The organism is Cyanobacteria bacterium FACHB-DQ100, assembly GCA_014695195.1.
Taxonomy (GTDB): Bacteria; Cyanobacteriota; Cyanobacteriia; order Leptolyngbyales; family Leptolyngbyaceae; genus Leptolyngbya.
This window is the reverse complement of sequence record JACJNW010000037.1, coordinates 1-210,424: the sequence shown is the minus strand read 5'-3', so window position 1 is coordinate 210,424 and position 210,424 is coordinate 1. Positions and strand designations below refer to the sequence as shown.

The 210,424-nt window shown below is 47.8% G+C and carries 194 protein-coding genes, 1 tRNA gene and 6 pseudogenes; 105 read left to right on the top strand and 96 right to left on the bottom strand.

All coding sequences use genetic code 11. The annotated features are described in order from the left end of the window. Nucleotides 1–466: 466 nt before the first annotated feature. The 5 genes from H6F51_21980 to H6F51_21960 all read left to right on the top strand — a co-directional run bounded on the left by H6F51_21980 (nt 467) and on the right by H6F51_21960 (nt 5,495). Nucleotides 467–1,033, top strand: a complete 567-nt coding sequence (locus H6F51_21980; GenBank protein MBD1825139.1) for a photosystem I assembly protein Ycf4 — start codon at nt 467–469, stop codon at nt 1,031–1,033. 171 nt (nt 1,034–1,204) lie between these two features. After that, on the top strand, nt 1,205–1,978 hold the full coding sequence (locus H6F51_21975; protein MBD1825138.1) for a peptidylprolyl isomerase: 774 nt from the start codon (nt 1,205–1,207) through the stop codon (nt 1,976–1,978). Next, complete coding sequence (locus H6F51_21970) at nt 1,979–3,091, top strand: beta-ketoacyl-ACP synthase (protein MBD1825137.1); 1,113 nt, start codon at nt 1,979–1,981, stop codon at nt 3,089–3,091. Nucleotides 3,092–3,122: 31 nt separating this feature from the next. Beyond that, the gene (locus tag H6F51_21965; GenBank protein ID MBD1825136.1) at nt 3,123–4,667 is read left to right on the top strand and encodes an FAD-binding oxidoreductase; all 1,545 of its coding nucleotides are present in this window, start codon (nt 3,123–3,125) and stop codon (nt 4,665–4,667) included. A gap of 3 nt (nt 4,668–4,670) precedes the next feature. After that, complete coding sequence (locus tag H6F51_21960) at nt 4,671–5,495, top strand: tetratricopeptide repeat protein (protein ID MBD1825135.1); 825 nt, start codon at nt 4,671–4,673, stop codon at nt 5,493–5,495. Here the strand turns inward: H6F51_21960 and H6F51_21955 are convergent. Then, on the bottom strand, nt 5,492–5,935 hold the full coding sequence (locus tag H6F51_21955; protein MBD1825134.1) for an SRPBCC family protein: 444 nt from the start codon (nt 5,933–5,935) through the stop codon (nt 5,492–5,494). The genes H6F51_21960 and H6F51_21955 overlap by 4 nt on opposite strands. A gap of 446 nt (nt 5,936–6,381) precedes the next feature. Here H6F51_21955 and H6F51_21950 point away from each other — a divergent pair, with 446 nt between their 5' ends. Further along, nucleotides 6,382–8,055, top strand: coding sequence for a mechanosensitive ion channel (locus H6F51_21950; GenBank protein MBD1825133.1), 1,674 nt, complete (start codon nt 6,382–6,384; stop codon nt 8,053–8,055). A 216-nt stretch (nt 8,056–8,271) separates the two neighbouring features. Next, on the top strand, nt 8,272–9,003 hold the full coding sequence (ftsE, locus tag H6F51_21945; GenBank protein ID MBD1825132.1) for a cell division ATP-binding protein FtsE: 732 nt from the start codon (nt 8,272–8,274) through the stop codon (nt 9,001–9,003). On the opposite strand, the gene H6F51_21940 is transcribed toward ftsE, so the two are convergent. After that, on the bottom strand, nt 8,991–9,194 hold the full coding sequence (locus tag H6F51_21940; GenBank protein ID MBD1825131.1) for a DUF2949 domain-containing protein: 204 nt from the start codon (nt 9,192–9,194) through the stop codon (nt 8,991–8,993). The genes ftsE and H6F51_21940 overlap by 13 nt on opposite strands. A gap of 294 nt (nt 9,195–9,488) precedes the next feature. On the opposite strand from H6F51_21940, the gene H6F51_21935 reads away from it, so the two are divergent. Together H6F51_21935 and acsF are read left to right on the top strand one after the other, a co-directional pair. Further along, a complete protein-coding gene (locus H6F51_21935) occupies nt 9,489–10,280 on the top strand; it encodes a YdcF family protein (protein MBD1825130.1) in 792 nt (263 codons plus the stop codon). 189 nt (nt 10,281–10,469) lie between these two features. Continuing rightward, complete coding sequence (gene acsF / locus H6F51_21930) at nt 10,470–11,546, top strand: magnesium-protoporphyrin IX monomethyl ester (oxidative) cyclase (protein ID MBD1825129.1); 1,077 nt, start codon at nt 10,470–10,472, stop codon at nt 11,544–11,546. Between the two features lie 57 nt (nt 11,547–11,603). Here acsF and H6F51_21925 read toward each other — a convergent pair whose 3' ends face one another. After that, nucleotides 11,604–12,665: a hypothetical protein gene (locus H6F51_21925; protein ID MBD1825128.1), complete on the bottom strand. Its 1,062-nt coding sequence runs from the start codon at nt 12,663–12,665 to the stop codon at nt 11,604–11,606. A gap of 91 nt (nt 12,666–12,756) precedes the next feature. Beyond that, nucleotides 12,757–12,933 carry a hypothetical protein gene (locus H6F51_21920; protein MBD1825127.1) on the bottom strand — a complete coding sequence of 59 codons (177 nt, stop codon included), beginning with the start codon at nt 12,931–12,933 and terminating at the stop codon, nt 12,757–12,759. Nucleotides 12,934–13,098: 165 nt separating this feature from the next. On the opposite strand from H6F51_21920, the gene H6F51_21915 reads away from it, so the two are divergent. Both H6F51_21915 and H6F51_21910 read left to right on the top strand, forming a co-directional pair. Next, complete coding sequence (locus H6F51_21915) at nt 13,099–14,880, top strand: carbohydrate porin (GenBank protein MBD1825126.1); 1,782 nt, start codon at nt 13,099–13,101, stop codon at nt 14,878–14,880. Between the two features lie 6 nt (nt 14,881–14,886). Next, entirely contained in the window at nt 14,887–15,846 is a 960-nt protein-coding gene (locus tag H6F51_21910; GenBank protein ID MBD1825125.1) for a hypothetical protein, read from the top strand. Between the two features lie 78 nt (nt 15,847–15,924). Here the strand turns inward: H6F51_21910 and H6F51_21905 are convergent, their stop codons facing one another. Further along, complete coding sequence (locus H6F51_21905) at nt 15,925–17,904, bottom strand: polysaccharide biosynthesis protein (GenBank protein MBD1825124.1); 1,980 nt, start codon at nt 17,902–17,904, stop codon at nt 15,925–15,927. Nucleotides 17,905–18,696: 792 nt separating this feature from the next. Here H6F51_21905 and H6F51_21900 point away from each other — a divergent pair. Continuing rightward, complete coding sequence (locus H6F51_21900; GenBank protein ID MBD1825123.1) at nt 18,697–19,056, top strand: ATP-binding protein; 360 nt, start codon at nt 18,697–18,699, stop codon at nt 19,054–19,056. Here H6F51_21900 and H6F51_21895 read toward each other — a convergent pair. From H6F51_21895 to H6F51_21885, 3 genes are all read right to left on the bottom strand, one after another. Then, entirely contained in the window at nt 19,016–20,593 is a 1,578-nt protein-coding gene (locus tag H6F51_21895; GenBank protein MBD1825122.1) for an alpha/beta hydrolase, read from the bottom strand. The genes H6F51_21900 and H6F51_21895 overlap by 41 nt on opposite strands. A 287-nt stretch (nt 20,594–20,880) precedes the next feature. Beyond that, entirely contained in the window at nt 20,881–23,076 is a 2,196-nt protein-coding gene (locus H6F51_21890; GenBank protein MBD1825121.1) for a polysaccharide biosynthesis tyrosine autokinase, read from the bottom strand. Nucleotides 23,077–23,566: 490 nt separating this feature from the next. Further along, nucleotides 23,567–24,427 carry a DNA/RNA non-specific endonuclease gene (locus H6F51_21885; protein MBD1825120.1) on the bottom strand — a complete coding sequence of 287 codons (861 nt, stop codon included), beginning with the start codon at nt 24,425–24,427 and terminating at the stop codon, nt 23,567–23,569. Nucleotides 24,428–24,502: 75 nt separating this feature from the next. On the opposite strand from H6F51_21885, the gene H6F51_21880 reads away from it, so the two are divergent. The 3 genes from H6F51_21880 to H6F51_21870 all read left to right on the top strand — a co-directional run bounded on the left by H6F51_21880 (nt 24,503) and on the right by H6F51_21870 (nt 27,800). Next, nucleotides 24,503–25,720: a DUF790 family protein gene (locus H6F51_21880; GenBank protein MBD1825119.1), complete on the top strand. Its 1,218-nt coding sequence runs from the start codon at nt 24,503–24,505 to the stop codon at nt 25,718–25,720. Nucleotides 25,721–25,843: 123 nt separating this feature from the next. Next, nucleotides 25,844–26,512 carry an HAD family hydrolase gene (locus H6F51_21875; GenBank protein ID MBD1825118.1) on the top strand — a complete coding sequence of 223 codons (669 nt, stop codon included), beginning with the start codon at nt 25,844–25,846 and terminating at the stop codon, nt 26,510–26,512. Nucleotides 26,513–26,678: 166 nt separating this feature from the next. Then, complete coding sequence (locus tag H6F51_21870; protein MBD1825117.1) at nt 26,679–27,800, top strand: alpha/beta hydrolase; 1,122 nt, start codon at nt 26,679–26,681, stop codon at nt 27,798–27,800. Here H6F51_21870 and H6F51_21865 read toward each other — a convergent pair. Further along, entirely contained in the window at nt 27,777–29,732 is a 1,956-nt protein-coding gene (locus tag H6F51_21865) for a serine/threonine protein kinase (protein MBD1825116.1), read from the bottom strand. The two genes, H6F51_21870 and H6F51_21865, sit on opposite strands and share 24 nt — an antisense overlap. An 81-nt stretch (nt 29,733–29,813) precedes the next feature. Here H6F51_21865 and H6F51_21860 point away from each other — a divergent pair, with 81 nt between their 5' ends. From H6F51_21860 to H6F51_21820, 9 genes are all read left to right on the top strand, one after another. Then, the gene (locus H6F51_21860) at nt 29,814–30,071 is read left to right on the top strand and encodes a MoaD/ThiS family protein (protein ID MBD1825115.1); all 258 of its coding nucleotides are present in this window, start codon (nt 29,814–29,816) and stop codon (nt 30,069–30,071) included. 114 nt (nt 30,072–30,185) lie between these two features. Beyond that, nucleotides 30,186–31,487 carry a threonine synthase gene (locus tag H6F51_21855; protein MBD1825114.1) on the top strand — a complete coding sequence of 434 codons (1,302 nt, stop codon included), beginning with the start codon at nt 30,186–30,188 and terminating at the stop codon, nt 31,485–31,487. 32 nt (nt 31,488–31,519) lie between these two features. Further along, on the top strand, nt 31,520–31,795 hold the full coding sequence (locus tag H6F51_21850; GenBank protein ID MBD1825113.1) for a MoaD/ThiS family protein: 276 nt from the start codon (nt 31,520–31,522) through the stop codon (nt 31,793–31,795). Between the two features lie 403 nt (nt 31,796–32,198). After that, complete coding sequence (locus H6F51_21845; GenBank protein MBD1825112.1) at nt 32,199–33,380, top strand: sigma-70 family RNA polymerase sigma factor; 1,182 nt, start codon at nt 32,199–32,201, stop codon at nt 33,378–33,380. 37 nt (nt 33,381–33,417) lie between these two features. Beyond that, nucleotides 33,418–34,551: a DUF1822 family protein gene (locus H6F51_21840; GenBank protein ID MBD1825111.1), complete on the top strand. Its 1,134-nt coding sequence runs from the start codon at nt 33,418–33,420 to the stop codon at nt 34,549–34,551. Nucleotides 34,552–34,822: 271 nt separating this feature from the next. Continuing rightward, complete coding sequence (locus H6F51_21835; protein MBD1825110.1) at nt 34,823–36,193, top strand: CHAT domain-containing protein; 1,371 nt, start codon at nt 34,823–34,825, stop codon at nt 36,191–36,193. 144 nt (nt 36,194–36,337) lie between these two features. After that, nucleotides 36,338–36,814, top strand: coding sequence for a DUF1822 family protein (locus tag H6F51_21830; GenBank protein MBD1825109.1), 477 nt, complete (start codon nt 36,338–36,340; stop codon nt 36,812–36,814). A gap of 47 nt (nt 36,815–36,861) precedes the next feature. Continuing rightward, nucleotides 36,862–39,198 carry a CHASE2 domain-containing protein gene (locus tag H6F51_21825; GenBank protein ID MBD1825108.1) on the top strand — a complete coding sequence of 779 codons (2,337 nt, stop codon included), beginning with the start codon at nt 36,862–36,864 and terminating at the stop codon, nt 39,196–39,198. 18 nt (nt 39,199–39,216) lie between these two features. Then, the gene (locus H6F51_21820; protein ID MBD1825107.1) at nt 39,217–40,002 is read left to right on the top strand and encodes a DUF928 domain-containing protein; all 786 of its coding nucleotides are present in this window, start codon (nt 39,217–39,219) and stop codon (nt 40,000–40,002) included. A 49-nt stretch (nt 40,003–40,051) separates the two neighbouring features. Here the strand turns inward: H6F51_21820 and rtcA are convergent, their stop codons facing one another. The 4 genes from rtcA to H6F51_21800 are packed head-to-tail and all read right to left on the bottom strand — an operon-like array spanning nt 40,052 to nt 43,941. Further along, nucleotides 40,052–41,143: an RNA 3'-phosphate cyclase gene (gene rtcA, locus H6F51_21815; GenBank protein ID MBD1825106.1), complete on the bottom strand. Its 1,092-nt coding sequence runs from the start codon at nt 41,141–41,143 to the stop codon at nt 40,052–40,054. A gap of 1 nt (nt 41,144) precedes the next feature. Beyond that, nucleotides 41,145–41,576 (bottom strand): archease, encoded by a 432-nt coding sequence (locus tag H6F51_21810; GenBank protein ID MBD1825105.1) that lies wholly within the window; start codon nt 41,574–41,576, stop codon nt 41,145–41,147. Nucleotides 41,577–41,580: 4 nt separating this feature from the next. Further along, entirely contained in the window at nt 41,581–42,477 is an 897-nt protein-coding gene (locus tag H6F51_21805; GenBank protein MBD1825104.1) for a GTP-binding protein, read from the bottom strand. 3 nt (nt 42,478–42,480) lie between these two features. Further along, a complete protein-coding gene (locus H6F51_21800; protein MBD1825103.1) occupies nt 42,481–43,941 on the bottom strand; it encodes an RtcB family protein in 1,461 nt (486 codons plus the stop codon). Nucleotides 43,942–44,858: 917 nt separating this feature from the next. Between H6F51_21800 and H6F51_21795 the strand changes: the two genes are divergently transcribed. Next, nucleotides 44,859–45,530, top strand: coding sequence for a hypothetical protein (locus tag H6F51_21795; GenBank protein ID MBD1825102.1), 672 nt, complete (start codon nt 44,859–44,861; stop codon nt 45,528–45,530). Between the two features lie 276 nt (nt 45,531–45,806). Next, entirely contained in the window at nt 45,807–46,073 is a 267-nt protein-coding gene (locus H6F51_21790; GenBank protein MBD1825101.1) for a hypothetical protein, read from the top strand. A 215-nt stretch (nt 46,074–46,288) separates the two neighbouring features. Here H6F51_21790 and H6F51_21785 read toward each other — a convergent pair. After that, nucleotides 46,289–46,468 (bottom strand): annotated as a pseudogene (locus H6F51_21785) (isoaspartyl peptidase/L-asparaginase). Between the two features lie 357 nt (nt 46,469–46,825). Between H6F51_21785 and H6F51_21780 the strand changes: the two are divergent. Together H6F51_21780 and H6F51_21775 are read left to right on the top strand one after the other, a co-directional pair. Continuing rightward, nucleotides 46,826–47,137: a hypothetical protein gene (locus tag H6F51_21780; protein ID MBD1825100.1), complete on the top strand. Its 312-nt coding sequence runs from the start codon at nt 46,826–46,828 to the stop codon at nt 47,135–47,137. A gap of 14 nt (nt 47,138–47,151) precedes the next feature. Further along, nucleotides 47,152–47,874: a phospholipase gene (locus tag H6F51_21775; protein ID MBD1825099.1), complete on the top strand. Its 723-nt coding sequence runs from the start codon at nt 47,152–47,154 to the stop codon at nt 47,872–47,874. Between the two features lie 147 nt (nt 47,875–48,021). Here H6F51_21775 and H6F51_21770 read toward each other — a convergent pair whose 3' ends face one another. Next, the gene (locus H6F51_21770; protein MBD1825098.1) at nt 48,022–49,365 is read right to left on the bottom strand and encodes an erythromycin esterase family protein; all 1,344 of its coding nucleotides are present in this window, start codon (nt 49,363–49,365) and stop codon (nt 48,022–48,024) included. Nucleotides 49,366–49,869: 504 nt separating this feature from the next. Here H6F51_21770 and H6F51_21765 point away from each other — a divergent pair. Beyond that, complete coding sequence (locus H6F51_21765) at nt 49,870–50,946, top strand: hypothetical protein (protein MBD1825097.1); 1,077 nt, start codon at nt 49,870–49,872, stop codon at nt 50,944–50,946. A 199-nt stretch (nt 50,947–51,145) separates the two neighbouring features. Here H6F51_21765 and H6F51_21760 read toward each other — a convergent pair whose 3' ends face one another. Further along, on the bottom strand, nt 51,146–52,954 hold the full coding sequence (locus tag H6F51_21760; GenBank protein MBD1825096.1) for a DNA polymerase III subunit gamma/tau: 1,809 nt from the start codon (nt 52,952–52,954) through the stop codon (nt 51,146–51,148). 57 nt (nt 52,955–53,011) lie between these two features. Next, on the bottom strand, nt 53,012–54,790 hold the full coding sequence (mrdA, locus tag H6F51_21755; GenBank protein ID MBD1825095.1) for a penicillin-binding protein 2: 1,779 nt from the start codon (nt 54,788–54,790) through the stop codon (nt 53,012–53,014). Nucleotides 54,791–54,953: 163 nt separating this feature from the next. Here mrdA and H6F51_21750 point away from each other — a divergent pair, with 163 nt between their 5' ends. Next, the gene (locus H6F51_21750) at nt 54,954–56,183 is read left to right on the top strand and encodes an LL-diaminopimelate aminotransferase (protein MBD1825094.1); all 1,230 of its coding nucleotides are present in this window, start codon (nt 54,954–54,956) and stop codon (nt 56,181–56,183) included. Between the two features lie 135 nt (nt 56,184–56,318). Here the strand turns inward: H6F51_21750 and H6F51_21745 are convergent, their stop codons facing one another. Then, on the bottom strand, nt 56,319–56,609 hold the full coding sequence (locus H6F51_21745; protein MBD1825093.1) for a hypothetical protein: 291 nt from the start codon (nt 56,607–56,609) through the stop codon (nt 56,319–56,321). Between the two features lie 14 nt (nt 56,610–56,623). On the opposite strand from H6F51_21745, the pseudogene H6F51_21740 reads away from it, so the two are divergent. The 3 genes and pseudogenes from H6F51_21740 to H6F51_21730 all read left to right on the top strand — a co-directional run bounded on the left by H6F51_21740 (nt 56,624) and on the right by H6F51_21730 (nt 59,025). Then, nucleotides 56,624–56,860: pseudogene (locus tag H6F51_21740) on the top strand (hypothetical protein). 331 nt (nt 56,861–57,191) lie between these two features. Continuing rightward, entirely contained in the window at nt 57,192–57,512 is a 321-nt protein-coding gene (locus tag H6F51_21735) for a hypothetical protein (GenBank protein ID MBD1825092.1), read from the top strand. A gap of 109 nt (nt 57,513–57,621) precedes the next feature. Beyond that, on the top strand, nt 57,622–59,025 hold the full coding sequence (locus H6F51_21730) for a Rieske 2Fe-2S domain-containing protein (GenBank protein ID MBD1825091.1): 1,404 nt from the start codon (nt 57,622–57,624) through the stop codon (nt 59,023–59,025). Nucleotides 59,026–59,142: 117 nt separating this feature from the next. Here H6F51_21730 and H6F51_21725 read toward each other — a convergent pair whose 3' ends face one another. Together H6F51_21725 and H6F51_21720 are read right to left on the bottom strand one after the other, a co-directional pair. After that, entirely contained in the window at nt 59,143–59,820 is a 678-nt protein-coding gene (locus tag H6F51_21725; GenBank protein MBD1825090.1) for a class I SAM-dependent methyltransferase, read from the bottom strand. Nucleotides 59,821–59,824: 4 nt separating this feature from the next. Then, nucleotides 59,825–60,001, bottom strand: coding sequence for a hypothetical protein (locus tag H6F51_21720; GenBank protein ID MBD1825089.1), 177 nt, complete (start codon nt 59,999–60,001; stop codon nt 59,825–59,827). Nucleotides 60,002–60,169: 168 nt separating this feature from the next. On the opposite strand from H6F51_21720, the gene H6F51_21715 reads away from it, so the two are divergent. The 4 genes from H6F51_21715 to H6F51_21700 all read left to right on the top strand — a co-directional run bounded on the left by H6F51_21715 (nt 60,170) and on the right by H6F51_21700 (nt 65,088). Next, on the top strand, nt 60,170–62,713 hold the full coding sequence (locus tag H6F51_21715; protein ID MBD1825088.1) for an NTP transferase domain-containing protein: 2,544 nt from the start codon (nt 60,170–60,172) through the stop codon (nt 62,711–62,713). Between the two features lie 64 nt (nt 62,714–62,777). After that, nucleotides 62,778–63,230 (top strand): single-stranded DNA-binding protein, encoded by a 453-nt coding sequence (locus H6F51_21710; GenBank protein MBD1825087.1) that lies wholly within the window; start codon nt 62,778–62,780, stop codon nt 63,228–63,230. A 29-nt stretch (nt 63,231–63,259) separates the two neighbouring features. Then, complete coding sequence (locus tag H6F51_21705; protein MBD1825086.1) at nt 63,260–64,450, top strand: AGE family epimerase/isomerase; 1,191 nt, start codon at nt 63,260–63,262, stop codon at nt 64,448–64,450. 272 nt (nt 64,451–64,722) lie between these two features. Continuing rightward, complete coding sequence (locus H6F51_21700) at nt 64,723–65,088, top strand: hypothetical protein (protein ID MBD1825085.1); 366 nt, start codon at nt 64,723–64,725, stop codon at nt 65,086–65,088. Nucleotides 65,089–65,090: 2 nt separating this feature from the next. On the opposite strand, the gene H6F51_21695 is transcribed toward H6F51_21700, so the two are convergent. Continuing rightward, entirely contained in the window at nt 65,091–67,319 is a 2,229-nt protein-coding gene (locus tag H6F51_21695) for an ABC transporter substrate-binding protein (protein ID MBD1825084.1), read from the bottom strand. 65 nt (nt 67,320–67,384) lie between these two features. On the opposite strand from H6F51_21695, the gene nfi reads away from it, so the two are divergent. Continuing rightward, nucleotides 67,385–68,044 carry a deoxyribonuclease V gene (gene nfi, locus H6F51_21690; protein MBD1825083.1) on the top strand — a complete coding sequence of 220 codons (660 nt, stop codon included), beginning with the start codon at nt 67,385–67,387 and terminating at the stop codon, nt 68,042–68,044. A 1-nt stretch (nt 68,045) separates the two neighbouring features. Continuing rightward, nucleotides 68,046–68,429, top strand: a complete 384-nt coding sequence (locus H6F51_21685) for a hypothetical protein (GenBank protein ID MBD1825082.1) — start codon at nt 68,046–68,048, stop codon at nt 68,427–68,429. Nucleotides 68,430–68,593: 164 nt separating this feature from the next. Here the strand turns inward: H6F51_21685 and gatA are convergent, their stop codons facing one another. Next, nucleotides 68,594–70,042, bottom strand: coding sequence for an Asp-tRNA(Asn)/Glu-tRNA(Gln) amidotransferase subunit GatA (gene gatA, locus H6F51_21680; GenBank protein ID MBD1825081.1), 1,449 nt, complete (start codon nt 70,040–70,042; stop codon nt 68,594–68,596). Nucleotides 70,043–70,442: 400 nt separating this feature from the next. Between gatA and H6F51_21675 the strand changes: the two genes are divergently transcribed. Together H6F51_21675 and xth are read left to right on the top strand one after the other, a co-directional pair. Next, complete coding sequence (locus H6F51_21675) at nt 70,443–71,696, top strand: FHA domain-containing protein (GenBank protein ID MBD1825080.1); 1,254 nt, start codon at nt 70,443–70,445, stop codon at nt 71,694–71,696. 36 nt (nt 71,697–71,732) lie between these two features. Beyond that, nucleotides 71,733–72,521: an exodeoxyribonuclease III gene (gene xth, locus H6F51_21670; protein MBD1825079.1), complete on the top strand. Its 789-nt coding sequence runs from the start codon at nt 71,733–71,735 to the stop codon at nt 72,519–72,521. A gap of 15 nt (nt 72,522–72,536) precedes the next feature. Here the strand turns inward: xth and H6F51_21665 are convergent, their stop codons facing one another. Both H6F51_21665 and H6F51_21660 read right to left on the bottom strand, forming a co-directional pair. Then, nucleotides 72,537–73,253, bottom strand: coding sequence for a 2-phosphosulfolactate phosphatase (locus H6F51_21665; protein MBD1825078.1), 717 nt, complete (start codon nt 73,251–73,253; stop codon nt 72,537–72,539). Between the two features lie 22 nt (nt 73,254–73,275). Beyond that, complete coding sequence (locus H6F51_21660; protein ID MBD1825077.1) at nt 73,276–74,034, bottom strand: TIGR00297 family protein; 759 nt, start codon at nt 74,032–74,034, stop codon at nt 73,276–73,278. 57 nt (nt 74,035–74,091) lie between these two features. On the opposite strand from H6F51_21660, the gene H6F51_21655 reads away from it, so the two are divergent. Further along, entirely contained in the window at nt 74,092–74,523 is a 432-nt protein-coding gene (locus H6F51_21655; protein ID MBD1825076.1) for a VOC family protein, read from the top strand. On the opposite strand, the gene recR is transcribed toward H6F51_21655, so the two are convergent. Both recR and H6F51_21645 read right to left on the bottom strand, forming a co-directional pair. Further along, entirely contained in the window at nt 74,520–75,131 is a 612-nt protein-coding gene (gene recR, locus H6F51_21650) for a recombination protein RecR (GenBank protein ID MBD1825075.1), read from the bottom strand. The genes H6F51_21655 and recR overlap by 4 nt on opposite strands. A gap of 31 nt (nt 75,132–75,162) precedes the next feature. Beyond that, nucleotides 75,163–75,513 carry a histidine triad nucleotide-binding protein gene (locus H6F51_21645; protein ID MBD1825074.1) on the bottom strand — a complete coding sequence of 117 codons (351 nt, stop codon included), beginning with the start codon at nt 75,511–75,513 and terminating at the stop codon, nt 75,163–75,165. A gap of 115 nt (nt 75,514–75,628) precedes the next feature. Between H6F51_21645 and H6F51_21640 the strand changes: the two genes are divergently transcribed. The 7 genes and pseudogenes from H6F51_21640 (at nt 75,629) to H6F51_21610 (ending at nt 85,536) form a co-directional block, all read left to right on the top strand. Beyond that, nucleotides 75,629–76,066: a response regulator gene (locus tag H6F51_21640; protein MBD1825073.1), complete on the top strand. Its 438-nt coding sequence runs from the start codon at nt 75,629–75,631 to the stop codon at nt 76,064–76,066. Between the two features lie 219 nt (nt 76,067–76,285). Beyond that, a complete protein-coding gene (locus H6F51_21635) occupies nt 76,286–78,589 on the top strand; it encodes a GAF domain-containing protein (protein MBD1825072.1) in 2,304 nt (767 codons plus the stop codon). Then, a complete protein-coding gene (locus H6F51_21630) occupies nt 78,546–78,986 on the top strand; it encodes a response regulator (protein ID MBD1825071.1) in 441 nt (146 codons plus the stop codon). Before H6F51_21635 ends, H6F51_21630 begins: the two co-directional genes overlap by 44 nt. Beyond that, complete coding sequence (locus H6F51_21625; GenBank protein ID MBD1825070.1) at nt 78,935–81,025, top strand: response regulator; 2,091 nt, start codon at nt 78,935–78,937, stop codon at nt 81,023–81,025. The genes H6F51_21630 and H6F51_21625 overlap by 52 nt, the downstream gene beginning before the upstream one ends. Nucleotides 81,026–81,040: 15 nt before the next feature. Next, nucleotides 81,041–81,205 (top strand): annotated as a pseudogene (locus H6F51_21620) (magnesium chelatase). Nucleotides 81,206–81,638: 433 nt separating this feature from the next. Next, on the top strand, nt 81,639–84,605 hold the full coding sequence (locus tag H6F51_21615; GenBank protein ID MBD1825069.1) for an EAL domain-containing protein: 2,967 nt from the start codon (nt 81,639–81,641) through the stop codon (nt 84,603–84,605). A gap of 565 nt (nt 84,606–85,170) precedes the next feature. Beyond that, on the top strand, nt 85,171–85,536 hold the full coding sequence (locus H6F51_21610; protein ID MBD1825068.1) for a hypothetical protein: 366 nt from the start codon (nt 85,171–85,173) through the stop codon (nt 85,534–85,536). Here H6F51_21610 and H6F51_21605 read toward each other — a convergent pair. Continuing rightward, nucleotides 85,479–86,066: a hypothetical protein gene (locus tag H6F51_21605; GenBank protein MBD1825067.1), complete on the bottom strand. Its 588-nt coding sequence runs from the start codon at nt 86,064–86,066 to the stop codon at nt 85,479–85,481. The two genes, H6F51_21610 and H6F51_21605, sit on opposite strands and share 58 nt — an antisense overlap. Continuing rightward, nucleotides 86,029–86,322 (bottom strand): hypothetical protein, encoded by a 294-nt coding sequence (locus H6F51_21600; GenBank protein ID MBD1825066.1) that lies wholly within the window; start codon nt 86,320–86,322, stop codon nt 86,029–86,031. The genes H6F51_21605 and H6F51_21600 overlap by 38 nt, the downstream gene beginning before the upstream one ends. 138 nt (nt 86,323–86,460) lie before the next feature. On the opposite strand from H6F51_21600, the gene H6F51_21595 reads away from it, so the two are divergent. From H6F51_21595 to H6F51_21585, 3 genes are all read left to right on the top strand, one after another. Further along, nucleotides 86,461–87,126, top strand: a complete 666-nt coding sequence (locus H6F51_21595; protein MBD1825065.1) for a hypothetical protein — start codon at nt 86,461–86,463, stop codon at nt 87,124–87,126. Nucleotides 87,127–87,254: 128 nt separating this feature from the next. Next, nucleotides 87,255–88,007 (top strand): SDR family oxidoreductase, encoded by a 753-nt coding sequence (locus H6F51_21590; GenBank protein MBD1825064.1) that lies wholly within the window; start codon nt 87,255–87,257, stop codon nt 88,005–88,007. A gap of 137 nt (nt 88,008–88,144) precedes the next feature. Then, nucleotides 88,145–88,327, top strand: coding sequence for a hypothetical protein (locus H6F51_21585; protein MBD1825063.1), 183 nt, complete (start codon nt 88,145–88,147; stop codon nt 88,325–88,327). 13 nt (nt 88,328–88,340) lie between these two features. On the opposite strand, the gene H6F51_21580 is transcribed toward H6F51_21585, so the two are convergent. Together H6F51_21580 and H6F51_21575 are read right to left on the bottom strand one after the other, a co-directional pair. Then, nucleotides 88,341–88,562, bottom strand: a complete 222-nt coding sequence (locus H6F51_21580; GenBank protein MBD1825062.1) for a hypothetical protein — start codon at nt 88,560–88,562, stop codon at nt 88,341–88,343. A 180-nt stretch (nt 88,563–88,742) separates the two neighbouring features. Next, entirely contained in the window at nt 88,743–89,009 is a 267-nt protein-coding gene (locus tag H6F51_21575) for a hypothetical protein (GenBank protein MBD1825061.1), read from the bottom strand. A 530-nt stretch (nt 89,010–89,539) separates the two neighbouring features. Here H6F51_21575 and H6F51_21570 point away from each other — a divergent pair. After that, on the top strand, nt 89,540–90,112 hold the full coding sequence (locus H6F51_21570) for a DUF1211 domain-containing protein (protein ID MBD1825060.1): 573 nt from the start codon (nt 89,540–89,542) through the stop codon (nt 90,110–90,112). A gap of 214 nt (nt 90,113–90,326) precedes the next feature. Here H6F51_21570 and H6F51_21565 read toward each other — a convergent pair whose 3' ends face one another. Then, nucleotides 90,327–90,620 carry a tyrosine-type recombinase/integrase gene (locus tag H6F51_21565; GenBank protein ID MBD1825059.1) on the bottom strand — a complete coding sequence of 98 codons (294 nt, stop codon included), beginning with the start codon at nt 90,618–90,620 and terminating at the stop codon, nt 90,327–90,329. A gap of 329 nt (nt 90,621–90,949) precedes the next feature. Between H6F51_21565 and H6F51_21560 the strand changes: the two genes are divergently transcribed. Further along, the gene (locus H6F51_21560) at nt 90,950–93,916 is read left to right on the top strand and encodes a PAS domain-containing protein (protein MBD1825058.1); all 2,967 of its coding nucleotides are present in this window, start codon (nt 90,950–90,952) and stop codon (nt 93,914–93,916) included. A 626-nt stretch (nt 93,917–94,542) separates the two neighbouring features. Here H6F51_21560 and H6F51_21555 read toward each other — a convergent pair. Beyond that, a complete protein-coding gene (locus H6F51_21555; protein ID MBD1825057.1) occupies nt 94,543–95,283 on the bottom strand; it encodes a response regulator transcription factor in 741 nt (246 codons plus the stop codon). A 282-nt stretch (nt 95,284–95,565) separates the two neighbouring features. Beyond that, on the bottom strand, nt 95,566–95,889 hold the full coding sequence (locus H6F51_21550) for an antibiotic biosynthesis monooxygenase (protein MBD1825056.1): 324 nt from the start codon (nt 95,887–95,889) through the stop codon (nt 95,566–95,568). 239 nt (nt 95,890–96,128) lie between these two features. On the opposite strand from H6F51_21550, the pseudogene H6F51_21545 reads away from it, so the two are divergent. Together H6F51_21545 and H6F51_21540 are read left to right on the top strand one after the other, a co-directional pair. Next, nucleotides 96,129–96,290 (top strand): annotated as a pseudogene (locus tag H6F51_21545) (transposase). A gap of 691 nt (nt 96,291–96,981) precedes the next feature. Further along, nucleotides 96,982–97,347, top strand: a complete 366-nt coding sequence (locus tag H6F51_21540) for a cupin domain-containing protein (protein MBD1825055.1) — start codon at nt 96,982–96,984, stop codon at nt 97,345–97,347. A 150-nt stretch (nt 97,348–97,497) separates the two neighbouring features. Here the strand turns inward: H6F51_21540 and H6F51_21535 are convergent, their stop codons facing one another. Continuing rightward, nucleotides 97,498–97,830, bottom strand: a complete 333-nt coding sequence (locus H6F51_21535) for a hypothetical protein (protein ID MBD1825054.1) — start codon at nt 97,828–97,830, stop codon at nt 97,498–97,500. A gap of 92 nt (nt 97,831–97,922) precedes the next feature. Between H6F51_21535 and H6F51_21530 the strand changes: the two genes are divergently transcribed. Then, nucleotides 97,923–98,201 carry a hypothetical protein gene (locus tag H6F51_21530; GenBank protein ID MBD1825053.1) on the top strand — a complete coding sequence of 93 codons (279 nt, stop codon included), beginning with the start codon at nt 97,923–97,925 and terminating at the stop codon, nt 98,199–98,201. A gap of 28 nt (nt 98,202–98,229) precedes the next feature. Here H6F51_21530 and H6F51_21525 read toward each other — a convergent pair whose 3' ends face one another. Beyond that, entirely contained in the window at nt 98,230–98,502 is a 273-nt protein-coding gene (locus tag H6F51_21525) for a pentapeptide repeat-containing protein (GenBank protein MBD1825052.1), read from the bottom strand. Nucleotides 98,503–98,775: 273 nt separating this feature from the next. Then, nucleotides 98,776–98,934 carry a hypothetical protein gene (locus H6F51_21520; GenBank protein MBD1825051.1) on the bottom strand — a complete coding sequence of 53 codons (159 nt, stop codon included), beginning with the start codon at nt 98,932–98,934 and terminating at the stop codon, nt 98,776–98,778. A gap of 751 nt (nt 98,935–99,685) precedes the next feature. Here H6F51_21520 and H6F51_21515 point away from each other — a divergent pair. Beyond that, entirely contained in the window at nt 99,686–100,357 is a 672-nt protein-coding gene (locus H6F51_21515) for a phosphatase PAP2 family protein (GenBank protein ID MBD1825050.1), read from the top strand. A 73-nt stretch (nt 100,358–100,430) separates the two neighbouring features. Here H6F51_21515 and H6F51_21510 read toward each other — a convergent pair whose 3' ends face one another. Together H6F51_21510 and H6F51_21505 are read right to left on the bottom strand one after the other, a co-directional pair. Continuing rightward, nucleotides 100,431–101,375 carry a YegS/Rv2252/BmrU family lipid kinase gene (locus H6F51_21510; protein MBD1825049.1) on the bottom strand — a complete coding sequence of 315 codons (945 nt, stop codon included), beginning with the start codon at nt 101,373–101,375 and terminating at the stop codon, nt 100,431–100,433. 591 nt (nt 101,376–101,966) lie between these two features. Beyond that, entirely contained in the window at nt 101,967–102,359 is a 393-nt protein-coding gene (locus H6F51_21505; protein MBD1825048.1) for a hypothetical protein, read from the bottom strand. Between the two features lie 691 nt (nt 102,360–103,050). Here H6F51_21505 and H6F51_21500 point away from each other — a divergent pair. Then, a pseudogene (locus H6F51_21500) lies at nt 103,051–103,233 on the top strand (magnesium chelatase). A 358-nt stretch (nt 103,234–103,591) separates the two neighbouring features. On the opposite strand, the gene H6F51_21495 reads toward H6F51_21500, so the two are convergent. Further along, nucleotides 103,592–103,822: a hypothetical protein gene (locus H6F51_21495; protein ID MBD1825047.1), complete on the bottom strand. Its 231-nt coding sequence runs from the start codon at nt 103,820–103,822 to the stop codon at nt 103,592–103,594. Between the two features lie 438 nt (nt 103,823–104,260). Between H6F51_21495 and H6F51_21490 the strand changes: the two genes are divergently transcribed. The 11 genes from H6F51_21490 to H6F51_21440 all read left to right on the top strand — a co-directional run bounded on the left by H6F51_21490 (nt 104,261) and on the right by H6F51_21440 (nt 111,243). Further along, nucleotides 104,261–104,446 (top strand): hypothetical protein, encoded by a 186-nt coding sequence (locus H6F51_21490; protein MBD1825046.1) that lies wholly within the window; start codon nt 104,261–104,263, stop codon nt 104,444–104,446. An 88-nt stretch (nt 104,447–104,534) separates the two neighbouring features. Next, the gene (locus tag H6F51_21485) at nt 104,535–104,885 is read left to right on the top strand and encodes a hypothetical protein (protein ID MBD1825045.1); all 351 of its coding nucleotides are present in this window, start codon (nt 104,535–104,537) and stop codon (nt 104,883–104,885) included. Continuing rightward, nucleotides 104,882–105,025, top strand: coding sequence for a hypothetical protein (locus tag H6F51_21480; GenBank protein ID MBD1825044.1), 144 nt, complete (start codon nt 104,882–104,884; stop codon nt 105,023–105,025). Before H6F51_21485 ends, H6F51_21480 begins: the two co-directional genes overlap by 4 nt. Beyond that, complete coding sequence (locus tag H6F51_21475) at nt 105,022–105,456, top strand: hypothetical protein (protein ID MBD1825043.1); 435 nt, start codon at nt 105,022–105,024, stop codon at nt 105,454–105,456. Before H6F51_21480 ends, H6F51_21475 begins: the two co-directional genes overlap by 4 nt. After that, complete coding sequence (locus H6F51_21470) at nt 105,453–106,229, top strand: hypothetical protein (protein ID MBD1825042.1); 777 nt, start codon at nt 105,453–105,455, stop codon at nt 106,227–106,229. Before H6F51_21475 ends, H6F51_21470 begins: the two co-directional genes overlap by 4 nt. Nucleotides 106,230–106,305: 76 nt before the next feature. Continuing rightward, nucleotides 106,306–108,063: a hypothetical protein gene (locus tag H6F51_21465; GenBank protein MBD1825041.1), complete on the top strand. Its 1,758-nt coding sequence runs from the start codon at nt 106,306–106,308 to the stop codon at nt 108,061–108,063. Nucleotides 108,064–108,113: 50 nt separating this feature from the next. Then, entirely contained in the window at nt 108,114–108,479 is a 366-nt protein-coding gene (locus H6F51_21460) for a hypothetical protein (protein ID MBD1825040.1), read from the top strand. Between the two features lie 372 nt (nt 108,480–108,851). Continuing rightward, nucleotides 108,852–109,898 (top strand): hypothetical protein, encoded by a 1,047-nt coding sequence (locus tag H6F51_21455; GenBank protein ID MBD1825039.1) that lies wholly within the window; start codon nt 108,852–108,854, stop codon nt 109,896–109,898. After that, nucleotides 109,898–110,176: a hypothetical protein gene (locus tag H6F51_21450; protein MBD1825038.1), complete on the top strand. Its 279-nt coding sequence runs from the start codon at nt 109,898–109,900 to the stop codon at nt 110,174–110,176. Before H6F51_21455 ends, H6F51_21450 begins: the two co-directional genes overlap by 1 nt. Before the next feature lie 137 nt (nt 110,177–110,313). Then, complete coding sequence (locus tag H6F51_21445) at nt 110,314–110,700, top strand: hypothetical protein (GenBank protein ID MBD1825037.1); 387 nt, start codon at nt 110,314–110,316, stop codon at nt 110,698–110,700. Nucleotides 110,701–110,811: 111 nt separating this feature from the next. Then, a complete protein-coding gene (locus tag H6F51_21440; GenBank protein ID MBD1825036.1) occupies nt 110,812–111,243 on the top strand; it encodes a hypothetical protein in 432 nt (143 codons plus the stop codon). A 101-nt stretch (nt 111,244–111,344) separates the two neighbouring features. On the opposite strand, the gene H6F51_21435 is transcribed toward H6F51_21440, so the two are convergent. From H6F51_21435 to H6F51_21425, 3 genes are read right to left on the bottom strand one after another with little or no spacing between them, the layout of a single operon-like run. After that, a complete protein-coding gene (locus tag H6F51_21435) occupies nt 111,345–111,623 on the bottom strand; it encodes a hypothetical protein (protein MBD1825035.1) in 279 nt (92 codons plus the stop codon). 12 nt (nt 111,624–111,635) lie between these two features. Beyond that, entirely contained in the window at nt 111,636–111,938 is a 303-nt protein-coding gene (locus H6F51_21430; GenBank protein ID MBD1825034.1) for a hypothetical protein, read from the bottom strand. Continuing rightward, nucleotides 111,931–112,200 carry a helix-turn-helix transcriptional regulator gene (locus H6F51_21425; protein ID MBD1825033.1) on the bottom strand — a complete coding sequence of 90 codons (270 nt, stop codon included), beginning with the start codon at nt 112,198–112,200 and terminating at the stop codon, nt 111,931–111,933. Before H6F51_21425 ends, H6F51_21430 begins: the two co-directional genes overlap by 8 nt. A gap of 274 nt (nt 112,201–112,474) precedes the next feature. Between H6F51_21425 and H6F51_21420 the strand changes: the two genes are divergently transcribed. The 8 genes from H6F51_21420 to H6F51_21385 all read left to right on the top strand — a co-directional run bounded on the left by H6F51_21420 (nt 112,475) and on the right by H6F51_21385 (nt 121,053). Next, on the top strand, nt 112,475–112,654 hold the full coding sequence (locus H6F51_21420) for a hypothetical protein (GenBank protein MBD1825032.1): 180 nt from the start codon (nt 112,475–112,477) through the stop codon (nt 112,652–112,654). 82 nt (nt 112,655–112,736) lie between these two features. Next, nucleotides 112,737–112,985 (top strand): hypothetical protein, encoded by a 249-nt coding sequence (locus H6F51_21415; GenBank protein ID MBD1825031.1) that lies wholly within the window; start codon nt 112,737–112,739, stop codon nt 112,983–112,985. Nucleotides 112,986–114,127: 1,142 nt separating this feature from the next. Continuing rightward, the gene (locus H6F51_21410) at nt 114,128–114,604 is read left to right on the top strand and encodes a hypothetical protein (protein ID MBD1825030.1); all 477 of its coding nucleotides are present in this window, start codon (nt 114,128–114,130) and stop codon (nt 114,602–114,604) included. Nucleotides 114,605–115,432: 828 nt separating this feature from the next. Then, nucleotides 115,433–116,122 (top strand): Dna2/Cas4 domain-containing protein, encoded by a 690-nt coding sequence (locus tag H6F51_21405; GenBank protein ID MBD1825029.1) that lies wholly within the window; start codon nt 115,433–115,435, stop codon nt 116,120–116,122. Between the two features lie 595 nt (nt 116,123–116,717). Further along, nucleotides 116,718–116,999, top strand: coding sequence for a hypothetical protein (locus tag H6F51_21400; GenBank protein MBD1825028.1), 282 nt, complete (start codon nt 116,718–116,720; stop codon nt 116,997–116,999). Further along, on the top strand, nt 116,996–117,877 hold the full coding sequence (locus H6F51_21395) for a hypothetical protein (GenBank protein ID MBD1825027.1): 882 nt from the start codon (nt 116,996–116,998) through the stop codon (nt 117,875–117,877). The genes H6F51_21400 and H6F51_21395 overlap by 4 nt, the downstream gene beginning before the upstream one ends. Nucleotides 117,878–118,599: 722 nt before the next feature. Next, nucleotides 118,600–120,474 (top strand): recombinase family protein, encoded by a 1,875-nt coding sequence (locus tag H6F51_21390; GenBank protein MBD1825026.1) that lies wholly within the window; start codon nt 118,600–118,602, stop codon nt 120,472–120,474. A gap of 33 nt (nt 120,475–120,507) precedes the next feature. Then, nucleotides 120,508–121,053, top strand: coding sequence for a terminase small subunit (locus H6F51_21385; GenBank protein ID MBD1825025.1), 546 nt, complete (start codon nt 120,508–120,510; stop codon nt 121,051–121,053). Nucleotides 121,054–121,323: 270 nt separating this feature from the next. Here the strand turns inward: H6F51_21385 and H6F51_21380 are convergent, their stop codons facing one another. The 5 genes from H6F51_21380 to H6F51_21360 form a co-directional block, all read right to left on the bottom strand. Further along, the gene (locus tag H6F51_21380) at nt 121,324–121,851 is read right to left on the bottom strand and encodes a hypothetical protein (protein ID MBD1825024.1); all 528 of its coding nucleotides are present in this window, start codon (nt 121,849–121,851) and stop codon (nt 121,324–121,326) included. A 41-nt stretch (nt 121,852–121,892) separates the two neighbouring features. Beyond that, nucleotides 121,893–122,270 carry a hypothetical protein gene (locus tag H6F51_21375; protein MBD1825023.1) on the bottom strand — a complete coding sequence of 126 codons (378 nt, stop codon included), beginning with the start codon at nt 122,268–122,270 and terminating at the stop codon, nt 121,893–121,895. A 415-nt stretch (nt 122,271–122,685) separates the two neighbouring features. Continuing rightward, nucleotides 122,686–122,913 (bottom strand): hypothetical protein, encoded by a 228-nt coding sequence (locus tag H6F51_21370; protein ID MBD1825022.1) that lies wholly within the window; start codon nt 122,911–122,913, stop codon nt 122,686–122,688. Between the two features lie 71 nt (nt 122,914–122,984). Beyond that, nucleotides 122,985–123,350, bottom strand: a complete 366-nt coding sequence (locus H6F51_21365; GenBank protein ID MBD1825021.1) for a hypothetical protein — start codon at nt 123,348–123,350, stop codon at nt 122,985–122,987. A gap of 63 nt (nt 123,351–123,413) precedes the next feature. Further along, nucleotides 123,414–127,364, bottom strand: coding sequence for a hypothetical protein (locus H6F51_21360; protein ID MBD1825020.1), 3,951 nt, complete (start codon nt 127,362–127,364; stop codon nt 123,414–123,416). 159 nt (nt 127,365–127,523) lie between these two features. On the opposite strand from H6F51_21360, the pseudogene H6F51_21355 reads away from it, so the two are divergent. Further along, a pseudogene (locus H6F51_21355) lies at nt 127,524–128,726 on the top strand (YifB family Mg chelatase-like AAA ATPase). Nucleotides 128,727–128,735: 9 nt separating this feature from the next. Here H6F51_21355 and H6F51_21350 read toward each other — a convergent pair. Genes H6F51_21350 through H6F51_21340 form a run of 3 tightly spaced genes read right to left on the bottom strand, consistent with a single transcriptional unit; the run spans nt 128,736 to nt 131,794 of the window. After that, entirely contained in the window at nt 128,736–129,620 is an 885-nt protein-coding gene (locus H6F51_21350) for a metallophosphoesterase (GenBank protein MBD1825019.1), read from the bottom strand. Nucleotides 129,621–129,675: 55 nt separating this feature from the next. Continuing rightward, nucleotides 129,676–131,175 (bottom strand): mercuric reductase, encoded by a 1,500-nt coding sequence (locus tag H6F51_21345; GenBank protein ID MBD1825018.1) that lies wholly within the window; start codon nt 131,173–131,175, stop codon nt 129,676–129,678. Nucleotides 131,176–131,179: 4 nt separating this feature from the next. Next, a complete protein-coding gene (locus H6F51_21340; protein ID MBD1825017.1) occupies nt 131,180–131,794 on the bottom strand; it encodes a TVP38/TMEM64 family protein in 615 nt (204 codons plus the stop codon). 252 nt (nt 131,795–132,046) lie between these two features. On the opposite strand from H6F51_21340, the gene H6F51_21335 reads away from it, so the two are divergent. Together H6F51_21335 and cobW are read left to right on the top strand one after the other, a co-directional pair. Further along, on the top strand, nt 132,047–132,766 hold the full coding sequence (locus tag H6F51_21335) for a heme oxygenase (biliverdin-producing) (GenBank protein MBD1825016.1): 720 nt from the start codon (nt 132,047–132,049) through the stop codon (nt 132,764–132,766). 170 nt (nt 132,767–132,936) lie between these two features. Beyond that, the gene (cobW, locus tag H6F51_21330; protein MBD1825015.1) at nt 132,937–133,971 is read left to right on the top strand and encodes a cobalamin biosynthesis protein CobW; all 1,035 of its coding nucleotides are present in this window, start codon (nt 132,937–132,939) and stop codon (nt 133,969–133,971) included. Here cobW and H6F51_21325 read toward each other — a convergent pair. Continuing rightward, complete coding sequence (locus H6F51_21325) at nt 133,968–134,279, bottom strand: Mo-dependent nitrogenase C-terminal domain-containing protein (protein ID MBD1825014.1); 312 nt, start codon at nt 134,277–134,279, stop codon at nt 133,968–133,970. The genes cobW and H6F51_21325 overlap by 4 nt on opposite strands. A gap of 515 nt (nt 134,280–134,794) precedes the next feature. Here H6F51_21325 and H6F51_21320 point away from each other — a divergent pair. From H6F51_21320 to tatC, 3 genes are all read left to right on the top strand, one after another. Next, nucleotides 134,795–135,634, top strand: coding sequence for a methyltransferase domain-containing protein (locus H6F51_21320; protein ID MBD1825013.1), 840 nt, complete (start codon nt 134,795–134,797; stop codon nt 135,632–135,634). A 52-nt stretch (nt 135,635–135,686) separates the two neighbouring features. Beyond that, nucleotides 135,687–136,604: a homogentisate phytyltransferase gene (locus H6F51_21315; protein ID MBD1825012.1), complete on the top strand. Its 918-nt coding sequence runs from the start codon at nt 135,687–135,689 to the stop codon at nt 136,602–136,604. 165 nt (nt 136,605–136,769) lie between these two features. Further along, nucleotides 136,770–137,582 carry a twin-arginine translocase subunit TatC gene (gene tatC, locus H6F51_21310; protein ID MBD1825011.1) on the top strand — a complete coding sequence of 271 codons (813 nt, stop codon included), beginning with the start codon at nt 136,770–136,772 and terminating at the stop codon, nt 137,580–137,582. Between the two features lie 60 nt (nt 137,583–137,642). Here tatC and H6F51_21305 read toward each other — a convergent pair whose 3' ends face one another. From H6F51_21305 to H6F51_21290, 4 genes are all read right to left on the bottom strand, one after another. Next, on the bottom strand, nt 137,643–138,194 hold the full coding sequence (locus H6F51_21305) for an SH3 domain-containing protein (protein ID MBD1825010.1): 552 nt from the start codon (nt 138,192–138,194) through the stop codon (nt 137,643–137,645). A gap of 212 nt (nt 138,195–138,406) precedes the next feature. Next, nucleotides 138,407–138,985: a protoporphyrinogen oxidase HemJ gene (gene hemJ, locus H6F51_21300; GenBank protein MBD1825009.1), complete on the bottom strand. Its 579-nt coding sequence runs from the start codon at nt 138,983–138,985 to the stop codon at nt 138,407–138,409. A 975-nt stretch (nt 138,986–139,960) separates the two neighbouring features. Beyond that, on the bottom strand, nt 139,961–140,272 hold the full coding sequence (locus H6F51_21295; protein ID MBD1825008.1) for a DUF3082 domain-containing protein: 312 nt from the start codon (nt 140,270–140,272) through the stop codon (nt 139,961–139,963). Between the two features lie 12 nt (nt 140,273–140,284). After that, entirely contained in the window at nt 140,285–141,226 is a 942-nt protein-coding gene (locus H6F51_21290; GenBank protein ID MBD1825007.1) for a 4-(cytidine 5'-diphospho)-2-C-methyl-D-erythritol kinase, read from the bottom strand. Between the two features lie 146 nt (nt 141,227–141,372). On the opposite strand from H6F51_21290, the gene H6F51_21285 reads away from it, so the two are divergent. Next, nucleotides 141,373–141,984, top strand: a complete 612-nt coding sequence (locus H6F51_21285; protein ID MBD1825006.1) for a hypothetical protein — start codon at nt 141,373–141,375, stop codon at nt 141,982–141,984. Here the strand turns inward: H6F51_21285 and rsmA are convergent. Both rsmA and H6F51_21275 read right to left on the bottom strand, forming a co-directional pair. Beyond that, nucleotides 141,950–142,786 (bottom strand): 16S rRNA (adenine(1518)-N(6)/adenine(1519)-N(6))-dimethyltransferase RsmA, encoded by an 837-nt coding sequence (gene rsmA / locus H6F51_21280; protein MBD1825005.1) that lies wholly within the window; start codon nt 142,784–142,786, stop codon nt 141,950–141,952. The two genes, H6F51_21285 and rsmA, sit on opposite strands and share 35 nt — an antisense overlap. Further along, complete coding sequence (locus tag H6F51_21275) at nt 142,787–143,815, bottom strand: phosphoribosylformylglycinamidine cyclo-ligase (GenBank protein MBD1825004.1); 1,029 nt, start codon at nt 143,813–143,815, stop codon at nt 142,787–142,789. 342 nt (nt 143,816–144,157) lie between these two features. Here H6F51_21275 and H6F51_21270 point away from each other — a divergent pair, with 342 nt between their 5' ends. Continuing rightward, the gene (locus tag H6F51_21270) at nt 144,158–145,222 is read left to right on the top strand and encodes a septal ring lytic transglycosylase RlpA family protein (protein ID MBD1825003.1); all 1,065 of its coding nucleotides are present in this window, start codon (nt 144,158–144,160) and stop codon (nt 145,220–145,222) included. Nucleotides 145,223–145,277: 55 nt separating this feature from the next. On the opposite strand, the gene H6F51_21265 is transcribed toward H6F51_21270, so the two are convergent. The 3 genes from H6F51_21265 to H6F51_21255 form a co-directional block, all read right to left on the bottom strand. Continuing rightward, on the bottom strand, nt 145,278–146,363 hold the full coding sequence (locus H6F51_21265; protein MBD1825002.1) for a class I SAM-dependent methyltransferase: 1,086 nt from the start codon (nt 146,361–146,363) through the stop codon (nt 145,278–145,280). A 397-nt stretch (nt 146,364–146,760) separates the two neighbouring features. Then, nucleotides 146,761–146,973: a hypothetical protein gene (locus tag H6F51_21260; protein ID MBD1825001.1), complete on the bottom strand. Its 213-nt coding sequence runs from the start codon at nt 146,971–146,973 to the stop codon at nt 146,761–146,763. Nucleotides 146,974–147,668: 695 nt separating this feature from the next. Then, nucleotides 147,669–148,853 carry an NAD(P)H-quinone oxidoreductase subunit H gene (locus tag H6F51_21255; GenBank protein MBD1825000.1) on the bottom strand — a complete coding sequence of 395 codons (1,185 nt, stop codon included), beginning with the start codon at nt 148,851–148,853 and terminating at the stop codon, nt 147,669–147,671. Nucleotides 148,854–149,175: 322 nt separating this feature from the next. Between H6F51_21255 and rsmH the strand changes: the two genes are divergently transcribed. Further along, nucleotides 149,176–150,030 carry a 16S rRNA (cytosine(1402)-N(4))-methyltransferase RsmH gene (gene rsmH / locus H6F51_21250; GenBank protein MBD1824999.1) on the top strand — a complete coding sequence of 285 codons (855 nt, stop codon included), beginning with the start codon at nt 149,176–149,178 and terminating at the stop codon, nt 150,028–150,030. Here rsmH and H6F51_21245 read toward each other — a convergent pair. The 5 genes from H6F51_21245 to H6F51_21225 form a co-directional block, all read right to left on the bottom strand. Next, nucleotides 150,027–150,605 carry a Uma2 family endonuclease gene (locus H6F51_21245; GenBank protein ID MBD1824998.1) on the bottom strand — a complete coding sequence of 193 codons (579 nt, stop codon included), beginning with the start codon at nt 150,603–150,605 and terminating at the stop codon, nt 150,027–150,029. The genes rsmH and H6F51_21245 overlap by 4 nt on opposite strands. A 68-nt stretch (nt 150,606–150,673) precedes the next feature. Next, a complete protein-coding gene (locus tag H6F51_21240) occupies nt 150,674–151,513 on the bottom strand; it encodes a hypothetical protein (protein ID MBD1824997.1) in 840 nt (279 codons plus the stop codon). A gap of 101 nt (nt 151,514–151,614) precedes the next feature. Continuing rightward, nucleotides 151,615–153,822: a DUF3769 domain-containing protein gene (locus tag H6F51_21235; GenBank protein MBD1824996.1), complete on the bottom strand. Its 2,208-nt coding sequence runs from the start codon at nt 153,820–153,822 to the stop codon at nt 151,615–151,617. A 144-nt stretch (nt 153,823–153,966) separates the two neighbouring features. Further along, the gene (locus H6F51_21230; protein ID MBD1824995.1) at nt 153,967–154,083 is read right to left on the bottom strand and encodes a photosystem II reaction center protein I; all 117 of its coding nucleotides are present in this window, start codon (nt 154,081–154,083) and stop codon (nt 153,967–153,969) included. A gap of 72 nt (nt 154,084–154,155) precedes the next feature. Next, entirely contained in the window at nt 154,156–155,625 is a 1,470-nt protein-coding gene (locus H6F51_21225; protein ID MBD1824994.1) for a hypothetical protein, read from the bottom strand. A 53-nt stretch (nt 155,626–155,678) separates the two neighbouring features. On the opposite strand from H6F51_21225, the gene H6F51_21220 reads away from it, so the two are divergent. Beyond that, nucleotides 155,679–158,750 carry an alpha-mannosidase gene (locus H6F51_21220; GenBank protein ID MBD1824993.1) on the top strand — a complete coding sequence of 1,024 codons (3,072 nt, stop codon included), beginning with the start codon at nt 155,679–155,681 and terminating at the stop codon, nt 158,748–158,750. Between the two features lie 14 nt (nt 158,751–158,764). On the opposite strand, the gene psbN is transcribed toward H6F51_21220, so the two are convergent. Next, nucleotides 158,765–158,896 carry a photosystem II reaction center protein PsbN gene (psbN, locus tag H6F51_21215; protein ID MBD1824992.1) on the bottom strand — a complete coding sequence of 44 codons (132 nt, stop codon included), beginning with the start codon at nt 158,894–158,896 and terminating at the stop codon, nt 158,765–158,767. A 128-nt stretch (nt 158,897–159,024) separates the two neighbouring features. Between psbN and H6F51_21210 the strand changes: the two genes are divergently transcribed. Further along, nucleotides 159,025–159,582, top strand: a complete 558-nt coding sequence (locus H6F51_21210) for a hypothetical protein (GenBank protein ID MBD1824991.1) — start codon at nt 159,025–159,027, stop codon at nt 159,580–159,582. Here H6F51_21210 and H6F51_21205 read toward each other — a convergent pair. Further along, nucleotides 159,575–160,273: a uracil-DNA glycosylase gene (locus tag H6F51_21205; protein ID MBD1824990.1), complete on the bottom strand. Its 699-nt coding sequence runs from the start codon at nt 160,271–160,273 to the stop codon at nt 159,575–159,577. The two genes, H6F51_21210 and H6F51_21205, sit on opposite strands and share 8 nt — an antisense overlap. Nucleotides 160,274–160,437: 164 nt before the next feature. Between H6F51_21205 and H6F51_21200 the strand changes: the two genes are divergently transcribed. Next, the gene (locus tag H6F51_21200; protein ID MBD1824989.1) at nt 160,438–160,887 is read left to right on the top strand and encodes a universal stress protein; all 450 of its coding nucleotides are present in this window, start codon (nt 160,438–160,440) and stop codon (nt 160,885–160,887) included. Nucleotides 160,888–160,959: 72 nt separating this feature from the next. On the opposite strand, the gene H6F51_21195 is transcribed toward H6F51_21200, so the two are convergent. Continuing rightward, on the bottom strand, nt 160,960–161,571 hold the full coding sequence (locus H6F51_21195; GenBank protein ID MBD1824988.1) for an NAD(P)-binding domain-containing protein: 612 nt from the start codon (nt 161,569–161,571) through the stop codon (nt 160,960–160,962). A 13-nt stretch (nt 161,572–161,584) separates the two neighbouring features. Further along, the gene (gene fabG, locus H6F51_21190; GenBank protein ID MBD1824987.1) at nt 161,585–162,331 is read right to left on the bottom strand and encodes a 3-oxoacyl-[acyl-carrier-protein] reductase; all 747 of its coding nucleotides are present in this window, start codon (nt 162,329–162,331) and stop codon (nt 161,585–161,587) included. Between the two features lie 224 nt (nt 162,332–162,555). Here fabG and H6F51_21185 point away from each other — a divergent pair, with 224 nt between their 5' ends. Further along, entirely contained in the window at nt 162,556–164,406 is a 1,851-nt protein-coding gene (locus H6F51_21185) for a chromosome segregation ATPase (GenBank protein MBD1824986.1), read from the top strand. Here H6F51_21185 and crtD read toward each other — a convergent pair. Beyond that, complete coding sequence (gene crtD / locus H6F51_21180; protein ID MBD1824985.1) at nt 164,395–165,900, bottom strand: C-3',4' desaturase CrtD; 1,506 nt, start codon at nt 165,898–165,900, stop codon at nt 164,395–164,397. The two genes, H6F51_21185 and crtD, sit on opposite strands and share 12 nt — an antisense overlap. A 155-nt stretch (nt 165,901–166,055) precedes the next feature. Between crtD and H6F51_21175 the strand changes: the two genes are divergently transcribed. Then, the gene (locus H6F51_21175; GenBank protein ID MBD1824984.1) at nt 166,056–167,330 is read left to right on the top strand and encodes an insulinase family protein; all 1,275 of its coding nucleotides are present in this window, start codon (nt 166,056–166,058) and stop codon (nt 167,328–167,330) included. 3 nt (nt 167,331–167,333) lie between these two features. Next, complete coding sequence (locus H6F51_21170) at nt 167,334–168,197, top strand: fructosamine kinase family protein (GenBank protein MBD1824983.1); 864 nt, start codon at nt 167,334–167,336, stop codon at nt 168,195–168,197. Nucleotides 168,198–168,218: 21 nt separating this feature from the next. On the opposite strand, the gene H6F51_21165 is transcribed toward H6F51_21170, so the two are convergent. After that, complete coding sequence (locus tag H6F51_21165; GenBank protein MBD1824982.1) at nt 168,219–169,034, bottom strand: hypothetical protein; 816 nt, start codon at nt 169,032–169,034, stop codon at nt 168,219–168,221. A 346-nt stretch (nt 169,035–169,380) separates the two neighbouring features. On the opposite strand from H6F51_21165, the gene H6F51_21160 reads away from it, so the two are divergent. Then, nucleotides 169,381–170,703 (top strand): PDZ domain-containing protein, encoded by a 1,323-nt coding sequence (locus H6F51_21160; GenBank protein ID MBD1824981.1) that lies wholly within the window; start codon nt 169,381–169,383, stop codon nt 170,701–170,703. A 98-nt stretch (nt 170,704–170,801) separates the two neighbouring features. Here the strand turns inward: H6F51_21160 and H6F51_21155 are convergent, their stop codons facing one another. From H6F51_21155 to ntrB, 4 genes are all read right to left on the bottom strand, one after another. Further along, entirely contained in the window at nt 170,802–171,446 is a 645-nt protein-coding gene (locus H6F51_21155; GenBank protein ID MBD1824980.1) for a Uma2 family endonuclease, read from the bottom strand. 71 nt (nt 171,447–171,517) lie between these two features. Then, nucleotides 171,518–172,357 (bottom strand): ATP-binding cassette domain-containing protein, encoded by an 840-nt coding sequence (locus H6F51_21150; GenBank protein ID MBD1824979.1) that lies wholly within the window; start codon nt 172,355–172,357, stop codon nt 171,518–171,520. A gap of 11 nt (nt 172,358–172,368) precedes the next feature. After that, the gene (locus tag H6F51_21145) at nt 172,369–173,763 is read right to left on the bottom strand and encodes an ABC transporter substrate-binding protein (protein MBD1824978.1); all 1,395 of its coding nucleotides are present in this window, start codon (nt 173,761–173,763) and stop codon (nt 172,369–172,371) included. A gap of 10 nt (nt 173,764–173,773) precedes the next feature. Continuing rightward, nucleotides 173,774–174,622 (bottom strand): nitrate ABC transporter permease, encoded by an 849-nt coding sequence (gene ntrB / locus H6F51_21140; GenBank protein MBD1824977.1) that lies wholly within the window; start codon nt 174,620–174,622, stop codon nt 173,774–173,776. A gap of 367 nt (nt 174,623–174,989) precedes the next feature. Between ntrB and H6F51_21135 the strand changes: the two genes are divergently transcribed. Next, nucleotides 174,990–175,832 carry a hypothetical protein gene (locus H6F51_21135; protein ID MBD1824976.1) on the top strand — a complete coding sequence of 281 codons (843 nt, stop codon included), beginning with the start codon at nt 174,990–174,992 and terminating at the stop codon, nt 175,830–175,832. Between the two features lie 91 nt (nt 175,833–175,923). Further along, a complete protein-coding gene (locus H6F51_21130) occupies nt 175,924–176,910 on the top strand; it encodes a DUF1350 family protein (protein ID MBD1824975.1) in 987 nt (328 codons plus the stop codon). Here H6F51_21130 and argS read toward each other — a convergent pair. The 5 genes from argS to H6F51_21105 all read right to left on the bottom strand — a co-directional run bounded on the left by argS (nt 176,889) and on the right by H6F51_21105 (nt 181,066). Further along, nucleotides 176,889–178,655 carry an arginine--tRNA ligase gene (gene argS / locus H6F51_21125; protein MBD1824974.1) on the bottom strand — a complete coding sequence of 589 codons (1,767 nt, stop codon included), beginning with the start codon at nt 178,653–178,655 and terminating at the stop codon, nt 176,889–176,891. The genes H6F51_21130 and argS overlap by 22 nt on opposite strands. Nucleotides 178,656–178,748: 93 nt before the next feature. Continuing rightward, on the bottom strand, nt 178,749–179,312 hold the full coding sequence (locus tag H6F51_21120; protein MBD1824973.1) for a Uma2 family endonuclease: 564 nt from the start codon (nt 179,310–179,312) through the stop codon (nt 178,749–178,751). After that, a complete protein-coding gene (locus H6F51_21115; GenBank protein MBD1824972.1) occupies nt 179,309–180,172 on the bottom strand; it encodes a carboxylating nicotinate-nucleotide diphosphorylase in 864 nt (287 codons plus the stop codon). The genes H6F51_21120 and H6F51_21115 overlap by 4 nt, the downstream gene beginning before the upstream one ends. An 8-nt stretch (nt 180,173–180,180) precedes the next feature. Next, nucleotides 180,181–180,483, bottom strand: coding sequence for a hypothetical protein (locus H6F51_21110; protein ID MBD1824971.1), 303 nt, complete (start codon nt 180,481–180,483; stop codon nt 180,181–180,183). Between the two features lie 70 nt (nt 180,484–180,553). Then, entirely contained in the window at nt 180,554–181,066 is a 513-nt protein-coding gene (locus H6F51_21105; GenBank protein MBD1824970.1) for a DUF1993 domain-containing protein, read from the bottom strand. Between the two features lie 179 nt (nt 181,067–181,245). On the opposite strand from H6F51_21105, the gene rpmG reads away from it, so the two are divergent. The 3 genes from rpmG to H6F51_21090 all read left to right on the top strand — a co-directional run bounded on the left by rpmG (nt 181,246) and on the right by H6F51_21090 (nt 183,853). Further along, nucleotides 181,246–181,440 (top strand): 50S ribosomal protein L33, encoded by a 195-nt coding sequence (gene rpmG, locus H6F51_21100; protein MBD1824969.1) that lies wholly within the window; start codon nt 181,246–181,248, stop codon nt 181,438–181,440. A gap of 81 nt (nt 181,441–181,521) precedes the next feature. Then, nucleotides 181,522–181,737 carry a 30S ribosomal protein S18 gene (locus tag H6F51_21095; GenBank protein MBD1824968.1) on the top strand — a complete coding sequence of 72 codons (216 nt, stop codon included), beginning with the start codon at nt 181,522–181,524 and terminating at the stop codon, nt 181,735–181,737. Between the two features lie 97 nt (nt 181,738–181,834). After that, nucleotides 181,835–183,853: a VacB/RNase II family 3'-5' exoribonuclease gene (locus H6F51_21090; GenBank protein MBD1824967.1), complete on the top strand. Its 2,019-nt coding sequence runs from the start codon at nt 181,835–181,837 to the stop codon at nt 183,851–183,853. 60 nt (nt 183,854–183,913) lie between these two features. On the opposite strand, the gene H6F51_21085 is transcribed toward H6F51_21090, so the two are convergent. From H6F51_21085 to H6F51_21045, 9 genes are all read right to left on the bottom strand, one after another. Then, nucleotides 183,914–184,561, bottom strand: coding sequence for an LON peptidase substrate-binding domain-containing protein (locus H6F51_21085; GenBank protein MBD1824966.1), 648 nt, complete (start codon nt 184,559–184,561; stop codon nt 183,914–183,916). Between the two features lie 105 nt (nt 184,562–184,666). After that, complete coding sequence (gene rpsJ / locus H6F51_21080) at nt 184,667–184,984, bottom strand: 30S ribosomal protein S10 (GenBank protein MBD1824965.1); 318 nt, start codon at nt 184,982–184,984, stop codon at nt 184,667–184,669. 641 nt (nt 184,985–185,625) lie between these two features. Continuing rightward, nucleotides 185,626–186,855 (bottom strand): elongation factor Tu, encoded by a 1,230-nt coding sequence (gene tuf / locus H6F51_21075; GenBank protein MBD1824964.1) that lies wholly within the window; start codon nt 186,853–186,855, stop codon nt 185,626–185,628. Nucleotides 186,856–186,876: 21 nt separating this feature from the next. Then, the gene (gene fusA / locus H6F51_21070; protein MBD1824963.1) at nt 186,877–189,012 is read right to left on the bottom strand and encodes an elongation factor G; all 2,136 of its coding nucleotides are present in this window, start codon (nt 189,010–189,012) and stop codon (nt 186,877–186,879) included. A gap of 67 nt (nt 189,013–189,079) precedes the next feature. Continuing rightward, on the bottom strand, nt 189,080–189,550 hold the full coding sequence (gene rpsG, locus H6F51_21065) for a 30S ribosomal protein S7 (protein ID MBD1824962.1): 471 nt from the start codon (nt 189,548–189,550) through the stop codon (nt 189,080–189,082). 190 nt (nt 189,551–189,740) lie between these two features. Then, entirely contained in the window at nt 189,741–190,124 is a 384-nt protein-coding gene (locus tag H6F51_21060; protein ID MBD1824961.1) for a 30S ribosomal protein S12, read from the bottom strand. Between the two features lie 132 nt (nt 190,125–190,256). Next, the gene (locus H6F51_21055; GenBank protein MBD1824960.1) at nt 190,257–190,589 is read right to left on the bottom strand and encodes an iron-sulfur cluster assembly accessory protein; all 333 of its coding nucleotides are present in this window, start codon (nt 190,587–190,589) and stop codon (nt 190,257–190,259) included. A gap of 109 nt (nt 190,590–190,698) precedes the next feature. Next, nucleotides 190,699–191,109 carry a phosphomannose isomerase type II C-terminal cupin domain gene (locus H6F51_21050; protein MBD1824959.1) on the bottom strand — a complete coding sequence of 137 codons (411 nt, stop codon included), beginning with the start codon at nt 191,107–191,109 and terminating at the stop codon, nt 190,699–190,701. Nucleotides 191,110–191,288: 179 nt separating this feature from the next. Further along, a complete protein-coding gene (locus tag H6F51_21045) occupies nt 191,289–193,121 on the bottom strand; it encodes a phosphodiester glycosidase family protein (protein ID MBD1824958.1) in 1,833 nt (610 codons plus the stop codon). Between the two features lie 623 nt (nt 193,122–193,744). Between H6F51_21045 and gltB the strand changes: the two genes are divergently transcribed. Beyond that, nucleotides 193,745–198,400 (top strand): glutamate synthase large subunit, encoded by a 4,656-nt coding sequence (gene gltB / locus H6F51_21040; protein ID MBD1824957.1) that lies wholly within the window; start codon nt 193,745–193,747, stop codon nt 198,398–198,400. Nucleotides 198,401–198,457: 57 nt separating this feature from the next. Here gltB and H6F51_21035 read toward each other — a convergent pair whose 3' ends face one another. The 6 genes from H6F51_21035 to H6F51_21010 form a co-directional block, all read right to left on the bottom strand. After that, nucleotides 198,458–199,039 (bottom strand): Uma2 family endonuclease, encoded by a 582-nt coding sequence (locus tag H6F51_21035; protein MBD1824956.1) that lies wholly within the window; start codon nt 199,037–199,039, stop codon nt 198,458–198,460. 244 nt (nt 199,040–199,283) lie between these two features. Continuing rightward, complete coding sequence (locus H6F51_21030) at nt 199,284–200,111, bottom strand: hypothetical protein (protein MBD1824955.1); 828 nt, start codon at nt 200,109–200,111, stop codon at nt 199,284–199,286. Between the two features lie 168 nt (nt 200,112–200,279). Further along, a tRNA-Arg gene (locus tag H6F51_21025) sits at nt 200,280–200,352 on the bottom strand. A gap of 93 nt (nt 200,353–200,445) precedes the next feature. Continuing rightward, the gene (locus H6F51_21020; GenBank protein MBD1824954.1) at nt 200,446–202,206 is read right to left on the bottom strand and encodes a ribonuclease J; all 1,761 of its coding nucleotides are present in this window, start codon (nt 202,204–202,206) and stop codon (nt 200,446–200,448) included. Nucleotides 202,207–202,306: 100 nt separating this feature from the next. Next, nucleotides 202,307–203,203 carry a 4-hydroxy-tetrahydrodipicolinate synthase gene (gene dapA, locus H6F51_21015; protein ID MBD1824953.1) on the bottom strand — a complete coding sequence of 299 codons (897 nt, stop codon included), beginning with the start codon at nt 203,201–203,203 and terminating at the stop codon, nt 202,307–202,309. Nucleotides 203,204–203,228: 25 nt separating this feature from the next. Beyond that, nucleotides 203,229–204,269, bottom strand: coding sequence for an aspartate-semialdehyde dehydrogenase (locus tag H6F51_21010; protein ID MBD1824952.1), 1,041 nt, complete (start codon nt 204,267–204,269; stop codon nt 203,229–203,231). A 305-nt stretch (nt 204,270–204,574) separates the two neighbouring features. On the opposite strand from H6F51_21010, the gene H6F51_21005 reads away from it, so the two are divergent. From H6F51_21005 to H6F51_20990, 4 genes are all read left to right on the top strand, one after another. Then, nucleotides 204,575–205,978, top strand: coding sequence for a trigger factor (locus tag H6F51_21005; protein MBD1824951.1), 1,404 nt, complete (start codon nt 204,575–204,577; stop codon nt 205,976–205,978). Nucleotides 205,979–206,073: 95 nt separating this feature from the next. Further along, nucleotides 206,074–206,769 (top strand): ATP-dependent Clp endopeptidase proteolytic subunit ClpP, encoded by a 696-nt coding sequence (gene clpP / locus H6F51_21000; GenBank protein ID MBD1824950.1) that lies wholly within the window; start codon nt 206,074–206,076, stop codon nt 206,767–206,769. Nucleotides 206,770–206,778: 9 nt separating this feature from the next. Further along, nucleotides 206,779–208,116 carry an ATP-dependent protease ATP-binding subunit ClpX gene (gene clpX / locus H6F51_20995; GenBank protein ID MBD1824949.1) on the top strand — a complete coding sequence of 446 codons (1,338 nt, stop codon included), beginning with the start codon at nt 206,779–206,781 and terminating at the stop codon, nt 208,114–208,116. Between the two features lie 66 nt (nt 208,117–208,182). Next, complete coding sequence (locus H6F51_20990) at nt 208,183–209,040, top strand: alpha/beta hydrolase (protein MBD1824948.1); 858 nt, start codon at nt 208,183–208,185, stop codon at nt 209,038–209,040. Here the strand turns inward: H6F51_20990 and cofG are convergent. Beyond that, nucleotides 208,992–209,963 (bottom strand): 7,8-didemethyl-8-hydroxy-5-deazariboflavin synthase subunit CofG, encoded by a 972-nt coding sequence (gene cofG / locus H6F51_20985; protein MBD1824947.1) that lies wholly within the window; start codon nt 209,961–209,963, stop codon nt 208,992–208,994. The genes H6F51_20990 and cofG overlap by 49 nt on opposite strands. A 349-nt stretch (nt 209,964–210,312) precedes the next feature. Between cofG and H6F51_20980 the strand changes: the two genes are divergently transcribed. Next, the coding region (locus H6F51_20980; GenBank protein MBD1824946.1) for a photosystem II q(b) protein at nt 210,313–210,424 on the top strand (112 nt) is incomplete at its 3' end.

The window sequence follows — 210,424 nt, the reverse complement described above, 5'->3', positions numbered from 1 at the left end:
TGCCAGACCAGCCGACGAAGACGAATCTGTCGCGTTTGAGCCAGTCGTCGAGGGCATCAAAGATGCCGCGTTGCGCTGGCGCGCGACCTACTGCGATGGTCATTTGAAAAATCCTCTAGCTATACGAAAAATTACGGGCTGTCTAGAGTGAACGAGTTTATATGCCTATACATAATAGGAGAAATTAGAAAATTTACAAACCGATACGTGGAATCTCAGCTAACTTTTTTTGAACTTTCCTACGATCGCCAATCAAAATAGGAGTTTTAGCATTTTCGATCCAGATTTGATTCCTGAGAAAGTTCAATTGTCAATAAGTACCTATACTTATGTTTACTTACGCTTACAAAGCGTTGTAGGGAGTATACTAGATAGGGTTGTTTTTAAGATTGTAAAACGCTCTGAGTACGGTTCAGACCGCTTACAGAGTGGAAGTCTTGAAAGTTTTTTAGGTAGCACAAGCGCTATGGCGGCACAAACCACCTCTTCAGAAAATCTTGTTTTGCGTCAGCCGGTCTTAGGGGCACGGCGATTTAGTAACTACTGGTGGGCGACGATCGTGTCGATCGGAGCCAGTGGATTTTTTCTTGCTGCAATTTCGAGTTACACAAAAGTTAATTTGCTGCCGTTCTCTGATCCGACCGAGCTTGTGTTTGTTCCTCAAGGTTTGGCAATGGGCTTTTATGGGACGGCTGGATTATTGCTGGCGACTTACTTATGGTTGACGATCGCTTGGAACTTGGGCGGCGGATACAACGAATTCAATAAGGAAACCGGAGAGGTCAAAATTTTTCGCTGGGGCTTTCCCGGAAAAAATCGACGGGTGGAAGTTGACCTGAAAACCTCGGATGTGCAAGCGGTGAAAGCGGTGTTACGAGAAGGTGTGAATCCCCGACGCTCTCTTTATCTCCGAGTGAAAGGGATGCGGGATATTCCCCTGACGCGAGTGGGGCAACCGCTGACATTAGCGGAATTAGAAAATGAAGCAGCAGGGTTAGCTCGATTCCTGGGTGTGCCGCTTGAAGGACTGTAAATGCTGAGCTGCCAGAATAACGAAGAGGTTTGTGGAGCCAAGTTCTACAAACCTTTTTTGTCGATTTAAGCTGATGGAATATGCGTAAGATGTTAGATGGTCTGTTGGGATAGGTGATTTAAAATGCGGACAAAATTTCAAAACTGGGTTGCGTGCTCGTTGATTGTCGGGATGGTTGCGCTGACTGGATGTAATGGACAGCCGCAGACCTCGGCTGCACCGACCGGCTCACCAACTCCTAGTAGCCCCGCCCCGACTGCAACTGCGACTTCTTCTCCTCAAGCCGGTGGGCTACCCCGATTGCAGGGAAAAGCGACAGTCGTAATCACAGTGAAGGGTTCACCAATCACGATGGAGCTTGATGGGACAAGTGCGCCAATTACAGCAGGAAATTTTGTCGATTTGGTAAATCGCAAGGTTTATGACGGACTAGTGTTTCATCGCGTCGTGAGAGAGCCACAGCCATTTGTAGTGCAGGGGGGCGATCCTCAAAGTAAGAATCCGAATGTGCCGCTCGATCGTCTGGGAACCGGTGGATTTATTGACCCAGCGACGCAACAACCCCGCGATGTTCCCCTTGAAATTACGCCGCAGAAGGCAAATGAACCAATTTATAGCCGGACATTTGCTGAAGCGGGCATCGACGTTCCACCGAAGCTCAGACATACTCGTGGTGCAGTAGCAATGGCTCGATCGCAGGCTCCCGATTCTGCCTCTTCTCAGTTCTACATTACCCTGGCGGACTTGCCGTTCTTGGATGGAAACTATGCGGTGTTTGGGTATGTGACTCAGGGAATGGAAACCGTTGACAAGATTCAACAGGGCGATCGTATTGAGTCGGCAAAAGTAACCCAAGGGTTAGAGAATTTAAAAACAAGTAGTACTGCAAGTCCTTCTCCGAGTCCAACCGGAAGTCCTTCTCCGAGTCCGACGACTTCGCCTTAAATGTCTGTTGTTGTAACTGGAGTGGGTTTAGCGTCAGCATTAGGAAATCTGGCGCAGACTTGGGAAAGGTTGGTAGAAGGACGATCGGGCATTCAGTTCTACCAGCCTTTTTCAGCCTTGGAGCCACGACCGATCGCGCTGATTGGCAAATATCCCGCTGAGATTCTGGACTTAACGCGCCAAGTTGTTTTAGATGCTATGAACGATGCTGGATTAACAGCACCGTTGTGCAAGTGCGGTATCGTCGTCGGGTCGAGTCGGGGAAATCAGGCGCAGTGGGAAAAGTTAACCGTAGGAGAAGGTGAGTTTCTAAACTGGTTGAATACTTTGCCGAATGGAAGCGCGATCGCTACGGCTCAATTGGTTGGGTCTCAAGCGATCGTGCTTGCTCCGATGGCGGCTTGTGCCACGGGACTTTGGGCGATCGCGCGGGGAGCAGAATTGATCCGCAGTGGGCAATGTGAGCGCGTGATTTGTGGGGCGATCGAGGCTCCGATTACGCCGCTAACGCTGATCGGATTTCAGCGAATGGGGGCACTAGCAAAAGATGGCGCGTTTCCGTTTGATGTCGATCGACAGGGCTTGGTGCCAGGCGAGGGCGGTGCAATTTTTGTGCTGGAGTCTGAAACGGTGGCACAGCGAAGGAATGCCAAAATCTATGGTCGGGTTTTGGGGTTTGGGCTGACGGCAGATGGTTATCATGTCAGTGCGCCAGAGCCGGAGAGCCGAGCCGCGATCGCGGCTGTGAAACAGTGCCTTGAGCGGAGTTCTCTGAAAGCTCAAGAGGTTGATTACATTCACGCCCATGGAACGGCGACGCAGCTAAACGATCGCAACGAAGCACAATTGATCCAGCGCTGTTTTTCCGATTCTGTTTGGGTAAGTTCGACGAAAGGAGCGACAGGGCATACACTTGGCGGATCTGGGGCATTGGGAGCAGCATTTTGTTTGATGGCGTTGAAACATCAGATTGTGCCGCCGAATGTGGGGATGAGAAACGGGGAATTTACGCTAGCGATCGCGACATCGGCTGAATCGACGGAATTAAGAAACGTTCTGTGCTTCAGTTTTGGATTTGGGGGACAAAATGCGATCGTGGCATTCGGTCGATAATTTACGATAGAGAAACGATCGCGGTGAACGAATGTCAGTCACAGAAGAGATTTTAGCCAAGATTCCAGGAAATTCCTTGGAAGGATTACGTCGAGTCGATGCCCGATGGAAAGAGGTGCGAGAAGGTTCGATGTCCGTTCCACAGGCGGTTGAAGTGAAGGATCAGCCTTTAGATTCAGTGGATTGGGATGTCGTGATTTGTGGCGGAACGTTGGGAATTTTACTGGGTGCGGCATTGGTTCAGAAGGGTTGGCGAGTAACACTGATCGAGCGAGGAGTTTTAAAGGGGCGAGAGCAAGAATGGAACATTTCTCGCCAGGAATTAGAGGTGTTTATAGAGTTAGGATTGCTGAATGAAACGGAGTTAGAAGCTGCGATCGCAACTCAATTCAATCCCGTCCGGATCAGCTTTTCTGAGGATAATCAGATTTTTGTTAAGAATGTCCTAAATACTGGAGTTGATCCAGCGTATTTACTAGAAACACTAAAACAATTATTTCTCAAAAATGGCGGTAATCTAATCGAAAATACGCCCTTTGAAAGTGTACAAATTCATCCGAATGGAGTGTGTATTAATCAGTCACTAACTGCCTATTTGCTGCTAGATGCGATGGGGCATTTTTCACCGATTGTTCAACAAGCAAGACAGGGAAAGAAACCAGACGGAGTTTGCTTAGTGGTTGGAACTTGTGCAAAGGGATTTGAACAAAATGAGGCGGGAGATTTAATTGCAGCTTTTACGCCAATTCAGAAACAGTGCCAGTATTTCTGGGAGGCTTTTCCTGCAAGAGACGGAAGAACCACTTATCTATTCACTTATTTAGATGCGGATCGCGATCGATTTTCACTAGAAACGCTATTTGACGACTACCTCAAACTTCTGCCTGAGTACCAAAGCATTGAACTTGAGCAACTTGAATTTGTTAGGGCATTGTTTGGTATCTTTCCCTGCTATCGTGAAAGTCCTCTACATCTAGAATGGGATCGAATTTTGCCGATCGGGGATAGCAGTGGCAGTCAATCGCCCCTCAGCTTCGGTGGCTTTGGAGCAATGGTGCGGCACCTGAAACGATTAACAAATGGGATTGATCAGGCGCTACGATGCCAAAGGCTCGATCGTTCATCTTTAGCGCTGCTGCAACCTTATCAGCCAAACTTATCAGTCACCTGGCTATTTCAGCGATCGATGAGCGTTGGCATAAATCAAAAAGTGAATCCCGCTCAGATTAATCAATTACTGATGGCAGTTTTTTCGGAGATGCAACAGTCCGGTGAGCAAGTTTTGAAGCCTTTTTTGCAGGATGTCGTTCAGTTTATGCCACTTTCTCAAACCCTGATTAGAACAGCAATTGCTCATCCAGGGTTGGTTTTGAAGATTATTCCCCACGTTGGCGTTTTAGCTCTGCTAGATTGGATGCTGCACTATTTTAATTTGGCAATCTATACCGTCTTGTCTGCGATCGCGCCAAAACTAAAACCTTGGATTGAAGCACTACCGCCCGTTCAGCAATATGTTTGGAATCGGTGGGTGGATGCCTGGCAATACGGTTCAGGAAATGATTACGTAGGACATTAAGGAATGGAATTCTCGCTGGCTCGACAACGTTTTTATCAGGAAGTGCGTCAGGATGATGAAGAGATCAACCTAGAAAAAGCAGCCCTTTATATTGCACAAGAAGAGTATCCAGAATTAGAGGTTGATTACTATTTGAAAGCCCTTGATCAAATGGCAGCGGAGATTCAAGCTAGGCTTCCAGAAGAACCCTATCCGCTGCGAATTGTTCAAACAATTAATCAGTATTTGTATAAAGATTTAGAATTTCATGGAAATTCTGAAGATTATTATGACCCGCGGAATAGCTTTTTGAATGACGTGATCGATCGCAGAACTGGAATTCCAATTTCACTAGCATTGTTGTATTTAGCGATCGCAAAACGCATTGATTTTCCGATGATTGGAATTGGAATGCCGGGGCATTTTCTCATTCGTCCTGCGGTGAACGAAGACATGGAAATTTTTGTGGATGCGTTTCATGAAGGAGAAATTCTGTTTCCGCAAGATTGCCAAGAGCGATTAAATCAGCTTGCCGGACAGCCTGTTGAAATGCGTCCCAAGTTTCTAGAAGCAGTGACCGCAAAACAATTTTTGGCGCGAATGTTGACCAATCTAAAGGGCATTTATTTAAACCAAGGCAAAATTGGAAAATGCCTTACCATGATTGAAAGAATTTTGATTCTGTTTCCCGATGCGCCGTTTGAGCTACGCGATCGCGGCATCATCTATTTTCAAACCCATCGCTGGATTGAAGCTCGCCAAGACTTAGAGGCTTATCTTGATAACGTTCCAAACGCGAACGATCGTGATGTGATTGAACAATTGCTCGATCGCATCGAAGGCAGTTAGCTTAAGGTTTCTGCCACTCGCTTTAATCGGCGCAATTGCGCCTGCATATCTTCTTGTGTCCACTTTGCCGCAAATTGGTTAAATCCAAAGCGCACGATCGCGTTGGGAATCTCGAATTCAAATCGATTGATCAGGCGGGTTCCCCTGTCTTCGGGTTTGCATTCCCAGCGATCGCGCCCCTTAAAAAATCCCTCAAATTGCCACACAACTAAACCGGGCTGCCGCTCCGCAACGACACTTTTAAGTGCAGGTTGTAACACCGGAATTTGAATCACAAAGCGGCTCTCGCTGCCAACTTCGGTAGACCAATGATCGATCGGTTCGCAGCGCAATGCTGGATTCAGCCAACGGTGCATCAACTTTAAGTCAGTAAAGCAGCGCTCTACATTGGTTGCGCTGGCTTGAATTAGGATTGATTGCTCGAAAACTTGTGGCTCCACCGATTTCTCTCCTGCGATCGATTCCTTTTATTGTCTCTGAATTCGCAAACCTAGCTTGATCGTTCGACCTCTCTCTCTGGACTGAAGAAAAAACAATTTAGGAAATGGGATACTCTCCACTAACTTGTGCGACTCAGCAATTTTTGTCGAGTTAAAACGCGAGCTTAGCAAACTGGCATCGTCGATCGATTATCCAGACACTTCATAGAAAGTTCAAAAAAGTGTTTCCAGGAGCTTTTCTCTAACGAGAGATACGAGTACGCTTATGGTGCAACCGTAATTTTAGGGAGAAACCGCTAAACGTTGAGCAAACCGTCCGCAGTTTTACGGTGGACAGCTCTAATATTCAGCAACTGATTTATTTTCCTTAGGACAACGGTTGTCATAGATCTACAAAAGCGATCGATTCGGCGCTTTTTGAAAGCGAAAGGATTTATCAAAACATCATGAATGAGTTCTGGCAACATCTTGATCAGTTCAGCGACATGCCGCGATTTGCGGGAAATTTTCAATTCGCCCAACTCCCCCCCGGAGAGGCACCATTCGGCTACATCCAAGGAATTAATGTCGCTGAGTTAATCATCAAACTCGGCGGGGCGCTGCTTGTCCTATTAATTGGAGCACTGGTCGCTGTCTTCGTATCGAGTGTTGTGCGCGGATTGCTGAAGCGAACCACACTCGATAATCGACTCGCAGACTGGGTTGCTGGCGGACGAGGACGAGCAAATTTTAACGTTGAAGGTTTGATTTCAACGATCGTCTTCTGGATCATAATGATCCTGGCTGTAGTCGCTGCTTTAAATGCGCTTGGGTTAAACACAGTTTCACAGCCGCTCAATAATTTTCTCAATCAAATTTTCGCCTTTCTCCCGCAGTTGGGTGCGGCTGCACTCTTGGTCGGATTGGCTTGGGTTGTGGCGACGCTTGCGAAAACGATCGTCGTTCGCACCTCGGAATCGTTTTCTTTAGATGAGAAGCTCTCTGAGCCAAGTGACGATCCGTTAGCGACCCCTCCCTTTCGGCTCAGTGAGACGTTAGGCAATGCGGTTTACTGGTTTGTTTTCCTATTTTTCTTGCCGCTGATTTTAGGCGTACTGAATTTGCAAGGCCCGCTCCAGCCGGTTCAGAATCTGCTGAATGATATCTTAAGCGCCCTTCCCAACATTATTAAAGCGTTGGCGATCGCGGTGGTGGGTTGGTTTATTGCTCGAACAGTTCGGGGAATTGTCACAAACTTGCTGAGCGCGATCGGGACAGATCAAGTGGGAGCAAGAATTGGACTAAACCGAGCCAGAGGCGGTCAATCGCTGTCCTGGATTTTGGGCACGATCGTCTATGTGTTAATTCTGATTCCAACTGCAACTGCCGCGCTCGATGCACTCAGGATTCCAGCGATTTCGGTACCTGCAACCGCAATGCTGAATCAAGTGCTAAACGCCTTGCCGTTGATCTTCACCGCCGCCGCAATCTTAGCGATCGCTTATGTAATCGGCAAGTTTGTTGCCGATTTGGTATCTAGCATTCTCGCAAGTATTGGATTCGATAATCTCTTTTATTGGCTAGGGCTGCAATCGGCACCTTACACACCCAAGGTTCCACCCGAACAGTACAGTACCGAGTTTCAAACCGGCGAAACGCTGCCACAGGTGAGTCAACCCATAGATCAACAGAAAATGGCAGTACGATCGCCATCTGAGATTGCGGGCATCATCGTTTTGGTTGGAATTCTGCTGTTTGCGACCGTTGCGGCGGTAGATGTGCTGCAAATTCAAGCCTTAACGGCGATTATTTCTGGCTTGCTTTACATTTTCGGGCGCATTTTGTCTGGGCTAGTCGTGTTTGCGGTTGGATTGTACTTTGCGAACTTGGCGTACAGCTTGATTACCAGTTCTGGCAGCCGGCAGTCGAAATTGCTGGGTCAGACAGCGCGAGTTGCGATTCTGGGATTTGTCGCAGCGTTGGCGCTTCAGCAAATCGGGATTGCGCCGAATATTGTGAATTTGGCGTTTGGGCTATTGCTGGGCGCGATCGCGGTGGCGATTGCGATCGCGTTTGGTCTTGGCGGTCGGGATGTCGCGGGTGAGCAGTTGCGTGAGTGGTTGAAAGACTTCAAGCGTTAGTGTGCGAGGGTGACAAACTTTCATGCTGACTCAGGTGGGGAGTGGGGTGTTGCCCCTTTTTACCCCTGCTCCCCGCTCCTTAGTCCTTTTAGCCTTCACAACTCAAACAGGAGCGCTCAATCAAGCTCACCTCTTTCTAAGATCCCGCGATTTCCCGGAGGAAGCAACCTGATTTCGGGTGTACAAGGGTGGAGTTGATTTCCCGTGTCGATCGTTATGGCTCAAGCCCTGAATCGTCCGTCGCCCTCTGTCCCTACCCGTGATGACTCTCAATCTGTGCCAGCAGCGCTAATCCAACTGCGTCAGGTGAGCAAAACTTACCCGAACGGAAGTTCTGCGCTCTCCGGCATTTCGCTCGACGTGAAAAGCGGCGACTTCTTGTTTATTACAGGGCCTTCCGGCTCCGGGAAATCAACTCTTCTTAAATTGCTCTATGGCGCAGAACTGCCCTCTGAAGGCGAAATTTTTGTCAATCGTCAAAATCCTGCTCGTCTACGCGGCAATCAACTCGCCTTTTTGCGCCGTCGCATCGGTGTTGTGTTTCAGGATTACAAGCTGATTCCGCGTCGAACCGTGGCGGAAAATGTCTCGTTTGTTCTCTGGGCGCAGGGGTACTCTCGTCCTGAAATTCAGCGGCGCTTACAGCCTGCTCTGAAAATGGTAGGTCTGGTTCACAAAGCAGATTGTTTTCCAGAAGAGCTTTCTGGTGGGGAACAGCAGCGGGCAAGTATTGCGCGGGCGATCGTCGGAACTCCCCCGATTGTCCTAGCCGATGAGCCGACCGGAAATCTTGATCCAGAAAATTCGTTGCAAGTGGTTAAGATTCTTAAAAAGCTAAATCAAATTGGGGTTACGGTTTTAGTGACAACGCACGATGAAAATCTGATTCGGCAAGCAAATGATCCGGTCGTGCAAATTCGCAACGGTCAGCTGTATCACAGGGTGTAGCTGACTTTTTCTAGCCAGTCAAAAATCTGGTCAAGCTGGTTCAGCGTCACTAAACCATACTGCCATAAAACCATTGGAAGAGGTGTAAGTTCCGGTTGACTGTGCTTGACCGCAAAATCGATCGCAGAGATGGGAAGCGCAAGTTCTTCCCGGAGAAACCGAATTAATTCTGACCGCTTTTTCGTTTCCATGTTGCCGCCCTGCTGTATGAGAAACAATTTAACTTATGTAAACAAACTTCATCAATTTCAAAATCATCCAAAGGTTCAGGCTTTTCAATCCAGAACTGTGACTGCACTCTATCCTCGAAAATACTTAAACACTCGATTGAGTATTCAGTCCCATTCGCTAAACTTCCGTAGTTATCCCGATTGCAAAAAGCGATTTCAGCATTTAAGCAGCAAAAGCGATCAAATCATAAAGGAGAGATACAATACTTTGCGAAATCGGTTACGTTTCCGTGTGCCAAAGGCATCGCAATCTCAATGTTTTTATTTTTCTCCAAACTACTGCCCCTGTTTATTTACCCGCTGGGCTTAAGCTGCTTGCTGCTGCTGCTCACGTTGGTTTTGATATTGCAAAAGCGATCGCGCTTAGCCTTAATCCCCGTCACGCTCACCTTTTTAATTCTGTTGCTGAGTTCAAGCCCTTGGGTCAGCGACGCGATTGTGAAAACTTTGGAATATCAGTACATCACGGAAGGCGAACTGCCGACCGCAGATGCGATCGTGGTGCTAGGCGGCTCAACGGGAGCGGCGCTACCGCCTCGCCCCTGGATTGAAGTCCAAGAGGAAGGCGATCGCGTTCTCTACGCAGCAAAGCTCTATCGAGAAAAGAGAGCGCCCCGTCTGATCCTCAGCGGCGGACGGATTGATTGGCGATCGAATCCGGGTTCCGAAGCTGAAGACATGGCGATTCTGATGGAACCGATGGGAGTTCCGCGCTCAGCGATGCTACTTGAATCGCGATCGCTCAACACCCGCGAAAACGCCGTAAACACGCTAGAAATAATGAAAGCGAATAAGATTGAGAAAATTCTACTGGTAACATCGGCGATGCATATGCCGCGATCGATGCTGATCTTTAAGAAGTTGGGAATTGATGCCATTCCCGCTCCGACCGATTACACCTTAGTCCAAGCTGAGCAAGCCTCAAAATCGACGTTAGAAGCGAGAATTCTAGATTCCTTACCGGATGCCGATCAAATTCGTCGCACCACTCGTGTACTTAAAGAATATGTCGGAATCTTAGTGTACCGAGTGCGAGGGTGGGCTTAATGCCTCTGCGCCCTTGACCAATGTTCCAAAATGTAAAGACTCGTTGCAACTCTTAATAAATCCGCGTCAAAGCGCTGCAGGAAGCTTGATACACTAAAAGTCGTAATCGATCGTGGAATCAAGTCCGGTAAAGCGATTTGCCGCATCCACAGACTGCACCTAGACCACACTGCGCTCTGCGTAAAACTCATGGTAGATTCTCTTAAAAAACCAGGCTTTGAAGAACTGCGCCCTGGAATCAAAGTTCCAGCGAAAGAAACGATTCTCACGCCGCGCTTCTACACCACCGACTTTGACGAGATGGCGCAGATGGATCTCTCGGTTAACGAGGAAGAATTCGAGGCGCTCGTTGCAGAATTGCGAAACGACTACAACCGCCACCATTTTGTGCGGGATGAGGAGTTCGAGCAATCCTGGGATCACATCGACGGCAATACCCGTCGTGTGTTTGTCGAATTCCTAGAGCGCTCCTGCACCGCAGAATTTTCGGGCTTTTTACTTTACAAAGAACTGTCCCGCAAGCTGAAAGACCGCAATCCGCTTCTAGCTGAAGGATTTTCGCTGATGTCTCGCGATGAGGCACGTCACGCAGGCTTCCTTAACAAAGCGTTGTCTGACTTTAATCTTTCGCTTGATTTAGGCTTTTTAACCAAGAGCCGCAAGTACACATTCTTTAAGCCGAAGTTCATCTTCTACGCAACTTACCTATCCGAGAAGATTGGTTACTGGCGCTACATCACAATTTTCCATCACCTCAAAGCGCATCCTGAAGATCGGCTGTATCCGATTTTCAAGTTCTTTGATAACTGGTGCCAAGATGAGAACCGCCACGGAGACTTCTTCGATGCGTTGATGCGGACCCAGCCCCAGTTCCTCAACGACTGGAAGGCTAAACTCTGGTGTCGATTCTTCTTGCTGTCAGTGTTTGCGACGATGTACCTGAATGACATTCAGCGCACCGAATTCTATGAAGCGATCGGTCTTAACACCCGCGAGTTTGAGTACACCGTGATCGAGAAAACTAACGAAACCGCAGGTCGTGTTTTCCCGGTTATTCTCAACGTGAAGCATCCAGAGTTCTATGCGCGACTTGAAACTTGCGTTCAGAACAACGAAAACTTAAGAGCGATCGACAGCAGCAGCAGATCGAAATTCGTGAAGACGCTGAAGAAAATTCCTTACTACGTCTCGAATGGCGTTCAACTTGCAAAGCTATATTTCATTAAGCCGATCGACATGACCGCATCGCACGGTCAAGTCAGATAATTACGCTACCCGGTTGAAAGCGGTTCCCCAGATCAAAAGATTGGTGGAACCGCTTTTTTATTCATCAATCTGCCAAAGTTCAGTTGAATAAGCCTCGTCTAAAACCTTTTTCGGACGCATCACCAAAATTACCCGTCCTAAAAGCGTGACTGTCGGTGCTTCTTCAAACCACTGCAATTCAAGCTGTTCTCCGTTGGCGACGGCAAAATAATGCTCTAATTGCCATTGCCGCTCTGATCGATCTAGCACCACGATCACTTCTTCCGGATTCCCAGATAATGGAGTCGGTAATCGATCGCTATCACACAAAAGCGCGACCGGATCTTCAGCACTCCGAATCACTTGCCATCCTGGAACCGTTATCCACGCGCCTGTACCGGAAAACTGCACGAGTGCAAACGCGCCCGTCTCCTCGATCATCGGGACAGCGTGAAGATCTGCGATCGTTAATGGCATCTTGCCGGCAACGGGGAGAATGCGCGGCAGTTGGTCGTCCGACTCCAGACGGTAAACCGGAAGACGGGGGGCAGGACGCTTGGGTGTGACCGTGAAATCAGTCAGCAGAGACTCGATCGCTTTTCGAGCCGTTTCACTGTGGGCAAATTTTAAGCCTCTAGCAATCAGGCGCGATCGTTCTTGCAAATCGGTTTTCTCTTTTGCACTCTTCCAAGCTTGGTAAGCCACTGCATCACCCGGATGTGCGGTGAAAGCTTCAGGCTGCTTGCTCAGGCGTGAGTAATCTTTGAGGGCACGAGCAACTTCATGAACCTCATCCGTGTCTAAGTTCTTTTCAAACACTAACTCTGCGGCTGCGGCTCTTTCAGATTGAGAGAGAATCCGTAATTCGTAGAGAATATCGCTGGCTCTGTTGCCAAAATACGATCGCACCGCATCCGAAACCCCGACCTTAAGCATCGAGTCGAATACCTGAGCCGCAACAGTAATTTGATTTTGATGAATTGGCTCAAATCCGGTGGCTTCAAAAATAGCTTGTGGTGTATGGCCTGCTTTTTGCAGTGTTTGACAAGCGTGTGCCCACTCAACCCATGATCCCTCTTTACGACGGAGTGATAGAAGCAACTCGTCAGCGTTTGGTAATTCTTGTGGTGTCTCAGTCATAACGCGGCTCTCCCAGTAATCCTCAATCAGATTACCAAACCCGCGATGCCTCCGGTGCAGGAAAACCCGTTTAGCAATGCGAGGCGATCATTTAGACTTCGGAATTCCCAGGTTGATCGACGCGAGTAATCGTAAGTGTGCTTTTGTCGATCGGGAAAACAGGCTTACTTGAAATGCGCTGATAGTAGTGGCAGATGCCAAGTACAACGGCAAATCCAGCAATTAGAGCAAAAATTGCACTGGGACGATATCGAGAATGAACATTCATATAAGCATTAGTGATAACAGGGCGTAATTCAACTTAACTCTTGGGGTATACCGAGTACGCCCACCTTCAGAAAGATAATTTTTTGCATCAGTAGTACCAATTGCTAACGTGAGTTTTTATACGTAAATGCGGGTATAAGGAGAATGCAACATTTGGAGTAAGACGATGACCGAGACTGGAGCGATCGCATATCCCCCGCAGCCGTCCCGCTTAGTTGTCGGGAGGAAGACCCTTCAAAACTCGATTCATCTAAACTCAAAGCCGACTAACGCTAAAGTTGGAACTCCAGAGACAGTCCGATCGCCAGAGTTTAGCGAAATAAAAACAAATACACCAGTTGCATTAAGGCCGATTGCACCGGATGTCGATCGTCCTTCTTCAGCAGTACCAGAGTTTAGTTCGATTCGTGCGATCGCGTCAGAAACCGAACCCGTTGTAGATGGAATGGATCAAGTTACGTCGGTTTCGCAATTGTCGGACGTACAGCCGAGGGACTGGGCATTTCAAGCATTACAGGGATTAATTGAGCGATATGGCTGTATTGCAGGATATCCAGACCGTACTTTTCGGGGCGATCGAGCAATCACTCGATACGAGTTTGCGGCGGGACTAAATGCTTGTCTCGATCGAGTACAAGCATTACTCAGGGCTCAGCAGTCTAACATCGTCACCCAACCAGATTTGGACACGCTGCAAACTCTACAAGCGAAATTTACATCTGAACTGGCAGCGCTAAACGGTCGAGTTGATCACTTAGAAGCGCGATCGACCACGCTAGAGAAGCAGCAATTCTCAACCACGACGCGATTGTTTGGGCAAGCGATCGTATCTGCCCAAGCCAGCAATCAAGCAAATGTTGATTTGTTTCCCAGAGACGGTGTACCTGAACGTCAAGGGGAATTAAAACCCACATTCACAAGCAATGTTCAACTCTCACTTGCTACTTCATTCAGTGGACGAGACTTGCTGTTAACCACGCTGCAAACTGGAAACTTACGATCGTCTGCGCCTAATCTCTTTACCAATATGGGGCGGCTCTCCTACGAATCCGAACAAGACAATCAGATCTTTATCAGCGATCTGTCTTATCGATTCCCCATTGCTGATAATTTTGGTGTTTTGATCGGTGCAGTAGGCGTGAATCCCGCAAATACCTTTCGAGGGATCAATCCGCTTGAAGGTGCAGGCGATGGCGCACCTTCATTGCTCGGACAACGCAATCCAATCTTAGCGATCGGGAACGGCACAGGCGGTGTCGGGTTCGATTGGCAAATCAATCCGCACCTCAGTTTGCAAGGAGTGTATAGTGCTGAATTGCCCTCGTTTGCGGGAAATGCAGATGCCGGTGGACTAATCGGAGGTCGGTACGCTGCTGGAGCGCAATTGACGCTCGCGCCCACCAATACGCTCAACATCGGCATTCATTATCTATTTTCACGATCGCCCGATGGCTTCATTGGAACCGGAATCGGAGATTCACAATTGCTCTCACCGTTTGCACCGACGAATACCGCATTTACCACTCACGCGATCGGTGCAACAGTCGCTTGGCGGCTCAATCAGAAATGGACGATCGGCGGCTGGGGTGGATGGACAAGCTCAAAAGCCGTTGAGCTTCCCGGTTCAGTACAAACAACAAACTGGATGGTCTTTTCTGCATTTCCTGACTTGTTTGTGCCGGGAAATCTCGGTGGTCTTCTGTTTGGACAACCGCCTAAAATCACAAGTAGTACGCTACCCGAAGGCTATAACTTCCCTCGGTTTAGCAACACAGGGGGCAGAGGCGGACAACCTGACACCGCGCTGCATTTAGAGGCATTCTACCGCGCCAGACTCAATTCCTCGATCGACATTACTCCTGGCGTTCTCGTGATCTTCAATGCGAATCACAATGCTGCAAACGATCCGATCGTCATTGGCACGGTGCGGACAACATTCCGGTTTTAAGTCACTATGCTCTCTAGAACCCTTTTTACGATCGCGCTTTCATTTGGCACTCTTGGAATTGATCCCGCCTCTGCCCAAATTGTCATCCGCAGTACGGGCGTAGTTTCTGGCACAGTTGTTCCTCCCAGCCAAAACCCAAACTTTAACCAAGGCACCACCCGAGTCAATACAGATAGTCAAGGACGCTATTTCAGAAACGGGCAGCTTGTGTATTCGGCGCAAGACTTCAACCCGAATCTCGTACAGGTCGATAGCAGCGGGCGCTACTTTGTCGATTTTCGCGGAATTCCGATCGTCTCAACCGATGGAGTGCTAACTTCTCCAGTGCTATCGGGAGGGGAACTCCAGCCAGTCCGCCGCAATCACAATGCACCAACTCGATTTCACGGCACGATTCAAGATGAACTGGTTGTACGGGGAAGATACACAGGCATCGCCACCGATCCTGCAACCGGATTCCAGTATCAGGGCACGTTTGATATCAGTGGACAGGGAGCGCGATATAGCGATCGTAACGGAGGAACCAGTCCAACCGTGTTTGATTTCCGATCGCACTACAATTTCAACGCCAATCCTCAGATTCCACCCCGCCCTACGGTTTCTTCGTTCCGCATCAATGCGATGCCTGTTCAGTTGCGCGTAACTATTCCCGCAGGTTTAGCTCCGATCGCCCCGTCTTCACCTACTATCCCTAGTCCGGGTACACCGGCAGTTCCCAATCCGGGGACGCTTCCCCCTTCGACTCCGAGTGTGCCGCCAATTTCAGCTCCGAGTGTGCCATCTCCTTCGACTCCAAATGCGCCGCCAGCTACCGTACTCCCTCCTTCGGCCCCGATCGGGATTGACCCAAATTTGGGCGGGATTTTGAGTAGCAATCAGCTACAGCAAGTTAGCCGCGTTGTGCTTGAAGGCTCGAAAGCTTCGTCTAGACAAATCGGGCCGAGTAGTCGAATTTTGCTGAGATAGGCTGAGAGAAAACGAGCAGATAACCTGATATGAGTTCTTTCCACCGAACTCCGTCAGGTTAATCTGTTTGTCCGATCGCTAATTGTGATGACGGACGGTAGAGGCTTGTGTTGCAGGAGCATACTCAGGGACAAGCGTTTTGAGCAGCGATCGCAGTTTATTTGGATTCTTCTGATACGCCACCAAGAAAAGCTGATCCAATAACAGCTCTAATTTTTCCCAAGGGATCATTGCTTCTCGTGCTGCAAAAATCTTTGGATGACTCGTCGCCATCGCATCTCCACCAATGAGTAACTCTTCATAGAGTTTTTCACCCGGTCGTAACCCTGTCACCTCGATCTCGATATCTTCTCCTGGCACCAGACCGCTGAGTTCGATCATCTGCACGGCAAGATCATGAATTCTCACAGGCTCACCCATATCTAACAGAAACACTTCGCCCCCCTGACCTATTGCACCGGCTTGGATCACCAATCGTGAGGCTTCTGGAATCGACATAAAATAGCGCGTCATCTCTGGGTGCGTCAGCGTAATCGACTTACCTGCTGCAATTTGCTGCTTAAATCGCGGCACAACTGATCCATTACTGTTCAACACATTGCCAAATCGAACCATCACAAATCGAGTATGGGTCTCTGGTTTTGCTGCTAGCGCTTGAAGTACCAGCTCCGCAATTCGCTTTGTTGCACCCATCACATTCGTTGGACGCACTGCTTTATCGGTGGAAATCAACACAAACGTGTCAACTCCACAGCGATCGGCAGTCTGCGCCGTCACCATTGTTCCATAAGCATTGTTGATAATGCCTTGCTCCGCATTGCTTTCAACCAGCGGAACGTGCTTGTAGGCAGCGGCATGATAAACCGTCTCGACCTGGTATTTTTGAAAGACTTCGGTTAAACGATCGCCATCTGTCACTGATCCGAGATGCGCTTTACGAGGAATATGCGGATAGGTTTCTGCCAGTTCTGCATCGATCGAATAAAGCGCAAATTCATTCAATTCATACAGCACCAGTAAGCGGGGGTTTTGTTCAGCAATTTGGCGACAAAGTTCTGAGCCGATCGAGCCACCTGCTCCAGTAACGAGAACAGATTTATCGGTAATGTTGATTCGCAGCAAGCCCGGATCGGGTAAAACTTCCTCACGTCCTAGCAAATCAGAAATATCCACATTCCGAATTTTTCCGATCGACACTCGCCCCGTCACAATCTCTCGGATTGAAGGAACGGTTTTCACCTTTACCGGAAGCCCTTTTAAGCTTTTCAGAATTCGTCGCTTTTCCTGCGGCTTTGCAGACGGAATCGCCAGCAACACCATCGTCACCTGATACTGATCAATCAGCACTTTTAGCATCGCAGGATGATGGATTTGAATGCGATCGAGCAATCGTCCCTGAATATCAAGATCATCATCAACAAAGGCAACGACTTGATAAGCAGATTCACGCATCAGCGCTTGGGAAAGCTGAAATCCAGCCGAGCCTGCTCCATAAATGATAATCCGCTCCGTCTCATGCTGATCTTCCAGGGTTGGAAGCACACGCAGAATTTTGCTCGATGTCTTCGGTGCAGTCTGCATTAACATAAAAAACCGACGCACCGAAAACCGTGTACCTACTACTCCAATCCAGGTAATCAGAGCGCTGATAATCTGCACCGATCGTGGCAGTACGGGGACACCCATTAGCGTAGTAAAAGCAACTAATCCCGCTTCGCTTAAAATGACTGATTTTAACGCCAACCACAACACCTCAGTCCCGGTGTGGCGCAGCAGAGGGCGATACATTCCCAGCAAATAGAAAATACAAAATTTAACCGGAATGACCAATATCAAGGCACTTTGATATTGATTGAGGTGATCGAATAAAGGCTGATCTTCAAATCGAAGGCTCAGCGCAACACAAGTAGCAGTCAGAAAGATTGCGCTATCACTGCCAAATAGAAGATAGCGCCGGAGTCGTTTAGGCGAACTGAGAGTTGCTCGAATCGCCCTCAGTAGTAATCTAGTTTGAAATATCCAAAGGATAGATGAAGAGACAGATAGTCTTTCACGCATGAGAATCTCGTTCCTAAATCAGTTGCGTCTACTCTTTGGAATCGGTTTGAAAAAGTGGGTAGATGAGATTCTCGATTCCACTATGTCCCTGATAGTTCGGCAAAACTGAAAATTGGTAGAGATCCCTGAGTCAACAAATACTGTGTCTAAGCTGGGAAGGGCAGTGAAATTAAGTCGCCTTGAGCTTAACCATCTGTACGTATATAGTGAAAATACTATCTTTGTCGAGGTTTGTACTTAAAGAGATGACCAAGACTCAAAGCAATGAATGAACTAGAGGTGAACTTCAAATTAAACTGATGAATCGGTTTGCCTCCAACGTAGACGAAAGATGGTGATACTGCGAAGCGGTTAAACACGCAAAATTGGATCAATGCGTTTTACAAGAGATTACAGATGAGGTAATGAGAGCTTCTCAGTATTTGTACGGCTTAATTCGTCGTAGGTTGGCTTAACTCAGGCTAACTTTGCTCAAATCAGCTTGATTTGGTGATCACAACACTGGTAAAAAGTTTGCACAAACTCAGTGTTTTCCAGGAAGTTGAAGCGATCGCACGTAGAGTTAACTTGAGAATACGGAGAAACAGTTAAAAATGCCAATATGCTCAAAAGCTGCGATGAGGGTTCGATCGAATTACACCTAGAAAACAAGAGTCTACCGTCACATGAAAGGACGTTGTGTGAAGGACATATGAAGATGACCAAGATTCTGCGGATCACCTGGATGAGCAAAGAGATCGGCTGATAGAAAATGCTGAAGCTTCTGTGAAAAGTTATTTACGATGAATTCAGATGCCACCCTCCACTGCACTGCTAAGTGAAGCAATGTTCCAGCTTTGGCACACGACTGCTTTACCGCAGCTTTGGGAATGCGGACAGTGGCATGGACAGTTTGCGCTAGGGTCAATCTGGTTTGACAGTCAATGGTTTTTGATTCGAGACCAACACACAGATCAGCTTTTAGGATTCGCCACAATCAGTCGTGTAATCGAAATCGATGCGGGATTGCTTCAGCGGATTCTGGCAAACTTGCTGTCAAACAGTATCAAATATTCACCGCAGGGCGGCAATATCTTTTGTCGATTGGCGATCGACACGAATCAATCCCGCTCTAAAACATTGCGGCTAAGCTTAACCAGCGGGTTAGATTAGTCGGTAGCTCAGTGTTGAGCCGCAGAGGTAAGTCGGGCTTGGACAGCGATCGGGCATACCCCGGTGATAAAAATGGCTGATAGGTTTTCGCTTCGGGCGTGGCTTGCTTGATGAAAGCTAAACTCACGCCTTGTAACAGACGGCGCAGGGGTTCCATTTCTTCTCCTTTGCGCTCTTTGACGAGGGTTCCTTGCGCGACTGCACCGCTAAAATTGCCCGGATCGCTCACGCTTAAGTGCGTCGTTCCGATCGCGGTCAGCAAGTATTTCGGGGTTGGCAGTTGCAAAAAGGGCTGAAGCTGCTGGCTAAACGCAGGCGCTAACGTATCATCGGTACTGGTGAGAATCAAAGTTGGAGTTGCCACCGATTTGAGTCCCGATTTGCCGAAAATTTGCCCGATCGCTGGATTCAGCGCGATCGCTTGCGCCACTCTCGGATCACGCAGACTGAGACGATTTTCGGGACGCTCAGTAGCAGCACACTGCAACCAATCTGCTGGAACTCGATCGAGCAGCCCACTGGTACGGCAATATTCGCGAAGTTCATCGAATCGCAGTTCTGCTCCCGCTAACGCTAACGCCTCATAGCCACCGAGCGAATGTCCGATCACGGTGACTTGTTGAGTATTCAGTTTTCCTTGCAGCGCACCGGGTTGCTGATTCAGTTCCGCAAATCTATCCAGCAAAAATTGAATATCCTTGGGGCGATCGATAAACTCGCTCGCTGGAATTAACCGATCGGGGTTCAGCGCAGAAAGCGACCCCGCCCGCGCTAGAAACGGATGCTCGATCGCTGCGACCGTTAATCCATGTGAGGCAAGATGCCGTGCTAAATAAGCGAGAAACTTACGATTTGCTTCAAATCCCGGTGTAATCACGACGAGGGGCGCTTGAGGATTGGCAGCACTCCAGTAAAAATCAACGGGTAATCTGCGATTGCGCTTCTCATCAATGAATAAAAGCGAGTCCTCCTCGACCTGCTGCGCTCCTGCGATCGACGGATCAAACGAGGCGCGAAACGTTGAGCTGCCTGGATCTAAACTGCGCTCTAACAGTGAGCGAATGCCCTGCGTTTTCCAGTATGAAAAATTAAGCTGCGATGCGATTCCTACTGCTTGAGTCACATCAACCGTCACACTATCCTGGGGAATCGCTTTGAGCACCCCGATCGCGTCTAAGCCGTTTGCCTGCCGCGCTGCCAGCCAAAATCCTGCCTGTAAAGTTTCTACGCTCAGTCCTGGTGCCGCTTGCCGAATAGAGTCCAACACCTGCCGACCAGAGGGCGACTTGAGCAAATCTTCCATAATTTGAGTGCCCAAGTTCGGATCAAGCTGTAATCGGCTGTTGAGCGCTCTGCGGAAGTCAGGCGTTAGCAGTGCCGAATAAAGCTGGAGCGTCGAGGGAATTTCGCCTGTTTTAGCAAATTTTTCTAAGTCTGAAACGGCGATCGATTGCTCAAACGGCCCTAACCGTAAATTGAGCCGTTCAGCTGCAAGGCTCGGCGAAGCTCCAGCCACAGCCAGCGCCAATCCTCCGATAAACCCGAATCCGATCGTTTTCCAAGAGAAGTATCGCTTCACCGTAAAAATCCTTTGTCAAGTGCCTAATCCAACCGAAACGAGGTGCGACTTTTGGAGTTGTTGCACCTCGTCGTCATGCCGATCTTGATTCTAAAGCTGACTTTAATTCTTTAACGAAGTTCCCTGGGCGTTCGCGATCGAGTTTGAGTGATGAGCGCTAAAAGGGAACCCCGGCATGAAAAAAAGCGCGATGCCTCTCAGCAGACATCGCGCTAGTTCCTCTTTACAGCAAACTGATTTGGGGGCTACCTAGTTAACACCGATCGCGTCCGTTCACCGCGATCAGAAACTTGCTCACGCGGGCTGGTGTAGTAGAAGTAGCTGTCCGGCTCGTACCGTACATTCACACCGTTTGCCACCAGTCCTAGAATGTTGGGTTCGGAGCGATCGAGCAGCGATTTTGCCGCTGCGACGCTGGCTGAATCCGCTACACCCGGACGCACCGCAATCAAAACTCCGTCTGCCATCTTGCCCAGTACCGCAGCGTCCGCAGTGCCCGCAAGCGGTGGCGTGTCGAACAAGACATAATCATAGTCTTTGGCGACGGTTTCGAGGAACGTAGTCATCGCCTCAGAATCAAGAATTGCGAGTGGATTGGGTGGCATTACACCCGCAGTCAGAACCGATAGGTTGCTCGTAATCGGCTTCACCGCTTGTCGCAGTTCGCTTTGATCGACCACAACGTTACTTAAACCCACCGAGTTCACTAATCCCCAGAGATGATGCTGTGTTGGATTCCGCATATCTGCATCGACGAGCAGCACCTTACGACCCGATTGCGCCATGGTGGCTGCAAGGTTCGCCGTCACTTCAGATTTACCTTCTCTAGGAACAGCACTGCTCACGACGATCGTCTTCACCTTCCGATCAAGGCTCATGAACTTCAGGTTCGCTTGTAGCATCTGATAGGCTTCATGAATCATCGATCGCGGCGAAGTCATCGCGATTACTCGTGGCGAGATATCATCACCGCTCGGCGAGATAATCGTCGGAGTATCACTGGTTTCAAATCGGGGCACTAACCCCAACAGGGTATAGCCATACTGTGCTTCGGCATCTTTCACTGTCTTGAGCGATCGGTCGATTGCATCGATCAGGAATGCCGCCGCAATGCCTAACAGTAACCCCACGATCGCTCCGGATGCCAACAAGAGCAGGCGCATTTGTCCGGCGGGTTGGGTCGGAACTAGCGCGTTTTGCAGAATCCGGGCGTTGCCGACCTGCTGATTTTTTGCGACCTCAATTTCTTGCTTGCGGGCATTGAGGTTTTGATAAGCAGTCAGCGCAATTTCCTGCTGACGGACAAGATCGCCCTCTTGCTTAATTAAGGCTGGAGTTTCTAAGGCGCGACTGCGGTAGTTGGTTAATAAGCCCGATATCATCGAGATGCGGCTATCTAAACCGAGGCGCTGAGACTGTAGTTGTGCCAAGCTTTGAGCAAGGTTACGTTTAATATCACCGACTTGCAGCCCTCCCGGAGCAACAGACACATTTGCGCCCACAGCTTCTACCACTCGCGATTGCAGGAGGGCGTTGAGGTCATCCCGCTGCTGCTGCAAGGTTTGAATTTGCGGCGTAGTGCCTTTGAATCGGGATTGCTCGGTAACGAGACGAGTTTCAACCTGCTGAAGTTGGCTAAGAACTTCTTGAACGCCTGCGGATTGGCTGAGAGAGGCAAGGTTGATAGCTTGATCGAGGCTAAGTCCTAATTGATTCACAACCGCTTGCTCTTGCCGAGCGACATCGGCAAGCTGTGCCCGCGCTTGGCTTAACTGATCTTGAAGGGTTGCGGCTGAGGCAATGTTTGCAGCCGACTCGCGCTCTAAATCGACAATGCCATTGCGGGTTCTAAAGTTGCGTAGGGCTTCAGAAGCTTTGTTCAGTTCTTCTTGTGCAGCAGGAAGCTGATTTTCGATAAAACCACCTGCTTTGGTGGCTTCTTCCTGGTTGGTTTTAAGGTTGCTGTCGATGTAGGCTTTCATGATCAAGTTGACCACGTTTGCTGCCATCTCTGGGTCGTCGTCGTTGTACTTGACGTTGAGAATATCGGTAGTTGGAACGGGTTCGACCTTAAGCCGTCGAGCCAGTTCTTCAGGAGTCATCGATCGTCCTTTGCCGTTCTTAAGTTGCAGCGTATCAATTACGCGCTGCAAATTGGGGTAGGACATCACGACGACTGCTTGAGTATCGAGTGGATTACCTTCGCGTCTGAGGGGTTCAAGCGTTCCGATTTTTTCACCGACACCGGTTAGCGAGGTGGTGCGGTTTGTCTGAACTAACACTCGCCCGTTTGCTTCATAGCTCGGTCGTTGCATGGTGGTTGCCAGTCCAACGAGTCCGACTGTTGCGGCAAACACACCGACAGTAACTAACCAGCGACGTTTCAGAACGAGCCAATGGCTTTGAAGATCGAAGTCTTCGGAGTAGCGCTTTGTCTCCATGTTTATGCTTGTCATAAAGAGGAATCTCTACTTAGAAAAATGGGTTGCTCATGACCTGGGCAATAGATGAGACCGAGAGGAGAGCATTTGGGCGGGTTCAGGAGTTAAAACTCTTGCGTCTAACAAGACTTTTGGCTTACTTATTACGTAATCTAAGTGGTTCACCGGAGACACGTCTACCTGCTTCACTGAATCTTTATGGCATAGTGAAGAATTGATCAGCCTGAAAGCGGTGAAACTACGGAGATTACATTGTGCAATACTTCCAGCGCAGTTTGGTGTATAGAAGATAACAGAATATGAGCGCTGTATCACGGTTGATCTATAGCGACCTTAAATTACCTAGATCAGTTGTGGAGTGGGGGATGTTCCCTTTTCACCCCCTACTTCTTTTAGCGTTCACAGCTCAAACCGGATGGCTATAGATTCTAATCACTATTTATTGATTGTCTACTTTGCTTCCGATCGCTTGTTGTACTGCTTCTAGAACTTATTGATTGTCTACTTTGCTTTCGATCGCTTGTTGTACTGCTTCTGGAACAGCGCTGAGGAAGTCGTATCCCGTTTTAGCTTCAAGCTGATCCACGCTGATGCGATAGTCGCGCCAAGTTTTATCTTTGATTCCTTGAATGTTCGGAACATTTACCGCAATCACTCTGGTTTTAGCTGTGACATCAGCCGCTTTAGAGCTGGGTTGATCCATGACAACAATCACTTTCCAGGTTGAAGCGGGGATGGAAATTTTTTCAGCGCCGATCGTCCCTTTTTCGCCCAGCCCACCGGCAATAATGTAAAGTTCTTTGCCAGTGTTGACCAGTCTGCGCGACTCGCTTTCTAGACCTTCCCACACATCGCGATTGTTATCAGGAGTTTGCGGCAGAATGTTGGTCATGAAAAAGGTCGCGGAATTCGTTTGCAGATTGCGAGTGCGATCGGCAGAAGGAGTGAGGTGTCCGCGATCGTAGCCACTACCGTTGTAGTCGCTGGACTTTACTTGATACCAGCCTTTTGGCAGGATCGGATCAGGGCGAAAATCATTAGAGCGGGGAACTGTGCCAAGCCAGCTTTTATTCAGTTGCCAACTTGTCCAGTTAGGGATGTGTTTGCTGTTGTTGTAAGACAGTGCGTAGGAACGAGTATTATCTGCGATCAGGTAGTCGTTTGCATTGGCAATATCGGGTGTAGCTTTGCTGGGAATGCCCATTGCGAGGTGAACGTTTCCTACAATAGGGGGGAGTAACGGTTGACTACCGATCGGTGCTTTAGGTCGATTGAGTAGAAAAGCACAGCCCAGTACAGTAACAACGAGAAGGGCGACGATCGTCAAGATTTTCCAGCGAGATTTCAACATGGTGTATTTTATCTTTCTGAACCCATTATGCAGCGAATCTGAGCGGTAGGATGGATCTGCTGTGATAGTAAAAGTATGTTACCGACTGAGTTATTGATTCAACGTTTTAATGGTGAAGAGATTGTCCCCAAGCGATTGCTGCTTGATGAGAAAGTTTTGTCGATCGCTGAAGAGTTGATCACGTTGTTTCATGAGGCGCAGCACGGAACGAGGGGCGAATTGAATCGACAATTACAAGCGATCGAGGGTGAAGAAACCGATTATCGAGTTAAGCGCGGTTTGGCACATCTGCTTAATAGTGCGTTTAGTACGTTTGAAACGGTGAGTCCACTTGACCCACTGATGCTGAGAGAACGGGTATTTGCCCTGTCAGCACAAAAAATTCCAAGTGTGTTGGAGACTGAGCAGACAATCGGGCAAGTTGCAAAGATGCTGAGTCAGGAGTTGAACGCTGAAGTTTTTCCAGAGCAAGTCAAGTCGGGATTGTATGCAGATTTGCCAGAAAACCAAATCCTAGTTAGTTTTGAAGCTCCAACACCGGAGGCTCTTGTCCATCGTTACAATCTATCGCAAGTGCAAGGGGTGTTTTATCGAGCAAGTCATCTCGTAATCAATGCACATCGCAATGATCCGGGACAGTATAAGCTATTGTTCCGGTATATGAAGCTGTTTCAGTTAATGACTTACATTGAAGGTGATGCGGATCATGGATTTACTTTGACGATCGATGGCCCGACTAGCTTGTTTAAGCCTTCCACACGGTATGGATTGGCGATCGCAAAGTTACTTCCAGCTTTACTGCATGTGACGCGCTGGAGCTTGTCTGCTGAGTTGCAGGTTAATGATAGTTATTCGGGTAAAACGCGCCAAGGTCGATTTGCGTTAGATTCCGACTGTGGATTGGTCAGCCATTATCCCCCAGGGAAGACCTATGATAGTTTGCTTGAGGCGGGGTTTGTCGATCGATGGAACAAAGCTAAAACAGAATGGCGATTAGAACGCGAGGTCGATCTAATTCCGATTCCGGGAAGCGTGATGATTCCTGATTTTCGGGTGGTGCATCCTGATGGCAGGACATTCTTAGTTGAAATTGTAGGCTATTGGCGACCAGAGTATTTGCGGAAGAAGTTTTCGCAGGTGCGCCAATCCGGGCGGGATGATTTGATTCTGGCAGTGTCAGAGCGATTGAACTTAGAGAAGGCGGGAGTGAAGGTTTCGGATACGCCTGCTCGGATTGTTTGGTTTAAGGATCAATTGTTGCCGAAAGCAGTTTTAGAGGTGTTAGAGCGTTGATTATCTCTCGACTAAGATGTGCCTTAAAGCAGACTTGGGGGAGTTTGTGAATGTCTAGAATGAGAAGTCTTGATTGTATTTGCGATCGCAGCACTAATTCTTTAACACCAGGAAGACTTCACCATGTTATTAAAAGGCGTACTGTTAGATATTGATGGTACATTAGTCGATAGTAATGATGCTCACGCTCATGCCTATGTGGAAGCATTTGCAGAGCATGGATATGATGTAGAGTTCGATCAAGTTCGACCTTTAATCGGCATGGGCGGAGATCAATTAATTCCGCGAATTGTGTCGTCACTATCTGGTGAAGAAGGAGAAGGAAAAGAGATTGCCGATCGACGCAAAGAACTGATCATGCAAAAGTATGGTGCTGATTTAGCTCCGACTGATGGTTCAAGACTGTTAATCGAAAAGCTAAAACAGTCCGGGTATGAATTAGTGATTTCTAGTTCAGCAACGAGCGAAGAACTCTCGGTTTTGTTGAAAGCGGCTCAGGTTGATGATCTTTTAGACCAAAATATGGCAACGACCTCAAGCGACGCAGACGCTTCTAAGCCTGAACCCGATTTGATTGAGGTAACTCTGGAGAAAGGGCATTTGAAGCCGAATGAGGCGATTATGTTGGGAGATACGCCTTATGATATTCAGGCAGCAAACGCTGCTGGAGTAGCAGTGATTGCATTTCGCAGTGGAGGATTTTCGGATGAGCAATTAGCAGAGGCGATCGAGATTTACGATAGCCCTGCGGATTTGCTGGCTCATTTTGATCAATCCCCTTTGGCTCAATGATGTAATTTTTCAGCAGGGTCAATAGCCGCTTATCCAGTATGTAAGGCTTCTAGAAAACATTAAGAGGACGCTATTCTATCCTCAGAGGGTTACTCTTAGCTCAAACTTTGCTCTAATCTCAGCATAGTTTAATTCCCTGCTCTTAAAGAGTAACCCTGTGATGTTCATGCCCCTCGATTTTCTGCTGCGCTCGTTCGCAGGCTTGCTGTCTATTGCTCTACTGGGTGGTAGCGGTTACATTCTGCGTCAGTGGTACGAGGGAGAATGGCAAGACGATCTCTGGTTATATCTAGGCATTGGACTCTTACTCTGGTCATTCTTGGGCTTTTTGCCGGTTCTACTACTGCGTCGTCTTGGTCGGGATGAACCTAAACCTTACCGCAGCAACCAGGTTCAACGCCTAGTTCGACCGGATGGCAGCGAAATTAAAGTTGAATTCTATGGAGATGACCATGCTCCCCCGCTGATTCTGACGCACGGTTGGGGGCCTGATAGTACCGTGTGGTACTACGCCAAGAAGCAGCTTGCTCAACAGTTTCGCGTGATTGTGTGGGATCTGCCTGGATTGGGTCAATCTAAAAAGCCGAAAAATCGCGACTACTCTTTGGAAAAATATGCTCGTGATCTGAATGCAGTCTTGGAGATAGCAGGAGATCAGCCTGCTATTTTGCTCGGACATAGTATGGGAGCAATGGTTCTGCTCACCTTCTGTCGATTGTTTCCAGAGCGACTTGAACAACGAGTTGCAGGCTTGATCTTGGTAGATGGAACTTACACCAATCCACTGAGAACGACCATTCTCAGTAAACTATTGCTAGCACTGCAAAAACCTCTGCTAGAGCCTTTGCTATATCTTGCGATCGTGCTTTCTCCACTACTGCATCTGACAAGCTGGCTCAGTTATTTGAATGGTACGACCCTGCTAACCACAGAAATTTCTGGCTTTACCGGAAGAGAAACACGCGGACAGCTTAATTTCTCTAGTTTAATTGGTATCAAAGCACCACCAGGAATTTTGGCGCGGGGCGTTCTGGCAATGTTTAGATTTGATGAAACTGCAACGTTACCGAAGATAACAGTTCCTACTTTAGTTGTAGTAGGTCGATCGGACATTGCAACTCGACCGATTGCGAGCGATCGTATGAGTCGAGAAGTCCCTCAAGCACAATTGGAGGTCTTGTCTCCAGCGGGGCACATGGCGCTAATGGAACAGAATTCGCGATTTGCAGACATCATTCAAACCTTCAGTCAGTCCTGCCTAAGCTCAAAGCGGTGGAACAAGTTCTAACGTTCTTAATTGCCAGATTTTTACAGTGTTATCTGAACTACCACTAGCGAACCACCTGCCGTCTGAGCTAATCGCGATCGCATTGACCGCTTGAGAATGCTCACTCAAGGTGCAAAGAAGGTCTCCAGTGCTAAGGTTCCAAAGCTTAATCGTTTTATCATTGCTGCCGCTAATCAAGGTCTTGCCATCGGGACTAATCGCGATCGTGCAAACAATATCGAAATGTCCGGTCAAGGTTTGCAGCAGTTCTCCAGAATTCGGCTCCCAAATCCGGATTGTTTTGTCTTTACTCGCACTTACAAGACGATCGCCTTGCGGATTGAGCGCGATCGACATAATGGAATTTTGATGTCCGCTTAATGTCCGAATCTGCTGACCTGTCCTCAAACTCCACAGCCTAATTTGATTATCCAGCCCACCACTGGCAACAATTTGACCGTTTGGGCTAACCGCTACCGATCGCACCATCCCTGACGTAGTGAAGCTTTGCAGCAGTTCCCCAGTCTGCAATCGCCAAACGCAAACGGTGCGATCCTCACTACCACTGACGAAAAACTGTCCATCGGGACTCAGCGAGATCGCGTTCACATCGCGCAAATGACCGCAGAGCGATCGGATTAACTCACCACTGGGTAAGTCCCAAATCTTAATCGAATCATCATCGCTACAACTGACCAATCGCCTCCCATCAGGACTAAACGCAAGCGAATTCACCGATTTTGTATGACCGATGAACGTGCCTAACCGTTCTCCTGTGCTTGCATCCCACATGAAAATGCGATCGTCTAAACTCCCGCTGACTAACGTGCGTTGGTCTGGACTAACCGCGAGTGATATCACCCAAGTGCTGTGACCGCTCAAGGTGTAGAGACATTTTCGCGGCTGTGAACTCTTTGAAACATAGCGGGCGGCGCTCGTGGGTATCGAGGGCGGAGGCGGAATGCTCGGTCGCGAAGGGCGCAACTCCGGCGGCTGTGTTGCGAGGACTGGCGCTGTCACCTCGTTGCTTTCAAACTCCCTCATTGCACCAACCGCAGGCGTAGATAATGCCATTCTTAGGTCATGCATCGCTTCATCGGCAGTTTGATACCGTTCGCTCACTAGATCCCTGAGCAAGCGATCGAGAATTTGCCCGATCCTTTGGCTAATGCCACCGCCGCGCCGCTCCAGGTGTTCGCGCCAAAGCCAGCGCCCCGATATTGGATCATGCAGTTTTTCAGGTCTGACTTGAGTGAGTAAGTAGATACAAGTTGCACCTAAGCTGTATAAATCGCTTGCAGGATAAGCTTTGCCGTTTCGCAGTTGTTCGACGGGGGCATAGCCTTCTGTTCCGATTCTGGTTCCGGGCTGAATCGCATCCGTCTCCGGCAACACCTTGGCAACGCCGAAATCAATCAGCACTAATCGTCCGTCTAGCTTGCGGCGAATAATATTGGCAGGTGTAATGTCACGATGAATCACATTGCGATCGTGAACAAATTTCAAAATCGGCAACAGCCGCACTAACACTTCTCGAATCTTTTGTTCGTTGAAGACCCCAGTTTGGGCTAGTTCTTGCGCCAGAGTCGCCCCCTCAATGTACTGCTGCACCAAATAGAGGCGCTGTTCCTGCTCAAAATAAGCCAAGAGTGTGGGAATGTGGGGATGCTCTCCGAGTTCATGGAGTCGGACGGCTTCTTGTTCAAACAGTTGAATCGCTTTGTTCAGCGCCTTGGTTCCTTTGCTCTGCGGCAAAAACTGTTTAATTACGCAGCGAGTTCCTAAGCGATCTTCATCGATCGCTAAAAAAGTCTTGCCAAATCCGCCTCGTCCGAGCGGTTGCACAACGCAATAACGTCCTCTGAGTTTCATCAGAGTGCCGCAACTCTGACAGCGTTCAAGGCGATCTGGATTCTGAGGCTGGGGGCAGTCAGGGTTAATACAGTACGTCATACTCAGAGGAGGCGCGATCGTTTTTCTTTAGAGTGATCTTTTTCGCCTAATTTTGAACAAACATGTTGAATTTTACCGAAGATGTCTGACTCAATTACCGTGACCGTAAAGCTATTTGCGGCGTATCAGGATGCTTACGGAGTGCCAGAACTAACCCTAGAATTGCCTCAAGGCGTGAGCGTTGAGCAGGTGTGCGATCGCATTCTGTACGATCGTCCTCAGCTTGCGCCGCTCAAGGGTATTACTCAATTTGGCATAAATTTGGAATTTGTTTCCGCAGAGACGATCGTCCAAAACGGCGATGAAATCGTTCTAATCCCGCCTGTGAGCGGTGGTTGAGCAATCCCGACAAAAACTATCGGATTTGTTTGACTCGATATTTTTCGCGTGATACGATTTCAAGCGAAATCACAGTCAAACGATAGAGAGCTTGCTGATAGGGAGTTTCGAGAGATGACCGTTACCCATTCCAAAATTCGTTCTAGCCAATCTGCTTTTGAAGCGCTCAAGTGTAAAGAGTGCGGCGCAGAATACGAGCCAAAAGCAACTCATGTATGCGAGATGTGTTTTGGCCCGTTAGAAGTCAAATATGATTACGATTGGCTCCGCAAAACAGTCACTCGCGAAACCATTCAAGCAGGCCCGAACTCGATTTGGCGCTATCGTCCGTTTCTCCCCGTTGAAACCGATAACGTCATTGATGTCGGAACTGGGATGACTCCCTTGCTGCAAGCAAATCGTTTGGCGCGTCGGTTGGGTCTGAAGAAGCTGTACATCAAGAATGATGCAGTGAACATGCCGACCCTGAGCTTTAAGGATCGCGTCGTTTCGGTAGCATTGAGCCGCGCCCGTGAATTGGGCTTTACCACGGTTTCTTGTGCCAGTACCGGAAACTTAGCCAACTCGACTGCGGCGATCGCTGCTCATGCAGGTCTCGATTGCTGTGTGTTCATTCCGTCCGATCTTGAAGCCGGAAAAGTCCTCGGAACGCTAATCTACAGCCCAACTGTGATGGCAGTTCACGGTAACTACGACCAAGTGAATCGCCTCTGCTCTGAAGTGGCAAACACCCACGGTTGGGGATTTGTAAATATTAACCTGCGCCCCTACTATTCTGAAGGTTCAAAAACTCTGGGCTACGAAGTGATCGAACAGCTTGGATGGCAACTGCCAGATCACATTGTTGCTCCGTTGGCATCGGGTTCACTCTTCACCAAGATCTACAAAGGCTTCCAAGAGTTCGTCGAAGTGGGCTTGGTTGATGAAAAAGCGGTTCGATTCAGTGGCGCACAAGCGGAAGGATGTTCTCCGATCGCCAAAGCCTTTCAAGAAGGACGCGACTTCATCTCCCCGGTGAAGCCGAACACGATCGCCAAATCGATCGCAATCGGAAATCCCGCAGATGGTGTTTATGCGGTCGATATCGCTCGGAAAACCAACGGCAACATCGAATCGGTCACCGATGCTGAAATTATCGAAGGCATCAAGCTACTGGCGGAAACCGAAGGAATCTTCACCGAAACCGCAGGCGGAACGACGATCGCAGTGCTGAAGAAATTGGTCGAAGCAGGCAAGATCAATCCCGATGAAACGACGGTCGCCTACATCACCGGAAACGGTCTGAAGACTCAAGAAGCAGTACAAGGTTACGTCGGCGAACCGTTCACGATCGAACCGAAACTCGATAGCTTCGAGCGTGCATTAGAAAGATCCAGAACGCTCGATCGTCTAGAGTGGCAACAAGTTTTGGTTTAATGTTTTAGTTCTTTCCACATTGTTCTAAGGTTATGGCTGTTAAAGTTTTAATTCCAACTCCTCTGCAAAAGCTCACCAACGATCAGGCAACCGTTGAATGTAGCGGCGATACCATTGGTACGCTGTTAGAGTCGCTTGAATCTAACTGTCCAGGTATTAAAGCGCGGTTGTGTGATGAGCAAGGACAATTGCGCCGCTTCGTCAACTTCTATGTGAACAGCGAAGACATTCGCTTTCTTGATGGAGTGAATACGCCGCTTAAAGATGGTGACGAAGTGAGCATTATTCCTGCGATCGCGGGTGGCTAATTTACGTTGATAAATTGATTTCGATCTCCAGGCTGCTTCAAGCGTCTGGAGATTTTTAGTAAGACTCCTCGAAGAAACTGCCAGTAAGAGCAGGTATAGCAGTGGTTATATAGCCATAACCGCTTGTTTTCCAAGCAGTGAAGAGATTGATTTTCTTCAGGGGGTGACAACGCGGCTACAAAGCAGGCTGGATGAGGGAAATGGCACGGCTGTGTCGCAAAAAATTCTGACTACGCTACAGAAAGAGCAGTTACCCGCTAAAATCTCGGCTCTTGCACAACAGATTTAGCGTACCTTAATTTTTTCGCGACACAGCCACAACTTCCGCATCGGATATTGAAACCCATTGATAAACCTAGTAATTTGAGGGGGTTGAGTCCTTTGCACAGCAGGAGTGCGTTTCATGCAACCCCGTCAAAGCATCATCGATTTATTTTCAACCTTTGTACAGTTTAAGGCTGACAGCTTTGGGGGATGGGCAACAGATGCACGATTGCGGCGCAGCATTCAAACACATTTATCTGAGCGATCGGAGCCTCACGCGGATACTTTTTGGGTCGTTTATTGGCAAAAAGTCTGGCAACAGCACTCAGATAAAAAGACAGCGTTGGGGCATCTATCTGCGTACCTGCAAGAGGCTTGTTACTGGAGTGCATATAGAACGATGCCGTATTTGTCTCAATCACGGTATCGCTTATCAGATTGTTTTCAAGTGGCGATCGCAGAGGTGCCAAGAATTCTCAAGGCGCGAGATCCTGATTATCCCGGCAGTCTGAAAACTTATGCCAGTCAAGCCTTTAATAATAGTATTCGAGATTTTTTGCGGCAGAGTCGCGAAATTGATTTATGTAGCGATTGGGGATTGTTATTAAAAGTCAGTCGTAAGCGATTGGTAGAGTCTTTACAGAATGCGGGCTTGAATACGGATGACATCGATCGCTGGATTCTAGCGTGGTCGTGTTTTGAGTCGGTTTATTTGCCCACAAAATCTCCCAAATTGCGTCAACTTCCTGCACCTAACCGGGAAACGTGGGACGCGATCGCCAGTCGCTACAATCAGCAACGCCATCAACTGCGATCTCCTGGCGCTGAGGCAAGTGCGGATGTGATCCAGAAATGGTTAACGGCTTGTGTCAACCGCGTGCGATCGTATCTCTATCCTGCTGTCTCTTCGCTGAATGCGCCGAAGTTGGGCGAAGACACCAAAGAAATTCAAGATGACATAGTTGATCCGGCTCAAGAGTCATTGTTGACAGACTTGATTTCTCAGGAAGACCTTGAGGAACGGCAGGCGCAGCGATCGCAACTCAATCAAGTTTTAGAAGCGGCGATCGCCAAACTTGATCCTGCGAGCCAAGAGCTGTTGCAGCTTTATTATCAACAAAATTTAACTCAGCAGGAGATTGCAAAACAATTAGGAATCCAGCAATATGCTGTATCTCGCAAGCTTAGTAAGGCACGCGAGGCTTTACTATCGGCGCTTTTGCGTTGGAGTCAGGACACTTTGCATATTGCACCAACTTCAGACGTGGGAAAACAAATCAGCGCGGTATTGGAAGAATGGCTAATGGAAAAGAGGGGATGAGGATCGATTGAATCGTACAGACACTTAAACAACAGTTATGGACAGCATTACGCAACTAGAATTACAAATTTCCGCAGCGATCGATCACCGCGCTTGGCAACACAGTCAACGCTACTCGATGCCGAAAGCACAGTGGACAGCATATCTGAATCAGGTTTGTTTGGAGACAGTTTTACTGTGGTTGCAGGCGGAATACGCGTCGCGATCGACGGCTTCTTTGACCGCGTGGGACTTGATTCAGGGTTGCGCCATTGAGTGGAATGAAAAACGCTTGGTGCTGATTCCAGAGAAAAGTTTTGACACGAGTGAACTGAGAGTTCCACAAGAATGGATTGATGTTCCTAGCTGGGTTGGAGACTATTATTTGGCGGTTCAAATCAATCCCGATGAGTCATCCCTGCGGATTTGGGGATATACCACCCACGCACAGATCAAGGCGCTCGGACAGTATGATTCCAGCGATCGTGCTTATGGTCTTGATGCTCAGTTTCTGGTTCAGGACATTGCGGTGTTATGGGTGATGCGTCAACTCTATCCGACAGAACCCACACGAGTTGAGGTTACAGAATTACCATCGGTTGCGGAAACACAAGCAGAAAATTTACTGCAACGGCTGGCGACTGTGGAGCAACCGCGCTTAGAAATTCCGTTTACGATGTGGGGATCATTACTGGAAACGCGATCGTGGCGAGAAAGATTACATCAACTGCGTCAAGGTCGCAATCCGAATACAACGGTTGCAACGAATTTGCGGCAATGGCTAGAGAACTCGTTTACGGCGGGATGGAGCGCGATCGAGACGTGGCTGAATCCCGAAGAATTGGCATTCAGTTTTCGCCAAACGGAGGTCATGGAACCGACTGGGGTTCGACGAGTGAAACCGTTAGAGTTTGCAGAACAAACAGTTCTGTTGATGCTTGCCCTCGCTCCCGAAGCGGATGGTCGAGTCAGCATTCGAGTGCAACTTCGTCCGGCAGAGCGTTCTCAGTGCTTGCCAATGGGTTTGTCGCTATCGCTGGTTTCTGCTTCGGGCGATGTTGTGCAATCGGTTCAAGCACGGGAGCAGGATAACTCAATTCAGCTACAACGATTCAAGTGCCCTGCGGGAACTAAATTTAGTTTTCAGGTTGCATTGGGCAATGCGGTTCTAACCGAAGCGTTTCAATGTTAAAGCGGCTCGATCTGGGAAATAGCTTAGCAAATAGATTCGGGGCTATAAAAACTTAGTCCGCGATGACGAACTTAGGGGAAAAATCCAAAGTTTTGTAGCCAATTCAGGAATCAATGCAACAGAAGCTGCTATTCATTCGTCAAAGCACCAAATCCATGAAAACGAGATTTATCAATTAGAGGTCAACGGCTCTCCCTATCCATTGTTCAACGATCGAGCCGAGACATCACTGAAGCTGTCTACTATCTACCTGCTATTTCGTCGAAGACTTATGAACAAGCATCTACCGTTTGTTGGGGTTGCACTCTCTGTTGCTCTAGTTGGGTGCGAATTTACGTCTTCGGTCGTGATGTCCTCGATCGCTCCGCTACCTGCTCAAGAAACCGCCTCGGTCACGCCCTCTCCCAGTCCACCGCCGGATCTCGTGGGTCAAGCGCTCGATCGGGGCGATGTCGCGGAAGCGGTTCTACAAATTGAGCGGCGATGGAAAAAGCAATACGAAGAGTACTTTCAAGGAAAGTTCACAACTCAAGTGCTGTCTGCTCCTCAAATCGTTGAGTCTCTCGAACAAATTAACCGTCGCACCGGACGCAAATCTGCTTTGCTGTACGCGATTCCGGGGGCAAATCATCTCGATTTAATGTTAGTAACGGCAAACGGTAGACTGATTCATCGCCGGATTAACGCAGCTAATCGAGCGGCATTGACTAAAACGATTCAAGCCTTTCGCATGGGCGTGGTTCGGGAAGACTCAGACCCAGAGGATTATCTACAACCCGGTCAACAGCTTTATCAGTGGATTGTTGCCCCCTTGGAGCCGCAGTTACGATCGCAAGGCATCAATCAACTCATATTTTGTCTTGGAGCAGGATTACGAAGTACGCCATTAGCAGCTCTGCATGATGGCAAACAGTTTTTGATCGAAAAGTATAACTTGGCAATTATTCCTGCATTTAATTTGCTCGATCGCCAAGCGCGAACGTCAACGAACACCAGAATTTTGGCAATGGGTGCATCGACTTTCAACAATAAGCCACCTTTGCCTGGTGTACCGATCGAGCTATCAGCAATTACTCAACCGCCTTGGGAAGGAACGGCGTTGCTCAATCAAAATTTCACCCTCAAAAACCTGAGAGCCGTACGGGAGAGAAAGTCTTACAGCATTGTTCATTTGGCGACCCATGCTGAATTTGCACCCGGAGATGTCAATCAGTCATACATCCAGTTTTGGGATCAGCAGTTGCGGCTCAGTCAGCTTCAGGACTTAGGGTTACGCAATCCGCCCGTGCAGTTGTTGGTGTTGAGTGCCTGTCGGACGGCTTTGGGGGATAGTAAAGCAGAAATGGGCTTTGCGGGGTTAGCCGTGCAGTCGGGAAGTAAAGCGGCGATCGCGTCGCTCTGGTCGGTGAGGGATGCGAGTACATTGCTCCTGATGCAGGAATTTTATCGGCAACTCAAAACGGCTGAAGTAAAGGCGGATGCGTTACGAGAGGCTCAGATCGAAATGATTCGCAACTCAGCTAAAATTCGGCAACGCCTCCGCAATCAGCCCTCGTTTTCAGGGATTGTGCCTTCGATCGATGAAAACTTCGCTCACCCACATCACTGGGCAGCATTTACGCTAATTGGCAACCCTTGGTAGAGGATAAAAATCCAATTAAGCACATCTGAGGGGCAGAAATTTCGTCCATTGAGAGCGATCGACTGCATATTTCTCCAAACGCAAACGTGGCTAAGACTATCAATCGGATTTTGCTGTCCTGACCTTCTGTTTGTGAGGTTTGCCATGACTTTTCCTAACACTCTGCTCCAACTCCGGCAATGGTTACAGAATACCTTTACGGATCATCGGCAACCATCAGACTCAGAACCGAGCAACAGACCCTGTATCACCCATCAGTTTCGGCACACTGTTGAACTAGCCGATGTGCCAATGCAGCAAACCAAAGTGTTAGAACTCGGAGAACAAACGCTGTGGCTTTTAGTCAAATCAGAAAAGAAGGGCGATTGTTTGGGCAGTGTGCGGAGTGTTAATCGCGTTTCGGTTCGAGTGCACCTCGGTTCGGCTGAACCCACGGCGATTCTGCCCACGGGGGTTCGTTTGTCGTTGCTGTCAAACTCAGGAGATGTTGTGCAATCGGTGACGGCTCGTGATCAAGATAATGGCATTCAACTGAAGCGATTTCGTTGCTCGATCGGGACACGATTTAAGCTACAAGTTTCGTTAGATTCGGCAGATTTAACGGAGAGATTTATAGTTTAGGAAGTTGGCGGAGTTCTTATTTTATGTAACAGATAGCGATGCTCACTATGGATTATCTAATTGTTCTCAATCTTGGGCAAGGCAATTGGCAAGACGGATTTCCAACCGTGATCGCTCAACTTTGGGAATCTGGGCGATCGACTCCCATGCAGTTTACCGGAAGCTTACCCGCGATTCCGGGAATCGTCGATCGCTATCAACGGTGGCGATCGCTCTACACAGCGCTTTATGCTCATTTAGGATGGCGACAAACACACCATCCAGACTTTGAAATTGATGAAGAAGAAGTCACTCACATTTCCGCCTCAGAATTTCATCAGCTATCTCACGATCTGCAACTTCAATTGAATGCGTGGCTGAGTGCGAGTTCTTTTCGCGTCATCGATCGACAGTTACGGACTCGCCTTTCACCCCAAGATCACATTCGGTTAATGATTGTTGCGAAAGACAATCAGATCTTAAAATTGCCGTGGTGTTTGTGGGACTTTCTCACCGACTATCCCCATGCTGAAATTGCGCTAAGTTTGCCGGAATTTGCTCGATCGCTGCAACTCCCAGCTCCGCCTCGACGCAAGAAAGTGAGAATTTTGAGCATTCTTGGCAATGCGAAAGGCATTGATGTTGAGCGCGATCGCAAACTCTTAGAAAGTTTGCCAGATAGTGAAATTCATTGTTTAGTTGAACCGACCGCGCAAGATTTGCAAGAAAAAGTTTGGCAAGCGAATTGGGATGTTTTATTTTTTGCTGGACATAGTTCAACCAGTGAAAAAGGCTACATTCAAATCAATCAAACAGAAACGCTCACGATCGAACAACTCAAATACGGCTTACGCCATGCAATCGCACAAGGTCTGAAGCTGGCGATCTTCAACTCCTGTGACGGCTTGGGGCTGGCTCAGGATCTTGCTGATCTTCAGCTTCCCCAAGTCATTGTCATGCGGGAACCTGTTCCGGATCTAGTTGCCCAGGAATTCCTCAAATCTTTTCTCAGCGCTTTTTCCAGTGGGCAATCTTTGTATGCTGCGGTTCGGAAGGCACGAGAAAAACTGCAAACTCTAGAATCTGAATTTCCGTGTGCAACTTGGCTGCCTGTGATTTGTCAAAATCCCGCAGAAGTACCACCAACTTGGCAAGATTGGTGTGGTCAAAAACGCAGGCTTCTACCACCGATGACGCGATCGCAAGCTAAAACGCTCGCACTGAGCACACTGCTGGTTACAAGCTTGATTGTTGGGACACGCTGGTTTGGATTGTTGCAACCTTTGGAACTCCAGGCGTTTGATATTCTGATGCAACATCGCCCGATCGAGCCACCTGATCCACGTTTATTGATTGTTCGAGTGGAAGAGGAAGACATTCAGAAACAACCGGAGAATGCTGGCTCACTATCTGATGAAACGCTAGAGCGCGTTCTCGAAACGCTAGAGCAGCATCAAGCGCGAGTAATTGGACTTGATTTGTATCGAGACTTTCCAGCCCGCCGCTCTAGCTTAAAGAAACGCCTTCAACAAATGACCCAGAACGATCAGCTAATTGCGATCTGTAAGCGTCCTGATCCAGAATCGAATGATCCGACAGGAATTGCACCACCCCCTGGAATTGGGCAATCAGAGGTTGGTTTCAGCGATTTTCTCGAAGATGGGGACGGCGTGATTCGGCGACAGTTGTTATTCGCGAGTCCTAATACGATCGCAGCCTGTTCTGCTCCCTATAGTCTGAGTGTGCAGCTAGTCTTTCGATATCTGTTTGCACGACAACCCCAGATTGCGCCCACGTTCACCTCGAACAACCATTTACAGCTTGGTTCCACGGTGTTTCCAAGCTTAACTAATCCAACCGGGGGCTATCAACGCTTTGATGCACGCGGAAGTCAGATTTTGCTCAACTATCGATCGACAAAATTTCCCCAGGACATGGCTCAACAAGTTACTGTGCGTCAGCTCCTGGGTGGACAAATCAATTTAGCGGCAATCAAAGGTCGCATTGTGCTAATTGGGGTCACGGCTTCCAGTAGTAAAGACTACGCTGCAACCCCTTATGGTAGGAGTTTTTCGCAAAGACTGCCCGGTGTACTCATTCATGCACACATGATCAGCCAGATGCTCAGTGCTGTATTGGATAAGCGCTCCTTACTCTGGGTCTGGTCGCCTGGAATTGAAATTTTATGGATCGGGGGATGGACGCTTCTAGGAGGACTGATTCTATGGTGTTTTCGGCAGGTCAACTGGATTGGATTCGCCATGGTCGCCAGTATTGTGGTACTGATTAGCGGCTGTTGGCTGATTCTCACCCAAGGCGGCTGGATTCCATTGATCCCTGCACTATTGGGTCTCATTCTGAATAGTAGTATTGTTGCCTATCATTTTTTAGCCCATCGTAACTAACAACAGGAGACGCTTCCCATGACCTTTCTAGCCTCTATGAAAACTGCCTCGGCTGCATTAGGGGTTGTTTTGATCGGTACAGTTACGATCGCTCAATTCTCGAATGCTCAACAGCGAATTAACTTTTCTCCGCCCACGCCTCCCGATCCAGGGACTCCTTCTGACCGAGGACAGGCCGGAGGCTCTCGCGGTCCCTGTGATGATGTCTACACAGGCCTAGCTGCATTAGTTCCATCACCTCATGCCAATGTACCTGCAGATCGTTGGGGCTTAACAGTCAGCGATCGACCAACGGTCTGGTTCAATGTTCCCACCGGAATTACTGCGGGAACACTTGCAGAGTGGAGATTACGCGACGCAACGGGTAAGACGCGCTACAAAACATCTTCCCGCTTGCCGAAAACGAATCCCGGTGTCATTGGATTCTCCATTCCGGCAAGTGTGCCGCTTGCGATCGCCACCTATCAATGGGATCTCGCCCTCTATTGTGATAGTGCAGGCAATTCTGCTAGTGATCCGAACAGTAATACTTTTGATAGACCTTTAGTTCGTAAAGGTAGGATTCAGCGCGTTGCAACACCTCCCGCGTTACAACAGGAACTTAAACAAGCCAAAACCCCCCTAGATCGAGCCAAGCTTTATGCAAAATATGGCATTTGGTATGACGCTCTTACTGCTTTGGGCGTACAGATTCAAGCATCTCAAAATAATCAAGTGGTTCTTGCTGCCTGGAGAGATTTACTGCGGCAACAAAGGCTAGAGGGAAAAACCTCTGCCACTGTAACTCCGTGCTGTCAGCCATAGCTCAAGCAAAGTAGGAAGCCAATTGATCCAGAACAACTCGTTGCGATCGTTATTGCGTTGACCCAGCAATTTTGCTAGTTCGTTTGTGAATCAAAGGGACGACAGTAATTTGGTGTTCTGTTTGGTCGATCGAGATTTTTGCTAGACCAAATTGCTCGATCGCCCAAGCATTCGTTGATAGATGCAGACTGATTTGAGCGGCTCGGTACTGGCTAGAACTTGATGCCAACGCCGCAGGTAAGAGCAATTGATCGGCTAGATGAAGATCAACGGGCATTCCAGTCTTGTGAAAGTCTAAAAATTCTTGAACTGCGATCGCTGCCACTTCTTCGGCAGGCAATCCAAGTTTTCCAATCGCTCCAAAGCCTGCTCTTGTTTGCTCATATTCGACAGTCAGAAAAACACCCGCACCCGCACCCACGCCCTTGAGTCGTCGCGCTTTCACCTGTGCTTTGAGCTGGGCTTCCGCTAACAAGTTTTCCGCACGACTCGCCATCCGCTGGGGAATGTGAGACGGGAGTTCGGTCACGATCGCTAATCCTTTAATCTGTTGTAGAGATCCGCGCTCTAGTAATTGAATCGGGTGGAGCGCACCAACACTACCACCATTGCCACTCACTCGTAGTTGGATTTCACCCCCTCCGCGTGGATACCAGCCCCAAGCCAAGATTTCTACCTCTGCCTGAACTCCCATGCGCTGCAAGGTGGGCAAATACACTTGCTCGATGTACGAAGCGGGTGGGCTGAAGGGGATGAACGTTCCACCTCTCAAGGTCACGGTTGATGTACCTGTTGTGAGTGCTAGGGGAAGTAAAACGGTTTGCAGAATCAGCGTTACGGCTCCAGCAGATCCAGTTCCAAGGGTTTCAGCCACATCAAAGGTATAATCTCCGGCTTGGACGGGTTGCGTCGGGATAAATTCTAGTTGAGTGGAGCCAACCCTATCGCCTGTGATTTCTGCCTGACAGAGCGCTGCTGCTGCCCTGACTGCGGTGAGATGTTGAATCGCGAGTCCGGGTTTTGCCCGTCGTGCCCGAACGCGGTCGATGCGAGTTGGTTGTCCCGTAATCGCCGCTAAACTGAGGCTTGTTCGCAGGATTTGCCCGCCGCCTTCTCCATAGGAACCATCAATCTGTAGCATGTTAGATGTCTAGAATAACTTGTGCTGACCAACCCGTGTCGGTCTTTTTTAGTTCAAATTGATGGAGTGTGACAGCTTTGACATCCACTCGCTGGTGATGGCGATCGCGATCTAACCGTTCGCCTTGCATTGTTGCAGTGAGATGATAGATTGCTGCTTGCTCTTTGATCTGAATTTGTTGCGCCCTCAGTAAAAGTAGTTCACTATCCTTGTAGTAAACAAACTCCTGGAGAAAGTTGAATAACAATAAATCGAGCGCGTCATCCTCTAGATTGAACGGGCGCGTTTCAGTCAGTGCGATCGCATCTAGATTTTCAATCATTGTGTTGATCACCGCATCGCCTGCAGCTTTGAACACTTCCTCTAGATCGGCTCCCCAGGCATAGAAGGCAATATCCGCCGTTGCAACTTCCTCTAGAAATTCGTAAGGCATGGGGCTATTCTCCTGACGATCGTTCACAAGCTTGCAGGCGGTCGCAAATGTTAGATTGAAACTGACGCACTTGTTTACCAATGAACACGAGTTCTGTCGCGGGAGCATCAAACAATTCTAAATCCCAGCGTCCCGCCACAAAATTGAAGAGATGCGTACCCTCCGGAAGTTGAATGAATCCTTTTGCTCGATAGATCGTTGAGTTCATAGAATCGGCAAAGGTTTCAAAACAAGCGCGATCGTAAACCGATTGAGCGGTGTAGCTAAACGATTCAACCTCTAGCTGATGTTGATGGTGCGGAGCAGGTTGTAAGCGTTCTCGACCAATGCCAAACAATAGATCTAGATCAATTTGGCATCGAACCGTGCGAACAATAAATGCCACTTTATTGAATGACTGAAGTTTATGGATGACTGTTTCTAACTCAGTTTCAGTCACTAAATCAACTTTGTTCAACAGAATGAGATCAGCCGATTCAATTTGAATCCGAGAGGTATGCCCAATTTGAGGATATGCCACTAGACCATCAGCATCCATCACGGTGACAACTCCATCGAGCCGCACTTGAGGCAAGCTTTCTTGAATATCAAACACTAACGCATCGGGTTCCGCTACGCCCGTTGTTTCCACAATGATCTGATCCGGATTGACCGTTGCAATAATTTCATCGACCGCCGCTTCAAATTCACCCAAGAGCGAACAGCAAACACAACCGCCACCTAAATCTGCCATTTCAACGTTTTTGCCTTGAAGGATTTTGGTGTCGATCGCAATCTCCCCAAACTCGTTCATCAAAATTGCCAACTTTCGCGGCATCACACTCAGAATGTGTCGCAACAGTGTGGTTTTGCCGCTGCCCAAAGGCCCCGTAACAACGGTAAGGGGTGTACGTTCTGTCATAGTTCACCCCTTGATATTGCCGATCGGCGTTAACTTCGCGACTCGTTGACTAATGCCTGCGAGTTCTGCCGCTTCGATCACTTCATCCACGTCCTTGTAAGCACCGCCTGCTTCTTCTGCGAGTCCTGTGTAGGATGTACTCCGAACATAAATCCCTCGTTGCTGCATTTGTTTCTGTAGTGCATCTCCGCGCCATGTTTTACGCGCTTTGGTACGGCTCATCGTGCGTCCGCTACCGTGGGCTGTACTGTAAAAGGTTTGATCTCCGGTTGCAACTCCGGTGAGCAAGTATGATCCGGTTTCCATGCTGCCCCCAATGATCACAGGTTGTCCTGTTTCTTTGTAGCGTTCTGGGAGGTCAGCCATTTCGGGGGCAAAAGCGCGAGTGGCTCCTTTGCGGTGAACTAACAGCGATCGCTCCTTGCCATCCACAATATGTTTTTCTAACTTCGCAGTGTTGTGCGACACATCATACACAAGCTGCATTCCCAGATCTTCTGCCGATTGCCCAAACACTTGCGAAAACACTTCTCGAATGCGATGCAAAATGACTTGGCGATTGGCAAAGGACATATTGATACCGCACTTCATCGCGGCAAAATAGGCTTGTCCTTCGGGAGAATCAAACGGCGCACAGGCAAGCTCTCGATCGAGAACCTTAATCCCATACTTGCTATCCATCACTTTAAGGAATCGCTGCAAGTAATCGGTTGCAACCTGATGCCCAAAGCCTCGGCTACCGCAGTGAAACATGATCACCACTTGATCCGGTTTGGTAATCCCCATCTGCTTTGCCAATGATTTATCAAAAATGTTTTCTCGCTTGGCAACTTGAATTTCAAGATAGTGATTGCCCGATCCTAATGTCCCGATTTGATGAAACCCCCGATCGATAGCTTTCTCACTGATCTTGCTGGCATCGGCTCCCTTGATACACCCTTGTTCTTCCATGAATTCCAGGTCATCTTCCCAACCATACCCATTGTTGATGCACCATTGCGCTCCTTGCTCTACCACCTTGCGAAAGTCGTTGCGCGAGAGTTTGACAAAACCAGTGCTACCGACGCCAGCCGGAACGCGATCGTACAGCTTATCGACGAGTTCCTTCAGATGCGGCTTCACGTCTTTATACGTTAAGTTCGTGGTTACTAACCGCATTCCACAATTGATATCAAACCCGATACCGCCCGGAGAAATGACACCTCCTTGCTCGATGTCCATTGCGGCAACGCCCCCGATCGGAAAGCCATAGCCAAAGTGACCATCAGGCATACAGAGTGCATATTTGGTGATTCCCGGAAGCGTTGCGACATTCGTAATCTGATCGTAAACGGCATCATCGAGTTCTCGAATCAATTTCTCTGTCCCATAAAGCCGAGCCGGAACCCGCATCCCGTCTTTGTAGGACGTGGGGATTTCCCAGATGACATCAGAGATTTGAGTTAAGACCTCGATCGTAGCCATCGCACCACCTTCCTACGAAGCACAGCTTGATCTTGGCGAGCTATATGACAACATGCTTGTATCGAATGGCGGATCTGATCGAACAGTATTTTTCCTCGATCGAGCTTTGGAGGCTCATGCGTCAGCTTGGGAAGCTCAACGATTAGCTCTGGAAGCTCAAGGGGTGAACCTCGGAAGCTCATGCGTCAGCTTTGAGCGATCGCGGGTTAGCTTTGGAAGCTCAGCGATCGACTCTGGAAGCTCAAGGGGTGAGTGTTGGAAGCTCATGCGTTAGCTTTGGATGGTCAGGGGTGAGCTTTGGGGGGTTGGAGAAAGTGCGAACACTTCCAGCGGAGCGAAGCTTGTTTGAGTGGAGTGTGATGAAGTGCCAATCATAAATGTTTCTTGAAGAAGTAAGAAATTGCGTTAAGCCGAGGGACATTATACGGACGTGAATTCTGCATAAAATGCTATTTCGGCATGACATACAGAATCCTAGTCTGGATAAATTTTTTTCGGATGATATACAGATCTCCGTCTAGATAACGTCCTGATTCGGAGCGTTAGACAGAATTCCCGTCTGGATAATATACTGCTCCAGAGTGTTATGTGGATCTCCATCTTCTTAAAATCTCAATCTGGGAGATTAAGCAGAATAAGACGGGTCGAATCCGTCTAAAAATAAATGAGTTAGCCTGCAAGTGTCATTACCTAACCAAGCTTGATTTTTTCGAGGTGTCCCTAAACCCGAATTGAGTGATTACGTGTTTAGAGCATTAAAAAATATGAATTCGATGCAAAGGTACTAATTAAGTATCTTCAAGATTTTTACTTCGATTGTCAGTGAATTCACAACTTCCTCACATTCAATTGCTAAGCTGATGTATCTATGAGATAGGTTTGATACTGCTTCATTTATGAGATAAGGAGTCAATAGTATGAGACGAATAGCATTTGAAAAAACAGTTCTGAAGGAAGTTGGACTTAAGAAGAGATGGACAGCTCAGATAGGACTTTGGCCTTTTCTCATTACTATCGCTGTTGCAATAGCAGGATTTATAGGAATTAGCAAAATTCCAGAAAGTGAAAAGTTTATAAAAAAGGAGGATTATTTTGGGCTTGCAGCAACAATAATTGCCATTGGAGGTGCTGCTGTTGCCTACGAGCAGTGGATTGAAACAAAGAAAGACTCAGCACTAGATAAGTATTATGAAAGACTCAATTTGACAAATGAAGGATTTTATCGTTGGAATAAAACACGTGAAATGTTCCCGCATTTTTGGAATGTAGAAGGTAATATTCCATATGAATGGGTGATGTATGTATATTTAGAATTGGATAATCTAGAATATGCAACTACAAAGTATCAGGATGGCTCTATGGAGCCAGAGATTGTCTTTCGCAGTTTAGTGACTTTTATATCACGTTGCCAGTCCAAAACTTTTTTGAAATTAGCAGAAAGCTTGGTAGAAAAAAGTATCGGTTATAGTCCTACAACTAAAGCAGTTGTCATCAAGATTGCTAATCCTTGTAATATTGGCGATCCACAAGTTGAGTCATGGTTATATCAGCAACTTGAACCACGTAAAGTGGGAGCGTTGATCTCATAAGTTGGAGTTGGTGTAGGAGACCGAAAACTCTTTTACTCAACTATCTCAGCTATTTCAGAAATTGTCAGCTAACCCTTGCGTGCACCGGACAGATTGGTAACTTCTGGCTTCGTTCCAATGTTATCTACTGCCGGTGACGCTCGCCGTTACCTAATATTTTCCCGCGATCGCACCCCCCTCTCCCAAAAAATAACCTGCTCCTTGCAAATCCCACTCTTCAACACGGAAACGCTAGGAGCATGTTTAGTAGATGCAACAACGTGCATCGATACCTTGATGAATCAAAACAAACGGCAATGGCACGAGCAACGGCAACAGTGCCCCTCAAACCATTCTGCCCTCCTTTTCCCCTCTGATGCTTCTAGCTCCACGGGTGCTGAACTTCTGAGCCAAAGAGATCGAGATACCATCCTCAACCTGCTCACTCAGATCAACGATCTCCTCCCCTTCTTACGCGACCTCAGCGCAGAAGAACGAAAATCAATGTTAGGCATGGGCAACAAAAACCGCATCTTTGCTGGCAAAGTTCTAGAAGTCATCTAACAGAAATCTGACTTCCTACCCCGTTCCTTTGATATCGAGAAATTTCAACAGGATCTAGCAACCTTCGATCGCTTATCAACAATCCTGATAGCACTCAACCAACTGCGGGATTTAGTCGATGCAACCACGATCGCGATCGACCTGAATGTCTTGAGCAAACAAATCAGAAAACGAATTTCCTTGAAAAAAAGGATGCTGAGAAAACATATTAGATTTTAGGCTGGAATGACTGAAGTTTGCTCCTTACGGGTAAAGATAGCAGGCTGTGCTAAACCCTCACTCATATAAGCAACCGCCATATCCTGAGAGTTGTGCGCCCACCCGATACGCCCTTGACGATCGATTAAAATACATCCTGCTTCTTCCTCTACACGACTGATCAGCGTGTCGATCGCACTTCGCTCCTCCGTGTACGACGATCAGAGGTTTCACAGTCTTCGTTTCAATTAGTTCGCCACAATTTACTAGCGTAATGATTGCTTGCAGATGTCATCTTTACCATAGGAGTAACATTTTGTTCTAGATTGAAGCGAACTGATTGTTTCATTGAACAAGCTCTCATTTCTTCGATCGCTTGTTATTTCAAAGTAATCATAAATATGGCATTGGATAGACGGTTGAGCTTACAGCAATTCTTAGCATGAAAGTCTGTTATCAGATACTCGATCAATCCCTGTGCTGGTGAAAATTTCTGACAGTGCGATCGACGCTGACTCTACGAAACAAACTGCAACACGAAAACACTTCAAACCATGAACGACCAATCAATGGCAAACCAAGGCGCAACTCCCAACCAAGCAGCACTAGAAGCGCAACAAACGGTCTCAGGACAGACCCATGCTGCAGGTGGAAGTGCATTACTCGATGCAAACGCCCAAGTCGATCCCCAACTCGATGATTCGAGCAACGAACCTGTCGCAAGCAACTTTTCCGGCGATCAGGATACCGATGATCCGACCGAAGCGAAACAATTTACAACAACAGGAGACTATCCAGTCGATCTGACGCAGCTTGATGACGAAGGCAACTTGTCTCTCACAACGGATGCTCCCAGCGCAGAATAACGGTAATTGAAATTATGCCGCGAATCAACTCTAAACTTCTGAAGCAATCAAGTTCAGCCGCAGCAGGGCGATTACGCGCTCGTCCGATACAGCCGAAAGGATCTGGCTCTCCTGGGCTGCATCCGCTCAAATTAGCAGGTAAGCGAGATGGGTTACTTTATGTTCCTACAGCTTATCGAGCAGATTCTTCTAATCCTCTCGTGCTGATGCTACATGGTGCAGGAGGCAATGCGGAAAATGGACTCAGTATCATTCAGCAATGGGCAGAGCAATTGAGCGCGATCGTGTTAGCGATCGACTCACGTGAGCAAACTTGGGATGTGATTCTTAGCCATTACGGTTCTGACATTGCCTTTATTGATCAAGCATTGTCACAGACGTTTTCTCGTTATTCGATTAACCCGAATCAAATTGCGATCGCAGGTTTTTCAGATGGAGCATCCTATGCCCTTTCCGTAGGCATTACCAATGGAGATTTGTTTACTGATATCCTTGCGTTCTCGCCTGGATTTATAGCACCCGCAACTCAAGTCGGACAACCCCGATGCTTTGTGTCTCACGGCAAAGGCGATACAGTGTTGCCGATTGATCGATGCAGTCGTCGGATTGTGCCACGACTACAACAAGCAGGCTACGACGTGCTTTACCGAGAATTTGACGGTTCGCATACGGTTCCGAGTGCGATCGCTGATGAAGCAATGCAATGGTTCACCACTCAATCAGTCATACCTCACTAATTACAGTTGTTTGGATAATCTCTATTGGAATAGAACAATGTCCAATCCCAGAATCAGAACCCGTGACGAACTCGCAAAGCGAGAGCCGAAGGCACTGCAATTTCATTCGCTAACTTTTTCTCAGTCATACTATCACTCCGTAGTTGGTTAAAGGGCAGAGGGAAAGGTTTCTGGTACTTCGTCGGTGATCGATTCAACAGTACGATCGATCGGTTCGACCCCACGAGTGTCATCAATGTGAATCATGACATCGAACTGTTGAGGCAGCGACGCATAGAAGTAGTGGCTCTCGCGTTCCGTTTCAGGACGATAAATCACACCGATCGCTCGCTCTAATCGCCGCTCCCGCAATCCTGCAACGGCTAAATTTTCAGCTTGCAGATTAATCCAAAATTGAGGAAGTCCAGTCTCGTGAAAGAGTGCCTCGTAGCTACCGGGTAAACTTGGGCAAACTCGCTTTAACTGCGGAAGTTCATTCCAGTGAGCGGCAGCGGTCACGGTTCCGGTATAAGTGCTGAATCCGATCAAGACAGCATCCTGTCCATATTTTTCGCGCACGAGTTGACCGAGGTTCCACTCTCCAGCTTTGCTCATATCAGTTGCCCGTGCATCTCCTAAATGAGAGTTGTGCGCCCAAACGACGACTTTAGACTCATTTCCTTGGCGATCGAGATATTCAACTAAATTATCCAAGCTATCTGCCATGTGACGATCGCGCACATTCCAGGACGATACCTGCCCCTCAAACATCGAGCGATAGTAGGCTTCGGCATCTTTTACCAAACGAGCGTTTTGTTCTGCATAGAAGAATTCATCCGCTGCAACCTGACCCTCTTGTTGGGTATAGCCCGATTGTTGTTGTAACTCCGTTAACTGATTCACGACTTTTTCTTGACAAGATTCACCGAAGCCAAAGGTGACCGCGTAACCATAGTCTTTAGCATCTTCAGCAAAGTGGTCTAAGCAAGCATAGCGATCGCGTGCCCGTTTTGCCGCTTCTGGGTCAACGCGATCGAGGTAATCCAGCACGGCTGCGATCGAGCGATACAGACTGTACAAATCTAAGCCATAGAAGCCGACCTTGGATTGGCTTGGAGTGAGGGCATCGTTATGCTGACGCAGCCAGCCGACGAAAGCGACGACATCAACGTTGCGCCACATCCAAGTTGGAAATTGTTGAAGCCCTCGTAATGCGACTTCAGGAGTCGGATCGAGATTCACTCCCCGCACATAGCGGTTCACTCGATAAGCATCTGGAAAGTCTGCTTCAACGGCAACAGCGGTGAAGCCTTTGTCTTGAATCAATCGTTTCGTGATTTCTGCTCGCTGTTGATAGAACTCATGAGTTCCATGCGTTGCTTCACCCATCAACACCAAACGTGCATCCCCAATTAAATCCATCAGAGAATCATAATCTGAGGTTGTGCCTGTTAGTGGACAAGCCGCTTGCCTCACAACACCGACGAGGTTTGTATCTGTAGCGTTTGGCATCGTTCCTCCAGCTACTTACATTTTGAAAAGAATTTTTTGAAAAGAATTGATAGTTATACCGAATCAATTTATTAATGCGACAGATCTTGGAAGCCCCCTAAATCCCCCATACTGGGGGACTTTGAGAATCCGAAACAGATTTGGCTTGAAGTCCCCCACGCGTGGGGGATTTAGGGGGCGAAGGATCTGTCGCACTCAAAAATCAATTTGGTATTATCGATCGCGCTCACCCGTCACACCAACCAGCCTAGAGACTGAAGCTCATCTTTTCCTCCAACTCTTGAGGTATCCCTACTTGCAGAGTTCTTGAACCTTTAGAGGGAGATCATGTAATGCTCGCAGGTAATGAAAGCGAATCAAACTCTGGTCACACCCTATCGAGCGCACCTCACCTGCGGCACGTTGAGTAACGAATTGTGAGTGCTGTAGCAAATTCAGAAACAGCAATCGTCCTTCAGCATTCGACTAGCTAAGTTAGACCTGTCCTTAACACTCTCAATTGTTATGAATTCTCGTTTGTTGCATCAGATGACGACGATCGCGCTGGCTGGATTCATGCTCAGTACCAGTGCTGGGCTTTCCATTCAAGCTGGATTTGCGGCTCCTCGGCTGTTCGAGGTTGCCCTCACGCCAAAGCTTGCTGCCTTGCCGGAATCCGTCGAACAGAAGGTTCGCCAAGCTGCCGCTCAACAGTTTGGCGTTCAGCCGAGTGCGGTCAATCTTGTGAGCTTCAATCAGCAGACTTGGATGGATAGCTGTCTCGGCTTAGGGGGTGCGGCTGAAATCTGCGCCCAAGCACTAATCGAAGGCTGGCGAGTCGAAGTCTCAGATGGACAGAACAACTTAACCTACCGCACAGACAGTAATGCCAACACCGTTCGTTTAGAGCCGCGATCGAGCGAGGCAACTTTACCCATTGAAGTCAGCCAACGCTTGCTGAACAAGATTTCGCGACAAGTTCGAGTCCCCGTCGATCGCTTGAAGATTGCAGCAGTCCGATCGACGACCTGGGATGGCTGTCTTGGCATCTTCAAACCTCGGCAAGCTTGTACTAGAATCGCGATACCTGGGTGGCAAGCGATCGTAACTCATGGCGAACGGAGCTGGATCTATCACCTCGATCAGTCTGGAACTCGCATCGTTCAGAATTCAACCGCAAGTGGTAGCCGAGGCGGATTAGTGCCTTCGTTTATTCCAGAAGAAAACAAACTGCCGATCGAGGACACTGTGGTATTTCAATCGATCGTTTCGGGAGATCTTGCAGGCACAGTGACGCGGCTGAGCTTGACCAAAGAGGGCGTGATTACGAAATACGTCAGCGCTCCGAACATTCGGACTCGTCCGGTAGTTGTGAAACGGCTGTCTCAACCGGAAGTTGAACGATTTGAGCGATTGCTCCAAATACAACGATTTCCCAATTTGCACAATCTGCGCTATCTCAGTAGTGCCGCTTTCGCAGACTATCCGACCACGACTCTGCAAGGAATGGGAATGACAACGCAGTACATTGATTTAGAAACAAAGAATCTTCCAAGATCCTTCCAGGCTATTATTCAAACCTGGGACAAACTATCAAAGTAGAGCGAACATTTACCAAAGGCGGTGCGGATAATTTGTCCGATCGCTTGGTTGACAACCATTTGCGCTTCCAGCCTGTGTTCACTCAAGCTCCAACTAACCTGAGTTCGGGTTAACCACAATTCATGCCGTTGTCCTCGGTGGCATCGGGGGTCGGGGATCGTTTTAATGGTTCTATGAGGGTCATCGAACTCAGGTGTTTTTAGAACTCTGTATCATCTTCGTCGTCGATCGCGTCTTCTAGTTCTGGAATCTCGTCTGGAGTGCCGATCGCTTCAATCTCAGCCTCGTCTGCATCAACCACAGACCCATTGAATGCTTCCGCTAACGTTCTTGCCGCACGAGCAACTTCATCGTCTTCCCAATCTGAGCGTTTGTAAGAGGGTTGGGGAGGTTCTTCGGGAGTAGATTCGGAGTGGGGTTCGGGGTTGGTCGTAACAGGTGGAGTGGGATTGGAGAATGGAGGCAGAGCGGGTTCTGAAGGTTCGGTGGGTGAAGGTGCAGGAGGGGGCGTTGGGGATGTTACAGCAGTCGTCGGTGCGACCACCAAGCTGAATTTGATTTCTTTTCCAAAAGTTTTGGTGAGCGCGGCAGCAATGTTTTTCGATCGTCCTTGTGCCAGTCCTAAGAGTTTTTGAGCTACACCAATTTGAGCCACTTCTCCATCAAACGAAAGTAAGCTTCCCTGTTGTTTTAACAGGGCTTGCGTTCCCAAGGGTTGTAAATTACTGATGATCGTTTGCCAGAGTTGCTCCAGATCCGTTAGATCGCTGTCTGGTGACTCTTGTATCGGTTCTGGTGTTGGCTCCGGAGTCGTTGCCGGAACAGGAGGCTTAATCGGTTCTGGAATCGGTGGGGCAATCGTTTGGACAGGTTTTGCGATCGATTGAGCAACAATCGGTTGAGTCGATTCGGTTGCGACTGCGGAAGGCAATAGTCCCATTAATGTTACTTCTAACCAGAGACGAGGCTGAGTAGAGTTTTTTAATTGCAGTTCGCTTTCCTTGAGGCGTTGTTGTCCAGCGAGGATTGTTCCGATCGAGACTCCTTTTGCAAACTCGCAAAGCTGCACCCAAGTTGGAGACGTAAGCGCAACTAAATCTCCGCGATCGGGAGCCGTTTTTGCAATCAATAAATCACGATAGAAGCTGGCTAAATTTTGCAGCACAATTAAAGGTTCCCGTCCGCGATCCATCAAGCGGCGAGTGGTATCAAGAACGGTTTCTGGCTGGTTTTGAGCGATCGCTTCAACTAGCGCCATTAGATCGCGCTCTGGAACTGCACCCACTAAATCCCAAACGCGCTCAACGGTAATATCACCGGATAAAAGGCTCAGTTGATCAAGCAAGCTTTCGGCATCGCGTAAGCCACCTTGAGAGATCTGAGCAATTAGATAGAGGGCATCCTCTGCGATCGCAATTCCTTCTTTCTCGGCGATCATCGTGAGGTGTTGGGTCATATCGTCGATCGGAATCCGCCGGAAATCGAACCGTTGACAGCGAGAGATAATGGTCGGTAAAACTCTTTGCGGATCAGTGGTCGCTAGAATGAAAACAACTTGTTCCGGGGGTTCTTCTAAAGTTTTCAATAAAGCATTGAACGAAGCATTACTTAACATATGAACTTCGTCGATCACATAAGTTTTATATCTGCATTGCACAGGAGCAAATTGAGCGCGTTCAATAAGTTCACGAATATTATCAACTCCGGTATTACTTGCAGCGTCAATTTCAATGACATCTAAAGCATTACCTTTAGTAATCTCTTGACAGGTCTGACAAACACCACAAGGCTTGTCGGTTGGGGCATCTACCGAAATACAATTGAGTGATTTCGCAAAAATCCGGGCGCTCGAAGTTTTCCCGGTTCCGCGTGCGCCCGTGAAGAGATAGGCAGGCGCGATCCGGTTTTGCTTCAGCGCATTTGACAGTGTGGTCGCGATCGCGTCTTGACCCACAAGCTGCAAGAACGTTTGGGGACGGTATTTGTGATGAAGGGGAACGTAGGTCACAGGGCGATATTCGCAAATCGACTGATTGATCCTACCGTGCGATCGCGATCTTTGAGTTTATTCTGCTTTCGGAGCAGGTTTCGCCGCTCCGAAAAAGGCTTTGTACACTTCATGCGCGATCGGTACTGCGGCTGTCGCTCCATAACCGCCGTTTTCAACCACAACCGCGATCGCAATCTGAGGATTGCTGACTGGCCCATATCCCACGTAGAGCGAATTGTCCTCTTGTCCTTGAACCTCCGCCGTTCCCGTTTTACCGGCGGTGAGCGGGATCGAGCCGTCGCCAAGACTGCGTGCCGTTCCTTCTTGCACAACGGCTGTGAGTCCTTCTTGCAGAACTTTTAGAGCAGATGGCTCAAACCCCAGCGATTCCGGCTGCATATTCGGCTGGTAAGTTTGACTTGCGAGTAAATGAGGCTTGACGCGCTTCCCTCCGTTCGCCACGGTTGAAACCATGACTGACATTTCTAGCGGAGTCATCTGTACCATTCCTTGCCCGATCGAGGTACTGACTGTATCTCCGACATACCACGGCTCTTTGAATAATTTCTCCTTCTGTTTGGGTGTGGGAATGATGCCATGACTGCCACCATCTAAGCCCATGGTAGAAGTCGTGCCAACGCCGAATTTTTGACCCCACTCAGAAATCGCTTCAGGGCCGATCGCCATGCCAAGCTGATAGAAAAACGTATTACTACTGACTGCTAACGCATCCCGAAACCCGATCGTTCCGTAGCTAGCATCGCCATGTTCGTGAAAGAGAGTTCCGCCAATGTTTATGGCGCTGTAAGTCGGCAACATTGAGGTTGCAGAAAATTGACCGGACTTCATCGCTGCCATTGCAGTCACAATTTTGAAGGTGCTACCTGGTGGATAGCCTTGCAAAGCGCGGTTGAGAAAAGGATGGTCTTGGCTTTGCAGTGCATCCCAGGTCTTCTGGCTGATTTTGCGAGTAAAAATATTCGGATCAAAGGTCGGCCCGCTTGCCATGACGAGAACCGCACCCGTTTTCACATCGAGCGCTACAACTGCGCCGCGTCGTCCGGCTAATGCTTTCTCAGCCGCTTGTTGCAGTTTGACATCGAGCGTTAACTGTAGCGGCGCTCCTGCAACGGGCGGCTGCACACCGAGCATCTTTAACTCTTTGCCTGCCGCATCCACCTCAATCAGCCGTCTGCCCCAGATGCCGCGCAATGTCGCATCTTGAATCCGCTCAATGCCCATCTGTCCCACCAGCATTCCGTTGGGAAATTGGGGATTTGCTTTGAGATCTTCTTGCGTGGCTTCGCCGATGTAGCCTAAAACGTGAGCGCCAAGGCTTCCATAAGGATATTGGCGGGTTGATTCTGCTTGAACTTCTAAGCCGCGAATTTGCCCGACTTCGTGCAGCGCGATAAATTTCTTCTCATCAAGTCCCCGCAGAATTCGCACCGGGGACACCGATCGATACTTCACTTCTTCGAGCTTTTTGATAATGTCTTCTTTCGGGATTTCTAATAACTCGCTAATGCGCTGAGCCGATACCTGCCATTGTTCTTTGGTTTGCTCACGCGGATAGAGATACACGGCTCGCGACAAGCGATTCACGACGATCGGTTTGCCTTTGCGATCGACCAAATTACCGCGATCTGCCACGATGGAAAGCGATCGGACGCGGTTTTGTTCAGCAAGCTGGCGGTTGTTTTTTCCTTCAACCAGTTGCAGATAGGCGAGGCGAAATCCACAAACGCTCATCACGCCACTGGCAAGTAGGAATAGAATCACCGCCCGGAAGGAGCGCTGCGATCGTGCTTTGCTGACCCAGGAATTCGTCGATGAATAGAAGGTGTTCGCCATACGTTGCGCTAAGGGTGAGAAGGTCAAAGAAATGACATCGGACTTACTGTAACAGATCCAGTAAGAGAAGAGGATTCTGGTGGAATTATTTGAAGCCCCTGTGAAATCTGATGTGAAATCTGATGAATAATGGTGAGTCAGACCTTATTCACACTCAATCGACATGGCAACCGTTAACGACAATTATTTGAAGCTGAAAGCAGGTTACTTATTCCCCGAAATTGCTCGGCGGGTGAATGCTTTCGCGCAGGCAAATCCTGATGCTCCGATTATTCGTTTGGGAATTGGGGATGTGACCGAACCGCTACCGGAAGCGTGTCGCCAGGCGATGATCAAAGCGGTTGAGGACATGGGCGATCGTAGTCTCTTTAAGGGTTATGGGCCTGAACAGGGTTACGAATGGCTCAGGGAAAAGATTGCGAAACATGATTTCCATGCGCGAGGCTGTGAGATTGATGCTTCTGAGATTTTTGTGTCGGATGGCTCGAAATGTGACACAGGCAATATTTTGGAAATCTTCGGGCGCGACAATACGATCGCGGTGACTGATCCGGTGTATCCAGTGTATGTCGATACGAATGTGATGGCAGGCAATACCGGAGAAGCCAACGATCGGGGAGAATACGCGGGATTAGTTTATCTACCGATTTCTGCGGAAAACAACTTCACGGCTGAGATTCCCTCGCAGAAAGTTGATTTGGTTTATCTCTGTTTCCCGAACAATCCCACAGGTGCAGTCGCAACTAAAGAGTATTTGAAAGCCTGGGTAGATTACGCGAAGGCAAACGGTACGATCATTTTCTTCGATGCAGCGTATGAAGCGTATGTGACCGATGAAAGTTTGCCGCGATCGATCTATGAGATTGAAGGGGCGCGGGATTGTGCGATCGAGTTTCGATCGTTCTCTAAAAATGCAGGCTTTACCGGAACGCGCTGTGCGCTAACCGTTGTGCCGAAGACGCTAACAGCAAAAGCTTCCGATGGTTCGGATGTGGAATTGTGGAAGCTGTGGAATCGTCGCCAATCGACTAAATTTAACGGCGTGTCTTACATTGTTCAGCGAGGAGCGGAAGCGGTTTATTCCGAGGAAGGACAAGCACAGATCAAGACATTGGTGAATTTCTATTTGGAAAATGCCAAGATTATTCGCGAAGAATTGACCAAAGCGGGTCTTTCTGTCTATGGCGGTGTGAACGCACCTTATGTCTGGGTGAAAACGCCGAATGGATTATCGAGTTGGGATTTCTTCGATAAGCTGCTGAATGTCTGCAATGTGGTGGGTACGCCTGGATCGGGATTTGGTGCAGCAGGGGAAGGATATTTCCGCATTTCTGCGTTTAATAGCCGGGAGAATGTCGTTGAAGCGATGAAGCGGATTACGGCAAAGTTCTAAGTAGATGCGAATCTTGGCTTCGGTTTGAGCGGCTTGTGCCCCCTAAATCCCCCATTCTGGGGGACTTTGAGAAGATTAAAAGGTCTGCAATGAGTGGACTCTTTGCGACTCTTACGCAATTTTGGTGAAGCGAAGCTACCGCACCTTCGTTTTACCAAAATTGCATAAGAGTTCGTTGATCGAGAGATGCAACACCAACGATCGTGCTCTGAAGCGAAACGATCGTCTTCCAAACTCCAAGATTCGCGTTTCAAGGGCAAACGATCGTCCTCTGAACGCAAACAATCGTCTTCTAAAGCGAAACGATCGTCTTCTAAAGCGAAACGATCGTCTTCTAAAACGGAACGATCGTCTTCTAAAACGGAACAATCGTCTTCCAAACTCAAACGACCGCTCTTCAAACACCAAGTTTCTCGTTTCAATCATGATCGTTGCTGTTTGAAGGCGAAATTCAGAAAGAATGGCATTTCCAACACGACAAAATCGCCGCATTTTTCATCGTGCGAACCTTTCTCGGTGATCCTCGGTTTCGCGGCGTTTACTTTCTCCTCGCGACTCTCTTATCGATCGATGCCGCCCAAGCCTTGCGCGAAACCTTAATCTAATATGCCGCCGATACTAAAGACCACACCGTCAGCGATACCTTCGTGCAACTCCTCCGCACTCGTAAGGCTTGAATCAAATTTGCCGTCACACTCGATGCTGGTCTACCTTAACCCTAACCTGACGTCAGTTCGACGAGATTTTTCGCTTCGGTTTGAGCGGCTTCTTGCCCCCTAAATCCCCCAGAATGGGGGACTTAGAGAACCGCAATTCCCCAATTGAATCGATTCCTAACCCTTCAAAGTCCCCCACCTGTGGGGGATTTAGGGGGCTACCCGCAGGTTCAAACGTAGCTAAAAACTTCTGTCGAACTCACGTTAACACTGAAAATCTCCAACTTTAGTGGGGCATCGAGCGAATGCGACAGAGCTAAGCTTTGGATCAAGTAGCTGGCAGACAGAATATATGACATCGCAATTAAAAACCAATTCAGAGAAAGTTGAAGCGCAAAGAAGCACGTTGTTTGATCGCACGTTTCGCGACCACGAGGGCAATATTGTAATTGCTCAGATGCCAAATTTACCCGTTATCGTTGCCACGACAGCTATCCTATTGCATCTTGTCCTTCCTGCAAGCAGACTCCAAGCTGGAATCGGTTTAATCGGGTTTGGAGCTGCGTTTACCTGGGCTTGGTTAGAACTGTTTCAGGGCGTGAACTACTTCCGTCGAGGACTCGGTTTGTTCACCTTAGTCGGCTTAATCGCGTTCAGTTCCTATATCGCTTGAGGGTCAGATGTAGAACCCTTCAAGCCATCGCTAACTATGGTTTCACCTGTCTTAAACTCAGCTCTTTATAATGAAGAAGTGTAAAGAAATTTCTTCAAAGGGCTGACTCATGCTGATCGACCGACCCCCCGCAACCCAAGCGACTGAGATTCCCGCAGGCGGAACCGATCCGACTCGGTTTGATTGGAAGGAAGCTTGGTATCCGGTTCATTATGTTCGAGATTTAAGCAAAACAGAGCCAACTAAATTTACCCTGTTGGGACAGGATTTAGTCATTTGGTGGGATGTTCAGTCTGAGACTTGGAGAGCATTCGAGGATCAATGTCCGCATCGATTAGCTCCCCTTTCAGAAGGCAGAATTGCAGAAGATGGACTGCTTGAATGTCCCTATCATGGGTGGGCATTTAAAGGAGATGGAAGCTGCGATCGTATTCCCCAACAGTCTGACAATGTTTCTGCAGATGAATCTAAGCGGGCGTGTGTTGCTTCCTATGCCACCGCAGAACGGCAAGGACTATTGTTCATCTATCCCGGCAAAAACAATCCAGAGCAAGTCAACATTCCGATCATAGAAGCAATGGAAGAATCGCCCGATGAATGGGTGTGTTTGAACACGTTTCGCGATTTACCTTACGATGCCTTAACGCTGCTGGAAAATGTTCTTGATGTTAGCCACATTTCGTTTACGCATCATAAATCCGTGGGGAATCGATCGAATGCTTCCACCGTTGAGCTAGAAGTTTTAGAATCTGGTAAACAAGGTTTTGTAGGCTTTTGGCAAGAAGGCCCACGCAAAGGAACACTGGGATCGCAGCATACAAAGTTCATTGCTCCGGCATTGATGTATCACGATCTAACCTCGAAACAATTCGGGCGGACGCTTACAGTTGTTTATGCAACACCGATGCGAAAAGGGGAATGCCGCGTCTTTGCTCGATTCCCGTTTAAGTTTGCCTCTAAGCTTCCTGAATTTTTTATCAAGCTCACACCGCGCTGGTATTCGCATTTAGGCAACAACACGGTGTTAGAAGATGATCAAATCTTTTTGCACTATCAAGAGCGCTATTTAGTCGAAAAAGGTGGCAGTGAGAACTATGCAAAAGCTTGTTACTTACCGACTCGTGCCGATGCATTTGTGTCAAGCTTACGAAATTGGGTGAATCAGTTTGAAGCTGATCCCTTTCCGCATCAATCGTTACCTCCTTTGCAGCCGATCGAACAATTACTCGATCGCTATCACTCTCACACCGTTCATTGTTCAAGCTGCCGTACTGCATTGGCGCGAATTCAGCAGTTGAAGTTCGCGATCGCTGTTCTAGGGGGCTTATGTTGGGCAGTGTTGCCTTTAGTGTCCATTCTCTTTCAGCCGTCATCGCTGCTAATTGCGGGATTGGCTGCGATCGTGCCCCTGATTGCAGGTTCAACTTGGCTTGTGTTACACAATTTAGAGCGCAAGTTTTATCGAGGGGATCGCATTCCAGCGAGAAACCGACCCGAGAAGCCGCGCAAGTAGAGTAACTCCCCAAGCTCAAGCAGTTCTTCTATGTTCACAGTTCTTCTATACTCAAAGTCCCCCACTCGTGGGGGATTTAGGGGGCACAAGCCACTAATAACGCAGCGTTGTACCATCCTAAAACGTTACCTTGTACAACTGAAATAACTCTCCAGGCAGCGTTTTCACAATTTTACCGCCCTCAGACTGAATCAATTTCTTCCAATCTTCTAACGACTCAAGAAAGACTTCTGTGCCTAAATACGTTTCCAAAATTGCCCAACTCTCCGCCAGTGGTGCATTCGGATCAAGCACATCAAACACAAACACTCCACCGGGTTTAAGCACCCGCTTCACTTCGGACATAACTAGCGACCAGTAATCGATCGACGAATAACAACTCACGCCCGTCGAAACCACATAATCAAACTGGTTCGCCTCATACTGCAACTGATGCGCCGCTTCGAGCTTAACCCCGCGAAACAGCTTAGAATTGAGTTGCGGAGCGCGAGCATTGATCGCATCACACGCCACCTTACTGACATCTTGACCAGAATAGTAAGCATTCCAATCCCGCCAGCCATAAATCAAAAAACCAACGCCGCAGCCAATATCCAAGCAGCGTTGATTCTTCTGCGGTTGCGCCAATTGCCAAAACGGAGAGGTAATCTTTGCTTGAAGCTGTCCTGATACGCGCTCCCGAAAAATCGGCATTGCCTCAACTTCTTCAGGCAGCGCGATCGCCTCACCGCGATATTCTCGGTTAAAGCGATCGGCGATCGCAGCAATATGTGAATCCCAGTCTTGTACAGCCAATGATTTAGCCTTTGAGTGCGCGAGTAAAGTTTTGACGGTAAGAACGATTAAACATCATAGCGGGCCACAGTAGCGCTAAATACACTCTACCTTGACTAAAGTTTGTCCGTCGGAAGCCTTTCCAAAAGCGATAAGCCCCCACGACATACACCGCCAACGCCAACAATAGTAAGAGCTTCATGCCAAAGTCCTCGTTTTCATTTTCTTTTCAGATTCTAACAATCGAAATGCAGAGTCGGGGGGACTTCACATTTGCTAATAATTGTGAGATTCCTGTCCGAAAAAAGCTAGCGCTGTCAAATTGAATAAAGAGCGATCGCACAAATCGAGAAAGTATGAAGGAGACTGTATGAGAGCAGTGTTAATGGCAGGTGGATCGGGAACTCGACTGAGACCGCTCACCTGTGACCTGCCAAAACCGATGGTTCCGATTCTCAACCGTCCGATCGCGCAACATATTATCAACCTGCTGCAACGCCACCACATTCGGGAAGTGATCGCAACGCTGCACTATCTCCCGGATGTGATGCGTGATTACTTTCAGGATGGCAGTGAGTTCGGGGTGCAAATGACTTATGCGGTTGAGGAAGATCAGCCTTTAGGAACCGCTGGTTGCGTTAAAAATATTGCGGAATTGCTCGAGGATACGTTTTTGGTGATCAGCGGCGATAGTGTTACCGATTTTGACCTGAGTGCTGCGATCGAGTTCCACTACCGCAAGGGATCGAAAGCAACCTTAGTGTTGACGCGAGTACAGAATCCGATCGAGTTCGGTGTGGTAATCACAGATGAAGATTACCGCATTCGTCGCTTCTTAGAAAAACCTTCGAGCAGTGAGATTTTCTCGGATACGGTGAATACCGGAATTTATATTCTTGAGCCGGATGTGCTGAAGTATTTGCCGGACAACGAAGAGGCAGACTTTTCAAAAGATCTGTTCCCGCTTCTGCTGGATAAAGGTGAGCCGATGTATGGCTACATTGCAGAAGGCTATTGGTGCGATGTCGGGCATTTAGATGCGTATCGGGAAGCGCAGTATGCAGGACTATCGCGCAAGGTGAAATTAGAGTTCGATTACGTCGAGCGATCGCCCGGATTATGGGTGGGAGACAACACCTATATCGATCCTTCAGCGCGAATTGAAACACCGGCAATTATTGGCAATAACTGCCGGATTGGAGCGCGGGTGACGATCGAAGCCGGAACCGCAATTGGAGATAACGTGACGATCGGGGCAGAAGCAGATTTGAAGCGCCCGATCATCTGGAACGGTGCCTTGATCGGGGATGAAGTGCATTTACGCGCCTGTGTGATTGCGCGAGGAGCGAGAATCGATCGTCGATCGCACGTTCTAGAAGGCGCAGTGGTAGGGCCACTTTCATCTGTCGGAGAAGAAGCGCTGATTGGCCCCAGTGTGCGCGTTTGGCCCAGTAAAAATGTAGAAGCAGGCGCAACGCTCAACACCAATTTAATTTGGGGCTACACAGCACACCGGAATTTATTTGGTCAGCGCGGTGTTTCTGGACTCGCCAACGTCGATATCATTCCAGAATTTGCCGTGAAGCTGGGAGCAGCCTATGGCTCAACGCTCAAACCGGGATCACAGGTGACGGTTTCACGAGATCAAAGAACGATTTCTCGCATGGTGTCACGATCGATGATTGCAGGCTTGATGTCGGTTGGAATTAATGTGCAAAACCTCGAAGCGACAGCAATTCCCGTGTCGCGATCGGTCGTTCCCACGCTCGGTGTCGCAGGCGGTTTACACATTCGGATTCATCCAGAAAAATCCGATCACATTTTGATTGAGTTTTTCGATCGCATTGGAATTAACGTCTCGAAAGCGATCGAGAAAAAGATCGAAGGCGCATTTTTCAAGGAAGATTTTCGCCGCGCTCCGATTCAAGAAATTGGCGGCGTGGTGAGCGTCAATCAAGCAACTGAAATCTACAGCCGTGGATTTGAGCGGCATTTGAACATTCAAGCGGTGCAGCACAGTAGCTCGAAAGTTGTGATTGATTACGCTTATGCGGTTTCTGGTGCAGTCTTGCCACAGCTATTGGCAAAATTTGGCTGTGATGCAGTCGTATTGAATGCCAGTCTGACGCAAACGGCTCCCTCGGTCAACGATCGTGAATCTCTGCTCAATCAGCTCGGTCACGTCGTCGAAGCGCTAAAAGCAACCTTTGGGGTGCAAGTTTCGGCTAACGGGGAACAGTTGATTCTTGTGGATGAAACAGGCAGCCCAATTCGGGGTGAAACGCTGACGGCGCTGATGGTCGATATGATGTTGACATCAAATCCGCGGGGGACGATCGTGGTTCCGGTTCATGCGTCGAGCGCGATCGAGCAAATTGCTCGTCGTCACGATGGCAAAGTGGTACGCACCAAAGCGAGTCCAACGTCGCTAATGGAAGCCTGTCATGCTCACGGCAACACGGTTTTAGGGGGTAGCGGCGAAATGGGCTTTATCTTTCCGCAACTGCATCCTGGCTTCGATGCGATGTTCTGCATTGCGAAACTGATCGAGATGCTGACGCTGCAAGACCGCACTCTGGCACAAATTCGGGCAGAGTGTCCGCGTGTGTCGCACAAAACCTATTCGGTGCGCTGTCCCTGGACAATTAAGGGAGCGCTGATGCGGCATTTAGTCGAAAGTCATCCCGCCGAAATGTTAGAGACGTTTGACGGCGTGAAGATTTTTAATCCCGATCGCAGCGATAGCTGGGTGCTGATTTTACCGGATGCCACGGAACCCTTAATTCACGTTTACGCCAATAGCCCAAATCGCGGCTGGGTCGATGAAATTTTGCGCGAATATCGGCTGAAAGTGCAAGAGTTTGTTTACCAAGAACAAGGCATCGAAGAAGCTAGAATAGAGCATGTGTACTAAAATATCGCTTCTTACAAAATCAGCCAAGGCAGTAGAATAACGTTCACCCACTTTTCACAGGTCTATGAACAGCATCATTTTGTTAGCGGACATCATTCAGGAACCGCAGCTTCGATTCACCTCCGACAACCAAACCCCGATCGCGGAGTTACGAGTGGAGTTTGCTGGACTCCGCCCCGAAGATCCGGCAACTCAGCTTAAAGCAGTGGGCTGGGGCAACCTCGCGCAAGAAATTCAAGCAAACTATCACCAAGGCGATCGCGTGATTCTAGAAGGGCGCTTGACGATGAATACCGTCGATCGCCCTGAAGGCTTCAAAGAGAAGCAAGCAGAATTAACCATTCAAAGAATTCACGCTCTAAACGGCGCATCGATCTCTAGTAGCGTCACGACTGAAGCCCCGACTCGCGCTCCCAGCACTCCGTCACCTGCCGCCACGACCCCGAAACGCACCCTCAAAGCACCTACCGCTCCAGCGCTTGAATCTCAACCTGAGTTAGACGACATCCCGTTCTAAAATAAAGGCTGATTTTACGGAGCGGTGATATGGAGCGCGATTTTCAGCAGTTAGCAGACCTGTACAAAACTGCGCTCCTCAATGATGTACTTCCATTTTGGCAGAAGCATTCGATCGATCCGCAAGGCGGCTATTTTACCTGCCTCGATCGCACCGGGAGTGTCTACGATACGGATAAATTTATCTGGTTGCAAAACCGCCAGATTTGGATGTTTTCGATGTTGTGCAACCGATTGGAGCCGCGATCCGAGTGGTTAGACATCGCAGAACATGGCGCGAAATTTTTAGCAAAACATGGGCGCGACGCTGAGGGCAACTGGTATTTTTCGCTCGATCGTTCGGGTCAACCCTTGATTCAGCCGTACAATATCTTCTCTGACTGTTTTGCAGCGATGGCGTTTAGTCAATTTGCGTTAGCATCCGGTCAGGACTGGGCGCGAGAGGTTGCACTGCAGGCATATCAGAACGTCTTGCGTCGGCAGAACAACCCAAAAGGAGTTTATAACAAAGCGTATCCGGGAACGCGATCGATGAAAGGGTTATCCGTCCCGATGATCCTTGCAAATTTAACGCTAGAGATGGAATGGTTACTACCCCAGGAAACGCTAGAACAAGTGCTTAAAGCAACGGTTCAAGAAGTGATGACTGATTTTTTGGATCAGAACTTACTTTACGAAAATGTTGCTCCAGATGGCTCCCACATCGATTCTTTTGAAGGTCGCTTGATTAATCCGGGTCATGGTATTGAGGCGATGTGGTTCATGATGGATATCGCCGAACGCAGCAATAATCTGGACTTGATTAACCAATGTGTTGACGTTGTAATCAATACACTAGAGTTTGCTTGGGATCAAACCTATGGCGGAATCTATTACTTCCTTGATATCAAAGGCTATCCTACTCAACAGCTAGAGTGGGATCAAAAGCTCTGGTGGGTTCATGTTGAAACATTAGTCGCACTGGTCATGGGGTATCGTCTGACCGGACGTGCAGAATGCTGGAACTGGTACGAAAAAGTCCACGATTACAGTTGGAACCACTTTGCCGATCGAGAGTATGGTGAATGGTTTGGCTATCTCAATCGACGCGGCGAAGTGCTACTCAATCTGAAGGGCGGCAAGTGGAAAGGCTGCTTTCATGTGCCACGATCGCTGTACCTCTGCTGGCAGGAGTTCGAGAAGCTCGATCGTTCAGATTCTTCGCAAAACAAAAGCCTTTGAACGTCTTGCCGTGTTTCGACTTCAAAGGCTTTTGAAACTTGAATCAATCTCCTCACACTCCTATACAATCTCACGAAGCTGGAGTTTCGTACATCCCTCCTGTGACAGATTTGTAAGTGCAACAGTTTCATCTAACCGTAGAGATTTTCTATTCTGAGAATTAGGGGTTGTGATGGGAGAAATTTCCAAAACAATTCGTCATCACAATTTGTCCTCAGTAGAATGTCAGTAGGGCAAAGTCATTCAAACCATCGCAAACGGGGAGTTGTTTCATGTCTAGGAAAGCATTGGCATTTGGATTCATTGCAGGATTGGGTGCTGCGTTCGCACTCGCGCAACCGGCTCACGCTCAACAAGCACCCAGTAGCGCTGATTTGCTTCGTGATCCGCAGTCCCAAGATTCTTTGAGTAATCTGTTTAACAATCGCGGCGAAAACCCCAGCACGGGTTTGATGGAGCTAATTCAGCGTGCGACTCAAACCTCGATCGACCCCGATGCCTTCCGACAGCAGCAGCGAGATAGCCTAGACGCTGCAACTGCTGAATTCCTCAAGCGTCGCCAAGTTCTGCTGCAATCCCAACCCGCATCCGTCACACCCGCCCCTACAACTCAACCTGTGACTCAGCCTGTAAAATAGCGCTACTTCATGACCGGTCGGAACACAAATCGCCCAGATTTTGCCGGAGTCACCCGCACTAGCACGATCGCCATTTCGCGATCGCCGTTCGGGGTGAAATTGACGGGATTGACTGCTCCGATCGTGGTGAATTCCGGGGTTGAAAGTGCAGCGCGAATGCCGTTCCGGGTGGGCGCTTTTTGCAGCGCTGCAATGAACGCTTGAGCCGCATCATAGCCGAGTGCCGATCGCCAAGGTGCAGGCTTGCCCCAAACCGATCGCGCTTGCTGCTCAAACGGCGAATTCTGTAGCTGAGTTTGTGCTGCGGGAATTGCAACGACCATTCCTGCTGCAAGATTTCCCAGTTCTGTAAGAATCCGGGAGCTATAAAGGGCATCTCCTGCCAGAATCGGCAACCGTTTTTGATTGGCGTTAATCACAAGCAGCGCTCGATCGAGCAATTCGCTGTTAGGAGCCAGCAGGATAGCTTGTGCCCCCTTTCTCCTCGCTTGGTTCACTCTATCGGCAATCTCGATCGCGGGATCACTTAAATCAATTTGATCCACGACTTGCCCTCGATCCCCATAGTAGAGCGCATCTTTAAACGAGTCGGTGAGCGATCGACTGTAGCGATTTTTGGAATTGAAGAAGATGGCGACCTTTCGTTTGTTCAGCCGTTTAGTTAGGTAGGCGGCAAGCTGTTTAGCAGGCAATTCATCACTCGGCATCGTGCGAAACACATAGCGACTAAAGCCCGACAAATCTTTTGCCGAGCTAACCGGAGAAATAGCAACCAGTTCCCCGGCTTGATAGATTTTTCCGGCTGCATAGGTTGTGTCGCTGGTTCCATGTCCAATCACGCCGAGAACTTTTGGATCGTTCACCAACTGAGTTGCGATCGTGCTTGCGAGTCTAGGATCAGAGTCATCCCACGCCACCGCAACTCGTAGCTTTATACTTTTGGTTTGATTGATTCGATCTTGCGCTTGAGCAACGCCACGTAGTACTTCGATCGAAGACTGAGGTTGAGTGCGAACCGGGATCACTACCGCAATGGTATGAGCTTGATGGTTGCCGATGCGGGCATTGTTCAAATAGATTAAGGTTTCGGGATCAGATTTATCTGCGCGTCGTGCTTTCTCGAAGAGCTTCACCGCTTCAGAAAAATTGCCGCTCCTCATTTTGTCGATCGCGGCTTGCTTCAGCGGCGTTTGTGAAAGTGGATTGAGTCCGATTTCCCCAAAACTAAGTTGTTGTGCCGCCTGCTCGACTACGGGTGTTGCAGCGGGGCGCGTTAATGCCCAGATAGCAATCCCGACGATTGACGCAGCTCCCAGCCCGATCGCCGCAAATTTGAAAGACTTTTTTGAGCGACGAGCGCGCGGAGGGCGACCAATTTTTGAGAGGGGAACTTGCGTAAAGGTCGCAGACTTGACTTGCGCTAATGCGGCGAATACCTCTGAGGCGGTTTGATAGCGATCGTTAAAGTGAAACTGCGTCATTTTCTCGATCACATCCGCAAGCTCGTCGCTCACGTTTGCGTGTTCACGCCAGACGAGGCTGTAAGTCCGGGGATCGTGGGCAAACTGGGAAGGACGCATTCCAGTTAGAGCTTGAATGGCAATGATTCCTAACGAATAGAAGTCACTGTTATATCTTGGTTTTCCGAGGCATTGTTCGCTAGCAGCATAGCCTGTGGTGTATACGGGAAGGCTAACTTGGGTTTGCACCTGCGTTTCTGCAATCGAGGTCTCAACAATGGTTTTAACGGCTCCAAAATCGATCAGCACCAGCTTTTCATCGCGATCGCGGCGAATCAGGTTTTCAGGTTTGAGATCGCGATGAATCACACCCTGTTGATGCACAAAATCAAGAACTCGCGTGACATCTTCGAGTAGTTCAATCACTTGAGCTTCTGAAAGTCGGTGACCGCCAGTAATTTCATCGCTCAGGGGATGCCCCTGAATGAATTCTTGCACCAGATAAAACTCGTGGTCTTGTTCAAAATACGCCAGCAGTTGCGGAATTTGGTCGTGCTTGCCTAATTTTTCCAGCGTATCCGCCTCAGCGTAAAACATGCGGCGCACCTGCCGCAAAATCGCTTCATCGTAGCTCGAAAAGCTCAAATGCTTCAGCACACAGCGCGGATTTCCGGGACGACGGGTATCTTCTGCGATGTACGTCTGCCCAAAGCCGCCCGAACCTAGAGCCTGAATAATTCTGTATCGTCCATCGAGAAGTCGTCCTAGCATCGCAGCCCTGGAAAGAGATAATAGTGCATTGTAGGTCGATCGACAAAATCATACACGAAGCAGTCATGAAAATTGAACCACGACATGAGTGGGCGCTGACGGCAGAAGCAGCCATCCCAATCCAACAGGAACTTCGTCAAGAAGTCATCACCCAAGATCAGTTTGGTGTGGTTCAGTTTGTTGCGGGGATCGATGTGGGATTCGAGAGCGAGGGCACCGTCACGCGAGCGGCTGTCGCGGTGTTGTCTTATCCAGAGTTAAAGCTTCATGAAAGCGCGATCGCTCGTCGTCCGACAACCTTCCCCTACATTCCGGGGTTTCTCTCGTTTCGAGAAGTGCCTGCGGTGCTAGATGCGCTGGAGCAACTTCAAACCACTCCCGATTTGTTGCTGTGTGATGGTCAAGGATTGGCGCATCCAAGACGATTTGGCATCGCCTGTCATTTGGGAGTGTTGACGAATTTACCTGCGGTCGGGGTTGCAAAATCCCGATTAGTCGGAACTTATGCAGAAGTGCCAAACCAACGCGGTAAATGGGTGCCACTGCTACATAAAGGCGACACGATCGGAGCCGTTCTGCGAACTCGCATCGGCACCAATCCGCTTTATATTTCTTCTGGACATCGGATTAGTTTAGAAACAGCGATCGCTTATGTGATGGGTTGCACCACAAAATATCGATTACCAGAAACAACACGACATGCACACAAATTAGCTAGCGGCTGAAATGCGACTTTTAATTCTGATTATTCTGTTCATTAATGTGACATTACCGGTGCAGGCAGCACCTTGTCGAACCTTAGACAACCACGAAATTTGTATTGTGACCATCAAACGCAGCGCAAAGAACTATTGGGAGTATCGTGCCAAAGTGCGAGTCGATGGTGAAGTAAAGCCAATGCAGGTATACGACTGCCGTAAGAGAATTGCGATTCAACCGAACAAAGTTCTGGAGCTATTTGAACAAGATGGAACCGCAGAAATCGTCTGTAGTTTTTTCAAGCCGCCGCGTGATGCGTTTGGAGTCGCTAGTGGAAAACCGGGTTCATTTCGGGGAGTCAGCGACCCACTCCCCAATCTAGACGTTAAGAACATCTTAAGATCGCGCTAAGTTAGTATTTCCTTCGATAGTGTGAATAGCAGATACCTCCTAACTGCGTCTTTTGCCCCGTCCTATCCAAACCGGAATACGGGGTTTTGTTTGGATTGATTTTTGTTTGAGTGTTGATTTTTGTATGAGTACCGTTGCTGATACTCATACGATGATCTAGTCCCTCAAAGTTTAGGAATTCGCGTATGCCAATCGGTCGATCGCTCATACGCCGATGCCACCTGAAACACCTGATCTTCACGCAAGACATTCCCAACAATTTGCAGACCGATCGGTAAACCCTGCGAATCAAATCCACAAGGCACACTCATTCCCGGCAGTCCTGCTAGATTCACCGGAATCGTCATCAAATCGATCAGGTACATACTGAGTGGATCTTGAGATTTATCCCCTAGCTTAAATGCAGTGGTCGGTGCAGTCGGTGAAACTAGCACATCGACTTGCTCAAACGCTGCCTCAAAATCTTGTTTGATTAGCGTTCTCACTTTTTGCGCCTGTAGATAATACGCATCGTAATATCCGGCAGACAGCGCGTAGGTTCCGATCATAATTCGGCGTTTGACTTCTGCTCCGAATCCTTCCGATCGTGTCCGCGTGTACATCTCCATCAAGTTTTCAGCCTCTTCGATCCGCGCTCCATACTTCACCCCGTCGTATCGCGCCAAATTTGCGGAGGCTTCCGACGGTGCAATGATGTAGTACGCTGCAATCCCGTAACGGAATCGAGGACAGGAGATTTCTTTCACTTCTGCGCCCAATGCTTTGAGTTGATCGATCGCGCCATTCACCGCTTTTTCAACTTCTGGATCAAGTCCTTCTCCAAACGTTTCTTTAATCACCCCGACCCGCTTACCTTTCAGGTCTGAAGTCAGAAACTGCGTGTAATCCGGAACATCAACTTTCAGGCTCGTGGAATCTCGCGGATCGTATCCCGCGATCGCATTCAGCAAAATCGCCGCATCTTCCACCGATCGCGCAAATGGGCCAATCTGATCCAGCGACGACGCAAACGCCACCAAACCATAGCGCGACACCAAGCCATAGGTCGGCTTCAATCCCACAATGCCGCAAAACGAGGCAGGTTGCCGAATCGAGCCACCTGTGTCGGAGCCAAGCGCGATCGGACATTCTCCTCCGGCAACTGCCGCTGCCGATCCCCCCGACGATCCGCCCGGAACTCGTGACGTATCCCAAGGGTTCGCGGTTTTTGCATAAGCTGAAGTTTCGGTCGAGCCGCCCATCGCAAACTCATCGAGATTGGTTTTCCCAACCATCACAGCACCCGCATCGATCAGCTTCTGCGTCACGCTCGATTCATACGGCGGCACGAAATTTTGCAGAATCTTAGAGGCGCAAGTGGTCGGAACGCCTTTTGTACAGAGATTATCTTTAATGCCAATCGGAATTCCTGCCAGCAATCCAATTTCCTCGCCAGCAGCAATTTTGGCATCAATTTGCTTCGCGTGTTCCAAAGCGCGATCGCTCGTCACCTGCAAAAAACTATGCAGCATCGGTTCAAGCGCTTGAATCTGATTCAGCGACTCCTGCACAATTTCAACTGCCGATCGTTCTTTGCGGATGAGTTGTTGATGCAACTCGCGAATGGATGCCATCTGCATTACTCCCTATAACTGATGCTGTGTGCTCAAATCCACACAAATGTACAGTATAGTCGCTCGCGAATTACTCTTTATGCCTCGCTGATCCGTGGATCAGATTGTTGAATCAAATTGTTCGCCGATCGCTCATGCCACGCTCGATCGCACAAAGCTTGGAATTTACATCGCTATAGATTGATAGAGCGCAGTTGAGTCAGCAGCAGCGTTAGCAAGCGGGGAACTTCTGGGAATTTTGAGAGCAATCACAAACTCTTTTGCTGGCTCGACCTGAATAATTTCTGCATCAGTTGTAGAGCTTCAGGGTACAGTATTGTCCTGAGCCTCAAGCATCACTGAATTCCTGAATCTAAATCGTTCTTCGTTTCTTGTTCGTCCAAGCTTCTGTGGCGTGAATGTGATTACCCTAACTCTCTTGCATCCCGATCGGCTAACGCCCGTTCAGCACTGGACATTTAATGACGGTTCAACCGTCCGGGTGGGTCGATCGACAGATAATCAGGTTGTCCTCTACAGTGCCGTTGTTTCTCGCTACCATGCGGAAATTCGACGAGTCAATTCGTCTTGGGAACTGGTTAGCCTGGGCGCAAACGGCACGTATTACGAGGGCAAAAGAATTTCACAAGTGCCAATCCGCGATGGCATGATTTTTCGGTTGGCACGTTCAGGCCCAAATTTGCAAATTCATTTGGGTCGTCCCGATCCCGCGCTGCTGAAACGAGCCTCTGAGTCCACCCGTATTCCGGCTCAAGCTGTAAGCAATACCGTCGCTTACCACGGGGAAGACGATAAGACGCAATTGCTACAACCGTCAAAGATTGGCTTAACCTCAAAAACGACGATGGACTCAAGCCAGTCAAGTTATGCATCGGCAAATCCAGATCCCTGCACGATCGGACAATATCACTCGATCAAGCTTTTGAGTCGAGGCAAAATGGGTGTGACTTACGTAGGTCAGTATGCGGGCGAAGCCGTTCTCCTCAAAACGCTCCATTCGAGTTGGCTGAATCATCCGGAGGCGTTGTCGTTGTTCGAGCGGCAGGCAAAGCTGCTGCGATCGTTGAATCATCCTGGGCTTCCTCGTTGGCGCGATTTTTTTCGCGTGGACGGGCAGCCGTTTTTAGTCACAGAACTGATCGCAGGAAGAACGCTCTTTCACCACATTCTAGAGCGGGGCAAAGTCGATCTCAAGCAAGCAGTCGATTGGATGATCGAGGTGTGTGAAATTCTGGATTATCTCCACGCACAAGCTCTGCCCGTTCTCCATCAAGATATCCGTCCCTCCAATATTATTTGTCGATCGCATTCGACTTCTTCTTACCAGTTAGCGCTGGTTGATTTTGGCGGGGTGCGCGGACTAAGTTTAGATAAGCTAGCTGCTACTTATCTCGCTCCAGAGCAGAAATTTGGACAAGCAACCGTTTTATCGGATTTATATGCGATCGGCACCACACTCTCGTTTTTGATTTCAGGTCAGCCGCCGCACTTGTTCTACCGCCAATGGCAGCAGGATTATCGCTTTAGTCCCGATTTGATTCCGGGACTGTTGCCAGAGTTGGTTGAAGTGCTGTATCGACTAACAGAGCCAAATCCGAACGATCGCTATCAGTCGGCACGCGAGGTAGAAGCGGCGTTACGATCGCTCGTTTAATGCGAAGATGGAATCCGTTTGATTTGATCGAGCTTCATGAAGATTGCAACCTGGAATGTCAATTCGATTCGGACTCGTCTGGCTCATGTAACCCAGTGGCTCACCGACAATCCGATCGATCTGCTGTGTGTGCAGGAAACAAAGGTCGTCGATGAATTATTTCCGCATGAAGCGATCGCCTCGGTTGGGTATCACGCTTATGCGTTTGGGCAGAAGAGTTATAACGGGGTCGCGCTGATTAGTCGATCGCCGCTTCAGGCAGTGGATTTAGGGTTTGGGGCAATTTTGCCGGCAGAAATTGTCGGCGATTTGGACGATCAAAAGCGGGTGATTAGTACCGTGTTGAATGGTGTGCGAATTGTTGATCTTTATGTTCCGAATGGTTCAGCCGTGGGCAGTGAGAAGTATGAATACAAGCTGCGTTGGTTGAAAGTATTGCGCGAATATTTGCAGACCTTACTTCAGCAGTCTCCATCTTTACTGGTGTGTGGTGACTTTAATATTGCGCTTGAAGATATTGATATTCACAACCCAAAAGGACGTGAGAAGCAAGTGATGGCAACTGATTTAGAGCGGGAAGCATTGCGTCATGTCTTAGATCTTGGACTCTCCGATGCGTTTCGGAAGTTCACAACCGAAGGTGGACACTATAGCTGGTGGGATTATCGATCGGCGGGATTCCGTCGCAATGCAGGCTGGCGGATTGATCATCATTACCTGACACCGAATCTCTATGAGCGGGCGATTTCTTGTGTGATCGATCGTGCTCCCCGCGAACTTGAACAACCAAGCGATCATACGCCCGTGATTGTAGAACTCTCCTAACGCAAATTCAATCAGTTAATTTATGCAATTTGTATATGCTCCATTCATCAACGTAGGAACACAATCGCTGACATTGATCTCTGCTGCCAACTCGACATCTTGTTCAAAACCTCGCTGAATTAGTTCTTGACCGGAGCTACATTGCTTGATCAGATGGTTTAGCGATCGCAAGACCCCTTCATACGCCGCGACTGCTAATTCCGCTTCTGGTGATCGACTGCCGTTTAAACCATTGATCACCGCTCCCGCTCCGATCAAATCCTCGAAAGAAGGACGCAGGCTACCGTTCTCCCAGGTTTCTCCTGCTGGAATCACCGCGATTCTTCGTCCGTATTGCATTGCCGCGATCGCAACAGCTTGATGATTTCTCAAACACCCAGTTAGAGTCGGAGTTGTGCCTGTGATACGACTTAAAGAAGACCCATTTGGAGAGGGAAGCACCAGTCGAGTTCCTGGCTCGATCAAAAGCAACGAAGTCGGAGATAAAGAGTACCTCCCACTGCCACGCTTTTCGGCAATTTCTGCCCCTACGGATCGAGCAAATGCGTTGGCAGATTCATCTTTCCACTGATACGGAAACACGATCGCGCCTCGACGATTTGCAATCTCAATGCAAGTCGAAAACGAAAGAACATCAACAATAATGACAACATCACTGATAGGCGCTAACCGCAAAACCCCCTGCTGACCCCATTCACAGCGCACCTCAAATTGAGCTTGATCAAAGTTCATCCTAGAAGACTTGTTCTCCATTTTAGAACGCAAGTCCGATCGCAATTGCGACGATCGCACCAATCAAGGTATTCAAAATATTCACAACATCGTGAGTGAGAAATGGGACTTTATCTTCGATCGTGGCTCCAATCAGACTCTCGATTGTAGTTGCCACAAATGCCGCGATCGCACAAATGACAACTCCGATCGGGCTGATTAATCCCAGTAACCAACCGACGATCGCGATCGCGATTGAGCCGATCACACCTGCGATCGTGCCTTCTAAACTCACGGCTCCTTCTGTTCCACGCGGCACCGGCTTCAATGTCGTAATTAAAAACGTTCGTTGACCATACGCTTTCCCAATTTCTGTGCCGCAAGTATCGGATAGCTTGGTACAAAAACTCGCGACAAATCCTAATTGCAGCAACACAACCCAAGGCAACGACGGCGGAAGAACACTATTGGACAGCAGAAAGACTAAAATCGCGCAAATTGCACCAACGAGCGCTGATCCCCAAACATTTCCGGCTCCTCTGGCTCCCGATCGCGCTTCTGCAATCCCCAATTCTTCTTTCTGCGCCTTGCCCACGAAGGTCACACCAGATCCGACGAGAAAATAGAACATCACTAGAAGATAGCCCTGCCAGCCGAGACAGCCCCAGATGATGACTCCTAAAATCCAAGCATTTACCAGCCCACCTGGAGTGAGCAGTTTTTTCGGAACGATCGCAGCGACTCCAAGCAGAACCGTGTTGACTACGATCGCGATGAGCCAGTCTGAAGCAATTGGGGGCATAATTCACAGAAAAAATTCGCCATAATTAATTGTGGCATTTCTATGGCTGACGCGATTATGTCTTCAGTGCTGTTTCATCTAGCGTTTCCGGTTCGCGATATTCCCACGACAAAAAGCTATTACGTAGATGGTTTAGGCTGTGGTTTAGGGAGAGAAAACGCACAGTCTGCGATTCTGAATCTGTACGGTCATCAACTCGTCGCGCACGTTACACCTGATGCGATCGCACCGCAAACAGGCATCTACCCGCGTCACTTTGGGCTTGTGTTTACCGATGAAGCTGACTGGAGAGCTTTGCTCGATCGCGCTCAGCAAAAACAACTGACGTTTTATCAACAGCCAAAACAGCGCTTTCTCGGTACTCCACTCGAACACCGCACCTTTTTCCTGGTTGATCCGTTTGGCAATCTGATGGAGTACAAATATTACGCTCATCAAGACGCAATTTTCGGCAATCAAGATTCAGAGTTGATCGGCGATCGCACTTAATCCAATTCGCGCCTGCCTTCGAGTGCCCGTGCCAGCGTCACTTCGTCGGCATATTCTAAATCGCCGCCCATCGGTAAACCAAAGGCAATCCGAGTCACACGGGTAAAAGGCTTCAGCAAACTACCGACATACAGCGTTGTCGTTTCGCCTTCCACGCTGGGACTAATGGCAAGAATGACTTCTTCCACTTTTTGCTGGCTCACTCGTCGAACCAATTGCTTGATATTGAGTTGTTCCGGGCCAATGCCGTCGATCGGCGAAATTAATCCACCTAAAACGTGATACTTCCCGCGATATTCCCGCGTTTTTTCCAGCGCAATCACATCACGAGAATCTGCCACGACGCAGATCGTTTTGGCATCACGCTGGGGCGATCGACAAATTTCGCAGACAGGTTCTGCCGACAAATGACCGCATACAGAACAGTACCCAACCTGTAGCTTCGCTTCCATCAACGCCATCGCCAAAGCTTTCACTTCTTCTTCGGGGCGTTTGATCAGATGCAAAGCTAAGCGCTGGGCTGATTTGGGGCCAACACCAGGGAGGTGCTGCAATTGCTCGATCAATCGAGCTAAAGGGCGTGTGTAAACCGTTGTCCTTCCTCCGATTCGCTCTTGTCGATCGTAGCGCAAACCGCCTCTATCCGGGGGGCCAAGACAGCGATCGACCGCCTAAAATATGCAAGTGCAAATGATACACGGTTTGACCGCCATCTTCACCTGTGTTAATCACAAGACGATAGCCGTTGGTCAGTCCTTGTTGTTCTGCAACTCGTTTAGCGGTCAGAAGCAGGTGCCCCATTAAGGCATGATCTTTAGATTCTGCATCCGAGAGTTTGGCGATCGGTTGCTTGGGAATCACCAAAATATGAACAGGCGCTTGCGGGTTCACGTCGCGAAATGCCAGCGCTAGATTATCCTCGTAAACGATATCCGCCGGAATTTCTTTGCGAATGATTTTGCCGAAAATGGTATCGGTCGGGTCGCTCATACAGGCAAGTAAAATCAGTTCGCTGAATATTGTATCAATCTTGTTGATATGAAAAAGTTAACAAATTTCCAAGCGTTCGCGATCGAGAATGTTTTACTAAAGTTAGCAAGACTACATTCGAGGAAGATTTTTCGTGGAACGTTTCATTCTAGTGCTAGAAGAAAATCCAGAACATACGCTTTTAATTCAATCTGCGTTTCAGCAAGATGCTTTTCAAGTCAAAGTGATCGCTGATGGCACAAGCGCAATCAATTTCTTACAGCGTCGCGGCGAATATTCTGAAGCTCCGCGCCCTGATTTAATTTTACTCGACCTGAATTTACCTGGAAAATCGGGGCAAGAGATATTAACAGAATTAAAGTCCGATCCGAAGCTGAGACGAATTCCGGTTGTGATTTTGACTAGCTCTGATCGAGAAGAAGAAATCTTCCAAAGTTATACGCTGCAAGGTAACAGCTACGTTATTAAAGCTTCGGATCGCGATCAATTATCACAAATCATTCAACGAATTAAAGATTTCTGGTTAGGAATTGTGACTTTACCATTAGAGTGAGCGCTCATTTCTCCAGAGCATACAGATAAGTAAAAACAATTGATCTCAAAATAAAATTACTTCGGTTTTATTTAACAATCTGGCTTAGTTTTCTAAGTTATGCTGCTGACTGAGAGTAGAAATAGAAATGCGGCAGCTTAAGATTTGAACTCTGCATCATCGGTCGAAAAGCTCCCACATAAAGCACAATATTTTCGCGCCCTAGGCGTAAGGACAGCTATGACCGATATCACTTTGGAAGCGCAACCCAGTAGCTTAATCAGCTTGAAACAACCCTCAATTCACCGCTTAACTCAGATTCAGCCGCATGGTATTCTAATTGTCTTACAGGAACCTGATCTAACTGTTCTGCAAGTGAGCGGAAATACGAATTCTGCTCTTCAGATTGCTCCAAGCAATTTGTTGGGTAAAGCGATCGATGAAATCTTTGATTCATTCCAAGTTGAGCGATTTCGGGAAGGATTAGCCGCAGATAATTTGGACTTTATCAATCCGACAAGAGTTTGGATCAGAAAAAGAGGCGATGATTACGCCGTATTTGATGCAGTGTTTCATCGGAGTGCAGATGGATTCTTAGTGTTGGAATTAGAGCCTGCATTAGCTCAAGAAAACATTCCGTTTTTAAGCTTCTATCACCTTGCGAAAGCTTCGATTAATCAGCTACAAGCAACAGCAAATCTACAAGATTTCTGTCAGATTATTGTGCAAGAAGTTCGGAAAGTGACGGGGTTCGATCGCGTCATGCTCTACAAATTTGATGGCGATGGTCACGGAGAAGTCGTTGCAGAAGAGAAAATCGAAGAACTAGAGCCTTATTTTGGCTTGCATTTCCCAGAATCAGACATTCCTCAGCCTGCGCGTAAGATGTTTGTCTCAAACTGGATTCGTGTGATTCCAGATGCTCATGCTGAACCCGTTTCGCTCTATCCTGCTCATAATCCTGTCACTCAGCAACCGACAGATTTAACGCTATCAATTCTGCGGAGTCCTTACGCCTGTCACACTGAATATTTGCACAATATGGGCGTAGGCGCATCGCTGACCATTTCATTGATGAAAGACCAAAAGCTCTGGGGATTAATTGCCTGTCATCATCGCACCCCGAAAGCCGTTTCTTACGAATTACGTAAGGCTTGCGAATTTTTAGGTCGAGTCATTTTTGCAGAAATTTCTACACGCGAAGAAGCCGCAGATTATCACTATCGAATGCACCTAGCACGAGTGCATTCTGCATTGATTGAATCAATGTCTGAAGCGGAGAATTTTATTGATGGCTTAATTCAATCTGAGCTGAATTTATTGGATTTAGCAGATGCAAAAGGGGCTGCGATTTGTTTTGGAGGACGCTGGACAACGATCGGGCAAACGCCATCCGAAGAAGAACTAAATTACTTAGTGCAATGGCTGGCGAAAAACGTCGATGACGAAGTGTTTTATACTAGCGAATTACCCGCTATTTATTCGGATGCAGAGCGCTTCAAGCACGTCGCTAGCGGATTATTAGCGATTCCCATTTCAAAACGGAGCTACGTGCTTTGGTTCCGCCCCGAAGTGATCCAAACCGTGAATTGGGGGGGTGATCCCAATCATGCGTATGAACTGCAAGAAGTGGGCAATGAACGTCGTCTCTGTCCGCGTAAGTCGTTTGAATTATGGAAAGAAACGGTTCGGCTGAATTCATTGCCGTGGAAACCCGTTGAAATTCAAGCAACCCTTGAATTACGAAAAGCGATCGTTAACATCGTGCTGCGACAAGCGGAAGAATTGGCACTCTTGGCACAGGATTTAGAGCGATCGAACGCAGAACTGAAAAAGTTTGCTTATGTTGCCTCTCATGATTTACAAGAGCCGCTGAATCAAGTTGCAAACTATGTGCAACTGCTCGAAATGCGCTACCACGACTCCCTCGATCAAGATGCCACGGATTTCATCGATTTTGCGGTCGAAGGTGTGAGCTTAATGCAGACCTTGATCGATGATGTTTTGGTGTATTCAAAAGTCGATCTCAAAGGTATTGAATGGCAACTCACCGATGCGGAAACGGCTCTGAATCATGCATTGAGTAATTTGCGTGGACGCATTGCCGAGACTGGAACTCAGATTACTTTTGATCCAATGCCGCAAATTGTGGCAGACGGGACTCAATTGATGCAACTGTTCCAAAATTTGATTGGGAATGCGATCAAATTCAAGGGCAATCAGCCGCCACACATTCATATTGGCGTTCAGCGACAGGAAGATGCTTGGCTCTTCTCAGTCCGAGACAACGGTATCGGCATCGAGCCGCAATTTAACGATCGTATTTTCGTGATCTTTCAGCGGTTACATACCCGTGATGAGTATCCCGGATCAGGCATGGGATTAGCCATCTGTAAAAAGATTGTCGAATGCCATCGCGGACGCATCTGGGTCGAATCGGAAATCGGTCACGGCGCGACTTTTCACTTCACCATCCCCGTTGGAGGACGAGATCCCAGCCATGCGATCGGACAAAAGAAAAACTATCTTTTTAATCGAAGATAACCGAGGCGATATTCGGCTTATCCAGGAAGCGCTCAAAAGCACCGCAACTGAATGTGAAGTTATTGTGGCGCGGGATGGGGTCGAAGCAATGCAACTCCTTCAGAGTCAGGAAACTTACCCAGACCTGATTCTGTTGGACTTGAATTTGCCGAGGAAGGATGGACGGGAAGTGCTCGCCGAGATCAAAGCTGATCCGTTGCTGAAGCACATTCCCGTCGTTGTGCTGACGACCTCGCGCAATGAGGAAGACATTCATAAGAGCTACGATCTGCACGTGAATTGCTATATCGCCAAATCCCGCAATCTGAGCCAGTTGTTCAAAATCATTCGGGGGATTGAAGAGTTTTGGCTAGACACCGCCACATTACCGATCAAAGTCGGACAGAGTCCCACTTAGAACAGCGTCCCTGTGTCAAAGTGCTACTGGTCGAAGACAATGCAGCAGAAGCGCGACTGTTGCAAGAGATTCTAAAGCACACGATCGAATGCCGATTTCAGCTTGTCCCAGTGCAGCGAATGCGCGAAGCGATCGCGCTGCTGGAATCTGAGGCATTCGATGTTGTCTTGCTGGATCTCACGCTGCCAGATAGTGCGGGACTCGATTCGCTGAATACGATGCTGCGGCATTCTCCCAATCTCCCGATCGTGGTTCTGACCAACACAAACGACGATCAGCTTGCCATTCACGCCGTCCGACACGGCGCTCAGGATTATCTCGTGAAACGGCAGATTAATCCGGATACCTTTATTCGCTCCATTCGATATGCGATCGAGCGCAAACAAGCAGCAGAAGCGCTCCGAGAAGCAAACGATATTCTTGAACATCGCGTCCAAGAACGGACAAGAGAACTGGAAACGGCAAATCAGCGGCTGCAACAAGAAATCGATCGTGCTCAGAAAATCCAAGAGCGGCTAGAACTCGCACAAAAAGCCGCAAAAATGGGCAGCTTTGAATGGAACCTCCACACCCAGGCAATGGCTTGGACAGGCGAGGTCGAAGCGCTTTACGGCTTAGTACCTCATAGTTTTGGTGGCACTGCTGCCGATTGGATTGCGTTGATTCACCCGGACGATCGCGCCAAAATCGAGCAAGAATGCCAAAGTGCGATCGCGCAGTTCCACGGACTCGACATCGAATTCCGTATCCTGCATCCCAACGGCAGCATTCGTTGGATCGCCGTTCAAAGCAGCGTCTTTGCATCAGAGCTGAATTCGCCACGAATGCTGGGAATTCACATGGATATCACCGAGAAAAAACAGCTTGAAGCCCAGTTTTTCAGAGCGCAACGGCTCGACAGCCTCGGAACCCTAGCAAGCGGAATTGCTCACGATCTCAACAACATTCTGACTCCAATTCTGGCAGTCACTCAACTGCTTCCGCTCAAACTTCCCAATCTCAGCGACCAAAACCGCGTTCTGCTCACCACTGCCGAAACCAGTGCCCGACGCGGAGCCGATCTCGTGAAGCAAATTCTGGCGTTTGCGCGAGGCATTGAGGGACGACGAGTCAGCCTACAACTCCGTCACGTCCTGCGCGAAATTCAGGACATCATTCAGCCCACCTTTCCAAAATCGATCGACCTTCACACAGACATCGCACCCGACCTTTGGCCAATCACAGGCGATGCCACTCAGATCCATCAAATCCTAATGAACCTGTGCGTGAATGCTCGCGATGCGATGCCCGACGGCGGAGCGCTGACGCTTAAAGCTGAGAATGTCACGATCGACGCCGCGATCGCTCGCTTGCATCTGGAAGCCCAAGTCGGGGCTTACGTTTTGGTTACAGTGACGGATACGGGAAGCGGCATCACTCCGGACAATCTTCAGCGAATTTTCGACCCCTTTTTCACCACCAAAGACATTGGCAAAGGCACAGGTTTAGGACTCTCCGCTTTGCTCGGCATTGTCAGAAGCCATGGCGGATTTGTCGATGTTCACAGCCAAATCGATCAAGGCAGTCAGTTCAAGATTTATCTACCTGCCACTTCTACGATCGAACCCCCCGCCCCGCTGGATTCCAAACCGTTATCTGGTGAACAGACCCTAATTTTGATTGTCGATGACGAAGCAGCCATTTGTGAAACTGTGCAAGCCACACTGCTCGATTACGACTACCAAGTGCTGACCGCTGCGAGTGGCTTAGCCGCGATCGAGCTTTTGACGCAATACAAAACTCAAATTCGCACGGTTTTGCTCGATTTGATGATGCCATCGCTGGATGGATTTGCCACGTTACCCCTTCTGCGGCAGTGGAATCCTCAACTGTATGCGATCGCCATGAGCGGAGTCGCTTCTACAGAGGTCGTTGCCCAAGCAGAAGCACATGGCTTTCAGGGATTTTTGCAAAAGCCATTTACAACACAGGATCTCGTGAGCATCCTGTCTCACGATCGCGCTTTACCGCAGAATGCAGGGTACTCTACCGAGAGGTAAAAACTGAGGTAAAGAATGCTGGCAAGGGTTTGGAGTGCGTCACTCATTGGAATCGATGCCGTAAAAGTCGGCGTTGAAGTCGATGTTGCGGGGGGATTGCCAGGAATTGTTGTAGTGGGATTACCCGGAACAGAGGTCGAAGAACCGGGCAAACGGGTTGCATCAGAAGCAAGGTCAGCGGTTGAGTCTTCAACTCACCCTCACTTTTCTCAGCAAACCCTCGCACCGAATGAGCGATTGCCCTTTTGCAATCGCTCTGGAGGCTCACGTTAATTTTGCGTCCTCTGGGGAAATCTGAGTAAAACAACGCAAAGTGGAACTCTCATGAATTGTGGGAGATCAACTCAATGACTTCTGGTCTGATAGAGCTTCAGCAATGGCTTAACACTTAGGCTCTGGTCAAGTTAAGTGTGAACTATTGTGCTGGTTAAGTCAGCACTCCTAAAGAATCTCAGCTCATGTGGATGAAAGAGACCCAAGCTTGTTTTATAAAACTGTTGGACGCAGAGTTGAAAGTGAATACATGATCGCTCCCAAGAAGACTCTACTTATCGTTGGCATTACCTTTCTCGGGTTACTAAGTACCGTGTACACGGTCTCATCGACTATTTTGATGCGACATGTTCGCGATGCAGAAGCTCGGAGTACGCGTCAGTCTATTCAGGGAGTTTTAAGTGTCTTTACTCAAACTCAAGAGAACTTCAGCAGCCGTTTTGCAGACTGGTCTTCCTGGGATGATACCTACACCTTCGTTCAAGATGGCAACCTCAACTACATCAAATCCAATCTCGTTCCAGAAGCACTGGCAAATTTGAAGGTAGATTTAGCACTGCTTGTCCAACCCTCAGGGCAAGTCGTTTTCGGAACGGGATTCGATCAACAACACAAACGCAAGTTACCCATCCCACCCAAAGTTTTACAACATCTTTCCACTGAAGATCCACTGCTTCAGCAACCCCTTCGCGGCACTAACTTATCAGGGATCATATTATTGCCATCCGGTCCGATGTTAATTACATCGAGACCCATTCTGACAAGTGAAGGTAAAGGACCAATCCGGGGGGTGTTAATTTTTGGTCGCTATTTAGATGCCAATACGATTCAGCGGCTCTCTGACGTGATGCGATCGCAGCTTACCGTCCAGCAGCTGCAAGGCAACCTACCCGAAGATTTTGAAGCAGTGCGTCCTGCTTTGACAACCCGAGCCCCAATTCTAGTCCGCCCCGTGAGTGAACAGACGATCGAGGGGTATGTTCTGCTGACTGATATTTACCGTCAACCAGCACTGCTATTGCGAGTTGATACTCCCCGCGAGATTTATCACCAAGGCAAGAAAAGCCTAAACTATCTCACGATTTCTCTACTCGTCATTGGGCTCATCGGTGGTGGCATCATTCTTCTATTAGTGCAACGGTTAGCCTTATTTCTCTCGGAACGTCAACGTGCTGAGACAGCCTTACAGCAAGTTGAGGAGAAGTATCACAGCATTTTCGAGAATGCCATAACTGGGCTTTTTCAAACCACTCCAGATGGGCACTATCTCAGTGCGAATCCCGCTCTAGCTCAGATCTATGGTTACGAATCACCGGAGGAACTGCTCGTCGCTTTGCCCGACATCGAACATCAATTGTATGTTGATCGAAATCGTCGCAAAGAATTTACAGCATTATTGCAGCAGCAGGATGTAATCAAGAAGTTTGAATCACAAGTCTATCGCAAAGATGGTAGCGTGATTTGGATTTCGGAGACTGCCCGAGTCGTGCGGGATGCTAACGACCAAGTGCTGTACTACGAGGGCTCGGTTTTAGATATCACAGAGAATAAACTGACCGAAGCGGCATTGCGCGAAAGTGAAGAGCGGTATGCCCTAGCAATTCAAGGGACACACGATGGACTATGGGACTGGAATTTAACCCTAAACCAAACCTTTTTCTCATCCCGCTGGAAAGCAATGCTGGGGTATGAAGACAACGAAATTGCGCATCATCCTAATGAATGGCTGAATCGCATTCATCCCGATGATGCGTTGAAAGTTCATCAAGAGATTGCGGCTTGCATTGAGGGAATAATAACGCAGTTTGAAAGTGAGCATCGTTTGCTACACAAGGATGGGCGGCATCTTTGGATGCTCAGCCGGGGCTTCGTCGTCCGGGACGAAAATGGCAAAGCTTACCGGATGGTGGGATCCCAAACAGATATTACCGAGCGTAAGCAGGCTGAAGAACAGCTATTGCATGATGCTTTACATGATTCCCTCACAGGTTTAGCGAATCGCATTTTGTTTATGGAGCGCTTGAGACACGTGATTCAGTTGTCTAAGCGGCATGAGAATTACCTTTTCGCAGTTCTGTTTATCGATCTTGATCGCTTTAAGGTGATTAATGATAGTTTGGGTCACATGGTCGGCGATCAGCTTTTAGTTGCCATTGCTGAAAAACTGGGCGACTGCTTACGACCGGATGATACCTTTGCCCGTCTCGGTGGGGATGAGTTTGTGATTTTGCTCGATGGCATTCAGGATGATGAGGAGGCTACTGAAATCGCTGAGCATGTACAGCAGACGCTAAAGCACCCCTTTCATATCAATACTCAGGAAATTTTCGCCACTGCAAGTATCGGGATTATTCTCAGCACAACAACAAACTATGAGCGACCGGAAGACCTGCTAAGAGACGCTGATACTGCAATGTACCGTGCAAAAGCACTCGGTCGCGCCCGTCACCAAGTGTTTGATCCTTCGATGCACGATTCTGCCGTCGCACTGCTACACATTGAGAATGACATGCGGCGTGCCCTGCAAAATCAAGAATTTCAGCTCTATTATCAGCCGATCGTCTGCATCAGAACTGACAAAGTTCAAGGGTTTGAGGCCTTGGTTCGATGGCAGCATCCTAAACGCGGTTTGATTATGCCATCCGAGTTTATTCCCATTGCTGAAGAGACTGGATTGATTATTCCTCTGGGTTGGTGGGTGATGCGAGAAGCATGCCGTCAAATGCAGGAATGGCAACTTCAGTTCCCGACAGAGCCACCCCTGACTATCAGTGTCAACGTTTCTAGTAGACAGTTTGCTCAACCGGATCTAGTCAACCAAGTTCAGCAGATTTTGCAGGAAACGGGGCTTAGTGCTCAATGTTTGAAGCTGGAAATCACCGAGAGCACGGTGATGGAAAACGCGGATGCTGCTGTCGTAATGCTTCAAAGATTGAGAGACTTGGGCATTCATCTCTCCATGGATGATTTTGGTACCGGATATTCCTCTTTAGGCTATTTGCATCGTTTTCCTGTGGATACGCTGAAGATCGATCGCTCCTTCATCACCAACGTAGAAGACGACCTGGAAAAGATGGAAATTATTCGCACGGTGGTTAACTTGGCTTGGAATTTAGGAATGGATGTGGTTGCAGAGGGTGTGGAGACGAAAAAACAATTAGCTCAACTTAAGGTTCTCAGATGTGAGAACGGGCAAGGCTACATCTTCTCGCGACCACTCAATCATGCCGCTGTTGCTGCTCTTCTTGCAGACAAACGAATCTTCGCTTCCAACGAAGTGGGTCAGTTTGGAGAGGCGCTGCCGTAATTGATTGTCCTATGGAAAATCGTCGCTCACGCGTGCAAGGAGCAGGATGCAGATTCATCGTGTTCTCCCCCAATACGACCTATTCCTAGCGTGCTCTAAATCGAAAAAAATTGCACCCCGATCAAAAACATTGAGCAAAAGGCAGCACAGAACAAATGCTGTCGTCTGATACCTGTGGCTGGCTTTCTAAAGATTTCCGTCAGAAGAGCCATTCAATCACGCTGACCCACATGTCTAGAACGCGACTCAATTCTCTGAAGTATTCAGCCCGATCGCATCCCCAACCTAAGATCATCTTCCCGGATCACGCCGCTCTCCCATAAGTCCCCAAGCCACTAGCCCAATCATGAACGCCAGAATCAGCCATGCCTCGATCGTATCGTCATGGGCGCGATCGCGGGTTCAGAGTTCACTAATAGATCGACTAAAGATTCTTCCATTGTTCAAACCTTGAGAGGATGGCTTTAGTGTTCTGACCACTTTTCAACGGCTGAGACATCCTCTAAGCTGTAAAACTAGCTCGCTAACACGTGCGCTAACTCAACGAATGCTTAGGAGAAAGGACATGAATCATTGGAAACTCATGCTGGGACTGCTCCTGACTACTGTTCTGCTTCCGATGCCGATCGTGCGAGCAGAATCAACCCCGACGAATGCAACGACTGCTCCCGTTGCGACAGCGGCAGCCGTTCCGCCTCTAACGCCGTATGACTTAGTGTATGCTGCATACCAAGGTCGTCTCCGGGCGCAGGGCTTGCGTAGCTATGGAGCCTTTGCGGATGGATGTAACCAAGGAACTCTAACGGCAAATGATGTGGTACAAGTGGCGATCAAGGCAAATCTACTGCCGCAGAGCATTTTGCAGGATCAGGGCTACATGAATGCTGTGGATGCACAGATGAAAGCGTTCAAGAACAATTCGGGTAGATAAGCATAGAAGCCTTCCCACTCGATCGAAACCCCTGTTCTTGCTGAAGGGGAAAGGATCAGAATATCCAAATCTGCTTCTTGCAAGTAGGCTGTTGGATCATCGAAAAATGAATCGAATGCCCCTTCTCGATTTGTCTCCGAGTCGATGCGCTCAATGCGCTTATTCGGATAACGCAGACGATAGATGCGCTTTACGATTCGAGCGTTTTTCTGGGATGAGGTGACATATAGAAATTTTCTGATCGGCTCGCCATTCGCGCCGAGCGGGTCGCCCAGGGACGGCAGAAAGCCCGACAAATTGCCGGAGCCGATCCGGATATTCCACGGGGCGGAATTGCGCCAATGCTTGAAATATTGCGTTTCTTCAATGCCTGAAACTGCTTTGAGGAAGTTAATCGAGCGATCGTATACTTCAGCTTCTGCTGCCACGATCGCGCCATTCTGACTCGCCTTCGCTGCAATTTCGCTAAATCGCTCCAATATTGCAGGCTGTTTATCTCCGAGCGTCCCGCCAAAGAGCAGCTGCTCCAAGCATTGATTTGCCTCGTCTAGGGCGATATGAAATATCGTTATAGAAGGCTTTTCGCTGATCAGGATCAGCAAGATTGTAATGCCCAATATGGGGAATATCGAAGCGTTTCGCATTCTGAAAGCCGAGAGAATTCAGCATCCCCAGGACAATAACGTTTCCGCCTTGAGCGATCCACTCGCGAATTAAATCCTCGCTAATCCGAACAGATTTTCCAGCCCCCGTATTTGCCCCCAGGATGATGATTTTTCTGGGCATCGAGCCTTTACTCAGGGCGGTTCAGCTCAGGTCGTTAGCTGGCTTGAGTCATTGGTGTTGGCGGTGCTTGGAACGTGTCTGTTGGATTCATTAAACTTAGGACGTTGAGTAAGCCCATCCTCAGATGGCTCTGAAACTATGACATTTGAATTCGATCATCTCTTTATCTGGACTGATATTGGTGCTTACGAAGCTGAGCGCCTAGTATCATTCGGTTTGGTGGAGGGAACCTCTAGTACGCATCCTGGGCAGGGCACAACTAATCGCCGTTTCTTTTTTCATAACGCAATGTTGGAGTTGTTGTGGATTCATGATCCAGAAGAGGCAAGGTCTGAGCTAATCCGTTCCACTCGTCTTTGGGAGCGATGGACGCATCGGAACGATGGTGCATGTCCATTTGGGATCTGTCTGCGCCCGGTCATTGGTGACACAGTTGCATTTTCCAGTTGGGCATATCGCCCACCTTATTTGCCTAAAACAATGAGTATTGAGGTGGGAAAGAATAGTGATGTGTTGACTGAGCCATGGCTGTTCCAGACTCCATTTGGTCAACGTCCAGATCGATATCCTGTTGAGAAGTCACAACCTCTAGATCATGGTATTGGTTTACGCGAAATTACTCGTGTAGAGTTGGTCAGTCCTGCTGCAAATAGTTTGTCACCCGAACTTCAAGCAGTGGTTGATACCAATCAGATAAAGCTACGAGGAGGAGCAGAGTACTGTATAGAGCTTGGGTTTGATGGAGAAATGCAGGGGAAACAGGTAGATTTCCGACCTCAGTTGCCGCTTGTTATGAATTGGTAGCGTAAAGTCGCCACCTAACAAGTTGCTGCACCGGAACGATGAGATTGGTTGGTCGAGAGGTTGTCTGCGTCCGGTGAGCTTGGTCGTTAGGCAGAATTAAACTCAAGGAAGATGAGAAGTGTCAGATTGTGACTGAAAAGGGAAGCGAAAAGAGAGTTGCACTGGTGACGGGTTCGACATCAGGAATTGGGATGGCGATCGCAAAGCGGCTTGCCGAAGATGGGTTTATTGTTGTTTTTCACTCCAGGTCATCGGTGTCAGTTGGGCAGTCATTGGCGACAGTGTATCCCAGTGCATCTTATTTCCAAGCTGATTTGTCCGATCAGGGTCAGGCTCGTGATTTGATTGCTAGAGTCTTATCGCATCACCAGCGAATAGATGTGTTGGTCAATAATGCAGGGATTAGTGCCACAATTCCACATACATCCCTCAAAGAAGCGACACCAGAGATTTGGCGCGATCTGTACGAAGTCAACGTCATTGCACCTTGGACACTCATCGCAGAGGCTGAAGATGCACTACGTCAGTCCTCTAGTCGTGAATGTCCTAGCTGCATTCTCAATATTAGTTCTCATGCTGGGATTCGCCCAAAAGGAGCCTCAATCCCATATTCTGCAAGTAAAGCGGCTCTAAACCACATGACAAAGCTGCTTGCATTGAGTCTTGCCCCCCAAATTCGTGTGAATGCGATCGCACCAGGTTTAGTAGAGACTCCGATGAGCAAAAATTGGACAGCAGCCCGAAAGCTATGGGAAGAGCGATCTCCAATGGGACGGGGGGCACAACCTGAGGAGATCGCGCAAGTGGCTTCGATGTTGATTTCGAGCCACTATTTGACAGGAGAGATTTTAATTTCAGATGGGGGGCTGAATCTCACTTAATAACTGCGCTTCATGCCTAACAATCCGCCTGCACACCGACCGCATAACATTGGTTGGTTGAGTCCAAGAGCTTACTAGCGGCGGGTGAGGCGGAACGTTAGCCTTATCTTAAACCTCCGTTTTTTGGAACATCCAGAATGCACCAACCTGAAGCCGCCCCGCTATCAGCCGCCCAGCAAATGACGATCGACATTGCGATCGAATCGCTTGAATTCTTGAAGCAGGTTTCTACCAAGACTGATACCGTGATCGTTGCGCTCACCCGTGAAGATTTGGAACAGTTCATCAAACGGGAAGCCAGAACAAGAAATTCCGCCTAAGCTCAAGCCAGCGCTATCTAAAACCGCTGCATTCGGAACCGTAGAGAATTCTTTCTTCACCGCTCGGTGCAATCTGAACGCACCATTTCCCGCCTGCCTGCCATAGTCGAAACTCGTCAGTTACCCACGCGGCGGCAAAGCTGACGGGAATTGCACCGAGCGCAAGGACGAGAATCATTTGGGGGATACGATCGCGCCTGATTCGCCATTGAGAGCGCCACTGAAATTTATTCATCGCTGCCTTAAAAGGAGGATGGCTCAAGAATTCCCATATCTAAGGAACGATCGCACCTTTAGTTGATCGCCAGTTGTTCATTCTCAAACGAAAAATCCCGTCAATCTGGCGGGATAGCAACCTTAAATCAGAGTAATTTCAGGATTCCCAAGTTGAGCCAGCGATCGCACCTCCAATGGATCACGAATCGCGCCGCTCTCCCATAAGTCCCCAAGCCACTAGCGTGAGCATGAACGCCAAAATCAGCCATGCTTCGATCGTCATGGGCGCGATCGCTGGCTCGGAATTCAACACGAAATCGATCGTTTCTTCCATTGCAGTCTGCGCGGGTGGGGACTGGTCGATCGTGCTCAGAAACAGAGATTTGATGACAATCAGATTGCAAGTAGTGGCTAACCCGCGATCGTGCCCCGGTTTCTGGCACAGTTTAGCAGCTCGGTTAGGCACTTCAAAAACTGGCTAACCGCCATACGGGGCAGGCGTTTCAGCCTCCTAAAAACCCCTGCTAGGTTAGCCAGTTTAGGCACCTTGAAGACTGGCTAACCCGCTTAAAGTCTTTACACAGTGGGAATTTTAGCTTTCTTGAGCTAGCCAGTTAGCCAGTTTTCTATATTTATGAAAATAGAGTGGAGAATAAGAAGAAAGTAGTAGTCCGCAGATAGGGTACAGAAGTCGAAGAACCAGGCAAATGGGTACGTCAACTTAACTAACCTGAGTTCGGGTTAAGCTAAATGCTGGAAGCTCGATGGGACAGGATTTAGCCGGACTACTGCCTTACATATTGTTCTCAATAGACTTTTCCAATTGAGAACAATCGCATCTGTTAGCCTTATTGACAATGGCTTCGCAGTCATCAGATCCAAAAGGTACGAGAAATCAAGCTCTTCGGCAATTCCTTATCCCGAACTCAGGTTTAATAAATCGAGATGCAATTCATTAGAGTGGTTGAATAACGAGCGAAAAGGAGTGTAACACTGATGGGAAAAGGTAGACTAGAAGCCTTCAGCGATGGGGTGATCGCTATCCTCATTACCATTATGGTCTTAGAACTCAAAACGCCGCATGGAACGGATCTAGCCGCTCTGCGCCCACTCATTCCGGTCTTTCTGAGTTATGTGCTGAGTTTTATTTATCTCGGTATCTACTGGAACAACCATCATCACTTGCTTCAAGCGGTTCGGCACGTCAACGGTCGTACGCTTTGGGCAAATCTGCATCTGCTGTTTTGGTTATCGCTCATCCCCTTCGTGACAAGCTGGATGGGCGAGAACTTTGCTCCTGTACCTGTTGCCTGTTATGGTGCAGTTTTATTATTCAACGCCATCGCCTACTTCGTCCTGACTCGCATTCTGATTGCCCATCACGGTCAAGATTCCATGCTTGCGATCGCGTTGGGTCGGGACGTTAAAGGCAAACTATCGTTAATTTTTTATGCTCTAGCAATTTTGTTTGCTTTTATCAACCCCATGATCGCTTGCGCGGTATACGTTTTGGTCGCCGTGATGTGGCTCATCCCTGACCGTCGGATTGAGAGGACGCTGACTTCATAGTAGGGAAATACAAACTTTTCAGCGCGGTTATTGGGGCTGTTGGCATGATTGGAGAAACGATTTGGCTGAGGCTCAGTACCAGACCCTACACTTCTTGGACTTAGCAAACTCCTCAGACGTTGCTAGATTCGAGCGATCGCTACAGCCTCGGAAGTAACGGATAGGGCCTCACCCATCCGTGATCGAGAATTCAGCGCAACTGCATGATTGCAGATCACCGCTGATCTAGGGTGACTTCCAAATATCGAGAGAGTTCATTTAGGGATTCGTGTCCCGTAATTGACGCGATCGTTTTAATCGGGACTCCCTTGCTATGCAGCGACGTCGCCAGCGACCGACGGAATGAATGTGTTCCAACGCCGCGCAATTCCAACGCTTCACAAACTTCTCTCAGTTCCTTATCCAAAGCCTGACGAGTGATATAACCTGCGCTACGGCTCGACGGGAACAAATAGCCCTTTGTCGGAAGATTTGCACCGGACAGAATCTCTACTAACACTGGGCGCATCTCAATTTCTCGCGCTCTACCCGTCTTTGTATTTGTCAGAGTAATAATTTTCAGCGTTGCTAAATGCAAGTATGGTTTTCCCTCATCCCCAACCCTTTTCCCAGGAGGCTTCCGGATCTGGTGCGCTCAAAGATCAACTTGATAGGGCATGCCTTTAAGCATCCTCCTGTCGTCTCTACACTAGGAATATCAAATCGTATTGCAAAATATTTAGTGCTTCATCCACCACAGTTTGGTTTCGCGTTTTAAAGTGGAAGAGTTAAAAAATCAGCCGTATTCTTTCTCTGTATAAATAGGATTTTGCACATTGCGCTACACAGGACTTGTGTATGAAAGACTCAGGGAAGACAAGAGAGCAACTTCTCGAAGAAATTGCCCACTTGCGTCAACAGCTGGAACAACTAGAACAACAAAAAAGCCAATCCCAAAACACTGAGCCTCACCCCCAAAACGTTCAGCAGGCTGTCGAAGCACCACACCCCAACGCAGTCCATCCCCTGAAAAATCTTTGGCAAACGGAAGCCGCTTTGCGAGAGAGCGAGCAACGCTTTCGCACACTTTGCACCTGTGCACCTGTTGGAATTTATCTCACTGACGCTGCGGGTCACTGTACCTATGTCAACGATCGATGGTGCGAGATCACCCAACTCACGCCTGAACAAGCAATCGGGGAAGAATGGGCCAAGGCACTGCATCCCGACGATCGCGAGTCTATGTTTGAGCAGTGGCAAGCCCTAGTTGAATCTGGTAAAGAATTTAGCCTGGAATATCGGTTTCAGTATCCCGATGGCTTGATCGTCTGGGTGAGTGGTCAAGCCACTGCCCTGATCGATGAGACTGGAAATTGCTCTGGGTTCATTGGCACTGTGAGCGACATCACTGCCCGCAAACAGGCTGAAGCAGCCTTACAACGAAAAAAAGAGCGATTGGATTTAGCCCAAACTGTCGCCAACATTGGTTGCTTTGAATGGAATATCCAGACGAATGAAAATATTTGGTCGAAAGAGCTAGAAACCCTTTACGGTCTAAAGCCAGGAGAATTTAGTGGCAGTTATGAAGCCTGGGCAAGCCGAGTTCACCCCGACGATTTAGCTCAAGCAGAAGCCGATGTACGACAGTCATTGAACACAGGAGAGCTTTTTACAGATTGGCGCATCATTCGACCAGACGGAGATATTCGCTGGCTCCATGCCAGAGCACAGGTCTTCTATGATGAGGCAGGCAAGCCGTTGCGGATGGTGGGCGTTAATGGCGATATCACAGACCGCAAACAAGCAGACGCTGCCCTCCAGGAAAGTCAGGCAATCATTCAAGCACGAGCTGAAGAACTAGAGACCTTCATGGAAACGGTTCCGGCTGCGGTCTGGATCGCCCAGGATCCGCAATGCCATCACATGACACCCAACCGCACTGCCTATGAACTGATGCGACTGCCATTCGATGCCGTCATGACCGCCACACCCCCCGATGGCAAATATCCGTTTCCCTTCAAAATTCAACAAAATGGGCAAGACATTCCCCCGGGCGAGTTACCGATGCAACATGCAGGACGGACGGGACAAGCGCACGAAGGGGAATTTGAGTTCGTATTTAGCGAGAACGATGTGCGCTCGATCTATGGTCGTGCGGTACCCCTGCGAGATAAATCGAACAAGATTCGTGGGGTGATCGGTGCCTTCCTAGATGTCACCGAACGCAAACAGACTGAGAAAGCCTTGCGCGAGAGCGAATTCCTCTTTCGCACCCTCGCCGACACGATGCTACAAATCTTTTGGATTACTCGGACAGATGGCTACCACGAATACTTCAATCAACGCTGGTACGACTACACCGGAACGACGTTAGAACAAGCCCGAGACGAAGGATGGCAAAGCGTTATCCATCCTGATGATATGCCAAGCACGATCGAAATCTGGCAAAATTCTCTGCGAACTGGGCAAACCTATGGCATTGAGTACCGTTTACGGTGTGGCGAGAATGGAGAGTATCGCTGGCATTTAGGACGCGCCTTTCCGTTACGAGATGAAAAGGGTCAAATCCTTAAATGGTTCGGCTCTTGTACCGATATTCATGACCAAAAATTAGTGATCGAAGAACGGGCACAGGCACTCCAAAAAGAACGAGATGCTCGCCTCGAACTGGAAAAAGCAGGTCGGATGAAGGATGAATTTTTAGCAGTCTTATCCCATGAGTTGCGCTCTCCCCTGAATGGAATCCTAGGTTGGTCACGCTTGCTGCGAACGCGCCAATTGCCGCCCGAAAAAGTAGAGCAAGCCTTAGCATCGATCGAACGCAATGCCCAAGCGCAAACCCAGTTAATTGAAGACCTGCTGGATATTTCGCGTATCATTCAGGGACAGATGCGCCTCAATCTGCGTCCGACCAATCTGATTCCCAGTGTTCAAGCAGCGTTAGACACGGTTCGCCCCGCTGCCAATGCCAAATCCATCCAACTGGAATGTTTGCTCAACCTCGATCTCGATTTTATTTCTGGTGATCCTGATCGGTTGCAACAAATCGTTTGGAATTTGCTGACGAACGCGATTAAATTCACCCCTGAAGAGGGACAGGTTACGGTTCGTTTAGAGCAAGTCGGCTCCTTCGCTCAACTGCAAGTCATCGATACGGGCAAAGGCATTCGTTTTGACTTTCTGCCCCATGTGTTCGATCGCTTCCGCCTAGCTGATGCCACCACAACTAGATCACAGGGCGGCTTAGGGCTAGGACTCGCGATCGTGCGAAATCTGGTGGAACTGCACAGTGGTCAGATTTCGGTTGCCAGCCCAGGAGAAGGACAGGGCACAACCTTCACGGTTCGACTGCCTCTGCTGTTATCACCGTCGGTTTGGGTTGAACCCGATAAGTTTTCCATTCAAGATCAAACGGCTCAAAATACAGCTTTCTATCTCAAGGGACTCACAGTATTAGTCGTAGACGATGAGGCAGACACCCGCGAGTTTTTGAAAGCAGCCTTAGAACATTACGGTGCAAGTGTCATAACCGCCACTTCTACCCACGAAGCATTACAACACTTGCAAGCCCTTAAACCGGATCTGTTACTCAGTGATATCGGTATGCCAGAGGAAGACGGCTATGCCTTAATTCATCAAGTCCGCGCCCGATCTCAAGAACAGGGCGGAAAAATCCCAGCAGGAGCGTTAACCGCCTATGCTGCCGAAAGCGATCGTGTCCAGATTCTGGATGCAGGATTCCAAATCCACGTCCCCAAGCCCGTGAACCCAGCAGAATTACTCAAAGCCGTGATGGAATTATCGGGAAGAATGGCATCAATGTAATGTTTTCTGCTTGATTGCTGATGCCAATTACAGAACAACTTCCAAATCTCAGAGTTTTTCTAATTCATCCTCAGTTTCACACCAGGAGTAACCAAGCTTCGATCTCGCCCATACCGATCGCGGGTCAGAGTTCATTAATAAATCGATTTCTTCCATTGCCGCTGGCATGAGGGACGGGGTTAGGGTTTCCAGATTAGGCACTCATCTGTAGCGATTGACATTACAAATTTTGTAAATCGCACTTGTAAGGAGCGATCGCGGGATCAGAGTTCATTAACAAATCGATTTCTTCCATTGCCGCTGGGGATATGGGACGGGTTTAGAGTTCCCAGATTAGGCGCAATCGTGTTCATTTTTCAAACAAAGAATCCCGTCAATCTGTCGATCGTTTCTCCCAGGTCGATCAACATGGGTTAGCCAGTTGTTAGCCAGTTTTAGTCAGTTTTTGAGGTGGCTAACCCACTCATAATCCTTTTACTGTCTGTACTTTTCCGTTTTAAGGTTAGCCAGTTAGCCAGTTTTGTATATAGGAAAGAATAAAGAGAAAAAGAGAAAAAAAAAGTCCGCAGAAGAAGCACAGAAGTTTGTGAGTCAAAAGCTAAGTGGGGATCCCTGCTCAAAGTGCCCTATCCCAGCCGATAACCGAACCCTCGCAGCGTTGTAATGTACTCCGGATTGCTCGGATCGCATTCTAGCTTCTGCCTCAGCCAACGGATATGCACATCTACCGTTTTGGTATCGCCATAATAATCATCACCCCAGACCCGCTCCAGCAAATTGTCTCGCGACAGTATCCGTCCTCGGCTTTGTAGGAATTCTCGCAATAAGGCAAACTCTTTTGGCGACAGTTGTAACTCCTGCTCACTCAGCGTTGCTCGACATTCCTCAAGATACAGCGCCAGATCCTTAAACTTCAGCACCTTGGCGGGATTTTTGGGTTGATATATCGCTTGGCAATAGCGCAACAGCGCTCGGCAGCGGGCAATCAGGATGCGATTGCTGAAGGGTTTGGACAGGTACTCATCGGCACCAAGCTCCAGCCCGATCACCTTATCGTGTTCGTCCGCCTGTTCGCTCATCATCACAATCGGAATATAATTGCCCTCTTGCCGCAACAAGCGGCAGACATCTAGCCCATTGAGACGCGGTAGAGTGCGATCCAAAATCATTAGATCAAAGGCAGTGTCACGGGCTTGAGCAGGCATGGAGCGGGCACAGTTTAGCGCCTCTAGCCCATCTAGACAGGCAATGACATCAAAGCCTTCCTGTCGCAGGCTAGTTTCGAGCAGGTGGCAGTGGTGTGTGTCATCTTCGACCAGGAGAATGCGGGAGACGGGCAGCAAAACATTGCCCTTGGCGGTTTGCATACGACAGTCCAAGCGGTTAATAACCCAAAATGCGGGAATTTCTGTGATTAGCATAAAGCGTTGTAACGCTATGCCGTATTAAGGAATACAGAAATGCTGTCATGCCGTGCTAAAGTACGCACTCCTCTGGCGAGATATTCGCTTTCACGAACAGGCGGTAAGGATTGTGGAAAGACTGAAGCTAGTCATGCCAGCCGCAACTGAGCCGATGGGTGAAAAGAAGTGAGTCCGACAGTTACGCCAGAAATCCCACCCCTGAAGCTTGTGATGAGTAGATATTCGCTACTGGGTTTCAGTACAAGATTGAGGGGGTATCACTTCGTACCAATGAATTTGAAGGGGTTCGATAAAGAGTTCCGCTGCTGCCTCACCTAACCTGGCAAAAAGCTGAGAATCAAGCTCTGACTTTATCCGCGCTTCCGCGTCCCATTCCTCGACCAGAATAAACTCTGCCGCATTAGTCAAGTGATGCAGTAATTCACAGTTGTGACAGCCCACTTGTTGACAGCGCTCCTGCATAAATTGCACCAGAGTATTCTTTAGCTCTTGCTCCCGCTCAGGATGAGCCGTTAACCGCGTTAAAACTCGAACCCTCAAGTTTGTCATTCTCGTTCGTATATTTTGTATATAAAGAAACTAATTAATTGCTTCGTTTTAATCAAAGTCATACAGTTGTAGGATTAATTTGGGGTTAAACGTTAATTAAGTTTCTCTTTATCTTGCGTTTCATCTAATCGCCGCCTTCTTGCTCAATCGTAAGAGGATGTTTGAAAAGACCATGAAGCGCGTAAAGAAGCCCTCCAGTAATCCGCTGTAAATACAACCACTACAGCACCGAGAGAGCCATGAGTGACGCCTATCCTAGCAACCTCACCCCTGCTCAATATGGATTGTTGAGTGACCTGTTGCCCGAAGCGAAACCAAGTGAGCGACCCCGAGAAGTGGATTTATGGAACGTGCTCAATGCTAGTTTCTACATGCTGGTTGAAGGCGTGGGGTGGCGCTCATCACGGGTGTGTTATCGGGTGCTGATCAATAAAAAAGCAGCGCCAACCTATGAAACACTGCTTGCTGCTCTTTGCTCTTTGTATGAGTGCCTAAATTAAAGCGTTCCCCGGGTTCGCTCCCTAGTCGCACCAAACACTTTTTCTTCAGATGTTTGCAAGTGGTTCTAGCGATTGTGAGAAGCAAGAGTGGTCGCAAGTTTCGTCAAGGCTTCAATGTTTGCGCTCTGTTGCTGCGCTAGTGCAGCTTGGCGGAAATAAAGCAGCAGATTAGTGGAGCCTCGGCTCACAGCTTTGCCTCCAGCTTCCTCCAAACATTCCCTCGCGAGTTTGCCCTTGCTCTTGGCTAGTAGTTATCGTCACTCGGCTCCTATAACTTTCGAGCATTTGGACGCTGGTTCCACCACAGAGGACTTTCACCTCATAAGTTCTCACGCCCATGCCGGGCGTACACAATTCAAATGCAGGCGGACGGTAGAGAGCCACTGGTACTGAGTTCGAGGCTCTCTACCGCCGCTGATTTGAGCCGTTATGCGGCTTACATTACCTGTGTAGAAGCGGTGGGATCAAATCGCCCGGCGTTATTCAAATTCAAGCCGCTGAAGTGTTGTCAGCAAAACAATAAACTCTGTGAAATCAGTCTATTCTTTACGCCTACGTTGTGTTTACTTCGTGACAAAGAGAAAAGTTAGGTATGAGCAGAATATACAAAAGTACTGATTTTTTTCAGCCAGCCGACGGAGAGCCTATTCGATCGGTCATTACTGAATCTAAGGAGGCGACTGTTGTAGCTTGGTATATCAAGCCCGGACAGGAGATCTATTCGCATATCCATCCGCATGGACAAGATACCTGGACTATTTTGAACGGAAAGGGAGAATATTATCTGGATGCAACAGGAGCCAAGAAGTCGATCTTTGCAGGAGATGTGGTAATTGCTCACACCGGATGTGTACATGGAGTGTTCAACAACGGTAACGAACCATTGATTTTTATTTCGGTTGTGTCGCCATCTGATGCCGGATATCAACTCATTTCTTCAGAGGATGCTGTACGGTGACTAATTAAATGGCATCACGATAAATTCATGTCGCTGAGCAAACCTGATCGCTGCACGCTTCCAAGCATTGAAGCTGTTGCCAGTTTGTCTCCCCCTGTTCAGGCTCAAGGCTAAACCCCAGTAGAGACAAGCCTCACACGTTCGATGACATCAATTTGGCACCACGACAAATAAAAAGTCGCTGTACACAAGGGGTAGAAAGACCAAACCCAAGAACTCAAACCTGCTGACAAACAGAAATGCACAGACACTAATCGAAACGCTGATGAATAAAACGATAAATAAAGTGCGAGAAATCGCCCAGGACACCTGCTCACGCAAAGCCTTGCCCTTTTCAGAGATGATCACGATTGCGAGGATTGCGGCGACTCCAACGAGCCAGACAACATGATGAGCCGCGAGATACCATCCCAGCATGGCATGAGCGCACCAAAACAGCCCTAACGAGAACCAAGGCAACGGATGAGAAGATTCACTATTCATAGGATAAAAGCAATTGCCCCGCGAAATGAGTGAGAAAGATCCTCCATGCTTCAGAGTATCGCAATCAAGCTAGTACGGCGTGGAGCCCAAGCATGAACACCAGAAGCAGCAAAGCTGCGATCGTCATGGGCGCGATCGCGGTTTCAGAATTCATTAGAAAATCGATTTCTTCCATCGCCACTGGGAATAAGGGACGGGTTCAGCGTTCCCAAACTGAGCGCGATCGCTGTCACGCTAGATTAAGTGTTCTTCTAGAGGGACGTTTAATCTGGCACAGCCCCAAGTTTCGACTTAAGCGGTTAGAAGATAAGATCGCGCAAATTAACGAGCATCGATCGCGTTATCTAAAACCAATGGGTTCGGAACCGTAGAAAATTCCTTCTTTACCGCTTTAGGCTTTCACCAAAAAGTGCTCTCTACGATTACACCATCGAGACCAGCACCATTGAGATTCGCGCCGTTGAGATCGGCACCGCTGAGGTTAGCCCTGCTGAGATTGGCTTCGCTGAGATCAGCGCCGCTGAGGTCGGCGCCCCGGAGATTGGCACCGCTGAGATCGGCACTGCTGAGGTCGGTATTGAAGAGGTAGGCGCCCCGGAGATTAGCTCTGCTGAGATCAGCACCACTGAGGTCGGTAGTGTTGCTCAGCTCGGGGAAGTTGCGTTGGCTCATCCACCTGTTCCAAGCTTGAATTTGTCCTCGTTGCAAGAGGTGAAAAGGCACATCCCCTGCAATATAAGTCGGAAGTGCAGAGCAGTCTGAGGACTTAAAGAAAGTCCTCCAGAGTAGACCAAAGAGCCTTTTTTCTGCCCCATGAATCCAGACCAATCGAGCAGCGCTGGGTGATTCAATCTTATTGTTCAAGCGGGTTAATTTCGTTCGGGACTGAGAAAGAGGAACTGGTTTAGGCGGCGGGGAGGGTTGCTGCAAAAAATAGCTTTGGTTCTAGATGGACAATTCAGGGTACATCAAATCCCGCTGCTCTGATAGAAGTCCCTGACCCCCTAGCCCAAGCATGAACGCCAGAAGCAGCCATGCTTCGATCGTCATGGGCGAAATGGGTGGCTCGGAATTCAACATTAGATCGAGAGCAGTTTCTTCCATTAGAGTTTACGGGAAGGGGACTGATCGATCGTGCCCAGAAACTGAAAGTTACCCACCAAGTTACCTGAAGTTACTTCAAAAATTGAAAATAGGTAACTCTATAAATGCCCAGAGGATGGGAAATTGAGACAGAAGTTACCTGAGTTACCTAAGTTACTTAAATAAAAGATAAATATTTTTATTTACATGTTTTCTGTATGTCCGCAGTCAGGGCACTAAAGTCGAAGAGCCAGGCAAATGGGTCCTGTCAACTTAACTAGATTTCGCTCTAATTATTGAGAATGAGCCACGAAGAAACGAGCTGTTCAGCCTTTGAAAATTAGGCAATTTTCAATAAGCAAGCCTTTGAACGGTTAAGTTGACAGTACCCCGAGGGGTAACGTGCGGAACGTAAGTCGATCTAATGTGCCAAATTCCGGGATTAGGCAGAAAGAGTCGATCTAATTCCCCAACTTAGGGTGTTATACCGACTTTGTGCAGTCTAAATCGCCTGGCGAGGGCATTAGGGCGACAGTTTTCGGTCTAATGTCTAGACTCGGAGGATTAGACGGAAAGAGTCAGTCTAAATACTAGTTAGACCGCGATTCGTATGGCTCATCGAATTCATGTGCTCAGGCAGAAAATTTTTATCTTTATCTTTGTCTAAGATCCACCTTTCTAATTAAATCTCAGACCAGCGCTGCTTCCACGTAGGCAGTGAACAGCATACAATTTTGCCAAATTACAGTCAGCCGTTTGTAGGAGATTGCCAATGACGGAGGTTAGTACTGGCCTTTACTGGTTGTTCCAGTCACTCCTTGCTTTTATGCCCTATTTGCTGGCGGGTCTGATCGCTGGCGCGATCGCCCTAGCAATGGGTGTTTTCCTCGCCCGCTTTCTGCTATGGGACTGGTTGCTGCCTCTTGAAGAGTCATGCTTGTTGACTCTCAAAGCGTGGGCTAATCCGACCCTAGACCGCTACATGACAGCCATAACCTGGCTGGCTCAGGGCGAAATTACTATCCCTATACTCATTGTGATCGGAGGAATTCTGATTTACCGCAACGAGGCGGTTGCAACCCTGGTTTTGGCGATCGGGCTGAGCGGTTCATGGCTGCTTAACGGCATCTTCAAGTCTCTCTTTCAGCGAAAACGACCCGATCTGTGGGCATCTTCTCAACGTCCGATGGATTACAGTTATCCCAGCGGTCACGCCATGAGTGCCATTTCCTTCTATGGTTTGTTGGCGGTTAACCTGACGCACTGTCTGGGTATTCCTTTAGGCATCACTGCCCCCTTGGCAACTGGCTTAACCTTAGGGGTGGGCTTTAGCCGGGTATATTTGGGTGTGCATTGGCCGACAGATGTCTTGAGTGGATGGATTGCTGGCGGCATCTGGCTGGGAGCGTGCCTGTACGGACTGATTCAGATTGGTGGGATTTGAACTGAGATTGATAGGCGAGCAGTGAAAACGCTGTCAGCTTTAAGGGAAAACCGCTCTCTCAGGATCTTTAAAGTTACTGCGTCAAAACAGGACTTCCGCTTTCGTCTGCAAACTTTGCCAGTAGCTCAGGTGTAGGCACGCAAATCCAAAGGGCTCTGGGAATCACCTCAACAGTGACTGGGGTAGTGCCCAGGCACTCTCCGTCTGCATGAACATCTAAAGGTGGATAGCTTCTGACCTCAATCTTAGAGGCTCGATAGGTATTGAGCCGTTTATGAGGGAGTTGCTCACCCCGCATCGCTGTAAAGAAGTGGCGCAGATGATCCCATTTGGAGGGATTGTCAATGTAAATCACGTCTAGCTTGCCATCATTCATTTTTGCCTCAGGCGCTAAGGCAAACTCTACCCCATAGCGAGGGCTGTTGCAGATGTTGACTTGTAAGGTGCGCAGACGACGCATCCGTTTGCCGTCGAAGCGTAAGACCAAACGGTGCGGGCTAAATTGCACAAAAGTTTTGACCCCTGAGAAGATACTTTTAAAGGCAACCAGATAATTTTTCTTGATTCCTTCTTTGACTTCATCTCCACAAGGAAAGAGTGAGGCTTCTAGACCCACGCCTACCACTTCCATGAAGTAATAATTGTTCGCCTTGCCCATATCAAACCGACCATGCTCACCCTCGGCCAGGGTCTGGATGGCTTGGGTTAAATCGTTGGGAATATTCAAGCTAGCCGCAATGTTATTGCGCGTTCCTAGCGGAATAATACCTAGCATAGTTTGAGTATGCACTAATCCACGTGCTACGGCTTCGATCGTGCCATCGCCCCCGGCGACAATCACAAGTTTAGCGCCTGCTTTAGCAGCATCAGCAGCTAAACCTTCACCATCTTCATCGGGTGTAGTGGTGCAGATTTCAGCTTGAATGCCTTGAGTTTGCAGGGCTTCTGCTATGTCAGTTAATAACTCAGGATTCTCGACAGGGCCAGAGGTAGGATTGACGATGAGTCGGGTATTCATCGCTGGCTTTTTCCTAAAGGTTTGAAGTTGGAGAGGGTGGAAGCGTGAGGTTGAACTCTGCTCATGCACCCTGGCTTAGTAAAAGGTCTACTGTCCATTCGTTACGCCCAAGCGATGAGCTGATAGAACTCCATTCTCAAACTATAGCTGTCAGTTTCGACTTTTCCTTCCATCGATAAGCTGATATGTGGCTCAACGGCATTATCAACTTAACGGAACAGATTCAAAATTAGGCACGATAATTCCTGAGCAGTCTTGATGGTACTGTCAACTTAACTAGATTTCGCTCTAATTATTGAGAATGAGCCACGAAGAAAAGAGCCATTCAACCTTTGAAAATTAGGCAATTTCTCAATAAGCAAGCCTTTGAACGGTTAAGTTGACAGTACCCAAGGGTGACAATGATGAGAATGGCTGCTCTACGAACGCGTTGAGTCATATGGCCATTATGGAGACCGCTACGTGATTGAAACAGTACACAAGTATGGAGAAAACGAGCCGCTAACGGCTCAAACCAGCGGCAGCAAACGCCCTGGAATTCTACAGCAGCAACTTTCGACCGTCCGCTGCATTTAAATTGTTATATTGCACTCAGTCATGCACTGGTTCATGCACTGGCACCACTTCACGCGGCGCTAGAAAACCAAGAACAACTGCTACCAAGAACAATGCTGGAACATCGCCAAGTAGGTGTCCACGTTCTGCAGGGTCAATCCCTGCGTGTACCGCCATGATCAACCCATGCACCACACTTGACCAGACGGTGAACCAGATTAAACTGAGATGCGCTTCTGGCTTTCGAGCAGCCCATAGCAAAAAGACACCGAGCGTTGCATAAATGCCGATGATCATCTGTTCGTATTCGTATTGACCCGGTTGCCATGCCCAGCCTGATGACCAGAACTTCATCAACGGATAGATCAGGAGAAAAGCAATTCCAATAATAATAAGGGCGATTCGCAAGTATCGATGACGCTCATCCATAGCTCCGACCTCCTACTATTTTTCAGGATGGTTTCTATCAACGGAATGCCTATTTGTAATCTTATTCTCGCTAATGACTCTTCAACTTTGGAATGTTAGGAATTTTCATGTTTCTTGCAGTTTAATGCTGATTCGACATTGAATCGTCCCGCTAAAACCCTCAACGCACATGCTTCCGTAGCCTCATGGTGCGTTGATAGTAAGTATCAATAGATAACTTCTAGCTCCGGCGAGAGGACTCCGATCACGGTACTGTCAACTTAACTAGATTTCGCTCTAATTATTGAGAATGAGCCACGAAGAAATGAGCTGTTCAGCCTTTGAAAATTAGGCAATTTTTCAATAAGCGAGCCTTTGAACGGTTAAGTTGACAGTACCGCCGCTGGGGATAAGGAACGGGGTTAGAGTTCCCAGATTAGGCGCGATTAAATGCTGCAAACAAAGAAGCCCGTCAATTCGTTGATCAGCTCTTTCATGTCGGCGGCATGGGTTAGCCAGTTGTTAGCCAGTTTTAGGCAGTTTTTGAAGTGGCTAACCCACTCATAATCCTTTTACTGTCTGTACTTCTGCTTCTTAAGGTTAGCCAGTTAGCCAGTTTTGTATGTAGGAAAGAATAAAGAGAAAGAGAAATTTGGTAGTCCGCAGATAAGGCACCGAAGTTCAAGAATCAAAAGAGCGGGTTAAAACGGCGATCAAGAATTCTGGATTTGCATTTCCGATGCGGCGGATTGTGATTAACCTTGCGCCTGCGGATCTGAGGAAAGAAGGGCCGAGCTTTGATCTGCCCATTAGTATTGGCATTCTCGCAGCAGCAGAACAAGTTCAAACCGAAGGTTTAGATAAGTATTTGTTTTTAGGCGAAGTCTCGCTTGATTATCGAACGATTTAAGGAACCGTTAAAAGGAACATCGGTCGGATCATCTGAAGCTTCAATCGTATGAGAATGATTCTCATTTTCTGGTAAAATAGGTGTAGCGTGAGTTGAGCTAGGAGCTGGCGAAGGAGAAATCGGATCTAGGGACTTGTCGGGATTGTATAAATCAGTCATAATCGTGGATAAGAATTATTTAGAAACTGAGAGTCACCTTTGGCGAGGTGGCTTTTTTATTGCCTTTCGGCGGGGAAGCCTGACTCTCGGATCGAAACTTCGATCAAAACCCCGTCAACATTATTCTCTAACGCGACTCTTTTAGCCTAGCGTAAGCACTTGTTATAACAAGTGAGATTAAGCTTCAGATTTCCTCTTGTGTGGAGTCTGAAGCTTTTTCGTATTGATCAGACGGTCTACCGCGTGTTTCTCCGAGCGGTTCAGCAGAAGCATCGATTTCGCCCTGTTCTTTAGCGAGTTCAAATAAGACATTCTCTACGAAGCGATTAACGCTTGTGTTTGATCGTCTAGCCATATTCTTCAATGCCGCTAAAACGCGATCGTCAATAACAAAATTTGTTCGTTTCCGTGGCATCGTCGCTAAACACATTTCTACACCTACTTTTGATCTTACTTTTACCCTTCCATTATAGCTTTTTTATTTGTTAATCATATGGTGAAAAGATAAAATAATACCCCATTTATTTACGCTATAATGAGGGTGCGAGAGAAAAACGAAAGCTTAAAACACCTGAAGGGTTGCAATCGTTGAATCTCAAGGATTATCAGAACTGAAACAACCGAATAGGCTCAATCCTGGAAGAAGCGACAGTAACCAGTGAGGATCAACCGAGTAGCACTCGATAAGCCATTTTCAAAAGATTCCACACTCGATCACCGTTGGTTTAGCGCTGGCGTGATCGACTGCTGGGTTCTTCAGCAAAAACAAAAGCCCTCTGAAGATTCAACCTTCAGAGGGCTTCGCACTGCTCAACCACAAACAAACATCGATCCCGAGAGAGGACGTATTTCTATGTTAACGAAAAATAAAAACGAGTCTTTTTTGACCGAATTCGATACCCGCTTCGCTCAAACAATGGTCGCGCTTCTGCTAATCATTGGCGCGTGTCAAGTGTTCAAAACTCTTGAGGCTAAAGCGCTTGCACCGACTAGCCAGATCCCACAGGATCGACCGATGATCACCAAAAATCGACACTAAGCGTTAAATCAAATGCCGTCCCCAGACTCGCAATCATCGGACGGCACTCACCCACAAACAACGCAAATCATTTGAGGATTTTTCAATTATGGCAACAAAGCACAGCCTGATCAGCTATTACGGCACATCGAATCAATCAGCACTCAAAGCATTAATTGAGGAATACGGAGATCGCCTGCAAATCCTCACAGCTTCTGAGAAGTTCGGAATGCTCTTACAGCTTTGCGATTGGCAATACTCCGACACTATCTCGCAGGAGCAAGACGGAGACGAGATTTGCTTGCAGGAGCATATCGACGAATCAGCTTCAATTCCTAACGATGGCGACGCATGGAGCGCGATCGAGCTTCTAGCACAGCATGGCATCTCTTCTGAAGAATGCTTGGATTTGATGAATGCGCTGATTCAGCAATTGAAGGAAGGGGTTTATCTGCAATGACCCCAGAACAAAAATCGAGCTTCATCGGATGGGTGTCGATTGCCCTAGCAATTCTCTGGATGATTCCGAACGTTCCATCAATCGCCTATGTGCTGTCTAGAAGCGCTCAGCAATTCTGGCAGGAGGCACAGAGAAAATGAGTTTTCTAAACGTTCACCCTCGCTACCGTCCGATATGCTCCATTGTCGTTTGTGCGGTCTGTATTGTCCCGATCGCTTTGGAGCTAAATACCAAACAGCAGGCAGAGCAATCACAGAGACAACGTACAGAGCAGGCTGAACAGTCGATTAATCGCTCTGCTGAACAAGCTACTAGAGATGAACGAATCGCGCTTAAACGGGCTGAACGATGCCTTTTAGTTGATGAGCGATTCCCACTGGTAGAGGGTGGTAACGCCTTCTACGATCCGACCAACCGCCAGAGTAAACGACTGTTACCCGCAAACACAGCACTTTGCAGCAAATCAGGCTACACAGCGATCGTCGATGAAGCTGGAACTATTTCAGACATCCGACAAGCACCGATCGAGAAAGTTAACCAAGTTTTACGCCAGAGAGGATTAATTCGATGAAAACACAGAGAAATTCTGATCGACCGATCAAGCCAGAAGTCATCACAGGCGATCGCGAATTTGACCGAAACAAGCCCCAATTCAAGAGATTTGACGACAAAGGAGAGAAGCATCCGAGAGCATCGATTTTGTCTCATGTGGGCGATCTGGCGCAGGGGATGATGCACTTTGCCTTAGATAAGAACTTGTGGATGATTGCGGGTTACAGCTTCGCTGGTTTGTCTGTCGCCGTCTCGATGTATGGATACGCCCGATGGGTTGTACCAGTGATGAGCCAAGCGCTTGATATGGCAGGAATTCCCATTGGTACAGGAGTCGGAATCATTACCGGATGCGCGATCGGCTTGTTCATCCAGTGGAAGGAGATCGAGCCATTGGTTTACAAGCTTGATCCTGATCTGGCTGACGCGCTTGCATTCAAGCTAGGGTTACAGCGTTTCGTTAATCCGAAGGAAACTTCAGACAGTCCGACGCTGCTACCGAAAGCTAAGCAATGGGCTAGAACCGCACACGATAAATCGCAACGGGAATCTGAAACCACGCGCTACGTGATGTACTTCCTGGAGGCTGCACTAGCCTTTGCAACTTTCCCGCTAGTCGTTAATGGTGTTCTATCGATCCCCGGTTTGATTGCGGCTGCAATGGCGATCGTCGGCTGTGAGTTGGGTTATCGCTTCGGTAATCAAGCCCAAAAGAAACGCCTGACAGCAAAGGAATCGCAGAAGTACCGGATTCAGAAACGTATTTTACGTTCTCAGGCTGAATCGAAATAATCAACCAAAAAGCGCGATCTCAGTCCAGCAAAGAGTGTGATCGCGCTTTTGTCCTTACCAATGAGGTGCAAGAACGATGTCAAGTTTATCGCGTTACGGCAAGAATGCAGCCGATCGGACCTACCCAGACAAGGATGAATCAGTGTTAGGTCACATGGTTTTAGAGTTGGGGATGTCATCAGAAGATGCGGTGCAAAATCTTAGACCGTGGGTGCGAGATCTCGATCGCACTGCTGCAAATAGTAAAAACGTTGCATACATGAGCGCTTTTATTGGCGCGGGTGCTGGATTGGCTACGGCTGCAACCGTGGGGATTGGACTTACGGCAATTCTACCGATTGCGGCTGCCGTTTATAACTATTTCATCGCTCAGCAATCCGCACAGGAGCAAAGCATCCGAGAAGCAGAATACTTATTGCTCAAATCGTGCCCAGAACTACTCAAACTTATATATGCGCTGGCTAAGCGTGGAATGCCTAAAGAAGCGCTGATCGAGTGTTACGACGATTTACTAGGCGCATTCACTCATCAGTATCAGCAACGGGCATCTCTGGGGATGTCTAGCGAACTCGATCACGATATCGTGCGGACGTTTGAGCAAATCGTAAAAGCAAAAATCGAAGCGGAAAACTTAGGACGCTCGATCGTGGCAGAGACACAGGATTTCACGTTTGATACGCTCTATCAGTCAACAGAACCAACCGCACCCAGAGTAGAGACTCCAAAATATCAACCCTCACCCAATACTCAACTAGCAGCGATCGACACTCCAGCGCAGAAGCAAGCGGATCAGCCTTTCGTCTTGCCTATCGCGTCACCAGAATCAAAGCTATTCGATTGGAACTTGTTAAACACCCATTACGACGATTACCCACATTTGTTTCTATTGGGCAAGACTGGCGCAGGTAAATCTTATCTAGCAGAGCGGTTGGGTCGGTTCTTGAATGGATCAACGCTGGTGATCACTCCTAAAAAGAAACCGAAGGATTTCATCGGAATGCAGGTGATCGGGTTGCCATATGACTTCCACGCGATCGCGGCAAATCTCGAAGGTTTGACAACGTTGGTTAAGCAGCGTGAAGACCAAATGAATCGAACTGGCAAGGATGATTTCATGCCCGTCAACGTGATCCTGGATGAAGTACCGACCTTCGTTTCTGGATGCAAGGATTTAGGTTTGGATGTCGTCAAGGATCTAAAGTTCATCATCCGAGCAGGTAGAACGAGCAAGATCAGGCTGATTCTACTTGCTCAAGGATCAGAGGTTAAAACGCTCGGAATCGAGGGAGAAGGCAGTCTACGAGATAACTTGAGTTACGTCTATCTCAAAGGCTTTGCTGAGGCTCAATCTAAAGAATGGGCGCTTGATATCTCAAAGTACGATCGACCCTGTTTGATTGACGGCAAGGTTGCTGACATCTCGCAACTGGTTTCTCTGGCATCAGAAGCAACGCCGAGCGAGATTATCGAACACAAACCGATTGCAACTGCTCAAGACTTAGAGCGGCTTTATAACGCTCCTAGCGCAGAACCACAGCTTGATATTGATTCAGATACGGCTGATGAAGTGACTTCCTATCGCACGATGATTACTGAGACTTTCCCACAGTGGAAGCCTCAATCAGTGGAACTTGCGACACGGATCGTTGATTGGATGGCAGCTAGATCGGATAAATCATTCAAGCCGAATGATGTGAAGCAAAGCATTCGCAAGCTCAAGGATGATTCAAGGTTCACAACCGACAGGATAAAGGATTTACTCGATTCGCTTGTGAAAGCTCAGATCCTTTCTGAGGCTGACGGTAAGTATTCAATCGCAGATTACGACTTCTAAAAACTAGGGAAGTTTACCGCTTCCCTTTAGCCATATCAAAGGATCAAACAATGGATTTCTCAGAAGCAGTGCATAAGGCTCGCGTTCACAATCGCGTCACGGTCAAGCAACCTCGCTTATGGATTCTCTGCTCGTTTCAGTTGCCAGATGCAATCGCGAATCAAATGAGCGCGATCGACTTAGCCAATACGCAAGGACAATTTTTGCTTGGATTCAACACCAGACCGTCTAAGGGTGAGTGCTTCCCTTGGAATGGTCATCTCTGGCGCGTGAGAGGCGAAATTATGCAGTTTCCGACACGCTACCGATCCAAATCGCGTAAAGACTGCCCTTATGTCGTTTGTGAATATTTAGAGAGTTATTCAAGCGAAATTCAAATGTTTAGCAGGATGTTAGAGCTTTCATCCAACAATTAACAACAAACGCTGAAGACAAAAAGACAAAAAAGACAACTTCCCGAACCCCTAAAGACAGGCTAAAGACAGTGTCTTTCGTGTCTCTGGCTTGTCTTTTGTCTTTGTCTTTAGATTTTGTCTTTAGTGTCTTTGATGTCTTTAGGCTTCTATAAATACCTCTAATTAATGTTAGAAGATAAGGCTTATTCTATCGATTAAGCAATAGAAAACTATGGCATTTCTTGAGGTTTCTAGAGTGTTTTTAGATGGTTTTGTTGTGAACAAATAGCCTACAAACAGCCTGCATCAAGTTTTGCGTTGTGCTACAATAGACCTATGCAAAGCCTACAAACAGCCCACAAAAACAAACAATTCCACAAAGAGGTAAAAACGATGATTTTGACGACTGAACAAAACCCGATCAAAGTGAATCAGACCACTCCTGATCACCTGCTCCTAGCGATCGACCGTGGCAACTCTGGAACAAAGGTGGCAGTGAGTGTAAATGGTGTCCCCTTGGAACCGTTCAAAATTCCGAGCGTGATCCGCAGGGTAGAAGCAAACGGAATGATTCAGATTGGTAAGTCCGCTTATGTGTGCGGTGACGATGCGATTTCGATGACTGTGGGCAGTGTCAGCACTCCTTTAAGCCAAGGTGACAAGGTAAAGGATCTATCGGTTGCAATTGCACAAGTGATCCAAAAGATTGCAGAAGGGCAGATTCTATCTAGTGATTTGAGTTGCTCTCTAATCGTCTCCTCTCCATTCGCCAGTGATACCCTAAGCAAGCAGATTCAAGCAGAAGTAAAACCGCTTTCAGATGGTTTCACCGTCAAAGGAAAGAGCTATAGAATCGCGTTTGATTCGATTCGGACTGAGTTTGAAGGTGCGGTACTTCTTAAATCGGTTTCAGAATTCAACGGTCTGATCGATATCGGTTTCGGTACGATCCTTGCCGCATACAGAAACCGATCTGGTGAAGTTGTGAACGTGCCATTAATGGGAGGCGATCAGGGAGGTTGCAATCTGGTATTAAAATCCCTCTTAAACGATCCTGCATTCCTAGCCAAAGTGAAAGACTCTGGCGCATCAGCACCCCCAAGCGTAGAGCGTCTGAGCGCAAAACTAAGCGAGGGTGTTACCGAATTACGAAAGATTGACCTAAAGCCATTGCTTAAGAATCATCTAAAGGTGCTGAAGACTCGGATCGAAGATGCAGCGCTGGCGGTTCGTACTGAGATTCGATTTTCGAGTGAGGATGAACAGACTTCTAGAATCGCACTGGTAGGAGGGGGAGCCGCACTGATGCGTCTAACTTTGTCGGATGAACAGCTTTCTAAATGGGGTGAGAAGCATTCAATCGAAGTGTTCGATCAGCCTGACTTTCAAACCTGCCTAGTGATGCAACAATTGATCCGCATCAATGGAGGTCTTAACTAATGCCTAGTCCTACGATTCGCTTAAGAGTAACCGAGAGATTAGCCGCTTTGATCGAGCGTGTTTGGAAAGCAGCGCCAGAGCTTAGAGACGACTTTCCCGCTACGGTTCTAAACGCTTTAGCCCTCTATGCAGAGTATCGGGAAGGTAGACCTTCAATATTCGGCTCACCCAAACCAAACACTGTAGACAGTTCTTCTGCTCAGTCTTCAGAGCCAACACAACCCACTGAAGAGACGGCAGAGGATGAAACACCAATCCCAGATGATGAATGGGCTTAACAAGCCTAAAGCCTCAAACAACAGCAAACCCTAGCGAATAACCGTTAGGGTTTTTACTTTGCCAGTACTGTAGCGTTAATACACTGATCAACCTTATTGTGATGAACAGCTAAGAAAAGGGATTAGGGTGTTAAGGTATGGCTACGCTTTGCCAGATCTCGTTAGTTGATGACGAGGCTAGATTTTTTGCATTTCTTCTGAAAAATAACGTTCCGGGGGAGGCTAGTGGATATGGTAAGTTCTATGGTGAAGTTCCTGAGATTGGATCTACCTTACAAATAAACTGGAATGAGATTGATATTGAAAAGTTCACCGCTACAGCCGGTGGTGAATTAGACACAGATTTTATGGAGAGATGTCTAAATGATGCTGATGAATACTTAAAAGTGATTCATGTACATCGTTATTTTGTACCTACTCCTGAACTATTTGCCAAATCATATAAGGATATGAAAAGAGGTTTGACTATCGGACATTTCCAGGTGACGGAATGTACCGTTTTTGTTGTGAAAGCTCGTCTTTGAGTCTAGGACAAGATCACCCGCTAAGCGTTAGAAATTGCACATTAGCTTTACTGTGGCTAGAGAACAGATGATCGGACTATCCTGAGAGCGAACTAAAGGAGGTCTGAAGCAATGACAGTAGAGGATTCTAATGAGGATTCGATAGAAGGGACTCCAAAGCAAAACGAAAGCGGTAACAATTGCGTTTCCTTAGATGCTGAGGATTTAGAAACCGTCAATCGATACATAGACCTTAAAGAACAAGTCGAACACTATAGAGCGATTTATGAAAACGGGTTTAAGACACTTCAGAACCGAGAGCAAGAAATTGTAGAGCTTTTGAAAACCAAATATCCAGGTGCAAAAACATTTGAGCATAAAACAGAAGATGAGAACGGTTTTTCTTGGTTAGATCTGGTTGTCCTATCCAAAGTCTCAGATGAGGGGCTGCGTTTATGTGTGGACAGAACTTCTCATCGGTACTCTAAAGAAGAAAAGCTTCGGAGGATTTTTGAGACTGTGATCGATAGGCATGAAGAAAATCAAAATCAGCAAGAAAAATAAATAAGACGGTGGCAGAAACTAAAGAACCTCCCTAGAGCAAATCTAAGGAGGTTTTCTTTTGGGTGTGCTTCAGAGCGGTCTAGGGGTATGGTTCTACAGAGTCATTGATTCCACGGTGCAGCATCAGGATCGTAGATGCCTTCGCTTGTAGCAAAAGCTTTAAGCTCACGGTATGCGCTCAATAAACTTGAACGATTACCCCAATTGTCGCCTTTACCGCCCGTAAAATGTTCACCTGGAAAAGGGTTAATAAAAGTCCCACTGGGATCAATAAAATCTTCGTCTAAGATGAGGTTTTTTGTGTAATCCCAATCAACATCAAAAACACCTTCAAAAGCATCCAAAAACCCTTGAATACGTTTGTTTAATTCTTCATTCATTTGGTTCACCTCCTACTGACTACTACGAGCTGCTAGAGCGGTCGCAAGTTTTGTTAACTCTGCAATATTGGCAGATTGCGACTGAGCTACCAGTAAGTGATTATTGATCGATTGACTCTGCTCTCGAATAGCTTGGGTGAGACTTTCGATATTTGCAGCCGTAGATCTCTGTTGCGCTGCCAGTTGCGAGATATTTAGCGTCAGCGTGTCGATTGAAGCTGTGACCCGATCAAAATTGCGCTGATCGTTGTCTCTCATACTGGCAAGTAGTTCAACCAACGTTTTAAGCGTTTGCTTCTCGAATGATTCAGCCATTGGCTTTTACCTCTGCTTCTGCCAGTTCATCGAAACTCACCCCAAAATCGATCCCAAGCGCTGATTCAATCTTACGCAAATTCTCGATCGCTAAAGTCCCTTTAAGAGTTTCCTTCTCTAAGTCGTACCAATAGGTACGGGATACTCCGACCTCTCTACAGATTTCCTCTAGAGATTTAGTTGCAGCGATATCTAATCGAGCTTGCTTGATACGCTCTCCTAGTCCTGATACTTCCGTCTCTCGAATCTGTCGAATTCTCATCAGTTTAGCTGTCATTTGCTTTACTCCAAAGTGTAAACCATTAGTTGACAGTTCTACTATAAACTAAAAACTAATAGTTGACATACTGTAAACTATTAGTGTACATTAGTAAGTGTTGAGGGGAGAGACAACCGCTCAAGAGACAGGTGAACAGGATTCGCCAGAGTATCGAAGATACCAGGCTGAGAGGAAGCAGATCAGCCAATCAAAAAGGCAGTGCCCCGACTACCAATCTAAAGCACTGCCTTAGTCCCTAAACACAAGAGACAAACCAATGTTAAATCAAACGACACTCGAAAGACCACAGACGACCGCTAAAGCTTCAACTTGCGCCCAATGCCGTGAATACTCGAATGGACTCTGCCAACTCAGAGCGAGGGCGGATTGGGGTGATGCTGCGTATGTGAAGCCCACTAGAACGGCTTGTCACTTTGCGGATCTACTTCCGTTCTAACGCTTCTGCCACTGGCTAACCTCTCAAGTCTTAGTCAGTGGTTCTCTCACCCATTCACCCAAAGTATTTAAGGAGATCCCCAATGTTTGCCGCTCAAGATGGAACACAAGATCCCGAGATCGCTTCTGCTAAAGATGCTCTATTGCTGTCGCTTCACTATCACGCGCAAAATTCAGGTTTACCATTGCATGAAGTGATCGATGTACTGGCTACGTTCACCTTTCAGAAGTCGCAAACAGTACCCAAAAGGAGCGACTTAGCCAAAAGATTAGATGAGGCAACTGGAGCGCTTGAAGAGGTTTACTACAGCGCTTGGGAAGTTTCAACCTGATCAATAGTCCTAATCATTCGATGAACCCTTGGCACTCGCTAAGGGTTGTTTTGTAACACTAAACGAGATGAGTTTTTTACCCAATGACTAACACTTCAGCACCATACAGACGCGCTCTAGAGTTCAGCCGAAGTTTATCACCAGCGTTGCAAGAATTCATCACTGCTGATATTTGCGGCACATTTCCTAAATATGGGCGAGCGGTGGTAGAAACCTACAACACTGAGGCTTTCAACTGCGTTGTAGAAAACTTCGACGAGATTGTAAGCATCGCTCAAAAATGCTTCGGTAAACGCCCTAGGTTTGTTGCCGTCATTCAAACAACCAGATCGGAGCATCAAGACATCTTAATTCGTGTGACTCAAAGGACATTACCAAAGATTCACGAAAGGCGGATCAAACGCTTCAAGCTTAAGAAAAGAGTCAAAAGATAAAGCGATCGTAGAAATTCAATCGATAGACCCTAGCCACTACCAAGGGTCTTTTCTTTTGTTTGAGGCCTATTAGTTTAAGTTCAAATTGTCACACTATTTGCCCTCGCAGTTGGGAGAATTTGAGCCGAAAAATCAGCGAGAAGTTTCGATCAGAGTGAATCGCTGAAACTTAACGCTAATAACGCTTTGAGCGGGGAGGGAAACGAGATTTCCCCATACAAAAGAACGCGCTTCCTGTCTTGTCTCTCAGCACCTCGGATCAAGCGTAACTGGTACATCACAGAAGGGTGACACACCCCCTAGAAACGTCTTTATAAGATCAGGGGTCTGTCACTCTCACAACAACAAGTAGAAACACTCACTGAAGAACCCCTATCGCTTAAATCGCCTAAGAGAGGTATTAGAGAGAACTTTTACAAAACGATTATCGTTAGCGCTCAGCATTAGAGAGGCGTTAGGGGGCATCGCCAAGGTAGCTAGAGCGGTTCTAGCTAAGCTATGTTTTTGTGCGAGCGTCTATAACCATACCAAACACAAGCCGCACCTAGAATAAACGATTTAAATCACAATTTTGAGCAGTAATTATCACTAAAAAAGAGGGAACTATCCCAACTACGTAGTGTCTTTGAGCGTAGTTAATTCTTAGGATGTTTCTAAACAAGTCAAACACTCCTGAAATCATTCACCTTATTGCTGAGGCAAAGAATTATGGCAACTTGGAAACAATTTACGGCGGTATTATTAGGAGCCGCCATTTTGAGCAGCTTGTGCATTACTGCTGCTGAGGCAAAACCTAGCAAGGGCAAAAAAGGTGAACAGACAACCCTAGTGCAGCCCACTACGTCTTCTACCCAAATCACCACAATTTCTTCTTTTTCTTCCGAACAACGAACCCAGTTGACAGCGCTGCTCAGTGGCAGAGTAGTACGCAATGAGGTTCTGAATGTCAGCACCCGCAATCTGGTTGCCAGCCAAATTTCTTCCCTGCCCCCTGGAATTCAAAAGCGGTTAGCTCGTGGGAAAGGCTTGCCCCCTGGCATTGCTAAAAAAGTGATTCTGCCTAAAACAGTGAACACATACCTCAATATCCCGGGTCAGTATGAGTTGGTTGTCATTGGATCTAATGTTGTCCTCTGCGATTCTGCGACAAAGATCGTAGTCGATTTCATCGCCCAATTCATTTAGGATTTGGTTCCCTGGATAAGCTATTCAGACTGATGGCTCTCTAAATGATTGCCTGTGAACAACAAAGCCCGATCGCTCTTTCCAGCGATCGGGCTGATTATTTTGGAGGATGTCTGAAAAGACTACTTCTTTAGTCCAGATTCAAAGCATTAAGCCTTTAGTAGCGAATCGAAAAGGGTGACACACACCCTAGAAATGTCTCTTATAGATCGGGGGTGTGTCACTCTCTATAAGCACACACCTCACTAAAGACCCCTATCGCTTAAATCGTCAGAGAGAGGCTTTAGAGGGAACTTTTACAAAACGATTATCGTTAGCGCTCAGCATTAGAGAGAAGCTGTAGGGCATTCTCAGGGAGCTAGAGCGAACTTTTGGGTTAAAGTCACGTGAACTTTTCACCATATTTATCCTAAGCTTTAGAGAATAGTAATGAATGCTGGAATGATGACGGATACTTCCCTTTCACCCTATAACTTTGAATATGCAGTAGTTTTTGATTCCTATCTAGTCGCGTTGTTTCGTTTCAACGGAAAAAGATGGGAATTTATTAGAACTGCTCAACTCCTACATGGAATTATAATGTGTCAATTAGAACATCTGTATGGGGATGACAATTTAGTAGTGTTTCCTATCGGTTTAGTCCCTGATCAGGTTTGGCAAATACTTTGCCAATTAGAAAACGACGACTAAGACTAAAACGGTTAGACTAAGTTTCAGTGTTTAAAGTGACTTTTTTAACAAGAAACAATGAAAAGCCCTAGTAGTTTGTAGCTGCTATAGCTTTTCATTGTTTAGATGTGCCTAGGACACAATTAACACATCACTCCTATGGTTCTATCTGTATCTTCTTATTCTCCATCACCCGCAGAAAAACGAGATGATCCTTACATTTGGGTGACATGGCTGACTCCGTTGCTTGCTGGTAGTAACCATTGTCAATGGGCAGCTTGGTTTCAGGCAAATCATAAATTTGACAAAATCGAATCTGATATGAGTGCTGTGCTTGCAAAGCATGATCGATTAGTCAAGGAACGGGCTGGGCAGCTAGAGTCTGAAGGTTACACGGTCTACATTGAAGATCAAAACAAGTTTACGATTATTGGTAAAGACGGTCGGACTAAAGTTGCAGGCAAAGCTGATATAGTTGCCATCCGAGGTGACGAAATTGTAGTTGAGGACTGTAAAACAGGTCGGCAGAAGAGCGATCATGTCATGCAGGTTTTATGTTACATGTTACTGTTGCCTCTCTCAGGTGGGTCTGTTCACTGCCGCAATAAAAAGTTGGAGGGTCGCTTGGTCTATGGGAATGAAATTTTTGACATCTCTTCTATGATGCTTGATGAGAATTTCAAGCAGGAATTTCGTGAAGTTGTTCGTTTAGTCAGTTCAGTTAATCCTGCTAGAAAAGTCCCTAGCTTTCACGAGTGTAAATATTGCAAGATTTCAAACGCTTACTGTGCAGAGAGAACTGATAATCAAGACGATGAAGGGGATGAGGTTCAGCACGATTTGTTTTAAATCAAGCCTAGCTCCTCTTAAGCGATGGGCATCCTCAGAGAAGCATAAGCAGTTCTGTAGCATCTTCAGCATTGCAAGGGAACCTACTAAAGCCTACTCCTTCAGCTCCCTCTTATGCCGTCTCTAAAGCGTCAGCTATCGATTAGGCGTGAGAAATTGCCTCAGATGATTCTTTAGCTGTCATCGGTGCGATACCTTTGAGTTTTGAGATCGCAGATTTCACCCATCCGATCAAGGTCTGGCTAAATGATGGCGTTTGGTGCGCTGAATTTCACCCCAATGAAGAAAAGGTAATTCTCTATGGGAAAGAATGCTCAACCCAAAATGATAATTCTCAAATTAGTCCGCATGACGCTTATTCAATTAGTGAGAGTTTCTAATCAAGCTTGATAACTATTTCTTATAATTTTATAGTTTTTATATTTAAGTCCAAAATGACATAAAAAGAAAAGATGTTAGTCAGTATCCCCCTGGTAATACTAGAATCTATCTACGCTCTGATGAAATTTTATGGCAGTGAATGCACTGTGATATACAGATTGATTGCTTGAGATAGGATTAAGATACCGCTAACCCTGAGCGGGGAGTACAATATATGATTCCTACCGTCTCTATTAAGAAAGACCATCTTCACAAGCTTCCAGACGAAGTTCTACGCTTGATTGGGATGGGTAAGTACACTCTTTATCGGGCTGAAGTGAAGGATCAGCCCGATGTTTACTATATTTTAAGAACTGGTGAACGAGAGTTCTTCTTCCTTCAGAAAAATGGCGATCCCATTTCTTCTAACACTTCAACACCATTTGAGATTCAAGAGAAAATTCTGATAGAGGATGTTACTGTTACTTCTGTAGTTCCTAATTTCAATAGGCTTTGAAGCTTCTGGATTCTGATTCAATCTGGGTTTTCTTAAGCGGTTCTGATGAGGATCGCTTTTTAAGTGACATATCTTTTGGGGTTCAATGTCTACTGCATAGAAAATTTCCAATGCAGAACATTCTTTTATTCATTGACCAACCAAGTGGTTCTAATTTTGCCTACGCCTACAGCTTTCCTACTGGTATACAAGTCCATCAGACAGCCCAGTTAGAGGTTGAGTTGTGTTCCAGAAACTTTAAGAAGTTAGTGGTTGTAGTCACAGGTCATGGTGGTATTACAGGGATCGTGGCTTCACCGGACATTCAGCCATGTCCCCTTCTTGAGGTAATTAAGTCTTTAACAGACATTGAGGTTGCGCTTGTCGTTTTAGGGCAATGCTACGCAGGGACATTTAATTTCTTAGAAGCAAGAAGTATTAACCAGACAGGTAAAGTTTTGCCACCAGAGATTTGTCTATTAGGTGCAACGGATTTAGCTGCTAGCTTGAGCGCTTCTGTAGATCTCTCTACTATCACCACTATTAATCAATTTCAATGTTCGCTTAAATGGAGCGCTAACCTATTTCTAATTTATTTCATGCTCCATGTGGCAAGCCCAATAGATCTAGATGGTGATAATCGCTTTACTGTATTAGATGCATATAAAGCAGCTGGTATCGGAACAAACACGCATTTATTGAACTTAAGACAGCAAACCCTGAGGGAATTTTATGCAGTCATATTGAGTAGTACTGTTAGTCAGTTAACTCAGCAAGTTGTGGCTCAACAACTAGCAGAAAAAGCAAGGCAGGACTTAATGGCGGCATCAGAAGCAGTTTTAACCAACCAGAGTCCGTGGATTCTTCACGCAAATCTGGCTCGTAAATTAGAACTATAGAAAAATTAATTTGAGTTCCTCAATTGGGGACATAGAGGGTAAACGTCTTTATGTCCCTTTTAAGACTCAATTTAAGCTGAATCAATAATCTCTTCCTATAAATAACAAAGCAAAGTTGCTGAGTCCAGCGATCACAAATTAGTCCAACCTCATCAACACACCTTGAACCTTGAAAGCCCCATACAGTTTGGAATTTATAACCATAAGATGTCCAAAAAATTGCGAAAAATATTCAGGACTTCTGCGCTCTACGCAGCATTCCTTAGATATTTTGAATATTGAAACTGTCATACCGTAAGAGTTACAGCGATTGATAAGCCTAAAGTTTGAACGTTAGGACTAAAAATGAACTGATTGGACTAATTTCGATTATTTCTCACAAAAGAGAATAATCATTAGGGAGTTCGGCATCAAACGAGAGATCATTAGACAAGTTTATAGAAGGTCTTTTGTTGAGTCTTGAGTGAGAGCGTGAGAGTTAATCGATAGAATCTTTCGATTCTGACCACAGACACCAAGCGACTAGCCCAAGCATGAACAGAAGGATCGCCCAAGCTTCAATCGGCATAGGCGCGAGCGCGGGTTCGGAGTGCAGCATTAGATCAAGCGGTGATTCTTCCATCAGTCGATGTTTGAGGGACGGGTTTAGAGTTCCCTAAAAACATTCACAAAATAATTAGACGATGCCAGAATATCGATCGTAGTTCTTGAGATGTGGTCTTATGCGAATCGTGGGTTATGTCCGTTTATCAAAAACTGAACAGGCTAACGGTACGCACACATTAGACAACCAAACGAGAAGGCTCAAGGAAGCTGGCGCAAACGAAATCATTACCGAAATATCGTCAGGCACATCAGGTAAGCGAAAGAAGTTTGAGAAGCTGAGGCAAGACGTTAGAGATAAGAAGGTCGATCAAATCGTTGTGACAAGGGTAGATCGGCTTTCTCGTAGAGCTAAAGTTTTGCACGATTTGAAAGACGAAATGGCGCAAAACGGCGTTATTTTGAGAGCGATTGATCAAGCGATAGATACATCAGTTGATACATCTTCGATCGCGCTTAATCTGTTCATCGCAATGGCTGAAACCGAAGCAGATAACATCAGCAATCGTACCAGACACGGTTGGGAAGCGCTTAGAGAGCGTAGAGAGGCTATGCACCCACCTTTTGGATACCTCAAAGGAGATAAAGAAATTGTAGAAATTGATAATAAAAAAGTAGAAACAAGACGACACAAATTAGACAAAAGACCATTCTTATGTTTACTTGAGGAGCGTCCTAAAGATTTTCCAATGATTGACACTTCTGAATGGTCAGAAGATGAGTTTAGGCAGTGGAAGAACGGCGATCAAAATGAATGCAGCAAAAGCCGATATGATGCCGCTCGTTATTTAGTTGAAAATTATTTAAAAATTAAAAGCATTAGACAAACCATTAGAGCATTCAATCGAAACTATGGAATACAAACCCTAGCTAGAGGTAGAACGGTACACTCTGGGTTTGATAATGAAGGTATATTTCAGAGATCACCTTCTGGGTTTGCAAAATGGATTACAAACCCCGTCTTAAGAGGGCATTTAGTCTACTTCAATGATTCAGAAGAAAATCGAAAGCCTCTCTGGGGAACTCATCAGGATCAGCGCTTGATCACTGAGGAAGAATCCCAACGAATTCAGGCAATTATTCAAGAGAATAAAGAGAGTCATGGCTTCACCTCAAACATACGCAAGCACCCTTTATCGGGGTTAGTTAAGTGTGAGGTGTGCGGACGAAATCTTTATTACTCAAAAGCTGGTAAGGGTACATCAGGAAGAAGAGATCGCGATTACTATTACTACTATTGCCAACGCGCAAACTTAGGATCATGCAATAGCGGGGTCAATGGTACATCCAATTACATTCGAGCAGACTACATAGAAGATCAAATTGTTGGCAAGCTCAAACGGTTTGCGATCGACTTTCGAGAGATGGCAGAAAAGCCGATTGAATCTCCTGTGAATCCTGAGATTTTGAAGAAACAAGATGAAATCAAAAAATTAGAACCATTAAAGAAAGATGTGCCAGAGGTAGCATTAGCGATCGAACGTCTCACGAACGAAATCAAAGGTTTAACTCTTGAGAAACAAACTGAGGAATTACCATTAGAAACTAAAGCGAGAATCTTAGGAGCGCTGCGAGATAAGCGCTTCTGGCAACGTCTCACGGATGATCAAAAGTATTTTATATATCGAGATTTGATTAGTAAAATCTTTTGTAAGCCTAGCGAAAACCAAGACTTTGCACTTACGAATAATAAGCCAGTGAAGCGTAAGCGCTCTGTCGTTTGGGATGTGAATGTAATTGTGTCTTTCGATAAGCTCCCTAGCAAGGTCTTAAGCGAAGCTGTGGAGGAATTCTTAAGCGCTCATGATGATGTTGAGTCTGTCTATGTTCGTGAGTTCAATACAACTTTATCCGATGGATCGGTAGTGATGAATTTCAACCTAGCAACCGAACTTCAGAAAGAATTAGAAGCCTTACAAAGGCAAGCAGATGAAATGAACGAAAGAACGGCATTAGAGCATCAATTGAGAAGTCAACAGACAACCGATAGTTAAACTGTAGATAGGTTCTAAAGTAATTTCTTAAGTGTGTTCGACGGTAAGCTTACGCAGAAACAAAGGCGATTTGCTGAGGCTATCTTCAAAGGAGAGAGCGCGACAGATGCTTATGTTTTAGCGGGATACAAAGCGACTAAGCGAACGATCGCAGGCGTTGAGGGTTGCAAACTTCTAAAAAACCCTAGCATTTCAGCCTATTTATCCTATTTGAAAGGACAAGTAGAGGAAAAAATCGTTATCGATGAAGCGCGATTAATCCGAGAGCTTCAATCAATCGCATTTGCCAGAATAGATCACCTGCTTGATCTTGATACTGGCGAAATGCTACCGAAAGATGAGCTATTGAAATCGAACGCTCTAGCCTGCGTGAGTGACTTTAGCGTTGATGAAATTGAATCAGGCGAAGGGATTAAACGAAAGAGAAAACTTAAGATGTTTTCCAAGGTACAAGCGATTGAGACTTTATTAAAAATCAGTGGATACAGTCAAGAATTAGCGCTAGGGTTGAGAATTTGTGAATCTTACGGGATTAAGTTACGACAGAATGAAAGAAGCGAATGGGAAGTTATCAAATGAGTGAAATTGATTCAGTAGTTAATTTAATCGGCAAAAAGCTTCAGAAGCAATCGACAGATCGACAGATGCAAACGATCGATAATCTTTTGAAGAAGTACGATTGCTCGCATTTACGAGAACAATTTATCGACAGCATTCAAAAGCATTCGCCAGTGCCAAACAAAAGAGCAAGCTTTAGAGATAGCGTGAGCTTCAACGATTGAGACAAACATAAGAAAACCTCTAGCAGTTTCTTAGGCTGCCTAGAGGTTTTCAGTGGCGAGAACTTGTTTAGAGTGCGTTAGGATGCCCCTGGTAGCGTGTCACAGCGTTGATCTGAGGGCTATTATCGTGTTTACCAAATAAAGGTAGATCGCTAAATTTGAAATCAAACACTTGACCCAGATTGATCGGGTTGTTGACTCCGTAGCAAACGCGGAAAGTGATCGCTTCAGTCTGGGAGATTTCCGCTCCTAGCTCTTTCCAGATCGATTCAGCTTCATCGATCAACCGATTAAACTTCTGTGCTTTCTCAAGGAACCGCTTTTGGATCGCTTCGGCATCCTTGGCAACTTTCTGCTGTTCCTTCGTTAGCGATTTCTCGATCGCGTCTAACTCACGCTGCTTTGCTTGGATATCAGCTTGGATTGTCTGAGCATCCGAATCAGCCGCATCGATTAACTGTGAGGCTTGCTCGATAGCTCCAATCAGTTCAAGCTTTCGAGCTTCTCGCGCTTCTAACTCTTGCTTCTGTCGATTCAACTCTAGAATTGCTTTGGTGCGATCGCTCAAAACTGCTTCGTAACTTGCGAGTGTCATAACGTCGATTTCCTTTTGTTTGAATGGGTTTGCGAGATTAATCATCGTGTGTGAACTTTCTGAGAGCGTTTGAACTGCTTAAGGCTGCGCTGTTGCTTTGCCTGTTGAGCAGGACTAGAGGAACGATTAGGAGCGCTATTGAAGAAACCCTTAGAAGTTGGGGAGGATTCGAGCGTGTCAGCTAATCTCACAGGGTAATCGGGCATATGTGCTACTCCCATGAGATCAGCGACTACCCACAATTGCCACTTGGCAGTATCCACACCGAATGAGAATCTACTATCTGGCGTTACGATCGATTCGTCACCGTCAAACTGTAGTAAGCGCTCGATCAAATGCTGCATTGCGATCCGTATTTCAGACACGCTAAAGCGATTCTGGCAATAGCCCTGAACCCAAGAGATAGCTTTAGGATTCAAAAGCCAGTTCTCAAGTTGTGATCTAGTTGGTCTATTTTTTTGGTACATTAGGAACACACGAACGAATAAGTTTAAACATTTGAAAGCCGTTTCTCTAGCAACGAACTAGAGAGCGGCTTTTGCTTTTGGCTTGAGAATCAATCTCCGAATACTTAGAGATCTTGTCAGTGACAAACTCTCGTAATAGATCGGATACCGTACAACCTTGTAGATTAGCGATCGCTGCAAAAGTACGCTTTTGACTAGCTGACACTCTTACTCTAAGTTCATCTTTTAAGACGGTCGGCATTGCTACGACTAACGCTTTATTACTTCTCGATTGTAGCAAATTCGTAGAACGTAGTTTTTCGCTAGAGTTTATACAAAAGCAACCTCTAGGAAATCTTCTAGAGGTTGCGTGAGTTATACGATTTATCTAATTCTCGTTAGGTTCGCAGCGCCTAATATGTCCAGATGCGATCAGACTTTTTAAGGCAGTCTCGATCGCGTCAAATTTCTCGACTTTCGCTTGATGTTCCAATCGTGCAAGCTTTCGGGTTAACTGTTGATTTTGCGTTTGCGTTTGCTCTAGTTGTTTCGTGAGATGCTCGATTTTGTCACGTAGACGAGCGTTTTCGAGCTTTTGGAGTGCAGATTCGAGCATGTTGGTTTGATGTGGTAGGGAGGTTTTTAGAGGGGAGTGATACGCACTCCCCAGTGTTGCGGTGACGGCTATTACTCAACGTTGGATAAATAGCTAGCAGCGAGGCAAATAAGCTTTACAGCGTTTGTATAGAACATAGCCAAATCATTTGAAGAAACACCAATAGATTGAGCAGCGATCCAAGCCTTAGTATCTGTGTGATTTAATGCAAACTCCATATCGTAAGGCCAATGCGGTACTTTGGCTTCAAAACTCTCTCGATCATATAAATCCGAATCGCAGTCATAGGAAAACTCGATAGCCAGTTTGTGAGGCACAACGCGAAGTGCTAAAGATTCGATCTGTTTGGATGTCAGCTTTTGTAAGTCTTGACGTTTCCAATCGAAAGATTTTTTAGAGCAAAAACCGATAGATGTTGCTTTTCTCAGTTTGGTCATGATTGTTTGGTATGAGATGCTAAAAGTTTTGGGGGAGTGAGACGCGCTCCCCATTGCTGAACTTTAGGCAGTGGCTAGAGGAGACTCTAGCAGACTCCACAATTTGCGAGGGAGAAATGATCGCGCCTTCTCTACTTCTTCATGGGCATAGTTTGATTTAGCCAGTTCTGCTTGGAGTGATTCGAGTGCCTTTCGTTGTGGTTCGGTTAAACCAAGATCCCGAATGAACGCCTGATAATTTGCCTCTGAATAGTCGAAATCATCGGAACAGGAACCAATGTTTTCTCTTATATAAACATAAGGCTCGTGTTCCGATTCAAAATCATACTGGGCAAGGGATTCAGCCGTTTTTGAGTCAAAATTTTGAGCGGTTTTTTCTGCGTCATTTTCTGGATCACTCAGGCTATTTTTGAAGCGTTGTTCAACACAACGAAGGATGTCACGTGCGGCTGCGTTACTCTCCCAGATGTTTGAAACTTCGTAAACCCATTTACCTCCGTCTTTCACCCGCTCAGTTTGGAATCCAAGCTTTTCGATCACCCGTCCAAAAAATCGCATAGGTGACGATTTGCCGATCTGGGTCTTGAGTTTGTCTTGAATCTTGGGTGTGCAGTAATCGATAAACGCTTTAAGCTCTGGTGAATCCTTTGAAACTTTCTTCAGCGAAATCAATTGCTTGAAGCTTTCGTGCTGCAACGCTTGGATCATCATTGTGTCATCACGTTTGATGTCATTAATATCAATCGCGTTCTGGTTTACCCATTTGACGATCTTCTTACGTTGCCTCGGTTGGATCACTTCAGGATTTTGGAACAAGTAGTAGCGCGTTGCCTTCTCTCCTAGATTTTCATCTCTGATTTGCCGGATAAATGCGCCTCCGTTTTCTTTCCAGGAGTCAGTATTGCCGATTTCAGGGAATCTCATTTCAAGCGAATAGCGCTCTTTAGCGATTCTCTGCTCTGGTGTAGGGTTCATCGTCGAGGTGATCGTCTCTTCTTCCTCTTGATCGATTAACTTCGCTGCCGCGACCTTATTAAAGCGTTCGATTTCCTGAATCTCTCTACAGGTTTTCACATCCGCTTCTAATTCCGAGATCTCATCTGACGATTGATCATCAGATACTTTGTAATCTTCTACCTTGTGCCCTTCTTGCTCTAGCGCGTGTTTCAGACAAAGATCCAGATTACGACGCTCGAAATTCTCAACGGCTGTGGATTCGCTCAAAGCTTTTGTGAATGCGTTCTTTCTGAAGTCTTTAATCAGATTCATCACTTTAGCTTCAAGACTCGATAGAGCTTCCCCTTCGAGCGCTGATGATGCGTACTCTTCCAAGCTGCTTATGATGTCCTGCATCGCTTCAGAAGCTGTTAGCTTAAGCGAGACTTGAGAACGGTCTTTAGCTGTCGAGGGTGTCTCGTAGTGGCGGATAATCTCAGGATCACGGAATCTAATCAGAAATTGCTTTTGACCGTTGGTCAAGTTGTGCCCCACAAATGGGGTGAACTGTGCCTTGAAATATCCTTCGATGTTGCAACTAAAACCGCTTCCGATCGTAGGAGATGCAAGGAAGTAATCTACTTTGTTCTTTTCAAAAAACAAATCTGCATCATCTGTTAAACTCTTAGCCCACGGTTCATTCTGGCTAGATGCGGTGAGACAGTACCCATTAAGCTTTTTTTCTTGTAACGTTTGGTGGAGCGCTTCAAGCTTCTGGGCGTTATCAGCAAGTACAATGAACGGTTCACGGTTACTGATAGTTCTATCAAGCTCTTTCGATAAAGTACCCGATCCTGCTGCGTGTCGAATGAATTTCTGCTGTACAGGCTTATGGATGTTCTCGATAACGATGATCTTCTTGTTAGGGGCAAGCGCTTTAACCAAGTTGACATCGATATCGCTTGCTGTACCACTCATCAGAAGCGCGTAAGAGCATTTCTGGAGAGCATAAGCGTACCGCTCTTGAGCTTCAGACCGATTACGCTTAATCGCAGTATCTCGACTCAAAAAAGCTTCATGCACTGCGTCAACTTCATCAACAATGAACGGTTTACCCTTCAGTTGTTTGTGAGACAGTTTACAAATGCTATCAGGACAGCCTACGGTACGGAGAGCTTTACGAACTTCATCCGAGCGTAGGTGAACGGTTTTATAGGTGTCAGGATTGAGTTTAGAAGCTTCTTCAACTAACTCTAAGCCGTGTTGATAGGGTTTGTGTTCCCACAGGCTTTTTGAGGCTCTAGAGCCAAACTGGAGAGCTAGGAAGTTTGTCGGAAGAATCGCGTTAAAACCGTTCTCAGATTTAGCGATCGTATCGGTTGCGTACTGTGTTTTACGAGTGTTCAGTCCGCTCTTGAGAATTACAATCGTGCCAACTTCAGGAGTCGAAAGATCGATAAACGGCTGATTGATCGTTTGATTGGGTGTAAATTTTCGAGCCTGTTTCCACTCCTCAAACCCTTGACCCTGTGCCCAAACAGTAGAGCGCTGTTTCAGCCACTTCTTAAACTTGAGCGGCTTCTCTACAGTTTTGCAATAATCTGTATATTCAGCTTGAATCTGGGCATCTCTCCAAGCTTCTTTCTTCTGCTTCAGCCATTCGTCAAACTCTAGCGGTGCTTCTGCGGTTTCTCGGTAAGCATCATACTCAGATTGATTTTTAGCGGCGATCCAAGCTTCTTTCGTGTAGGGGATTTCGATCGATTCTTCGACGGTCGATCCATCTGCTGAAGCAGCGGTGATCTTTTGGGTGATCGTGCGCTCAGGTTCTTCGTAAACAACACCGTGATCAGCAAGAAACTCTTTCGCCAGTTCTACCCATTCTTTACCCTTTGGATAGTCAGTGACGATCTGACCCTTGAGATCGCTGAGCCAATAAGTGAAAAGATCTAGGGACTCACCTTTCTTAGATAGGCAGGTTGGACAGTGGAAAAAATATTTACCGTGATGTTCCGAGAGGAAAGCAGATTTAGTAGTACCAGCGTGGAATGTGCAGAATCCTCTGACTTTTTTGTGATTCCCGATCCAACCGTGATCGCGTAAATCGAAATCACTTGAATCAGCATTATTAACGCAGTTCTCAAAAGCTTTCAGTAGGTCACTCGATTGAGTGCCGTTTGCGATGCGTTGCGCTTTTCTAGCTTCACGCTCTTTAAGCTTCTGTTCCTCTTTCAGCCGTTCGTTCTCTTCCCAAGCGTCGATCCCTTGGTTCAGATATTCTAGAAGCTCTTGATCGCTCTCTTTCTCAGCTAACTTGAGCGCTGGTTTAAGCTCTGACCACCAATCATCCGAGATTCGGTCTGGCATCGGATAGCCGATATGAGCAAACCAGACCGTTAGACCTTCTAACACCCGATCATAGGTGTAACGAGCGTTTGAGCTAAAGAGAAGCGTTTGTTCTGCTCCTTTCTCAACACGGAAGAATCCAGGGATTCTCATTGGTTGAGTGCGGTTACTGACGACGATGTGATCACCGTTCATTCCTAAGATGAACAGACGACGCAAGTAGTCAGCTTGCTCTATCGGGTAATGCTCAGTTAGTTTGATGTGCCCGTGTATGCTCTTGCCACCGCTTGAAAGGAGAGACGCGGGAATCAACCCTGTGATTCTGGTGAATTCTTGCCACTTTGCCAACTGCTCGGCTTGGGTGCCAGCATCCATCTCACAAGGAAGATCATCAGTTGAATCACAAGCTTCTTTACCTGCGTGTCCTTGTGGCTGAGTCGGTAAGTAGAAGATTCCACCTGATGGGAGTTCGCCGTCTTCATTTGGCTCTAGCGCTGCTTCAGAAAGATCCCTGAGATAAGCGTAAGCGTCCTCTGTAACCTTCTCGGTTTTGACGCGAGTAGAAGCGGCTTCACCCGTCTTTTTTGTGGCGTACAGGGGAAAATGTCCCGATTCTTGCCAGTCGCCTACAAAAAATTTACCGTGTCCATACTTGAACCAAATTTCACGTGATCCGTTCTTCGGCAGCAGCGTTACCAGGAAGGATCGAAAAGCTTCAGAGCCAAACCTCACATCGGAACAGGAACCGTCTGTATCTCTTATATAAACATAAGGTTCGTGTTCCGATTCAAAGCTATACGTTACAAGGTTCTCAGCCGTTTCTGAGCCAAAATTTTGAACGGTTTTTTCTTGCGATTTTTCGCCTTTCTGACTGTTCCTTAAATCGTTTGACTGTCGCTCGATGGTAGTTTGCGTCCGGTAGCAGGAGTTTTGGCGATCGCGGCTGCCGCAAAACAACTTGGCATTTCTAATTTAGTCGTGCCTGCCGATAATGTTCGAGAAGCGGCGGTGGTCAAGGATCTCAACGTTTACGGCTTCAAGCATTTATCTGAAGTCGGCGCGTTTCTCAACAATCCGATTGGTTACATTCCGGCTCAAATTGATACCGCGCTTGAGATCGCTGAGATGCAAATTTCGGCTCCCGATTTGCGCGATGTCAAAGGTCAAGCCCATGCAAGACGCGCGCTAGAAATTGCTGCGGCTGGCGGACATAACCTCATTTTTGTTGGGCCTCCAGGCAGTGGAAAAACGATGCTGGCGCGAAGATTACCTGGAATCATGCCGCCCCTGGAGTTTGAAGAAGCGTTAGAAGTCACTCAAATTCACTCGGTCGCGGGACTCTTGAAAGATAAAGGATCACTCATTGGCGATCGTCCGTTTCGCAGCCCGCATCATTCGGCTTCGGGTGCGGCGTTGGTTGGCGGCGGTACGTTTCCGCGTCCGGGTGAGATTTCGCTGGCACATCGAGGCGTTTTATTCCTGGACGAATTAACAGAATTTCGACGCGATGTTTTAGAGTTTTTGAGGCAACCGCTGGAAGATGGCAACGTGACGATCTCTCGAACCCGGCAATCGGTTTCTTTTCCGGCGCAATTTACCTTAGTTGCCAGTACCAATCCTTGTCCTTGTGGATTTTATGCAGATACAGTGCAGCCTTGCACTTGTTCACCGAGAGCAAGAGAGCAATATTGGGCGAGATTATCTGGCCCGTTGATGGACAGAATTGATCTGCAAGTGGGGGTGAATCGACTAAAGCCCGAAGAAATTACGCAGCAACCCACCGGAGAAGATTCAGCAACGGTACGCGCTAGAGTTCAACAAGCCCGCGATCGCGCCGCTTTCCGCTTCAAAGACACTCCCCTGCGCTGTAATGCCGAGATGCAGAGCGCTCACTTACGCCAGTGGTGCAAACTTGACGATACAACACGATCGCTGTTAGAAAATGCCATTCGACGGTTGGGATTATCGGTGAGGGCGAGCGATCGCATCCTTAAAGTGGCAAAAACGATCGCAGATTTAGCAGGCGACGAGACGTTACAAGCGCATCATGTTGCAGAAGCGATTCAGTATCGAACGATCGATCGAATGCAATAGAGGTTGCTTCTATGGTGCAGCGCTGACCATCATGCTCTCTTCCTGAGCAAGTTCAGCCGCTTTGTGCTTTAGCGTAATGACTGTCACTTCTGGCGCACAGAATAATCGCCCTGGAAAATAGGTTCCTAAACCGCGATTCACATACAGCCGATTATTTCCGACTTGATGAAAGCCTTTCACCCATTCCCAGTGTTTCATCACGCGGTAACAAGCGGCTAACACAGGAATACGATGCCGAACTTGCTTAGGTAGATTGCGGTACAAATAGGCAGACAGAACTGAGACATTCAAAATTCCCGGAATAATGATTTGTCCACCGTGGCTATGCCCCGAAAGCTGTAGATCTACGCGATATTTTTGCAGAGAATCGGCGCAGTCAGGGTTATGCGCGAGGACAATCCGCGCCAAATCTGCGGGAAGTTGCTCCATTACCGCCCCTGCTTTTTGCTTAAATGCACCTGTCCAATAATCAGCTAGACCAACCAGTGCAAGTCCTTCGCCAAGCGGGTAGGCGACCTCATTCCACAGCACTTGAATTTCAACTTGTGCGAGGGCATCGGTAATGATTTGCTTGCTGTTGCGACCGTACAAATCATGATTGCCCAAAATTCCATAGATGCCCGATCGCGCTTCTACGTGTTTCAATCGCTTGGCTAACTCATAGATTGGAGCCGGATCGTCGGTGACAAAATCGCCTGTGATCACCACAAGATCGGCTTCGGCTTGATTGGTTGCCTCGATCGCTTGGTTCAGCGCTTTCTCAGATAAACGCTTGCCGTCGTAATGTAAATCCGAAAGTTGAACGAGTTTTGTTCCATCTAAATGAGCAGGGAGATTGTCGATCGCAACGGTCAGGGTTTCGACTTTGACAGACTGATTGAATAGGGGCTGCATATCGTTGTGGGTTAAGGCGCTCTCAGCTTAACAAAACTTACCCAGATTCAACTGATTATGAAAGTTTGGTCAAGAATGCTAAAAGTCTCTGACTATTTGGCGTAAGCAGGGTTTTTCGATAAGCATCTGCGGCTTTTTTGATCGCTTCGGCTTGCGTGGGATAAGGATGAATCACGCTGGATAAGGTGTTTAAACCGCGTTTGCCGACGATCGCCAAAGTAATTTCGCTAATCATTTCGCCTGCGTGACGGGCGACGATCGTTGCTCCCAAAATTTGATCTGATCCTTTTTTGTGCAAAATTTTGACAAATCCGTTGGTTTCTTCATCTGCAATTGCGCGATCGACTCGCTCTAACGGAATCTTGATAACTTCAGCGTTTGGAGCTTCACTCAGTCCAACTTGGGCAATTTCAGGATCAGTGTAAATAGCTCTGGGCATGACTAAATTGCTGAGCTTCGATCGACTTAATCCAAACGGTGAAAAGAACGCATTTTTAATCACAATTCGCGCTGCGGCATCGGCTGCATGAGTATATTTCCAGCCCATACAAATATCACCTGCTGCATAAATTCGTGGGTTTGTAGTCTGCAAATAATCATTCACTTTCACGCCTTTTTTGTTGTAATTAACGCCAGCCGCATCTAGATTTAATCGCTCTACGTTGGGCGATCGACCCGCTCCAACTAATATTTCATCAACCGTAGTCTGCTGTGAATTGAAGTGAATGACTTTTCCCTGATTAGTTTTTTCAACTTTATCGATCGAGCTATTAAAAACAATCTGAATTCCCTCTTTTAGAAACACTTGCTGTAGGAGTTCTGCGGCTTCGGGATCTTCACGATCGAGCAATCGATTTTTGTTATGAAATAGCGTGACTTCACATCCCAAACGTCGGAAAGTTTGCGCCATTTCACAGCCGATCGAACCGCCGCCAATAATTGCTAATCGATTCGGGCGATCGGTTAATGAAAAGACCGTTTCATTCGTCAAAAATCCTGCTTCCGCCAATCCTGGAATATCGGGATGGCTGGCACGCGCTCCCGTAGCAATTACAGCTTTTTTGAATCTAAGAATTTGATCGCCAACCGCAATCTGCTCTCGATCCAAAAATTTCCCTTCACCCAGAAATACATCAACTCCAAGTTCTTGAAATCGTTGGGCTGAATCGTTCTCGCTGATTTCCGCTCGCACTCGCCGCACCCGTTCCATCACGGCTGCAAAATCGACTTCAATTTGATCCGGTGGCATCACTCCGAACGATCGCGCCTGCTGCATTTCTCCGACCACGCGAGACGATCGAATCATTGTTTTCGACGGCACACAGCCGACATTGAGACAATCGCCGCCCATGAGATGCTTCTCAATTAAGGCAACTTTCAACCCAATTCCTAATCCTGCCGCTCCTGCAGCAACCACTAAACCCGCCGTCCCCGCACCAATTACGATTAGGTCATACCGTTCCGCAGGTTGTGGATTGCTCCAATCGAGCGGATGAACGCGAGAAACCAGCAATTCATTGTGAACATCGATCGGAGAAATGAGTGAGTTTTTCATGTGATTAATTCTGTTCTAAACCGTTATCCTGCAATGCTTTTCGAGCAATTCGCGTTACATACACCGATACAATCACTGTAGCAATCAACCCGACGATGCGAATTGCCCATTGCATCGATTGTGCTTCTTGGCTCAATTGCGTTGTACCGATCGTTGCCAAACTCCCCGCTAGCGAACCGATATACACATACATCACAGTGCCGGGAATCATGCCCACACAACCGATCGCATAATCTCTCAGCGTTACCCGCGTCACTCCAAACGCATAGTTGAGCAACGTAAACGGGAACACAGGCGATAACCGAGTCAAAATCACGATTTTTAATCCCGATGCCGCCACCGCCTCGTCGATCGCTTTGAATTTTGGGTTTCCTTCAATTCGTTGTGTCACCCAACCCCGCGCCAAATAGCGTCCAATCAAGAACGCCGCGATCGCCCCGCAAGACGCTCCAACGAACACATAAATCGATCCCCACACCACCCCAAACACGGCTCCCGCTCCGAGCGTTAGAATCGTTCCGGGAATGAAAAGAACGGCAGCGAGAACATAGAGAGCCATGAATACGATCGTACCTAACGCGCCAAAATTCTGAATCCAAGTAAGAGCCTGTTGCAGCATGAGTTAGAGAAAGTTAAAAGGTTGAAAATCGATGTAGCATCTGCCCTGTGTAAGAATTTGTAATAAAAACGTTCATCAATTCGACATACCTTAGTAAATAACGCAACAGGGTGATTCTGGCATTTAGGGTACGATTCCGGGTTCAAAGCTTTGAAGGGCACTGGATTCAGGAACTTAATCTAAGGTTTGGGATCACAAGCGAACATCAAACGCCAGCGAATCACTTAAATTTACAGTGTTGGGAAGTTTAGAATGAGCAGCAATTTAGCAACAAAACTTCGCGAAGGAACCAAGAAAGCTCACACAATGGCGGAGAACACAGGCTTCATCGCGTGTTTTCTAAAAGGAACGGTAGAAAAGGAGTCCTACCGTAAGCTCGTTGCAAACTTTTACTTTGTTTATTCGGCAATGGAAGAGGAAATGCGCCGCCACAAAGACCATGCAATCTTGTCAAAGGTGTACTTCCCCGAACTCGAACGTAAAGAAGCGCTAGAGCAAGATTTAGCTTATTATTTTGGCAAAAACTGGCGTGAGCAAGTTGCTCCTTCGAGAGCGACTCAATCCTACGTTGCACGAATTCACCAAGTTGGCAGCAGCAATCCTGAACTCCTGATTGCTCACTCTTACACCCGCTACATTGGTGACCTATCCGGCGGTCAAATTCTCAAGAAGATTGCCCAAAACGGCATGAATTTGACTGAAGGAGAAGGCACGAACTTCTATGAGTTCAAACACATCTCCGACGAGAAAGCCTTCAAGAAAGAGTATCGCGCTCGGCTCGATTCGATGGCGATCGACGATGCGATGGCTGATCGAATTGTTGAAGAAGCGAACGATGCGTTTGGCATGAACATGGAAATGTTCAAAGAGCTAGAAGGCAACTTGATTAAAGCGATCGGACTTGCTTTGTTTAATGCTCTCACCCGCAGACGCGGACGGGGTAGCACCGAACTGGCAACGGCAGAAAATTAGAAATTTGCTTCTCAATCGGTTGAATCCTGGAGGCTACGGTGAAGAAAATCATCGAGTTTCCAGGATTCGTTGTTTGGAATTGGTACGATCGGCGACGGTTCGATTCGATCGAATATTGATACTCGCGGACACGCGCCGCATGAACTGAAGGCAACGGACTTAAATAAACTATGGCTGCAAAGATTCCGGTTACGGTCATTACTGGCTTTTTAGGCAGTGGAAAAACAACCCTCATTCGTCATTTGCTACAAAACAATCAAGGTCGGCGAATTGCAGTATTGGTCAATGAATTTGGAGAACTGGGGATCGATGGAGAACTCCTAAAATCCTGCGAAGTTTGCCCCGAAGACGAAACCAGCAACATTGTTGAACTCACCAACGGCTGTCTCTGCTGCACCGTCCAAGAAGAATTTCTTCCGACGATGTTGGAGTTACTCAAGCGTCGAGACAGCTTAGATTGCATTTTGATCGAAACTTCTGGTTTAGCATTGCCGAAACCATTAATCAAAGCATTCCGCTGGCATGAGATTCGCAATGCAGCAACCGTTGATGGTGTGATTACCGTTGTCGATTGCGAAGCTGTTTCCACAGGCACTCTTGCGGCTGATCTGCAAGCCGTTGAAGCCCAACGACAAGCTGATCCCAATCTCGATCACGAAACCCCACTGCAAGAACTGTTTGAAGATCAGCTTGCCTGTGCGGATCTGGTGATTTTGAATAAAACCGATCTCGTCGATATGGAAGCGCAAGAGCAAGTCCGATCGCTCGTCGAACAAGAACTTCCCAGAGCCGTGAAAATCGTCGAAAATGGGCGGAACGATCGCGAACTCGATCCAAGTTTGCTGCTTGGGTTCAATGCGGCAGTTGAAGAGAACTTAGCCGCTCGTCCAAGCCATCACGACAGCGAAGAAGAACACGATCACGATGATGAAATTCAATCGACGCATCTGATCCTGGATCGATCGTTTGATCCGAATCAACTGCGATCGCGCTTAGAAAAACTGGTTCAAGAGCAGGAAATCTACCGTGTGAAGGGATTTGTGGCGGTTCCTGATAAACCGATGCGATTAGTTGTTCAAGGGGTTGGCTCAAGATTCGAGCATTTCTACGATCGACCTTGGAAACCGGATGAACTGCGACAAACTCGATTGGTCTTTATCGGCAAAGATCTCGACTCCAATCGGTTAGCGGCACAGTTTGCTTAAACGACCATTTCGCCGCATTCATCAACCAGATAGCACAATGCTCGGAAGCGCAGACCCACGAACTGATCGTAGAGCGGATTTAGTTTGCACATCGGCGGAATATGCGCGATCGTGCGTCCAAAGAGTTTGATGTCGCGCTCAAACGGGCATTGTGCGGGGATCAGTTTGCAGACGAGATGAGCAGATTTGCGATCGTGAATTTCAATGGAATCTAACCAGCTGCGGATTGGCTTCAGTAAGTCAAGTTTGGAGTGGGGTTGACCAGCCGACGAAAGTGGAAAATCAAAGGCAAATTGCGATTCAGACATGATGACCTTCCCAAAGAGATTAAGAGAGTTTTGCTCTTTTCAAGGCTGAGGAAATGATCTCTTTTCTTACTATTAGATACAGAGCGAATCTGAGATTTCCGTGAGTTTTAGAAGGGAGATAATCCTAGCTTTGATAAAGATTGAGTGAAATAAGTCGGGTAAATTAATAATCTAGATTTACGATTCAACATACCCATATATACGTCCGAACTCTTCAAGTTATGCAGAAATCTAGTTCAGTTATTTCTGTTTTTTTCTGAAGATATTTCCATTAAAGTGATCCCCGAAATCACCGCACAGCACCCTGAAGGGTAACTTTTTCTTTACAACTTCATAAAACTACGTCCAACGATATTAACCCCTAGACATAACAATAGATCTTTGAGCCTTTTTCGTGGAACCGTAGTTTTTATTACCTAGTTAACTTCTGATTATCAAATCTTCCTTTTAGTGCCCAACGGCTCGTAATTTCTAGAAGTGATTTGATAAATTAAATACATTTCCTAAGCAGATTTATGACTTCATCGCTATCTGAACAAATCAAGCAATTCTACGATGCGTCTTCGGGACTGTGGGAGCAAACCTGGGGCGAGCATATGCACCACGGCTACTACGGCGCAGATGGCAAAACTCGAAAAGAGCGCAGACAAGCCCAGATTGATCTCATCGAAGAGTTGCTCAACTGGGCAAACGTCACTGAGGCACAGCAGATTCTAGATGTCGGCTGCGGGATCGGCGGAAGTTCACTGTTTCTAGCAGAAAAATTTGGTGCAACCGCAACGGGGATCACGCTTAGTCCAGTGCAGGCGAATCGAGCAATCGATCGAGCACGATCAACTCATCTCAACGCCCAGTTCCAAGTCGCAGATGCACTCAATATGCCCTTTGCCGACAATTCTTTTGATCTCGTTTGGTCACTTGAAAGTGGCGAGCATATGCCCGACAAGGTGAAATTTTTGCAGGAATGCTATCGCGTTCTCAAACCCGGCGGAACTTTTGTGATGGCAACCTGGTGTCATCGCCCGACGGATAAAGTGCCTTTAACCGTGGACGATCAAAAGCGTCTGGCTGAGATTTATCGCGTGTACTGTTTGCCGTATGTGATTTCGCTCCCCGAATATGAAGCGATCGCGCAGGGTGTCGGACTGCAACAGATTCGTACCGCAGATTGGTCAAGAGCCGTTGCGCCGTTTTGGGATGTAGTGATCGATTCGGCTTTCACTCCCTCCGCAATTTTTGGCTTGCTGACCTCTGGGTGGACAACGATTCAAGCCGCGCTGTCACTTGGAACAATGCAGCAGGGATACAAGCGTGGGTTAATTAAGTTTGGCTTACTCTGCGGCACGAAAGCCTAGAGCAAAAGACTAAAACCAGGTACGGTAGGAAAATCAGGACTCTAGGACATCCATGAATCGAATTTCGCCCCGATCGCCGCACGCTAACCCCATTCAACGCTGGCTCTACGCTTTCTGGAAATTCTCCCGCCCTCATACAGTGATCGGAACATCACTGAGCGTTCTTGGACTTTATCTAATTGTTCTCGGCAGCGATCGCCCACTCCTACCGACTGCTTGGCTTGCCCCCTTAATTGCGTGTTTATGTGGCAATATCTACATCGTTGGATTGAATCAGCTTGAAGATATTGCGATCGACAAAATTAATAAGCCGCATCTGCCGCTTGCTTCGGGTGAGTTCTCGGCTCGACAAGGACAAACGATCGTCTTTTTAACAGGAATGCTTGCCGTGGCGATCGCTGCCACTCAAAGTTCTTACCTGCTTGGAATGGTGGGATTGAGTCTAGCGATCGGCACACTGTACTCGTTGCCCCCGGTGCGATTGAAGCGATTTCCGTTCTGGGCTTCGCTCTGCATCTTTACGGTCAGAGGCGCGATCGTCAATCTAGGATTATTTCTCCATTTCAATCAAGGCTTTCCCATTCCCGCAAAAGTTTGGGCATTAACCGCATTTATTTTGGTGTTCACGTTCGCGATCGCCATCTTCAAAGATATGCCTGATACTGAAGGCGATCGCCAGTACAACATTCGGACATTGACGCTCAAACTTGGACAGCGACCCGTGTTTAATTTGGCACGAGCCGTTTTAACCGGATGTTATTTATCGATCATTGCGATCGCCTTCTTTCTACCCGGAGTAAACGCACCCTTTCTGGTAATCAGCCACCTGATTGCATTATGTTTAATTTGGTTTCGGAGTTACAAAATTGATTTGCAAAATAAAGCAGAAGTGACGCGCTTTTATCAATTTATTTGGAAACTGTTTTTCCTAGAATATTTGCTTTTTCCGGCGGCGTGTCTGCTAAGTTAACTTAAGCAAATGCGAGGGATTGTGCTAGACCGTTCATCTCCTTATGGATCTGCTGAAAATTGCTAGATAAACCTTTATGAAGCGATCGAATCTGTTGCTTGGGCTTGTCGGGTTGCCTGTCCTCGATACAATGGTTACAGCCCATCGGACAGAAGCCATCAATTCATGACTGCTCCTTCGGAACTCGAAACCTCTTCTACTCCAGTCGTTGCCGACGATTCCCCTAGTGAATTGGCTCCCGCGCAACCCGCCACGCTCGAAGATGACGACAATATCATTGATGATGTTGAGATGTCGCTGTTCGACCACCTGGAGGAATTGCGGCAGCGGATTTTTTATTCGTTGATTGCGATCGTCGTTTGCATCATCGGGTGCTTTATCTATGTCAGACCTCTGGTGCAATTTCTTGAAGTGCCTGCTGTGGGCGTGAAATTTCTTCAGCTTGCACCCGGAGAGTATTTCTTTGTTTCGATGAAGGTTGCAGGCTACAGCGGATTAGTGCTGGCAGCCCCTATGATTTTGTATCAGATTGTGGCGTTTGTGCTGCCTGGATTAACGCGGCGAGAAAAGCGATTTCTAGCTCCTGTGATTTTAGGATCAAGCGTTCTGTTTCTAGGAGGATTAGCGTTCTCTTATGCGTTATTGATTCCCGCTGCGCTGAACTTCTTCATCTCTTACGGTGCAGAAGTGGTTGAGCAGGCTTGGTCGATCGATCGCTATTTCGAGTTCGTTTTACTGCTGATGTTTAGCACGGGTTTAGCATTTCAAATCCCAGTGGTTCAAGCCTTGCTTGGATTCTTAGGCATTGTCTCGTCAAAAACAATGCTATCCGGCTGGAAGTATGTCCTACTTGGCTCTGCGATTCTTGGAGCCGTCATCACGCCATCCACCGATCCTCTGACTCAGAGTCTATTAGGTGGCGCAGTTTTAGGGTTGTATTTCGGTGGAATTGGAATCGTCAAGCTTTTAGGTAAGTAGCCGCAATTTCTTTGACACGAAAAAGCGCGATCGCCATATTCAGCGATCGCGCTTTCTTAATTACCGAGTGATTGTGATGGTCTTTTCATCGCGGGTGTTATGAACAAACAGCACCACGTTTCGACCTGTATAAGTTACACCGTCCCTGCCGCTGATTACGCTGACGGGCACCCCATTCGCGACCGTTCGATTTCTATTGCGATCGAACACATTCAGAAAGACCTGCGATCTTTCGGAAAAGAGTCTGACCTCGTATTGCTGGATCAGATAGCGGCGACTTCTATCAGTCTCAGTTCTGTCATTGAACCCTAAACCGCCGCGATTGACAGGACGAGTATAGATTGCATCGATCCAGCCTTCCGCACCTGTAGAAGACCGCACGTAATACCAGGTGACTCCATTCGCTCCAGGTCGCTGAACGATGACCTGTACTCGATTTCCCGAAGGCGCTGATGCAAGCGCGGGCGCATTGTTACTCGGAGTCGATCGTAGGCTCACTCTAGAGTTGGCAGAATCCGCTCTTAGCACAACATCTCTAGCCAAAGCAGGCAAACTACTCAGCGCCACCATCCCAAAAGATACGATCGTGGATAAAACAGTTTTGAAATTCATTTCGCTTTCTCCCTGACTTGAAAAAACAGTACCTTGCTGAATTCTACGCATCACAGCAAGCCCTCCTTCCAGCCACACCTGTTGGCAACATATCTGCCGATTGGCGAATAATCAATACTATTTAAATTTTCCTACAGTCCAGCTTTACTGGCAAATTGACAATAAAAAAGACGCTCTTCAGAACGCCTTAGAAATCAGATTGAATTGGCGGTTTATGCGCTAACTTCTGAGGTTGAGGTTGCTGCAAGTTGTTCCCTCGCCAAGCGCCGCTTGCGGGCGTAAAGCTGAATGAATGCTCCCATTGCCACGACCATGCCGAAAATGCCCCAAGCGGTTGTACTGGTGGGAATGTCATTCTTAAACACCGCCAGCATGACTACGATAACAAACAAGACGGTGGGGAATTCATTAAACCAGCGGAACTGCTGCCCTGTCATCTTGCACGTATCAGCAGCAAGGCGTTTCATAATTCTCAAGCATAGATGATCGTAAACAATCAAAAGCGCGACACACGCTAGCTTGATATGGAGCCAAGGCTGCTTGAGAACATCGGGTTCTGTGTAGATTAGCCCGATCGCCATTGTGATTGTGAGCAGCAATGCCGGGGTCATGATGATGCGATAGAGTCGCTTCTCCATGATTTGATATTGGTTTTTGAGAATGCTGCGGGCGGGTTCGGGTTGCTCGTTTGCTTCAGCGTGATAGACAAACAGGCGGGGCAAATAAAACAGTCCCGCAAACCAGCAGACGATTCCCACAATGTGAAATGCCTTAAACCACTGATATGCCATAAGAATCGTTATGCGAAGTGTTTGAAAAGCGCATCGAAGTTCATCGAAGTGAGTTGTCGATCGCATTCTCCATTCTGCAATAAAATCAGGCGCAATGTGGCACTCCGTTCTAATTAGAGAAGCTGAAAAATCCAAGTTCAATTCATACAGCTTACTGCTCGATCAGGAGATGCAGAAACAAGCTTCGTTTTTAACAGGTTGTGGAAAACTTTAAATTTTCTAGATCAAATCCCTTTGATCAGACAGGGTGTAAACTGACACCGATAAGATAGTTAGAATGCAAGGTTTGTAATGCTTTCAGCCGTTCTTTGAACAATGAAAGGCAGGTTGGCAGAATGGAGTAGAGTCTCAGGAAAAGCTTGTATTTTTGTCAAGATAAAAAACGGTCGATAGAATGCTTCTATCGTCCTGACACAACTGCTGAGCGCAGGTTACAGCCGTTTTGGCTGTAGTATTCTGAATGCTGAAAATGGCAAGTAATAGAAATTTTAATGATTTTTTCAGCAAATATACGGTTTTTCCGCAAATTCAAAAACGTACCTGTGGAAAAGTCTATCAATCTGTGGAAAACTCGCGCAAAAAGTAGAGAAGGCAAGCAAACTGCTTCTCTAAAAAATTCACACTTTCCTCAAGGCTTGAATGCCTTTGATACCTATTTTTAGTGAACGATCGAGCGGGCTTTCGGGGTCATATTTTTCGAGATCGACCGAATAAAGCTCATGCGTTCCTAACTTGTCAGCTTCTTACAGAGTCGATTAAGAAGGTTTCGACAGAAAAAATTAAATGGACAAACCTTCTCATCAATTCGAGCTTTCGGATTGTAGCAGCACTTCGCGCAGGAGTCACTCCTTTCGTGACTGTAATTTGCCAAAGCGCTACAGAGCTTAATTATCAGAGATCGCCCAGTGTAAGAATGGGTGCTTCTAGAGCTAGAAAGCCAAGCGCTTCAACTCTGTGGAAGAGCACGATCGACCTCTAATCCGGCCGCTGTTCTTGTTCAGGCTTACGCAGCAGCAATTGCACCCCTAAGCCAGCCAGCCCAAACGCGGCAAGCCCAAAAATCCCTGTTCCCATCGCGCTCATCCCCAGCACTAAAGTTCTAACCGCTGAAGAAATGCGTTGAACCACCAAGCTATCTGCGACAATTGGTTTTGTTGCAAAGGAAATTCCGATCGCGCTAGTCATGTTGTAAAGCGCATATGCCATCACACCCGCCACGATCGCACCAATAAAACAGCGAAGCGGACTCGGCATTTGAGAGGCTTTAGGTGTGGGTGAATCTGCCATAAATTTTTCCTTTTAATGAGTTGCTAAATGAACGCCGCGCTGACTTAATTTTGTCACCCAAAGTTCTAACTCTGGATCGGGAATATTTGCTCGCATTGCGTTTTTAATCGCTTCGGCTTGCGATCGCGATTCTGATAATGCAAAGACCGTCGATCCTGAGCCTGACATCATTGTGCCAATTGGATTAAATCGCGCAAACTGATCACGCAATTGCTGCACTTTTGCAAATTCAGGGAGCACAACTTTTTCTAAATCATTGTGCAACTGCTGACCGATCTGTGTGTAATCATGGTGGGCGATCGCGCTCAAAATCGCTCTTGATCGGGCTTTTTTCGCCTCAATTTCTTGTGACGTTTTGGCATAAGTTTCACCAAAGTTTCGTCGATAGGTTTGATATGCCCAAGGCGTTGAAACAGGCAAATCCCGATATTTTGCTAACACAACATACAGGTGATCTAAACTCGTCAAAGCCGCAAGATTCTCGCCACGTCCGGTTGCCAGCGCCGTGCCACCCGAAATGCAAAAGGGAACGTCTGAACCAAGCTTCGCACCCAAATCCTGTAGCTCGGACTGCGTTAAGCCTAAATTCCACATTAAATCGATTCCAACCAGAACCGCAGCAGCGTTACTCGAACCGCCTGCTAGACCCGCACCCATTGGAATGCGCTTATGCAAATCGATTTCGATACCGCCAAACCTCGCATACACTTCTGGAAATTCGCGCATCATCAGCTCTGCGGCACGATATGCCAAATTAGTCTGATCCACCGGAACCGCAGGATGATCACACTGAACCCAGATGTCGTCCACACTGCGCGATCGTACCGTCACCCGATCGGCGAGTTCAATGCTTTGCAGAACCATGATGAGTTCATGAAATCCATCCGGGCGATCGCCAACAATTTGCAAATAGAGGTTAATTTTAGCGGGAGCAATTAGAGAATAGGAGCGCATAAATCGGCTTTTTCTGACCTATTCCATTATTAGGATTGCTGAGACAATTTTGCTAGTAAACTTTTACGACGTTTTTTGCTGATCGCCTCGCGGTTCAGCGAAGAAAAATTGAAGCAGCAACCGCTTGATTCACACCGACAAGAGCAATGAAGACAGCACTGAAAAAATTTTTAGGGTTAATCGGGTTATCGATCGCTGGGCTAATGGTTGCGGTATCAACCGGATATGCACAAGACCTGCCGCCCGTGGGATTGTTGTTTGGTGGTCGCAGCATCGGTGACTCTCGCCAAACTCCCGTTCCACTGGTAGGGATTCGATTTACAGGGGAGTGTCCTGGAGAACAATCGGCAGCGACACGAGCGCGGTTCTTCTCAAAATCGACTCGCCCTGCACCAGAGCTACGGGCGATCGTTAAAAACGTAACATTCGGGTTTGCAGGCGAACAAAAGCCATTTACTGATCGTGAATATTTTAGCGGCGATGTTTCCGAAGGATTTGAGATGCGATTTGGCGATCGTCACGAAGGAAAATTTCTCGCAGTTCAACCCGGTGAAAATCAGTTTGAATATGAAATTAGGCGGGGACAGCAATCGATCGAAACAGGCAAGTTTTCCGCCACGTTTGAAGAGCAAACCTTGGAACAAGCAAGAGAATCAAGATTAGTCCAAAGAGAATCAAAACGATGCCGAAGATACAAAGATAGACGCTGTATCGAAGAAGAAGTTAAGGTATATTATGAGCGAGTTTGTCCAGGCTAAACGCGTTACTCAAATCGATCCATTGCCTTATGCTTAAATCTTCAGCCCTCGCTTGTGGATTGATTTCTAAGGATTGAAGAAGAGCATTTAGCGGCTCAAGTTCAACCACGCTTTTCAAATTGTTTCGCAGCATCTTACGCCGACTTGAAAAGCCAAGTTTGATCAAGGTTTCTAGTTTTTTTGGATCTGTGGCAGGATGCTCGATCGCTCTTGGGCGCAACCGGATTACTGCGGAGTCTACTTTTGGCGGCGGCGAAAATGCTTTTGCTGAAACATCACAAATAAATTCGGCATCTGCTAAATACTGAACTCGAATGGATAATGCCCCGTAATGCGATGAATTTGAGTTTGCACAAATTCGCAGCGCTACTTCTTTTTGTAGCAACAGAACGATCGATTCAAACGGGTTTGGATTTGGAGCTGCGATCGTGCCCAGTAGCTTCTCCAAAATTGGCCCTGTAATGTTGTAGGGAATATTGGCTACAACTTTTCGAGGACTTTGAAACGGTGGAAATGGCTCCAGCAATGGGTCAATCTCTAACGTGAGAAAATCACCTTGAAGCAATAGGAAATTCTCAAACTTGCCGAATTTTTGCACTAGGATTGGGCACAAATCTCGATCGATTTCCACTGCCACAACTGCCTGAGCTTGAGCAATCAATTGCCGCGTTAAAATCCCGGTTCCTGCTCCAATTTCCAGAACACGATCGTTTTCTGTCAATTCTGCAGAACTGACAATTTTGTTCAAAGCTTTTTCGCTTTTTAACCAGTGCTGACCAAATTGTTTTCTTGCTTTTGGCACTTATTCAGGCAATCCTAATAACTCACCCGCTCCCGGAATTACGGTTCCAATTGCAGCAGCGTTTAATCCTTGCGAGTTGAAAAACTCCACGGTTCGATCGACACTTTCGCCCGGAACAATAACCACGAATCCAACTCCCATATTAAAGGTATTAAACATCGCATTGGGTGCGACTTTCCCTTCAGTTGCTAACCAATGAAAAATGGGTGGAATTTGCCATTGATTTGGGTCAATTTCAATCGCTTGATTTTCAGCCAAACAGCGAGGTAAATTTTCAGGCAAACCGCCTCCGGTAATATGAGCCATGCCATGAATTTCAAGTCCTGCCTTCAACGCAGCAAGAATCGGTTTCACGTAAATTTGAGTCGGCGTAAGCAAAACTTCTCCGAGCGTTGCACCACTCAATCCAGAAGGACGATCGCTCCAATCAAATCCACGATCAATCACAATCTTCCGCACCAAGCTAAACCCGTTACTATGTACCCCTGAACTTGGAAGCGCGATCGCCACATCTCCAACCTTGACCTGCGACCCGTCCAAAATCCGGCTTTTCTCAACGATTCCCACACAAAATCCAGCTAGATCATACTCATTCGGCTGATAAAACCCTGGCATCTCCGCCGTTTCACCGCCAAGCAGCGCACATCCCGCCGCCTCACACCCTTCTGCAATTCCTTCTACTACAGAAGCAAGCTGCTCTGGCAGTAGTTTCCCTGTGGCGACGTAATCCAGGAAAAACAATGGCTCAGCGCCACAAGTCAAGACATCATTCACACACATCGCCACCAAATCGATGCCAACCGTGTGATGAACGTCAAGTTGATGTGCCAATTTCAGCTTCGTCCCAACGCCATCTGTTCCCGACACTAGGACAGGCTCTTGATATCCAGACGGCAATTGAAACAAGCCACTGAATCCCCCCAAGCCGCCTAAAACCTCGGAACGGTAGGTGCGCCGAACAGAATCGCGAATGCGATCGACAAACGCCCGTCCCGCTTCAACATCAACCCCTGCTTCCCGATAATCCATGAGCGCGAATTCAATCTGCAAAACATCAGCATACCTCACAAGCTGTATGAAGAAGATGTTAAGTTCTTGTGAAGTCGGAGAAAAACTGCTTCAGCGTTTTTCTTATAGAAGCCAATAGCAGCAATCATTTCAGCTTACATCCGAATTTGAAGGAAATATGAAGTTTTATTTCGTACAGGCATCACCCTGATCCAATTAGGAAAAACTTCATGCTAGTCTGTTGCAGTTCTGAACTCAGGAGTGAACACGGAGCGAGTACGAGTTAGCACAGCTTAAGTTGTGTCAGATGGCAAACTGCCACATCTCGGACTCAAGGTTGGAAGTGAATCTCACAAAGGATGTATGAACCAGAAACTGATTAGCGGTTTGACTGCCGCTCTACTGTGTACCAGTACCGTCGGTGCGACTGCTGCCCTAGCAGAGTCCACCCCGGCAGCCAGCCAAGGATCTACGGAGTCTGAAACTCCCCGACCGTCTTCCCCGCAAGCCACAAGGCGCAGCGTGGTGAAAGTCGGCGAACAGCAACCCTCACAAACCCGCCAAACCGAGGAGTCCATCGCAAAAATTCATTCGCACGAAATTTCTGGGCGCAAAGCCGCCACTCTTTATGTCCGCAATATTCCCGTTGTTACGTTCCTTGGCGAAGCTCATAACTCGTCCACCGCAGTGAAAGTCGGTGAAGTGCAAGCCAGCCCCCAAGCCGCGAAGCTCAAGTACGGTGCTACTACCCCGGTTGAATCCAGCACCCAGCCGCGCCAGAATTCCTCAAATTCATCTGCTGACCCGATCGCCAGAGCCACCGCGATCGCAGCCCGCTTAAACCAACTCCAACGTAATGGAGTCGATGCCAATCAAATCACGGTGAGATGGCATCAAACTAAATCCGGCGATCAGTTCTTAATCGAGGCAAACAAACAGACGATCGTCGCCGTCGATCCACAAACCGTTCTTCCCAATAGCACCCGCGACCCAGGGCAAGACGCACTGCAAGTTGCAAATCGTCTCCGTCGCCTATTCGGTAATGCTGCTCCCCTGCGCGAAATTTCCAATCGTCCAAATCGCGCCCCCCAAATTGCGATCGGCCCGATTCGTCTACGAATGACGGGCATGGCATCTTGGTATGGCCCAGGATTCCACGGCAACATGAGCGCCAGCGGTGAGCGATTTAACCAGAATGCACTCACTGCGGCACATCGGACGCTTCCGTTTGGCACCATCGTGCAAGTGACCAATCTCGATAACGGGCGTACCGTTTCTGTCCGCATCAACGATCGCGGACCGTTCTCCGGCGATCGGGTCATCGATTTATCTGCCGGTGCGGCTCGTGTTCTCGGCTTGATTCAAAGCGGCGTTGCTCCCGTCCGCCTTGAAGTCCGGGATTCGAGACGGGTTGCATCGGGTAACTAGACTGAAAAAGGTGCAGCGAACTGTTAATTAAATCGTTCACTCCTTTTTAATTGGTTCAAATTCGCTGCATCAATCCTTTCAGTTGAATCTCTTGACTCAAGTTTTTACTTTGAATCAGAACACCAAAGCCACCTAGCCCCATTGGGTTCATTAACTGATGTAGTGCGTCGCGGCGTTGCAGTCGGTTTTGTAAATCCTGGGTGCTGGTGGCTTCCGTCTGAGTGATCTGAGCGAGTCGATCGCCCAATCCCAACGCCATTAAAAATAATCCCTGCTGCGTAAAGCCAACGGTTTGCAGTCCTGATCGCTCTCCCTGGAGTTGCAGCGCTGTGAAATCAACATGAGCGGTGATATCTTGCTCACCGATATAGAGGTATGGATCATTGTGATGACTGTGCTGGTAGTAGCACTGTAATGTTCCTTGTGATCGCATCGGATTGTAGTATCGCGTTGCCAAATAGCCGTAATCGATCGTTAAAACAAATCCTTGCTGCAATTTTTGGGCGATCGTACTCATCCAATCTAATGCGGCTAAATTCACTTCAGTCCGGTAGCCGTCTGCATAGCCACAAATCTTGACTCCAACGAAGTCAAAATAATTCACTAATTTCTCAGTTGAAAGATCACCAACCACTTCAGCAAATCGATTGTCTTGCAGACAAACATAAATTTCTTTGAGCACTTGATTCTGCAGCGTGACTAGATGCACCGGAAACGCATCGACTAATTCATTTGAGAACACACACCCTACGATTGAATCATTTGGAAGCTCCTCGATCGTTGTCCACTCGATCCGCGTTCCCGCTTCCGTCCAGCGCCGCAATCGGTGCTGCTGCTCGACAATATGTGCGGCTGCCTTTTCAACAATGAGATAAGTCAGCGAATTAAAGCATTCAGGATAAAAGCGATCGAGATACCGCAGAATATCGACTGCAAGCAATCCCTGTCCCGCACCCATCTCAACTAAGGTAAACGGATTCGGCTGTCCGAGCACTTGCCACATTTCCGCTAGTTGCTCGGCAACCAATTCACCAAAATCAAACGATAAATGGGGCGAGGTGAAAAAATCACCCTGCGCCCCAATTTTTTCGCGAGGTCTAGCATAATAGCCCAGCTGCGGACAATACAATGCTAAATTCATGAATCCTGCGAATGTGATTCGCCCTAATTCGCGAATCTGCTGCGATATGAAGTTGTAAAGCGGACGTTTCAAGTCCGCAGATTGATTTTCTTGAGCAACCACGGGTTTAACCTGAACATTAGAAACGATCGCTTCTAATCTATTGCATTTTCCAGCCAATCAGAGTAGATTATCTGTACTAAACTGAGCGTTAGCTGGAGAGAATAAACCACGCACAAAAAGCAGGCAATAAGTCATTCCATTGAAGTGAGTTTTGCAAGCCGGTGATGCACTCCGACTTAGAAGAAGCTCACCTTCTAGCGATTAGTCTAATGTTCAGGCAAAAGGCAGTGCGCACACTGTAATAGGTCGATCGCACACTACATTCCGCCTAGAACCTTCAGCTCCACAAGTTTGCTTAAACAAGTGCGGCTTCACCCGTAGCGGCTGGTGTGGCAGAGGGGGGTGCATCGAAGGCAACAATAAACTGGGCAGTTGGGCGGGTTTGCGTTAATACCTTCAGGTAAGAATCTGCATCGTTGCGACGACGAAACCGAATGACGACTTGACGCTGCAAGTCGGGAGTGATTTGATAGACAACCCAGGGAGTTAGCTGCTCTTGGTACTTCATAGTTCACTGTGAGGATAGTGGAATGACAGAAAGCGGGCAAGCGGAACTGTAAATCAGTAACGCTACATACAGCGGTTGCGCTTCAGTTCACATACTATTGATAGCGTCTAACTCAAAGAAAGTCAATCTTTTTTGCACGAATGAATGTCCGTGCATTCGCTCAGTGTTTGTGCTGAAACCTCGATGCTAACGGCGTAAGCAGTCGAAGATCGGCTTACGCTCAATTCCTTCAGTCGGAAAATCCTACTTTAGTGGGATAGCCAGCCCGCATCACAGAAGCTTAGATTGTTAAATTAGACACCATCAATAATTTGCAACTGTTTCAACCAAATCTCAACACTTAAAAAGCCACTAATTCAGATCGTCCAGAAAATTCGCAGTTGACAACTCTCATCGCCTGAGAAAGCTGAGTGGTACATCAGCAGGAATATCGTGAGCAGACGATACAAAAGTAGCGTCAGTATAAAACTCAATTCTTCGCTTGAGGTCAGAACCGAATTCAAGTTCACTCCCCACGATAGAGGAGCAGAATAAAAAGAGGTTATTGAATGCTTAAGATTGACTACGATCCATCCTAACCTAAAACGGCGTGATCGCGTGTCATTGTATTGTGTTATGTCGAACCGTTTACACCGCGCAACAAAATGGGCAGGTCTGTTACACCTGCCCAGAAATGATGGATGGCGGGATTCAGTTTAGCGATCGACCGATCCCATGATGATGTCAATGCTACCGAGAATGGTCACGATATCCGCAACTTTCATGCCCTTGACAAGATAGGGAAGGATCTGGACGTTGTTAAAGTCTGCTGCCCGAACCTTAAAGCGCCAGGGGAAGACGTGATCCTCACCCATAATGTAAACACCCAATTCGCCTTTACCGCTTTCTAGACGAACATAGTGTTCACCTTTCGGAATTTTGAAGGTCGGCGCAATCTTCTTACCGATAAACTGATAATCAAACCCGTTCCACTCAGATTTTGGTCCTTCCATCATCCGTTTTGCTTCAAGATTCTCGAACGGGCCACCGGGAAGTCCCTTGATTGCCTGCCTGATGATCTTGATTGATTCACGCATTTCGCGAATTCGCACGATGTAGCGAGCGTAGCAGTCGCCAGCCGTTTCCCATTGCACATCCCAATCAAAATCGTCATAACATTCGTAGTGATCAACTTTTCTCAAGTCCCACTTCACGCCAGAAGCACGCAGCATCGGGCCAGATAAGCTCCAGTTGATCGCATCTTCGCGAGTGATGACACCTACCCCATCAACACGACGGCGGAAAATCGGATTCTCTGTGATTAACCGTTCATATTCATCGACTTTCGGCAGGAAGTAGTCACAGAAATCTAAGCATTTATCAATCCAGCCGTAGGGTAGATCAGCTGCAACGCCACCGATGCGGAAGTAGTTGTGGTTGATCATGCGGTAGCCTGCGACGGCTTCCCACAGGTCGTAGATTAGTTCACGTTCGCGGAAGATGTAGAAGAAAGGAGTTTGTGCGCCGACATCCGCCATGAACGGGCCAAGCCACAGGAGGTGATTGGCGATGCGGTTGAGTTCCAGCATGATCACGCGGATATAGCTGGCGCGTTTGGGAACGGCGATTCCGGCAAGCTTTTCCGGGGCATTCACCGTGATTGCTTCATTGAACATCCCGGCGGCGTAGTCCCATCGGCTCACGTAGGGGACAAACATAATGTTGGTGCGATTTTCGGCGATTTTCTCCATGCCTCGGTGGAGATACCCAATTACAGGTTCACAATCGACCACGTTCTCGCCGTCGAGCGTGACGATTAGCCGCATTACCCCGTGCATCGAGGGATGGTGCGGCCCCATGTTGAGTACCATGGGTTCTGTCTTGGTTTCGATCATTGCCATCGGTGTTCTGCCTCTCGATTCACGATTTGCGGGCAAGCTTTGTGGAATAAGGCTTTATGGGCGCTTGTTGCACTTCTTTAATTATAGAGAATCGTGTCTATCTGCGTAGGTTTGAATCAATTCGCTCAGGATTCAATTTACGCTTAGAGACGAATAGAATGGAATCAATAGCGTTGTGAGAGAAGAGTTAGATCGATCGCACCCCGTTTGAGTCGAATGGATGCCCCCTAAATCCCCCACGAGTGAGGGACTTTGAAGACGAAAAAATTTTAGAGCTGGGGACAAAAAACTAAAGAAGGTCATTTTTAAGCTGTTTAATGCAATGAATTCTGAGTTTATTCATATTCCTGTGCTAAGTCGCGAAGTGATTGCAGGATTGGCGATTCGCGATCGCGGAGAATATTTAGATGCAACCGTGGGCGGTGGGGGTCATAGTGCGCTGATTCTGAGTGCGACTGCGGATGTGAAGCTAACAGCGATCGATCAAGATGCGTTTGCGCTCGATGCGGCACGGGAGAAATTAGGCGATCGCGTCACCTTTCACCATACAAATTTTGCTGACTTTGATCCGGGTGAAACAAAGTTCGATGGAATACTAGCAGATTTAGGTGTCAGTTCGGCTCAGTTTGATATTGCCGATCGTGGGTTTAGTTTTCGGCATGAAGCGGCGCTAGATATGCGAATGAATCAGCAGCAAGAATTAACCGCAGCCGAGATGATTAATCATTGGGAAGAGTCAAAATTAGCTGATATTTTCTACACCTATGGAGAAGAGCGGCTTTCGAGACGAATTGCCCGACGAATTGTGGAAAAGCGACCGTTTAAGACCACAACAGAATTAGCAGATGCGATCGCGGGATCAGTACCAAAGCAATATCGTTATGGTCGGATTCATCCTGCAACTCGTGTGTTTCAAGGCTTGCGAATTGCGGTGAATCGAGAGCTTGAGGTGTTAGAAACGTTGATGCAAAAAGCCCCGACTTGGTTAAAACCAGGGGGACGACTTGCAATTATTAGTTTTCACAGCTTGGAAGATCGGATTGTGAAACATCGAATGAAAGAATCGGAGCTGTTGACGGTGATTACAAAGAAGCCGATCGTGGCTCAAGAAGATGAGATTCAAGAAAATGTAAGAGCGCGATCGGCAAAATTGCGAATTGCAGAGCGAAAAGCTTAACTTTCCGATTGCAGCAATTGGACGGCTCCTGCAAAATTAGCTTCAGCGATTAAAATGCAGCGGTTTAGAAGATCAATGTCTAGGTTTTCTAGTCCTGGTAATTCGCTTCGAGCGATTTGATCATATTCGCGATCACGTAAATGATATAGCTTTAAACTTCCATCCTCCCAGAACCAAACCTCAGAAACACCGAGCGATCGATAACGGGCAAGTTTATTGACGCTTCCACTGGTGAAGACAATTTCAATTGATAAATCTGGAATCGGTTTAGCAGTACCCAGGCAGTAAGATTTATCCGCTTGTGCAGCCACTTCTCCAGGTTTTTCCTGAGTGACGGAGCCTGAAGGAACAAAGATAAGGCCGCGTTTCAGCAAAAAAGTAGTCACGAGATAGCCAATGATTTCGGAAAACTGTTCGTGCTGCAAACCGGGCATAAAGAGTTCAATTTCCCCATCGTAAAAAGCAACCCGCACGCCAGGAGAGTTCTGAGAAAATTTTTGAAGTAGTTTGAAGTCTTCCCAAGTGCCGTATAAAACGATTCGCTGGTCGATCGGCTTGTTAAGAAGTTGAATCATAGATCCTGCAAAGTCTTCAACTGATTCAAGTTTAATCGGGCGATCGACAAGTTAAACGAAAACAATTGCTATTCGATCGTTTCTTGCTCTACAACTGCTTTTAATTTGCTGTGAAATTCTGATTCAGAGGGCATAAATTGATGAATCGGTGGATGAACTTCTTCAGGAAGTTCTAAAGGTGCATCACTTGCAAAGGGTTCAACGTTTTCTGATGCAGTTACAGCTTTGTTTTCTTCGGGATGCAACTTCGTTTTCATCGCTTCTGTAGAGGCATTCAAACTAGAAGTTGCTTGCTCGATTAATGCTTCTACACCTGCCTGGAGTCGTGCAACCCGATCGAGCAAAATCTCTGGAGGTTCTAAATGCTTCACGTTTAGCGGTGTGATCACAGGCTTCGATTCAAGGGCTTGAGGAGGATCGTCTTCTTGTTGAATTTGCTCAGCTAGTTCAGCCCAGGGGGGCGATTCTGAAACGATAGGAGTCGTGGCTGCCTTTGGCACAGGGGAGCCTGAGCGATTCGGTACAGGCAGGGGCGGCGGAAGAATCGTCGTATCGCGTACAGGTTTCGATCGTGGCTCTTGGGACAAATTGCGGGGGAAGTTGTTGCAAACCAACCGCTCAAACTCGTAGTTGAAGTGATAGCACGGTTGTTGCCGACGTTGCCAAAGCTGCAAAATCTGCTCGACTGAAACGGCTTTATATCGCCCTTGATACAGAGCTTCGATCACTGCCCAGCGTACCCAATTTGCAGAATAGCTAGACTGCCAACGATCGGCTAGCTGCTGTGCATTATTTCCACCTAGATCAAAACTGTAGTGAGTCAGTAAATCTGCAACATGAATTGTCGTCTCATACCACAGAGACGCGCTGGAATCTCCAGAAGAGCCTTTCGCCGGATCAGATATCATACCCCGCTATTTTAGGGCAAAATTCAAATTCATTTCTTCAACCTAAAAGGATTCTTCTTGAGATCAGCGACAGCGTTCTACCAACCCGATCGCATCACTTCCTACTGCGGAGATCGGATCACGCCGCCGTCAACCGGAATCACCCCACTGCCAGCAAACGGTTCTACACTGCCGCGAGTCCAGTTAAAGTCGCTAATTTCAAAGCCGATCGATCCAAGTTGCTGCACAGGGTTATAGCGCAGCGAAACCCCATAGGTACGACGCTTGTACTCTAAAAAGTAATCGGTACTAATTTCTCGTCCGGTTTGAATGTTGTAAGCCGTTTGGAACCCGATGCGAATCGGTCCATAAAGCTGCTGAGTAATTCCCGCATAGAGAATCCGATCGTCGGCAATTCGATCGAACAAAAACGGCGATAAGCCCGCACGAATCGCCTGAGAATAGGTGATGTTGAATGCTGTATAGTCCAAGAAATCACGCGAGAAGTGTCCAAATTGCCCGATTAAGCTGACCGCACCACTCACGCTATTTTGACTATCTCCATTGCTATAAGACGTGGTAACTCCCGTTATTCCAACGCCCACCCCGACAAATGGACGAATCGGAGTCGGAGAAAACCTCAGCCCCTGCTCCCGCGTAGCAGGTAAAGCGGTTCCTTGCCAGAGATTGAAGCCGCGATTGATCGCAGCACTTGCCTGAAAGCGTCCTAGGCTGATGCGATTGTTCGCTCGGATGGGGGCAAGTAAGTCTGGACGATCGGTATCCGCATTGACGTACTGATATCCCACTTGATAGCTCAGATTAATTCCGGTGTTGCCAAGCGGAATCGCAGGCGAGAAAAAGAGCGCCCCAATGCTGCTTTGGACATCTTGAAAGCCGAGCGAATTATTGAATAAGCGATTGCGATAGCTCGCTTCCAAACTGAGCGTATGCGTTCCGATCAATTGTTGCGCCCGCAGGCTGCCGCGAAATGTGTTTTCAAACCGCGAAAGATCTAAGCTCGTGAAAACGCCCTCCCCTCGAACGATCGTTCGAGGCGTGACTTGAGCCGACAAACGGCTTCTTAGTCCAAACAGATTCGCAATGTTGCTTCGATCTTCAAGGGCTCTCTGCACAAAGAACTGCGGTGTGATCGTGAAATTGATCGGCGATTGCGGCAGGACGTTTAACTCACGCTGAACAAAGAAGCCGCCACGGTCTTGGGCATCATAGCCAAAATCAAACAATAAGGGCGCTCGCTGATTGCGATCGAGCACGATCGTTCGACTGGGTAACGGTAGCGTAAATCCTTGATCAAACACCAATCGATTCCGAGTCGTGCGAATTTCGTCGCGCAAGGGTGAAACTCGTCTTAAGACGGCACGATCGGCTCTAAGTTCAAGTTCAGGCGGAGAGAATGGATCATTCGTGATGCGAATGTTATTGGCTTGGAAGCCTTCTGGATAAAACTCAATCTGAGCCGCTTCAAATCGCAATCGTCGCACTGAGCCGCCTGCTTGTGCTGCAGCGGGGCTACCACTTGCATTTTGTTGTGAACCAACGACCAGCCGGATTCCTCCGGCTTGAGAGACGTTATTTTGAGTTGCCAATGCACGATCGCCGACTGATCCAACCGGGACTACGCCCGCTGTGATGTTGGTTGGCAGGTTTGGATTTAGATCAGTGCCTGCTGTGGGGATGAAGATCTCGCCGCTCGCTTGTTCAACGGTTCCTTCTTCTTGAATCAGGTTGTAGCGAAACCGCTGCCCTCGCAGGATTTGATCGCCTCGTGTGAGGGTGACGTTTCCTTCTGCGACGGTCAGCCGATTGACCAGATTCACCTGTAGGCGATCGCCGGTCAATAAGGCTCCTCGGAAGCGCAGCGAAACCCGACCTTCAGCCGTGAAAACTTGGCGTAACTGGTCGTATTCTTGTCGATCGGCTTTCAGTTCTAGAATGCCCTCGCTTGTCAGTCGTCTGGTTGGAATATTAAGTGGAGGATTCGTTGGGGGATTCGTTGGAGGATTACTCGGCGCGGGAGTCGGGGTAGGAGCGGGAACAGGAGTGGAGGTAGGGAGTGGGGCGGATGGCGTTGGAGAGATTTGGGTCACAGAGGCAGGAGTATCGGCTTCTGGAGGTACGGCGAAACTCCATTCTGGCTCTGAAGCAAAGATCGGTTCGGTTCCGGCGAGATCGTCTGCTCGATGTGAAGCGGTTTGCGGCTCGATCGCTAGAATTTTTGGAGGTGCAGGTTTGACCGCAAGATTGGACTTGGCGACTGGAGCAGATTGCACGATCGCAGGCGGTACAGGTGGAACCGAATAAGGCATATCAATCAGGATTTAGCTTGAAGCAGACAGCAGGAAATATCGGCACTTTAGCCGATTGACGGGGATTTAGACAAATTGATTCCGAATGTTGTGATAAAAAAAGGGCAGTCATCTGCCCTAGCACTCTCATAGCGCGAGAAGTGATTATTCTAAGTCGCGACGGTTGGGGTTCCGTGCTGGGTCGTTTGAAAGGAACCCAAAGACGAACAAACCGACAAAGAAAGCGACCGTGATGTAAACAACGACTTTAAGCGTGAGCATATGAATGACTCCAAAGGCAATGGCGGATAGTTTGCAGTTCGTCCCTTTATCTTACAGGAGTGCGCGATCGTTTTAGTTTCGACGCGTGAGCCAGCGCCACAAGATGACTAGCCGCTGTTCGATCCACAAAATGCCGGAATCGAGCCATTTTAGGACTTTCTGCCAGGGTGTGAGGACGTATTCCACATGCGTTGCTGGAGTCTCGATCCAATCAAATGCCGTTACGACTTCTGAGGGTTCTGCGGTTCTTGCTACAGGACTGTGTGCGTGAGTTGACGTGATTTCAGTGGAAGACGACTCCGGAGTGACAAGTTGCGATCGCGCTTCAACGTAAATCTGTTCGATTGAGGTTTCTTGTTGCACAACGATCAGGCTTTCTTGCCGCACGATGATTTTTGATTTTCGCTGAATTGTGATCGCGCCTGAAAGTTTTCTCAATGCTTCGCGGATTTGCTGACGCAGAGAAGGCGTAAAAGAGAACGATCGCGGTTCTCCAAATCCGGTCGCTCTTCCTTCGAGAATCAAAGGTTCCTGTGCATCATGCGTTGCAAGGTTTTTACGAAATAGATGGGCAAATCCTAAGTTTGGGGAAGCCTCAACCGCTCCAGGTAATCCAGCTTGAGTCGGAGCAAATTGGGTACGCTCTCCAAAAAAGTAACGGATTGCCGCCCAGATCAGGGCTTCTAGATCTGAGAAGTTGGGGAGTTGAGCAAACCAAGCAGTGATGTTTTTGGGATGGGGCGATCGCCCAATTAAGCTGCTAGGGTTCCAAGCAGAAAGCGGAACAGAAGGCACAAACCAATCGAGTTCATTCGGCTGTGTGACCAGTTCGGCTTCTTGGAATAGGTTAAGGGCGATCGCAACTGGGCTGGCTTGAACCCATGCCATGAGTTGCCGAAACACTCGGATCGGGGGCAGTAAGGTTTCTCGATCTTCGGGAAGTGAGAGCGGTGCGGATTTGAGATAAAGCTTGCGTCGCCATTGCCAGTAACGTGCGAGTTCTAATCGAATGCGGTGTTCGATTTGGCGCTGTTGCTCTGGGGTGAGCGTATCGAGAATGATATTGCCGTCAAGAATCAAGACAAGGTTGCGCGTATCGACGAGAGAAGCGATCGCCTGAATGTGATACGGATTCGACACGGCTAGATTCTCAGGGTTTTGACGTGCCAAGAATCGCCCAATCAGAACCAGTGGGTGACGCTCTCTTAATGCAGGTAAGTTTCCGCCGCTAACTAACGCTCGTTTTACCGCAGTGAGCACGTTTTGAATCGGGGCATCACTTAGATTGGCATCGGGATCAATGGCGATTTCTTCTCGACTCATCCGCAATCGCAGCACCGCTTTTTCCACCCGTTGCCCAATTTGCTGAGCGATCGCTCTGGTTCCCTGAAATGCAGCGTAAATCGGATAGAGCAGAATTTGGGTTGTCCAGATTGTCGTGATTTTAGCGTGTCGCAGGAGTGTGGCGCTTTTGTCCGCGAGTTTCTGGGTCTGCCGTGTAACGAAGTTAAATAATTGACTTTGATAGCGTCGAGAAGTCATAGACTGAGGGACGATATTACGACGATCGCACGTTTCACCCTCATCATATCGGTATGACTGACGTTCTCACTGCTTCTTTTATCGAGCGCTTACGAAATTTAGTACAAGCTGATGCAATTGAGGGTTGGGGGGTGTGCGAAGATTGCGCGGTCGAGAATATTTCCACACAATCGTTCACAAAGATTGAACTAAATGAGAAGCGCTATTTGGTGTGGGAAAAAGGGCGCAAAGTTCGCTGGTTTTACCAAGAATTCGTTTTGCCTGAAGCACTGAATGAGTATCCGTTAGCGGGGTTAATGCTGAGATTGGCATTAACTTGGTGGGCGGAATTGGCTGAAGTTTATGTCAACGGTCAGAAAGTTCAGGAAGGCGATTTATTTGATCATTCTTGTCGGGTTGTTCTGAGTTCTAATGTCGTTCCAGGTGAGAAAGTTGCGGTTGCAATTCGATTAGTGAGTCCGGGGCATGACATTGGGGGGCTCATGCGATCGCGCCTCATCTGCGAATCCAATTACGACGAAATTGATCCAGGATTTGTCGCAGATGAATTAGAAGTAATTCAGGGCTATATTGATGCGTTTGAGTTAGATCAACCTGAGATTAACTTGGATTGGAAGGTTGACGATCGACAATATTTTCATCAATCTCTAGAAGCCTTAAGAACCTCGCTTTTACCGCTCAGTTCTCGAATTAAACAACATACAATTTTTCTTCTCGGTCATGCTCATTTAGATATGGCTTGGCTTTGGGATGTTGAGGAAACTTGGAGAGCAGCAGAACGCACATTTATTTCTGTTCTCAATTTGCAAAAAGATTTTCCTGAGCTTACGTTTTGTCACACCACACCCGCTTTATACGAGTGGATTGAACAGAATCGACCGGAGATTTTTGCCCAAATTCAAGCGCAAGTAAAAGCAGGAAAATGGGAAATCGTCGGCGGAATGTGGGTTGAGCCGGAGATGAACTTGATTAATGCCGAATCGATCGCACGTCATCTCTTATACGGTCAACGATACTGTCAAGAAAAGTTTGGCGAAATCTGTCGCGTTGCATGGCTTCCCGATACCTTTGGATTCAATTGGCAAACTCCGCAATTTTTGAAATTAGCGGGAATTGATTATTTTGTGACGCAGAAGCTTCGATGGAATGATACGACGCAGTTTCCGTATGAATGGTTTAACTGGCAAGCACCGGATGGAAGTCAAGTTAAAAGTTTAATGTCATCACCGATCGGTGAAGGAATTGAGCCAATCAAAATGGCTCAATTCGCATGGGATTGGGTAAGAAAAACCGGACAACCGAATGCGCTTTGGCTATTTGGCGTGGGTGATCACGGTGGAGGCCCGACTCGCGATATGTTGGAAATTGCGGAACGGTGGAAGCGATCGCCCTTTTTTCCAAGCTTAGAATTCACCACTGCATTAAATTATTTAGAAAGCTTAGAAGCTCCAAAAGATACTTGGAATGATGAGCTTTATTTAGAATTCCATCGCGGTTGTTATACAACTCATGGCGACCAAAAACGGTTTAACCGGGAGGCAGAGGCTCGGCTGCATTTTGTAGAAATGGATGCCTCTCTATCTTCGAGTATGGCAAGCTCAGAGTATCTGAAAACAGATTTAGAAGAAGCTTGGAAGATTGTTTTATTCAATCAATTCCATGATATTTTGCCAGGTTCATCAATCCGTGAAGTTTACAATACCACACTTGTTAAGCAGTTTGAGTTTGGAGATATTCTTGACAAAGTTTATGGCAAGTCGAATATTGGGACGCAAATTAAGCTTCCTGCTCCGCCCCATCCAGAAGCGGAACTTGTTGTAGTTTTTAATCCATCAAGTTGGGAAAGATCTGGAATTGTTACGGCAGATTTAACAAAGTCTGTTTCAGACGAACGGAACTGGAAGATTTGCAATTTAAATGGTGAAGATATTCAAGTTCAAATAGAGAAGTCTTGGATTAACACAAGCGAGTTTTGCATTTATTGTTACTCATTTTGGGCAGAAACTATTCCCTCTGTCGGCTACCGATGCTTTTGGCTCTACCCCGGTGAACCTTTATTGCTTGATACGAATGTATCTTCCGGTGAGTTCATCTTAGAAAATGAGTTTATTAAAGCGATCATTGATTTTGAAACAGGTAGCTTATCTAGCGTTTTTGATAAAGTGAACGATCGCGAAATTCTAAACGGGCTTGGAAATGATCTTCAAGCTTTTCAAGATAGTGGGCAGTACTGGGACGCTTGGAATATTGATCCGAACTATGCTGCTCACCCTCTCGATCGTTCTAGATTGCTAGAGATCAAATATCGAAAATGGATATCTCTGATTCCTGGAGTTGAGGTTAAACGAGCGATCGGAGAATCTATTTTTCAGCAGTGGTATTACTTGGAGCCTGATTCACCTATTCTGAGCATATACACGTCAGTCAATTGGCAGGAACGGCACGTTTTAGTAAAAGCTGCGTTTCCGCTTAACCTAAAAGTTAATTTCGCGACTTATGAAATGGCAGGCGGCGCGATTGAGCGAACTACTCGCCCCGAAACCGAAGCCGAAAAAGCGAAATGGGAAGTTCCCGCACTTGGATGGGTGGATCTGAATGATGGAGAATACGGCGTTAGTCTTTTAAGTGATTGCAAGCACGGTTTCGACTGCCAATCTGACCAAATTCGTCTTACTTTGCTGCGTGGCTCAGAATTTCCAGATCCTAAAGCGGATTTAGGTTCTCACGAATTTACTTACGCCCTGTATCCTCATGCTGGAACTTGGAAAACTGCTCAAACCACGCGGAAAGCGACTGAACTTTTACAGCCCTTAGAAGTCTTCACACTCGATCAACCTTCCGAAAACGGCACACTCCCGCCCGTCTACTCATTCCTCGACCTCCAATCCGAAAATCTCATTCTCTCTAGCCTGAAGCAATCCGAAGACAATCCAGACGAGTACATTCTGCGCTGTTACGAATGCCACGGCGAATCCGCACAACTCAACCTAAAAGGCGACTTCGAGATCGTTGAAGCGCTTGACTTACTCGAACGTCCCCTCCAAGTTCCCGATCGCATCCGCCCCTGGGAAATTCGGACATACAAAATTAAGAAGAGGCAAGATCAAAAAGAGGGCATCATCTGACACCCTCTAAATCGTTAGTCTTCATGATCTTCAAACGGATCTTCCAAATTCGCGGAAGGTGGACCAAACGCCGTATAGATCGCGAATCCGGTGATTCCAACGATCGCAGCGCAAATCGAGATATTCAGTGCGAATGCGGGTTCCATATTTAGTAAAAAATGAGAGGAATGTCCCTATCGTATTACAAATTTTAACAATTTGCGAAAAGCCTAACATAGTAAAACGACTCTCGAATTTGGTACAGTAAACATCCTGCTAGGGATATAGGCTCTCCATGCTACTCAACGAAAAGCAACAGCGAATCCTAGAGGTGATTGATGCCGGAAATACCACCGGAGAAAGTATTGCAACTGCGATCGGCTCTTCGATGCAGATGATTCGCTACTACTTAGATACACTGTCCGAAGATGGATACCTCAAAGTTGCAAAAGTTTACGACAACGCTACCCGCGAGTTTCAGGTGGTCAGAGCTTATCTTACCGATAAAGGAAAAGCGTCGATCGTTAAAACGCCAGTAATCGATTCACCCGCAGAGACTACCGCAGATGTGCAGCAAATCCTCAAAGCGCTTGATTTACTTCAGCCGATCGTCGAAAAATTACCGAGCGATCGGGCTGAAATTGCGGCTGTCTATCTCGAAGACCTGCAAAACGAAATGAAGGTGGTTGATCGTCGCAAGCCCCAACGCATTAAGGCCTATTTCTTAGCGTTCGCCGGGACAGCCCTCCCCGTGATTCAACAGACGGATCAGGCAGAGATTTTTGTTGAGACCGTGCGGTTTCTCTCAACGCAATGGAATATCACGGTAAGACTGCCTGAAAGCGTTACTTAGCCTGAATTTCGTCAAGCTTCGCTCTCACCGCTTGAATATCCTGCCACATCAACCATTTGGGGCTGCCCTTCTCTTTCGATTGATTTCTCAACAGATAAGCAGGGTGAAAAATCGGCATATAGAAGCGATCGTCCTTCTCGATCCACTGCCCCCGCACCTTCGTAATCCCTTGCTTGATGCCAACCAGCGCCCTCATCGCTGTCGCGCCCGTCAGCAAAATGATCTTCGGATTCACCATACGAATCTGCTCGGACAAGTATCCTTTGCACGCTTCTGCTTCATCGGTCGTCGGAGTGCGGTTTTCCGGCGGACGGCACTTCACCACGTTACAGATAAAAACGTGCTCCTCGGTTGTGAGATGCACAGCGGCGAGAATGCGATCGAGCAATTGCCCCGATCGACCGACAAACGGCACACCCGTTTCGTCCTCAGTTTGTCCTGGCCCTTCGCCCACAATCATGATCGGTGCATTCAAGTTACCGCGCCCAATCACTGCATGAGTCCGTGAGGCTCCCAAATCGCAGCGATGACAGTGATTACAATGAGCGCTCATCTGCTCCATTGTTTGATACGTGCCTGTGGGAATTGGAATCTTTGCGCTCGTCGGAATCAACTCCGGATCAAAGCCACTCGGTGTCGATGGCTCGGTCGCAGGAATATCAAACAGGCTGATTTGTTCGTCGTTCACCATGAATCCGTCGGCAGAAATTATTCAGTCTATAAATTTTAGAAGGAATTCGGTCACGCTGCGGCAATCCAAAGACGGAAAGAAGCTTAAGGGAATCCGATCGTTTCTGAAACCAGAGAAAGACTGCGCTAGAGTGATCTCGTGGTGCTCTGTTGGGGAAACCTCCGATGCTGAATACTGTTCTCGTTGCGTTGGATGTAACAGCAAATCCTCCAATTGCAAAATCAGAACTCTCCGACCAAGTGCTAAAAACGCTGCAAGAACTCCATCTCGAAGCTCGATCGAAAGTCGTTTTGGCGCACGTCGTTCCGTCGAACCAATCCGAAGTAGAAGTGGTCGTCGATCGACCCGCAACCGCTGTCGAACATTTTCCCTACAGCCAAATTGAGCAGCAGCTACACGCCTATCAACGGCGCTTAGACTGCGAGAGCGCTGTCGAAATCGTCATCGGAGATCCAGCCGAAGAGATTGTCCGCCTTGCGAAGATCCACAATGCAGATTTAATCGTGTTGGGGAGCCGAGGCTTAACCGGAATGAAGCGGATTCTCCTTGGCTCGGTTAGCAGTCAGATTGTTGAAGATGCCCCCTGCTCGGTTTTGGTGGTGAAGCCAAAATAGACCAACCTGAAAGCGCCTCGATTTAGGGGCATCCCGGATTTAACATCGAAGTGAACTCCTCTCGAACCAGCGTTAGATCAGAGACGTGACTAACTGCTGTGCTTCATTCGCGAGCATCGGACGGTTGTACAACACGCCTCCCGGCTCTTGATGAATTGCCTGAGTGAGATTGCCCGTGTCCATGCCGATAAAGCCGCTCTCGATAATCAGTTGAGCCAGGATCGCTTTCGCCTCTGCATCATCCCCACAGTAAAACACCGTATAAGGTTCAGACCGATGCGCTTCGTTCGCAAACGTTGCAGTCGGTAGCGTGTTGTAGGCTTTCACAACTTTTGTATTTGGCAGTTTTGCCGCGAGTTCTAGACCCGAACTTACATCCGGCACTCGATGAAGTTTGCCGTTCTCGCGCTCATAAGGATTGGTGGCATCGATCAAAATCTTGCCATCGAGTGATCCAGCCGCGGAGATCGCTTCATTGATCGTCGTGTAATAACACGCCAGCAGAATCACATCCGCAAACGCCGCCGCTTCTGCCACGGTTCCCGCTTGCGTGTTCTCTCCGGTAATCAAATTCGATAGCTGTTCTGGATTGCGAGAACTGAAGAAAACTTCGTGTCCCGCTTTTGCCCAGAGAGTGCCGATCGTGCCGCCAATTCCCCCCGCCCCAATCACGCCAATCTTCATCTTCGTTGCTCCATTACGCCATGACCATGCCGCCATCGACATTCATCACCTGTCCCGTAATATAGCCAGCCGCAGGAGAGGCTGCAAGGAAGCAAATCATTCCGGCGACTTCTTCCGGCTTACCATAACGGCTGAGCGGGATAAATTTGAGAATTTCATCTGCCTTTAAGTCATGCGTCATATCGGTCTCGATGAATCCGGGTGCAACCGCATTCACTGTAATTCCTCGGCTCGCGAGTTCCTTCGCAACTGTTTTGGTAAATCCGATCACGCCCGCTTTCGCGGCACTGTAATTTGCTTGCCCTGGATTGCCCATTTGTCCGGCAACTGAGGTGATATTTACAATCCGTCCACTGCGTTGTTTCAGCATGATTTTGCTCACGGCTCTGGTGCAGAGGAAGACCCCGGTAAGATTCAAATCAATCACCGCTTGCCATTCTTCAGGCTTCATTCTCAGCAACAACGTATCGCGAGTAATTCCTGCATTGTTCACCAACACATCGATTCTGCCGTATTTCTCCATCGTGGCTTCAATCAGCGCATCGACTTGATCGGCTTTCGACACATCGGCTTTCACCGCGATCGCACTTCCGCCATGCTCGGTAATTTGCGCCACCACTTCTTCCGCCGCACCGCTAGAACTGGCGTAATTCACGACCACTGATGCTCCTTCGCTTGCGAGTGCTAACGCGGTCGATCGTCCAATTCCACGTGATGCCCCCGTGACGATCGCGACTTTTCCTTGCAGTTGCGCTTCCATGAATCCTGACCTGATATAAATGTGCGGATCTGATCATATCGGGATCAGGCAAACGCAGACCAGCCAAATCCAGGTTTTACGCGCTGCGCTTGCTTGATCATTTCTTGAAAAGATGATTAACTCAAACCACTTGAGGTTATTTTTTCCCTGAATGGGGGGTAGGATGGCTTCTAACGCGATCGCTTTCATTCCCTGATCGCATTCTTGCAGTTTTACACCCATCTATGACCAGAGATCGCGGCATTTCCAATCGTCGGAACCCTAAACCGTCACGTCGATCGAGCAATCGCACTCCGGAGAAACAACCGATTAAAACGGTTAAAGAACCTCCTCACAGTGAGGGAAAGCTAGATCGAATGGCGATCGTCGATCGATTTCATCGGCTCAAAAAATGGCTACTGAACGACTGGAGAGCCATGATTGCCCTGGGGTTTGTAGTGACCGGAGGCACCACCGCCTTGTCGCTTGCGTTTCTGTTCAAACTTCCTGCTGTTCCGAATTGTCCATCGATCTTTTGGCCCCTCGCTTCGGCTTCTCTGCGTTTACATTGTGCTGAAATTGCCGCCAACAAGCGCACCACCAAAGATTTATTAGAGGCAATCGAGCTTGTCAAAAGCCTACCGCCCGATCACCCCCTCTACAACGAAGCCAAGCGCTTCATCGAACTGTGGGCACAAGAAATTTTGAATCTAGGCGAAGAAGCATTTCAAGCCGGAAGACTCGACGAAGCGATTAGTACCGCGAAAAAAGTTCCGAGAATTGGCAGTGCTTACCAGCAAGTTGAAGACAAAATCACGCGCTGGGAGCAAATCTGGACTTCAGCCGAAACGCTTTACCGCAAAGCAGAAGACGCGCTGCGGAAACAGAGAGTGCAGATTGCATTGACCGAGGCAGGACGATTGTTGTCGATCGATAACATCTTCTGGCAAACTACCAAATACCAAGAACTCAGCAATAAAATCACAGCCACCCGCGAAGACATTACCAAAATTGGCAAAGCGAAGAATCTAGTCGAATCCGGCGGAGTCAAGAATTTCCTAGAGGCGATTAAACTCTTAACCAGTATCGGCAACCAGAGTTATGTTTATCAAGTTGCTCAAGAAGCGATCGGGGAGACCAGTCAGAAGATGCTGGATTTTGCAGAAGCGGCACTCGATCGCAAAGACTTAACCACTGCACTCGATGTGATCAGGCAAATCCCGACGAGCGCAAATTTGCAGAAAGAAGTCGAGGATTTTGAAACGTTAGCCAGTGCGGTCAGCAGAATTTGGAACGGTGCGCCGGAAGATTACGATGCGGCGATCGCTCAAGCTCAGAAAGTTGGTTCTGATCGTCCTTTATTCAGCAGAGCGCAGAGGTTGATTGCTCGCTGGCAGGCTGAAAAGGTGGATATCGCCCAACTGAATCGCGCTCGTCAATTGGCACAATCCACCCGACCTGAAGATCTCCAAGCCGCGATCGCAACTGCTGCTCAAATTCCCAGTTCTAATCCCAAAGCCAAAGAAGCACGGCAACTCATTGACCAAATCACCACCGAATTTCAGAGCAGTGAAGACCGTCCCTTAATCGATCAAGCCGAACAAATTGCCAACCGTGGCGATGCTAGTTCTTTGCAACAAGCGATCGATCTGCTGAGCCGGATTTCGTCGCGTCGCGCTCTGGGGCAAGAGGCTGCAACCAAACGGCAACAATACGCCCGCCAGCTTCAATCGATTCGCGACCAAGAACGGGCAGCAACTCAACCTGATCCGCTGGTGCAAGATCGAATTGAAGGCAATGCCCTAGCTGAGCAAACGCTACAAGAAGCTCGAACGATCGCAAATGGCGGAACCGTCGATACAATCGCAGATGCGATTCGCAAAGCAGATAGTGTGGCGCTGTCTAGCCCAATGCGTGAAGAGGCGCGATCGCTAATCGATCAATGGAGTCAGCAGCTTTTACAAACGGCAATGTCGCAAGCCAGCGCTGATCCAGCAGGCGCGATCGCGATCGCCCAAAAAATCCCGCTTGGAACTAGCGCCCATGAGCAAGCACAATCGCTGATTCCCCTATGGCAACAAAATCTAAGACGTTAACGCTTCGATCTGACGCACCACGGTTAATGCAGAATAACTCACGCCTGCGGTGCCTTCTCCGGGATGGGTTGAATCGCCGACAAGCCAAAGATTCTGAACCGGAGTTCGATTGGCAAATCCAAACGGGCCAAATGTGGGAATACGCTGACCAATACCACCGACCATTCCTTCGCTACGGGCTGTAAATCGCTCAAAGGTTTGAGGAGTTGCTGCTTCTTGATACACAATCGTCTCCGGAGTCAGCGTGAAATAGCGTCCCAGCTTCCCGATCGCTTCTGCCGCATATCGCTGCTTCATGCCTTCGTAATCACCGCTATTTTTCCAAGCTCCCGTATCGGTAAACGATGAGGCGACGATCGTGGCTTTTCCGCTGGGCGCACGTCCGTCTCCTTCGTGGCTGACCGACACAAACAGGGAATTGTTTTCACCGATCGCGCCGTCATAATCGTAGAGAAACTGCAAATGTGGCGGACAATCTGCGGGAATGGCAGCGCGATCAACTCCTAAATAAATCACAAACGCACCAGAAGCAGGCGGCAATTTATCAACGCGACGACGATATCCTTCAGGTGCAGCCTCCCCTAACAGTTCAACTAAATTCTGCACGGTGACATTGGCAACCACATGATCAGCGGGTTCAATCCAAGTTTCACCGGTTTTTTGATTGCGGATTGTAACCCCGGTCGTGCGCCCGGATTCGGTGTGAATTTGCTCAACCGTGTGACGCATCAAAAGTCTGCCGCGATCGCGGTTGAGCGCCTCAACCAGACGATCGCTCAAAACCTGCATACTGCCCTGAAGGTGAAATAATCCCTGTGGTGCTTGAGACACGCTTAATGCAGTCGCCGCATACAGGAGCGCTGTTTCATCCGCATCGACTTGCGAATATAGTTTCAGTTGCAAGTCGAGAAAAGTGTGCAGTCGGCGATCGTGGGTCAATCCAAACGTTCGCAACGCATCCCCTACGGTTGAAAACGCATGGGGCAACGTCAGCAGCGTATCGGGGCGAACTGCCTTCGTCAATTGCCACAAGTCCCAAATATTTCGCGGCGGCAGCACCGGATCACGCGACTGAAACGCCCAACTATAGCGAAATAAGTCCTTCAACAATTGCCAGAACGGTTCACTTCCGGGAAACTGGCGATTGCGCTCGGTTTTCCATTGCTCTGGATCGCGCCACACTCGAATCGGCTCAGTTTCACCCGGAAGAAAGACCGCGCAGGCGGGATCACAATCCGTTGCGACAGGAAGCTCGATCGCGAGTTCTGTAAAAATCCGATGATGAATTCCACCCGGTTCTAAGCCTGCAACCTGAGTCGCGCCGACATCAAAGGTAAAGCCTTGTCGTTTGAATGTTGAAGCGCATCCACCGGGGACAAGTGCCTGATCTAAGGCGAGAACCTCATATCCGCGATGAGCAAGCAGCGCTGCTGCCGTTAATCCACCAATTCCCGCACCCACGACGACGACTTTTCGGGAAGAGTTGCTCTGCATTGCTTAACATTTTTTAACATCTTGCCTTTATTGTAGTGAATTGCAGAACCAAGCGAATAAGCCGAAAGACGCGACTTTAGGAGAATTGGATGAATTTTGAAGGTGAATTACTCCTCGGCAAACACTAAGATAGGTAAAGAACGCCACAAACCGCTATGACTTCAACCCTCATCCGATCGCCCAAACTCAACGCCCCGACCATTCATCGCCTCGCCAACGGCTTAACGATTATTGCTGAGCAGATTCCCGTTGATGCGGTGAATCTGAATGTTTGGTTAGATGTCGGATCAGCCGTCGAGTCGGATTCGATCAATGGCATGGCTCACTTTCTGGAACATATGGTGTTTAAGGGCACCGATCGGCTGCGGAGCGGCGAATTCGAGCAGCAGATCGAGCAGCGTGGAGCGGTGACTAATGCTGCAACCAGCCAAGATTACACGCACTACTACATCACAACTGCGCCCCAAGATTTTGCCATGCTCGCACCACTGCAAATGGACGTAGTGCTCAATGCCCAAATTCCAGAAGATGGCTTTGAGCGGGAACGGTTTGTCGTGCTAGAAGAAATCCGACGATCGCAAGATAATCCGCGCCGTCGCACCTATCAATACATGTCCGAGATGGCGTTTACATCGCTGCCGTACCGACGACAGGTTTTAGGTCCTGCTTCAGTGATTGAAACGCTCAGCGCTCAACAAATGCGCGATTTTCACGCCGAATGGTATCACCCACGATCGATGACTGCCGTTGCAGTCGGAAACTTACCTGTGGATCAATTGATTCGCATTGTCGAAGAAAGCGTGTCTAAACCAAAGCGCAGCGATGTGCAGCGAAGCTCACAATTCACTGTAGAACAGCCCTTTACCGAAATCATTCGCCAAGAGCATCTTGATCCCAGCTTGACGCAGGCGAGATTGATGATGCTATGGCGCGTTCCGGGACTCGTCGATCTGAAGCAGACTTATGCGCTTGATGGCTTAGCAAGCATTCTCGGACATGGACGCACAGCCCGATTGGTCAAAGATTTGCGAGAAACACGCGGTTTGGTATCAAGTGTGTCTGCTAGTAATATGACCTACCGCCATCAAGGAATTTTCTGCATCTCGGCTCAACTACCTGTTGAGAATATTGATGCAGTCGAAGCCGCGATCGCGTCACACCTTGAAGCGCTGCAAACCGAATGGGTAGAACAATCGGAACTCGATCGCGTCCGGACTCAGGTGGCAAATCATTTCACGTTTGGGAATGAAACACCGAGCGATCGTTCCGGTCTGTACGGTTACTATCAAACTTTAGTCGGCGATTTAGAGCCAGCGTTCAACTATCCGGCTTACATTCAATCGCTCTCTGCTGCAGATCTGCAAACCGCAGCACAAACCTATTTGCCCACTCAGGCTTACGGTTGTGTGGTGGTGAAGCCAGGAAAATAAGCGATGTGGACGCAAATTGATGCTCAGATTAGCCAAGCACTGGGGCAAGCGTTTGAAAGCCGAGATCGACGATCGGTGAGCGGTGGCTGCATCAATCAGGGCTATCAGGTGAGTAATGGTGAGCTTACGTTCTTTGTCAAGCTGAATCAAGCCAATCAGCTTGCAATGTTTGAGGCAGAAGCGCTCGGATTGCAGCAGATAGCAGAAGCACAAGCCATCCGAGTGCCAAAACCAATCTGTGTGGGTGGCACGGGAGGTTCAGCTTATATCGTTTTAGAATGGCTTGCCCTCGGTCGTGGGAGCGCTCAATCTTGGGCAGAATTGGGACGAAACTTGGCGCGAATGCACCAGTATCACAAATCGACGGCATTCGGCTGGGAGCGCGATAATACGATCGGTTCAACCCCCCAGATTAATTCTTGGACATCAGATTGGATGGAATTTTTTACCCAATACCGAATTGGGTATCAGTTGAAATTAGCAGCGCAAAACGGCGGACGGTTTCGCAATGGATCGCGTCTCCTAGAGCAAATTCCAAAACTACTGGCAAATCACCATCCACAACCGTCGATCGTGCATGGTGATTTGTGGTCAGGAAATGCCGCCGTAATGCAATCTGGGGAGCCTGTAATTTTTGATCCCGCAACGTATTGGGGCGATCGAGAGGTTGATCTGGCAATGACTGAGTTGTTTGGCGGCTTCCCGGCTGAGTTTTATCGGGGCTACGAAGAGATTTACCCAATTGATGCAGGGTACAAGCGGCGAAAAACGCTCTACAACCTGTATCACATCTTGAATCACTTTAATCTGTTTGGGGGTGGCTACGCCTCTCAAGCCGAGCGAATGATCGATCAGCTCGTTCTTTGAGCTGTATGTTTTACCTTCGATCTACTTGGCTTTCGGCTGCTGCAATGCTTTAGACGGAATAAAAATTGTTTCGCCTTTCTTGTTTGTTTGCTCTATTGCGCCCAGTTTCAGGAGTTCGCGTCTTGCTCGATCGCGGGTGAATCGATCGCCGCCAGAAGTCGCATCCTGATACACCAACGACCAAGCTTGGAACCGAACCCAGCGAATCTCAGGATTGGTTCTTAAAAAGTCAGCCGTTTCCTGAAAGTTGGGTGCGAACTGCTTGTATTCCTCGGTGTCAGTCGCCCATTTTGCCGTCATGTCGAACGATCGAGCTGCTCCCGGTAAATCTCCAAGCAAAAGAATCTGATCCATTCCCCTCCAGCGCCAGAGCGTGAATGCTCTTGGGTGCATTTGAGGTGAAAGCGTATCAATGCCTCGCTGCATCAATTTCAGCCCTAATTCTGGTTTACCCATTTGATGGGATACCGTTCCTGACAGAAATAGATAGCTTTCGACAAAGCGAGGATCGCGACGAGTGATAATGTCAAAGTATTCTGGGCTTAGCGAGAATCCAGTTGCCTGTCGTGCAGGAACATCGCCGTAATACTGGATAAAATTCAAAAACGTCCAGCCCGCAATTAGATTATCAAAGCCAAAACTCGGCGTTTTGCTGAGAAGATTCAGCCGCGATCGTTCTTGTTGTTCCGCTTGCTGCGGCGTAAGCAGCGAAATCGAAGGCTGTTTCAGCCGATCGATCTGAATCGCGACGATTCCCGCGATCGCCACACCTGCGATCGCGCAGTGACTAGCGACACCCGCAATTCCAATCCAAAGCCGTTTAGCGCTCAAAACCACAGTAGAAAAACCTCTTTAAGAAAGCTTAATGGAACTCAGCCTGGAACTCTAGAACAATTTACCCAAATTCCGTTAGATTGTCATAATGGTTGCATTCACCTTACGGAAGTTAGGTCATATTAATCAGTCAGTATGTCTAGCCTTAAACTAGAGTCACCTGATTAACTGTCCTAAAGTCGTCCCACTTTCTGGAATTTAACTGTGTACGCTGTATCTAGTTTTTTGGATTCCAGTATCTTCTAACCCTTTGTCACGTTATTTATTCCCTTCAGATTAATTTCATCTGTGTCACCCTGATTGCAGGCGCGATTTCGAATTCAAACTGTCCACTTCTCCTCTACACTCAATGAACCGACCCACCCGACGTGTTTCGCTGCTTCAAGTTGCCCTCTGTAGTGGTGTCATTGCGGCTACCGCTGCTGGAACCGTGTTTAACGCCGATCGCTCCGTCAAAGCGGCTCTTCAAGACAGTCCTAAATCCGTGCTTGATGAAGCGTGGCAAATTGTCAATCGCGAATACGTAGATGGCAGTTTCAATAAAAACGATTGGAATGCTGTCCGTCAAACGCTCCTGAGCCGGAACTATAGTTCTCGTCAGCAGGCATACACAGCACTCCGAGATGCTCTGAAAAAACTCGACGATCCCTATACGCGATTTATGGATCCTAAACAGTTTGAGGCGTTGAGCAGTCAAACTTCTGGAGAGCTTTCTGGGGTCGGGATTCGCCTTGAGCAAAACGAAAAAACGAAAGTTCTAACGGTGGTTGAGCCACTGGAAAATTCTCCGGCAATTCGAGCGGGGATCAAGACGGGCGATCGTATTCTGGCAATTAACGGCAAAACTACGAAAGGCATGACGGTTGAAGATGCCTCGAATCTGATTCGGGGAGAAGTCGGAACCAAGGTAACGCTGCAAATTCAGCGCGATGGTGCATCAGCATTTAATATGCCGCTGACCCGCGCTCGGATCGAATTGCAAGCAGTCCGCGCCAGCGTGAAGCAGGAAGGCAAGAACAAAGTCGGCTATATCCGTCTAGGAGAGTTCAGCAGCCACGCAGCGGAGCAGATGGAACGGGCGATTAAGAACTTGAGTGCTCAAAAAGTCGATGCGTTTGTGCTGGATTTGCGCGGCAATCCGGGGGGTCTGCTGCAAGCGAGCATCGATATTAGCCGGATGTGGCTAGACAAGGGCGCAATCGTCAAAACCGTGAATCGGCAAGGTGTGGGTGATACCGCTTATGCCAACGGTAGACAATTATCTAAGCTACCTTTGGTAGTGTTAGTGGATGGTCGCTCGGCAAGTTCGAGTGAGATTCTCACCGGAGCGCTGAAAGATAACAAGCGCGCGACGATTGTTGGCAGTCAGACCTTCGGTAAGGCACTGGTGCAGTCGGTACATTCGCTGTCTGATGGATCAGGCGTTGCCGTGACGATCGCGCACTACTACACGCCGAAGGGAACTGATATCAGTCAGAAAGGAGTCACCCCAGATATCAAGGTAGATCTGTCGGATGCCCAGCAGAAGTTCTTGGCGACCAATCCGAAGTTGATTGGAACAACCCAAGATCCGCAGTATGCAAGAGCGTTGAACCTTCTAGAGCGGACGGCATTCGCGAAACCGGGAGGACAGCAAACCTCACAGCAACCCGCTCCAGCAGGTCGGGAATAGTTCGTGTTGTTGGTTAAATGAAAAAACCGATCGCTTTCTGAGCGATCGGTTTTTTCATTTAACAGGGCGTTCAAGTTCAATAGTCAGTTCAAATCAGCTTATCCTAACTGCGATCGTACCCATTGCCGAAAGGCTTTTAGAGTTTGCCTGCGTCCTTCAGTTTGGCTCTGTTCTAGAAAGTGGGTGAGGTTTTCAGCGATCGCGAAACCGGGGAAGTGAGGACTACTCTTTGCGTCCTGATATTTCCCGTTTTGCAACACGCTAATTCGGAGTTGACCGTCCTCAAATCGCCAAAGTTCTGCTACTCCTAATGCTTGATAAGCCTCCAATCCAGTTTTAGATGTAACATCGACTTCAATTGCTAAGTCTGGAGGAGGATCAACGGTGAAATTCAATCTGCGCTTACCAACCATCACTGCATGATTTTCAATGTAGAAACACTGATCAGGCTCAATGCCTTTTGCCAGATCTTGCCGCTTAAAGGTAGTTGATCCAAAACACTCGTTATCTACGTCAAGTTCTTCGAGCAGAATCTTGACCATATCACCGATGAGTTCCTTATCAACTTCGTGTTCTGGTAAAGGCATCCGAATTTCTAGCACTCCATCACTGTAAGCAATTCGACAGGCACGTTTATCCCCAAGCTCGTCGAGGATCGCTTCAAATTCTTGCCAGTTGACTTCTTGAAGTTGAACCCGTTGACCTGGCTGAACGACCAGTTGACGAAGCTGAAGTTTGACCATGACGATATGCCGCAGAGGAATAGCTTTAGTATATCGGTCTGCCTATCTTTTCTTATTGCTTAGGTGTTGCGCTAGTCGTCGGATTCAAAATTAGAATCCAGGAAGTTCAGCGCATGGTTTCGCAATTGGTAATACTCCGGTGAATTGCGAAGTTTGGCACGATCGCGCGGGTGTGCAAACGGAACTTCTAAAATTTCGCCGATCGTCGCTTCAGGCCCATTGGTCATCAATACAATCCGATCGCTCATGTAAATCGCTTCATCAACATCATGGGTAATCATGATCACAGCTTGCCGATGTTGCTCCCAAATTTCTAACACCTGACGCTGAAGTTTGCCGCGTGTTAGGGCATCGAGCGCTCCGAATGGCTCATCCATCAGCAGCATTTTCGGACGAGTCGCCAAGGCTCTGGCAATTCCGACCCGTTGCTTCATCCCGCCGGAAATCTCATCCGGATACTTGTCGGCAGCAGCAGTGAGATTCACCATTGCTAGATGCTCACTCACAATTTGCTTTTTCTCAACGGGAGACGCATCTTTTAGCACTTCATCGATCGCCAACCGAATGTTCTGGCTCACGGTTAACCACGGCAGCAGCGAATACTGTTGAAACACCATCATGCGCTCTGCTCCCGGCTTGCGGATTTCTTTGCCTTCGAGCAATACAGAACCCGAAGTCGATCGCTCTAGTCCCGCAACAATCTTTAGCAACGTGGATTTACCGCAGCCAGAATGACCAATGATCGAAATGTACTCGCGCTCCCCAATCGTTAAATTAATGTCTTTGAGAATCACCGTTTCACGGTCGCCCGTTTTATAAGACTTGTAAAGGTGATTGATTGCGAGAAACGGTGCCTCTGACTGGGTAGGAGCAACGTTTTGAACATCATTAATCATGTTGAACTGAACCATGAGAACCTCTTCTAAGAAAGATAAATGTTTGTCGATCGACTCACACGAATGTCAAAGCTGTTGAGATACCCGACTGGATCGCTCGGATCAAAGGCTTTCTTGTCGATGAACGCTTCAGCAGGTTCGATTTTGTAATCTTCAGCCGGACAAGCAATGCCTAACTCAGCCGCAACTTCTCGATAGATATCAGTGCGCCAAGCCTGTTCTGCAAGTTTGTCCGCGTCTTTGGGAATCTCTTTGATTTGTCCCCAGCGAGCGGCTTGCGTCATGAACCATAGACTGCGCGATCGCCACATGAACGTAGAATGCTCGTTCGCAACTTGCGGAACCTCTTTCGGCATCTTGAAAAACATCGTGGTTGCATCTGATTTAACAATGCGTTGCTTGCCGTCAAAGCCACCATAGTTGTATTCACCCACGATCGCGGGCTTAGTAAACTTCGGTTTCGCTCCGGTGTACGATCGAGCCGAAATAATCTGAGCTACTTCTTCTCGATTTTCATCACAGTAGCGACAAGCTTCGATCATCGCTTTGAGCAAGGCGCGGTAGGTTTTAGGATTCTGATCGATAAACGATTGCATCACCCCGAGTAAGCGATCGGGGTGTCCATTCCAAATCTCACGACCTTGAGCAAACGTGAATCCGATGCCTTCATTTCCAGTAATGGCGCGGGTGTTCCACGGTTCTGCAACCATGTATGCTTCCATTGCTCCAATTCGCACATTCGTCACCATCTGCGGCGGTGGAACAATGATGATGCGAAACTCTTTGAGCGGATCAACTCCGGCTGCTGCTGCAACATAGCGAACGAAGTATTCATAGATGGCAGAACTCAGCACGACTGCCCAAACTCGACGTTCTGAGGGTAAGCCTTCAAAGTAGCGGCGAAAATCTCGTCCGAAGGCTTCTAAATTCCCGTTGTACTCGAACCACGGGCGCAAGCCTGCCTCCCACATAGCGCGATTCATCGTCATCGCATTGCCGTGATGGTGAATCGTCATGCCTGCACACATCGGAGCGTGACGCGCCCCTTCTGCACCCGTTCTGGCATTCGTGACCGCCCCTGCAACAACCGGGGCGGCATCTAATCTGCCAAAGATTACGCCATCTCGCGAGGTTGCCCAGCTTGCTTCACGGCTCAAGCGGACATTCAAGCCATACTTGCGAAAAAAGCCTTTCTCCCAAGCGATCGCAAACGGCGCACAGTCGTTTACTGGAACATAGCCGATCGTTAGGTTTGGTTTCTCAAGTTCACTCGATTTAATGACCGGAGTAATCGACATTGCCGCTTCAGAGAGTTCTTGCGGCGCACGATTCGCATTAATTGCACAAGAGGGTAAGGTAGCTGCGATCGCCGATGCGCCTACTCCTGCAAGAAATTCGCGGCGCGTCCATTGATTCGTCATAATTCTTCCTCTACGAAGCGCGGCGGCGATGTGTAACCCAAGCTTCAATTTGGGCTAGGGCGAGGTCTAACAATAGTCCAGTTAGTCCAATCACGAGCACGGCTAAGAACACTGAACTCAGGTTCAATCGGCTCCATTCATCCCACACAAAGAAACCGATCCCGACTCCGCCTGTGAGCATTTCCACGGCAACAATGACAAGCCAAGCAACGCCTAAGCTAATTCGTAAGCCTGTAAAAATATACGGCAAGCTTGCAGGCAAAACAATCTTGAGTATGCGTCTCCAGCGCGGCATTTCCAACACTCGCGCTACGTCTAAATAGTCTTTAGGAACACTAGCAACTCCCAATGCAGTGTTAATGATCGTTGCCCATAGCGAGGTAATGAAAATTACAAAGATGGCAGAGGGATCAGCCAAGTTAAAAATCGCCAGCGCGATCGGGAGCCAAGCCAGTGGCGATACGGGTTTGAGAATCTGGATCACCGGATTGAGCGCCATCATCGCTTTTTCGGACATTCCAATCAAAAAGCCGATCGGAATGGCAACGATCGCGCCCAAACCAAACCCAATCAATACTCGTCTTAAGCTTGCGAGTAACAGCCAACCAATTCCTAGATCGCCAGGGCCTCGACGATAAAACGGATTAAGAATATAGTCTAAATTTGCTACCAGCGCTTCGGGCGGCGTGGGCATCAGTTCGTGTTTGCTTAGTGCAATGATCCACCACACACCAATCACACCCAGGAAACCGAGCGCCGGATAGAGAATGCGATCGCTCGATAGGATTGGTTTTGTCCGGCGTACCGTAGCCTGAGCTACAGCAGTAAACACTGCCGCTAAATTCAATTGCAGAATCATATGATTTGGTTCTCCAGAGCCAAACTCTCAACGTGCCTACGGAGTTAGCTGACGGGCGAGGACTGAGAGATTGTCCCCTGTTGGCTCGCTTAGAATTTCTAAGTTCACAACAGTAAGCCCCGATTAAACTGGTTCCTCCGCTTCGGAGCAATTGTCCGAATTAGGCAATGCAGACTCGAATCCTAGAACTTTAACATCTCAATACAGATTTGCACCATCCTTCTTTTGAGATAGTGACTAAATCGTAAGCAAAGAAATAGTACCCACCTGGGTACTATAAAAGCCAGGTTGCTCTTCCACAATTTGAATAGAAAGTCTCAAACAGGGCTAAGAGCCTCTCATATTATTCAATTTGGAGTTTCGCATCATGGAAGTTTCGACCTTTGAATTGCTCGTCAAACGAATTGCTCCCAGAGTAGCATTGCCGCCAGCAGCACAACCCGTTGCTCGTCGCATTGTGCAAGGTTACTTTCTGACGCTTTCTAACTTGGAAACGATCGACTTGAGATATCGCTTAGAGTTCCGCATTAGCTTACCGGATAATCCAGCTCAGGCAGATGCTGTGACTCGCATTCTGGAAGGGAATACCTTCTTGATCTTCGACATTGCTGGATCAAACAATACGCTCTCGTTGACCCGCGTTGGCACAACAGGACGATATATCAGTCAGGAATTTGTGATTCCAGCGCAGAAGACAGCTTCGATCGAGCTGCTTCCTGATGTCGTTCGATTTGCATCCCAAGACGACCCAGCCTTGGAAATTCGGGGCTTTGTTTCGCTCTTTTTACCCCGGATCTTCACAGGCACAACGCTTCCAGAACGATTGATCGGCAGACCCCAGAGTCCGCGTCCGGTCAAGGTGTTGCTAAATGCTGAAATTCGCGGCACGTTCTTGCCGAATGACTTCCCCGCCAATCCTGCTAGCACTGACTTTGATCAAATCAATTACTCGCTGGCGCTGGCGAGCGGTAAAGCGCTAAATGAGATTGAGTCTGAACCGCCGAGAATTCTGGTTCCAGGTAGTTCAGTCGGGCTAGAACTGACACCGGGCGCGGTCAGAATGTCTTCCGCATCCGACAGTGCAGCAGCAGATTTGGGAGCAATGATTGCAGGATTGATGGTCAGCAGCAACGGCAATGGTGCAAATCTAGAGTCGCTGAATCGATCACTTGCAGAGTTAGACCTTCCTGTCACCATGCGAGGAATGTAATCAAGCATTGGCGTTATCTTCGGGTTTGGTCGTTTGTCCCAAGTGGTTGGCGGTTAGAGATTGCCGTCAACCCTTTCTCTAGAGGTGTAGGATGAGTATTTTTCAATTCAGACCGCTTTGCCATAGTTGGGTCGCATTGCATCCTCATCCCAGGGGTGTCGTTCAGTTTATTGGGGGTGCTTTCTTTGGGTCGTTCCCGACGATCGCCTATCGATATTTGCTGCAACAGATTTTTGAAGCGGGATATACCGTTATTGCTTTACCGTTTCGGTTTAGTTTTCGTCATTGGTCACTCGCGATCGAGCTTTTAGAGGAGCAAAATACGCTGAGACAAGAACTAACAGCGATCGCAAAGCGTCTTAACTATGATTACGAGCTTTACCAGGATAAAACGAATTACTATTGGATCGGACATAGTTTAGGCTGTAAGTACATTGCACTGCTAGAGCTTTTAAGCAGTGAACAATGGCGGCAAGTGTTGTGTTCTTGTGTCGAAGCAAAGCAGATTGAGCAAGTTGAACGAGCGATCGCTCACCTTTCAATAGCTTCGGTTTCAATTAAAGGGCAACCCTCATTGCTATTAGCTCCCGACATTTCTGATACTGAAAGTGCAGTTCCGATTCGATTTCTAGCACAGCTGTTAGATAAGTTTAAGCTGGGTGCGTTGCCTACTCGCGTTCAAACGCAGTGCTTGGTCGAGCAGAGTGAGCTATTTAATCTAACGGGGTTAATTTCGTTCGATCGCGATACCATTGCTGGAAGCTCTGCCAACGCACAAAAGCAGCCCTTGAGTGAAAATGATGTGCTTTGGTTTTTATCCCAACTCAAACAGCGCCACTATCGAGTGCTGTATCGAGAACTTTCAGGTAAACATTTAGAACCCGTTGGAGTTCAAATCGGTGGCTGGGTTGTGGACTTTAACCCCTGGGATAAGTTTGCGGAATCGATCGCAGGACGCACTCTAGAAAGCGTTGTACTTGAATTTCTCGATCGTCTGCGTCAGAGAGAACAGGGGTTGGAATCTTCCAGTTCCCAGTCTCTCTACGATCGCGCCTCTTACATCCGCTCTAGCACCTGAATTCCCAACAGCGATAGTCCAAGCTTCAATGTTCTGGCTGTCAAGTCACACAGTACCAATCGAGAAGTCCGTGCAGGTTCTTCCGCTTGCAGCACAGGAACGCCTTGATCGCGATCGTAAAACACATTGAATTTCTGACTGAGTTGGAACAGATAGTCACAAAGTCGATTTGGAAATAGTTCTTGCTCTACTTCGGATAGAACAGTGCTGAACTGAAGTAACTGTTTTGCCAAAGTGAGTTCGGTTTCATGTTCTAGCACCATTTGAACATCAGAACCTAGCTGATTGAAGTCAATTCCGCCTTTGCGACTAATCCCTTGAATCCGAGCATAAGCATAAAGCATATAAGGCGCAGTATTGCCTTGAAGCGCAAGCATCTTGTCGTAACTGAAGATATAGTTACTAGTACGGTTTTGGCTCAGATCAGCATACTTCACTGCGCTGATCCCTACTGTTTTTGCAGCATGATTGATAAAGTCTTCGGATTCGTGGCGCTCTTCGGTTGCGAGTCGAGTTTCTAGATCAGTGCGCGATCGTTCCACTGCTTCATCGAGCAAATCCCGCAGTCGAACGGTATCGCCCGATCGTGTCTTCAGCTTCTTCCCATCTTCACCCTGCACCAATCCAAATGGCACATGCGCGACTTCAACACTACCCGGAATCCAATCTGCGCGGCGGGCAACCTGAAACACTTGAGCAAAATGATTCGCCTGACCTGCATCAGTGACATAGATTAAGCGATCGGCATGATCCTGCTGCACCCGATAGCGAATCGCAGCTAAATCAGTAGTTGCATAGTTATAGCCACCATCTGACTTCTGAATAATCAAAGGTAATGGGTTGCCTTCCCGGTTCGTAAAGCCTTCAAGAAACACGCATTTTGCGCCTTGATCTTCAACCAGTAAGCCTTCCTTCTCCAAGTCTTCGACCACTTGCAGTAATAGTGGATTGTAGAACGACTCTCCTCGCTCTGTAAGTTGAATATCCAGCAAATCATAGATGACCTGAAACTCACGACGCGACTGATCACACAACAATCGCCAAGCTCTCAAAGTATCTTCTGCACCCGACTGCAATCGCACTACTTCTTGCCGCGATTTTTCCTGAAACTCTGGGTCTTCGTCAAACCGTTGCTTCGCTTTCTTATAAAACGCAACTAAATCGCCCAAATCTAAGGCATCGGCTGTCGTCAGGGCTTCGGGCGCAACTTCCCGAAGATACGTAATCAGCATTCCGAACTGTGTTCCCCAATCTCCGACGTGATTGAGACGCAACACATCATGCCCTTGGAATTCTAGAATTCGAGCGATCGAATCTCCAATAATCGTTGATCGCAAATGCCCAACGTGCATTTCTTTCGCAATGTTCGGACTCGAAAAATCCACGACCACTTTCTTTGGATCTTTTACCACCGCAATGCCTAAGCGTGAATCTCCTGCCATCGCACTTAATTGCGCCTGAAGATAAGCAGGCTTCAGCTTCAAATTGATAAATCCGGGACCTGCAATTTCCGGCGTTTCGCAAAGGTCATCGATCTGCAAATTTTGAACAATTTCTTGCGCGATCGCTCTTGGCTGTTTCCCCAAACGTTTCGCCAGCGACATTGCCACATTCGCCTGATAATCCCCAAACTTCGCATTACTGGTCGGCACCAGCATCGGATCAGTTCCCGCCAGTTCTGCGCCAAATGCCAACACCAAAGCAGCTTCGAGACGATTTTTTAATTCAGAGAATGTAGCAATCATAATTTCTCAACCTGACAACAGCGCAAGTCCCTTCTAGGATAGCGACCCAACTTATTAATGATTCAGCACGAAGATCGTTTATGCAAGAGGTTCTTAAAAAAGCTGTTGAGCCGTCAGGACTAATTCTGGAAAAGTGGAAGAAACAATACGATCGTCCCCTCGAAAAACACCCGTTTCTTCATACCGATTCCCGTGAAGCCCTAATACCGTCACAGTCTGAGCGTCTGGATCAACAATCCAATATTCAGGAATTCCTCGGTCTTGATACTGCGATCGCTTTGCCACATAATCCCGGTCTCGCTGCAATTCGCCTGGACTGACAACTTCAATTACCAATACAGGCGGAGCCATCGACAATCGAATTGTATTGCGTCGAAGTAACTGCTGAATGTGTTCTTCGCGAATAATGGTCAAATCTGGATATCGATTACGCGGTTCGCCTCTCACTTCGAGTTCTAATCCATGCGGTCTGACTCGCAGATGACCGACGATCGACAAAAACTGCCCAAACAAAAATGCTGCAATTCCAACATTCAATCCCGACTCTGGCGGCACTTCGATTAGCTCTCCGTTAAATAATTCGTACAGTGCATCTGTCCCATCGTCGTAGGTCAGATACTCTTCAAAACTGTGAAATCGAACTTTCGCTTGAGTCATCGCTTGAATTTCATACTTAAATCTAACCAAGTCGATCGTGTCACTGGAGCGCTACTGGAAATGAAATCCACTCCGGTTTCTGCGATCGCTCTCAACGTCTCTAAGGTCACATTCCCCGATGCCTCAATCTTAATCCGCTCATTTGCCGATCGAATCATCCCGACCGCCTGACGCATCATTTCTAACGGCATATTGTCCAGCATGATGATGTCGGCTCCGTGTTCGATCGCTTCCTGCACCATGTCTAGAGTCTCGGTTTCGACTTCGATCGTCAACGGATACGGAATCTGAGCGCGAACTTGGGCGATCGCATTTTCGATTCCTCCCGCCGCAACAATATGATTGTCTTTAATCATCGCCGCATCATCCAATCCCATCCGGTGATTGGTTGCACCTCCCACCTGCGTTGCATACTTTTCAAGCAATCGCAATCCGGGTGTTGTTTTGCGCGTATCGGCTAGCTGCGTGGGTAAATCCTCAATCTTCTCAACATACTGCCGTGTCATCGTTGCAATTCCACTGAGGCGCATCGCTAAATTCAGTGCAACTCTTTCGCCCGTTAACAGTGCATCGTAAGCACCTTGAATTTCAGCGATCGTCTGCCCTTTCTCTACCGCTTCCCCTTCTTCAACCAATCGCGTAAACACGGTAGACGGATTCAACAGATGAAACACTCTTGCCGCGATCGGTAATCCTGCAATTACGCCTCCCTCTTTTGCAATCCAAACCGCTTGCCGAGTTCCAGGCGAAATCAACGCTTGAGTCGTGCGATCGCCGCGTCCAATATCTTCGAGTAGCCAGTCTTGAAGGATGCGATCGAGAAGTAAGAATGATGGAAGTACAGAAGCCTTGTTCACAATGTTCTAACCTAATTTGCTCCCCGTAAACACCCTGCATCATACGGGTTTTTCAAACTCCGCACACCAAAACGATCAACGGCTCGGTGCCCGATGCGAACGATCCAAGGTTGGGCATCGGGAATCCGTTCAAATAAGCGATCGGTTGCGGTTAAGATTTCGTCTGCAACCTCAAAAGCTCCGGTTTCGATGTCGATCGCCACAATTTTGCCATGATTGCCTTTCTCAACTTGAGGACGCACCTGAGATTCATAAATCTCGTCGCCACGTCGAGCAAATTTCTCTTTGCTGTAGCGGGGTTGCCAGACTGTCATCGATCTGACCTCGTTTGAAGCTTACTGAGAGTTCAATTCTAATTCGTTCGTCCGATGCAATAGTTAGGCTTCAGCCCGTCCTAACTAATGGCATTAGGTGCATCATGTAATCTTGCTTTCCAATTGGCACACCAGCCATACGAAGAATGTCGTAAGCTGTGACCATATGAAAGTAAAAGTTTGGAACTAGAAATTCATTTACATAGGCGCTACCAGATAGCTCGATGTAGAGGTTCTGACCCAAATCAATGCAGGTCATCTCAGCTAGCTTGGTATCTTCAACGTTAATGCTCAAAAGGAGTTCATTCGTGTTGGTTAGGTGTTCGTATGCCTGCGCGAGAGATGTAACATCTGGATCTAAATTATTCGCAGGTTTACGATCGCACCAGAGAGCAAAGTTGCGTGGTTGATTACAGGTGAAAGCAATTTGTGTACCGAAGGGAAACATATCAGCCGCAATACGCTTTTGAAGGAACGACTCGTCCTCACAAAAATGAGTCTGAGCTGACCTTAAGAGATGCTCAAGAGTTGCTAAGCGGCTTTGAAAGAGGCTTTGGATTAAATCTATATTCTGACTTTGCATTTTGTGATTCCTTGAGACTTAGTTTATGAATCTTAGATGTGCTTTGGAATAGATTGCATCCTATCTACTGATTTACCTTATTAGCCATCCGATCACACCCCCTCACTCAAACAATTTTTTGCCCATCTCCCAGCAAATATGAAATAATAGATCTTCGTGTCTTCATTTGCGTAAAACCTATGGCAAAGAATAAAGGCGTAAGACTCATCATTACGCTGGAATGTACTGAGTGCCGCACCAATCCGGCAAAGCGCTCTCCCGGTGTGTCTCGTTACACCACCTCGAAAAACCGCCGCAACACCACAGCGCGTCTAGAACTGAAAAAGTTCTGCACCCACTGCAATCGGCACACCCCCCACAAAGAAATTAAATAATCTTTGTCAGCAAAAGCTGGTAAGTTTTTGCCCGTAGTTTTGAAAACTACCGCCCATTGACCCTTTACCAATCACACCGTCATGACTTACTTCCGCCGTCGAGTTTCCCCGATTAAGCCTGGTGATCCGATCGATTATAAAGATGTCGATCTGCTCCGCAAATTTATCACTGAGCGCGGTAAAATCTTGCCCCGCCGAATTACCGGACTCACCGCAAAGCAGCAGCGCGATCTCACCGTTGCAATTAAACGCGCCCGCGTCATTGCTTTACTACCGTTTGTTAATCAAGAAGGCTAAACCCTTCAAACCGTTGTGGGGGTGCTAATGTGAAGGGTGTGAGCCGCCGAATCCCAGCCACCCCTATTTAATTCATTCATCACCCCCGCAAAGTTCAATGGAGAAGGGAACCTTAATCGAATTTCGCGCCAACGGAGAACGCCGCCTCGCTGTTGCCGATCGTCCAGAAGGTAAAAAACACTGGATTGCGATCGACGATCGTTCTCAAAACCACACCCTTCATCCGCGCCAAATTACTTACGAAGTCGCAAATCAAACCTTTAAGCCTTCCGACATTCCAAATTTTCTCAAAGAAGTCCAGCCCTTCCTTGATCCTTCCAGCCTAGAAGTCGCCTGGGAAATCCTGAGTGAAGGCAGCGACAGCACCAATCCAAAAGAGTTAGCAATGCTGCTGTTTTCGGAGCAAAGTCCGGCAATGTGTTACGCCGCTTACTACTTGCTGTCCGAAGATAAGCTTTACTTTAAGCAGAAAGGCGATCGCTACGAACCCAGATCCGCAACACAGGTTGCAGAACTCAAACATCAAATCGAGATGGAAGCTCAACGCCAGCGCGATTGGCAGAGTTTCTTAGAACGCATTCAACTCGTCCTAGCCGGAACGCCTACCGAGTGGCAGTCCACTGATCGACCCCGACTTGATGCTTTGGAGCGATTTGCTACTGTGGAAGAAGCACCGAATCGATCCAGCGCGATCGAGGTACTTGCCGCCCTGAAACGTCCTGAAACGTCTTCAGCCGCCTTCCAGCTTCTCGTTGATCTTGGAATCTGGAGTCCACACGAGAACATGTTCCTGCGGCGTGCTCAGGTTCCGATTCAATTCTCTAATAAGGTTCTGGAAGTGACGCACCATCGTTTGGAATTCCCACCTGCTGATCTCGATGTCAATCGCCTTGATCTGACGCACTTGAAGGTTTACACGATCGACGATGAAAGCACCCGCGAAATTGATGATGGCTTGAGCTTAGAAGTTCTCCCCGACGGGCGCGAGAAAATTTGGATTCACATCGCTGATCCGACTCGTTGGGTGGCTCCCGGTGACGAACTTGATCTCGATGCCCGCAAACGCATTACGACCATCTATCTGCCAACGGGCATGATTCCGATGTTTCCGTCTGAGTTGGCAACAGGTCCCATGAGCTTGAATCCAGGCAAAACTTGCTGTGCCTTAAGCTTTGGAGTGACGCTGACCAAAGAAGGCGCGGTGGAAGATTACAGCATTCACGCGAGTTCAATTCGATCGACCTATCGCCTCACCTATGATGATGTCGATGAGATGCTGCATCTTGGAATTCAAGGTGAACCAGAAATCGAAGCCTTAGCAAAATGGGCAAAACGACGCACTGCATGGCGACAGTCCCAAGGTGCAATTAGCATTCATATGCCGGAGTCTTCAATCAAAGTAAAAAGCGATGGCGAAGTGACGATCGAAGTTCTCGACGACGCTCTCTCCCGTCAACTCGTCGCTGAAATGATGATTTTGGCAGGAGAAGTTGCTGCTCGTTACGCTCAAACGCACAATTTGCCGCTTCCCTTTCGCGGTCAACCTCAGCCGGAATTACCCTCGGATGAAGAACTGCTGCAACTTCCGGCGGGTCCTGTGCGATCGTGCGCCATCCGTCGCTGTATGCCCCGCAGCGAATTGACCATTACGCCTGCTCGTCATGCAAGTCTCGGACTCGACACCTACACTCAAGTCACCTCCCCGATTCGTCGCTACAGCGATTTAGTTGCCCACTTCCAAATCAAGGCGCATTTACGCGGTGATGTTCTGCCTTTCTCAGTCGAGGAAGTGAAAGAACTGATGATTAATATTGGTCTAGCCGTTCAAGAAGCGGTCTTTGTCGAGCGTCAAACCAATCGCTACTGGAGCCTGGAATATTTGCGACGGCACTCTAATGAAGTGTGGGATGCTTTGATGCTGCGCTGGTTGCGGGAGCATGAAGGATTAGGTCTGGTGCTGCTCGAAGAATTGGGTCTGGAGCTGCCGATGGTTTTCGCGCGATCGGCACGTCCCGGCGATCAATTGCGCCTCAAAGTTAGTCTCGTCGATCCGCGCCGTGATGAAATCCGCTTCCAAGAAGTCACCCAACAAGAAGCACAGCAAGCGGTCGGATAGCCAAAAAATAACCCGTCATTCTTAATCGACGGGTATCATTCTATTAACTATTACTAACTATTACTCTGCAACATCTTTCAGCGTGTCCTTTAGCACAGTCCGAGCTGCTAAATGATTTCGAGTTGAAGTTAGAATTTCAGATTCTCGTTCTAGCCGAGCCTGAGTGTCTTGCAGTTCTAAAAGCGATTGCTGCTCGTCCGGCACATTATGCAAATTGCTTGCAATCCAGTACGAAAGCTCAGTCGGCAAGCTCGGAATTTCTTCTGGTAGCTCGATATCTTGACCGGACAGCTTCTCCGAAAGCCGCACCACGTCATGAAGAAGCTGATTCACTTCCTTCGCTAAAGGTCTCAAATCCTGAGTTGGTGGACGATCTTCAATCCACTCAACCAAACCCACGCGGTAAGGCTTCTCACGAGTGTATTCCAACACTCTAAAGCGCTGCTGTCCAAGCGTCAAAACCTTCATTCGATCGTCCGGCAATCGCTGAAACTGCACGATTTCTGCACAACACCCAACAGGCGCAGGTTGCCCTTTGGCTTGATCCCACATCAACACGCCAAACCGTCGATCGCTCTCCAGAATCGTGTTCATCATCATTCGGTAGCGAAACTCGAAGATGTGCAACGGTAAGGGACGACCTGGAAATAAAACGAGGTCAGGCAACGGGAATAGGGGAAGTTCGCGAACCGCGATCGATGAAGTCATTACTCTGCAAACGGTGAGGTGCTTTTCTCTACTGTAACGGATCACTGTTAAGAGATGTAAGCAATTCAAAAAATAAAGGATGTGATTTTCTCACATCCTTCTCAATTACAGCTTCACTTCGATATCCACACCCGCCGGAAGATCGAGCTTCATAAGAGCATCGATCGTCTTAGAAGAAGGCTGATAGATATCAATCAAGCGATGGTGCGTCCGAGTTTCAAAATGCTCACGCGAGTCCTTATCAACGTGCGGAGAGCGCAGAACGCAATAGATTTTACGACGAGTCGGAAGCGGAATCGGACCAATTGCGGTCGCATTCGTGCGGTTTGCAGTATCGACGATCTTTTCACAAGATGTATCGAGTAAACGTCGATCGAACGCTTTGAGGCGAATGCGAATTTTTTGCTGTTGAATCGTTGCCATATTGAGTTCCCAAGTTGTCAGTGGTTCAGAGGGATGCGCTCTGTGCGCCAGTCAACTATTGTAGCGCTAAAACCGTTGCACACTCGATCTTCTGAAGAAATCATGTGAACTAACTATCGCTAGCCTTTCGTAGAGGAGCCGTAATGTCTGAGATGATGCTTAATTCAGAACAACTCAAAACCGTTTTGCAAAGTGCGGTGCCTTTGGTTTACGCTTTGCGTGTCCATCGAATCATCTCACGAAAATCGCCAAGAAATCTCTGATCTTCCAGCCGAGAGCATCGAAGACATTGCGATGGAAAGAGCGACAAGGAGGACGAAGCGACTGAGCAAAACTCTTTTCATCAATCATTGCTGTCTTCTGGCTTAATTAAACACATCAAAAAACTTCACTACCGCCAAATTGATCCGCAGCAACTTATCCAAGGTCAGGGTCAGCCACTTTCTGAAACCATTATTGAGGAACGGCGCTAATGGCAGTCCAATGCTTAAGCTAAAAGTAGTTCCCGGTCTTCATCTCTAACACTGTTCGCTTTTTCACTTCGAGTCATCATCTTCGGAAAAGTTGACAGGGCTAAGCTATGCAAATGAAGCCTCCAGCAGAGCAATCCACTGGAGGCTTCACTTCAATTAGTTAAGTGCTTACTTGAGGATTTTCGAGACCACGCCTGCACCAACGGTACGACCGCCTTCACGGATTGCAAAGCGCATTCCTTGTTCGATTGCGATCGGGTTGATCAGTTCCACAGTCATCTTGATCCGGTCTCCAGGCATCACCATTTCAGCTTCGCCGCCTTCGTCGGTTGTGAAGTTGCTGATGGTTCCAGTTACGTCAGTTGTCCGAACGTAGAACTGAGGACGATAGCCAGGGAAGAACGGAGTGTGACGACCGCCTTCTTCTTTCTTCAGAATGTATACTTCAGACTCGAATTGAGTGTGAGGCTTGATCGAACCGGGCTTCGCCAGCACCATGCCACGCTCAATATCGGCCTTTTGAATACCCCGAAGCAAGATACCTGCGTTGTCGCCTGCCATCCCTTCTTCAAGGCTCTTCTTGAACATTTCGATTCCGGTCACAGTACTCTTGCGAGTGTCGCGGATACCAACGAGTTCAACTTCGTCTTGCACTTTGACTTTACCGCGCTCGATCCGACCCGTTGCCACCGTACCCCGACCTGTGATCGAGAATACGTCTTCAACTGCCATCAAGAACGGCTTGTCAACATCGCGCTCAGGAGTTGGGATGTATTCGTCAACCGAATCCATCAGCGCGTAAATGCAGTCAACCCACTCGTTTTCACCCTTCTTGGTCTTGGGGTTAGCAGTCATTGCTTCAACCGCCTGGAGTGCCGAACCTGCGGTGATCGGAATTTCGTCACCGGGAAATTCATACGAATCCAACAGTTCGCGAACTTCGAGTTCAACGAGTTCCAGCAGTTCTTCGTCGTCCACCATGTCTTTCTTGTTCAAGAAGACTACCAGACGAGGAACGCCCACCTGACGAGCCAAGAGGATGTGTTCACGAGTTTGGGGCATCGGGCCATCAGCCGCAGATACAACCAAGATCGCGCCGTCCATCTGAGCCGCACCCGTGATCATGTTTTTCACATAGTCGGCGTGTCCGGGACAGTCAACGTGAGCATAGTGACGGGTTTCAGTTTCGTACTCCACGTGAGCGGTGTTGATTGTGATCCCCCGTGCTTTTTCTTCCGGGGCTGCATCAATGTCTTCGTACTTTCGGGCTGCCGCTTGACCCAGAGCTGAAAGGGTCATCGTGATAGCAGCCGTGAGTGTGGTTTTGCCGTGGTCAACGTGACCGATCGTGCCGATGTTGACGTGGGGTTTAGTCCGTTCAAACTTTGCGCGTGCCATGAATTACAATTCCTCTCCTGATTAAGCGTTCCCTTTGTTTTTCGCAATGATGGTTTCAGCGACGTTCTTAGGTACTTCTTCGTAATGGCTAAATTCCATTGTAAAAGTACCGCGTCCCTGAGTCATCGATCGGATATCCGTAGCATATCCAAACATTTCTGCCAGTGGAACCTTGGTTGTGACCTTGGCAATTCCCCGCTCGACTCCTTGAGCTTCAATCTGCCCACGCTTCGAGATCAGGTTGCCCATGACGCTACCCAGAAAGTCTTCTGGCACTTCAACTTCAACCTTCATCATCGGCTCTAAGAGTACCGGGCTGGCTTTTAATACGCCATCCTTGATCGCCATCGATCCGGCAATCTTAAATGCCATTTCAGAAGAGTCTACATCGTGGTAGGAACCATCGACGAGTGTTGCTTTCACGTCGATGAGCGGGTAACCTGCCAAGATGCCGCTTTCGCAGGCTTCCTTCATGCCCTGTTCAGCAGGTCCAACATATTCTTTAGGAACGGTTCCGCCCACAATCTTCGAGACGAACTCGAATCCGCTACCTGTTTCGCCTGGTTCAAGCTGGATGACAACGTGACCATACTGACCTTTACCACCGCTCTGACGGACAAATTTGCCTTCAGCTTTGACGGCTTTACGAATGGTCTCCCGGTAAGCTACTTGAGGCGCACCGACGTTTGCTTCGACTTTGAACTCGCGGAGCATTCGATCGACCAAGATTTCCAAGTGCAATTCACCCATTCCGGCGATTACAGTTTGGTTAGTTTCTTGATCAATGCTGACACGGAAAGTCGGGTCTTCTTCAGACAATGCCTTGAGCGCTTTCGAGAGTTTCTCCATATCGCCCTTGGTCTTCGGTTCTACTGCAACCGAGATTACAGGCTCAGGAATAAACAGCGATTCAAGAACGATGTTGTCGCCTTCAGGGCAAAGCGTATCGCCTGTCAGAGTATCAGACAGTCCGGGAATTGCTCCCAAGTCGCCCGCTCTGAGTTCGTCTACATCAATTCGATCGTCCGCTTTCAAGACAATCAACCGAGAAACGCGCTCTTTCTTGCCCTTGGACGAGTTATAGATGTAGCTACCTTTCGACAGTACACCAGAGTAAACGCGAACAAAAGTTAAGCGACCGACGAATTTATCCGTCATCACTTTGAAAGCGAGTGCAGCCAGAGGTGCATCATCTTTCGGAGGACGAGCGGCAACGCTGCCATCCGGCAGCGTTCCCTGAATCGGCGGAATGTCGATCGGTGACGGAAGGTAATCCAGCACCGCATCAAGCATTTGCTGAACGCCCTTGTTTTTGAAGGCAGAACCGCAAAGCATCGGCACAAAGAATTCTCCGTCAATTCCCTCGATCGTCCCTTTCCGAATTGCGGCTTTGATTTCTTCTTCGGTGAGTTCTTCACCTGCGAAATACTTCTCAAGCAGCGCTTCATCAGTTTCTGCAACCGATTCGATCAAGTTCGTGCGAAATTCCTCGGCTTTCTCTTTGAGATCTTCGGGAATCTCAGTGACTTCAATTTCGCGACCTAAATCATCCTTGTGGATGTAGGCTTTCATCCGCACAAGGTCAATGATGCCTTTGAACTGATCTTCAGCACCGATCGGGATTTGGATGGGAACCGCTTTTGCTTGCAGACGATCGCGAATCTGATCATAGACTTTGAAGAAGTCCGCACCAGTTCTGTCCATCTTGTTCACGAACACCATGCGGGGAACCTTGTAACGGTTCGCTTGCTTCCACACGGTTTCCGATTGCGGTTGAACGCCACCCACCGAGCAGAATACAGCGATTACACCGTCAAGCACTCGCATTGAGCGTTCAACTTCGATTGTGAAGTCTACGTGCCCAGGCGTGTCAATGATGTTGATCTTATGTTCAAGTTCGCCTTCACCAGGCTGGTTCGGCTTATCAGCATCACGACGAGTCCATTGAGTCGTAATTGCAGCAGCGGTGATCGTAATGCCCCGCTCCCGCTCTTGCTCCATCCAGTCCGTTGTGGCTGTCCCCTCATGCACTTCGCCAATCTTATGGACGATGCCGGAGTAAAATAGAATTCGTTCAGTTGTTGTTGTCTTGCCCGCATCAATATGCGCGGCGATCCCGATGTTTCTGACTCTTTCGAGCGGGACGGTACGAGCCACAGCTACCTCCTTAGCATCTGTGCATGGTTTAAATCACACTACTGCGTCTATTAAGATTTTATACTTTTTAATAGCGATAGTGTGCGAATGCTTTATTAGCTTCTGCCATCCGGTGGGTTTCTTCCCGCTTCCGAATCGCGCTTCCCGTTTCGTTGGCGGCATCCATTAGTTCGCTTGCCAGTTTGGCTGACATCGATTTGCCTGCACGCGCTCGCGAGAACTGGATTAACCATCTCAACGCTAGGGCAATTCCACGATCGCTTCGCACTTCCATCGGTACTTGGTACGTTGCACCACCCACCCGACGCGCTTTCACTTCAACCAAAGGAGTCGCATTCTTGACTGCCCGCTCAAACGTCTCTAGCGGATCAGCACCAGTGCGCTCTCGAATCGTTTCAAACGCATCATAAACAATGCGGGTAGCTAGAGATTTTTTGCCGCTCGCCATAATCCGCCGCACCATCATGGTGACTAGGCGAGAATTATGCACGGAGTCGGGGGGAATGGGACGCTTTTTGATTACGACGCGACGAGACATAATGAGCCTTTAAGAGAAAAGAACAGTAAATGGATTGAGTCAGCAAACCGGGGGCGCGATCGTGGAGTTCAAAAGAGTGTCGTGAGAAGATTCTCTAAAATAGCTTCGATCGCTAACAAACGAACCTCATGGACTCAAGAAATCTGAGCTACGAGGTTCATTTAGCAAATTTATTCTAGCGGCAGATCGCTTACTTTGCTGCTGCCTTCGGACGTTTCGCACCGTACTTGGAGCGACCTTGCTTGCGGTCTTTCACGCCAGCCGTATCGAGGGTTCCGCGAATAATGTGGTAACGAACACCGGGCAGGTCTTTGACCCGACCGCCACGAATCATCACAACCGAGTGTTCTTGAAGATTGTGACCGATACCGGGGATATATGCTGTCACTTCAAAGCCTGAAGTGAGGCGCACCCGCGCAACTTTACGCAGCGCAGAGTTCGGTTTTTTCGGTGTGGTGGTATAGACCCGTGTGCAAACTCCACGACGCTGAGGGCAACTCTTCAGAGCCGGGGATTTGGTTTTCTTTCGAGCTTTGCTGCGCTCACTACGGATGAGTTGCTGGATGGTGGGCATTTTTTAATGTATTGGAGAATGCAGTTTTTCGACTGCTCCGACTTTCAACGATCACTAAACATACCAATAGATCGATTCGGCTGTCAAACAATTGCAGCGCGATCGATCCTTTAGCACGAAAGCTTTCCTATTCTAGCTCTCATCAATCGAGAATGAGACACCACAATCGCAACTTTTTTTAGCGTTAGGATTGTGGAAGCGGAAACTACCGCCCATGAGGTCTTCTGAGAAGTCGATCGTTAAATTCTGAAGATATTGAGTGCTGTGCAGATCGATCACGATTTGAATACCATTGCAGTGATGAACGCGATCGCTGGAATCGAGTTGGTTTTCAAATCTCGTTAGATAAGAGAGTCCTGCACAGCCGCCTGGTTGTATTTGCAGGCGGAAAAAGGCGGAAGGATCAGGATGATGCCTTTGCAAGCGTTGAATCTCTGCGATCGCAGAAGGACTTAATTCGATCATATGAAAAGGCGAAGCGGAACTTTAAATTCATCGTACCGCGATCGTTCAACCCAAAAATAAGATGAGGCGATTCTAGGGAATTGCCTCATCTCAAAGTTAAGTTTAGTCTTTAGTTTGCGCGTGAATAGTCATCTTGGAACCGCACGATGTCATCTTCTCCAAGATACTCACCGTTTTGAACTTCAATCAACACCAGGGGGATGACTCCAGGATTCTCTAGACGATGAGTTGTACACTGAGGTACGTAAGTAGACTGATTGCTGCTGAGGGTGATTTGCTGCTCACCACACTCCACTTTTGCAGTTCCAGAAACGACAATCCAATGCTCGCTGCGGTGGTGGTGCATTTGTAAACTTAGGCGATGTCCGGGCTTAACTTCGATCCGCTTAATTTTGTAGCCGCGACCTTCTTCCAGGATCGTAAACGATCCCCAGGGACGGAGTTCTGTTGCAGCAGTCTTTGCAGCCGTTGGAGACAGCACAAGGGCTGGAGTTTGAGTCTTTTCTTGAGCCTGAGCCACCGTTTCTCTCCTCATAAATACTAGAGTTTCGCGAACTAGATGCGCGGACTCGCGCAAAATCGATTCCCAACCAAAAAGGCTAACAAACTAAATCGGGAGGCGCTTGTATAGAGTGGACAATTTGAGAAGATTTTACGAAGTCTTGATTTGAATCACAAAATCCATGAAGAAGTTGAGCGTTAAGGTTGGAGAAAAACTCCAATTCCGTTGTGAACGCGAGCAGACGATCGAGCGGGTCGATCAAGAATTTGCCCTCCCAAATATAAAGTTGTTGAGCTTCCACCATCCAGATTTAGAGCGTTAATCGCTCCAAGTTGCTGCATAATTTCTGCCATATCGCTTAAGGTTGCACCGAGGCCTGAAATATTATTTTGAGCGGTCACAATCAGAATTCTACCCTCGGCAGTTTGTCCGATCGCACTCCGGGCAGCTCTTTCTTGGATAAACGCTGGGCTGAACTGCTCTAATCGAGCATCAAGAACGCTTTGCCCATTGCGGAGCAGAAGTGGCCCGCCTCCAATCAGGTTGGGCAACGCAGCGAGATCAGTAGGGTTAAAGACGCTTTCGAGTTGAACAGAAGTTGCGGGGATAAAAGCGGCAGCAGCCGTTCGATTTGAGCGAAAAACCAACAGGTATCCGCCGACTGGGATTGGAATGACTGTTCCAACAGTTGCCGCGTTTTGTTGAATACCAATTTGATTATTTTGGACGGGAATAAGAATCTCATTCTCGGTCAGCGTCGCATAGGTGCTTCCCCAGTCACTGGTATATCTCGCAATTCCCGCTTGAATAAATGCAGAATTTAAAGTCGTCAAAGGAAAGCGCTGTCCAGAACCAAAAATAAGGGTTTCCCGAAGCGTTAGGCGATCGAATTGCCAGTTGCCAGCTTCATCCCAACCGACTACACCCCGGCCTAGAATTGCTCCTGAAGCAAACTGATTATTCAGCTTGATTGCTCCTAGAGGAAGCTGATTGATGCGATTAAAGTAACCGCCATTGATTGCAACAGTTGCTGAAGATTGTTGGGCAGTTTGAAAGAGCGGCAAAGTTCCAACTAAGGTTGTTGAATTAGGAAGAATCGGGCGAATGCTAAGTCCGGGTTGGCGGGGATTAAGTTCAAGCCAAACGATCGGAAATTGTCCTGATCGCACTGTTAAATTTTTCTGTCGCCACAGTAGCCCATTTGCCCACAAAACGTCTTTGTTGCTAAGGAAGTTTGAGCCGACATCAATCACAATCCGATTCGGACTGGATGCAGTCGTAATTTGAGGACGCAGCCCGATCGGAATTCCAATTCTGATAATGGTACGGTTTCCGGCAGATTCAACTTTTAGCGATCGGATTCGGCTAGCTGGATTCGGCTTAAATTTTTGCAGTCGAGGCTGATCCGCCTGAGCCTCTAAGGTTAAAACAAGTTCATTTTGCTGTGGATCAGCTTGCCAAGCAGCAGGACGATCAAGCGTGAGGCTAATCCGATCGCCATTGGTTGAAAACGGTGCTTGCTCAATTCCGATTAGATTCGCGATCGCGGTTGAGACCTGTAATGTGTTACCGCTGATCTGAACTTGCCAACCGTTTTTCTGGGCGAATTCAGTAATATCAAGATACCGAACTGGTGGAGCTAATCGAGTGGAAAAGACGGCCTGAGAAAACCATTGAATCGGCTGACGATTGGCATCCGCTGTACTGAGTAGCTCCGCCCCAAATCGTTGGGTAACAACTACATCACTTAAGCCGATTCGGGTTATTCCGTCTAATTGCCATTGGCTCCAGTTCCCATTAAAGGCTTGCCCATTTAGAACAATTTGAGTTCCTTGAGCAAGTAGGGGTGGGGTGCGAGAGGAAGTTGGCGGGCTAAAATTAAGGGGTACCGTTTTACGAGGCAATGCTTGTTTCGTTGAGCTGAAATCGAGTGCTGCAGGCGCATCTGCTAGGGCGGGAAGTGTAATTGTGTCTGCCAGAGACATCGCAAACGCTGCAAGAAAATAGAAGCTAGACCTAACAATAGTCATCTGACACAATTCCACCGGGGCAAAGATAAAAGAATGCGATCGCCGCAGGTCATTTTACTGTACTGACCTCAATTGCGATTCGGGTTTGTAGAACAATACGAGAAGTATCAAGAAATCCTAACTTCTTTTCGATGTCTCGATATTATCAAGACCTGTTGCGGAACGGTTCAAATTAAGTATCGCTAGACAATTAGCCTGGTGTTCAGATTGTGAGCGAAGATTGGGCGGAATGCCGCTACCGAATCTCCGCAGTTTTACAGGCATTGTCAGAGTGCAAAATTTTCTATACTATTCTTATCCCAGGCTTTGTAAAAATTCAGCTAAGCTAGATATCCCTAATTACACACTGAGACTTGCGCATTGAGTACATCAGTATTAAATAAGGGAATCTAAAACCTTGCTGAGCACAGAATGAGCGAAACGGCAAATCGTTTTCTAGATTTGAATTTCGCCATAGAGTTAGCGGTTTTGTCTTCGGGCATTTCTTACGATTATGGAACCGTTTAACGAGCAAAGTTTTCTTGATTGTTGAACATCGCTATTTCTTCATAAATTCTTCAAACTTTCTAGCGCTAACCTTTTCTTAGCCCAGTTTGTCTCCGCTCAACCCTAACCCCCTTGAAATGAATCGAATGAATCCTTCCATGAGTCAAGCTAGTGTTCCGTCAGAGTGTCAAAACCCATCGATCGCTAATGGATATGCAGGTCAGCGTTGGCTAGTTGAAGAACGCGATGCTTGCGGTGTCGGCTTTATTGCAGATCAAAAAGGTCGGGATAGCCACGATCTGATGGCAAAAGCACTGAATGCCTTAGCTTGCTTGGAGCATCGGGGCGGGTGTAGCGCTGATCAAGACTCCGGTGACGGTGCAGGCTTGATGGCTGCAATTCCCTGGGGAATTCTAAATCAATGGGCAAGAGAGCATAGGCTCAACCTTCAACCCAATCAAGTCGGTGTGGGGATGGTGTTTTTGCCGCAAGATGGTGCGATCGCGGTTGTGGTCAAAGGAATCGCTGAGAAGATTATTGCTGAGGAAGGATTAACCCTACTAGGCTGGCGGGTGGTTCCGGTTAAACCCGAAATTCTCGGAATTCAAGCGCGGGAAAATCAGCCCCAGATCGAGCAATTGTTAGTGAAATCTGACACCTTGAGCGGAGAAGAGCTAGAGCGCAAACTTTATCTGACTCGTAAGCAGATTCACCGCATTCTAGCTGAGAAGGCACAGCCAGGATTTGATGAACTCTACGTCTGCTCGTTTTCGACGCGCACGATCGTTTACAAAGGTATGGTGCGATCGGCGGTTTTAGGTGAGTTTTATCAGGATCTACAAAACCCTAGCTATAAGAGTGCATTTGCGCTGTATCACCGTCGTTTCAGTACGAACACGATGCCGAAGTGGCCTTTAGCGCAACCGATGCGTCTTTTAGGACATAACGGTGAAATCAATACACTGCTTGGTAATGTGAATTGGATGAGAGCGCGAGAAGCTGACTTAGCACACGAATTCTGGGGCGATCGCGTGGGTGCGCTGAAACCGACTGTGAACTCCAATAATAGTGATTCCGCTAATTTAGACAACGTGATGGAACTGCTCGTTCGTTCTGGACGTAGCCCGGTTGAAGCGCTGATGATGATGGTTCCAGAGGCGTATAAAAATCAGCCGGAATTGAACGAGCATCCTGAAATTGTTGATTTCTACGAGTATCACAGTGGCATTCAGGAAGCTTGGGATGGTCCTGCACTATTAGCGTTCTGCGATGGGAAAATCGTGGGGGCGACGCTCGATCGCAACGGTTTAAGACCCGCTCGCTATACGATTACTCGCGATGGGTATCTGGTTGTGGCATCTGAGGCAGGTGTAGTTGAGATTCCAGAATCTGAAGTGATTGAGAAAGGGCGGTTAGGCCCTGGTCAAGTGATTGCATTTGATCTTGAATCTCATGAAGTGCTAAAGAACTGGGATATCAAGCAGCGCGTGGCAAATCTCCGCCCCTACGGAGAATGGTTAAAGAACCGGAAAACGCTGCAATCTCAGGAGTTTCTAGAAGCAGCGCAAATGGAACCGCAAGCGCTTCTGACTCATCAGACCGCTTTTGGCTACACCTTAGAAGATGTCGAAATGGTCATTCAAGACATGGCGGCACAAGGCAAAGAGCCGACTTTCTGTATGGGTGATGATATTCCGTTAGCGGTGCTGTCTGAGCGTCCTCACCTGCTGTACGACTACTTTAAGCAGCGCTTTGCTCAGGTAACAAATCCGCCGATCGACCCGCTGCGCGAAAAACTCGTCATGTCCTTGACGATGCAGCTTGGAGAACGCGGTAATCTCCTTGAGACGAAGCCTGAAGGTGCGAATCTATTTGTTCTAGAATCGCCAGTTCTGAGTGAACCGGAGCTTAATCAAGTTCGTCGATCGGGCTTAGAAACCGCAAATCTTTCAACTTTGTTTGAAATTGCCGCAGGCCCCGAAGGGCTGAAAGCTGCGGTCAAGCAACTGTGTGACCAAGCGGCGGAAGCGGTGCGATCGGGTAAAAAGATTTTGGTGCTGAGCGATCGCTTGGGTCAATCTGGCAATATCACCCGATTAAGCGCAGACCAAAGCTACATCCCACCCATGTTGGCAGTGGGAGCGGTTCACCATCATTTGATCCGTCAAGGTTTGCGGATGAAAGCATCGCTGATCGTCGATACCGCTCAGGCTTGGAGTACGCATCACTTTGCTTGCTTGATTGGTTACGGCGCGAGTGCTGTTTGCCCCTACCTGGCATTGGAAACCGTGCGCCAATGGTGGTCAGATTCCAAAACTCAAGGCTTGATGGAGCGCGGCAAGATCAAAGCTGCAAGCTTAACTCAAGTGCAAGCGAACTATCGCAAAGCGATCGAAGACGGTTTGCTCAAAATCCTCTCGAAGATGGGCATTTCCTTGCTGTCGAGCTATCAAGCTGCACAGATCTTTGAAGCGATCGGCATTGGTGGCGATCTGTTGAATTTAGGCTTCTTCGGTACAGCCTCGCGATTGGGTGGACTAACGATCGCAGAACTGGCTCAAGAAATTCTGTCGTTCCACAGTCGCGCTTTCCCAGAGTTGACCACGAAAAAGCTAGAGAACTTCGGCTTCGTGCAATATCGTCCGGGTGGTGAGTATCACATGAACAGCCCGGAACTGGCTAAACATCTGCATCAAGCGGTCAGAACGAACAGTTTTGATCACTACGATCTGTACCAACAGCATTTGGCAAATCGTCCGATCACTGCTTTGCGTGATTTGCTTGACTTCAAGAGCGATCGCGAATCCATTTCGATCAATGAAGTCGAACCCGCAACCGAAATTGTGAAACGCTTCTGTACAGGTGGAATGTCGCTCGGTGCATTGTCGCGAGAAGCGCATGAAGTCTTGGCGATCGCGATGAACCGCTTGGGGGGTCGATCGAACTCTGGCGAAGGTGGAGAAGATCCGGTTCGGTATAAAGTGCTGAATGAAGTTGAAGACGGCACATCCCCGCTCTTGCCGCACCTCAAAGGACTAAAAGCCGGCGATACTGCTAACTCCGCAATCAAGCAGGTTGCGTCTGGTCGCTTTGGTGTTACGCCTGAGTATTTGATGAGCGCAAAGCAAATCGAAATCAAGATGGCTCAGGGTGCGAAGCCCGGTGAAGGCGGACAATTGCCGGGGCCGAAGGTAAGTCCTTACATTGCGTTACTGCGTCGATCGAAGCCCGGAGTCACCCTAATTTCTCCGCCGCCGCACCATGACATTTACTCGATCGAAGATTTGGCTCAACTGATCTTCGACCTGCACCAAATCAATCCTGTGGCTCAAGTCTCAGTCAAATTAGTGGCAGAAGTTGGAATCGGCACGATCGCGGCAGGAGTCGCCAAAGCAAACGCAGATATTATCCAGATTTCTGGTCACGATGGCGGTACAGGTGCTTCACCGTTAAGCTCAATCAAGCACGCGGGTAGTCCCTGGGAACTAGGATTAACCGAAGTTCATCGCGTTTTGATGCAGAACCAACTGCGCGATCGCGTGATTCTGCGGGTTGATGGCGGCATCAAAGCTGGATGGGATATCGTCATGGCAGCACTGATGGGTGGTGAAGAGTTCGGATTTGGCTCGATCGCGATGATTGCAGAAGGCTGCATCATGGCGCGAATCTGCCACACGAACAATTGCCCGGTCGGAGTGGCAAGCCAGAAAGAAGAACTTCGTAAGCGTTTCCCTGGTACACCAGAGCACGTGGTTAATTTCTTTCTGTTCGTGGCGGAAGAAGTCCGATCGCTCTTAGCTCGTCTAGGCTACAAATCCCTGAATGAGATTATTGGACGTGCGGATCTTCTGAAGATGCGCGAGGGTGTCAGCCTGACCAAAACTCAAATGCTGAATCTCGATTGTTTGACTCAGCTACCGGACACTCGCAGCGATCGCACTTGGCTCAATCATGAAACTGTTCATAGCAATGGTGCTGTTCTAGATGATCAAATTCTGAGTGCTGCTGATATTCAAGCGGCGATTCAAAATCAAGGCGACGTTACGAAAGCAGTTGATGTCATCAACACTGATCGGACAGTTGGAACTCGGATTGCGGGTGCGATCGCGAAACAGTACGGTAACTCCGGTTTCAGTGGTCAAATTACTTTGAACTTTACCGGAAGTGTCGGTCAGAGCTTCGGAGCGTTCAATCTCCCTTGTATGACGCTGAACTTAGTCGGTGAAGCGAACGATTACGTGGGTAAAGGAATGCATGGAGGAACGATCGCGATCAAGCCTTCACCTGAGGCAACCTATGCTCCGTCTCAAAACGTGATTATTGGTAACACTTGTCTCTATGGCGCAACAGGTGGACGACTGTTTGCCAATGGGCAAGCTGGAGAGCGGTTTGCTGTCCGAAATTCGATGGCTGAAGCGGTTGTCGAAGGCGTTGGCGACCACTGCTGCGAATACATGACGGGTGGCGTTGTTGTCGTTCTCGGTCGTGCAGGTCGTAACGTAGGTGCAGGGATGACAGGCGGATTGGCTTACTTCTTGGATGAGGATGGTAGCTTCCAAGCGAAAGTGAATCCTGAGATCGTTAAAACTCAGCGAATTGCCGCACCTGCTGGCGAACGGCAGCTTAAAGAACTACTTGAGGCGCACGTTGAGCATACGGGTAGTCCGAAAGCGAAGGCGATTCTGGAAAACTGGTCGGAGTTCTTACCGAAGTTCTGGCAAGTGGTTCCGCCGTCGGAGAAGGATACGCCTGAAGCGAATCCTGATGTAGAAAGGGTTGCAGCTTCGGTTTAGGTCAATTTGGTTTGAGAAAAGAGGGGCGATCGCATTGTTTGTGCGATCGCCCCTCTTTTATGTCTCACTAAAATCAATACCTTCGTAAAGTTCTGCAATTTGAATTTCAATCCCAATTGTTCTGAGCATTAAAGTTACTGCTGGATCATCAAATTCCGAAAATAGCCATTGATTCGCAGCCGTCTTTACATGATGCTCGACATGAATTCGGTACTGGTCGATCAATAGATATTCTTGAAAATTAAGCATTGTCCGATAAGCAACGAATTTTTCACCCCGGTCGTAGTTCTGAGTCGATTTCGATAAGACCTCAGCAATAAAACAAGGATTGATCACGGTATCGGTTCGCCCGACTTGAAGCTCGATCGGTTTCGGTACAACCATGACATCGGGATAAGTGTAAAGGCTAACGCCTGGAACCCACAGACGCTGATCGGTGTAAAACGTCCGATAATTTTTCCCCTTTAGAGCAGTCTTGAGTAAAACATAGAGGTTTCCGGCAATGTCGTTGTGATTTGGTGTGCCACCAGTCATTAAGACAATCTCCCCGCTGCGGTACTCGCTCCGGGCTTCGGAGACAAGCTCTATCTCTAAATACTCTTGAGCGCTGTAGTGCTTTTTCTCGGCTTGAGCAACCATGTCCGCCTCACCTCAAGATGTTCAAGGTCTTGCTTGATTTTAGTTGAGAAGACGATCGACTGTTCGCGTTGTCGAACCTCTTGACTGAAAGACTCGTTCTTTTTCGCAATCGTACAGGGCAAGAATAATGCTTGTATCGGACAAATATCTGCCCCTTATTCATATCAATCTGTTCGGTGTCTTGCTCGATCGCTCCCCGCATTAGTGCAACATCACTTGGTGCGATCGCTCCTTCTGTTTTTGTTTAATCCCCACCACATCCTCCGCATCCTCCACACCCACCACATCCTCCGCCGTCTGATCCACAGGCAGAATCACCGCCAGCGTCACCATCATTGCCTGAAAAATCTCCCCAGTTCCATCCGCTACAACTTCCGCAACCTTCACCATTGACCCATAAACCGCGAGTGCGAGGAGTTGCTGGATTCTTAAAGGAACGAATGCTGGTAATCAGAAAATCTCTTGATCCAAGTCCTGCTCCAATTCCAATTCCAGCAATTAGAACCGCTGCTACTAGAGTGATCCTTGTGACAGAGCAGCTAATCATTAACAAAGCTAGAATGGCTAGCGTTGCAATTGTCCGAATCTGAGATTTTTGTAGTATCCAGTTTTGTTGAGTGTTCACGCGCATAAAATGCAAATCGCGCCCAAAGCGATCGCTAGGTGCAGCCCAAATTTCAACTGGGGGTGCCTGCTCAAAAAATTGCTCGTAGCTCTCTAAAGTTTTACGATACCAATCATCAAATTTCTCACTTTCAGCTTGTCCGCCACGGGTCGGCTCATGATGCAAAGGAGTTTGTAGAACCTGAGCGCAAAATTCTTCCCAGTACGATCGTGTGTAAGTTAAATGCAGATGCCAAACTTGGTCTACTGGGTCTGAAGGGGTAACTGGATGACCTGCGACGACTGCTAAAAATGCAAACTTCTTATATTCCTCAATCACGCGCTGAGCATATTCCAGCGTCCAGCCATTCTCTTTAGCGAGGCGTTTACTAAACGAGAGTTGCGAATCTTGTTGATCTAATGAGAATGCTTGAATTCGCTGATACAACTCTGCTTGCTCATTGGTCATCAATTGAGAAGACAACTCTTTAGCATTCATTAGCGTTTTTCTCAGCCTAGAGAAACTTCATCCTAAATCTAGCATCACCATTCATCATCGTCGAATTGAGAAAACTCGATCACCCATTCCATAAAAAACTCCTTAAAAGTAATTAACTTTTAAGGAGTTTATATCAAACGAGCATGGCAGGAATCGAACCTGCGACACCCAGAACCGGAATCTGGTGCTCTATCCCCTGAGCTACATGCCCTCTCGTTACTCTGTGAGTATAGCAAGAATCGCGCCGATCGCACTATTCTTGCCGTTGCAATCTGTGACGATCGCAACGGCAAGAACTCAAATCTTACGAAGCTACTTTCGCCGTAGCGCGTTGGCGAGTCGGAGCCGCCTTCACCGCAGCCGGATCAGGATTCTGCATCAAGAACACCAGCAGCGGATTGCTTTGAAGCTCACGCCGCAGCAAACGGTGGATTTCGCGCTCGATCTGAACTTGTAAGCCCGTCCAATCGATTTCGACTCGACCATCGAACGTGCTGTAGAACTCATTCCAACGATCGTTTAACACCGCCTCGATCGCTTCTTGAATTCTGCCTCGCAACTGTTCCGGATTCATCGAAGTCACGACACCCCGCAGATGCACATCCGGCTTCGCAAACAATCGACCTTCGTTCGTGATCGTCGTCGCAACCGTGACAACTCCATCACCTGCTAACTGCTGACGCTCTTTCAGAACCCGATCGTCCACCATGCCCGATCGCGACGTATCAACCAGTTCAATTCCTGCCTTGACTTTACCAGCCTTGCTGATCGAATCCTTGGTCAGTTCAACGACATCACCGTTATCGATAATCACCATGTTCTCAGCCGGAACGCCAGTGCTTTGAGCCGTTTGAGAGTGCTTAATCAGCATCCGATGCTCGCCGTGAACAGGTAGGAAGAACTTCGGACGAGTCAGCGCTAACATCAATTTCTGATCTTCTTGGCAGCCGTGGCCGGAAACGTGAATGCCTTGATCCTTGCCGTAAACGACTTTTGCGCCGTTCATCATTAGTTTATCGATCGTATTCACAACCGCGATCGTATTTCCAGGAATCGGGTTAGCAGAGAATACAACCGTATCACCTTCTCGAATCTTCACTTGACGATGTTCGCCGTTCGCAATCCGCGTCATTGCTGACATTGGTTCACCTTGCGATCCGGTTGTCAGAATCAAGACATCCTTATCCGGCATCTTCTGAGTAACGTGCAGGGGTTGAAGAATGTCGTCGCGACATTTAACGTAGCCAAGAGTGCGAGCGTGGGCGATTACGTTCAGCATCGATCGACCCAACACCGAAACTGCTCGACCATGCTTTTCTGCCAATTCCAGAATCATGTTGATCCGGTGAACTGATGAAGCGAAGGTCGTAATTAGCAGTCGTCCTTTGGCTTGCGTAAAGACGCGATCGAGATTCGGAAACACCGATCGTTCTGATGGCGTAAAGCCTGGAATCTCAGAGTTAGTCGAATCGCTGATCAAGCAATGAACGCCTTTTTCACCGTATTCGGCTAAACGCTGAAGGTCGAACTTTTCACCATCGACCGGAGTATGGTCAAACTTAAAGTCGCCTGTGTGAATCACAACGCCAACCGGAGTGTGAATCGCAACCGTGAAACTATCAGCGATCGAGTGCGTGTTGCGAATGAATTCGACGAAGAAATGCGTCCCGATGCGAACGATATCGCGCGGGCGAACCGTTCTCAGCTCAGTGCGATCGGTGACTCCCGCTTCTTCAAGCTTGCCTTCGAGCAGTGCCAGCGCTAAACGCGGGCCGTACATCACTGGAATGTCTAGCTGTTTAAGGTGAAAGGGAATACCGCCGATATGATCTTCGTGTCCGTGCGTGATAATCATGCCTTTGATCTTTTCGCGGTTCTCACGCAGGTAAGTCATATCGGGCAGCACGATATTTACGCCATGCATTCCGTCTGTAGGAAAGGCGAGTCCTGCATCGAGCAGTACAATTTCATCGCCGTATTCAAAAACGCAAGTATTCTTACCAATCTCGTGCAGTCCGCCGAGCGGAATGATTTTGAGCGCGTTTGACGAGTTGTTTTGAGTCATCAGTGTCCTTTCTAGGGTTAAGAGAAAATTGATTGAGAGATTCAGCAGGCAGCAAAATGCTCATCCTGTGATCACTGAAATATTCGGTTGTGCAGAAACTCTAGGCATGTGCCGTTTGCAGCAAGTTCAGTTCCGCCATGACTTGCTTGACTTGAAGCTTCACCTCTTCATCTGGAGAGCAAAGGGGTGGGCGGAGTGCGCCAACTTGCCATCCTTGCAAACTTAATGCGGCTTTGACTGGAATCGGATTCGTCGTAACGAATAAAGCTTTAAACAATGGAAGTAGCTCTAGGTGAATTTGGGTCGCTTTCTGAACTTGACCCTTCTCGAATGCTTGGATCATCTGCTGTAGTCGCGTTCCGACGAGATGGCTCGCAACGCTGACAACTCCTTTCGCACCGATCGCTAACATCGGCAAAGTCAAAGAATCATCTCCAGAATAAATCGCAAATTCAGATGGGGTCATCCGCCGAATCTGACTGACTTGATCTAGATTGCCACTCGCTTCCTTAATTGCAACAATATTCGGAATTTCTGAGAGTCGAGCGACGGTTTCAGCCTGGAGATTCTGGCTGGTACGACCTGGAACGTTATACAGCATCAGCGGCAAATCCGAAGATTCTGCGATCGCTCTAAAGTGATGATAAAGTCCCGCTTGCGGCGGCTTATTGTAATAAGGCACAACCTGTAATGAGCCGTCTAATCCTATTCTAGCGGCTTTTTTCGTGGCCGCGATCGCTTCTGAAGTCGAGTTCGATCCGGTTCCCGCCATTACCTTTGCTCGACCGGAAACGGCACGCTTCACAACTTGAAAGAGTTCAAATTCTTCATCCCAAGAAAGCGTTGGCGATTCTCCAGTCGTGCCACAAACGACGATCGTATCTGTACCCGTCTCGATTAAATGAGCCGCTAACTTTTCAGTGACAGCATAATCGACTGCTCCATCCGCTGTAAATGGCGTGATCATGGCAGTCAAAACAGTTCCAAAATTTACCACACTCTATTTAAACTCCTTTAAGTCACTATCGATTTGTTGCTAAAGCTGGTTTAAGCAAGTTCTTTTCGATTAGAAGTTCTGCAATTTGAATCGCGTTCAAGGCTGCACCCTTGCGAATTTGATCCCCACATAACCAGAGTTCTAAACCATTTGGGTTAGAAATATCTTGGCGAATGCGTCCAACTAAAACCTCATCCTTGCCGCTAGCATCGATCGGCATCGGGAAGTAGTTTGCGTTCCAGTCTTCGACAAGCTTGACTCCTGGGGCTTGTCGTAACAGTTCTCTCGCTTTTTCCACGCTGAAAGGAGAGTCAAACTCTAGGTTAATCGCTTCTGAGTGTGCCCGTAGAACGGGAACCCGTACACAAGTTGCAGTAATTCTCAGATCCGGCACTCCGAAAATTTTGCGAGTCTCGTTTACCATTTTCAACTCTTCTTCGCAGTACCCGGATTCATCCAGCTTCGAGTTGTGCGGAAACAAGTTAAACGCTAGAGGGTACGGCAGAATTTCAGCTTTCGGGTTTTTGCCTTGCAAAATATCGATCGATTGGTGCTTCACTTCTTCCATTGCCCGCGCACCCGCACCACTCGCGGATTGGTAAGTCGCTGCCACGATCCGCTTAATCGGCAGGACTTGATGCAATGGATAGACTGCAACCGACATCAGAATCGTCGTACAGTTCGGGTTAGCAATTACGCCCCGATGGTGTGCTGCTGCCTCTGGATTCACTTCTGGTACAACAAGCGGCACATCTGCATCCATCCGAAAGGCGCTGGAGTTATCGATCATCACAGCCCCAGCCGCAACGATATCTTTAACCCATTGCTTCGAGATTGATCCGCCTGCCGAAGCAAGAACAATATCAACATTGTTAAACGAAGCCTCATTCACGGCTTCGATCGCCAAACTCTCCCCCTGAAATGTCAGCGTTGAACCTGCCGATCGTGGAGAAGCTAACAGCTTCAATTCAGAAACAGGAAAATCACGCTGATCCAACAGTTCTAATAGTTCAGTTCCGACCGCTCCTGTCGCCCCTAAAATCGCTACTCGATAGGATTGACCCAAAATAAATTCCTCCAAACGGGCTGCAAATTAGAAAAGCTTCAATAAGAGTTGATTGACGCGAGACTTAGCAAAAATAATAAAGATGTTCGATCTGTTCTTCAGAGACTAACGTGCTTTGGGCACGAATTCAAGTGGCTGGAATGCTTTTCCGACTGCCAGTATTCCCTAAATTATCGCAGAATTGCGGATCAATTTTATTGGCTCAATCCTTAAGATTCCCTCTAATGAATCGCGCAAGCGCGACTAGAATCGGTTAGTATAGCTTACTGCTTGATAGAAATTCGCATTCTTTGTCACTTACGCCGATGAAAGTTACCCAGGAAAAGCTTCCCGCCAGTCAAATCGGGCTGGAAATTGAAATTACGCCAGAGATGTCTCAGAAAACCTACGATCGTGTGTTGCAGGACTTTACGCGATCGTTGAATGTTCCGGGGTTCCGTAAAGGCAAAGTACCACGCCAAGTCTTGATTCAACGCTTCGGAATGAATCGAATCAAAGCGGCTGTGATCGAAGAACTGGTCGATACCGGGCTAAAAGAAGCGATTAAGCAGGAAAATGTCGAGGCGCTAGGAAATTTCCAACTGCGATCGTCGTTTGATGAATTAATTGCTCAATACACACCCGGTCAAGCGCTGACCTTCTCGGCAGCGGTAGATGTCTCTCCGGAAGTGACGCTAAAGCAGTATAGAGATTTCACGCTGCAAGCAGAAGAAGTCAAGCCTGATCCAGAACGAGTCAATTCGGTGATCGAAAACTACCGGACTCAGATGGCGACGCTGGTTCCGATTGAAGATCGTCCCGCTCAGCGGGGAGACGTGAGTGTGATCGACTTTAAGGGTCGCTTCACGCCTGCTGATGGTGAAGAAGAAATTGAGGTTCCGGGCGGCGAGGCTGCTGATTTTCAGCTTGAACTCGAAGAGGGTCGCTTTATTGCAGGCTTCGTGGATGGAATTATCGGCATGAATGCTGGTGAGACTAAGGAAATTTCGGTAACTTTTCCGGAAGATTATCCCCAAGAGCAGCTTGCTGGACGACCTGCAACATTCGAGATTACGCTCAAAGAGCTGAAGGAAAAAGAACTTCCCGAAGTCGATGATGAATTCGCTAAAGAAGCAAGCGGCGATGAGTTTGAGACGATCGCCGAAATGCGCGAATCTCTAGAAAAGCGTTTCACGGAAGAAGCCGAGCAGCAAACCAAAGCTAACAAAGAAGAAGCTGTTCTCAACGAATTGCTGAATCAAGTTGAAGCCGATCTGCCCGAAACCATGATCGAGCGTGAAGTGGAATACATGGTGACGCAAACCGCCATGCAGCTTCAGCAACAAGGCATCGATATCAAGCGCTTGTTGAACAAAGACACGATTCCGATGCTGAAAGAGCGCTCCCGACCCGATGCGATCGAGCGAATTAAGCGCACGCTCGCCTTGGGCGAAGTCGCCAAGAAAGAATCGCTTAAAGTCGAAGCAGACGAACTCAACAACAAGGTTCAAGAACTGCTGAGCGAATTTGAAGGACGCGACATCGACGTAGATCGCCTCAAGAGTGCGGTTGAAGAAGACTTGCTGAAAGAGAAAATTATGGATTGGTTGACGACCAATTCGACGATCGAACTCGTTCCCGAAGGCACGCTTAAAAAAGAGGAGCCAGAAGTAGACGAACTCGATGATGACAGCGAAGCTGAAGCGGTTGAGGTCGAAGTCGTAGAGTAAGGATAACCGTCGAATCTTTAAGCATTCGGATGTCTGCCGGATAACTTAGCGTTTGTTGGCTAGAATTAGACTTGTGGAACGTAGCCGTATGCCTCATGTATAACTCCCAATCTCACGACTACATTATTCAAAACCTCAGTACGCTTGATGTCGTGTCTCAGGCTGCTCCAACTAACGTCGTTCCGATGGTGGTTGAGCAGTCTGGACGCGGCGAACGGGCGTTCGATATCTACTCGCGTCTCTTGCGCGAACGCATTATCTTTCTTGGTAGCGCGATCGATGACACGGTTGCCGATTCTCTAGTCGCGCAACTGCTCTTCCTCGAAGCCGAAGACCCTGAAAAAGACATCCAAATCTATATCAATTCTCCGGGGGGCTCGGTCACAGCCGGAATGGCGATCTATGACACGATGCAGCAAGTTAGCTGTGATGTGGTCACGATTTGTTTTGGACTGGCTGCTAGTATGGGAGCGTTCCTTCTTTCTGGTGGAACTCCTGGAAAGCGGATGTCTTTGCCGAGTTCTCGAATTATGATTCACCAGCCTTTAGGAGGTGCCCAAGGGCAAGCGGTGGACATCGAGATCCAAGCGAAAGAAATCCTTTATCATAAGCGCAAGCTGAATGAGCTACTCGCTCAACACACCGGACAGCCGCTCGATCGCATCGAAGCAGACACAGAGCGTGATTTCTTTATGTCTGCCGAAGAAGCCAAAGCTTATGGCTTGATCGACCAAGTGATTACTCGGCAGAATCTTCCCAAAGCTAACGAACCTGTCGCCGCAGCAAGATAAGAGGCAGCTATGTCAAAGTACGACTCCCATCTGAAATGTTCTTTTTGTGGCAAGTCTCAAGAACAAGTCCGCAAACTGATCGCAGGCCCTGGTGTGTATATCTGCGATGAGTGTGTGGATTTGTGCAACGAGATTTTGGATGAGGAGTTGTTTGACTCCAGCGCTGCCCCGCAACCCGTTCCGCGCCGAGAGCAAGCCCCGGAGAAACGTCGATCGCGCTCTGCCAATATTTCTCTAAATCAGTTGCCTAAACCGCGTGAGATTAAGAAATATTTGGATGAGCATGTAATTGGTCAAGACGAGGCAAAGAAAGTTCTCTCGGTTGCGGTTTACAATCACTACAAACGCTTGAGCTTCCTTCAAGCAAAGAGCAACGGCAAATCCTCTCCGGATGATACGGTCGAGCTTCAGAAGTCAAACATCCTTCTGATTGGGCCGACTGGATGCGGTAAAACGCTTCTGGCTCAGACTCTTGCTGAAATTCTTGATGTCCCGTTTGCTGTGGCAGACGCAACCACGTTAACCGAAGCAGGTTATGTGGGCGAAGATGTCGAAAACATTCTTCTTCGGTTACTCCAAGTTGCCGATCTTGATGTGGAAGAGGCGCAGCGCGGAATTATCTATATCGATGAGATCGATAAGATTGCTCGGAAGAGCGAGAACCCCTCAATTACTCGTGATGTTTCGGGTGAAGGCGTTCAACAAGCTCTCCTGAAGATGTTAGAAGGTACGATCGCAAATGTGCCTCCCCAGGGTGGGCGAAAGCACCCCTACCAAGACTGCATTCAAATTGACACCAGCAATATTCTATTTATCTGCGGCGGTGCGTTTGTGGGACTCGATAAAGCAGTTGAGCAGCGCATGGGTAAACGGGCAATGGGCTTCGTTCAATCCGGCGAACAATCCAAAGAGAAGCGTACTGCAGATGTCCTACAACATTTAGAACCCGATGATCTCGTAAAATTTGGTTTAATTCCTGAATTCATTGGACGAATTCCAGTCATGGCAGTGGTTGATCCGCTCGATGAAGACGCGCTGGCTGAAATCTTAACTGAGCCAAAGAATGCACTGGTCAAGCAGTTCCAGAAACTGTTGAAAATGGACAACGTGCAGCTTGAATTTAAGCCTGATGCAGTGAGAGCGATCGCACAAGAAGCGTATCGTCGTAAAACCGGAGCGCGTGCCCTTCGCAGCATTGTCGAAGAAATGATGCTCGATATTATGTATGAGTTGCCCTCACGTAAAGATGTGACTCGTTGTACAATCACTCGCGAAATGGTTGAGAAGCGATCGACGGCTGAACTGCTCCTACATCCTTCCTCAATTCCAAAACCGGAATCAGCATAAAGCTTGAGTGGCAGATTAAAAACGGGATGATACCCTAAACGTTAGAAACGTTTCAATCTGCTCAGCATGGCTTACATTTTAGTCAATGGCTTTAATCATTATTACGAATGGCTTACTGAATCGGAAGACAATCAACCGAGCGGTAAGCCTGTTTTAGTTTTTATTCATGGTTGGGGTGGGTCTGCCAAATATTGGGAAAGTACAGCCCGATCGCTCTCGCACCATTTCGATTGTCTGTTGTACGATATGCGTGGTTTTGGGCGATCGAGAATGGATGCCGCGCCCGAATCGACCTATCACCTAGATGATTATGTGAGAGATTTAGCAGGGCTGCTTGTCGCCCTAAGGCTTCAAAAAGTTTGTCTCAACGCTCATTCAACCGGCTCTTCGATCGCGGTTCTATTCCTGAATCGCTACGCAGAATTGGTCGATCGTGCGGTTCTTACTTGTAGCGGTATTTTTGAATATCAGGAAAGAGCATTCAAAGCCTTCCATAAGTTCGGTGGATACGTGGTGAAATTCCGCCTACCGTGGCTGTATAGCTTACCGTTTACCGATCGTTTATTTATGCAGCGATTTCTGCATCAATCGGTGCCACGCGACATGAGCCGCGCTTTTCTGGCTGACTTCTTGTTAGCAGATGAAGCGGCAGCACTCGGAACAATGTTTTCTGCTGTAAGCGAAGAAGCAGCGATGACAATGCCTGCTGAATTCGCTCGAATTTTGGTTCCGACGTTGCTAATTTCGGGTGAGCACGACAAGATTATTCCTGCTGGAATGGGAGAAAAAGCGGCGGCATTGAGCGATCAAGTTCAGCACATTACAATTCCCAATACGGCTCATTTTCCGATGCTTGAAGACCCCAAAACATATCTTCAGTACGTGACAGACTTTTTAGGTGTTGCAAGCCCAGCAGTTCTGTAGCGTTGAACAGCAGTTTGCAATCGTTCAGGAAGCCAGCGATCGTACTGTGCGTAGATTGGCAATCGTTGGACTAGATTGAATCCATGTGATTCAAGTAATACCGCTAAGTCTGCCGCTTCTGGATGGGGATAATCTGGATTCACTTCATCGTGTGGGCTAATTCCGCCTAAATCTTCTGCACCTGCCTCTAGACAAGCAAGGAGATCGTGTTGAATAAGATTTGGGGGGATCTGGATTGCGATCGATTCTGCCAGAATCTTACGCGCAATCTTGATTAATTCGATTAATTGCCCTGGCTGAAAAGCTGTCTGAGAAAGGCTTTCTTTCTGACCGGGGCTGTAAGGCTGCAAGATGACTTCCTGAATATGACCAAAGCGATCGTGAATTCGAGCAATCTCCTCTAGCGTGTCAATACGATCGCGCTCGTTTTCCCCAAGTCCTAGCAGCAATCCTGTTGTAAAAGGAACCTTTAGTTCTCCTGCCCAGGCTAATTGCTGCGATCGTAAGGCTGGAACTTTACTGGGTGCATGCCGATGAACGGTTTCCAATAAGGTTGGTGTCATTTGCTCCAGCATCAACCCCATTGACACATTCACTGTTCTTAGCCTGGACATCTCATCAAAGGTGAGAATTCCCGCATTTGTATGAGGTAAAAACCCCATCGAGAGCGCTAGCTCACAAAGCGCAAAGATTCGATCAAACCAGGCAGACCGAACCGGGTGCTGAGGATGAACCTCGCCACTCAGAATCAGGATTTCAATAACGTTTTGAGACTGAAGGCGCTCTAAAGTTTTTTCTGCTTGAGATAGGCTTAACCACTCATCTTGCCCTGGTTCCGCCCGAAAGTTGCAATACGTACAGCGATTAAAGCATTCATAGGTTGGAACAATTGTATAAGCCGGACTGTAAGTAATCGATCGCATTCCTACACAAAGATTAGATTCTCTATCTGGGATAACAGATCTGCTGTTCGCTGGCTATCCTTCTGGCGTTTACTCGTTCATCTGCCACTTTAGAACTGATAAGCGCTTCTTAAAGATGAATACGAGATCAGCGCTGGCACTTCTAAGAATCCGCACTTGTTCTCGTTTCTGGAGACAAGACCCGCAAACACGAAATCGCTGATTCTCAGGGAATGAAGAAATTGTTACATGAGGTGAGCGAAAACTTAATTCTCCTCTTTACAAAACGAAATAAATCTCTTAATCTAGATTAAGAGATTGATTCGTCAATCTAATCTTTGAGTAAACCAATTAGCACTCATACAAAATCATGACAACGACCTTACAGAGACGCGAAAGCGCCAACCTGTGGGCGCAGTTCTGCAACTGGGTGACCTCGACCGACAACCGCCTCTACGTAGGCTGGTTCGGCGTGTTGATGA

Bases quoted from the DNA above. Each gene is read 5' to 3' on its own strand.
- H6F51_21820 (MBD1825107.1), top strand. From the start codon at position 39,217: ATGACCTTTCTAGCCTCTATGAAAACTGCCTCGGCTGCATTAGGGGTT.
- cofG (MBD1824947.1), bottom strand. From the start codon at position 209,963: ATGCGATCGATTACTTACAGTCCGGCTTATACAATTGTTCCAACCTAT.
- H6F51_21610 (MBD1825068.1), top strand. From the start codon at position 85,171: ATGAATCATTGGAAACTCATGCTGGGACTGCTCCTGACTACTGTTCTG.
- H6F51_21975 (MBD1825138.1), top strand. From the start codon at position 1,205: ATGGTTGCGCTGACTGGATGTAATGGACAGCCGCAGACCTCGGCTGCA.
- H6F51_21775 (MBD1825099.1), top strand. From the start codon at position 47,152: ATGCCGCGAATCAACTCTAAACTTCTGAAGCAATCAAGTTCAGCCGCA.
- H6F51_21720 (MBD1825089.1), bottom strand. From the start codon at position 60,001: ATGAAGCTCTTACTATTGTTGGCGTTGGCGGTGTATGTCGTGGGGGCT.
- H6F51_21960 (MBD1825135.1), top strand. From the start codon at position 4,671: ATGGAATTCTCGCTGGCTCGACAACGTTTTTATCAGGAAGTGCGTCAG.
- cobW (MBD1825015.1), top strand. From the start codon at position 132,937: ATGGCTGCAAAGATTCCGGTTACGGTCATTACTGGCTTTTTAGGCAGT.
- H6F51_21880 (MBD1825119.1), top strand. From the start codon at position 24,503: ATGTTACCGACTGAGTTATTGATTCAACGTTTTAATGGTGAAGAGATT.
- H6F51_21295 (MBD1825008.1), bottom strand. From the start codon at position 140,272: ATGGCAGATTCACCCACACCTAAAGCCTCTCAAATGCCGAGTCCGCTT.
- H6F51_21770 (MBD1825098.1), bottom strand. From the start codon at position 49,365: ATGCCAAACGCTACAGATACAAACCTCGTCGGTGTTGTGAGGCAAGCG.
- H6F51_21855 (MBD1825114.1), top strand. From the start codon at position 30,186: ATGACCGTTACCCATTCCAAAATTCGTTCTAGCCAATCTGCTTTTGAA.
- H6F51_21205 (MBD1824990.1), bottom strand. From the start codon at position 160,273: ATGGTGAACGACGAACAAATCAGCCTGTTTGATATTCCTGCGACCGAG.
- H6F51_21200 (MBD1824989.1), top strand. From the start codon at position 160,438: ATGCTGAATACTGTTCTCGTTGCGTTGGATGTAACAGCAAATCCTCCA.
- H6F51_21710 (MBD1825087.1), top strand. From the start codon at position 62,778: ATGAACAGCATCATTTTGTTAGCGGACATCATTCAGGAACCGCAGCTT.
- H6F51_21285 (MBD1825006.1), top strand. From the start codon at position 141,373: ATGAAGACAGCACTGAAAAAATTTTTAGGGTTAATCGGGTTATCGATC.
- H6F51_21560 (MBD1825058.1), top strand. From the start codon at position 90,950: ATGAAAGACTCAGGGAAGACAAGAGAGCAACTTCTCGAAGAAATTGCC.
- H6F51_21270 (MBD1825003.1), top strand. From the start codon at position 144,158: ATGAACCAGAAACTGATTAGCGGTTTGACTGCCGCTCTACTGTGTACC.
- H6F51_21730 (MBD1825091.1), top strand. From the start codon at position 57,622: ATGCTGATCGACCGACCCCCCGCAACCCAAGCGACTGAGATTCCCGCA.
- H6F51_21870 (MBD1825117.1), top strand. From the start codon at position 26,679: ATGCCCCTCGATTTTCTGCTGCGCTCGTTCGCAGGCTTGCTGTCTATT.
- H6F51_21415 (MBD1825031.1), top strand. From the start codon at position 112,737: ATGTTTGCCGCTCAAGATGGAACACAAGATCCCGAGATCGCTTCTGCT.
- H6F51_21850 (MBD1825113.1), top strand. From the start codon at position 31,520: ATGGCTGTTAAAGTTTTAATTCCAACTCCTCTGCAAAAGCTCACCAAC.
- H6F51_21660 (MBD1825077.1), bottom strand. From the start codon at position 74,034: ATGCCCCCAATTGCTTCAGACTGGCTCATCGCGATCGTAGTCAACACG.
- H6F51_21615 (MBD1825069.1), top strand. From the start codon at position 81,639: ATGCGACATGTTCGCGATGCAGAAGCTCGGAGTACGCGTCAGTCTATT.
- H6F51_21435 (MBD1825035.1), bottom strand. From the start codon at position 111,623: ATGAATGAAGAATTAAACAAACGTATTCAAGGGTTTTTGGATGCTTTT.
- H6F51_21600 (MBD1825066.1), bottom strand. From the start codon at position 86,322: ATGCCCAGAAAAATCATCATCCTGGGGGCAAATACGGGGGCTGGAAAA.
- crtD (MBD1824985.1), bottom strand. From the start codon at position 165,900: ATGCAGAGCAACTCTTCCCGAAAAGTCGTCGTCGTGGGTGCGGGAATT.
- H6F51_21520 (MBD1825051.1), bottom strand. From the start codon at position 98,934: ATGGAAGAAACTGCTCTCGATCTAATGTTGAATTCCGAGCCACCCATT.
- H6F51_21535 (MBD1825054.1), bottom strand. From the start codon at position 97,830: ATGAATAGTGAATCTTCTCATCCGTTGCCTTGGTTCTCGTTAGGGCTG.
- H6F51_21225 (MBD1824994.1), bottom strand. From the start codon at position 155,625: ATGACTTCTCGACGCTATCAAAGTCAATTATTTAACTTCGTTACACGG.
- H6F51_21060 (MBD1824961.1), bottom strand. From the start codon at position 190,124: ATGCCCACCATCCAGCAACTCATCCGTAGTGAGCGCAGCAAAGCTCGA.
- ntrB (MBD1824977.1), bottom strand. From the start codon at position 174,622: ATGATTCTGCAATTGAATTTAGCGGCAGTGTTTACTGCTGTAGCTCAG.
- H6F51_21910 (MBD1825125.1), top strand. From the start codon at position 14,887: ATGCTCTCTAGAACCCTTTTTACGATCGCGCTTTCATTTGGCACTCTT.
- H6F51_21800 (MBD1825103.1), bottom strand. From the start codon at position 43,941: ATGGCTACGATCGAGGTCTTAACTCAAATCTCTGATGTCATCTGGGAA.
- H6F51_21585 (MBD1825063.1), top strand. From the start codon at position 88,145: ATGCACCAACCTGAAGCCGCCCCGCTATCAGCCGCCCAGCAAATGACG.
- H6F51_21540 (MBD1825055.1), top strand. From the start codon at position 96,982: ATGAGCAGAATATACAAAAGTACTGATTTTTTTCAGCCAGCCGACGGA.
- clpP (MBD1824950.1), top strand. From the start codon at position 206,074: ATGTATAACTCCCAATCTCACGACTACATTATTCAAAACCTCAGTACG.
- H6F51_21335 (MBD1825016.1), top strand. From the start codon at position 132,047: ATGAGCAGCAATTTAGCAACAAAACTTCGCGAAGGAACCAAGAAAGCT.
- H6F51_21265 (MBD1825002.1), bottom strand. From the start codon at position 146,363: ATGAATTTAGCATTGTATTGTCCGCAGCTGGGCTATTATGCTAGACCT.
- H6F51_21780 (MBD1825100.1), top strand. From the start codon at position 46,826: ATGAACGACCAATCAATGGCAAACCAAGGCGCAACTCCCAACCAAGCA.
- rsmH (MBD1824999.1), top strand. From the start codon at position 149,176: ATGAATTCTGAGTTTATTCATATTCCTGTGCTAAGTCGCGAAGTGATT.
- H6F51_21260 (MBD1825001.1), bottom strand. From the start codon at position 146,973: ATGAAGTACCAAGAGCAGCTAACTCCCTGGGTTGTCTATCAAATCACT.
- H6F51_21840 (MBD1825111.1), top strand. From the start codon at position 33,418: ATGGACAGCATTACGCAACTAGAATTACAAATTTCCGCAGCGATCGAT.
- H6F51_21455 (MBD1825039.1), top strand. From the start codon at position 108,852: ATGATTTTGACGACTGAACAAAACCCGATCAAAGTGAATCAGACCACT.
- acsF (MBD1825129.1), top strand. From the start codon at position 10,470: ATGGTAGATTCTCTTAAAAAACCAGGCTTTGAAGAACTGCGCCCTGGA.
- H6F51_21305 (MBD1825010.1), bottom strand. From the start codon at position 138,194: ATGAATTTCAAAACTGTTTTATCCACGATCGTATCTTTTGGGATGGTG.
- H6F51_21210 (MBD1824991.1), top strand. From the start codon at position 159,025: ATGCTACTCAACGAAAAGCAACAGCGAATCCTAGAGGTGATTGATGCC.
- H6F51_21890 (MBD1825121.1), bottom strand. From the start codon at position 23,076: ATGGAGACAAAGCGCTACTCCGAAGACTTCGATCTTCAAAGCCATTGG.
- H6F51_21090 (MBD1824967.1), top strand. From the start codon at position 181,835: ATGGAGAAGGGAACCTTAATCGAATTTCGCGCCAACGGAGAACGCCGC.
- H6F51_21055 (MBD1824960.1), bottom strand. From the start codon at position 190,589: ATGATCGAATTAAGTCCTTCTGCGATCGCAGAGATTCAACGCTTGCAA.
- H6F51_21095 (MBD1824968.1), top strand. From the start codon at position 181,522: ATGACTTACTTCCGCCGTCGAGTTTCCCCGATTAAGCCTGGTGATCCG.
- H6F51_21845 (MBD1825112.1), top strand. From the start codon at position 32,199: ATGCAACCCCGTCAAAGCATCATCGATTTATTTTCAACCTTTGTACAG.
- H6F51_21400 (MBD1825028.1), top strand. From the start codon at position 116,718: ATGATTCCTACCGTCTCTATTAAGAAAGACCATCTTCACAAGCTTCCA.
- H6F51_21105 (MBD1824970.1), bottom strand. From the start codon at position 181,066: ATGCAAAGTCAGAATATAGATTTAATCCAAAGCCTCTTTCAAAGCCGC.
- H6F51_21445 (MBD1825037.1), top strand. From the start codon at position 110,314: ATGGCTACGCTTTGCCAGATCTCGTTAGTTGATGACGAGGCTAGATTT.
- H6F51_21160 (MBD1824981.1), top strand. From the start codon at position 169,381: ATGAACCGACCCACCCGACGTGTTTCGCTGCTTCAAGTTGCCCTCTGT.
- H6F51_21255 (MBD1825000.1), bottom strand. From the start codon at position 148,853: ATGGCAATGATCGAAACCAAGACAGAACCCATGGTACTCAACATGGGG.
- H6F51_21440 (MBD1825036.1), top strand. From the start codon at position 110,812: ATGACAGTAGAGGATTCTAATGAGGATTCGATAGAAGGGACTCCAAAG.
- H6F51_21135 (MBD1824976.1), top strand. From the start codon at position 174,990: ATGGAAGTTTCGACCTTTGAATTGCTCGTCAAACGAATTGCTCCCAGA.
- H6F51_21425 (MBD1825033.1), bottom strand. From the start codon at position 112,200: ATGAGAATTCGACAGATTCGAGAGACGGAAGTATCAGGACTAGGAGAG.
- H6F51_21885 (MBD1825120.1), bottom strand. From the start codon at position 24,427: ATGTTGAAATCTCGCTGGAAAATCTTGACGATCGTCGCCCTTCTCGTT.
- H6F51_21315 (MBD1825012.1), top strand. From the start codon at position 135,687: ATGAATCGAATTTCGCCCCGATCGCCGCACGCTAACCCCATTCAACGC.
- H6F51_21475 (MBD1825043.1), top strand. From the start codon at position 105,022: ATGAGTTTTCTAAACGTTCACCCTCGCTACCGTCCGATATGCTCCATT.
- H6F51_21735 (MBD1825092.1), top strand. From the start codon at position 57,192: ATGACATCGCAATTAAAAACCAATTCAGAGAAAGTTGAAGCGCAAAGA.
- H6F51_21565 (MBD1825059.1), bottom strand. From the start codon at position 90,620: ATGCGCCCAGTGTTAGTAGAGATTCTGTCCGGTGCAAATCTTCCGACA.
- fabG (MBD1824987.1), bottom strand. From the start codon at position 162,331: ATGGAAGCGCAACTGCAAGGAAAAGTCGCGATCGTCACGGGGGCATCA.
- clpX (MBD1824949.1), top strand. From the start codon at position 206,779: ATGTCAAAGTACGACTCCCATCTGAAATGTTCTTTTTGTGGCAAGTCT.
- H6F51_21370 (MBD1825022.1), bottom strand. From the start codon at position 122,913: ATGCTCGAATCTGCACTCCAAAAGCTCGAAAACGCTCGTCTACGTGAC.
- H6F51_21935 (MBD1825130.1), top strand. From the start codon at position 9,489: ATGTTTTTATTTTTCTCCAAACTACTGCCCCTGTTTATTTACCCGCTG.
- H6F51_21345 (MBD1825018.1), bottom strand. From the start codon at position 131,175: ATGAAAAACTCACTCATTTCTCCGATCGATGTTCACAATGAATTGCTG.
- H6F51_21340 (MBD1825017.1), bottom strand. From the start codon at position 131,794: ATGCTGCAACAGGCTCTTACTTGGATTCAGAATTTTGGCGCGTTAGGT.
- H6F51_21980 (MBD1825139.1), top strand. From the start codon at position 467: ATGGCGGCACAAACCACCTCTTCAGAAAATCTTGTTTTGCGTCAGCCG.
- H6F51_21525 (MBD1825052.1), bottom strand. From the start codon at position 98,502: ATGAGCCAACGCAACTTCCCCGAGCTGAGCAACACTACCGACCTCAGT.
- H6F51_21290 (MBD1825007.1), bottom strand. From the start codon at position 141,226: ATGCGCTCCTATTCTCTAATTGCTCCCGCTAAAATTAACCTCTATTTG.
- H6F51_21495 (MBD1825047.1), bottom strand. From the start codon at position 103,822: ATGCCACGGAAACGAACAAATTTTGTTATTGACGATCGCGTTTTAGCG.
- H6F51_21365 (MBD1825021.1), bottom strand. From the start codon at position 123,350: ATGACCAAACTGAGAAAAGCAACATCTATCGGTTTTTGCTCTAAAAAA.
- H6F51_21765 (MBD1825097.1), top strand. From the start codon at position 49,870: ATGAATTCTCGTTTGTTGCATCAGATGACGACGATCGCGCTGGCTGGA.
- H6F51_21515 (MBD1825050.1), top strand. From the start codon at position 99,686: ATGACGGAGGTTAGTACTGGCCTTTACTGGTTGTTCCAGTCACTCCTT.
- H6F51_21715 (MBD1825088.1), top strand. From the start codon at position 60,170: ATGAGAGCAGTGTTAATGGCAGGTGGATCGGGAACTCGACTGAGACCG.
- ftsE (MBD1825132.1), top strand. From the start codon at position 8,272: ATGGCTCAAGCCCTGAATCGTCCGTCGCCCTCTGTCCCTACCCGTGAT.
- H6F51_21460 (MBD1825040.1), top strand. From the start codon at position 108,114: ATGGATTTCTCAGAAGCAGTGCATAAGGCTCGCGTTCACAATCGCGTC.
- H6F51_21170 (MBD1824983.1), top strand. From the start codon at position 167,334: ATGTGGACGCAAATTGATGCTCAGATTAGCCAAGCACTGGGGCAAGCG.
- H6F51_21380 (MBD1825024.1), bottom strand. From the start codon at position 121,851: ATGACACTCGCAAGTTACGAAGCAGTTTTGAGCGATCGCACCAAAGCA.
- H6F51_21920 (MBD1825127.1), bottom strand. From the start codon at position 12,933: ATGAATGTTCATTCTCGATATCGTCCCAGTGCAATTTTTGCTCTAATT.
- nfi (MBD1825083.1), top strand. From the start codon at position 67,385: ATGAAAATTGAACCACGACATGAGTGGGCGCTGACGGCAGAAGCAGCC.
- H6F51_21825 (MBD1825108.1), top strand. From the start codon at position 36,862: ATGGATTATCTAATTGTTCTCAATCTTGGGCAAGGCAATTGGCAAGAC.
- tatC (MBD1825011.1), top strand. From the start codon at position 136,770: ATGACTGCTCCTTCGGAACTCGAAACCTCTTCTACTCCAGTCGTTGCC.
- H6F51_21580 (MBD1825062.1), bottom strand. From the start codon at position 88,562: ATGAATAAATTTCAGTGGCGCTCTCAATGGCGAATCAGGCGCGATCGT.
- rpmG (MBD1824969.1), top strand. From the start codon at position 181,246: ATGGCAAAGAATAAAGGCGTAAGACTCATCATTACGCTGGAATGTACT.
- H6F51_21915 (MBD1825126.1), top strand. From the start codon at position 13,099: ATGACCGAGACTGGAGCGATCGCATATCCCCCGCAGCCGTCCCGCTTA.
- H6F51_21685 (MBD1825082.1), top strand. From the start codon at position 68,046: ATGCGACTTTTAATTCTGATTATTCTGTTCATTAATGTGACATTACCG.
- H6F51_21390 (MBD1825026.1), top strand. From the start codon at position 118,600: ATGCGAATCGTGGGTTATGTCCGTTTATCAAAAACTGAACAGGCTAAC.
- H6F51_21320 (MBD1825013.1), top strand. From the start codon at position 134,795: ATGACTTCATCGCTATCTGAACAAATCAAGCAATTCTACGATGCGTCT.
- H6F51_21410 (MBD1825030.1), top strand. From the start codon at position 114,128: ATGGCAACTTGGAAACAATTTACGGCGGTATTATTAGGAGCCGCCATT.
- H6F51_21950 (MBD1825133.1), top strand. From the start codon at position 6,382: ATGAATGAGTTCTGGCAACATCTTGATCAGTTCAGCGACATGCCGCGA.
- H6F51_21085 (MBD1824966.1), bottom strand. From the start codon at position 184,561: ATGACTTCATCGATCGCGGTTCGCGAACTTCCCCTATTCCCGTTGCCT.
- H6F51_21490 (MBD1825046.1), top strand. From the start codon at position 104,261: ATGTTAACGAAAAATAAAAACGAGTCTTTTTTGACCGAATTCGATACC.
- xth (MBD1825079.1), top strand. From the start codon at position 71,733: ATGAAGATTGCAACCTGGAATGTCAATTCGATTCGGACTCGTCTGGCT.
- H6F51_21120 (MBD1824973.1), bottom strand. From the start codon at position 179,312: ATGACTCAAGCGAAAGTTCGATTTCACAGTTTTGAAGAGTATCTGACC.
- H6F51_21750 (MBD1825094.1), top strand. From the start codon at position 54,954: ATGGCAACCGTTAACGACAATTATTTGAAGCTGAAAGCAGGTTACTTA.
- H6F51_21510 (MBD1825049.1), bottom strand. From the start codon at position 101,375: ATGAATACCCGACTCATCGTCAATCCTACCTCTGGCCCTGTCGAGAAT.
- rpsG (MBD1824962.1), bottom strand. From the start codon at position 189,550: ATGTCTCGTCGCGTCGTAATCAAAAAGCGTCCCATTCCCCCCGACTCC.
- H6F51_21645 (MBD1825074.1), bottom strand. From the start codon at position 75,513: ATGAGCGACCCGACCGATACCATTTTCGGCAAAATCATTCGCAAAGAA.
- H6F51_21240 (MBD1824997.1), bottom strand. From the start codon at position 151,513: ATGATATCTGATCCGGCGAAAGGCTCTTCTGGAGATTCCAGCGCGTCT.
- gatA (MBD1825081.1), bottom strand. From the start codon at position 70,042: ATGGCATCCATTCGCGAGTTGCATCAACAACTCATCCGCAAAGAACGA.
- rpsJ (MBD1824965.1), bottom strand. From the start codon at position 184,984: ATGGCAACGATTCAACAGCAAAAAATTCGCATTCGCCTCAAAGCGTTC.
- H6F51_21430 (MBD1825034.1), bottom strand. From the start codon at position 111,938: ATGGCTGAATCATTCGAGAAGCAAACGCTTAAAACGTTGGTTGAACTA.
- gltB (MBD1824957.1), top strand. From the start codon at position 193,745: ATGAATCGAATGAATCCTTCCATGAGTCAAGCTAGTGTTCCGTCAGAG.
- H6F51_21245 (MBD1824998.1), bottom strand. From the start codon at position 150,605: ATGATTCAACTTCTTAACAAGCCGATCGACCAGCGAATCGTTTTATAC.
- argS (MBD1824974.1), bottom strand. From the start codon at position 178,655: ATGATTGCTACATTCTCTGAATTAAAAAATCGTCTCGAAGCTGCTTTG.
- H6F51_21970 (MBD1825137.1), top strand. From the start codon at position 1,979: ATGTCTGTTGTTGTAACTGGAGTGGGTTTAGCGTCAGCATTAGGAAAT.
- psbN (MBD1824992.1), bottom strand. From the start codon at position 158,896: ATGGAACCCGCATTCGCACTGAATATCTCGATTTGCGCTGCGATCGTT.
- H6F51_21155 (MBD1824980.1), bottom strand. From the start codon at position 171,446: ATGGTCAAACTTCAGCTTCGTCAACTGGTCGTTCAGCCAGGTCAACGG.
- H6F51_21705 (MBD1825086.1), top strand. From the start codon at position 63,260: ATGGAGCGCGATTTTCAGCAGTTAGCAGACCTGTACAAAACTGCGCTC.
- H6F51_21150 (MBD1824979.1), bottom strand. From the start codon at position 172,357: ATGGTTCAGTTCAACATGATTAATGATGTTCAAAACGTTGCTCCTACC.
- H6F51_21695 (MBD1825084.1), bottom strand. From the start codon at position 67,319: ATGCTAGGACGACTTCTCGATGGACGATACAGAATTATTCAGGCTCTA.
- H6F51_21665 (MBD1825078.1), bottom strand. From the start codon at position 73,253: ATGAACTTTGATCAAGCTCAATTTGAGGTGCGCTGTGAATGGGGTCAG.
- H6F51_21020 (MBD1824954.1), bottom strand. From the start codon at position 202,206: ATGACTCAAAACAACTCGTCAAACGCGCTCAAAATCATTCCGCTCGGC.
- H6F51_21555 (MBD1825057.1), bottom strand. From the start codon at position 95,283: ATGCAAACCGCCAAGGGCAATGTTTTGCTGCCCGTCTCCCGCATTCTC.
- H6F51_21035 (MBD1824956.1), bottom strand. From the start codon at position 199,039: ATGGTTGCTCAAGCCGAGAAAAAGCACTACAGCGCTCAAGAGTATTTA.
- H6F51_21470 (MBD1825042.1), top strand. From the start codon at position 105,453: ATGAAAACACAGAGAAATTCTGATCGACCGATCAAGCCAGAAGTCATC.
- H6F51_21110 (MBD1824971.1), bottom strand. From the start codon at position 180,483: ATGACAGTCTGGCAACCCCGCTACAGCAAAGAGAAATTTGCTCGACGT.
- H6F51_21805 (MBD1825104.1), bottom strand. From the start codon at position 42,477: ATGACAGAACGTACACCCCTTACCGTTGTTACGGGGCCTTTGGGCAGC.
- rtcA (MBD1825106.1), bottom strand. From the start codon at position 41,143: ATGCTACAGATTGATGGTTCCTATGGAGAAGGCGGCGGGCAAATCCTG.
- H6F51_21865 (MBD1825116.1), bottom strand. From the start codon at position 29,732: ATGACGTACTGTATTAACCCTGACTGCCCCCAGCCTCAGAATCCAGAT.
- H6F51_21570 (MBD1825060.1), top strand. From the start codon at position 89,540: ATGGGAAAAGGTAGACTAGAAGCCTTCAGCGATGGGGTGATCGCTATC.
- H6F51_21595 (MBD1825065.1), top strand. From the start codon at position 86,461: ATGACATTTGAATTCGATCATCTCTTTATCTGGACTGATATTGGTGCT.
- H6F51_21835 (MBD1825110.1), top strand. From the start codon at position 34,823: ATGAACAAGCATCTACCGTTTGTTGGGGTTGCACTCTCTGTTGCTCTA.
- H6F51_21655 (MBD1825076.1), top strand. From the start codon at position 74,092: ATGTCTTCAGTGCTGTTTCATCTAGCGTTTCCGGTTCGCGATATTCCC.
- H6F51_21875 (MBD1825118.1), top strand. From the start codon at position 25,844: ATGTTATTAAAAGGCGTACTGTTAGATATTGATGGTACATTAGTCGAT.
- H6F51_21795 (MBD1825102.1), top strand. From the start codon at position 44,859: ATGAGACGAATAGCATTTGAAAAAACAGTTCTGAAGGAAGTTGGACTT.
- H6F51_21030 (MBD1824955.1), bottom strand. From the start codon at position 200,111: ATGACCAATGAGCAAGCAGAGTTGTATCAGCGAATTCAAGCATTCTCA.
- H6F51_21635 (MBD1825072.1), top strand. From the start codon at position 76,286: ATGACCGATATCACTTTGGAAGCGCAACCCAGTAGCTTAATCAGCTTG.
- H6F51_21900 (MBD1825123.1), top strand. From the start codon at position 18,697: ATGCCACCCTCCACTGCACTGCTAAGTGAAGCAATGTTCCAGCTTTGG.
- H6F51_21505 (MBD1825048.1), bottom strand. From the start codon at position 102,359: ATGGATGAGCGTCATCGATACTTGCGAATCGCCCTTATTATTATTGGA.
- H6F51_21130 (MBD1824975.1), top strand. From the start codon at position 175,924: ATGAGTATTTTTCAATTCAGACCGCTTTGCCATAGTTGGGTCGCATTG.
- H6F51_21420 (MBD1825032.1), top strand. From the start codon at position 112,475: ATGTTAAATCAAACGACACTCGAAAGACCACAGACGACCGCTAAAGCT.
- H6F51_20990 (MBD1824948.1), top strand. From the start codon at position 208,183: ATGGCTTACATTTTAGTCAATGGCTTTAATCATTATTACGAATGGCTT.
- tuf (MBD1824964.1), bottom strand. From the start codon at position 186,855: ATGGCACGCGCAAAGTTTGAACGGACTAAACCCCACGTCAACATCGGC.
- H6F51_21220 (MBD1824993.1), top strand. From the start codon at position 155,679: ATGACTGACGTTCTCACTGCTTCTTTTATCGAGCGCTTACGAAATTTA.
- H6F51_21830 (MBD1825109.1), top strand. From the start codon at position 36,338: ATGACTTTTCCTAACACTCTGCTCCAACTCCGGCAATGGTTACAGAAT.
- H6F51_21005 (MBD1824951.1), top strand. From the start codon at position 204,575: ATGAAAGTTACCCAGGAAAAGCTTCCCGCCAGTCAAATCGGGCTGGAA.
- H6F51_21630 (MBD1825071.1), top strand. From the start codon at position 78,546: ATGCGATCGGACAAAAGAAAAACTATCTTTTTAATCGAAGATAACCGA.
- H6F51_21465 (MBD1825041.1), top strand. From the start codon at position 106,306: ATGTCAAGTTTATCGCGTTACGGCAAGAATGCAGCCGATCGGACCTAC.
- H6F51_21195 (MBD1824988.1), bottom strand. From the start codon at position 161,571: ATGAAGATTGGCGTGATTGGGGCGGGGGGAATTGGCGGCACGATCGGC.
- H6F51_21405 (MBD1825029.1), top strand. From the start codon at position 115,433: ATGGTTCTATCTGTATCTTCTTATTCTCCATCACCCGCAGAAAAACGA.
- H6F51_21790 (MBD1825101.1), top strand. From the start codon at position 45,807: ATGAATCAAAACAAACGGCAATGGCACGAGCAACGGCAACAGTGCCCC.
- H6F51_21965 (MBD1825136.1), top strand. From the start codon at position 3,123: ATGTCAGTCACAGAAGAGATTTTAGCCAAGATTCCAGGAAATTCCTTG.
- H6F51_21045 (MBD1824958.1), bottom strand. From the start codon at position 193,121: ATGACTATTGTTAGGTCTAGCTTCTATTTTCTTGCAGCGTTTGCGATG.
- H6F51_21810 (MBD1825105.1), bottom strand. From the start codon at position 41,576: ATGCCTTACGAATTTCTAGAGGAAGTTGCAACGGCGGATATTGCCTTC.
- H6F51_21275 (MBD1825004.1), bottom strand. From the start codon at position 143,815: ATGGATTATCGGGAAGCAGGGGTTGATGTTGAAGCGGGACGGGCGTTT.
- hemJ (MBD1825009.1), bottom strand. From the start codon at position 138,985: ATGGCATATCAGTGGTTTAAGGCATTTCACATTGTGGGAATCGTCTGC.
- H6F51_21235 (MBD1824996.1), bottom strand. From the start codon at position 153,822: ATGCCTTATTCGGTTCCACCTGTACCGCCTGCGATCGTGCAATCTGCT.
- H6F51_21485 (MBD1825045.1), top strand. From the start codon at position 104,535: ATGGCAACAAAGCACAGCCTGATCAGCTATTACGGCACATCGAATCAA.
- H6F51_21350 (MBD1825019.1), bottom strand. From the start codon at position 129,620: ATGCAGCCCCTATTCAATCAGTCTGTCAAAGTCGAAACCCTGACCGTT.
- H6F51_21230 (MBD1824995.1), bottom strand. From the start codon at position 154,083: ATGCTCACGCTTAAAGTCGTTGTTTACATCACGGTCGCTTTCTTTGTC.
- H6F51_21145 (MBD1824978.1), bottom strand. From the start codon at position 173,763: ATGACGAATCAATGGACGCGCCGCGAATTTCTTGCAGGAGTAGGCGCA.
- mrdA (MBD1825095.1), bottom strand. From the start codon at position 54,790: ATGGCGAACACCTTCTATTCATCGACGAATTCCTGGGTCAGCAAAGCA.
- H6F51_21480 (MBD1825044.1), top strand. From the start codon at position 104,882: ATGACCCCAGAACAAAAATCGAGCTTCATCGGATGGGTGTCGATTGCC.
- H6F51_21745 (MBD1825093.1), bottom strand. From the start codon at position 56,609: ATGATTGAAACGAGAAACTTGGTGTTTGAAGAGCGGTCGTTTGAGTTT.
- H6F51_21450 (MBD1825038.1), top strand. From the start codon at position 109,898: ATGCCTAGTCCTACGATTCGCTTAAGAGTAACCGAGAGATTAGCCGCT.
- H6F51_21925 (MBD1825128.1), bottom strand. From the start codon at position 12,665: ATGACTGAGACACCACAAGAATTACCAAACGCTGACGAGTTGCTTCTA.
- H6F51_21550 (MBD1825056.1), bottom strand. From the start codon at position 95,889: ATGACAAACTTGAGGGTTCGAGTTTTAACGCGGTTAACGGCTCATCCT.
- H6F51_21940 (MBD1825131.1), bottom strand. From the start codon at position 9,194: ATGGAAACGAAAAAGCGGTCAGAATTAATTCGGTTTCTCCGGGAAGAA.
- H6F51_21175 (MBD1824984.1), top strand. From the start codon at position 166,056: ATGACTTCAACCCTCATCCGATCGCCCAAACTCAACGCCCCGACCATT.
- H6F51_21530 (MBD1825053.1), top strand. From the start codon at position 97,923: ATGAACACCAGAAGCAGCAAAGCTGCGATCGTCATGGGCGCGATCGCG.
- H6F51_21325 (MBD1825014.1), bottom strand. From the start codon at position 134,279: ATGTCTGAATCGCAATTTGCCTTTGATTTTCCACTTTCGTCGGCTGGT.
- H6F51_21700 (MBD1825085.1), top strand. From the start codon at position 64,723: ATGTCTAGGAAAGCATTGGCATTTGGATTCATTGCAGGATTGGGTGCT.
- H6F51_21905 (MBD1825124.1), bottom strand. From the start codon at position 17,904: ATGCGTGAAAGACTATCTGTCTCTTCATCTATCCTTTGGATATTTCAA.
- H6F51_21860 (MBD1825115.1), top strand. From the start codon at position 29,814: ATGTCTGACTCAATTACCGTGACCGTAAAGCTATTTGCGGCGTATCAG.
- H6F51_21185 (MBD1824986.1), top strand. From the start codon at position 162,556: ATGACCAGAGATCGCGGCATTTCCAATCGTCGGAACCCTAAACCGTCA.